The organism is Streptomyces avidinii (assembly GCF_045161815.1).
Classification (GTDB): Bacteria; Actinomycetota; Actinomycetes; order Streptomycetales; family Streptomycetaceae; genus Streptomyces; species Streptomyces avidinii.
In genome coordinates this window covers 4,237,358-4,460,084 of the sequence record NZ_CP108863.1, presented here as the reverse complement: position 1 = coordinate 4,460,084, position 222,727 = coordinate 4,237,358, and the positions used below count along the sequence as shown (strand labels likewise).

The window sequence follows — 222,727 nt, the reverse complement described above, 5'->3', positions numbered from 1 at the left end:
CGACCTGGCTTCGGTGGTACCCACCGGCGACGGCGGGGTCGTGACCCGGGAGGACGTCCACGCGGCGGCCGCCGCGGTGATCACCCCGCAGACGGCCGTACCGGCCGCCGCCCCGGCTCCGGTGACCGCGCCCGTCGCGGCGGCCACGGCCCCCGCGGCCGACGCCTCGGCGCGGGAGACCCGTATCCCGGTCAAGGGCGTCCGCAAGGTCACCGCGCAGGCGATGGTCCAGTCGGCCTTCACCGCGCCGCACGTCACCGAGTTCGTCACGCTCGACGTGACGCGCACGATGAAGCTGGTCCAGGAGCTCAAGGACGACCCGGACCTCGCGGGGCTGCGGATCAACCCGCTGCTGCTCGTCGCGAAGGCCGTCCTGGTGGCCATCCGCCGCAACCCGGACGTCAACGCGTCCTGGGACGAGGCGGCCCAGGAGATCGTGCTCAAGCACTACGTCAACCTGGGCATCGCGGCGGCCACCCCGCGCGGGCTGATCGTCCCGAACATCAAGGACGCGCACGCCAAGACCCTCGGCGAGCTGTCGCAGGCGCTGTCCTCGCTGGTCGCCACCGCCCGCGACGGCAAGACCTCCCCGGCGGACATGCAGAACGGCACGATCACCATCACCAACGTCGGCGTCTTCGGCGTCGACACCGGTACGCCCATCCTGAACCCGGGCGAGTCCGCGATCCTCGCGGTCGGTGCGATCAAGCTCCAGCCGTGGGTCCACAAGGGCAAGGTCAAGCCGCGGCAGGTCACCACCCTGGCGCTGTCCTTCGACCACCGCCTCATCGACGGCGAGCTCGGCTCCCGCTTCCTGGCCGACATCGCCGCGGTCCTGGAGCACCCCCGCCGCCTGGTCACCTGGGCGTAGCGGCCGGTACGGCACGACGTCCCACCCCGATGGCCGGTCTCCCCGAGGAGGCCGGCCATCGGCCGTACCCGGGGCGGTAAAGCCCTGGTCGGTGCCGCGCGCCCTGTGTGATCATCGCCGGATGTTCTTTCGCGCTGTGACCGCTGATCCCGCAGACCTGGACCGGGCCGTCGCCCATCCGGCCGACGGCCCGGTCCCCGCCCTGACCACCGAGCGGATCCGCGAGGAGCTCGCGGGCAACCGGATCCGGCCCGAATGGATCTGGCTCGCCGAGGACGGGGACGGGCGGATCCTCGCCCGCGCGCTGTGGTGGGGGCGCGCCGACAGCGAGCGGCCCGTCGCGCTCGACTGCCTCCAGGTCGGGGCCGGCGTGGCCGATCCGGCCGCGGTCGCCGCCGGGCTGCTGGAGGCCGGCCACGCGGCCTTCGGCAAGCGGCCGGGCTACAACCTCTCGCTGCCCCGCGGCTGGCGGGACGAGCCGGAGCTGGCCGCGGCCGTCGCCTGGCGCCGGGAGGCCGCGGCCGGGGCCGGGCTGACGCGCGAGATCGAGCGCCTGCGCTACGAGTGGATCCCGGACGCCGGCACGGCGGAGCCCACCGGCCGGCTCGTCTTCCGCGAGGGCACCGACGAGGAGATGCTGGAGGCCTTCGTCCGGCTCTCCCGGGACAGCCTCGACCTGGCCACGCAGCACGAACTGCTGCTGATGGAAGCCGAGCAGCTGGCCCGTGAGGACTTCGACTTCTACCTCGACTGCCCCGGCGAGCGCTCCTGGTGGCGCCTGGCCCACCTCCCGGACGGCCGCCTCGCGGGCCTGGCCATCCCGTCGGCGACCCCGTACCACCGCAACGTCGGCTACCTGGGCGTCGTACCGGAGCAGCGCGGCCAGGGGCTGATCGACGAGATCCTCGGCGAGATCACCCGGTTCCACGCGGCCGAGGGCGCCGAGCGCATCACCGCGACCACCGACACCGTCAACGTGCCGATGGCCGCCGCCTTCGAGCGCGCCGGCTACGAGGTCACCGAGATCCGCCTGGTCCTGGAGTCCCCGGACCGGTGAACCGGGCGGCCCCCGCCCCCCGGGAGGTAACCTCCGCCCGGGGAAGGGGGCTGGGGTGTCCATCGCCGAATTGCAGGTGTACTCCGTCGAGGAGGCCGACGTCACGGGCGGCGTGTGCGTGGTCCGGTGCGTCGGCGGGGTGGCGCGGGCCGGACAGGTCTACGCGGTCGGGGAGTACCGGATGGGCCTGCGCCACATCGAGCGCCACGGGCGGGTCGTCGGCTCCTTCGACGCCGGGCACATCGCGAAGGTCCACCTCGCGGGAGCCGTGGTCGCGCTGCTCACCCGGGGTCAGGTGCTGACCTCGGTGCCGCCCGACGGGCACTCGCTGGAGGACCTGGAGGCCTGGCTGGCCACCGACCCGCCGCTGCAGGAGGAACCGCACCCGCGGACCCTGCGCGTGCTGGCCGGGGTGCGGATGCGGGACGAGCGGCTGCCGGACGGGATCCGGCTGCGCTGGGGCCGGATCGCGCTCGCCGCGACCCACCGCAGCGCGCGGGCCGAGGGCGTGCCCGATCTGCTCAGGGCGCCCGAACTTGCCTGCGTACAGGCGTACTTGATCCAGCGGTTCGGCCCGGACCGGGGCGGCGACCCGGCCGCCCTGTGCCGGGAGCTGCTGGCGCTGATGGACCTGACCCCGGATCAGGCCGCGGCGCAGGGCCGGGCCTGGCGCGACCTTCCGTACCACCGCATCCGGCACCTGCGCCGCATCAAGGCCCTGATCCCGTGGCTGGTCCTCGCCCGCCCCCACCTCGCGGACGCCGATCCGCTGTCGGCCGCGGTCGACGCCTGGGCGGCGGTGCGGCCGCGATTGCCGTAGCCGGTAAAAGAGCGCGTGACTTCGGCTTTCGTAGAGCGATACTGAGCGCAGTACGCGGGGGGTTGCGTGCGCCCGACTGTCGCTGGGGGAACAGGACGTCTACCGGTCGTGCGGCGCCGCAGCATCCTTCGTGACTCCACTCAGTCTCTCCACGAAGGAACCCCACTGGTGCGTCCCACCCGCACGACGGTCCTGCTGACCGCAGGTCTCGTCACCCTTCTCGGTGTTCCGGCCGCCGCGGCCGCCGAGACCCCGACCAACCTCTACGTCAACAACCAGGACGGCTCGGGCTGCTCCGACACCGGAGCCGGTACGCAGGCCGTTCCGTACTGCACGATCTCGGCGGCGGCCAAGGCCGTGCTCCCGGGCCAGACGGTCCGGATCAAGCCGGGCTGGACCTACGCCGAGGCCGTCACCATCGACCGCTCGGGAGCGCCGGGCAAGCCGATCAGCTTCGTCGCCGACGGACCAGCGGTGGGCCAGCAGGCCGACCTCGGCAAGACGGTGACCGTCCGGGGTGCTTCCCACGTGGTGCTGGGCAGCCTGTTCGCCCGCGGCGGCGTTCAGATCAGCGGTTCCACCGACGTCGGGCTGGACCGGATCCGAGCCGTACGGGGCAGGCTCGACTCCGTCGCGGTCGACGGCGCGAGCAAGGACGTACGCATCGGCCGGAGCAATCTGCTCGGCGTCCGGATCGAGGGCGGCTCGCAGGGCACCGTGCTCAGCCGCAACCTCATCTCCGGCCCGGTCGGACCAGCGGTCTCCGCCGTCGACGCACCCGGCACCGTCGTCACGAACAACACGGTCCACGGCTACTGCGGCGCCGCCCTCTCGATCGCCGACGGTTCGACGGGCGCCGGCCTGTTCAACAACGTGATCGTCGCCAAGGCCGGCGATTCCTGCAGGACCGACGGTGCGCGCAACGCCATCCTGATCGCGCAGAGCGCGACGGCGGGCACCGTCGCCGACTACAACCTGGTCGCCTCCCAGGTGCCCTACAGCTGGGCCGGCACCACGTACCCGGACCCGGCGGCGTTCCACGCCGCGACCGGTCAGGGCGGACACGACATCCTGAACCCGGGCCAGGACGGCCTCGGCCCGGTCGAAGGCTCCCCGACCGTCGACTCCGCCGACCCGACGGCGCCGGGCGTGCTGCCCACAGACATCGACGGAAGACCGACCGCGGACGACCCGCTGGTCCCCAACACGGGCAAGAACGGCGGTTACCTGGACCGCGGCGCCTACGAGACCCACGACGGCCTGAGCCAGACCTGGATGCACGTCGACCAGACCTGGGCGCCCGTCGGCACGAAGGTGGAGGTGCAGGCCGTCTCCGACAGCAACTGGCCCACCGCGATGAGCTACCACGTCGACTTCGGCGACGGGACGCCCCCGGTCGTCACCCAGCAGGGCACCGGCGCCCACGGTCTGGCCACGCACGCCTACAGCAAGGCGGGCGACTACGTGATCAAGGTGACGGCCGTCAACGCCGTCGGCCAGAAGGCCACCACGGAGAAGCCGGTCAAGGTGACCGCCGCCGGCCCGCTGACAGCGGCCTTCTCGGCCGGTCCGGTCCTGCCCGCCCCGGACGACACGACGACGCGCGTCCCCCCGCTGACCATGTCCCTCGACCCCTCGGCCTCGGCGACCCCGTGGCCGGTGGACCGCACCGAGGTGGACTTCGGGGACGGCTCCCAGAAGAGCCTCGCAGGTCTGGCCACCGCCACGCACACCTACTCCAGGCCGGGCGACTACAAGGCGGCCGTCACCGTCGTCGACGTCAAGGGCACCAAGTCCACGACGACCCGGTCCGTGCACGTGGACTACGCCAGGGCCGGCTACGTGGCCGTCACTCCCTTCCGGCTCAAGGACACCCGCGTCCACGGCGGCACCCTCCAGGGCGGCAGCCCCGCGTCCATCGGCATGCCGGCCCCGCTCCACGCGTCGGGCATGGCCTCGGGCGGCATGTCCGCGGCGGTCATCAACGTGACCCTCACCGGTGTCACACAGGACGCCTACCTCAACGTCGCGTCGACGTACGACGACCGGCCGACGACATCGAGCCTCAACGCCCGTGCGGGTGCCACCGTGTCCAACACCGTGACCGTCCCCGTCGGTAAGGAAGGCCAGGTCTGGTTCTACCTCAACGCCGGCCGCGCAGACGTCATCGTGGACTTCGTCGGCTACTACCAGCCGAACGCGGGGCAGAAGTTCAGCCCCGTCGCCCCGACCCGGCTCGCGGACACCCGTACCGCCGGCGGCCCGGTGGCCGGTGGGACGACCCGTACGGTCAAGGTCGCCGGCGTCGGCGGGATCCCGGCCGACGCCCAGGCCGTCGCGGTGAACCTGACGAGCACCGAGGCGACGCAGAACTCGTTCGTGGTCGCCTACCCCGACCCGGCGAAGCGGCCCGAGCCGGCGTCGAACCTGAACCCGGAGCCCGGTAGGGCCAAGTCGAACCAGGCCATCGTGCCGGTCGGCCCGGACGGGACGATCACCCTGTACAACCACGCCGGTTCCGTGCAGCTGATCGTGGACGCGGTGGGCTACTACGGCAAGGACGGCAAGGCGCTCTTCACGCCGGTCGTGCCGGGGCGCCTCGCGGACACCCGTACGACGGGCATCGTCGCCGCGGGCGGCACCACGACGGTGGCCGGGGTGCCGGCCGGCGCGGTGGGTGCGGTGCTGAACCTGACGGCGACCGAGAGCACCGGTGCGGGCTTCCTCACCGCGTACGGCTTCGGCTCGGCCCGTCCGGAGGCGAGCAGCCTGCAGACCCTGCCGGGTCTGACCGTCCCGAACCACGTGACGACCCCGGTCGCGGACGGCAAGGTCAGCGTCTACAACGGCCAGTGGGGCGGTCCCAACCACGTGATCGCCGACCTGCTCGGGTACTTCACCCAGGGCTGAGCACAGACACCACGGAGCCCCGGTCCCCGCACGCCGCGGGGGCCGGGGCTCCGTGCTGCCGGCTCAGCGGGCCGCGTTGCCGAGGACCTTGGTCGGGGTGATGCGGACGACCACGCGGACGTCCTCGGCCGGGGCCTGCTGGTACTCCTTGCCGGCGCCCGGGCCCATGTACTCCTCGGCGATCCGGACGGCCACCTTCCGGCCGATGTCCTCGGTGACGGTGGCCGTGCCGCGGATCTCGGCGTAGAGGAAGGGATTGGCCAGGTCGAAGACGGTGACGCCGACCCGGCCGTCCCGCACGATGTTGCGCTCCTTGCGGCGGCCCTCCTCGGTGGAGATCAGCAGGTCGCCGCCGTCCCGGGTCACCCAGATCACCGAACTCTGCGGGCTTCCGTCGGGGTTGATGGTCGACAGGACGGCGGGGTGCGGCGCGTCGAGCAGCCCCCGTACGGTCTCGTTCAGCTCAGCAGTCATGGCGGCGAGGCTAGCCGGGGCGCCCGGCGGCCACCGGGGATTTCCGGCCCGGCCGGCCGACTACCCGAGGTTCCAGGGGATGTTGCGCCAGGGGCTCGCCGGGTCGGTCGTCAGCGCGAGGTGCGCGGCGAGGGCGGTCGTGTACCAGGTACCGAACTCCTCCTCGTCGAAGTGCAGGCACCGGCCGAGGACGTACCCGGCGGAGAACTCCTCCCACGAGCGGTACGTGTCGCGGGCGGCCTCCCCGGCGCGCAGTACGGCCTGCTCGGCCTCGGCGACGGTCCCGTAGCGGCAGCCGACGCCCCAGCGGGCCATCTGCGAGGCCCGGCCGATGTCCCAGCCCTCCACGGAGCGGACCCAGCCGTCAGGGGGGAGCAGTCCGTCGGCCCGGAAGCGCTGCTCGTAGCGGGCGATCCGGCCGATGAGGCGCCTGACGCCGGCTATTTCCCCCTCCACCTCGGCGCCGGGGCGCGGCTGGGCGACGGTGACCCCTTCGGGGGTGAGCTGCGGTTCGGCGGCGCGTTCGGCGTTGCGGCGCAGGCTCGCCTCGGCGACGTGCCGCCAGTGCTCCACGTCCACGGGCCCGGCGAAGTCGGAGGCGAGGGCGCGGCGGACGCGGAGCGCGTACTCCCAGACTGGGCTGACCATTTCGGAGGCCAGCAGCGTGTGCAGGGTGGAGAGCCAGTCGGAGCGTTCGGTGATGCTCCAGCTCTTCGCGACGCGGCGGCGCTCGTACTGGTAGCCGCTGCCGTGGTAGGCGAGGGAGTTCCAGAACTCGCCGTTGGTCACGGCGAGATGGCTGCCGACGGCGAGCCCGTGGGCGACGGGCCCGTGCAGCGGGCCGCCGGTGAAGAGGGCGTGGACCTTGCCCTCGGGCAGGCCGTAGTGCGGGGAGGCCTCCGCGTGGGCGCGCCAGCGGGCCAGGTCGGCGGGGGCGGTGGTGAGGTAGGCCTCGGCGGGGGAGCCCGGGTTCACGGCGAGGAAGGCGGGGTCGTCGGCGGCCCAGACCTCGGCGAACCAGCGCAGGCTGCGGGACTCGAAGACCGTCTCGGGGGTGGGGGCGGGCAGCATGCCGGCGGTGTGGACGACGAGCATCCGGTCCGGGGTGGCGTGGAAGAACACCGAGCCGGGGTGCGCGTCGGACTGCGCGCGGGGCTGTGCCACGTACAGCGGCGTGCGGGCCAGTACGTCGAAGTACGCGGCCCAGTCGCCGGCGGTCTTGGCCCCGTACAGCTCTCTCTCGATGACGCTCGGCGCGATCCAGGTCCCCATACGGCCGAGCCTAGCCTTCGACGACGGGGGTGAGGCCGTCGAGGAGGGCTCGGAGGCCCAACTCGAAGAGCGCGTCGAGCCGCAGGTCGTAGCCGTCCTCGAAGGATCCGACCACCTTGGCGAAGGTGGGGAAGCGGCCGGAGTCCACCAGTTCCTGGAGGACGGGGGCGCGGCTGTCCATCCACTGGTCCTCCGACTGGCCCGTGGCGGCTTCGGCGTCGGCCTCCATCTCCAGGTGCGCGGCCAGGCCCTGCACATGGCTGTAGAGCAGGACGTGGATGTCGAAAAGGGTGCTCGGGTCGAGTCCGTGGCCGTCGAGTGCGGCCAGCATCCATTCGCCGTGGACGAGCAGGTTGGGCAGGAGCAACGGGCGGGTGAGGGAGCTGATCCGGGCCAGCCACGGGTGCTTGCGGTACACGCGCCACAGGGTGCGGGCGCCGACCTCGATGCGCGCCCGCCAGTGGGCGGGGGCGTCGGCGGGGTTGGACTCCTCGCCGTAGGCGGCGTCGGCCATGAGGAGGATCAGGTCCTCCTTGCTCGGGACGTACCGGTAGGTCGACATGGCCGCGACGCCGAGCCGGGCCGCGACGCCGCGCATGGAGAGCGCCGCGAGTCCTTCGGCGTCGGCGATGTCGATGGCGCTGCGGACGATCCGGTCGAGGGTCAGCTCCTGCTCGGAGGCCGGAGCCGCCGGGTGCGCCGGCTGCGCCGGGGTGTTCGCGGCGGGTGACGGACGGGTGCGGGGCGCCGCGGCGGGCGCGAGCGGGGTGCTCGTGGCGACGACCGTGCCGATCCGGGGACGGGCCTCGACCAGGCCCTCCAGGCGCAGGGTGGTCAGGGCCTTGGTGGCGGTGGCGAGCGCGACGCCCCATTCGGAGGCGATCTGCCGGGTGGAGGGGACCCGATCACCGGGGGCGAGTTCCCCGTTTGCGATGCGCCGCCGGATCGCGGCGACGATGCGCAGGTAGGGGGGATCACCGGCTGCGCCTGTGGTCTGCGTCACGTTCTGCCGCCTTCCTCTCCTGTACTAGTGCAGAGGGTAGCAGCGGCGATGGCCGCCCGCGCTGCTCTGACCTAGTACAGGTGCGTAGTTGTGCCTGTTGAGAGACCTGTGCGTACGTCGTACATTCAGACTGCGTACAGCGTACAGACCAGCGAAGGAGCTCCTCATGCGGACCGTACTCATCTCCGGCGGCGGCATCGCCGGCCCCGTCCTCGCCCACCGCCTGCGCCACCACGGCTTCGAGCCCACCGTCGTCGAGCGCGCCCCCGGCCCGCGCGCCGGCGGGCAGGCCGTGGACATCCGCGGCGTCGCGCTCGACGTCGTCGACCGCATGGGCCTGCTGGAGCGGGCGAGCCGCGTACGCACCCGGATGCGCGGCATGTCGATCCTCGGCCCCGACGGCAGCGAGGTGGACCGCTCCACCGAGGCGACCTTCAGCAGCGGCCGGCTCGACGGCGAGGACATCGAGGTGCTGCGCGAGGACCTGGTGCGGATGGTCCACGAACACACCCGCGCGGACGTCGAGTACCTCTTCGGGGACAGCATCACCGCACTCGACGAGGACGAAAGCGGCGTGCGCGCCCGGTTCACGCACGCGGCGCCGCGCACCTTCGACCTCGTCGTCGGGGCGGACGGCCTGCACTCCACCGTGCGCAGGCTGGCCTTCGGCCCCGAGGAGCGCTTCGTCCACCACCTGGGCAGCTACCTCTCGGTGTTCGGCGCGGACAACTTCCTCGCCCTGGAGGACTGGCAGATGTGGCTGCGCGACGGGGACATGGGCTTCGGCATCATGCCGGTGCGCGAGAACACCGAACTGCGGATCGCCTTCGGCTTCGAGTCCGGCCCGCTGGCCCCGGAGCTGCGCACCGGCGACGCCCTGCGGCGGCTCGTCGTCGACCGGCTGGAAACCCTTCAGTGGGAAGGGGCCCGCCTGGCCGAGGCCGCCCGCAGGGCCCCCGACTTCTACTGCGACGCGATGGCCCAGATCCGCATGGACACGTGGTCGCGGGGCCGCGTGGCCCTGCTCGGCGACGCCGGCTACTGCCCCTCCCCCCTCTCGGGGCAGGGCACCGGCCTGGCCCTGGTGGGCGCCCACGTGCTGGCCGACAGCCTCGCGCAGGCGCCGGGCGACCACCTCGCCGCGTACGCCCGCTACGAGGAGCGGATGCGGCCCTTCGTCAGCCTCAACCAGGCGCTGGCGACGGAGAACCCCGGCGCTCCCGCGTCGGAGGAATCCGTGACCCGCGCCAAGCACGGGATCTCGCTGGACGGTTGAGCCCGCGGGAACGGGCGGCCGCCGCCCCGCGCCGTGGCACGCCCCCTCGTGCCACCGCGCGACCGTACGAACCCCCTTGACGCCCCACTGCGCCCACGGGACGCTCCCGGGTCTTGAGTCCGAACGGTTGCAGCTGGGGGGCCGCTATGCCGGAGGAGTCCGTGCAGTCGGTGGGGGAGCTGCGCGCGCAGCTCGTCGCACGGGGGGCGCGCTGGACGGTCCTGGAGCATCTCGCCGACGAGGAGCCCGTGCCGCGGCCTTCGCTCGGTCTGGAGCCCGGGGCGAACCTGACACCCGCCGAGGACGTGGGGGTGATCGATCTGCCGGGGATCATCGGCCACGCGAGCGGCAATCCGCATCTGACCCGGCGCCGGGCCGCCCACGGGCTGCTGCCCGGGGTGCGGGGGCCGGTGGCTCAGGCCCGGCCCGCGGCCGTGGACTGGCGCAGCCGCTGGGGCTGGCCGTGGATCACCAAGGTGAAGGACCAGAACCCGTGCGGTTCCTGCTGGGCCTTCGGCGCCGCCGGCCTGGTGGAGTCCATGGCCCGGATCGAGCACGACGTGTGGACGGAGCGCTCCGAGGGGGACGTGCACGACGGTCTGCGCTTCACCTGCGGGCAGGGCAGCAATCCGGAGACCGCCCTCGACTGGATCACGTCGAACGGCGGGCTCGCCGACCCGGACTGCTGGCCGTACAGCACCCCGCCCGCGGGGCTGCCGGCCGCCCGCCGCGACGCCTGGCGCGCCGAGTACACGCCCAGCTGGGACCGGTCCGGGCGGACCGTCCGGATCACCGACTACGTCCGGCTCGGCGACGTGGAGCAGCAGAAGGTCTGGCTGGACACGGTCGGCCCGCTGACCGCCTGCTTCGACGTCTACGACGACTTCTTCGGGCTCGGCTCCGGCGTCTACCACCGCACCAGCGACCATCTCGCGGGCGGACACTGCGTGTTGATCGTCGGCTACGACGACGCGGCCGGCTGCTGGCTGTTCAAGAACTCCTGGGGGACCGGTTACCACGTCGGCGGCTACGGCCGTATCGCCTACGGCGAGGTCAACATCGACCACTGGGCCAAGTGCGGCCTGCGCGGCACGAACATCGACCCGTGGACCAAGCGCCGCCTGCACACCGGCAACGTCTACGAGAGCGGCAACGGCCGCGCCCACCGCAACTTCGAGCTCCTCGCCACCACCACCGGCGGCCGGCTCCAGCACTGGTGGCGGGAGGGGGACTCCCCGTTCGCCTGGGCCCGTGCGGGCACCTTCGCCACCGACGCCTCCGGCCAGCCCGCCTTCACCGGGACCACCTACAACCGCAACATGGAGTCCCTGCACGTGACCACCGGCGGCCGGCTGCGCCACTGGTACTACGAGCAGTCCGCCGCCGTCTGGCGCGACGGCGGCGTCTTCGGGCCGGGCGACGCGGCGGTCGGCTCGACCCCGGCGTTCATCCAGAGCGACTACGGCAGGCCGGGCAACTTCGAGGTGGTGGTCCGGACCGCCGACGGCCGTCTGGGCCACTGGTGGCGGATCAACGGCGCCCCCTGGACCTGGAACGACGGCGGCCGCTTCGCCTCCGGCATCGCCCACTACGGGCCCGCCCTCGTCCAGACCCGCGCCCGCCACCTCGACCTCGTCGCCGCCCTCACCGACGGCCGCATGCAGCTGTGGTGGCGCGACGACCCGAACGGCTTCGCCTGGCGAGCCGGGGAGATCTTCGGCAGCGGTACGGCGGCCGTCTCCGCGCCCTGCCTGATCGAGGGGCAGTACGGGGCCGCCGACGAGGACACCGCCGGGAACTACGAGCTGTGCGTGGCCGTCGCCGGCGGTCGGGTGGAGCACTGGTGGCGCGGCAACGCGGGCGGCTCGCCCTGGCGCCGCAGCGCGGTCTTCGGGCACGACGTCGCCGCCGTCACCGGGATGCTCCAGGGCAGCTTCGGGTTCAACCTGGAAGTCATCGTCCTGCGCACCGACCGCCGCCTCCAGCACTACTGGCGGGACGGCGCGGGCTGGCACGAGGGGTCGGTGATCGGCCCCGTCTGAGAGGACCGGGCGGCTGTGGAGGTACGGAGCATCGTGCTGGGCCCGGGCGAGCCGTACGAGCTGCGGCTCACCGGGCGCGGCGCGCGCGGGTACGTGTGGACCTGGCACGTCACCGGGGATGCGGACGTGGTGACGGTGGCGGAGGGGCCGACGGCCTCCGGCGCAACGCCCGACGGCACAACGCCGTCCGGCGCGGGCCTCCCCGGGGCGCCGGTCGAGCGGACCTATGTCGTCCGGGGCCGCCCGCCGGGCGGGGGCCGGGCCCGGATCCGCTTCGCGCAGGTCCGGCCGCCCTACCCGGACGAGGCCCCGTACGACGAGTTCGTACTGGACGTGGAGGTCGTCGCGGTCACCGGCGCGGCCTGAGGGCGGTGCGCTGGACGGCCTCCAGGGGGCCGTGGTTGAAGCGGCGCAGCCACAGCCACGATCCGGCGGCCAGGGTCAGGCCCACGCCCGCCCACAGGCCCATCACCCACCACGGACCGCTGCCGCCGAGGCGCTCGGCGAGGCCGAGCCCGATGCCGTAGCAGAGCAGCATGCAGAGCAGGTTCTGGGCGACGTAGCAGGACAGGGCGGTGCGGCCGACGGAGCCGAGGGCGGTGCGCACGGCGGCCGGGATCCACCGCCGGTCCAGGGCGATGCCGATCAGGCCGATGTAGCCGAGGGCGAGCAGCGGGGCGGCGCCGTAGCGGCCCAGGAGGTAGAAGTCGCCGCCGCCCAGGGTGGTCGCGGCGTTCAGCGGCAGGCCGAGGCCCAGGCCCCAGGCGGCCATCCGGGTCCGGATGCGGCGGCCCTCGGCGGTGGCGGTGAAGGCGCCGGCGCGGTGCAGCCGTACTCCGAGCAGGAAGAGGAGGACGAGCAGCCCGAAGGAGATGACCGGCTCGATGCGCAGGGCGAGGAAGTGCTCCAGGCGGAAGGCGATCTGGGCGGGCCAGCCGCCGTGGGCGTACAGCTCGACGGCGGCCGGGTCCGTGTCCCTCGAGGGGCGGTCGGGGCGGCTCAGCGCGTCGAGGGTCAGCAGGGAGACCAGCGCCAGGTGCACCGCGCCGGCCGTCCACATGGCCCGCCGCCGCACCTTCTCGGAGCGGGCCAGCAGCCACGCGACGAGCAGGGCGGTGACGGCGTACCCCATCAGCACGTCCCAGGCGAAGACGAGCACGAAGTGCACGGTGCCCTCGACGAAGAGGAAGGCGGCGCGGCGCGGGTAGCGGCCGGGCCAGGGCTCGCCGCGGCGGGCGGCGGAGTCGTACTGGATGGCCAGGCCCACGCCGAACAGGACCGTCAGGAGGGCCAGGAACTTGCCGTCGGCGAGGAAGCGGAAGACGCTCTCGGCGATGTGGGCGGCGGAGGGGTCGGAGAGCGGGTCGGGGGGCTTCGGCCCGCCCTGGAGCACCGACCACTCCGAACCGGGCGCGGTGAAGATCCAGACGTTGGTCATGAGCGTGCCGAGGATGGCGGCGCCGCGCAGGACGTCGAGGAGGGGGAGCCTGGCGGTCTTCTGTGCCGCCGGGGCGAGCAGGGTGTCGGCCATGACTCCAGCGTCCCGGCGCACGGGTGCCCGTACGTCGTGCGGGTGGACGAAGGCGGGGTACATCCTTCGATGCAGTGGGCGGGGCGGAGGCTCACACCCCGGGGCGGGAGACCCGTTCCGGCTGCCCCCTTCCGGCGGCCGCGGTCCACATCCTGGACCCGTCACCGTCGGTACCTCTGTTGTATCTATCCTGTGCGCATGCCAGCCCCCGCCAGTACCGTGACCGCCGCCGAGCGGGTCTACCAGCACGTCAAGCAGGGCGTGCTCGACCGTGACTACGAAGGCGGCACCCTCCTCACCGAGGGCGAACTCGCCGCGGCCGTCGGGGTGTCCCGCACGCCCGTCCGCGAGGCGCTGCTGCGGCTGGAGACCGAGGGGCTGCTGAAGCTGTACCCGAAGAAGGGCGCCCTGGTCCTCCAGGTCTCCGCGCAGGAGATCACCGACGTCCTCGAAACCCGGCTGCTGGTGGAGGAGTTCACCGTACGCAGAGCCGTGCCGGCCCCGCCGGGCCTGCTGGACCGGCTCGCCGCCCTCCTCGACGAACAGCGCCGGCACGCCGCCGGCGGCGACCTCGCCGCGATGATGGCCGCCGACCGCGGCTTCCACGCCGAGATCGTGCGCAGCGCCGGCAACCAGATCCTGTGCCGTCTCTACGACCAGCTCCGTGACCGGCAGCTGCGGATGGGCGTGGCCCTGCTGCACGCCCACCCGGAACGGCTGGACCGGACGCTCGCCGAGCACGCGGAGATCCTGGACGCGCTGCGCGCCGGGGACGCGGAGACGGCGGCCGCGGCGGTCCGCGGGCACATCGGCCGGGTCGAGGCCCTGGTGCGCGGACCGGGCCGGTGAACGGGCCGGTGGACGGGCCCTTGAACAGGCCGGTGAACGGGCCGGTGGACGACTCCCCCGCCAGGGCCGGCATACCCGCCGACCCGCCGGGCGGCGGGAGGGCCGTCGCCGTCTGGAGCATCGGTGTCGCCGTCTACTTCGTGGCGGTGATCTTCCGTACCAGCCTGGGCGTGGCCGGCCTCGACGCAGCCGACCGCTTCCACGTGGGCGCCTCGGCTCTGGCCACCTTCTCCCTCCTCCAGCTCCTCGTCTACGCGGGCATGCAGATCCCGGTGGGCCTGATGGTCGACCGGCTCGGCACCAAGAAGGTGCTGACCCTGGGCGCGGTGCTCTTCACCGTCGGCCAGCTCGGCTTCGCTCTGTCGCCCTCCTACGGGATGGCGCTCGCCGCGCGGGCGCTGCTGGGCTGCGGCGACGCGATGACCTTCATCTCGGTCCTGCGGCTCGGCACCCGGTGGTTCCCGGCCCGGCGCGGTCCGCTGATGGCGCAGCTGGCCGGGCTGGTCGGCATGGCGGGCAACCTCGTCTCCACCCTCGTCCTCGCCCCGGTCCTGCACGGGGTCGGCTGGACCGCCGCCTTCGCGGGCAGCGCGGTGGCGGGGCTGGTGGTCCTGGTGCCGCTGGTGCTGTTCCTGCGGGACCACCCGGAGGGGTACGGGCCGGCGCCGGTGCAGCGCGGGTCGGCCGGGTCCAGTGGATCCGGCGGGTCCGGTGGGTCCGGCGGCTTCGTACGCCGTCAGATCCGCGAGTCCTGGGCCGAACCCGGCACCCGGCTCGGCCTGTGGGTGCACTTCACCACGCAGTTCCCCGCGATGGTGTTCCTGCTGCTGTGGGGCATGCCCTTCCTGGTCGAGGCGCAGGGCCTGTCCCGGACCACCGCGGGCGGACTGCTGACCCTGGTCGTCGCCTCGAACATGGCGCTCGGGCTGGCCTACGGCCAGATCGTCGGCCGCCGCCAGTCGGCGCGGATCCCGCTCGCCCTGGGCACGGTCGGCCTCACCGCCCTGCTGTGGGCGGCGGTCCTCGGGTACCCGGGCGACCGGGCACCGATGTGGCTGCTGGTCGCCCTGTGCCTGGTGCTCGGCGGCTGCGGGCCCGCGTCGATGATCGGCTTCGACTTCGCCCGCCCGGCCAACCCGGCGGAGCGCCAGGGCACCGCCTCCGGCATCACGAACATGGGCGGCTTCATCGCGTCCATGACCACGCTGCTGACGGTGGGCATCCTGCTCGACGCCACCGGAGACAACTACCGGATCGCCTTCTCCACGGTCTTCGTACTCGAAGCGGTGGGCGTGATCAGCATCCTGCGGCTGCGCCCGCTCGCCCTGGCCCGCGAAGCGGACCGGGTCCGCGTCACGATTCCCGCGCAGGAGCCGGAGCCGGTCTCCCGCGCGTGTCCGCTCCCGGAAACGGCAGGGCGCGAGGTGCCGTAGAGCGGCCGTCCGTGCCGCTGCACGTACCCGCGCCCGTGCCTCTGCCCGCGGCCGCAGCCGTGTCCGCAGCCGTGTCCGCGCCCGCGCCCTGAGTCATCGGGCGCGGGACCTGCGGGCCGATCCCGCTACGGGGTCACGGAGAACTGCGTGAGGATGGCGTCCGCCAGCTCGACGTCGCCCTCCACCTTCACCCGGTCCGCGACGGTGTGCGCCCGCACCCGGCCCGCCGCCAGGCGCACGTACGTCTCCCAGTCCAGCGTCAGGGTCACCGCCGGGCCCAGTGACGGCGACTTGTCCACCGTCCCGCGGCCGTCCGCGTCCACCCGTACCGTCCGCATGAACTCCAGCTGACCGTGCACGTCGATCACCACCGCCGAGTTCGCCGGCGCCCCCGCCCGCTTGGCCACCACCTTCGGCAGACCGGCCAGCAACAGGTCCCGCGCCACGTACGCGCCCGGCGAGTCCCAGTTCCCCGGTGCCCCCAGCGCCGCCCGCAGGTCCTGCTCGTGGATCCACACGTCGAAGGCCCGCAGCCGCAGCGCCTGCTCCAGCGTCACCTGGTCACCGAGCGGCCCGCGCACCATCGAGGCCGGATCCCGCTTCTCGTTGCGCAGCTGCCGCGAGCGCCGGATCACCGTGTACTCCAGCTCCGAGGTCATCTCCGGCGCGGTGTGGTGACGCCGTACGTCGACCTGCACCTCCATGTACCGGCTGAACTCGTCCACCACGTGCCGCAGGTCGCGGGCCACCGTGTGGATCGGCCGCGGATCCCCGAGCTGCTCGCACTCGATACCGATGATGTGGGACACGACGTCGCGGACCGACCAGCCGGGACAGGGCGTCGCCCGGTTCCACTCTCCCTCCGCCAGGGGGAGGACCAACTCGGATATCGCCTCGATGGAGTGCGTCCACGCGTCGGCATAGGGCTGGAGGGCGGGATGCGGATGGACGGTCAACGGGACCCCTCGCGGTGCTGTTCAATGGCGCGTTTTAAGAAGCTGTGGACTCAGTTTCCAAAACTACGCTGCCGGTGAGCACCCCGGCAGTGCTTTCGTGTGACGATCGTAGGCCCGAGTTGACGGCTTGAACGCCAGGACGGTGGTAGTGTGCGCGCCTCGCTGATCCAAATCGCAGTGAACGAGGGCGAGTCGGTGTCTTCCCGACGTACCCGCGTGGCCGAACTCGTACGGGAACAGGCGGACTCCGATCTCGTCGTCCTGCCGGAGCTCTGGCCGGTCGGCGCCTTCGCCTACGAGCAGTTCGAGACCGAGGCCGAGCCGCTGGACGGCCCGACCTACGAGGCCATGGCCGGGGCGGCGCGCGACGCCGGCGTCTGGCTCCACGCGGGCTCGATCGTGGAGCGCGCGGGCGACGGCTCCCTCTACAACACCGCCCTCGTCCTCTCCCCGGCCGGCGAGCTGGCCGCCACCTACCGGAAGATCCACCGCTTCGGCTTCGACCAGGGCGAGGCCGTCCTGATGTCGGCCGGGGACTCCCTGACGACGGTGACCCTGCCGGAGCAGACCCTCGGCATCGCCACCTGCTACGACCTGCGCTTCCCGGAGCTGTTCCGCGGCCTGGTCGACGCCGGGGCCACCGCGATGGTCGTCGCGGCGGGCTGGCCCGCGCGCCGCCGCTCCCACTGGACCCTGCTCAACCGGGCACGCGCCGTGGAGGACCAGTCCTACGTCCTGGCGTGCGGGCTGGCCGGCACCCACGCGGGCGTGGAACAGGCCGGGCACAGCCTGGTGGTCGACCCGTGGGGCGAGGTCCTGGCCGAGGCGGGCCCCGGCGAGGAGGTCCTCACCGTGGACCTGGACCCGGCCAAGGTCCCCGAGACCCGCGCCCAGTTCCCGGCCCTGAAGGACCGCCGGCTGCGCTGACGGGACCCCGGGGGACCCCGGGACCCGTTCGACCCCGGTTGACGCCGGGGTTTCGGGGCAGACGGGACGGGTGGGCGGCGCCGGCCGCCGGTTCCGCGACGATGACGAGGACGACGAGGAGGCGGGTGCGCCGTGACGGATGACGCAGAAGCCGTGCTGGATGCCGCCCTGGAGCCGCACGAGCCCGCCGCTGCGGAGATCGCCGCCCGCCGGCGCGTCCGGGACCGGGCCACCGGCCTGACCCACCACGAGGCGCACGCCGCACTGGAGGCGGTGCTGGCGGAAGCCGGCGACCTGGACTCCGCCGACGCGTCCGTCCGCGCCGAGGCCGCGGAGTGGCAGCGCATCACCGACCTCCTGTTCGACCACGGAGGCCCGTACGCGCCGGACACCGACGCCTACGTCCAGGGTCAGCTCACAGCCCGGGAACACCATCGGGGCTGACCCCGCCCTCCCGCTCCTTCTCCACCATCCGGATCACGCACACCGCGACCGCGATCAGCAGCGCCGCGTCCGCGTCCTCCCGGACCACGTCCACCGCGTACGTCTCGCGGACCCGGTACCACTGCCGCGAGACCAGCGCGAGCAGCTCCCCGTCGTACTCGACCTTGAACTCGCGGTCCAGGATCCGACCGCTGACGTCGAGCTCCGTGCCCTCGGCCAGGGTCACGCGGAAGTGACCCCGCAGCAGCGAGAGCCGCTTCCTGCGGATCACCGCGAGCCGCCGCTCGTCCCGCTCCAGCGTCATCGCGTCCCGCAGGGCGAACAGCTTCTCCCGCAGGGTGATCAGGATCAGCCCGTCCGGATCCTTCAGCTCCAGCGTGTCCCGGAAGCGCAGCGCCTTCCCGTCGACGAGGAAGGCGTGCCGGCCGTCCTCGTCCTCGATCCAGTAGTCGTCCCCGATGGCCAGCATTTTGTCCCGAACGAGGTATTTCATGCGCTGATCAGTGCCCGCGATAGGTTGCCCCCATGCCCCTGCTCTATGTGACCGATCTGGCGTACCCCGCACGCGGCCGCCGCTACTGCGACGAGGACATATTCCTCACGTCCCGGCTGCGGGCCGATTTCGACCTGGCCCTGTGCCATCCCGCGGACGCGGAGGCGATGCTGCCGCTCGGCTTCGACGCGGTGATCGTCCGCAACAGCGGACCGGTCCTGCACTACCAGGAGGCCTACGACTCCTTCCGCGCGGCCGCCCTCGCCGCCGGGGCCCGCGTGTACAACCCGCTCACCGGCCGCGCCGACATGGCGGGCAAGCAGTACCTCCTCGACCTGACCGCCGCCGGCTACCCCGTCATCCCGACGATCGACGACCCGGCCCGGCTGGCGGAACTGCCGCAGGTGCCGCAGTACGCGGTCAAGCCGAAGCAGGGCGCCGACTCCATCGGCCTCACCTTCACCGCGACACCGGACGGGCCGGCCGGGGACGTGCTGATCCAGCCGCGCATCGACTTCGCGTACGAGGTGTCCTTCTACTACGTCGACGACGCCTTCCAGTACGCGCTCCACGCCCCCGATCCGGCCCGCCGCTGGGAGCTGGCGCCCTACACCCCCACCGACGCGGACCTGGCCTTCGCCCGCTCCTTCGTCGACTGGAACACCCTCGACCACGGCATCCAGCGCGTGGACGCCTGCCGGGCCCCTTCCGGCGAGCTGCTCCTCGTCGAGCTGGAGGACCTGAACCCGTACCTGTCCCTGGACCTCGTCCCGGCGCCGGTACAGGACGCCTTCGTCGGCGCGCTCACAAGATCCCTCCACACCTTCCTCGGCACCACCGCCTGATGTCAGACCCGGCTGCCAGGCTTTCCCCATGGACAAGCAGACGTTCTGGAAGCTGATCGAGACGGCCCGTGCGGAGGCCGACCCGCAGGGAGTGGCCTCGCGCGCGGCGCAGCTCCTCGCGGACAACCCGGAGGCGGAGATAGCCGCGTCCCAGCAGGTGCTGTGGGACCTGCTGGCGGAGTCCTACCGGGCGCCGCTCTGGGCCGCTGCCTACGTGATCAACGGGGGCTGCTCGGACGACGGCTTCGACTACTTCCGCGGCTGGCTCCTCACCCAGGGCCGGGAGACCTTCGAGACGGCCCTGACCGACCCCGACTCGCTGGCCGCGCACCCGGCGGTCCGCGAGGCCGCGGCGCAGGGCCTGGAGCTGTGGGACGAGTCCGCCCTCTCCATCGCCTGGACCGCCTACGAGGCCGGCACCGGCCGCGAACTGCCCGCGGACTCCTTCACGATCAGCTACCCGGCCCTGGACCCGTCCTGGGACTTCGACTTCGACGACAGCGAGGCGATAGCGGCCCGACTGCCCCGCCTGAGCGCCCTCTTCGACTATTCGTAGCGGTACAGCAGGGACTCGCGCTCCTGCTGCCGGATCTCCTCGATCGTCAGACCGGGGAGATCCAGGTGGGAGAGGGTGATCTCGGCGGAGGTGGGGACGGCGTCCTCGGCGAGCCACTGCCCGGGCTGCCACGCATGGCTGCGCAGGAACGCCTTCGGGCAGTGCTGGTAGGCCTCCTGGACCTCCACCACGATCGCGCTCCGCGGGGGCTTGCCGACGGCGGTCAACTGCTCCAGCAACCGCGGATCGGCGCTCACGCAGGCCCGCCCGTTGACCCGCAGGGTGGTGGCCCGGCCGGGGATGACGAAGACCAGCCCGGCCCGCCCGGTCTCCACGATGTTGTGGGCGGTGTCCAGCCGCTTGTTGCCGGTGGCGTCGGGCAGCGCGAGAGTGAACTCGTCCAGCACGGCCACGAACCCGGGCGGCCCGCCCCGCGGCGTGACATCGCAGGTCCCGTCGGCCCCCGCACTGGCCACGAACACCAGCGACGACCGCCCGATGACCGCCCGCGCGGCCTCGTGGATCCGGTCGACGGCCTTCCGGCGCGCCATCTCGCCGGGACTCTCGTAGAGCTCGCGCAACCCCTCCGTGCTCTGCACTGCGGTGGCACTCACGGCATCGAATATCCGCCCGCTCGGCGGCACGCTGGCTGTCACGCCTCCGCACGCTACCGGGTGATCACCGCCTAGAGCCCGCTGGTGTCGAGATCGATCCCGAACGGCTCGGGCAGCCGCACCGGCGTCCCGAAGGGATGCGGCCCGTCCACCTTCGTGTACCCGAGTCGCCCGGGCCCGGCGAACACGGTGACGGTCTTTTCCACCCGGTCGACCAGCAGGTACAAGGGCGCGCCGTACTCGGCGTACCGCTTGCGTTTGACGACGCGGTCGGTCTCGGCGTTGGACTCGGAGGTGATTTCGACGACGAGCAGCACCTGATCCGGCAGCAGAGCGCTCCCGCCCTTCGCCAGCGCCTTGGGAACGACGGCGAGGTCAGGCACGTACCAGTTCGGCGAACCCGGAAGGTCCAGATTGCCCGAGCCGGTGACGCAATCCAGTTCCTTGACCCGAGGGCGGATCTGGTCGCGGATCTCTTCGGCCGCGTTCTCATGGTCCCAACTCGGCGTCACGTTGCTGATGACCCCTTCGACGATTTCGGTGCGGTCCCCGCTGTGGTGCTGGATGGCGTACTTCAGCGCGCGCTCGGGGTCGACGCCTTCGCTGTAGTCGTGCGCGGTGGTCATTCCGGACGCCTCCCTTGCTTCCTGGCTCCAGGCTCCCACGGGGTCCCGTCGGTCGTCGTCACCCCTGCGAGTGCACATGTCCGGGGGTGGCAAGCTTGAAGGATGAACGATGCTGCCCCGGCGCCCACCCCCGCGCCCGCACCCCGCAAGCGTGCCCGTGTCCGTGCCCCCGAGCTGATCGGCAAGGGTGGCTGGCTGAACACCGGTGGGAAGGAACTGAGCCTCGCCGACCTGCGGGGACGCATTGCGATCCTCGATTTCTGGACCTTCTGCTGCATCAACTGCCTGCACGTCCTGGACGAGCTGCGGGAGCTGGAGGAGAAGCACCGCGACACCGTCGTGATCATCGGCGTGCACTCGCCGAAGTTCGTGCACGAGGCCGAGCACGCCGCCGTGGTCGACGCCGTCGAGCGGTACCAGGTGCACCACCCCGTGCTGGACGATCCCGAGCTCGCGACCTGGAAGCAGTACGCCGTACGGGCCTGGCCCACGCTCGTGGTGATCGACCCCGAGGGGTACATCGTCGCCCAGCACGCCGGTGAGGGGCACGCGCACGCCATCGCGCGGCTGGTCGAGCAGCTGGAGGCCGAGCACGAGGCCAAGGGCACGCTGCGGCGCGGCGACGGGCCGTACGTGGCGCCCGAGCCGGTCGCGGGCGACCTGCGGTTCCCCGGGAAGGCGCTGCTGCTGCCGTCCGGGAACCTGCTGGTGTCGGACACCACGCGCCACCGGCTCGTGGAGCTGGCCGCCGACGGCGAGAGCGTCGTGCGCCGCGTCGGCAGCGGCGAGCGCGGCTTCGCCGGGGACAGCTTCAGCGAGCCGCAGGGCCTCGCGCTGCTGCCCGACGGCAAGGTCGTCGTCGCCGACACCGTCAACCACGCACTGCGCACCTACGACCCGGCCACCGGGCAGGTCGAGACCGTCGCCGGGACCGGCCGCCAGTGGTGGCAGGGGGCGCCGACCTCCGGGCCGGCGCTGGAGGTGGACCTGTCCTCGCCGTGGGACGTGGCCTGGTGGCAGGGCCGGGTCTGGATCGCCATGGCCGGGGTGCACCAGCTGTGGACCTGGGACCCGGAGGCCGGGACGGTCGAGGTCGCGGCCGGTACGACCAACGAGGGGCTGCTCGACGGGCCGGCCTCCGAGGCCTGGTTCGCCCAGCCCTCCGGCCTCGCGGCCGCCGGGGACCGGCTGTGGATCGCCGACTCCGAGACCAGCGCCCTGCGGTACGTGGAGCCGGCGGGTGACGGCCACGAGGGGTACGTCATCAAGTCCGCCGTCGGCACCGGACTGTTCGACTTCGGCCACCGGGACGGCGACGCGGCCCAGGCGCTGCTCCAGCACCCGCTCGGCGTGACCGCCCTGCCCGACGGTTCGGTCGCGGTGTGCGACACGTACAACCACGCGCTGCGCCGTTACGACCCCGCCACCGGTCAGGTCTCGACCCTGGCGACCGATCTGCGCGAGCCCAGCGACGCCGTGCTGGTGGGCGAGGACATCGTGGTCGTCGAGTCGGCCCGGCACCGGCTGACCCGCCTGCGCCTCCCGGAGGAGGCGGTACGCGTGGACGCGGTCGCCCACCGTACGCAGCGGGCCGCCACCGAGGTGGCCCCCGGCACGCTCCGCCTCGACGTGGTCTTCCAGGCCCCGAGCGGGCAGAAGCTCGACACCCGCTACGGGCCCTCCACCCGGCTGCTCGTCTCCTCGACCCCGCCGGAGCTGCTGGCGGCGGGCGAGGGCGCCGGGAGCGACCTGTTCCGGGAGCTGGCGCTGAACCCGGACGTCAGCGAGGGCGTGCTGCACGTGTCGGCGATGGCGGCGTCCTGCGACGACGACCCCGCCAACGAGTACCCGGCCTGCCACGTCCACCAGCAGGACTGGGGCGTGCCGGTGCGCGTCACCGCCGACGGTGTCTCCCGCCTGCCGCTCGTGCTCGCGGGGATGGACGGCTGACCGCGCTTCCCGTACCGGCGGCGCCGCGCCGCCGGTACGGGAGGGCTCAGCCCTCCAGGAAGGCCACCAGGGCGTTCGCCAGCAGGAACGGGTCGTCCGCGCCGCACAGTTCGCGGGCGCTGTGCATCGAGAGGATCGCGACGCCGATGTCCACGGTCTGAATGCCGTGGCGGGCGGCGGTGATCGGGCCGATCGTCGTGCCGCACGGCATCGAGTTGTTGGAGACGAAGGTCTGCCACGGCACACCGGCCCGCTCGCAGGCGGCGGCGAACACCGCGCGCCCGCTGCCGTCCGTGGCGTACCGCTGGTTGACGTTGACCTTCAGGATCGGTCCGCCGTTGGCGCGCGGGTGGTGCGTCGGGTCGTGCCGCTCACCGTAGTTGGGGTGCACGGCGTGTCCGGTGTCCGAGGACAGGCAGATGGTGCCGGCGAAGGCCCGCGCGCGGTCCTCGTACGAGCCCCCGCGGGCGAAGACTGAACGTTCCAGCACGTTGCCCAGGAGCGGGCCGTCCGCGCCCGTGTCGGACTGCGAGCCGTTCTCCTCGTGGTCGAAGGCGGCCAGCACCGGGATGTGGTCGAGCTTGTCGGCGGTGGAGACCGCCGCCAGCGCCGCCACGCCCGCGTGCACCGACAGCAGGTTGTCCATGCGCGGGCCGGCCACCAGCTCGCGGTCACGGCCCAGGTACGAGGGCGGCTCGATGGAGTGGACCATCAGGTCCCAGCCGGCCACCGAGCCCTGGTCCAGGCCCTCTTCCTCTTCCAGGAAGGAGATCAGGTCGCCCTCCTGGACATCGCCCAGACCCCAGATCGGCTGCATGTGGCGCTGCTTGTCGAGCTTGAGGCCGTCGCTGTTCACCGACCGGTCCAGGTGGACGGCGAGTTGGGGGACGCGCAGCAGGGCGCGGTCGACGTTCACCAGTCGCTCGCTGCCGTCGCGCAGGGTCAGCCGCCCGGCCAGGCCCAGGTCGCGGTCCAGCCAGGTGTTGAGCAGGGTGCCGCCGTAGATCTCGACGGCGATCTGCCGCCAGCCCTGTGAGCCCGTGTCCGGCAGCGGCTTGACCCGCAGGTTCGGGGAGTCGGTGTGCGCGCCGACGATCCGGAAGGGAGTGTGCGGGGCCGCGCCCTCGGGAACGAACCAGGCGATGAGCGCACCGCCGCGGAGCACGAACTTGCCCCCGGTGCCCGCATCCCAGGCGTCCGTTTCCGACAACTGCCTGAAGCCCGCCTTCTCCAGCCGCTCCGCCGCGTTGGCCACGGCGTGGTACGGCGACGGACTGGCCGTCAGGAAGGTCATCAGATCGTCGGTGTGGCCGCGGTCGAAGCGGGCGGGAGAGCTCATGTGGTTCACCTTAACGACGGTCGTGTTCGCCTGGCCGGACTGCGAGGGATGGCCGGTGGTCAGGGGCCGCAGGGCGGGTGATCTGCGGCCCCGTCGGTTTTCAGCCCGGCGGACGCTCGAATCGGCGCTGCAGCTGCCTGCGCTCGCCCCGGCGGATGCGCGGGAGCATCTCCGGGGTCTGCGGGGAGCGCTGCGCGCGTCTTCTGCGTCCGGCGCAGAAGATACAGGCCTCGCCGGGAGGAGCGTCGGGGTCGATCGGCGCGCCGGGATGTTCGGTGCATCCCGAGGCGTTGCGGGGCCGGGAGAGTTCGCGGGCGACGATGAAGGCGCGGTGGAGGTCGTCGGCGATGCGGACGAAGTCCTCCGCGGGCGAGGACAGGCTCAGGTGGAACCGCTGGTCCTCGACGGTGCGCAGGTAGGAGCGCAGCCGTTCGAGCGTGTACGGGGGGTCCGGTACGGGGTATCCGAGGCGGCGCTGCTCTCCGGCGGGGGCGGTGGCCGGGCCGCCGTGCCGGCGCTGTCCGAGGCGTCGGCGGTCGTTGCAGATGAGGCAGCGGCCCCAGCCTTCGGGTGCCTCGGGGTCGAGGGCGCCGTTGGGGTGCTCGGGGCAGCCGGTGTAGCTCTTGGCGGGGGCCAGTCCGGTGGCCGTCTGGAAGGCCACGTACAGCGCGTCGGCGATGGTGTCGTACTCGGCGGGGTGCGCGCCGTCGTACAGCTCGCGCTGGTGGTCGCCGAGGCTGCCCAGGCTCGCCTGCAGCTCCTTGAGGGCGTACGGACGCCCGGTGGGGACGGAGTACCCCCTGCTGCCGTGCTGATCCTGTGGACTCATGCGTACGAGCGTCCCATGAACGACTGACATAGGGGGAAAGCCGCAGGACAGGGCACCTGCGGCCGGTGTCGGGCGCCTGGTGTCCGCCCTGTGCCGCACGCGCCAGCGGCCGGGCCTCCGAGTGGAGGACCCGGCCGCTGCGCGTACACGGCGTACTGGTGTGACGGGTGGGGCGGTGCAGCCTAGAAGGCGGCCTCGTCGAGCTCCATGAGGGAGTTGTCGACGACCTCGGCCAGCTGGCGCTGGACCGAGACGTTCGGCAGGACCTGGGACGCGAAGAACTTCGCGGCGGCGATCTTGCCGGTGTAGAAGGGGACGTCCTTCGGGGCGGCGGTCGCGAGCTTCTCGGCGGCCACGGCGGCGCCCTTGAGCAGCAGGTATCCGACGACCACGTCACCCGAGGCCATGAGCAGGCGGGTGGTGTTCTGGCCGACCTTGTAGATGTTCTTGACGTCCTCGCCGGTGGCGGTGAGGTCGACGATCATCTGGCCGACGATGGCCTCCAGGTCGACCGCGGCCTTGGCGAGCGCGTCGCGGGCGCCGGCCAGCTCCTCGCCGCCGACGGCCTCGGCCAGGAACTTCTTGATCGTCTCGGAGAGGATGTTGAGCGAGGCACCCTGGTCGCGGACGATCTTCCGGAAGAAGAAGTCCTGGCCCTGGATGGCGGTGGTGCCCTCGTAGAGGGTGTCGATCTTGGCGTCGCGGATGTACTGCTCGATCGGGTACTCCTGGAGGTACCCGGAGCCGCCGAAGGTCTGCAGGGACTGCGCGAGCTGCTCGTAGGACTTCTCGGAGCCGTAGCCCTTCACGATCGGCAGGAGCAGGTCGTTCAGGCCGATCTCGGCGGAGGCGTCCTCGCCCGCGGCCTGCTTGAGCTGGATCTCGTCCTGCACGGAGGCCGTGTAGAGGACCAGGGCGCGCATGCCCTCGGCGTAGGCCTTCTGCGTCATGAGCGAGCGGCGCACGTCGGGGTGGTGCGTGATGGTGACCTTGGGCGCGGTCTTGTCCATGAAGTTCGCGAGGTCCGGGCCCTGCACGCGCTCCTTGGCGTACTCCAGCGCGTTCAGGTAGCCGGTGGAGAGGGTGGCGATGGCCTTCGTGCCGACCATCATCCGGGCGAACTCGATGATCATGAACATCTGGCGGATGCCGTCGTGCTTGTCGCCGATCAGCCAGCCCTTGGCGGGGTGCTGGTCGCCGAAGGTCATCTCGCACGTGTTGGAGGCCTTGAGGCCCATCTTGTGCTCGACGTTGGTGGCGTAGACGCCGTTGCGCTCGCCCAGCTCGCCGGTCTCCCAGTCGAAGTGGAACTTCGGGACGAGGAAGAGCGACAGGCCCTTGGTGCCCGGGCCGTGGCCCTCGGGGCGCGCGAGGACGTAGTGGAGGATGTTCTCCTCCATGTCGTGCTCACCGGACGTGATGAAGCGCTTCACGCCCTCGATGTGCCAGGAGCCGTCCGCCTGCTGGATGGCCTTGGTGCGGCCGGCGCCGACGTCCGAGCCGGCGTCCGGCTCGGTGAGGACCATGGTGGAGCCCCAGCGCTTCTCGACGGCTATCTCGGCGACCTTCTTCTGCGCCTCGTTGCCCTCTTCGAAGAGGATGCCGGCGAACGCCGGGCCGGAGGAGTACATCCAGATGGCCGGGTTCGAGCCGAGCAGCAGCTCCGCGTAGGCCCAGATGAGGGAGCGGGGCGAGGTGGTGCCGCCGATCTCCTCGGGCAGGCCCAGGCGCCAGTACTCCGAGTCCATGAAGGCTTCGTAGCTCTTCTTGAAGGAGGCCGGGACGGGCGCGGTGTTGGTGGTCGGGTCGAAGACCGGCGGGTTGCGGTCGGCGTCCTCGAAGGAGGCGGCCAGCTCGTTCTCGGCGAGGCGGGCGAGCTCGGACAGGACGCTCTTGGCGGTCTCGGTGTCCATCTCCTCGAACGGACCGGTGCCGTACTGCTTGTCGCGGCCGAGCACCTCGAAGAGGTTGAACTCGATGTCGCGGAGATTCGACTTGTAGTGCCCCATGGCGACGGCTCCGTTAAGGCTCGGGGAGACAGGTTCCTCGTACATACCAATCGGTAACGTAATGATGCTACCCGCCGGTAATAAGGCGCAACCCCTGACGACTGTGACCAGCGTCAAGCCTGGCGGGAAATCCGTGTCCGGCGGCGAGTGGCCGGTCGGTAGGCTTCGCCCCATGTACGGCTACGACCAGAACCCGGGCGCCCAGCAGCAGTACGCGCAGCAGCCCCCGCAGGGCTACGCGCAGCAGGCGCCGCCGCTGTACCCGGAGCCGTCCCCGCCGTCCCTGGGGGACGCGGTCAGGGCCTTCACCACGGGATCCCTCTCGGCGGAGGACTTCCAGCAGATCTTCGCCGGCTCGAAGGTCTACTGCCCGCGCGGTGACACCCCCGGTTTCCTGGCGCTGCACAACACGCAGCAGCCGGTCATCCCCATGTTCACCACGCTCAAGGAGCTGCGGCGGTACGCGGGTAAGGAGTCCAAGTACTTCGTGATCAGCGGCGCCGAGGTGATCGACCTGCTGCCGACCGGCTACGGCTTCGTCCTCGACATGGAGGGCGACCACCGGATGGTCTTCGACGCGAAGGCGGTCGAGCAGATGGTCGACTTCGCGATGCGCCGGATGTACGGCTAGCGGTACCGGCCGAACCGGCTGAAGCCTGACGGGGGGCGGGGCGATGCTGCGGGTGCATTTCACGGCGGAGGACCTGCTCGGCATCCGGTTCGCCGCCGAGCCGCTGCCCCTGGTGGAGCTGGCCATGGCCGTGGTGGCCTGGCAGCGCACCGACGAACCGGCGGTTTTCGGCCGCTGGCGGGCGCGTGCCGGCCAGGAGCTGCCCGGTCGGGTGCGCCCGCTGCTCGACCTGCTGCGCCCGGACGGCGACAACCCGCAGTTCGTCGAGCCGTACGCGCGCACCCTCGACGAGGGTCTGGCGGCGGTGCGGGACGCCGCCCCGCGGCTGACCGGCGAGCAGCTGGCCCTCGCGGCCGCGCGGGCCCCCGGGCCGGATTCCTGGCTGCGCGCCCTGTGGCGCCACGACCGCGGCGCCTGGGACCAGCTCGACGGCGCGATCCGGTCCGGGCACGAGGCGCTGGTTGCCCCGCACTGGGCCCGGATCCGGCAGTCCTTCCGGGCGGACGTCGCCTGGCGCACCCGACTGCTGGCCACCCATGGCATCAAGGCGTGCCTGGCCAGCACCCACCCGGCGGCCGGCTGGTCGGGGACCGTCTTCGAGGTGGCCCGGCCGCCGCACTACGAGGTCCGGCTCGGCGGGCGCGGGCTGATGCTGATGCCCTCGCCGTTCTGGACGGGCCGCCCGCTGGTCGCCGAGCACCCCGGCGGGCCGCACGTCCTGCTCTACCCGGCGCTGACCCCGCTGCCGCTGACCGCCCCGGGCCCGGCGGAAGGCCCGCTGGACGCGCTGCTGGGCCGCACCCGGGCGGCGGTGCTCCAGCTGCTCGTGAGCCGGCGCACGACCAGCGAGCTGGCCCGGGACCTCGACATCAGCCTCCCGTCGGTCTCCGAGCACACCCGCACCCTGCGCGCGGCGGGCCTGATCACCACGGAGCGCGACGGCAGGGCGGTCCGCCACTCGGTGACGGGCCTGGGCGTGGACCTCCTGCACAGCGGCTCCTGACGGCACCCTTCGGCCGAGCCCGAAAGGATCGCGGGCCGTGCGCCCGCTGTCGCAGCATCGGTGCGGCGGGGAATCCCGCTCCTACCGGAAAGGGGAGAGTGCGATGACACGTACGTCCTTACGCACGAAGCTCGCGGCAGTGGCGGCCACGGGGGTGATGGCGCTGGGTACGGGGGTCCTGGCGGCATCTCCGGCCGAGGCGGCGGTCGCCTGCCCGTACGAGTACTTCTGCGCGTACCCGCAACCCGGCTTCGGCGGCACTCCCATCATGCTCCGGCAGTGCAACGACGTGCGGTACATCCCGTGGACCACGAACAACGGTTCGTGGATCAACAACCAGACCCCGGGCACGCGTGCGCGGTTCATCCTGGCCGGTGAGCGCGGCGACGCGTACACCTACGGGGCCTACTCCGCGGTGTCGAGCGGCATCGACTGGAACACGGTGCTCTATATCGACCCCTGCTAGGCCGCCCCTCTTCCGTCACGTCCGTCACGCCCGTCCCGCCGCAGACCGCGGCCGGGGCGGGCGTGCGCGGGCGTACGCGTGTGTCCGGACGGGCGGGAATGACGCGGGCCGGGGCGATGTTCTGTGCGGGTGTGGCAGAAAGTTCGAGTTTCAACTAAACTCGACGCAGAAGGAGGTCCTGACCATGCCCGCAGTGACTGTTGAGAACCCGTTGACCCTCCCGCGCGTGGCGGAGCCGCAGGCCGCCGCTCCGCGCAAGGTGCTGGCCGTCGTCTCCGCTCCCGGTGGGTTCGAGGGCGAGGGATTCCCGGTGCGCCGCGCGTTCGCCGGGATCAACTACCAGTACCTCGACCCGTTCATCATGATGGACCAGATGGGCGAGGTGGAGTACGCGCCCGGTGAGCCCAAGGGCACGCCCTGGCACCCGCACCGCGGCTTCGAGACCGTCACGTACCTGATCGACGGAACCTTCGTCCACCAGGACAGCAACGGCGGCGGCGGAATCATCAACGGCGGCGACACGCAGTGGATGACCGCCGGTTCGGGCCTCCTGCACATCGAGGCCCCGCCGGAGTCCCTCGTCGTGTCCGGCGGGCTGTTCCACGGCCTCCAGCTGTGGGTGAACCTCCCGGCCTCCGACAAGATGATGCCCCCGCGCTACCAGGACATCGGCGGCGGCCAGGTCCAGCTGCTGACCACCCCCGACGGCGGCTCGCTGCTCCGGGTGATCGCCGGTGAGCTGGACGGGCACCAGGGCCCGGGCATCACCCACACCCCGATCACGATGATCCACGCGACCGTGTCGCCGGGCGCGCAGATCACCCTGCCGTGGCGCGAGGACTTCAATGCCCTGGCGTACGTCATGGCCGGGCGCGGCTCGGTCGGCGAGGACCGCCGGCCCGTCCGCACCGGGCAGACGGCCGTCTTCGGCGAGGGCGGCTCGCTCACGGTGCGGGCGGACGAGTCCCAGGACTCCAACGCCCCGGACCTGGAGATCGTGATCCTCGGCGGACGTCCGATCCGGGAGCCGATGGCGCACTACGGGCCGTTCGTGATGAACAGCCAGCACGAGCTGCAGCAGGCGTTCGACGACTTCCAGGCCGGCCGGCTGGGCCGCATCCCCACCACCGCGCGCACCGGCCTCGGCCACCGCGGCGCCGGTGGGGCGGACAGCTGACCCGGGCTACGCGGAGCCTTCGGGCCCGGGCGCCGTCTCGGCGTACCGGGCCCGAAGCTCCGAGATCACCCCGAACACGGCGGCGGTCAGCGGCACCGCCAGCAGCATCCCCAGGATCCCGGCGACGCTCGCCCCGGCGGTGATGGCGAGCATGACCACGGCCGGGTGCATCTGCACGGTGCGGCTCTGCACCACGGGCTGGAGCACGTAGCCCTCGATCATCTGGACCAGCAGCACCAGGCCCAGTGCCCACAGGCCGATGACCCAGCCCCGGTCGGCGAAGGCCACCAGGACGGCCACGGCGCCCGACAGGATGGCCCCGAGGTAGGGGATGTAGGCCGTCACGAAGACCAGGGCGGCCAGCCCCAGCGCACCCGGTACGTCCAGGATCAGCAGACCGGCGCCGATGAGCAGGGCGTCCACCAGGGCCACGAAGGTGGTGCCGCGCATGAACCCCTCGACCGCCTCGAAGGCACGCCGCCCCATGGCCTCCATCAGGTCGCCCGAGCGGTTCGGGACGAGGGAGCGCAGGGTGTCCACGGCCCGGTGGGAGTCGCGCAGGAAGAAGAAGATCAGCACCATCGCGAGCAGCGCCATCGCGATCACCGAGCCCACCACGCTGAGCCCGCTGACCACGCCCGACGCGGCCGTGCCGCCGAACTTCGTGAGCAGGTCCTTCGAGTTCGCGGCGATGTCCTCCAGCGAGGTGCCCACCGCCCCGAAGTGTTCGGCGACGGTCTCGCCGGCCCGCCGCAGCGCGTCGACGATCTGGCCGCCGGTCTCGATGAGCGCGAGGACGACCACATAGGTGGCCCCGCCGACGACGGCGACCACGGCGAGGCAGGTCAGGGCCGCGGCCAGCGAGCGGTTCATCTTCATGCGGATCAGCCGCCGGTGCATCGGCCCGAGCAGGGCCGTGCCGAGCACGGCCAGCAGTACGGGCGTCACGGCGGCCTCGAAGACGGTGCACAGCCATACGCCGACGGCGAGGACCGCGGTGGCGAGCAGGACGACACCGCACCAGGCGGCGAGCCGCCGGACGGGCTCCGGCAGGAGGTGATCGGAGGGATTGGACACGGCTGCATCCAATCACGCCCCACCGCGCCCGCCGGAGGGCCGCACCTCCTGTCCGGCAACTCCGGCCGGCGGTCGTCACTGCGGCAGACGGTCGTCACTGCGGCCGGCGGTCAGAACTCCGGGTCGGCGTCCGCCTTCGACTGCTCGTGCAGCTCGAACCAGATCGACTTGCCCTCGCCCCGCGGATCCACGCCCCACGTGTCGGCCAGCATCTCCATCAGCAGCACTCCGCGGCCGCTGGAGGACATCTCGCCCGGCTGCCGCTTGTGCGGGAGCTCGTCGCTGCCGTCGGCGACCTCGACGCGCAGCCGGCGCGCGCCCAGCTCGCCGACCGCCTCCGCGACCAGCAGCGCGTCGCCGTCGGTGTGCGTCAGTACGTTCGTCACCATCTCGGAGACCATCAGCACCGCCGAGTCCACCTGGTCGGGGTCCGCCCAGTCGTGCAGCAGCTCCCGGATCTGCTGCCGTGCGCCCGCGATCCGTTCCGGCTCCACCTGGGCCACGGTCAGTACGGTGCGGCGCGCGGGGCGGGCCGGGTACGCCGGCGCCGGGCCGCGGCCGAGATCCGCGCTGTCGCGGCACAGCAGCACCACCGCTATGTCGTCCTCGCGGCGGTCGGCGAGCGGACCGGTGGTGTGGTGCGAGGACGGCCCGTGCACGGCCTGGACCAGCAGGTCCGCCAGTCTTTCGAGGTGCGGGGGTTCGAAGTGCGGGCTGCCGGGCTGAGGGCCTGCGAGGTGCGGCGCGGTGCCGAGGCGGCCGGTCGCGTCCGCCGTGACCGCTCCCGCCGCCGGACCCTCCGACTCGTGCGCATCGGACTCCAGCACGGCGCGCAGCCGCGCCCAGCCGGTGTCCAGGTCGTGCCCGCCGGTCTCGATGAGCCCGTCGGTGCAGAGCATCATCGTCTCGCCGGGTTCCAGGGTGAACCGGGTGGTGGGGTAGTCGGTGTCGGGGACGATCCCGAGGGGGAGCCCGCCCGCGGTGGGTCGCATCAGGACGGTGCCGTCGGCCATCCGGATCGCGGGATCGGGGTGACCGGCGCGGGCCACCTCCAGCAGTCCGGTCGCCGGGTCGCACTCCACGTACAGGCAGGTCGCGAACCGCGGGCTCTGGAAGTCGGGGTCCTGACCGCCGGCCTCCCCGGACGGGTCGGACTCGTACGAGGAGCACAGCCCGGCCAGGAAGCGGGAGGCGCGCGAGAGCACCGCGTCCGGCCGGTGGCCCTCGGACGCGTACGCCCGTACGGCGATCCGCAGCTGGCCCATCAGCCCGGCCGCGCGGACGTCGTGGCCCTGCACGTCACCGATGACCAGCGCGAACCGGCCCGACGGCAGCGGGATCATGTCGTACCAGTCGCCGCCGACCTGGAGCCCGCCGCCCGTCGGGACGTACCGCGCCGCGATCCGCATGCCGGGGATCTCCGGGCCGAGCTGCGGCATCATCGACCGCTGCAGGCCGGTGGTGAGCTCCCGCTCGGACTCGGCCACCCCGGCGCGCTGGAGCGCCTGGGCCAGCATCCGGGCCACGGTCGTCAGGACGGACCGCTCGTCGGGCGAGAAGGACGCCGGGTGCTTGAAGGCGGCCATCCAGGCGCCCATGGTCCGCCCGGCCACGATCAGCGGCAGGAAGGCCCAGGAGACCCGGTCGAAGCGCTGGGCGAGCGGCCAGGAGGCCGGGAAGCGCCGCTTGTAGTCCTCGGGCGTGGCCAGGTAGATCGCCCGGCCGGTCCGGACGACCTCCGCGGCCGGGTAGTCGGTCTCCAGCGGCATGTCCGAGAAGGGGCCTTCGTCCCCCGGATCGTGCCCGTGGTGCCCGATGATCGACAGCCGGTCCCCGGCCACGCCGAAGACGGCCAGCCCGTCCGGGCTGAAGCCGGGCATGGACAGCGAGGCGGCGACCCGCAGCACCTCCGCCGTGGACCGGGCCTCCGCCAGGGCGCGGCCCGCGTCCAGCAGGAAGGCCTCGCGGGAGCGCCGCCAGTCGCCGGTGATGGGGGTGTGGGCGGCCGTGGTGCCGGGCTGCGGTTCGGCGATCTCCTGGATGGTGCCGATCAGCTCGTAGTCCGTGGCCCCGTCGGGCGCCCGGTTCTCCAGCGGCTTGGAGCGGCTGCGCACGGTCCGCAGGACCCGGCCGTCGACGTCCATGATCCGGAGCCGGGCCTCGGCGAGGGTGCCCTCGGCGACGGCCAGGTTGATGATCCCGTTGATCTCGTTCCAGTCCACCGGGTGGAAGCGGGACCGTACGGCGACCTCCGGCAGCACCACCGGTTCGGCGGGCAGCCCGAGGAGCCGGGCGGCCTCACCGTCGAGGGTGACCGTCCCGGAGGCGTTGTCCCATCTCCACAGGCCGGTCGCGATGGCGGCCAGGACGTCCTCGGTGCGCACTCGGCCATCTTTACAGGTCATATCCGTTACGTGCCTGTTCGCCGGGGCCGCCGGACGCATTTGCGCAGGCTGGAGGGAGTGCCCGACCCGTCACCTTCCCGGACGGTAACCTTGGGACGGTTGAATCCACCCTGGTATCGCGTAGAACTGGATGACTGATGCATCGGTACAGGTCCCACACCTGCGGCGAGCTCCGCGCTTCTGACGTCGCCGCCGACGTCCGGCTGAGCGGCTGGCTGCACAACCGTCGAGACCTGGGCGGCATCCTCTTCATCGATCTGCGGGACCACTACGGCATCACGCAGCTGGTCGCCCGGCCCGGCACCGCGGCCAACGAGGCGCTGAGCAGCGTCACCAAGGAGACGGTCGTCCGCATCGACGGCAAGGTCGTCTCCCGCGGCGCCGACAACGTCAACCCGGAGCTGCCGACCGGCGAGATCGAGATCGAGGTCTCCGCGGTCGAGGTGCTCGGCGCGGCCGCGCCGCTGCCCTTCACGATCAACACCGACGACGGGGTGAACGAGGAGCGGCGCCTGGAGTACCGCTTCCTCGACCTGCGCCGCGAGCGCATGCACCGCAACATCATGCTGCGCTCGGCCGTCATCGCCTCGATCCGTTCGAAGATGGTGGCCCTCGGCTTCAACGAGATGGCGACGCCGATCCTCACCGCGACCTCCCCCGAGGGCGCCCGTGACTTCGTCGTGCCGTCCCGCCTGAACCCGGGCAAGTTCTACGCCCTGCCGCAGGCGCCGCAGCAGTTCAAGCAGCTGCTGATGATCTCCGGATTCGACCGCTACTTCCAGATCGCGCCCTGCTTCCGCGACGAGGACGCCCGTGCCGACCGCTCGCCGGGCGAGTTCTACCAGCTCGACGTGGAGATGTCCTTCGTCGAGCAGGAGGACGTCTTCCAGCCGATCGAGCGCCTGATGACCGAGCTCTTCACGGAGTTCGGCAACGGCCGCGAGGTCACCTCGCCGTTCCCGCGGATCCCGTTCCGCGAGTCGATGCTCAAGTACGGCAACGACAAGCCCGACCTGCGCGCCAAGCTGGAGCTCGTCGACATCACCGACGTCTTCGAGGGCTCGGAGTTCAAGGCGTTCGCCGGCAAGCACGTGCGTGCGCTGGCCGTCCCGGACACCGCCGCGCAGCCGCGCAAGTTCTTCGACGGCCTCGGCGAGTACGCGATCTCGCTGGGCGCCAAGGGTCTGGCCTGGGTGCGGGTGGGCGAGGACGGCTCCCTGACCGGTCCGATCGCCAAGTTCCTCACCGAGGAGAACCTGAAGGTCCTCACCGAGCGCCTGGGCCTGGTCCCCGGTCACGCCGTGTTCTTCGGCGCGGGCGAGTTCGACGAGGTCTCCAAGATCATGTCCGGCGTTCGCGTCGAGGCGGCCAAGCGTGCCGGCCACTTCGAGGAGAACGTCTTCCGGTTCTGCTGGATCGTCGACTTCCCGATGTACGAGAAGGACGAGGAGACCGGCAAGATCGACTTCTCCCACAACCCGTTCTCCATGCCGCAGGGCGGCATGAAGGACCTGGAGGAGAAGGACCCGCTGGACATCCTGGCCTGGCAGTACGACATCGTCTGCAACGGCATCGAGCTGTCCTCCGGCGCCATCCGCAACCACGAGCCCGAGGTCATGCTGAAGGCCTTCGAGATCGCGGGCTACGAGGCGGAGACCGTCGAGCGCGAGTTCGCGGGCATGCTGCGCGCGTTCCGCCTGGGCGCCCCGCCGCACGGCGGTATCGCCCCGGGCGTGGACCGCATCGTGATGCTGCTGGCCGACGAGCCGAACATCCGCGAGACCATCGCCTTCCCGCTGAACGGCAACGCGCAGGACCTGATGATGGGCGCGCCGACGGTGCTGGAGGAGGCCCGTCTGCGTGAGCTGAACATCGCGCTGCGCAAGCCGGTCGAGACCAAGGCGGCCGAGCGGCCCGTCTCCGACGCGGTCAAGCCGGACGCCGGGTCCCCGCGGGGCTGAGGCCCGCCCCGCTGATACGCCGAGGGCGGCGCCCCTCTCCTCTTGCGAGGAGAGGGGCGCCGCCCTCGTTCTGCAGGTACTAGAACTGCTCCAGGACGCCCTTGGCCAGGGCGGCGGAGGTCAGCTCGGTGGGGGCGGGGCCGGCGTGGAAGAAGCCGGCGTTCTCGGCGTCCAGCTTGCGCAGGAAGTCGAAGGCCTTGGCGTCGTGGTCGCCGAAGGCGACGAACTGCCAGTGCACGCCGGGGGCCGCGGTGGCGGCGTCGGCCAGGGCCTGCCGGGCGGGCTGGCGGTTGTCGGGGGCGCCGTCCGTCTGGAAGACGACCAGGGCCGGGCCCTCGCCGCCGTCCTTCCGGTAGCGCTCCAGGACGGCCTCCACGGCCACGTGGTAGCTGGTGCGGCCCATCCGGCCGAGCTCGGCGTGGCGGGTCTCGACCCAGGCGGCGTCGTAGCCGTCGAGGGTGAGGTCGGCGGTGCCGTCCACCTCGGTGGAGAAGAACACCGTGTGCACGGTCGCCGCGTCGTCGAGGTGCGAGGCGAGGGCGAGCGCGTGGTCGGCGAGGTACTGGGCGCTGCCGTCCTTGTAGAACCCGCGCATCGACCCGGACCGGTCCAGCACGAGGTACACCTTGGCCCGCGCCCCGGTCTTCCCCTTGCCGCGCAGCACCTGCCCGACGGCCTTGTACGCGCCGACGACCTCGGGAGCCCGCCGCTTGACGACGGCCAGCGCCTGCGCCGGCACCTCGGCCTCGGGCTCCTCCACCGCAGGCTGCTCCGCGGCAGGGGCGACCGGCTCGGCCTCGGCGGGCTCGGCGGCTGCCGGCTCCGCCTCGGGGATGTCCTGGCCTTCGGCCTGGTCCTGCGCCTGCGGCGCCTCCGCCTCGGGCTGCTCCGCAGCGGGGGCGACCGGCTCGGCTGCGACGGGCTCGGCCTCGACGGCCACGGGCTCGTCCTGCGCCTCGGCCTCGACGGCGACCGGCTCCGCCTGGACCACGGGCTCGTCCTGCGCCTCGGCCTCGACGGCGACCGGCTCCGCCTGGACCACGGGCTCGTCCTGCGCCTCGGCCTCGGCTGCGACCGGCTCCGCCTGGACCTCGGGCTCGGTGGCCTCGGCGGCAGCCGGCTCCGTCTGGACCTCGACCTCGGCGGCCTCGGCGGCTGCCGGCTCCGCCTCGGGGATGTCCTGGCCTTTGGCCTGGTCCTGCGCCTGCGGCGCCTCCGCCTCGGGCTGCTCCGCAGCGGGGGCGACCGGCTCGGCTGCGACGGGCTCGGCCTCGACGGCCACGGGCTCGTCCTGCGCCTCGGCCTCGACGGCGACCGGCTCCGTCTGGACCTCGGCCTCGGCGGCCTCGGCGGTGACCGGGGCGGGCTCGTCCTGCGCCTGCGGCGCTTCGGGCCGGGCCGGTTCCGCCACGGCGGTGTCCGCCTCGGCCTCGGCAGCCGCCGGCTCCGCGTCCGGCGCGGTGGCCGGCTCCTCAGCGGGGGCCTCGGCCTTGGCCGGTTCGGCCTCGGCCGGGGTGGGCTCCGCCGGGGGCGTGGGGGTTTCTCCACCGGGCTTCGCCGCAGGCGCCCGGCGGGCTTCCGGCACCGTCGGGTCCGCCGCCGGGGCGGGGGCCGTCAGGACGGTGCCGGGCTCCCGGTCGCGCGGGGTGGACTGCGGCGGAACCGTGGGGTTGTCGAAGGACGCCGCCACCAGTTCGGCGGCGACGTCCAGAGGGGTCCGTTCCGCCTGGTTCGGGACAGCGGCCGAAGGGGTGTCCGTAGTGTCCGGAACGGAGTCCGCGGACCGTCCGAATACCTTGCGCAACAAGCTCCGAATACCCATGGGCCAGGCCTTTCGCATGTGTGCGTGCGTCATTTGTCCGTGCTGCGCGGATGATCCCTGCCCAGAGTGGACACGTAAGGTTATCGGCCGCCCGGCTGGATCTTCGGCAGGGGCGCCTTTCGTGGCGTCCGGCTCCCACCCACCCGCACACCGCTCCCGAACTGCCGCTCCGACGTGCCGGGTTCACCGACCGTTCATCCCCGCGCCGCCGCTTCGGCGCAACCCGGGCCTAGCGTCACGGCTGGATCGTACCGACGCGTTGTCGGCGCCCACGCAGCTACTCGGAGGACACTCGTGCGCAAGCTTCTGCCGTTCATCGGCAACCCGCATGGGAGCGGCCGGTCCGCTCTCACCTGTCGTTACCGCTGTGGCGACGCCTGCTTCCACGAGGTGCCGAACACAAGCGACAACGAGTATGTCGGCGATGTCATAGCTCGTGCCTACTCCCGCCGCTCGATGCTGCGTTCCGCCGCGGTCGTGACGGTCGCCACCGCCGCCGGTTCCGCCGTGGCGTTCGGCGGCTCGGGGCAGACCGCCCATGCCACCCCCTCCGCCGATGCCGCCGCCGCGGGCGCGGGCAAGAACGGTGAGGCCGCCCGTGGCCTGCGCTTCAAGGCCGTCGCGCCGAACACCGACGACAAGGTCACCATCCCCGAGGGCCACGACCAGAACGTGGTGATCCGCTGGGGCGACCCGATCATCAAGGGTGCCCCGGGTTTCAATCCGGACAAGCAGACCGCCGCCGCGCAGGCCGGTCAGTTCGGTTACAACAACGACTTCCTGAGCCTCCTCCCGCTCGGCGGTGACTACGAGCGCCAGCAGCTGCTCGTGGCCAACCACGAGTACACGGACGAGATCCTCATGTTCAAGGCGTACGACCCGGCCAACCCCACCCGCGAGCAGGTGGAGATCGCCTGGGCCGCGCACGGCCTGACCGTGGTCGCCGTCCAGGAGGACCACCGCAGCGGCAAGCTGACCGCGGTCAGCCGCCACCAGCTCAACCGCCGCCTCACGGCCACCAGCGAATTCAGGCTGACGGGTCCGGCGGCGGGCAGCAGCCTGCTCAAGACCTCGGTCGACCCCACCGGCACCAAGGTGCTCGGCACGCTCAACAACTGTGCCGGTGGCACCACCCCGTGGGGCACCACCCTCCACGGCGAGGAGAACTTCAACCAGTACTTCGCCAACGCCGGCCAGGTCACCGAGCCCACCCAGGCCGCCCGCCTGAAGCGCTACGGCATGACCACCGGCGCCTCCGAGCGCAAGTGGGAGCGGTTCGACAAGCGCTTCGACGTGGCGCAGGAGCCCAACGAGTCGCACCGCTTCGGCTGGGTCGTCGAGCTGGACCCGTACGACCCGCACTCGGTGCCGCGCAAGCGCACCGCGCTCGGCCGCTTCAAGCACGAGGCCGCCCAGCCGCGCCTGACCGAGGACGGCCGCCCGGTCATCTACATGGGCGACGACGAGCGGTTCGACTACTTCTACAAGTTCGTCTCGTCGAAGCAGATGAAGAAGGGCAATTCGCGTGCCGCGAAGGAGCACAACCTCACGCTGCTCGACGAGGGCACCCTCTACGTCGCCAAGCTCACCGGTGACTCCCCGGCCGCCGAGCTCGACGGCACCGGCAAGCTCCCCACCGACGGCGAGTTCGACGGCTCCGGCGTGTGGATCAAGCTGGCCACGGGCAATGTCTCGCACGTCGAGGGCATGACCGCCGAGGAGGTGTACGTCTTCACGCGCCAGGCCGCCGACAAGGTGGGCGCCACGAAGATGGACCGCCCGGAGGACGTCGAGCCCTCGCCGCGCACCGGCCGCGTCTACATCGCGCTGACGAACAACACGGACCGCGGCAAGCCCGGCAAGGAAGGCGCCACCGAGGCCAACCCCCGCAACCTGAACAAGCACGGCCAGATCCTGGAGCTTGCCGAGAACTTCGACGACCCGGCCGGCGACGGGTTCGCCTGGCGGCTCTTCCTGGTCGCCGGTGACCCCAACGACCCGGCGACCTACTTCGCGGGCTTCCCGAAGGACAAGGTCAGCCCGATCTCCTGCCCGGACAACGTGGCCTTCGACCCGCACGGCAACCTGTGGATCTCCACGGACGGCAACCAGCTCGGCTCCCACGACGGCCTGTTCGGTGTCGCGACCGCCGGTGAGCGCCGCGGTGAGCTGAAGCAGTTCCTGACCGTTCCGCGCGGCGCCGAGACCTGCGGTCCGCTCATCCAGGACAAGCGCGTCCTGGTCGCCGTCCAGCACCCGGGCGAGATCGACGGCGCCTCCGTCGAGAAGCCGCAGTCGGTGTGGCCCGACGGACCCGGCAAGATCGTCCGCCCGGCGGTCGTGTCCGTCTGGCGCAAGGACGGCCGCAACATCGGTGTCTGACCGGACCAGTTGACCCGAAGAACCCGAGGGGCATGTTTCACGTGAAACATGCCCCTCGGGCGCCGGATCAGGACAACCCGCCCTATCCGCCCCATCCGCCCCATCCGTTCAGTCGCTCGTCGGCACCCTGCCGACGGGGAGCCGGAGCGTCGTCACCGCGCCCCCGTCGGGCGCGTTGGCGAAGCTCACCTCGATCTCCAGCACCGCCGCCTGCCCCATCACGATCGTGAGCCCCAGGCCGTGACCGCGCCCGCGTCCCGGGTCGCCGGTACGGAAGCGCTGCGGGCCCTGCTCGATCAGCTCGGGCGGATAGCCGGGCCCGTGGTCGCGGACCACCACCACCGGGCCCTCCACGGTCACCTCCACCGGCGGCCGGCCGTGCTTGCCGGCGTTGACCAGAAGGTTGGCCAGGATCCGGTCCAGCCGGCGCCGGTCGGTGACCACCACCGTGTCCTGGACCACCCGTACCGAGGCGGCCGGGCCGGCCTGCGACGAGGGCGCGCTGCCTCCGGCGGCCGCGGCGACGGCGCGTTCCACCGCCCGGCCGAGCTCCACCCGGGCGAGGTCGGCCCGTTCGACGCCCGAGTCCAGCCGGGAGATCTCCAGCAGGTCCTCGGTCAGCAGGTGCAGGGCCCTCAGCCGGTTGTCGATCATTTCCTTGGGACGGCCCTCGGGCAGCAGCGCCGCCGCGGCCAGCGAGCCGGTGAGCGGGGTGCGCAGCTCGTGCGCCACATCCGCCGTGAAGCGCTTTTCCGCCTCCAGCCGCGCCTGGAGGGAGGCCGCCATCGAGTCCAGGGCGTGCGCCACGTCCCGTACCTCGTCGCGCGAGCCCCGCGGCCCGGGGTCGTCCCCCTCGGCCGGGAAGTTCACCCGGGCGTCCAGGTCCCCGGCGCTGATCCGGCGGGCCACGGCGGCCGTGGTCGCGAGCCGCCGGCTGATCCGGTCGGCGAGGAACAGGCCGGCCAGCGCCACCACCCCGGCCGCCAGGACCGCGGAGGCCAGGATCGCCGTGTCGGTGTCCCGCAGCCGTTCACGGGTGGTGCCGAAGGGGAGCCAGACCGCGAGGGCCTTGTCGTCGGCGGGTCCGGCCGCCCACATGACGGGCTTTCCCTGCTGCAGCCCGACCATGCTGCCGGTCTGCCCGCGTGCGACGAGCTCGCGCAGCGGTCCGGGGAGGTCGGCCGGGTCGAAGGCGGTGTTCACGTCGCCGTGCGCGGTGCCGTACTCGTAGTGGCCCAGGGCGTGGTCCAGCTCGGTGGCCGCGGCCTTGCGGACCTCCCCGACCAGCTGCCGGGCGACCACGTTGTGTACCAGGATCCCCAGCGCGGCGGCGACCATGCAGCACACCATCGTGGTGGTCAGGGCGATCTTCCAGCGCAGGCTGCTCAGCGCGCGCATCGCGACCCGTCCGCGTGCGGCGGGGTCTGCGCGAACCCGGAGCAGTCGTCGAGGGTGAGCTGGGAGAGGTTCATGATCCCGGCCTTCGGGTCCCACACGTAGTCGGAGACGGCGACGTAGTCGGGATTCGTCGTGGGTTCGCGGACCGCCAGGTGTTCGGCGGCCACCTCCACGCCCTCCAGCACCGCGCGCCGGGACAGGATCCGGGCGATGCTCCCGTCGTCCTGGACGGTGTAGACGCGCAGCTCGCTGAGCCGGCCGTCGATGTCCAGGGCGGTGATGAGCTCCTCCCGGCCGTTGCCCGTCAGGTCGTGCAGGACGGCGGGGCGCACCGGGCAGTCGGGGCCGCCGTCCACAGCCTGTGTGCAGAGCGCGAGCCGCTGGACGGCGCGCGGGTCGACGAGCCGGCCGGTCCCGCCGTCCTGCTCGGTGGCGGAGGTGATGTCGGCGCGTACGACCGACAGCGCGTTCACCCCGCGCATGCTCAGGTCGGCCACCTTGGGCAGTCCGGGGACCACGGCGGCCGTGCCCGGCCGCTGGTCGGGGGCGGGCGGATCGGGACGGACGTCCTTCCACAGGCTCTTCGGGGCGTGCACGGTGCCGAGATCGCCCTCGCTCTGCAGTCCCTCCACGTCGGCGCACCCCGCCAGGAGGACGGCGAGGACCATCACGGCCGGGACGCGGTGCATGCTCCGATGCTGCCCCGTGCGACCCCGCCCGGCCCGGGAGGCGGCCCATTCGGGGGACGCCCGCTCCCGCGCGGCTCCGCGCCGGGCGGCGGCGCTCAGGACTCCGGCCGGGTGATGGCCAGGGCCGCCGCGATCTCCTGGTGGACGGGGGCCAGCACGCTCGTCCCCTCGCCCGCGGGCCCCGCCTCGACCCGTACCGGGGTGGTGCTGCTGCGCACCCGCACCGCCAGCTCGCGAAGCTGCCGCGCGATCGACTCCACCTCCTCGGCGGGGGGTGGGGCGGCGCCGTGGTTGACCCGGACCCGCGCGGCGGTGGTCGCGTCCACGATCCGCTCGACGGCGACCACCAGCGGCCACCAGGCGGCCGCCCGGGCCCCGGTGGGCGGCGGCTCGGTCAGCGCCCGCTGGAACTCGCTGCGCACGCCCGACAGGTCCCGGTAGATGCGCCGCCTGGCCTGGAGGCGGGCGGTCCGGGCCGCCGTGAGCGCGGCCTCGTCCGCGACCGGGGCGAAGGCCCGTTCCACGTAGCGGGCGGCGTCGTCCACGGTGTCGGCGAGCCGGTCCCCGATCCGGGTGTGCCAGCTCTCCGGCCACAGCAGGTATCCCGCGACGAGGGTGATGGCGCAGCCGATCAGGCTGTCCACCAGGCGGGGGCGGATCAGGTCGAAGCCCTGGTGGTTGAGGAGGTCGGACAGGAGCAGGATCACCGGGGTGATCGCGGCGGTCTGGAAGGCGTAGCCCTTGACGGAGAAGGCGGGGATCAGCCCGGCGAGCACGACCATCACGGGGACGTCCCACCAGCCGCGCGGCACCTCGGCGAGCACGGCGGCCGCGACGACCAGTCCGCCGGCGGTGCCGAGGGCGCGCAGTACGGCCCGGGAGAACACCGAACCGAAGTCGGGCTTGAGGACGAAGGTGACGGTCAGCGCGACCCAGTAGGACCGCTCGAACTCGATCACCGATACGAGGGACTGCGCGATTCCGATGCACAGCGCGAGCCGCAGCCCGTACCGCCAGGAGGCCCGGGACAGCACCATGTCGCGTACCGCCCGCCGGGCGCGCACGCGCAGGGCGGCGGGTCGGCCGAGCCGGTCGTCCACGTTGTGCAGGTCGGGCCGGGCGATGTGCACGATCTTCGCGGCATGGCGCAGGGCCGCGTCGACGGCGCGTTCGGCCGGGGTGTGCGCGGCGGGCAGGTCCAGTACGGGCGTTCCGGTGCGGCCCTCCTCGACGGCGTCGGCCAGTTCCCGTACGGCCGCCGGGATCTCGGGCGGCAGCGGCCGGCCGCGCAGGTGTGCGGCGGGCGCGGCCTCCACCAGCGGGATCACCACGTTGAGCTGGGCCAGCAGCCGCACCAGGGAGGGGCTGCGCCCGTGCACCCGGGCCCGGCGGCCGAGCACCAGGTCGTAGGCGTGGTTGATGGCCTGGGTGACCTGCTGGCGGCGTTCTTCGTACAGGGCGCCGGGTCCGCCGGCGGCCTCCAGGGTGTCGGCCAGGGCCCGGTAGGTGTCGGCCACGGCGGTGCGCTCCGGCTGTCGGCGGCGCAGCGGCCAGCCCAGCAGGGTCAGCGCGAGGACGAACAGTCCGCCCGCGGTCAGCAGCAGCGGGGCCGTCCACCAGGGCTCGGGCAGCGGCAGCCCGGCGCCGATCACGGCGTTGAGCAGGAGCAGCAGTCCGGACACGGAGGCGACCGTGCCGATGGAGGAGATCATCCCGGAGACGAGGGCGATGAGGGTGAGCGCTCCGACGGCCAGCCAGCCGTGCCCGTACACCAGGGTTCCCAGGGCCACGCCGACGGCGCCGAAGAGCTGCGGGACCGCGATGTTGAGGACCCGCATCCGGTAGGCGTCGGCGGTGTCGCCGATCACCCCGGCGAGGGCACCCATGGAGGCGAGCGCGCCGTACTCGGGCTCGTCGAGGGCGAATCCGACGGCGAGCGGGACGGCCATCGCGATCGAGGCCCGGACCACGGCGGCCCACGGGATCGGTGCGGCGCTGGGCTTCAGCCCGTTGAGGAGCCAGGAGGGCGGAGCCAGGGGACGGTGCCGGGCTCGCCGCGACGATATGTGTTCGGTGCGTTCGGTGCTCATTCCCGCTTCCGTGCCCGCCGCTCGCGAATCGGTTCTTCTGGGATCTTCTGCGCTGTTCCGTGTGTGTCGGTACCTTCCGAGCTTATGGGGTGCGGCGCAGTCGACCCGTCACCCATGCGGCCAGCGCGGCGGCGAGCCCGATCAGGAGCACCACCCAGGCGGTGGTGCGCAGGTAGGCGGTGAGGGCGTCGTACACCGCCCCGGCGGCCGGCCGGTCGATGTCGGCGGGCAGATCGTCCAGGGTGAGCCGGCGGCACACGTCCACCGCGAGCCACAGGAGTACGGCGCCGACCGCCAGTCCCACCCCGGTGGCGATGACGGCGCGCCGTCGGTGGACGGCGACGGCGATGGCCGCGGCGGCGAGGACCAGGGTCAGTACGGGGAGCCAGACGCCGGCCACTTCGAGCATGTGGAAGCCCTTCCGGAGAGCGCCGAGATTGTCGTACTCCATGACCTTCACGGTCAGGTGCGTCACCGGGATGCGGTCGGCGAAGGGCACGTCGTCAGCGACGAGATCGCCCCTGACCTGGGCGATCACGGGTGCGAGGTCGATGGTGAGGGCGTCGCCGTGACCGGTGGTGAGCGCGTCGCGGAAGGCGGCGTGCGCGGCGCGGTTGGCCGCGTCCCAGGCGGTCCGGTAGGCGTCGGTGCCGGCGAAGGAGCGCAGGGCCTCGCCGAGCAGGGTGTCCACCCCGATCTGGAAGGGTCCCGCGTCGATCTGGCCGGCCAGGGCGCGCGTGACCTGGGTGACGACGACCTCCTGGACCTTCGGGTTCTCGGCGAGGGGGGACATGGCGGCGGTGTACCGGTCGGCGTTGCCCAGTTCGCGGTCGGCCCAGTACGCGACGGCGCTCGCGGGCACCAGGAGGGCCACGAGCACGATGAGTACCGCCGACAGGATGGTGCGCACGTCACCAGGGAAAGCGGACGCGGGGCCGGGCGCGAGCGGTGTTGCTGCGGGTGGGTGGTGGGCCGTCGGGCGGCGGGGTGTCCTTGCCTTCATGATCCTGGACATCTAATATCCAGAATATGAGGATGAGCGAGGGTGTCGAGTGGGCGCTGCACAGCTGCGTCAACCTGGCGTGGAGCGGTCCGGACCGGGCCGTGTCGGCGGCGCGTCTCGCCGCGTGGCACGACCTGCCCGCGGCGTACCTCAACAAGCAGCTCCAGGCGCTGGCCCGGGCGGGCATCGTCACCTCCGCCCCCGGCCCCCGGGGCGGCTTCCGGCTGGCCCGCCCGCTCGACGCCATCACGCTCATGGACGTGGTCGCCGCCGTCGAGGGGCCCGAGGAGGCCTTCCGGTGCGCGGAGATCCGACAGCAGGGTCCCGGTGCGGGTGCCCCGGCGGCCTATACCGCCGACTGCGCCATCGCGCACGCCATGACCCGGGCCGAACTGGCCTGGCGCAGGGAACTCGCCGCCCAGAACCTCGACGAGATCCGGCAGCAGGCCGAACGGCAGGCACCCGAGGCCCCCGAGCGGCTCCGCGCCTGGCTCGCCGGGCGGTAGCCGCACCACGGCCGACCGCACCCCACGCACGGACACGGGCACGGCAACAGACACGGAACCAGGGAGCTCGGCATGACGCGCAGCATCATCAACCCGGCAGGACTCCACACCCCGACCGACTACGGCTACAGCCACATCGTCTCCGCACCCGGCGAGCAGGTCTTCATAGCCGGCCAGTACGGCTCCGACGAGCACGGCCACGTCGTCTCCGACGACTTCGCCGACCAGGTCGAGCGGGCCTTCGCCAACCTCCGTACCGCCCTCGCGGCCGTCGGCCTCGGCCCCGGCGACGTCGTCCGCATCGGCACGTACATCGTCGGCCACGACCAGCGGAAGCTGGAGATCCTGCTGAAGCAGCTGCACGCCACCTGGGGCACCGAACTGCCCGCGCAGACGCTGATCGGCGTCGCCGCACTCGCCCTGCCCGGCATGCTCTTCGAGATCGACGCCGTGGCCGTGCGCACCCCCTGACCACTGATCCACTTGCCGCTCGGGAGTGGCGGGTGTGCCCTGGATGATGGGAGAGAGGAGCCCGTCATGGCACATGCGGCACCCACCGCCCTCGGGCGGCACCGGCAGTCGGCGGACATGACGCACCTGAGCAGGGGCGCGTACGTGAGGCCACTGCTCCTCGGACTCGTCTACGGCGTCTGGGCCGCCTTCATGAAGCGCCAGATGGGCCCGGTGGACGCGGGCAACGTCTTCTACGGGATCCTGTGCGGCGTGCTCTTCGCCGGGATCATGTTCACCCTGGCCCGGATCGGACCCCGCCTGAAGCGGGAGGTCCACGCCGCCGCCTACGGGGCCTTCGGCGGTATCGCCGTGGGCTACCTGCACAGCCTCACCAACCAGTCGATCCTCAAGGCCGTCGTGGTCGGCCTGGCCGTCGCCGTCGGCGTCGGAGCGATCGCGTTCTACCGCTACTACACCCACGAGGACTGAGGCGGCCGACCGGCGCGCGCCGGTTCCCGTGCCCGTGGTCGAGGGCCGGGGAACCGGCGCGCGCCGCATGTCCGCGCGGTTCCTACGCGGCCGAATCCGCGGGGGCCGTCTGCTGCGGTTCGCTCTCGGCCTCCACGGACGTGGCCGTGGCCTTCGGTGACGCGGCCGGCTCGGTCTGCCGGACCGGCGGGGAGAACCGGGTGACCTCGGCGCGGAGCATGGCGTTCAGTGCGGCGTACGGGTCGATGGGCATGGCGGAACCTCACGGTGCTCAGGGGGGTGTGGGGGGCTGCATCGGGACCTCGGTCCGCTCAGCAGCGCAGGACCACACTCCGCACCGTCCGCCGGGACAGGGGCGGTTCGGCCGCCTCCGCGGCCGGCCCGCTCGACGGGGCATCGGGGTGTTTCACGTGAAACACCCGGATCGGCGCCCGCCGTACGACGGCCAGCCCGCGCGTGACCGTCCGTACGGCCGCCCGTGCCTCGGGGTCGGGGGCCGGATCGGACTGGCCCTCGCCGGGCTCGGGGGACTCGGCGGGCGCGGCCGGCAGGGCGGGCGCGCCGGAGGCGGGGCGGAACTCGGCGGCCGCGGCGCCGGCCGGACCGGCGCCGAAGACGCACAGCAGCACGACACAGGCCACGGTCAGAGCCCTGGTCAGTGCCGAACGCGCGTGGTGCCTCCCGCTCATGCGAGGGGTGTGCCCCGCCACGCCGAGCGACTCCCGGGTGGACCTCAAGAAGCCCCCGACCGGGCGACGAAGACACCCCCCTCGGCTGACAGACCGCCACCGGACCGCATCGGCTCAGCGGGAACGGCGCTGCCCGGTCAGCCGGGCCAGCACGGCGGTCTCGCCCCCGACCAGCCGCAGTTGGGCCCGGCCGGCCGGGTCCTCGTGGCCGGAGGACCTGCCGGGAGAGACCCGTACGACGGTGAACACCGCCGTACGGCTGTCGGCGCGGGCGATCTCGATGGTCCGTCCCCGCCGCAACTCGCCGAGGCGAAGGCCCTCTCCGATCACCACGGCCGTCCCGGCCGCACCCGGCGCCGGTCCCCCGGTGTCCCAGGCGGCCTCCTCGCGGTCGCCCGTCAGCGGTACGTCCAGGCCCAGGCTCGGAATGCGCAACCGCAGCGGCCGAGCGGCCCGCAGGGGTCCGGTGACCGTTCGCAGGGGTCCGGGGTCGGTCCGCGGTGACCCGGCCCCCGCACCGGTGACGTGCTCGCCGGACTGCTCCAGTTCCCGCACCAGACGGCGGTGGCCGGACAGCCCCAACGCCCGGGTGGGCAGTGCGTCGTCGGTGGTCACGGCTGCGGTCCGGGCGCCCTCGGTCCGTTGCAGCACCACGATGCCGGTGGACAGCAGAACCACCGTCAGCGAGGCGACGACCCACTTGGCGCGGGGCATGGGATTCCCTCCTGTCCGGCTCGTACGGCCGGGTCATGTGAGCAGTGGACATCTCCTCTGCCCATCGGCACCCCGTGCAACACGGTGGACTGACGTCACGTCACGGGCGTGTCCGCGCCCGATCGGGGAGTCTTCGCAGTTCGCGACGGGTCCGCCCACCGGCTGCCGGGGGTGACGTCCATGCGCCCGAACGGATGAGAGCCGTGAGCGGCCGGTGAGCCCCGGGGGTCACATGACGACGGCTGCCGTGCCCGCTCCCATCAGCGCGGCGGCCAGGTGCATGGCCGGGTGCCCGTAGTCGCCGTACCAGAGGTGACGGGCCAGCCCGCCCAGGGCGGCCAGTGCGGCGATGATGCCGATCTGGCCGAACAGGGTGATGGCGCAGCAGGGGGCCAGGAGCAGCAGGAAGGAGTTCAGCCAGAACGGGGCCGCGCCCGTCCAGCCCCGCCATTCCCTGATCGCCGTCGCCATGTACTACCGGCCCCCTCGTGCTCAACTCGTCGGCTGCACAGCCTCCTTGGGTGCGGAGGTGGGCACAAGGGCTCGTTCGGCTAGAAAACCGAAAGCCAGGCCGAAAGTCGTCCACAGTGCCGTCTGGATGGCCAGGGACGCGAGGCGGAAGTCCCAGATCAGTGCGGCCGGGAAGCCCGCCGGGACCTCGTCGATGCCGGGCAGCACGGCGTACGAGATGCCGATGACCGAGGCGAAGGCCGCGCCGGCGACGACCGATGCGTTCCAGTTGCCCGCCCTCGGCGCGATCCGTCGCCCGAGGATCAGCGCGCCGGCTGCCAGCAGCACGCTCAGGGCGATCATCAGCAGATACAGGGCGGTCCGCCGGGCGGCGGTCTCGGGATCGCCGACGGCGGGCGGGTTGGCGGGGTACTTGAAGAACGGCACCAGCGTCACGGTGACGTAGAGACCCCCGGTGAACAGCGCGGCCGTGGCCCGCGGGCCGAACCGGCCGATGCGGCCCAGGGCGAAGCAGAAGACGAGCGCGGCGATGCCGCCGAGCGCGACCGCGTAGAGCACGACGCCGGTGCCGAGCCCGGCCGTGGCCTGGAGGGCCCGGCCGACCGGGGCCTCCTCGCCATGGTCGTGACCGGCCGCGGCGGCCTCTTCGATGGCGATGGCCGCGTCCACCTTGGACTCACCGAGGAGGTACGCGACGAGGAAGGCGGCGAGCCCGGCCAGCAGGCCGGCGAGCATGCCGCGGACGAGCAGGGTCCGGGGGGAGACCCCACCCGGAGGAGTGGAAGTCATGCTTCTGATCCCCTTGCTGAGACGTCGGTCGGTGGCAGGGGACTCAGTGGCAGGGGAAACCGAGCAGGTGGCGGCCGTCGTGCAGCCACTCGTGGATGGTCTCCCCTTCGAAGACCGCGGTGGCGCCCTGCTCGGCGCCGACGAAGTACAGCAGGACGAGCATGAGGATGCCGACGAAGACGGCCCAGGGGGCCAGTGCGGAGAGCGAGATGGGGGCGATGGCGGGTGAGTTCGTCGTGGGCACGGCGGAGTGGGCCATGGCAGAACCTCCAGGGGGAACACGCGTCCCGGTCAGTGGTGCTCGCTACGACGGTGGCGGGTCTGACTTTCCTCCCCCTCCGGGAGGTTTCACAGTGGCGCGACCGTGCCGGATTCTCACCGTGCTTCCGTCGGACCGTCGTCATTTCAATTGTGTCATTTGTGACCGTACCGCGCTTACGCTCCCCTTATGAAGACCCCGTTGGTGCGAGTCCGTCTGGTCAGCTTCCCTCTGGACGCAGCCGCCCGTCAGGGCCGCTTCGGTCACGCGCGGCCGTGCCCCGGACACGAGGGGTTGCGCGGCGCGGACACGGGCGAGTGGGCGGGACGCACCCTGGACGAGGTGGCGGGCCGGGACCCGGCGGCCGTGCGGGCCTGGCTGTCGGATCCCGCGTACGCGCCGCCGGGCGGGGAGTCGGTCGACGCGCTGATCGCCCGCGTCGGGGCGGAGCTGGCCGCCCTGCCCGAGGGCACGCACCGGCTGGAGGTCGAGCAGGCCGTCGTACGGGCGGCCGTGGTGCACGCGCTGGAGCTGCCGGCGGCGGCGTTCTGGCGGCTCGACGTACGGCCGGAGTCGGTGACCACCCTGACCGGGCGGTCGGGGCGCTGGAACCTCCTGGTGGGGCAGCCGCAGGACGAGCAGCCGCACGTCGGACCGTAGGCCCGCTCCCGCTACGCGACGATCCAGTCGGACGTCGCGATCACCGGCTGCACCCCGTCGCGGTGGACGGTGCCCTCGATCAGGCCGTACATCCGGTCCGCGGCGAAGTAGACCTCGTTGTCGTTCTTGAGGCCGAAGGGTTCCAGGTCCACGAGGAAGTGGTGCTTGTTGGGGAGGTTGAGCCGCACTTCGTTGACCTTGGGGCAGTTGTCGAGCACGCGCTCGGCCATCTGGTTCAGGGTCTGCTGCAGCGAGTACGAGTACGTCTCCGCGAAGGCTTCCAGCAGGTTCTTGCGGACCTTCTTGTACGCCTGGTCCCAGTCGTACCCCGAGTCGTCGGCGGCCAGGGCCGAGTGCGCCCAGCGCGCGGTGACCTTGGTCGCCAGGATGCGGTCGTACGCCTCCTGCAGGGTCGTGTACTTGTCCTTGATGTAGCCGTGGAACTCGGAGTTGGTCGAGTTCATCACCGTCAGGTCCTTCAGACCCGAGATGACCTGGAGGCCCGTCGTCTCGCTGTAGGTGATCTGCGCGGTGCGCACCTCCTGGCCCTTGAGGACGAAGGAGTGCTGCTCCTTGCGCGTCGGGACCGGGATCCGGTCCCACACGTACTCCTCGATGCGGATCTGGGCCTCGCGGATGGGCTCCTGCGAGGAGACGAAGTGCTTGGCGAGCAGGATGCCGAAGGCCTCGGGGGAGTCGATGCCGTGCTCCTTGCCGAAGGCGTACACCGTGTTCTTGGTGGTGTCGGTCGGCAGGCAGTTGGCGTTGTTGCCGGTGAGGTGGACATCGCGGAACTCACCGCGGAGCGCGACCGAGACGTTGAGGTCGCGGATCTCGTGCCAGGAACCGTCGCCGCCCTTGCGGGTGACCTTCACGATGCGGTTCTCGGCCTTGCCGTACTGGTTCTGGGCCAGGACGTGCTTGCTCATGCTGTCTTCCTTCGGGTACTCGGGAACACGGAGTCCGGTCATCTGGATCCCGTACGCCCGGCGTCCAGCGCCCGCCCGGATCAAGGACGTCCCGCTCCCCGCCGTTCGGCCCCTCGCCGAGGGACCGCCCCGGGCCTGACGTGCATCCCGGTTCGTAGGTGCTTGGCCTGTTGTGTGTCGTGTGGCCTGCACGGATTGCAGCATGCGTATGGCTGGTTGATCCCCGTACAAATCCTCCGAACACCAGCACCCACGCCTTGGGCGACCCCACAGAACCCCAGGTCAGACGGTGTGCGCATCCGCCACCGAGAGAGCCTCGTCGAGGATCGCCAGCCCCTTGGCGACGTCCTGCGCCGAGATGTTGCACGGCGGCGCAATGTGGATGCGGTTCCCCGCGACGAGCGGCCAGAGCCCGCCCTTCTTGCACGCTGCGCCGAATTCGGCCATCGGCGCGTTGTCCGCGCCCGCCGCGTTGTACGGGACGAGCGGCTCGCGCGTCTCCTTGCTCCGTACGAGCTCCAGGGCCCAGAAGGTGCCGAGCCCGCGGACCTCCCCGACCGAGGGGTGCCGTTCGGCGAGCGCGCGCAGGCCGGGGCCGAGGAGCTCGGCGCCGGTGCGTGCGGACTGCTCGACGATGCCCTCCTCCTCCATGACGTTGATCGTCGCGACGGCGGCCGCGCAGGCCAGCACGTGCCCGGAGTACGTGAGGCCGCCCGGGTAGGGCCGGCGGGCGAAGGTCTGCGCGATGGCGGCCGAGATGGCGACCCCGCCCAGCGGCAGGTACCCGCTGGTCACGCCCTTGGCGAAGCAGATCAGGTCGGGGGTCACGTCCCAGTGCTCGGAGGCGAACCACGTGCCGGTGCGCCCGAAGCCGACCATGATCTCGTCCAGGACGAAGACGATGCCGAACCGGTCGCAGAGCGCGCGCACCCCGGCCAGGTAGCCGTCCGGGTGGACGAGCACGCCGGGGGCGCCGCCGACGGTCTCCAGGATGATCGCGGCGATGGACCGAGGGCCCTCGAAGACGATGGTGTCCTCCAGGTGGCGCAGGGCCCGCTCGCACTCCTCGGCCTCGGTGCTCGCGTAGAACGGTGAGCGGTAGGCGAACGGGCCCCAGAAGTGCACGACACCGGCGGTCGCCGAGTCGTTGCCGAAGCGGCGGGCGTCGCCGGTCAGGTTGATCGCGGTGGAGGTGGCGCCGTGGTACGAGCGGTACGCGGACAGCACCTTGGGCCGGCCGGTGTGCAGCCGGGCCATGCGGACGGCGTTCTCCACGGCCTCGGCCCCGGCGTTGGTGAAGAAGATCTTGTCCAGGTCGCCCGGGGTGCGCTCGGCGATCAGCCGGGCCGCCTCGGAGCGCACGTCGACGGCGAAACCGGGCGCGACGGTGCACAGCTTGGCCGCCTGCTCCTGGATGGCCGCGGTGACCTTCGGGTGCTGGTAGCCGATGTTCGTGTAGACCAGGGCGCTGGAGAAGTCGAGGTAGCGGTTGCCCTGGTAGTCCCAGAAGTACGAGCCCTCGGCGCCGGCCACGGCGAGCGGGTCGATGAGCTCCTGCGCCGACCACGAGTGGAAGACGTGCTTCCGGTCAGCGTCTTTCACGGCGGCGAGGGCGTCGGCTTCTGCGTTCATGAAACGAGCGTAGTTGTCCACGATGTGGACCCGGCGGGGGCCGGTCCGCCGGCCCCCGCCCCGGGTCAGGCCAGGGCCTCGCCGTACAGCCGGAACAGCCGGGGCCCGGGGGCCGGGGCGCCCGCCTCCAGCCGGGCCCAGGCGTCGGACGCCGCCGCCCGGGCCGTCGTGCCCGGCCACGGCTGCGGCAGCAGCTCCGGCGGGAGCAGCGGGTCGGGGAGCATCGCGGCGGAGAAGGCCGCCGCCAGCGCCACGGCGTGCGCCAGCCCGGCGGCCGCGCCATCGGCTTCCGTCCCGGCGGCTTCCGTTCCGTGGCCTTCCGTTCCGGCGGGCTGTTCCGCGAGCGTGCGCAGCTCCGCGTACCGCGCCGCGATCTCCGGCAGCGGCCACAGCCGCTCCGCGAGGGCCCGCGGGTCCGAGGTGCCGCCCACGGCCAGGTCCCGGGTGCTCAGACAGCTCAGCGCCTCCGACAGGCCCAGCTCGGCCGCGTGTGCCCGTACGTACGGGCCGATCGCATTGGGGGTCACGTACAGCCCGCCCTGGACCGGCGCGGCGCCCAGCCCGGTCAGCGCGTCCCGCAGGGAGTCCCGCGCGGCCCGCGCGGATTCCGGTACGGCGAAGGCGAAGGCGTGCCAGCGGCCGTCCCACGGCTCCAGCCCCCGGTCCTGCCGGTACGCGTGCCGGACGAACTCCACCTCCGGTACGAGCGGCAGTCCCGGCCCGGCCTCCGGCTCCACCGTCCCCGCCAGGCGCAGGACGGCCCGCCGACCGCGCCCCTGCGCCGTGAACCGGCCCTCCGCCACCAGCCGCTTCACGCACAGCCGCACCTGCTGGTCGGTCATCCCGAGCAGCCCGGCGACCTCATACAGCTCGCCGCCCGCGACCGTCCCGTCCTCGCGGACCAGCGCGTGCACCACCATCCGCGTGGGGATACCGCTCATCGCGCCGCCACCTCCTTGTGCATCGTCGTCACGGCCCCGAATCCCAGCACGTCCCGCAGCCAGGGCGTGCGCCGGACCCGTACCGCCCGGAACCCGTGCCGTTCGTACAGCTCACGCGCCCGCGGGTTCTCCGCGACCACGTCCAGCCGGATCCGCCGGCACCCCTGCTCCACGGCGATCGCCTCGACCTCGCGCAGGAGCAGCCCGCCGATGCCCCGGCTCCGCTCGGCGGGATCCACGGCGATGCCGTCCATGACCAGCTCGCCGCGGGCCGGGGTGCGCTCCAGCAGGGCCAGCAGGAACACCCGGTACAGGCCCCGGACGCGCCCGTAGCGGGCCCTGACCGCGGCCGCGTCCCCGCCGACCAGGCCCCGCCCGGCCAGCTGGTAGCCCGCCACACCCACCACCCGGACGCCCTCGGGGCCACCGCCGCCGGACAGGGCGGTCACCGCCCGGTCCGCGTGCAGGTGCTCGGCGATGAACCGCCGTCCGTCCGTCGCGGGGCCGAGCGCGAGGCCCAGCTTGCCGGCGAAGGCCTCCCAGTACAGCTCGGCCACGCGCGCGGCGGCCCCCTCGGGCACCCCGCGCCGTACCTCCACGCTCTCCGTCGTCATACGTGCAAGCATAATGCGTTCGTCGCCGCTACGATCGTTCTTGATGTGAGCGAATGAGTGTACGAATCGACGAGCGAGGAATCCGGAGCCGCAGATGACCGAGCCCCGTCCACCCCTGTCGGCCCGCGGACTCCGCCGGGCCCTGCTGTCCGCCCTCCTCCTGGCCCTCGCCACCGTCCTCCTCCTCACCGGTGTCGTCCTGTGGCAGCACGACTACGACCTCCACGAGGAGCACGTCACCGTCCCCGCCGCCGGCCACGACCTCCCCGGCGTGCTCGCCACCCCCACCGGCCGCGGCCCCGGGCCCTTCCCGCTGGTCGTCCTCGTACACGGCGACGGCGAGGTCGACGCCACCCACGACGGCTTCTACCGCCCCTACTGGGAAGCCTTCGCCCGGGCCGGTTACGCCTCGCTCTCCCTCGACAAGCCGGCCGACTGGCTCGGCCAGACCATGGACGACCGGGCCCGCGAGACCACCGACGCGGTCATCTGGGCGGCCCGCACCCGGCCCGAGATCGACCCCGCCCGCATCGGCCTGTGGGGTGCCAGCCAGGCCGGATGGGTCATGCCCAAGGTGGTGGCGCGAGCCCCCGCCCCCGGGGTGCGCTTCGTCATCGCCGTCGGCACCGCCGTGAACTGGGAGCGCCAGGGGGAGTACAACCTGCGGGCCGAGCTCCGCGCGGCCGGAGCCGGCGCCGACCGCACGGCGGCCGCCCTGCGCACCCGGGAGGCCACGCTGGCGCTGCTGCGGCGCGGGGCGACGTACGAGGAGTACCGCGCGAGTCCGGGCGCCGACCGGGAACTCACGGCGGAGCGCTGGACGTTCATCAGCCGCAACCACACCGCGGACGTGACCGGTGACCTGCGGGCGATGCCGCCGGTCCCGGTGCTGCTGATCTCCGGCGCCGACGACCTGAACGTGGACGGCGCCGAGACCGAGGCGCTCCACCGGAGCGTGCTGGCGCCCGGCACCCTCACCGTCCGCCGCTATCCGGGGGCGACCCACGCCCTGCTGCGCACCGAGGTCGAGCGCTCCTCCTGGCGGCTGACCCTGACGGCGGTGTTCGCCCCGCGCGCCCTCTTCCCGCCCGGCCTCCTCGCCGACCAGGAGCGCTTCCTCCGGGGGCTCGGCCGCCCGGGGTGACCCGCGCGAGGTTCCGTACGTCGAGGGGCCCCGTCATCGAGATCCGCGTGGCGACATTGTGCGGAGCGGACCGGCGGTATTGCCGCGGCGTTGTCCGAGGGTGTCGGATCGGGCCCGAAATGGTGGGAGTCGGAGATGGTCCACAGGATGTCGCTCCGGCCGGGACCGGGACCGGGACCGGGACCGTGGGGCGAAGTGCGGGCATTTTGACGGCACTTTGGCCGGAGCTGCTCCGGCGGTGTGCTCAGGGGATCGCGATTGTTTTGCCGGTGCATCACCGGGGAAGGACTTTGTCTTTCGTTTCCGGGAAATCCGCGACGCGCCCGGCCGTGGCCACGACCGACCTGCGCGGCGCCGGCCACGGGCCGGCCCCGGCCGAGCAGCCGCCGTCATCGGCCGCGTGCGCCCCGTGCCGCCCTGTACCTGACCGGTTCGTCGAGAGCGGCCCCCGCGGGTGCACCCGCGGGGGCCGCTCTCCGTCGTGCCGGAAGGGGGAGGGCTATTTGTCGGAGTAGCTGAAGTCTCCTACGGTCCAGGCGCTGACGTCCTTGACCGCGATCCGGTACATTCCGCCGGTCTCGGGGATGCCCAGGGTGCCCTGGAGGATGCGTGCCACATGGAAATGCAGGTGGGAGGGTGCTCCGGCCTGTTGTCTGTCGCCTCGTTCGGGAGAGCTGAAGATCTCGGCGAACGGGCCCAGCTGGTCGGAGTCCCGTAGGACCTCGGCCACCCGCTGGCGCCAGACGCTCTCGGGGGCGAGCCGGCCTGTGATGACGGCGCCGTGGACCACGACGGTCAGGGACATCTGATTGGTCTGCTCCGACTCGACCATGGTGGCGAGATCGAGGAGCAGGTCGTCAGGGATCGACATGGGCACGGACTCTAGCAAGGGTGCCCGCACACCGGCCGTGCGCAGGACGGGAAACTCCGGGAGAACGCGGACGGCCGAGGCCCGCACCCCAGGGTGCTGGCCTCGGCCGCGTCTGCGCGAACGTCAGGCGGGAACGATGTTCTCGGCCTGCGGGCCCTTCTGGCCCTGCGTGACGTCGAAGGTAACCTTCTGGCCTTCCTGAAGCTCACGGAAGCCGGAAGAGGCGATGTTCGAGTAGTGGGCGAAGACGTCGGCGCCGCCGCCCTCCTGCTCGATGAAGCCGAAGCCCTTTTCCGCGTTGAACCACTTCACGGTGCCAGATGCCATATGAATTCTCCTTTGGGGCAGTGCCCGGATCCGCACTGTGCGGGACCGGTGTCGCCGTGATGATTGCCCCGACCGGAACGCGTAATTCTCACTGCATGCACCGGAAATAAAAAGTGCACCCACCGGAAAATCCGGTGAGAGCACTTGTAAGTTTTTGGGAACCACAACTGCAACGGACGTCACCGTAGCACAGCGGGAGCCGATGGCAGCGGAAATCTCCCCGTGCCCGAACCGAAATTCCGCAACCGGAGCAGCGCATTTTTGAACCAGGAAATCATATGAACGCCATGGTTTTCCGCGGAATCGTTCCCGCCGGGACCCGCCGGCGGCGGCGCGGCGCCGGTGCGGTGCAGGTGTGGCGCCGGTGTGACGCAGGTCATGTGGAACATTCGGCCGGTCCGCGCCCTCCTCCTTCCCGGGAGCCCGTCACGAAGGAGGACGTCCATGAGGACCGCGGCCGAGAGGGTCGACCCGGCCCCGCTGGTGCGCGCCGCCCAGCGCGGCGACCGGCTGGCCACCCAGGAGCTGCTGGACCTGCTGACCCCGTACGTGGGGCGGCTGTGCGGTCCGATCGCCCTGCAGGACGGTCCGGACGCCACCCAGGAGGCGCTGATCGTGATCTTCCGAAGCATCGGCCGACTCCGCGAACCGGCCGCCCTGTTCGGCTGGGTGCGAGTGATCGCCGTACGGGAGGCCGTGCGGGTCGCCCGCGCCGCGGCCCGGTCCGTACCGGAGCCGCTCGACGACGTGCCCGCCCGCGACGATCCGCAGCTCGCCGCCGATGTGCGCGACGTACTGGAGCGGCTGTCCCCGGCGCACCGCGCCGTCCTGGTCCTGCGGGACCTCGAAGGCCTGGACGAGCACGCCGTCAGCGCGCTCCTCGGCGTGCCCGAACCCACCGTGCGGACCCGGCTCTTCCGGGCCCGCCGCAATTTCCGGAAGGCGTGGGAACGTTGAACGACTCCTGGCCGGTCGTCGCCGAACTCGACGCCGTCCGCAGGCTCAGGGTGATCGCCCGCAGTACTCCGGGCACCGGCTTCGCGGAGTGCGTGGTCGACGCTCCGTTCGACCGGGTCTGGGGGCTCGTGTCCGACCTGGAGAACCAGCTGCCCCTCATGATCACCGACATCGGTTCCTTCACCGTGACCTCCGCCGCCGGGGAGCGGCTGGAAGCGCTGGCCCGCAGCCCGCTCGGCCTGCGGGCCCGCTTCGACATCGTGCTGCGGCCGGGCTGGTGCCTCATGCAGAGCCGGTTCGTGCTGGGCGGCATGGCCGCCGCGGCCGAGCCGGACGGCACCCGGGTGGCCTTCTTCGGGGGCCTGCGCCTCCCGGGCATCCGGCTGGCCGACCCGGTGCTGCGCCCGCTGATGGCTCCGTCGGCGGCCAGGGCGCTGCGGCGGCTCACGGCCCGGCTGGACGCACCCGGCGGGTGATGCGGAAGAGCCGGCCCGGCGGGGACCACTCGGTTACCGTCGCTCAGGGTCCCGCCGACCGGCGCGGGGCCGGGGCCCGTTGCCCCGCATCCGCAGAGCAGGGAGTGCCCCGTGCCCCACGCAGTCGTCGACTACTCGGACTCGCTGACCGGTGCCTTCGACCGGCGGGCGTTCGCGCTCGAACTGCACGCGCTGGCGGTCGAGATCCTCGACACCGCGATCGGCAACTGCAAGACGCGTTTCCACCGTCTGGAGGAGTCCGTCGTCGGGGAGGGCACCGACGGCCGGTCGGTAGTCGTCCACGTCGAGCTGGCCATCGCCCGGGGCCGCACCGCGCAGACCAAGTCCCGACTGACCCGAGCGGTGCTGGAACTGGTCGAGCGCCACACGGCGAAGGCCGCGGGCCTCGTGGTCCACGCCTCGGTGGACGTCCGCGACCTCGGCGACGCCTACACCAAGAGCGTGACCACGCCCTGACGGTCGGTACGCCCGGACGCCCGGACGCCCCGCGTCCGGCCTCCGGCTTCCGTCGGCGCTACGCGCCGATGCGCAGCAGGGCCAGCGTGATGTTGTCCGGGCCGCCCGCGTCGATGGCCGCCTTCCACAGCTCGAAGGCGGCCCTGCCGTCGTCGTGCACCCGGAGCAGCGCCTCGATCTCCTCGTTCGGCACCGGGTCCGTGAGCCCGTCGCTGCACACCAGGTAGCGATCGCCCTCGGTCACCGCGAGCTCCGCGATGTGGGGGGTGATCTCGTCGTACGCGCGGCTGCCGCCGAGGACCTGGGTGACCGCCGAGGTGGTGCGGTGCCCGGGTGCCGGTGGCGGGCTGTCGTCCACGCTGACCTGGCGCAGTCCGTCCGGCGTCGCGTGGAACACCTTGCTGTCGCCGACGTTGAACGCCAGCAGCGAGTCCGTCAGCACGAGGGCGCCCGCGACCGTCGTCCCCATGGTGGCCAGCTCAGGCCGCCCCTCGGTGGCCGAGTGCACGGCGCGATTGCAGAGGCTCAGCGCGTCACCGACGGCCTCCGGGCCGTCCAGCGTGGGTCCGAGCGAGGACAGCTGGCGCACCACGAGCTCGCTGGCCACCTCCCCGGCCGGCTGGCCGCCCAGGCCGTCCGCGACCGCGACGACGAGCGGTCTGCCGAAGGGGAAGACCAGGGTCTGGGGATTCTGGGTCACGGTCCCGCACAGGGTCCACGGTCCGATGACGAGGCTGTCCTCGTTGTGCTCGCGCACCAGACCGGCATGACTCAGGGCGGTCACAGCTATGTACGGCACCTCGACGTCCCGCCTCTCGGCAGTGGAAACGGCCATGGCAAGACCATTGTCGCCCGCTCCGGCATGCGGGGGGCGGCGCGGCGGAGGACGCTGGTCGTGGAGCCGCCTGTGACCCGACCGGCGGCCCTGCGAGGAAGGACTGCCATAGATGTTCGCGAGGCTGAGCACGTACCAGGGATCACCGGTCCCCGCGGAGGGAGACGTGAGCGCGAATTCGGAGGCGATCGTCAGGCAGGTCCAGGACGTTCCCGGCTTCCGGGGTGTCTACTACCTCATCGACCGGTCCACGGGCGTGGCCAGGACGCTGACCTTGTGGGACGACGAGCGGACCATGAGCGAGAGCGAGGAGGAGGCCGCCCGGATCCGCGAGGAGACCGCGCAGCGGGAGGGTCAGCAGATCCTCTCGGTCGAACGATTCGAGGTGGGCTTCAGCCACCTGCAGCCCTGAGCCGTGGAGCGACGCAGCCCGAAACCGACGTGATGCACGAGGAGCGATGGCCATGGGCAAGCTCTCGATCGACCAGTTGCGAGAACGGGTGCGCGGGGCGGTCGTCACCCCCGACGACGAGTCCTACGACGAGGCGCGCAAGGTCAACAACGCCATGATCGACCGGAAGCCCGCCGCGGTCGTGCGCTGCGCCAACGCGGGTGACGTCATGGCCGCGGTCGACTTCGCCCGTGAGAACGGGCTCGACCTGGCGGTGCGCGGCGGCGGGCACAGCGTGCCCGGCTTCGGCACCTGCGACGACGGCGTGGTGGCCGACCTGTCCGGGATGCGCGGCGTCCGTGTCGACGCCGCGGCGCGGACCGCCCGCGCGGAGGGCGGAGCGACCTGGGGCGACTTCAACGCGGCCACGTACGCCTTCGGGCTGGCCACGACCGGCGGGATCATCTCCACGACGGGCATCGGCGGACTCACGCTCGGCGGCGGCATCGGCTACCTGGCCCGCGGGCTGGGCCTGAGCTGCGACAACCTGATCTCGGCCGATGTGGTGACCGCGGACGGGCGGCTCGTGGTGGCGAGCGAGGAGGAGAACGCCGATCTCTTCTGGGCCCTGCGCGGCGGAGGCGGCAACTTCGGCGCGGTGACCTCGTTCGAGTACCGGCTGAGCCCCGTCAAGGACATCTACGGCGGACCGATGCTCTTCGAGCTGAAGGACGCCGCCACCGTGCTGCGCTCCTTCGCCGACCACATCGCCGGGGCCCCGGAGGAGCTGGGCGGCTTCCCGGCCTTCCAGATCGCCCCGCCGCTCCCGTTCATCCCGGCGGACCGGCACGGTGAGCCCTTCGCGCTGATCGTGGCGTGCTGGTCGGGGCCGCTCGACGAGGGGGAGCGCGCCCTGCGGGCCTTCCACGACTTCGCGCCGGTCGTCGCCGAGCACGTGGGGCCGATGCCGTACCCGGCGCTCAACGCGGCCTTCGACGCACTCGTACCGCCCGGCCTCCAGCACTACTGGAAGGCCAACTTCGTGTCCGAGCTCACCGACGACGCGATCGACGCGCACCTGCGGCACGCGCCGGGGCTGCCCGCCGTGAACTCGACGGTCCACATCTACCCGATCAACGGCGCCTGCCACCGCGTCGCCCCGGATGCGACGGCCTTCGCCTACCGGGACGCCTCGTTCGCCACTGTCATCGCCGGGATGTGGCCCGACCCCGCCACCAACGAGGCCGGTACGGCCTGGGTGCGGGACTACTACGACGCGACCTCCGCGCACTCGGAGGAGGGCGGCTACATCAACTTCATGGCCGGCGACGACCAGGACCGGATCAGGGCCAACTACAAGGGCAACTACGACCGCCTGGTCGCGGTCAAGCGCGCCTACGACCCAGGGAACCTGTTCCACCTGAACCAGAACATCCGGCCGTAGAGGTGCGGCTGATCGCCTCCGCGCCCCGTGTACGAAGGACCCCGCCCGGCTCCCCCGGGCGGGGTCCTTCGTACACGGGGCGCCGGCCGGCTACTTCGCGGCGGGCGCTGCGGGCGCTGCGGGCGCCGCGGGTACGGCGGGCAGGTCGGGGATCGCCGGTCCGACGGGCAGCAACTCGGTGACCACGAAGGCGACCACGGCCGCGATGATCACGACCGGGATCATCGCGGTGCCGCCGAGCATCAGGACCACCAGCACCACGCTGCTCACCGGCAGCCGCAGCGCGCTGGCGGCGGTCGCCGCCATGGCGGCCCCCATCGCGGGCACGATGCCGAGGCCGGGCAGCGGACCGAGCAGGACGCCCGCCACGGCGCCGAGGCACAGCGCGGGGAAGATGGGGCCACCCCGCAGGCTGCCTAGGCAGATGGCGTAGCCGGCGCCCTTGAAGATCAGTACGCCGATCAGCGCACCCACGCCCCAGGCATGCGGGTCGGCGGCCAGCGTGCCGATGGTCGACTGACCCGATCCGGCGATCTCGGCGGGCGAGCGGCCGGTGATGAGCGCGTAGAGGCCGGCGCAGGCCGCGGCGGCCAGGGCGCACTGGACGGTCCGCAGGACGGTCCGCCTCGCGAGCACGTACGCGGCGATGTACCGGGCCCCGGTGAGCACCGGGTGCAGGGCGGCGGCGAGGGCCGCGGCGATGAGCACCGCCCAGAGCACGTCGGGAGCGTCCAGGTGCGGTACGGGTACGCCCAGGTCGAGCTTCAGGCTCCCGACCGGCAGCCCGGTCCAGCGTCCGAGGCCCGTGAAGACCAGGTCCCCGACCCCGGCGGACAGCAGGGACGGCAGCATCACCGCGAACAGCTGCGGCCCGCCCACGCCCGCCACCTCGATCAGCAGTACCGCGGCGATCAGCGGATTGCCGAAGATCGTCGAGATGGCCGCCGCGGCTCCCGCCGCGCCCACGAGTGCGGTGCCCTGCGGGGTCACGGGTGCCTGCGCGAGGTTGCGGAACAGCAGGGCCAGCCCGCTGCCGAGGGCGATCAGCGGGGCTTCCGGACCCAGCACCGCTCCGAGCGGCAGGCTGGCCACCGCCGCGATCACGACTCCCGGCAGGTAGGAGGCGGAGGCCCCGCCGGTGTGCAGGCCGGCCGCGGGGAGGTGACCGCCGTTGCCGCGCATGTGCGTGACGACCAGACCGACCACGATGCCGGCGACGAACAGCAGGGGGAACGGCCACCACCAGGGCGGCGCGTCCCAGCCCAGGGCCTCGGGGAGGTCCGCCCACATCACGTGTTCCAGCTTGTGGAGCCCGGCGAGGAACCAGAACGACGCGAGGGAGACCGGGATGCTGATGAGCGCGCAGAAGAGCAGCAGCTTGAGGTATCCGGGGCTGCGGAGGGTCTGCCTGAGGACGTCGGCCTCCTGCGGCTGCGTTCCGCCGGGGGGCGGTTCGGATCGAGGACGCGACTGCGGCATGGCTCACTTCCTTTCCGCTTCCTCGATGGTCCACCCCGGGGGCGTGCTTCGCCGCTCAGGGCTCGTCGTCCAGGCCGGGTGCCTGCGAACTGCGCCTGTGCATGCCGATTTTGATCGCGCCGACGAGTGCTTTGGCGATGACCCCGATGAGGATGAGGTCGGCGACCATCTGGAAGGTGACCAGCACCCGGCTGCCCTGGATGGTGGGGACGATGTCCCCGAATCCCACGGTGGCGAACACGGTGATCGTGAAGTAGAGGGCGTCCGTGCGGGTCAGCGGCTCCGAGAAGGAGGTGGGGTCCTGCTCCGCGAGCAGGTAGTACGTCGCGGAGAACAGCACCAGGAACAGCGGTACACCGGTGGCCAGTGCCTCCAGGGCGCGCATCCGCGGGAACTGTGCATGGGAGATGGCGGTGATCTGCCAGGTCGTCAGCAGGCCGAAGACCACCAGGCCGAGCACGAGCGTCAGGACGGTGACGATGCCGAACCCGCCCTCCAGCGGCGCCACGAAGTAGAGCCCGGTCAGCAGGGCGGCCGAGAACACCGAGCGCAGGAGGTGGCCCAGCAGGGCGCGTCGGCGCTGTGCGGCTGCGGTGCGTTCCATGGCTTCAGGAGAGCGGCCGGGAGCCCATCGCGCGACCGGAGCCGGCCGTCGGCATGCGGACCGCCGGGGGCGCCTGTATGAATGAATTACCACGGGCCTGATCGGAGCCGAGCATGGACGACTACCCGCTTCTCGACATCTTCTGGACGATGTTGCTCTTCTTCGTCTGGGTCATGTGGTTCTTCCTCCTCTTCAAGGTCATCACGGATCTCTTCCGTGACCACACCCTTGGCGGCTGGGGGAAGGCGGGCTGGCTGATCCTCGTGCTGGTGGTGCCCCTCCTGGGCGTTCTCGTGTACCTGATCGTCCGCGGGGACAGCATGCAGGAACGGGAACAGGAGCAGGCGGAGCAGCAGCAGGCGGCCTTCCGCTCCTACGTGCAGCAGACGGCCGGGACCGGCGGCGGCTCGGCGGACGAGCTGCACAAGCTCTCCGCGCTCAAGGACAAGGGCGACATCACCCAGAAGGAATTCGACCGGGCCAAGGCCAAGATCCTGGCCTAGGTCGTCTCTTTCGGGTCTTGTCGGTCAGGTCCGCGTCGTCCGGTGCCGTGCCGGGCGTCGCGGGCCCGGCAAGATCCGGAAGAGACGGCCTAGCCCCGGCGGGTGGCTGCTGCACGGGAGATTCGGTTCGCTTGCCGATAATCCGCGACGGATCGATCCTCGTTACCCTGGCAGGCATGACGGCCATGGCACCCACGCGCACCGAACCGGATCTGTCCTTCCTCCTGGACCACACCAGTCACGTGCTGCGGACGCAGATGAGTGCGCGGCTGGGCGAGATCGGGCTCACCCCGCGCATGCACTGCGTCCTCGTCCACGCCCTGGAGGAGGAGCGCACGCAGGCGCAGCTGGCCGAGATCGGCGACATGGACAAGACCACCATGGTGGTGACCGTCGATGCGCTGGAGAAGGCCGGTCTCGCCGAGCGCCGGCCCTCCAGTACCGACCGGCGGGCCCGGGTCATCGTGGTGACCGAGGAGGGGGCGAAGGTCGCCGGCGAGAGTCAGAAGATCGTCGATCAGGTCCACGAGGGCGCGCTGGGGGCCCTTCCCGTGGAGGAGCGCGAGGCGCTGCTCCGGGCGCTGAACCGGCTGGTCACGGGCCATCTGGAGGCCCCTGTGGAGAGCCCGCGCCCGGCCCGGCGGGCGCGGCAGAAGGGGTAGCGGGATTCTCGGCGAACGCGCTCACCAATCTAGATCCGTAAAAGATAGTCTGCAACAAAACTATCTGTTACGGTCTCTCCTGTTGGCTCCAACGACAGGAGAGACCGCCGTGCCCACCGCCGCACCAGCCCCTTCCTCCTCGCGCTCCCGCCGGCTCGCCCTGGGCGTCCTGGCCACCGGAATGCTCATGACGGTCCTCGACGGCAGCATCGTCACGGTCGCGATGCCGGCCATGCAGGACGACCTCGGCTTCACCCCCGTCGGGCTGAGCTGGGTCGTCAACGCCTATCTCATCGCCTTCGGTTCGCTGCTCCTGCTCGCCGGCCGCCTCGGCGACCTGATCGGCCGCAAGCGGATGTTCCTCGCGGGCACCGCCGTCTTCACCGCCGCCTCCCTGCTGGCCGGTCTCGCCACCTCGCCCGAGGTGCTGATCGCGGCCCGCTTCCTGCAGGGCGCCGGCAGTGCGGCCGCCTCCGCCGTCAGCCTCGGCATCCTCGTCACGCTCTTCACCGAACCGCGGGAACGGGCGGGCGCCATCGGGGTGTTCAGCTTCACCGGTGCGGCCGGCGCCTCCCTCGGGCAGGTCCTCGGCGGCGTCCTCACCGACGCGCTCACCTGGAACTGGATCTTCTTCATCAACCTGCCCATCGGCATCGCGGTGCTGCTCGTCGCCCTCCCGGCCCTGCCGGGCGACCGGGGCCTCGGCCTGAGGGCGGGCGCGGACGTCCCCGGCGCGCTGCTCGTCACCTCCGGCCTGATGCTCGGGATCCACACGGTCGTCAAGGTCGAGGAGTACGGCGCGACTTCGGCCCGCACCCTCGGCCCCGGAGCGCTCGCGCTCGCCCTGCTCGCCGGCTTCCTCGTCCGCCAGGCCACGGCCCGCAACCCGCTCATGCCGCTGCGGATCTTCCGCTCGCGCAGCGTCCTCGGCGCCAACCTCGTCCAGATGCTGATGGTCGCCGCGCTCTTCTCCTTCCAGATCCTCGTCGCGCTCTACATGCAGAAGGTGCTCGGCTACTCCGCCGCCGGGACCGGTCTCGCGATGCTGCCGGCCGCCGTCGCCATCGGCCTCGTCTCGCTGACCGTCTCGGCCCGCCTGGCCGGCCGGTTCGGCGAGCGCAGGGTCCTGCTGGCCGGTCTGGTCCTCCTGGTCGGCGTACTCGGCCTGCTGACGCGCGTACCCGCTCAGGCCGACCGGGCGAACTACCTCACGGACCTGCTCCCGGTGATGCTCCTCGCCGCCGGCTTCGGCCTCGCCCTCCCGGCCCTGACCTCCCTGGGCATGTCCGGCGCGAGGGAGGCCGACGCAGGCCTGGCCTCCGGGCTCTTCAACACCACCCAGCAGATCGGGATGGCCCTCGGCGTCGCGGTCCTCTCCACCCTGGCCGCCTCCCGCACCGAGTCCCTCACCGCGGCGGGCACTCCCGTCCCCGAGGCCCTGACCGGCGGCTACCACCTGGCCTTCGCGGTCGGCGCCGCCCTGCTCCTGGCCGCCCTGGCCGTCGCCCTCACGATCCCGCGGGGCCCGGAGCGCTCCCCGCGGCCGGCTCCCGCCGGACGGGAGAGCCGTCTCGCGGCCCGGTGAGGTTGCGGGTCATGCGCTCCAGGACGGTGACGGCGGTGTGGGCTTCATGTCCTGCTCCTCCTCCGGAGGGTCGGCGGTTCGGCGGTTCGGTGCGTCAGTTGTCCGTGAAGGCGGCCGCGTTCTCGCGGGCCCACTGCCGGTAGGTGCGGGCGGGGACGCCGAGCAGGGTTTCGGTGGTCTCGCCGATGGCGGCGGGGCCGTGGTTCGCGCCCTCCCACAGGTCGAGCAGCGAGCCGACCATCGGGGCAGGCATGTGCCGGCCCATCTGCTGCTCCGCCTCGGCGCGGCCGATGTGCTCGACCGGGATCGCGCGGCCCAGGGTGTCCGCGAGGACGGCGAGCTGCTCGCGGAAGGTGAGCGACTCGGATCCGGTCAGGGTGAGGGAGCGGCCGGTGAGGGAGTCGCCGGTCAGGGCCCGGGCGGCGACGTCGGCGATGTCCTCGGGGTGGATCGGCGCGATGTGCGCGTCCGGGTAAGGGAGTTGGACCGGCAACGAGTGGCTGATGGACCGGGCCCAGCCCAGCGAGTTGCTGGCGAAGGCGTCGGGGCGCAGGAACGTGGTGGTGAGGGCGGAGTCGGCGAGGGCGCGCTCGACCGTGAGGCTGTGGCTCGCGAGCGGGTCGCTCTCGGCGCCGGGGGCGAGCACCGAGGACGAGGACAGCAGGACGACGTGCTCGACCCCGGCGGCCTCGGCGGCCTCGACCAGGTCGTGGATGCCGGCGGGCCGGGGGTACAGGAAGACCTGGCGGACACCGCGGAGCGCGGCGGCGAAGGTCTCGGGCCGGTCGAGTACGAGCTCGACGGTCTCGACCCCTGCCGGGACGGTCAGTTCGGCGGGGCGGGCACTGGCGGCGCGGACGGGGAGGCCGGCCGCATGCAGGCGCTCGACGACGGCCCGGCCGACTTGGCCGCGGGCGCCGGTGATCAGGAGGGTCACGGAAACTCCATTCGTTCGTGATGACATATGCATGCTCACATGCACACGTTTTCATGTCAACACATGCCTGTGGAGGTTCACGTATGTACGATGAGGGGCATGACGAAGCGCGAGCCGGCCACCGACGAGGAACTGCTGAACGCCGTGGGTCCGGCTTTCGGGAAACTGCGGCGCTCCATGCTCCTGGAGGTCGATAACCCGATCTCCCAGAAGGACCTCAGCCGCACCCTGGTCCTCAACATCGTCCTGGAGGCCGAGCAGGGCGACGGCCGCGAGATCACCGTCGGCGGCGTGGCCGAGTACCTGAGCGTCGACCCGTCGGTGGCCAGCCGCATGGTCTCCGACAACATCTCCGCCGGCTACCTCGTCCGAGCCGCCTCCCAGCGGGACGGCCGCCGTACGATCCTGCACCTCAGCCCCGAGGGCCGGGACATGATGGACCGCTTCCGGCGGCACCAGCGCGCGGCGTTCGAGCAGGTGACGGCCGACTGGGCCGAGGGCGAACGCCTCGAGTTCGCCCGCCTCATGCTGAAGTACGTGGACTGCCAGAACGCGCTGCGCCCGCGCTGACACAGCCCCGGGCCGATGACCCGGGGCTGTGGCGTACGAAGTGCGGTGAGCGGCGTGCGGTGAGCAGCCGGCGGGTTACCTCAAGGAGACCCACTTGGCCGCGCTCGGCACCCCGTACTCGTCCAGCAGGAAGAGCATGTAGTAGCCGGGCGGGGCGTCATTGGCGGAGGGCGGAGCCTGCAGGCGCAGGTTGTTGCCGTGGCGCTTGACGATGCCCAGCTCCAGGTGGCGCTGGCTGGTGTTGAGCGAATGCGTCGCCGTGGTCGGGGCGAGCAGGACGGCCTTCTTGACCCGGTCGGGCGTGGAGGTCCCCACGTTGAAGGCGGTGTCGTAGCGCAGCGGCCCCTCAGGGGCGCGGTCGAGCACCGGTCGGCTGCCCCGGTGGAGGTAGGCCGGCTCGAAGATCTCGATGCTGCCGTTCATGTCGTCGTCGATCTTCGGGTCGTTGGCGAGCTGCTGCAGCTCGTCACCGGTGACCATGATCCGGCCGTCGGGGAGCACGAGCGCGTTGGAGTGGTAGCCGCGCGGCAGCCGCTGCGCCGGTCCCAGCTTCCACTCCCCGAGGGCGTTGCGGGTCTCGGTCTGCCGGTACTTCAGGTCGGACTTGGGGTTGTAGTCGCCGTTGCCGTAGTCCCGGATGCCGTGGGCGCCGTTGACGGTCAGCAGGCTCGCGTCCGGCAGCAGCAGCGTGTCGTCCTGCGTACGGCCGAAGGCGCGGGGCTGCTGCTTCTCCCAGGCACCGCCGCTGGTCAGCCGGTAGGTGTTGGGGTCGTCCCGGTCGCCGCCGAGGACCAGTACGGAGTCGGGGCCGCGCAGTCCGGCGGGCAGCGGTACGGCCGAACCGTAGCCGCGGTGGATGCCGTCGGGGCGCGCGGGCAGGTCCGTACGGGTCTCCGCGACCGGGTCGAAGGCCCACTGCCTGGTGGCGTGGCGGCCCAGGCCGTACACCTTGCCGTCGCGCAGGGTGAACAGGTGCGGGTAGTCGCTGTCGGCACCGAACGGCGCGTCCACGCGCAGGGTGTCGGTCGGGACGTCCTTCGGGATCAGGGTCTTCTCGAAGGGAACGGGGTGGTTCTTGGCGGGGAAGCGCTCGATGACCGAGGTGGACGTGCCCCAGCCCTGGTCCGTGTGGCCGGACATGATCAGCAGGCGGCCGTCGGGGGCGGTGGCCACGGAGGGGTACCAGCGGCCGACCTCCATGTCCTTGTTCACGGACCAGTCCTCGGTCCACGGGTCGAAGACCAGGGACAGCTTGGCGCCGGCGCCGCCGCCGTAGCCGAGGTTGCCGCCGAAGACGCCGAGCATGCCGTTGGGCAGGAAGGCATGTCCGGCGCAGAAGAAGGGCGCCGGGCGCTTCTCGCCCGTGCCGTCCGGCACGACCAGCTCGGGCGGGGTGACCTTCTTGAAGGCGTCCGGTCCCGTTCCCCGCCGCGGATCCCACAGGAAGGCGCGGCCGGCGTTGGCCCGGCCCAGGGTGTTGGTCGGCGCGGGCTCCTCGGTCGGGTCGCTCTCCATCCGCTCGAAGGAGAAGAGCAGCACCTTGCCGGTCGGGAGCATGGCGATGTGGGCGGCGAAGTCCGGGGACGGGAAGTACTCGGCGAACTGCCCGTACGTCTTGGGGTGGAAGCGCGAGTTCACCTCGCCCTGGGAGCGGGTCAGTGAGTTCAGGCTGTCGATCCGGGCGAGCTGGGAGTACCCGCCCAGCTTGAGGAGCTGCTCGCGGACCTTCGTATGCTCCTGCGCGTGTTCGGCGCCGAGAGCGGCTCTCTCCTCGGGGCGGCTCGAACCGTCGTGCGCCGCCGCGGGGACGGCGGTGACCAGGGCGGCGGCCGCCAGGACGGAGATCGTGGCTCGGCGGGCGGCTCGGTGCGCGGTCCGCCGGGCGGACCGGCGCTTGATGCGTGACATGTGACTCCTCACCAGGGCTGCTGAAGCAGCGGTGGCCCCGCACGGGGGCATGGGACGCCTGTGACGCCCACGAGCACAGACCTATGCCGCCGCGTCGGGGGCCGCACCCCGGGAAGATCGTCCGCGCCTCGGGCCGCCCGGGTGACGGCACCGTTCTGAGCTGCGCCGAAGCCGGCCCGAGCGGCGCTCGACGGTCCCCCGCCCGGCCGCAGCCCGTAGTGATCAAGAGCCGTGTCGACCGTCCTGGCAAACCGTGACACGGCGCCCGGCGCGTGTGACACCGGGGCCGGGCGGGGAGCCGAATCGGTCAGGATTCGAGAAGCGCCGTTCGTCCAGGCGCAGTTAGCGTTTCGGCCATGGACATCAGCATTCACCTGAGCACCCTCCCGCACGACGACCCGGACGCCTCCGTGGCCTTCTACCGCGACGTCCTCGGCTTCGAGGTCCGCAGCGACGTCGGCCAGGGCAAAATGCGCTGGATCACCGTCGGACCCGCCGACCGGCCCGGCACCGGCATCCTCCTCGCCCCGCCGGCCGCCGACCCCGGTATCACCGAGGCCGAGCGCCGCACCATCGCCGAAATGATGGCCAAGGGCACCTACGGCTGGATCCTGCTGGCCACCAAGAACCTCGACAGCACCTTCGAGAAGATCCAGGCCGCCGACGCCGAAGTCGTCCAGGAGCCGACCGAGCAGCCGTACGGCGTCCGCGACTGCGCCTTCCGCGACCCCGCGGGCAACCTGATCCGCATCCAGGAACTCCGCTGAGCGGCACACCGACGAAGGGGGCTCAGCCATGTGTCATCCCGCGTGGAGACAGGCACTGATCGAGGCGGCGCACCTGTCGGACCTCGCGCGGCTGCGCCGCGTCCGGGACCGGCTCGACCGCGAGTACACCCGTCCGCTGGACGTCGAGGAGCTCGCGCGCGCCGCGAGCATGGCGGCCGGGCACCTCGGCCGCCAGTTCCGGCTCGCCTACGGCGCGTCTCCGTACGCCTACCTGACGGCGCGTCGCATCGAGCGGGCGAAGGCCCTGCTGCGGGCCGGCGAGCTCGGGCCCACCGAGGTCGGCCGGGCCGTCGGCTGCGCGACGCCGGGCATCTTCGGCGCCCGCTTCACCGAGCTGGTCGCCATGGCGCCGGGCGCCTACGCGCGTACCGCGCAGCGGCCGGCGGAACCGGTCAGGATTCGAGAAGCATCCGCCCCGCAGCCGGCCCTAGCGTGATGTTCATGACCTCCACCGAAACCCTCACCCTCGAGGTGGCCGACACCACGGCCGCCCACGACTTCTACGCCGCCTTCGTGCCGGGCACGCAGGTCCGCCTGCGGGCCTCACAAGCACCGACGACCGGCTTCCGCGGATGCGCGCTCTCCCTCACCGTCCCCCGCCCGGCCGACGTCGACGCCCTCGTCGGCGCGGCCCTCGCCGCCGGGGCCACCTCCCTCAAGCCCGCCTCGAAGTCGTTCTGGGGCTACGGCGGGGTCGTCCAGGCCCCGGACGGGACGATCTGGAAGGTCGCGACCTCCGCCAAGCGGGACTCCGGTCCCGCGACCGGCCGGATCGACGACCTCGTACTCCTGCTGGGCGTCGCCGACGTGGCCGGGAGCAAGCGGTTCTACGTCGACCACGGCCTCGCCGTGGCCCGGAGCTTCGGCAGCAAGTACGTCGAGTTCGCCACCCCGTCGAGTCCCTTCAAGGTGGCGCTGTACGGGCGCCGCGCCCTGGCCAAGGACCTCGGCGTCCCGATCGACGGCACCGGCTCCCACCGGCTCGTGATCGGCGGCGACGGCGGCCCCTTCACCGACCCGGACGGGTTCGCGTGGGAGGCCGCGGCAGCGGCCCCCGCCCCCGCCGCCACTGCCTGACTCCCCGCCCGGCACCACCACCCGAGCAAGCGTTGCGAGAGAGGACATGCCATGAAGGGCACGCAGACGACGACGAGGAACACCGGCGCGGCCGAGGAGCAGACCGAAGGCTTCACGGACGCGGAACGGGACGCGATCAAGGAGCGTGCCCGGGAGCTGAGGGCGGCCGGGCGCGGCCGCGGTGCGCGCACGGCCAAGCCGGACCCGGAGGCCGAGGTCCTGGCGAAGATCGCCGAGATGGAGGACGCGGACCGGGTCCTCGCCGAACGGCTCCACGCCATCGTCAAGGCCGGTGCACCGGAGCTCTCCCCGAAGCTCTGGTACGGGATGCCCGCCTACGCCAAGGCCGGCAAGGTCGTCTGCTTCTTCCAGAGCGCGCAGAAGTTCAAGACCCGGTACGCCACCCTCGGCTTCAGCGACCCGGCCAACCTCGACGAGGGCACGATGTGGCCGACGTCCTACGCCCTGACGAAGCCGACCCCGGCCGACGAGGCGCTGATCGCCGAGCTCATCGCACGAGCGGCGAGCTGAGCCCTCTCCGCCCCGGGGCCTCGCCGCGCCCGATCGCCGCCCACGCCCGGCTGAACCGCTCGGCGCCCCCTCGCCGGAAGGGTCGTGAAGGCCGGGCCTCACTTGCCGTCGGAGAAGTTGTGCACGCCCCACCAGCCCGAGGAGTCGTGGTAGAGGCCCACCCCGACCTCCGTGAAGTCCGGGTTGACCTGGGCCTTGTAGTGGCCGGGGCTGTGGCGCCACATCGACTGGAACTTCTCGGCGGCCTCCTGGGCGGTCATCGAGGCATCGCTGTACCAGACGATGTTCTCGCCGGTCCATGTGCGCGAGCCCGTTTTCAGGTATGCCCGGTCGTCCGACGACGAGTGCGAGAAACCGCTGTTCTTCATGTGCTCGGCCCACTTGCGGGCGAAGTCGCTGAGGTCCTGCTTGAGCGCGAGCGGACGCCGCCCGACGGCGGCGCGTTCGGCGTTCAGCAGGTGCAGGGACAGCGCCTGGGCCTCGCCGACGTCCTGCGTCGTGGTGCGGGCACCGGGCACCTTGGGGTCCGGTCCCGTCGGGCCGCTGCCAGCCGGGCGGCTGCTCGGCGCGGTGGGCCCGGCGGAGCGTTCCGCCGGCGCTCCTGCCGTGCTCCGGTCGCCGCCCTTCGCCGGAGACGGGGATGCGGTGGCTCCCGGGACGGGCGTCGCACCGGCCGCGGAGGCGCTCGTACCCGCCGTGGGAGACACCGTGGCGGTGGCCGGTATGAGGTCCGGGCCCGCCGGACTCGGCCGGCCGCCGAGCGCCGAGCGGGTGCCTGCCGCCGCCGTGCGCTCGGGGGCCCCGTCGGAGCCGAGGGTGTAGGCCGCGGCACCGACACCGGCCAGCAGGACGACGGCGGCCGCCGCCAGCACCGGAGCCCTGCGACGGCTCCCGCGGTGCCCCACGGCCCGGCGCGCGCCCCGGCCCCTGCCCCGGCCCCGACGCGGCCGGTCGGTCGCGAACTCGTCGTCGTGATGGCGTAGATCCCGCATCGCATCTCCTCGGAGGTGACGGCCCACCTGGCCTGACACAGAAGGAGACCCGCGAGGCGCGCGGCGATAACACCTTTCCCGCAGGATTCAGACCGCCGCCTCCGTCCGTGCGCGGCTCGCGGTCTCCTGTCGTACGACACGCCGGCGGCGGGACGGCAGGCCCACGGTCGGGTTGGCGACGCCCCAGGCCGCGCCCTTGCAGATCAGTTCCTTGTAGCGGGCGGCCAGGCGGCCCGTCAGAGCGCGCTCGACCGCTTGGTCGTCGGCGGTGACGAACTGGATCAGACCCTCCTTGCGGCCGAGGGAGATGCACTGCTGGGAGTAACGGATGCCGATGTGAGGGACCTTGGTGTCGGCGAGCCGGGCGGCGATGGCGTCGGCGGCCTGCCAGGCCATGGGGACGCCCGAGGCGCAGGACATGCGCAGCGGCTTGCCGCCCGGGCCCATCGCCATCGCCGCGTCGCCGACGGCGTACACGTCCGGGTGGGAGACCGAGCGCATCGTGTCGTCGACCACGATCCGGCCGCCGTCGGTGAGCTCCAGGGCGGTGGCCCGGGCGATCGGGTGGACGGCGAAGCCGGTGGTCCAGACCGTGACCTCGGCGGGGACGGTCCGGCCGTCTGCGGTCGTCACGCGGTCCGCCTCCACGGCGGCGACCGCGGTGTGTTCGTGGACCGTGATGCCGAGCCCGTCCACCACCTTCCGCAGGTGGGCGCGTCCCTTCTCCGAGAGCCACTCACCGAGGGCGCCGTGGGCGGCCAGAGCGACGTCGAGGTCCGGGCGGGCCTCGGCGATCTCGGTCGCGGCCTCCAGGCCGGTCAGGCCGCCGCCGACCACGACCACGGGCCGGCCGGCGTTCAGGGCGGCCAGGCGATCGCGGAGGCGGACGGCGCCGGGGCGGCTGGAGATCTCGTCGGCGTGTTCGGCGGTGCCCGGGACGCCTCCGTCGTTCCAGCCGCTGCCGAGGGCGTAGACCAGGGTGTCGTACTCCAGTTCCTCGCGCTCGGGGCCGTTCGCGGCGACGACCGCCACCGTCTTGCGGTCCACGTCCACGGCGGCGACCTCTCCGAGCTTCAGTTCCACGCCCGTGCCCGCGAACATCTCGCCGAACGGCCGGGGCCTGAGGTCCTGGCCGACCGCGATCTGGTGCAGCCGGACGCGCTCGACGAAGTCGGGCTCGGGGTTGACGAGGGTGATGGTGACGTCCTCGTGGTGCAGCCGCTTGGCGAGGCGGCCGGCGGCGATGGCACCGGTGTAGCCGGCTCCGAGGACGACGATGCGGTGCTGCATGTCCGTGCTCCTGTCTGGGCGGGGGCCGCCGTTGTCCGGCGTGGTTTCGCCTCTTGAACCGGACAGCCCCGCGTTTCCTGACAGGATCGGAATGTGACCTGCGCCACACCACCTCAGAGGGTGTGGAGCGGGGCCTCCCCGTGGTCCGCGGCGGCCCACTGCTCGGTCGCGCGGACGAGCTTGTCGGGGTTGACCTGGCTGCGGATGGCGGCGATGCCCTCCGCGGTGGCCTCCAGGCAGATGATCCCGGCAACCCGGCCGTCCACGACCGCCACGATGGCGGGCCCGCCGTTGGCGGTCGTGGCGTAGATCTCGGGCGTGCCGCCCACATGGGCCCGCTTGGCCGCGCTGGGCTTGAACATCCCGCGCATGAACGTCGCGACCGCGAGCGCGCCCTCGAACGCCTTCGCGCGGGCCGGGACCTTTCCGCCGCCGTCGCCGACCGCGACGGCGTCCTGCGTGAGCAGGCGTACGAGGGGTTCGGTACGGCCGCTGGTCGCCGCGGCCAGGAACTCCTCGATGATTTTCCGGGCGGCGACCTCGTCGATCTCGGTGCGTGCCCTGCCGTCCGCGATGTGCTTCTTGGCCCGGTGGTAGGTCTGCTGGCTGGCGGCCTCGGTGATCTCCAGGATCTCGGCGATCTCCCGGTGCGGGTAGTCGAAGGCCTCGCGCAGCACGTACACCGCCCGCTCGCTCGGAGACAGGCGCTCCAGCAGCACGAGGACGGCGTACGACACCGACTCGCGCTGCTCGGCGGTGTCGGCCGGGCCGAGCATCGGGTCCCCGGCGAGCAGCGGCTCCGGCAGCCACCTCCCCACGTACGTCTCGCGCCGGGCGCGTGCCGAAGTGAGCATGTTGAGACACCAGTTGGTGAGGACCTTCGTCAGCCAGGCCTCAGGCACCTCGATCCGCCCGACGTCGGCCGCCTGCCAGCGCAGGAACGTTTCCTGCACGGCGTCCTCGGCCTCGCTCGCCGAGCCGAGAAGCCGGTAGGCAATGGCCTCCAGCCGCGGCCTGGCGGTCTCGAACCGGTCCACGTCACTCATGATCAGGGCCATGCTCGCGATCCTAGGCGCCCCCGGGGCGGAACGGCAGGGGCCCACAGGGGGCGGCAGAGGCCCGGAGACCGACGAAGGCCCAGGTCGTCGGCCTGTCACGGCCCGGGCGCGCGGTCCTTGTCGCGCGCGTCCCGTGAACATCGGCCGATGATGGGAGTACGGCCGAACACGCGGAGCTGCTCATGACGGGTTGGCGCGTCAGGGACTACACCCAGGACGATCTCGAAGCGGTGATCCGCGTCGATGCGGAGAGCGGCACGGCCGAGGAGTCACCCCTCTTTCCGCTCTCGGACGCCGTGGCGGCCCTCCAGGCCCTCCACCCGGCGGTGGTGGCCACGGCGGACGAGGTGGTGGTCGGCGCCGTGGTGAGCAGGGTGGAGGGCGACCGGGCGTGGATCCTGCGCATCAGCATGGCGCCCGCCTGGCGCCACCAGGGGCTGGGCAGCGACCTGATCACCGCCCTGGAGCACCGGCTGTTCGCCGGTGGGGTCCGCACGGTGCACGCCGTCCTGCCCGACGGCGCGACCGGTGCCACCGCCCTGCACAACTGCGGCTTCGGCGCCCGTCCGGGCATGGTCTTCTTCGAGAAGCGCGGGAGGGTGACCGCCCAGGCGGTCAGCATGCTCGCGTCACTGGGAGCGGAGCTGCCGCCCGGAGGACTGTGGCAGAAGGTCGCGGGCATGCAGAGGGAGAAGGAGCTCATCGAGCGGCGCCTGGTCCTGCCCCTGGCCCATCCCGAAATGGCCGCCCAGCACGGAGTGGAGCTGCCTAGGGCGGTGATGCTGTTCGGGCCGCCCGGGACGGGGAAGAGCACCTTCGCGCACGCGATCGCCAGCCGTCTGGGGTGGCCCTTCCTCGAACTGTTCCCCGCCCGGCTGGCCGCCGAGTACGGCCTGGCCAGCGGGCTGAACCGGCGCTTCGACGAGATCGCCCGGCTCGACCACGTCCTGGTCTTCATCGACGAGGTCGAGGAGATCGCGGGCACCCGCAGCGGCGCGGACGCGACCGCCGTCGGCGTCGTCAACGAGCTGCTCAAGGCGATCGTCCGCTTCCGGGGCCAGGACGGACGGCTGCTCGTCTGCGCCACGAACGACGTGACCACGCTCGACCCCGCGTTCCTGCGGCACGGCCGTTTCGACTACGTGCTGCCGATCGGCCCGCCCGACGACCGCGCGAGGGTCGCGCTGTGGGAGAGCTACCTGGCCCGAGCGGGCGCGGAGGCCGACAGCGCGGTGCTGACGTCCGCCAGCGAGGGGTTCACCCCCGCCGACATCGCCCATGTGGCGCGCACGGTCTCCCAGGTCCAGTTCGAGCGCACCTTCGACACCGGGACCCGGGCCCGCCCCACCACCGACGACTACCTGCGCACGATCGGTGACACCAGGCCCACGGTCAGCGCCGCCATGGCCCAGGAGTTCGCCCAGCAGACCGAGACGTTCGCCCGCATCTAGTGCTGTGACCGGAATGGTCCACCGGGTCGCGACGCCCGGCACGGCACCTCGCCGCGTTGTCGGACCACGGAAGTACGTCCAGTACGGCCCGTGGCCCTCCGCCTTGCGATGCTTCCCCCAGGCCCTGCGGGCCTGGGGAGACCCCATGCACCGGACGCCGCGACCCGGCAAACCTTTCCGGTCACAGCACTAGGCCGTCGAAGGGGTCGAAGGGGGTGACGCGCCGGTCAGAGCCCCTCGTCGTGCAGATCCTCCTCGCGCAGCAGGTCGTCCTCGCGGTGGCGCGAGGTCTCCTGCTGACCGCCCTTGTGTCCCTTCTCGCGGGACGACCTGCCGGGCCGGGGCTGCGCGGGGTCTCCGGGGCGATGGTGTTCCTGCGCCTCGCGCCCCTTGCCCGGCTCCTGGCGCTTGTCCTGCCTACCGTCCATGACGGCGACTCCTTTTGATGCGTGGGGTACGGATCCTTCTCCGATCACGCTGACACGCACGGCGACGGTCTGCATCATGTCGACCGCGAAGCGGGGCACACGGATGACGTCGCTCGGCGGACGTCACTCGGCGGACGTCACACGGATGACGCCGGGGCGGACGGTCGCCTCAGGGCGAGGATGATCAGCAGGACGAATGCGGTGAGGGCGGTGAGCGTGCGCAGGTTGTTGAAGAGTTCCCAGCGCCGCAGGATCTCCGCGTGATCGGCCGGGGGCGAGGTGAGCGCCCATTCCTTGATCCGGCCGTTGATCGGCACGTTGCCGAGCCGGGTGATCAGGAAGGACACGAGGGTCAGCAGACCCGCCGATCCCGCGATCAGCCGGGCGCGTCCGCGTGTCAGGGCCGCCAGGGTGAGGGAGCTCAGCGCCGACACGGCCATCGCGGCCTGCATCGTGATGCCGTTCATCTTCATCAGCTCGGCGTGGAACGACAGGCGCATGTCGAGCGGCACCGCGTTGAAGGTGGGCACGAGATTGGCCGCGCCGTACCCGAACGCCCCGGCGAGGAGGCCGGTGGCGAGCAGGGCGAGTGCCTGAAGGAGTCGTATGCGCATGTGTATTCGTGTGCTCCAGTACATGGGTGCTTGTGGGGCCGGGTCCGGCTGACGGCGCCGAGGGGCGCAGGCCCGGTCCTGGCGCCGCCCGGTCAGCTCTGTCCGTTCTCGGTCCACGGGCGGAGCTTCTCCGGGTTGCGGACCGCCCAGATGCGGGTGATGCGGCCGCCGCCGAGGCTGAACGCCGCCACGGTCACCGTGACGCCGCAGTGCTGCGCGACCAGGCCGGGCCGGCCGTTGACCGTTCGTTCCAGGAGTGTCAGTCCAGGGGCCTTGTCGGAGATGTGGATCAGGTACTGGGCGATGTGCTCGCTGCCTTCGACCGGGCGCAGCACGGTACCGACCAGTCCGCCGCCGTCGGCGGTCATCGTGGCGTCGGGGTCGAGGAGATCGACGAGCGCCTTGATGTCCTTGGCCTCCCATGCCTCCTTGCCCGGCCTCGGATGGGGTGCTCATGGTCGCGACCGCTCCCTGTCTCGTCTCGTCCGCTTCGACTCTCGGCACTTCGACGAAACACCCCGCCGGATTGTGAGAAGGCCCAGGTCATTGACCTGGGCCTTCTTGTCGGGGGAGGAGCCAGGGGCAGGAGGGGGCGGGGGCTACAGCCCGTTGGTGAAGAGGAGCTCGTTGGGGGAGCTCTTGCTGACCTTGGAGAGAACGTCCTTGGTGGACGAGTCGCCCAGGTACTCGGCGATCTCGCCCGGGTCCGCCTTGGGGTGTTCCTGCTTGTAGAGGACTGCGACCCCGGCGACGTGCGGCGAGGCCATCGAGGTGCCGTTCAGGGCGACGGCCCCGCCGCCGAGCTTGGCCGAGGTGATGTCCTCACCGGGTGCGTAGAGCTCGGCGCACGTACCCCAGTTGGAGAAGTCGGTCTCCTCGTCGTAGCGGTTGCTCGCCGCCACCGTGACCACCCGCTCCGCGGAGGCCGGGGACACCAAGCAGGCGTCCTTCGCGTCGTTGCCCGCCGCGAGGACCGGCAGGACGCCCGCGTCGGAGAGGGCGGTCGCCGCGTTGTTCAGGGCCTGCGAAAGGTCCCCGCCCAGCGAGCCGTTGAGGACCGCCGGCTGCGCGGCGTTCTTCGCGACCCAGTCGAAGCCCGCGATCATCCCCGAGTAGGTGCCCTTGCCGTCGCAGCCCAGGACGCGGACGCTGACCAGGTTCGCCTTGCTCGCGACCCCGTACGACTTGCCCGCGACCGTGCCCGCGACGTGCGTGCCGTGGCCGTTGCAGTCCTGGCCCTGGCGTCCGTCGCCGATCGCGTCGAAGCCGAAGGTGGCGCGGCCGCCGAACTCGACGTGCCCGTAGTCGATGCCGGTGTCGAGGATGTAGGCGGTCACCCCGGCGCCGTTGCCCTGCGGGGTGAAGGTGTTGTCGAGCGGCAGCTGCTGCTGGTCGATCCGGTCCAGGCCCCAGGAGCTGGACGGTGCGCGGGTACCGGTCGCCGGGGACTGTCTCGGTACGGACATGACCTTCGCGTCCTCCTCCACGGCCTTCACGCCGAGGCTGTTGCGGACGAGGGTCAGCTGGAGCGGGGTGAGGGGGACGGCGAAGCCGTTGAGGGCCTTGCTGTAGAGGAACGTCGGCTTCAGACCGAGCTTCTGGGCGGTTCTGGCCGGGTCGACGAGCTTGTCGAGGGTCACGATGTACTGCCCGGGTACCGGGTCGGCCGCGCGGACCAGGGGCGCGGGCGTGGGCTCCGGTGCTGCGGGAGCGGACTGCGAGGCGGCCGCCAGGGGGGCGCCCAGGGCCAGGGCGGCGGTGATGGCGGCTGCGAGAGCGAGCCGGGTGGGTGCGGTCATACCGGTGAGGGCATCATGCAGAAACGATCATGCCCAACGAAGCCGCCCGGCGGTTCGGCTGCTTTCCGCGGCATACCCGAATGCGCTCCGCCGACCAGGCGCCCGGCGTCCCTGCCCGGCCCGCTCCCGTCGGCTCACCGCCAGTGGCCGGTTTCCACGATCTCGCCGGTCTCCAGGTCGATACGGCCCTGGAAGTCACCCGCGTTGCGCGTGACCATGATCAGAAGCGGCCGCCCGTCCCGCAGGAGGGCGGCATGGAAGCCGTGCATGTCGTGCCGCTCGTACACCAGGTCGCGCGGCGGGTTCAGCCGAAACCGCTCCGAGCCGTCGGCCCGGTGGACCACCGCGTTGTCCGACGGCGTGAAGGGCGCACCATCGAGCGCTTCCACCACCAGCACCAGCGTCTCGCCGTTCTCACGCCACGCCACGACGGCCTCCGGCGCAAGCTCGTACTGCTTTTTCACCTCCCCGACGGCGCCGCTCCACCGGACCGTGGTGTCGCCCCGCGTCCAGGCGACCACGATGTCGCAGTCTTCTTCTGTCACTTGGGAATCTCCGTGGGTGGGCCGACTGGGACGGGCCGGGCTCGGTCTCCGAGACCCGGCCTTCGTTACACCCTTCAGAGGGTCGGGCTGATGACCCAGTAGTCGTACTCCTCCGCGGTGATGCCGCAGATGTGGTCGCCGGAGCCGGACCGGGTGATGAACTCGATCCGTCCTTGGTCGTCCACGAGGCGGGCGACGTCGGCACTGTCCGTGAGACGCACGCGGACCCATCCGACCTCGGAACTCCCGGTGACGACCGCCGTGAGGAGGAAGGTCCCGTCGTCGTCGATGACCTTGGCTCGGCGAGCATGTTCGAGCCACAGCAGGTGGACCCCTCCGAGGTCTCCCTCCAAGGGAAAAGAGGCACGGGGCTCCACTCCGAATCCCGCCATGGCCCGCCAGGCCGTCTCGACCGAGGGTCCGGGTTCGTTGCCCTGAACCGTGTCCACTTCGAGGCCGCTTCTTCGGATGAGTTCGACGAGGTTGTCCTCGCTGGTGCGCATGTCATTTCTCCTCGTAGAAGAAGTGGTGGGTAGCGTTCCATGGTCTTGTAGCCGTCAGCGGTTTTGCCCCAGCCGAAGTTCACTCCGGACCGCGACTGGTCTTCGAGCGTCCGGTCCCTGCCAGCGGCCGGCATCAGCCTCCGACTACGTGATGGGCCGGGGAGATGTACCCACTGAGGCACACGGCGGCCATGGGGGCTTCTCTCACACGAAGCACAGCTTTTTGTTTCAGCGCCTGCGTCCGTGCCATGGCATGTTGTGCGGCATGAACGACGCGATAGACCCACGAAACCCGGCGGGCATCCGGGTAGGGGACATCTACGAGGACTGCTTCTTCCACCCGGTTCTCTGCACGGAGATCGACGATGACGGCTGGGTGGTGCTCAGCGGCATCTCGCTCATCGACGGAAGCTTCCCGCGCTCGTGCGACGCCCAGCACTGCTGGCCGATCCGCATCCCCGTCGAAGAGGTCATGACCATCAAGGCCGACCTGAACGGCTACGCCCGCCGGCGGAAGGCCGAGCTGGACGCAGCCGACAGCATCCGGCAGTCGTGACCATGGACAGGGATCTGCTGATGCGGCTGCTGGCCGGTGACGACGAGGCGTCCGCGCTTGCTCTGGCCGCTCTCCGCACCGGCGCCACCTTCAGTGTGGGAGACACGGCGCATCCCGCAGGGCGGCATGCCGGGGTCTTCGGGCACCGGCTTCGGCGCATGCGGATGCACGGAGTCGAACCTCTTGGGCCGGAACGAGCAGTGCAGCTCCTCAGCGAACATGGCCGGCCGGTGCGCGTAGGACTGATCGATTCTGCCGATCGGACTTGGTACTACGTGAGACACCGGATCGCGAAGGCGTGGCACAGTGGCGTTAAGGAGGGCGTGCGGCCGACCCCGGGGGCGTTGCTGCCCGCTCCACCCCGGGGTGGCCTGGCATCAGATCCTTCTGTCCGGCCCGGTCATCCGTGAGGGTGGCCGGGCCAGTTGCTGGTCACGGTGACGATGAGCGAACCGATCTGCACCGTAAGGGTGATCAGGGGCTCGATGCGGCCGACGGCCTTGAGAGCGTCGGCCAGGCGCCGACGCGAGCGGGGCTGCTCAGGCTCTCCCTCGTGTGGGTCGTGCGCGTCGTGCACAGTTCTCCTTCCTCCAAAGGGGCCGTCTGCCTGAAGTCCCCGCTGTCCCAGAGCGAATCTGCATGGGGGTCGCCCGGCTTCAGGCCCGGCTGAAGAACCAGTACACGGGCCGCACGTTGATCCTTCCAAGGCATGAACGAACTGCGAGAAGAATGCCGAACAAGGCGCTGACCTGCACCCCCAACATCAACTTCTCAGAACTCGCCTCGTTACTAAAGTAGTTCCGGAACAATGGGCCGGGTGTGAACAATAGGGAGGCGCGTTCGTGGCAGGTCGCAGACTCAAGGACTTACCGGACGACGGATCGGCCCGCACCCAGCTTGCACAGCGGATGCGTGTGCTGAAGGAGCAGGCCGGGGATCTCACCTACGAGGAGATCAGCAAGCGCACCGGCTATTCGCGTACCGCCTTGTCAGGGCTGTTCAACGGCCGCGTGCCCAGCCGTGATCTCCTTCGAGACGTCGTGGAGGGGCTCGGTGGAAACCCGCGGGAGTGGCTGAGGTTGCTCGATCAGGCCCAGCGTGAGGAGGAGCCCGAGCAGGAATCCGTACCCGGACTCGCGGAAGAGCTCAAGCATGCCCATGAGGAGATCGCGGCCCTGAAACTCCTCATCGCCAATCCGGACGATGCCGGGTATTGGGCGAACCGCAAACTGGACGCCGCGACCGACCAGGCTCGTGGCGCGGCGGACATGGAGCGGCAGGCCTCGGAACTTCTTACGCAGGTGCAAACTGAAATGGGCCGCTTGAAGGACATGCGTATCGACACCGAACGGCACTGCAACGAGATGATCCGTGATGCGATGAGTCTGGCCACTCTCAACAAGGAGAGTGCACAAGTGACGGCTACCGAGACGATACGGGAAGCCGAGAACATGGCTGCTCGAATTGTCGATAGTGCTCGGGTGCAGGCTGAACGCATAAGTGCCGATGCCCAGTCCTACGCCTCCAGCCTGCACGGGCGGGCCGGCGCGCAGGTCGACACCCTGTTGCAGGAGGCTGATGCAGTGGCCGCCGACGCACGACGCGATGCCAACCGGCTCAAGGCGCGCGCACGTATCGAGATTCAGCGGATGGTTCGGGACGCTCAGGACGCCCTCCACCGTGGTGGTAAGCCGCAGATCGCTCAGGCACTGGAGGGGCTGTTGACGGACTTCGCGATCGGCGACATCCACCCCGAGGACGGTCCCTCCGGACGCCACCGCCGCACTGCACTGCCCGCATCCGTTTCGCGCCCCGAACTCACTACCTGAAGCTGCAACTGTTCCACGATGGCTCACCCGACGGCAATCGAGCCGATTGCCGCGAGGGCCGGGAGCGCGGGCTCGCCGCCACCACGGACCAGCTGTACCGGCGTCTCCTGCAGCTGCACCTGCTGCCGACCTTCGTCACACCGGGCGCATCCTGTCGACCCAGTCCGGGGCGGCGCTCAAGGGCGCGATGGTGCGGGCCGGCCAGTCCTCGGAGAAGGCGGCCATGATCTACCAGCACTCCAACCTGGCGCGGATCTCGCACGTGAGGGGTCGAGAGGTCTAGGCAACACAAAAGGCCCAGGTCGTTGACCTGGGCCTTCGTTCAAGAGCGGATGACGGGAATCGAACCCGCGCTATAAGCTTGGGAATCTATGGCGCTCAGAGTGCCGATATGGCTTCTGACCTGCAAATATTGGTTGCTGGGTGGCCCGCCGCGAGGATGCCGCTGTACCCCTGTCGACCGCTGTTCACCCCTCCGAAGGGCACGGATGGGGCACCGGTGGAAGGCCCCTGCGAGTACTACCGCAGGTGGCTGCGATGCGAGCGTCGTGACCGTCGTGTGGCGATGAAGGCCACGTCGGCCACGACGAGCAGGATGGCGATGATCAGGAGATAGAGCATGCCCTCCACCACCGCGCCGATGAGTCCCAGGATGACGGCCACGAGAAGCAGGAACAGGAAGATCGCCATTGCGAGCACCTCCTCTGGCACGGGGCTCGGGGCGGTCAGCGGCGCGCGAGCTTCCGTTCGCCGTTGACAGGCGCCGCTCCAGGAGCACGAGTGCCCGTTGACACCACTCTCCGGCGTCGGCCGGATCAGTAGACGCTCCGTAGGTCGTGTTGCTCGCCAATCGGCTTTTGATCACTGCACACTGAATTTCTTCAACGCAGCCCGTCGATGAAGGGGAGCCCGGATGGCAAGCCAGCCCATTCTCTTGTTTGATGGAGACTGCGGTTTTTGTAGCAGAACAATCGAGATTGCTCGGCGCGCCATTCAGCCGCGTGTGCAATTCGTCCCCTGGCAGTTCGCCGACCTCGCCGCCCTGGGTGTCACCGAAGACAGAGCCGACCGCGAGGTCGTTTGGATCAGCCGGGCCAGCGGCAAGGTCTACGGGGGACCGCGCGCCCTGTCCGCCGTGCTGATGTGCGGACGAAGGCGCTGGTGGTGGCTCGGGCTTGTTCTTCGGCTGCCGCCTGTCAACTGGATGGCACGTGGCATCTACCAGGTTGTCGCGAAGAACCGCCATCGCCTGCCAGGCGGCACAGCCACCTGCTCTCTCCCTGCCCATATGCGAGGGAACCCGGACCGTTGACCCCTACTTCGGTGAGGGCTGCGGCGGTACCGCAGCGGGTACTGCCCCGACCGGGGCTCCCGCTCCCATGCCGCGTGTGCGCTGGATCGTGCGCCGCCACAGCCGTCCCAGGGCCTGGTAAAAGCGGTCCGGCAGGAATGCGGCGTCGGCGACGATCATCGCGCCGGAGAAGAGTGGCAGTCCCATGAGCACCGCGATATTCACATGCATGCCCAGCAGCAGAACCAGGACCGGGTATTTGAACTTGCCGAACAGGACGAACGGAAAGGCGACCTGCACCAGCACCGTCAGGTATCCGACGACGGCAATCAGCACGTGATGGCTGGCGATCATCTGGGACAGCTCGGGCCAGGGCCGGAACAGGTCGATGTTCAGGACGTAGTGGAGGGCGGTGCCGTCGCCCCACTTGGGGCCCTGCACCTTGTACAGGCCCGCGCATCCGTAGAGGAAGCAGACCTGGGCGGCGATGACGAACATGCCGCAGTTATGAAGCACGGTGGTCAAGGTGATGCGGGCGTCGCTGAGATGGTGCCGGAGGTCGCCGCCCCGCGGGCCTGCCGTCTTGCCCGCCGACGCCTGGAGCCGGGTCCGGCGGGCGTCGAGGGACCAGCGCCGGCCGCACGCGGTGAAGACGAGATAGACAGCCATGAGGACCATGAGATTGTCCCCGCCGTCCGCCATGAAGATCGCCCTGGCGTGGAACGACAGCACCACGACGGCGAACAGCACGGACATCGCCCGCGTCCGCCAGCCCAGCAAGAACAGCGCACACGTGACCAGTGCCACGGCGTAGCAGACCTCGAAGTACACCTGGCTGTCGGACAAGGTGAGGACGCTGGCCCACCCGCTCTGGTCGAACATTTGCCTGGCGAGCGTGGGCGTCCACGGTGAACCTGGGCCCCACATCTCGTTGCGGTGTGGAAACTCGCGGAGCAGGAAGACGAGATAGAGCAGCCCGTACCCGATGCGCAGCACCGCCGCCGCGTACAGGGAGAACGGCCGTTCAGTCAGGAGGACGAGGAACGCATGGACGCGGTCGAGTACGCGCTGCGGCATGCGTACGGCTGCCCGCTCGATGGTGCGTTCGGACGCTGGGGGCGCCGCGATCGGTTCCAGTTCAGTGCGTTCCATGCGAGGCCACCTTCCACCAGGGCAGCTGCCGGATTTCGGCCCGCGTCGATGCCGCGGCGGCCGGGCGGAACCCACCCGCCTCACCGGGCGCAGCGATAGGCCGTGAGATCACCCGCAGCTGAATGGAATCGAAGGTGCCGCCGCGTTGGGCGGCGACGCGATCCGCTGCGATGTTGCGCAGATACTTCTCGATCATCAGAGCCCGCTCCGAGCGCGGCTGGTTGTCGCCGCCGTGCGATTTGAGGTACGAATTCCAAGCCTGTCGAAGCATGTTCTGTGCCGTATGGCTCGGAAAGACGCTGTGCTTGACGGCGGAATCGTCCTCAGCGGACAGATCGATCCAGCCACTCACCTGTACGGTGCCGTCCGGCGCTGTCTGCCTGACCCTCGCCGAGATCTGCCGGTTGACGGACTGCGGATTCGGGGCGAAGAGCCGCCAGTTCTGCTCGAACACGGGCCGGACCCAGGAATTGACCTGCTGGCTGTACGCATTCGAGATGGCGTTCCGAGGCGCCACGTACAGAAACACCAGGAGTACATGGACCAGGGTCACTGCCAGACACAGGGCCACTGCGGCACCCGTTCCAGCGCTCAGCGGGCGGGGTGGCCCTGAAATCCCACGCGGGCTACCCGTTCCCCTGCCGCTGTCCTGCGTTGCCGGCTCAGCGCCGGTCCGCTGCGGATACTTAATATTTGTCGACTCGGCACCGCTCAGCACGGCCCCACCCGGCCTTTCCATCCTGACTGCTCGCACCTACTGCTCCTGCTTCCGCGAGTTGGCGCGCGGCGGAATCGATGACGATCCGCCGCGCGCCACCCGTCTTACATTCAGTGCGGACAGTGCGCTACGTGCACCTCGCTCACGGCGTGCTTGTCCGGCCAGTGGTGGCCGGGCTTCTGCGGCTTGTCGTGGTGGCCGGGCTTGCCCGGCTTGTGGTGGCCGGGCTTGCCCGGCTTACCCGGCTTACCGGGGTAGTCGCAGTCGTCGTGTCCGCCCGTGACATCACCGGTCGCGGCGTCACCGGTCGCGGCATCGCCAGTCGCAGCATCGCCGGTCGCGGCGTCACCCGTCGCAGCATCGCCGGTCGCGGCGTCACCCGTCGCAGCATCGCCGGTCGCGGCGTCACCCGTCGCGGCATCGCCCGTGGTGGTGGTCGCGGCGTCACCCGTCGCAGCGTCACCGGTCGCGGCATCGCCAGTCGCGGCATCGCCCGTGGTCGTGGTGGTCGCAGCGTCACCCGTCGCAGCGTCACCCGTCGCGGCATCGCCGGTGGTCGCGGCATCACCGGTGGTCGTGGTGGTGGTGCTTTCACACTCCGGCCTGGTGATCAGGTTGTTATTCAGCGTCACGGCCGCGGTGCGGGCCAGCACCCGGCCCTCGACGGTCGCTCCACTATTGACAGTGATCGCGGTGAGCGCCATGAGGGTGCCCACGAAGGTGGAGTCGGATCCGAGCGTCGCCGATTCGTCGGTCACCCAGAACACGTTGCACGCCTGGGCGCTGTTTTGGAGGACAATGCTGCTCCCGGATGCCGTTGTCAGGCCCGCAGGAACCTTGAACACCCAGACAGCATCGGGGTTGCCCTGGGCATCCAGGGTCCAGACACCGTTGACCAGGAGACCGGACTCGACGGCGTAGGTGCCCGGGAACAGCGTGGGAGTCACGGGCGCCGCGGAAAGATTGAATTCCGTGGGTTGACCGAAGGCGTCGTCGTACGCCGTGCCAAGGGCGGCCTTCGCTCCTGCTGCCGCCGCGCCTGTGTAGATCGTCCCACCCACCACCGTCCCTGGCGGGAATCCGGTAACGGCCGTACCTGGAGATACACCGACGTCCCCGGTTACGACGGAATTACCTTCGTTGGTGACCGTCGAACCGGCCAGTACCGCGAAGGTTTCGGCAGTACCCAGCTCGACAGCTGTTGCTGCATTTGCTCGTGTAGGCGTCACCGCCAACACGGCAACGGCGAGCAGCAGGGTGAGTACCCCCGCGATCCAGGCCGTCATTGTGCGCCGTTGCGGCGCATCGGACATGTTGAGTGTCATCGAGGAGCCAACTCCTGTGGGGGGTGGTGGCGTCCGGCGTTCCTCGTCTAACGGAACCGCCTCTTGTCGACGGCGTATTACGCAGGCATTTAACCCTCGGTGACGATCCGCTCGGGCGATGTCGCCGGAATCAATCAATATGCTCAAGGAATGTACGACAAATATTGATCCAACCGGCTGCCCCCCATCCGTGCGGCGATCCACCGTCGATGCAGTCAATCCCTCCTGTCACGCCGATCGCCGGCCACTGCCCATCAGCGGAGTCGGCAAGTCGCCCGCCTCAGTGATTCTCCTCAACTGGAAGGCGTTTGCTCCAGAATTTGACACGCGCAGTGAATGTCCCCTGGATGGTGCAGGCCGAGAGACATCCCCCCGGCCGGATGCGGATTCCGGAACCAGTGTCGGAGATGGCCAGGGGCCTCGCTGCCTGCTGTGTCTGTACTACCGGGAAGGAGAAGACCTTCCGAGCCAGTACCCATGGGCAGTACTGGAACAACGCAACTCCGAAAGCCGAGCGAAGGCCCGAACCCGAGGACGGCGCCGCCGTCCGGCAGCCCGATCCTGAGGCTTCCTCCGGCGCGTAGTGCCCCGTGCTCTGGAGCGCCTCGAGTCGGGCGTTTCGGGTACCACCGCATCCAGGCGGCCTCATGGCGGGATGCAACAGAGCCCGGCCGGGGTGACTGCGGACCGGCCGGGTTCTGGGCGTTTGGGCGAGTGGTGTTCTCGTCAGAGGTTCTCGTCGTGCAGGTCCTCTTCGCGCAGCAGGTCGTCCTCGCGGCGGCGCGAGGTCTCCTTCTGGCCCTGCTTCTGTCCCTGCTCGCGGGACGCCTTGCCGGGCTGGGGGTGAGCGGGGTCCCGAGGCTGCCGAGAGCAATGGTGGCTGCTGCGCCACATCCACGCCGACCGCACTGCGGATCGGCGTCGGCGCTCCCGCTTCCGCAGGTGGCTGCTGACCCTTCGTGCTCATGCCCAGGCCAGTGGGGCTCAGCTATCGCCCCCTGACGCCTCGGCCCGGATGGCCATGTCCCGCAGAACCTGCGCTGAGGGCACAGCCGGATCGTCCTCATCGTGAACCAGGGCGAGTTGTATGTAGGCAGAGGCGAACGCGGCACTCGGGAAGCATCGGCGGTCCTTGAACGTAGGAGAGCGGAGAGGCCCGTTCGGAGGACCCTGATCGTTCCCATGGCCCGCCGACTTACACGGCTTCCACGGCCCCAGTTGGTGGCAGGCCCCCAGCACCGGAACCACGGGGCGGTTGAACAGGCCACCTCCGGCGGTGTCGGCCCAGTGGTCCGAGGCAGGCCTCGGACCATGCTGCTGCGGGGGCTCCTAGCATGAGCACATGGTTGCCAGTGACGCCCAGCAGTCCGAGGCAGGAAGGGAAGCAGTGTCCCGCGACGACATCGAAACCGGCGGTGTGTCTTCCGCACCGACGGTCGGAGGGAACGAGGCAAGTGGCCCTCCCCCCGGATCGCACCGTGAGAAGGCCCCCGAGGACTCCCACCCGGTTGCCGACCTGGTCGAGCGGGCGGCCGAGCTGGTCGAACCGATCAAGCCGAAGCTACGGGGCTGGCTTCACGCCGGCATGGTCCCCGCCTCGCTGGGCGCGGGCATCGTCCTCATCTGCCTGGCAGGGACACCGCAGGCGGCCTTGGCCTGCACCGTGTACTCCGTCACCGCCTGGCTGCTGTTCGGGACGAGCGCCGTCTACCACCTCGGCACCTGGGGACCACTCGGTGAGGCCGTTCTGCGCCGCCTCGACCACGCCAACATCTTCCTGATCATCGCCGGCACCTGCACCCCGCTTGCCGTGCTCCTTCTCCCCCCTGGCCAGCGGTCCGTCCTGCTGTGGATCGTGTGGGCGGGTGCTCTGGCCGGCATCGCCTTCCGTGTCCTGTGGGTCGGAGCTCCTCGCTGGCTGTACACCCCCTGCTACCTGGCCCTGGGCTGGGCACCGGTGCGTTACCTGCCCGACTTCCTGGACAGCGGCGGGGCGGTCGTACTCGCCTTGATCGTGACCGGCGGGCTCCTCTACAGCGCGGGCGCGGTTGTCTACGCCCTCCAGCGCCCCGACCCCTCGTCCCGCTGGTTCGGCTTCCACGAGGTCTTCCACGCCCTGACAGTGGCAGCCTTCACCGCGCACTACATCGCCATCTCCATTGCCGTCTACTGACCACGGCAATGTTCTGGCTCTGGGCTGCTGTCGGCGTGGGGCGGGCGAGTTGCCGGTCGGCTTCGGGTCAGGGTGCGAGGGGGCGGCGGAGGGAGAGGTAGTAGTTGCCGACGGCGGACAGGTAGCGGTGGTCAGCCGTTTCGCAGTCGGTGGTGAACTGGGGAGCGGCTTTGATCTCTTCCCGGGTCCCTGACACCTTTACCGTCCGTGTTTCTGTGTCGATCCCGGCGACGGCGCCGGCCGGGATCAGAATGCTCCTGCCGAACACCCACACGCCGGTGTCGACGACCAGGTGCTGCATGCCGGGCTGGTCCTGCTGGCGGTCCACGTGCCCGATGACTCCGTCAGCCGCCTCCACCGTGAACCCCACCAGCGACTGCCGGGACGTGTAACCGTTGTCCTGCGCGTACATCCACACACCGCTCACAACCCCGTCTCCTCATCCTCGGCTCGAAGGCGGCGGCCACAGCCACACCGCCGACTTGACTCGTCCATCCCCATGCCCGGGTGTTGACCGCGCAACCGAGTCCTCAGAGGATTCCGGCCGTGCGCACGACGCCGGCAGCCGTGCGGCGGATTGCGAAGTCGAGAGGTGAGGCACCCTGCCCGGTTGCCTCTCACCAGCGTATACACACCGATTCCGGCAACGCCCCCGTATGGGGGCCGGTGCGCTGTTCGGGTGAACCAGTCAGGCAGTACGGCTTGCACGTGCAGCAGCGGACCCCCGGCGTGCGGGTGCTCGGGCAGGGTTGAGAACCGGTCGGCCCAGAGGGTCCCTCGGATGCACGGAGCAGCCTTCGGCGAGGCAGTAGTGGACGACCGCAAGGCCTCGGGCGCTCCGGGAACAGCGCCAGGGAGCAGTTCTCGCGGCGAGGCCGGATTCCACGATGTCGGAGGAGGAGAGGAGCGGCCATGCCACCAACTGAGGAGCGGGACACAGACGCCCGTCGGGGGCACGCCGACTGCGAGCGGCAGACGGAGATGGACCTGGCCGGCGCGCTCGCGGCGGCGGAAGCCGCCTCCCCGGTCGAATCACTGGACGTCGTGGCGCGGATGCTCAGGGACCGTCTGAACGCTGCAGCGGTCTCGTTCCTGATCGTCGACTTCACCGGGTCGTCGGTGGTGCGGCTCGGCGCGGCTGACAGCGTCGAGTCCGACGCGCCCCCTGAGCGGATCGCTCTGCCCGGCACCCTTTACGGGGACGTGCTGCGCACACAGCGGCCGGCCTCGCAGCGACAGAGCGGCGGCGGCCCCGTCAGGGTCGTGGCGCCTGTCACCAACCGCGGCGACGCCATCGGCATGCTCGAGCTATTCCTGCCGGATCACCCCGACGAGAACGCGATGCGGCAGATCGGCGCGACCGCGCACGCCTTGGCCTACATCGTCATCGCGAACCGGTCCTTCACCGATGTCTACCAGTGGGGCCGCCGTACGCGGCCCCTGAACCTGGCCGCAGAAATCCAGCACCGGCTCCTCCCCGCCTCACTTGCATGCGAGGCGGCCCAGTTCGCGGTCGCCGGAGCACTGGAACCGGCGACGCACGTCGGCGGTGACACCTTCGACTACGTCGTCAACCGCGACACCATGCAACTCTCCATCACCGACGCCATGGGCCACGACGTGGAAGCCGCCCTCCTCGCCACCCTGGCCGTGGGCGCCCTCCGCAGAGCCAGACGGGCCGGTGCCGAGCTCGAAGAACAGGCTCTCGAGGCCAACCAGGCAGTCATCGACAACGGCAGGCAGGGCTTCGTCACCGGGCAGCTGCTCCGCGTCAGCCTGCTCGACGGGACCACCCAGTTCATCAACGCGGGGCATCCCCGGCCGCTGCGCCTGCGCCACGGAACGGTTGACGAGATGGTTCCCGAGGCGGACCTACCCTTCGGTGTCCAGCCCCGTACCGCCTACCGGGTGCAGCGGCTGGACCTGCAACCGGGGGACCGGCTCGTGATGCTCACCGACGGCATGCTCGAGCGCCGCGCTGTGCATGCCGACCTGCCCTTCCTGATCGTGCGCACAGCCGATCTCCACCCCCGCGAGGCCTCCCGGGCCCTGGTCGCAGCGGTGCTGCACGCCCACGGTGGCCGTCTCCAGGACGACGCCACGGTCATGTGCTTGGACTGGCACGGCACCCATCAGGCCACGCGCAGCGCTGACGCCGGGGCGGATCTCACAGAAGCGTCAGCGCCTGAATAGCACTCCGTCCACAACCCAGCTTGCAGCCACGGTCCGACGATGACGGACCGAAGCGGGGTGGTTGCGCGAACGTCGCCCGCTGAGCGCGGCGGCATGCCGATGCCTGCGGGCACCCTCGCCTCAGGCCGAGGGCGGCTGTGCGGATGATTCGGCGGCGCGGCGGTATTCGGCGTTGATGCGCTGGGCTTCCTCGAGCTGGTCTTCGAGGATGATGATGCGGCAGGCGGCATCGATCGGGGTGCCCTGGTCGACGAGTTCGCGGGCGCGGGCGGCGATGCGCAGCTGGTAGCGGGAGTAACGGCGGTGGCCGCCCTCGGAGCGGAGTGGGGTGATGAGGCGGGCTTCGCCGATGGCGCGGAGGAAGCCCTGGGTGGTGCCGAGCATGGCGGCGGCCCGGCCCATGGTGTAGGCGGGGTAATCGTCGTCGTCGAGACGGCCGAACGAGTCGTCTGCTGTCATTGAACCTCTCTCATGGAACGCGTGGAGGGGCCCTGGTGCCGTACGGCACCAGGGCCCCGAAGGAACTACTACACCATCTGTCGGCCCTGATACTGCGCCGACCCTGTGTTTCCGCCGACCCGGCCGACACGCTGCCGGGAATGCGGGGATCGCGGTTGCTTGACCGGAGACCACCTCACTATCGATGTCCTGCGGTACCCGGGCTCAGACTTCCGCCCGGGCGATCCTGATGGTGCTCGGCTCCTCCGTTCTTCCCTCGGTGATCAACTGATTACTGCTTGCACTGCTGATACTGCGAACTGCTGGTGGCCTGACCCAGCGCCACTCTCCGGCAGCCAGCCCCGTCGCCCATCCTGCGTCTGCTCTGGCTTAGAACCCCACTGCCGAACTTCCCGGTGCGCGCGCCCGCAGCCGACGCCTTCACCGAGGTGCTGCTCACTTACTTCACTGCAGGTACTGCTCTCGGCGGCCCCTGATGACTGCGGGCCACCCGGTCCGGTCGTCAGCCCCGTCGCCGTCCTGCAACAACCCTGGCTTCGGAACTCCACCACCGCACCGTCCTGCGCACTGCAACTGCGGCTACTGCTGCCCGGCAGTTCGTCTCTGCCAGGCCCTGCTGTCTCTCTGGGCTACGAGAGAAACCATAGCCAGGCCATCGCCCAATGTCTACTCCAGCCGCCATAGATTTTTGCATGGCGGGCGAGGAGGTAATCGAACTCGAACGCACGGCCGATGCCGGGTCTGCAGATGCGCAGCACAAGGAGCGGCTGGGGGAGGCAGTGCTGCCCCGGGCGGAGGGCAAGGTCGTGATGGGCCCTTTACGCCGGCTTCCGGCACGGCCCCCGGGCCTGGGGGCGCTCGGGGCAATCCCCGAGACGGCTGTCCACCCCGCACCGGTGTCCTGGAGGTTGGAAGAATCGTTTTGACGAACGTGACGGATGATCATGGGACGAACTCCAGCCGCGGCGCACGGACCGACGGTGGCCGCCGCAGAGCGGTTGGCTGTCTTCCGGAACACGCGCGCCGAAGGCCTTCCCGTAGCCCGGCACGCGCCCGTGACCAGATCCCCGGAGAAGCCGCGAACCAGGGCGCACTCCTCTACACGCAGCTCGTTGAGGAACGGGCTGTCCGCGGCGCCACCGTCCCCCGCCGCTCCGACCCGCTGTGGCAGCATCTGGCCTCTCCCCAACACCTCAGGTGCGAGACGGAAAGCACCTGGCGCCAGCTCCACCCGGCGGGGGAGCGCCGCCCTGTGGAAGGCACGGCCGAGTCGGTTCATCCGGAGGCTCTCACGTGATCCACGCTTCTCTGGTGTGCCGGGGCTGCTCCGGCACCCTCTACGCCGTCTCTACCATCTGCGCCCCGGCCGCACGGTTGCCCACCTGGGAAGTCGACCATGACCACACCCCGACCTCATGTCCCCTGAGCCCTCTCCTGCCGCTGCAAGGGGTGGCCGCTCACGTCTACGAGCTCCCCGAGGCCCCCCGTGTCCTGTCCGAGCGGGCCTGACACGATCCCGGCTCGTCACCACCGCGCTCCGGCACGCCGGCACGGTCACCTCCATGAGCTCCGCGCGACCGCCTCGACATCCAGGTCATCGTCGAAGACCCACGTCGCCCCGGCCTGGACGCAGATCAGGGCCGCGCAGCAACAACTGCGCGGCCCTGACCCGGTACGCCTCGGATCCCGCCGACATCGCAGGCGTCCGCTGTTCGGGTCGAGCGGTGCGGGCTGCAGGGGCAGTCTGACGTGCCGGTCTCGGTGCCCGCGCGTGGTGAAGGTCAGGCCGGGGTGATGTTCTCGGCCTGGGGGCCCTTCTGGCCCTGGGTGACGTCGAACGTCACGGCCTGGCCCTCCTGGAGCTCGCGGAAGCCCGAGGAGTTGATCGCGGAGTAGTGGGCGAAGACGTCCGGGCCGCCGCCGTCCTGGGCGATGAAGCCGAAGCCCTTCTCCGCGTTGAACCACTTCACAGTTCCCGTAGCCATGTCTCGTGCCTTCCAGTCGATGAATGCCTCCCACGACGTGCGGAAGGCGGAGGTGATCGCCCTGGTTCCTGCGGCACAGCACAGCAAAACGCCCACGCCGAAAGCGTGGGCAAAGGGAACTTCCGAACCACGACAGCTGACGCAGACGGTACACGCCGACAACGGGCTGTTACCAGAGGGAAATGAGCGCGCGTCGTGCCCCGACATGCACGGGTGGGCATGCCCGCCGAGACCGGCGGGCACGCCCACCTCAGGCCGCTGTCCGTGGATGCACCTCGGCCGCTGCGCGACGGTACTCGGCGTTGACGCGCTGCGCTTCTTCGAGCCGGACTTCGAGCATCACGATCCGGCAGGCCGCCTCGATGGGGGTGCCGTGGTCGACGAGTTCGCGGGCGCGGGCGGCGATCCGCAGCTGAGATCGGGAGTAGCGGCGGTGGCCGCCGGCGGAGCGGAGTGGGGTGATGAGGCGGGCTTCGCCGATGGCGCGGAGGAAGCCCTGGGTGGTGCCGAGCATCTCGGCGGCCCGGCCCATCGTGTAGGCGGGGTAGCCGTCGTCGTCGAGACGGCCGAACGAATCGTCTGCTGTCATCGCACCTCACTGCGAAACAGGTAGAAGGAAAGGGGTCGGAACGCGGGGAGGGGCCCTGGCGCGTACGGCACCAGGGCCCCGAAGGAACTGCTACACCATCTGCCGGCCCTAGTCCTGCGCCGGCCTACTGTTTCCGCCGACCCGTCCGAACGGGGACAGCTGTGCGGGGATCGCGGTTGCTCGACCGGAGACCACCTCACTATCGATGTCCTGCGGTACCCGGACTCACGACTTCCGCCCGGGCGATCCTGATGGCGCCTCAACTCCTCCGTTCTTCCCTCGGTGATCAACTGCTACCAAACGGGAGATACTGCGAACTGCGGGTTACTGCGCTTACTGCTGTACTGCGGGAACTGCACTCACTGCGGTACTGCTTGCACTGCTGATACTGCGAACTGCTGGTGGCCTGACCCAGCGCCACTCTCCGGCAGCCAGCCCCGTCGCCCATCCTGCGTCTGCTCTGGCTTAGAACCCCACTGCCGAACTTCCCGGTGCGCGCGCCCGCAGCCGACGCCTTCACCGAGGTGCTGCTCACTTACTTCACTGCAGGTACTGCTCTCGGCGGCCCCTGATGACTGCGGGCCACCCGGTCCGGTCGTCAGCCCCGTCGCCGTCCTGCAACAACCCTGGCTTCGGAACTCCACCACCGCACCGTCCTGCGCACTGCAACTGCGGTTACTGCTGCCCGGCAGTTCGTCTCTGCCAGGCCCTGCTGTCTCTCTGGGCTACGAGAGAAACCATAACCACGCCACCGCGCAATGTCTACTCCGGCCGTCATAGATTTTCGTGCCCGCAGAGGAGAGCTAGACCTTTGCGGTCGGTCCAGGATGCGCAGAGAGGTTTGCACAGCAGGTCAGGGCTCGGGAGGTTCGCAGCCGAGCGCGTGGGGGTCCCCCACGTCTCGTTGATTGCCGTCATGCTTCGACTGCTCTTCGATCCCTTCTTTGAGACCTGAGTCGGGTTGGCGTGCAGTGGGTGGGGCTCAGGGGGCAGGTAGGCAAGGGCCGGACGTGGACGAAGCAGAGACCAGGGTGACCTGATGAACACGATGGCCGAGAGCGTCACAACCGTGCTTCCCACGGCGGCTGTTGCAGATGCACGCGATGCCGCGCGAGTCTTCCTCGACCGTCTTCGTCAGCCGGCGATGGCCACAGAAGCCGCAGACACCGTGGTTTTGGTCGTATCCGAGCTCGCCACGAACGCCGTGCGCCACGGCGGGGGCACCTGCACCCTGGAACTGACGGCTCACGCGGAAAGCATCGAGGTGGCCGTTCACGACTCCAGCCCGCACGCGCCGCGTATGCGCACCCCTGACCTGTACGGCGGCACCGGTGGATTCGGCTGGCCCATGGTCAACCGACTCGCCCGAGCGACCGCGGTCACCCGTCGGGCCCCCGGCGGGAAGACGGTGAGTGCTCTTCTCGACCGGTAGTCCTCCCGGTCGAGAGAACGGGACGCCCGGTGCATAAAATCGGCTCCCATGTCGAAGCCTGACGAGCTGCTCGTTGACGTTGCCACCCTGGTGGAGTCCGGGCAGAGCAATCAGATGTCCCTGACCGTGGTCACCGGTGGCGCTGTCATCACCGGTCGGCTGGCACCCGAAGCCGTGTGGAGGCAGCGGGTGTCGGAGGTCCTGACGGACTCCGCCCGCCTGGGCGAGTTCGCCGCCATCTTCACCACCACGACACCCCAAGAGGGGCCGCCCACCCATCTGCACTTCCATGTGGCCCGCATCCTTCAGGGCACGGTGGGGATCCCGGAGACGGGCGGGATGTACCGCGTCTCGATCGCGGACGTCAGCGCCTGGACCATGGGCGACTTCAGCTACTCCGACCACTGACCCGACATTCGCGTAACCCCCGGTACGCGGGAGGGCCTGACCGGCGCGCTTGCCGGTCGGGCCCTCTTCGCTGTTCGGGTGTCGGCTCGCGCCGGTCCTGTCCGTCAGACGGTCACCGGGATGCCGAGCATCGCGGAAGCCTGCTGGAGCGGGCTGAGGACACGCGTGGGCACGGCGGCCCGAGGGAGGCCGCGGCAGGTGAACCCGAGCTGGGTCATGGCCCGGAGGACTTCACCGGCGCTGAAGTCACGCCGGTCCTGGCGGGTGATGACCTGACCGACCTGCTTGACGGGGTAAGTACGGCGCCCGATGATCACGGACTCGCCGACGACCTGCTCGGGCTTGACGCCCTTCATCGACTCCAGGACACCGCTCTTGGTCAGGTCGAACGGGAAACGGGCGATGACACAGCGCATGTTGCCTCACAGGAAGTAGAAGGGGACGGTCGTTCCGCGGTGAGGCGGTTCAGCGGGCAAGGGCGAGGACGCCCAGAGCGCTGCCCTGGTCATCGACGACCGGCAGGGCATCGAGCCTGCGGTAGCGCATCGCGTGCTCGGCTTCGGCCATCGTGGTCACGGGCGAGGTGACCGGCCCGAGGTCTCCCAGAAGGTCGCGGAGACGGACCTGGTCCGTGTATGCCGCGCTGTCGCGGACGGTGGCGAGCCTGGCCTGGGTGACCAGCCCGGTGCACAGGCCGTCCTCGTCGCAGACGAGCAGATGACCCGCGCGGGAGCTGACCATGACAGCCAGGGCCACCTCGACCGTCATGTCGTCACAGACCTGAGGACCGGCCGCCTCCATCGCGTCGCCCACCGTCCGGTGTACAGGGTTGGCGTTCGCCGAGCGGGGCTGCATCTGGACCAGCGTCAAAACGTGCCTCCTGCAGAGATGGGTCAGTTTCCTGATCACGTGGTTCTCAGGCCGCCGCATCGAAGGCGGACTGCCGCACGCTCACGCGCCGGGCCGTCGAAGCGGGCCGACGCCTGCCACGGGAGGCCGAGCTGCCCTTGGCGCGTTCGACGACCGGTGCGGTGATGACGACGGGGACGCCGGAGGGGGCCTGGGCACCGGTGATCCGGTTCAGGGCCTCTTCGCCCGAGCGGACCTGGGTGGTCTGCGGGGTGATGCCCGCGGCCTGCATGAGGCGGGTCATGTCGCGGCGCTGGTTGGGGGTGACCAGGGTGACGACGCTGCCGGACTCGCCGGCGCGCGCGGTACGGCCGCCACGGTGGAGGTAGTCCTTGGGGTCGGTCGGCGGGTCGACGTTCACGACGAGGTCGAGATTGTCGACGTGGATGCCGCGCGCCGCCACGTTCGTCGCGACCAGCACGGTCACGTGGCCGGTCTTGAACTGGGCGAGGGTGCGGGTGCGCTGCGGCTGCGACTTCCCGCCGTGCAGGGCGGCGGCCCGGACACCACTGTTCAGCAGGTCCTGGGTCAGCCGGTCGACGGCGTGCTTGGTGTCGAGGAACATCATCACCCGGCCCTCGCGCGCCGCGATCTCTGTCGTGGTGCGGTGCTTGTCGGCGCCGTGGACGTGCAGTACGTGGTGTTCCATCGTGGTCACCGCACCGGCCGAGGGGTCCACCGAGTGCACGACGGGGTCGGTCAGGTAGCGACGGACCAGCAGGTCGACGTTGCGGTCGAGGGTGGCGGAGAAGAGCATCCGCTGGCCCTCGGGGCGCACCTGGTCGAGCAGCGCGGTGACCTGCGGCATGAAGCCCATGTCGGCCATCTGGTCGGCTTCGTCCAGGACGGTGATCGCGACCTGGTTCAGCCGGCAGTCGCCGCGGTCGATGAGGTCCTTCAACCGGCCGGGCGTGGCTACGACGACCTCCGTGCCTCCGCGCAGCGCTCCGGCCTGCTTGCCGATCGACATGCCTCCGACGACCGTGGTCAGGCGCAGCTTCACGGCGCGGGCGTACGGCGTGAGGGCGTCGGTCACCTGCTGGGCCAGCTCGCGGGTGGGGACGAGGACCAGGGCGAGCGGCTGGCGGGGCTCGGCGCGCTGTCCGGCGGTGCGGGCCAGCAGGGCGAGACCGAACGCGAGGGTCTTGCCGGAGCCGGTGCGCCCGCGGCCGAGCACGTCACGGCCCGCAAGGGTGTTGGGCAGGGTGGCGCCCTGGATCGGGAAGGGCACGGTCACACCCTGCGCGCCGAGAGCGGCCAACAGCTCGGCCGGCATGGCGAGATCGGCGAAGGCCTCGACGGCGGGCAGCGCGGGAGTGATGGTCTTCGGCAGGGCGAACTCGCCCTGGACCGCGGCGGGCCGGCGCCCGTAGCCGCCGGAGCGGCTCGGACCTCCCGAACGGCTCGGGGAGGACGATCCGAAGCGGCTGCCCCGCTCCGAACCGGCGGCAGCGCCGAAAGCGGGGCCGCCGGTGCGGCTGCGGGTGCGGGAGGAACGGTCGTTCGTACGTGTGCGGTTCATTCAGAACCTTCCTTGATACGGCACGTATCAAGGAATTCCCGCAGCAGAAACGCAGCGCAGGGAATCACAAGAACGGGCCGAATGGAATGCGAAAGCGACTCTGGACTACAGGGATTCTGTACGGTCGCAGGCGCTGAGATGGGGTGGCGTCATGTGGACGCGAAATCCAGAAAAGTCGAGTGGGGTTGAAGCTCCGAAGAGGCTGTAACCCTGAATGTTTCGTCCCGCAGGTGACACCACTGCGGGAAATGTGTGCAGCTGGGGCCCGCACCCCGAGGGATGCGGGCCCCAGCTACGAAATGCGCGTCAGCGTCAGGCGGGAACGATGTTCTCGGCCGTCGGGCCCTTCTGGCCCTGCGCGATGTCGAAGGTGACCTTCTGGCCTTCCAGTAGCTCGCGGAAGCCCTGGGCTGCGATGTTCGAGAAGTGGGCGAAGACGTCGTCGCCGCCACCGTCCTGCTCGATGAAGCCGAAGCCCTTTGCCGCGTTGAACCACTTCACGGTGCCAGATGCCATGTCATATCTCCTTTGGGGCAGTACACCAGCGTCCGCACTGTACGGACACCGTGTCGCCGCGATGATGCCCCGCCGGAAAACTGCCCGGAAATATGAAGTGCTCGAATGTGGCGCGAAGGCCGACTGGAGCACTTGAAGTTTTTGGGTACCAAAACTGCAACCGAGATCGACAGTAGCACGCCGCAGCGGTTTGTGTGCGTGAAATATTTCCATCGTGCGCGGCGCGGAAAAACTCTCCGTGCGGGGTCCATTAAACTCTCTGGCCGCGGGGACAGATATTGATTCCCCCCGAGTGCAGCGTTTCGGGAGCAAGGGTGTCCGCAAGTTGCGACGTGCGGTCCATCGGTACGTGAGCCGTCGGGGTGGGTCCGCGGCGCCCTTCCGAAGGCATCAGCAGCTCGGAGGTGCTCCATGGCGGTCTCGGGGGCGCCCACGGGGAGGCGGCGTGACCAGCCCCCTCCCGGCACTCCGACCATTACTGCGGTCGTTCGCTGAGCCGCTCTCGAAGGTGGAGGAGAACTTCGGTGTCGGCGACGTTGACCAAGGCTGCCAACAGGATCCGGATGCGAACATCATCGCCCTTGTGCACAGCCTGCACGAGGGCCTCGACGGTGGCGGCCGCCTCAGCGGGAAGGCGTGGTGGGTCGGCCGTGGCCCGCACGTGAGCGGCAGGATCATCCGTGCCCGTCCGCTCTGCCGGAGTGTCCTGCTCGGAGTCACTGCCTTCATCCACCGGCACCCGCGGGAACCTCCTGGCGAAATGGTCAGCTGAACGGTGATCCCAGTGGCCATCTCACTGGCACGGCCGGACCATGAGCCGCCTCCCTAGCCACGGTGTGCAGCTTTCTCCGAGGCTGTCCCGCTGTGAGGCGTGGCACTCTCGTGGCGAGCACCATTGGCGGGGAAGGTGGCTCAGGTGATGGCTGAGTTGAAGTTCGAAACCGTCCTGTGCACGCACTGCGCGGCCTGCCCGGCCACGGGGCAGGCCCGTACCATCGCCGCCGACCGGCGCCGGGTGACGGTGACGTGGCATCTCCCTTCCTGCCCGCACTATGCCGCCGATCGCGTGTTGGTGGGGAAAGAGGATTAGATAGTCCCGTCGCGGGTCTGCCCCCGGGCCCTTCCGGCCAATCGCCTCTTCGGGAAAGCGAATTCGAGCGGCAGCGGCAGTCGTGTGACGCAGGTCATCGAGAACGCGTCTCGCGATCCGAGATCGGCGGGGCCCGTGTGGTGCAAGTGGTACGTGAAGGGCCCTTCGAGCAGGGCATTCCCGCCAGTTGGGGCACGCAGAGGGCGTGGCAGGGGCTGAGAGGTCTAGACAATGAAGAAGGCCCAGGTCGCTGACCTGGGCCTTCTTGCGAGAGCGGATGACGGGAATCGAACCCGCGCTATAAGCTTGGGAATCACCGATCTTGCAGACGTCATCTCGCACGTGACCAGCGAAAACGGCTGCCATGGTGAACCCTGGGGCTCGCCCTGGTACCCGCCGTTGACCGCTGTTCTCCGCCCTACCTGGCACGCGTCTGGCACGCTCGCAGCTTCGCCGCGTACCTCTGGCCGGGTCGGTCAGCTGTGGTCGCTGCGACCGTTGCGGTGCATCAACGTCTGCCAAGCGAGGCGGATTAGAACGGGTGGAACGTTTGGTCCTCGAAGCCGGGGAGACGCATGCGAGTGAACATCACGTAGACCGTGCCGTGGGGCGTCTCGGTCTGGATGCTCTCCCACTGGTCCAGCTCGTGAGCGCAGAACCTGCGAAGTAGGGCGTTCATCTGCTGGAATTCCTCGGGGCTCAACCGCCCGCCGTCTGCATCGCTCATACCGGCACCGTACTTGGCCTTGTTCGGACGGCAGTGGCGCCGAGAATCTCCACCCTGCCCCGTCAACTACGGGGCTCGCCCTCGCTACCGGCTGACGGGGATCTCGTAGACGACCTCGCACAGCGCGGTGGGGATGACGATGTCGGCGGTCTCGACGGGCCGGCCCTGGTCGCTGTAGTAGGTCCGTCGGATGTGTGTGACGAGTGCAGCCTTCTGAATCCCGAGGAACGATGCCTCCTCGGCGGTGGCGTGCCGCGGCTCCGGCTGTTCGACCGCATGGCTGACGGTGACGCCGATCTCGGCCATGCGGTTCACGACGCCTGCCCCGGCGTGCGGCCCGCCCTCCGGTAGCACGACGAGCGTGCTGGCAGTGAGGTCGTACGGCTCCCAGCTCGTGGACAGCTGGACCGGCCTTCCGTCGGCTAGGAACTCGTAGACGGTCCGGACGCACAGGTCGTCTTCGGCGATACCGAGGCGCGTGGCGATTTCGGCTGGTGCGGGCACCTTCGCCTCGGTCCGGCTCTCCCAGTGCCCTTGCTTGCCCAGGGCCTGCATGTCCGCGCGGAACGGGGAGCCGCCCGGCTGCTCGCGGGCCGAAGACCGGACCACGCGCACACGCCGACGGGGCTCGGCTACGTAGGTGCCCGAACCCGCGCGGCCTTCCAGCACACCTTGGGAGATCAGAAGCTCCTGCGCCCTGCGCACGACGTTCTCGCCGACGCCGCACTCTTCGGCGATCTGCGAGCGGGAGGGGAGCCGGTCGCCGGGCGTCCACTCGTGCTCGGCGATCCGCTGCCGCAGGACATCGGCGACGCGGAGATAGGGCGGCTGCTCAGGCATATGGAAAATCTAGTCCACTAGCTCTAATCTAGTTAACTAGCTTCACTCAACGTGTTGGATCGGCGACGGAGGCCTTCCTGTGCCCGCTTCGGAAGCAAGGGCAGAGGACCTCGCCGCCCGACTATCAGCCCTCGGCTTGATCGCGCGAGTGGAGCTGCACGCCACATACGCGTCGATCGAAGCGGAGGTACCGGACGCCCTCCCCGCCGAATCGTGGCGAGAGCTTCTGGAAGTGGTGGCGGAGGCCGACCGGTTCGGCCTTCTCGCCAGCAGTCTGACCGGCCGCACCCTCTGGGCCGCCGTACGCAAAGCGGTCCCCGCGACGGGCGATGTCCGGGGACCTGGCCATCAGCGTTAGGAGCTGATCAGCGTGTTCCACCGTAGGAGCCCCGCCGCCGCCCGCACCAGTGGGCAGAACCACCGTATGCCTGCACCTACCCCTCGCCGGAGGAGGTCGGCCGATGCTTCCTAGCCAGCAGTCCGCGGCAAAGCACGCCCCAGCCTCGACCTACCGGTCGACCTCGTGCGCGATTGGCACGCACCCCGAGTGCGCCCATTCGACGCCGACCACAGCACCCGTCGGTGTCCCCGTGATCTACGAGCCCTGCGACTGCCCGTGCCACGGCACGGGCGGGCCGACCGAGTCGCGGCAGGTGAACCGGTGAGCGGCTGGGCTCCCAGCGGCGCACTTGCCGCCAACATCGAGATCACATCGGCCAGCGTGCAGCGTGGGGACGTCATCCAGATCGGCGGCCAGCCGTGCCGCGTCACCGACCTCGTGCAGTTGCCTGCCGGTGCGAAGAGGCTGTTCTTCGAGTCGGGCGAAGTGCTGACGATGCACGCCCGGAGCCGACTCGTCGCGCTTCGGCTGACGAGGAAGTGGTGACCCAGCCCGTGCCCTCCCGCCGCCACACCATTGCCGAGGACCTGCGACGGCAGATCGCAGCAGGTCACTTCAAGGCTGGCGAACGTCTCCCGTCCGAGGCCCGGCTCGCGGCCCTCTACGCGGTCAGCACGCCGACGCTACGAAGTGCCCTTGCACTCCTCCAAGGCGAAGGCCTCGTAGAGAAGATCCACGGCAGCGGCAACTTCGTCCGCCGCCCCCGCCACAGGGTCATGTACATCGGGGGCAAGGGCACGGCTGCTCCTTGGGCAACCGCCTCCGCCCCCCTCCGAGTGAGCGTCCGCGCTACCAATCTCCCCGCGCACGGGCACCTAGCCGACCTGCTGAACGTGCAGCCCCACAGCCCCTTAACCGAGTTCCTCGTCGTCACCCACGAGGGAAAGTTGCCGCACAGCCTGGCTCATCTCTACGTCCCTCGGGACCTCGTGCCCGCGGACTTGGCGAGCGGGTCACCGTTGCCTGAGGAAGTGGAGATGCGCTTGGCCCAGCTCCGCCCACCCCTGGCCCAAGTCGAGGAGAAGGTGAGCGCCCGACTCCCGACCGCGGAAGAAACAACGGCCCTTCGGATCGGTGCCTCATTGGCAGTCCTTTCGATCACCCGCGTGGCGACCGACACCGCCGGCCGCGTGGTCGAGGCATCGCTGCTGGTGCTCCCCAGCGACAGAGCGGACGCACTCTTCACCACCCGCAGCATGGCCGAGGAGAGGACGTCGACGACATGACGCTGAACAACGAACTGCGCCTCCTACCCTGGTCGGGCCCCGACGGGAAGCCCTGCTTCCTGAGCTCCGACGACAGCACCAGCTTCCTGTCCCGCCTGGCCGACAACGCCGAAGAGAAGCAACTCGGTTCGGGGGCCAAGATCCTGGACCAAGCACTCGAACTGCTCGCCGACCTGGACGCGGATCCGGACGAACTCCGCCTCTTGGCTGGCGACCTGACCCGCGCCCTCCACGACGCGATCCGCGTAGCCACCAGCCGCGGCCGCCGCCTTCCCTGCCCCGCCCATCGGGCACCTGAAGAACACGGTCCCCGCGTGCCAGCTCCACCTGGCTGAAGAGCATTCCCCCAGCACGCCAGAGCGGCTACCGAAATCGTCGGGGGCCGCTCTGCCGTTTACCGCACACGGCTCCGGAGGCCCCGCGCGCCTCACGCGTTCCAGCAGGTCAGACCCTCAGCCGCGATCTGGGCTGTGCTGCCAGTCCACATATAGGCCGCAAGAGGCTGGCTCTGGGCTACACCCCGCATCGGGGTCGCTGCCCCCGATTTAGGCGGCGCGGGCGACTCGAAGTTGTTCCCTGTGGAGCCAGGTGAAAGTTCGGTCCGGTTCGAGGTGTGCCTCTCCCCAGTAGATGACATGGATGCCACTCTCCGCGTCGGCCGTGAAGAAGAGACAGACGAGCTTCGTCGCAGCCCCCAACTCCTCGAACGCTTCGTGCAGCCCCAGATACTCCTCCGTGGTTAAGTCGTCGCCGAGCTCAAACAGCGCCTCCCGAGGCTGCGGCCCGTGCGCCTTGAACAGCCGGCGGCGCGTGGGAGACGTATTGGCGGGCAAGCGGGCACGATCCACGGCCTTGGGCTTGTCTGCGTACCTGAACGGGAAGAGTGCGTGATCATTGATCACCGCATACTCGTACCCTCGCACGTCCCGAACCGACTCCCGCAGCTCGCGTGCCATGTCTGCCAGGTTCTCGCGCACAGCCTCGGCGAGGGTAACGCCGTAAGGGCTTCGCCTTTTCAACTCCGCTGCCAGGTGTGTGGCGTGAGCCTTCGAGTGTGCCTTGGCCAGTTGCACTGGCAGTGCTGCAACGAGCCTGCTGGCCTGCTCCCCGAACCGCTTGATTGCCCAGGCTGACGAAGCTGCCGAATCGCTAATGAACTCGGACATTCAGCGTTCCCCTCCCCAGATCGTCCCGCTTCACCTCTGTGTGACACAGACCTGCCGCGCGCACAAGGGAGCAATCAGGGCGCAGTGCAGCCCTCAGGGCCAGGCCACGACAGCCGCAACTGACGCCCCCGTAACCCTGACCTGCGGCTGAGCAACCGATCAACCCGCTGACCAGCGGCTGAGCTGTCGCCGGTTGTCAGCATTGGTCACCACTGAGCGCCTCCCACGACCCCAAGACGACCCGGGAGGGCGCACTCTTGCCAAGTCTGCTCAGGTGGGTCCCACTCCGTCCGAGTAGCTAACGGTGGAGCACTCGGTAACGTAGATATGGGCAGACGAACCATGGCCGGCCGACGCACCCCACCACCATGCGGGAATCGATAGGAACGGCAGATCCTCCCATGGCAGGCAACATCCTCGCGATATTTCTTATAGTCGGGGGAATAGTATTGATAGTTACTTGTGTCATGACCATGGTCATGCGTAGAGGGTCTATCACTCTTGAGAAAATCGGCCTGACCTTGGGAATGGGTATTTCGGTTTTTGGCCTCTGGCTTCAGATACGGCCGCCCTCCGTGCATGAGGCGCACGAGGTCGGTGGAGTGGAGCTCACCGGCTACTGCCAGTCCAAGGGATTTCAGCGGGCGAGTTATCCACAGGATGTCGAGAGGGTCAAGGACTGGGCATGCGTGGGGCCGGGAAATAGAGCAACGACTATAGCGAGCGGGGGATTCCTGTCGTGGAATGATGCATGTGAGTTCGAATATGGAGGAGGTGCGTATGCAGTCAACGCAGATCCACTGGATCTACCTTTCGGAGTGACATGCCTGAAATGATGCACCGACCCGCAGGTATGTCCTGCGCGAGTATCAGAGGTTGCGGTCTTGAAAACCGTCGTGGCAGCGATGTCACCGTGGGTTCAAATCCCACACCCACCGCATGTGAACGACCCCTGACTAGGCAAGACGGCCAGGGGTCGTTCACGTGGGTGTTGTCCGCTGGCGACCGCCGTTCCCCGCGGGTTCCCTGCGGAACGGGCACGGGAAGGGCACGGCCGGCCATCTGATCCGTAGCTCTAGCGAGACCAGTCAGTAATGGCCATACCGGCCGCTTTCGAGGCCCCTACGGAGCGCTACAGGACTGTGCTCGGCTGCGGTGCAGCGCTGCTGTACGCCGCCTACTGGCTCTCACCGACCAGGACACTGCGAGCGCTCTCCTGGAATAGACGGCCAGCATCGACGAACTCATCCCAGGACGCATCTATTCGATCCTGATGGTCTTGAGTGAAGTACGCGGCCTGGTCGCCTGCATCGAGTGCCGCCCGGAGGATGAAGAGTCCTCGGAACACTTGCCCCGACATCGCGATCATGTTTTCTGGCCCCAGCACAGAGACCTGACTGGAAACGTGGCTTAAAGTTTCGATCGCTTCGCCGAGAGCTTGGATTTCGTCTCTGCCTGGCAGACCTGGAGCGTCTCTCATAGCGGCCTCAGCTGCTCGCTGGGCGACTTGACTCGCAGCTATGAAGGCGCTGTACGCGGCCTGTCGTTGCTGCCGAAGCCAATGACTGTGTTCCACTGCCGCCTGATCTCTTACCTGCTGGCGTGTGGCTTCAGCCGTCGTCTCCGCCCCGGCCCTGGCACCCCGAACGGCGCCGATCGCCCCTGCGACGGCTCCGCCAAGCGCGCCCGCCGTGCCTGCAATCCCGGCTATGAGAGCCGCTATCCCTTGATCCATGCGATAAGAATCCATGGCTGGGGCACGCCTGGGCTACTCCAGAACCTCGCCGTCCGTCGTGAACGTCGTCCCGCATTCGCAGCACTGCCAGCTATGAGGATCCTCGTCACGTGCCTGAGGGTGGGCAGCTTCGTCGCCGCAGACAGCACACCTCGTGTGGTTCCGCCGCAAGCCGGATGCTTCCGTCCTGATGGGCATGGGGCCTCCGTGAGTAGTTCGGCTGGGCATCGTCTCGGATCTCGCCGAATCAGGTGGTGACTTCGCGGAAACTGCACCCGAGTGGGCGGCCAGCTGCCCAAAGACGACTGAACGACACGCGCATCAGCCACAGCGAGACCGGTACCGACGCGGAGCGACCACACCGGCCGGCGCCACATCGCGGCAGCAGCTGCTCCCCGCCCGCCCATTTCCGGTGGTGCGATCGCCTCACGCACCCGCATCCGTGACGGCAGGGGTACGGCGCCCAGCCCAACTCATCCCCGGCAGACGGCCGGACTAGCGGAAGAGGCCACCCCTCCCTCGCCGCTGGCCGTCTTTTGGTACCCCGTCATGGCCGCAGTCGGCAGCGCTCCCGGCCACGCATGCTATGTGACGGTTGCCGTGCCTGAACGCTCGCAGGTGATCGACAGACCGGGCGGTGCAACCCATCGAGCCCTAAGCCATTGGCGCGCGGCTGGCGCCCCGGGCTGGAGCGGGGCGCAGACAGGAGCGCAGGCCCGGGGCGACGGGCGCGCGACGCCGCCTTGGCGGCGGAAGCGCCCTTGATGAAGTAGGGAAACTCTTACCGCGCCGCCAGGCTCAGAGCGCGAAGGGCTCGTCTGTCATGGCCCGGTCCGCTACGCCCAAGGTCGCGTCGGTGATGCTGCAGTCCATGCGTTGTTGAACGAGCTCCACCGCATCTTCGCGCGTCATGCCGTGAGGAGATGGCGGCCGTCGTGGCTGCGGACGTGGGGGCCTGCTTCGTCCAGGGCGTCCAAGAGGCGGATCGCGTATACCTCGGACATCTGGGCCGAGATCTCCTCCGGGGTGAGCCACGCGACCGCGGTCGATTCCTCCGAGGTGCGCTCGGTCCCGCCGGTCGGCTTGCAGCGGAAGACCAGGGCGACGATGCCTCGGGTGGTGTTCTTGTAGACCCCGGTGAGCTCCTCCACCTCCACCTCGATGCCGGTCTCCTCCAGGACCTCGCGGCGGACGCCGGCCTCCGGGGGCTCGGTGAGTTCGAGGACTCCGCCCGGGAGCTCCCAAGTTCCGTTGTCCGCTCGGCGGATCGCCAAGAGTCGGCCGTCCTCGCGGATCACTGCCCCGGCTACGGACACGGAGTGCAGTGGCGTTGACTTGGCCTGCGGGGAACCCGTACTCATGTACAGGAGCATAGGAGGAAGAGAAGGACTATGGGAACCGCAGTGGGAGGTGGCCGAGGCGCTGTGCCGCGCTACGTGCAGATCGCCGAGGACATCGTTCAGCAGATCCGGGCTGGTGTGCTGAATGCCGGCGACATGGTGCCGAGTGAGTCCGAGCTGGTGGAGCGCTACGGCGTCGCTGGCGGGACGATCCGGAAGGCCATGGTCGAGGTGCGGGCCAGCGGGCTTGTCGAGACGCGGCACGGCAAGGGCTCGATGGTGAAGGCCCGGCCGCCCGTCCGGCACCGGTCCTCCGACCGCTTCCGGCGTACGCATCGCCAGGAAGGCAGGGCGGCGTACCTCGCCGAGTCCGCGCAGTCCGGGGCCGAGGCCAAGGTGAGCGTGCTGTTCATCGGGCCCATGGAGGCGCCGGAGGAGATCGCGGGTCGGCTCGGGGTCGCCGCGGGGGCTCAGGTTCTCGCGCGGCGGCGGCTGTACTTCCGGAACGGGACGCCCGTGGAAACGGCTACCTCGTACCTGCCGTGGAACGTCGTGAAGGACATCCCGGAGCTGTTCGCCGAGAACCCCGGGCCCGGCGGCATTTACGCACGGCTGGAGGACCACGGCCATGTCTTCGCCGAGTACGTGGAGACGCTGCAAGCCCGGCCGGCCGCCAAGGCGGAGGCGACCGAGCTGTCCCTGACCCCTGGTGCCCCTGTCGTGCACCTGCTCCGCGACGCGGTTACGACGGAAGGCGTCGTGGTGGAGGTCTGCGACACCCTCATGGCCGCTGACCAGTTCGTCTTCGAGTACCGGATCCCTGCACGCGACTGACGCTCGCTCAACTGTCCACAGCCCGCCGTGAGTTTCTCCTCGCGGCGGGTTGACTCATGTATAGGAGTCGGGCACTCTTCTTCATGTCACTCATATACATGAGTGACGGAGTTCGACCTCTATAGAGGAGTGATCCGCTGTGCGTCAGATCCCCGTCGACACCTCCGGCGCGACCGTGATGGTTGCCCAGCCCCCGCAGCTCAAGCTGCGCGACAAGAAGACCGGTCAGGTCGCCGTCGACAACGAGACCGGCAACAACCTCATGACCGTGGACGTGCTCTTCGTGATGAACGGCAACGCCGAGGTCGTGTCCGTCACTGTTGCGGAGCCCGACGTCTCCGGCGAGCTGACCACGGGCACCCCGGTCGCGCTGACCGGCCTCGTCGCCCGGCCCTGGGAGAACGAGTTCAACGGCCAGAAGCGCCACGGCCTCAGCTTCCGGGCCGTCGCCGTCACCTCGCTCGTAGCCAAGGCCGTCTGAGCATGGACGCCTTATGGATCACGCTGCTGGTGGTCCTGGTCGTCGCGCTCGTCCTGCGCCGGCTGCGGCCCACCTGGTACTGGATGACCTTCGGGGTCACCCTCGCGACGGTCCGCGTCCTGATCCGCTACCGCTCGGTCATGGACGCCTGCGGGCTCACCGTCCCGCCCTCCCGCTGGCGGCTGACCCTCGCCCGAGTCACCAACCGGCCGCCCCCGGAGGATCGCTCTCCTCGCATCCTGCGCCTGCGGCCCACCGGGACCGGCCTGGTCCTCAGGCTGAAACTCCGGCCCGGTCAGGACGCGTTCGACTTCTCCGCCTCCTCCGACCGACTCCGGCACTCCTTCGCCTTCCACAACGTCGTTTCCCGCGAGATCCGCTCCGGCGTCGTAGAGCTGCGGATGACCGGCTACGACATCCTCAAGCGGGTACGCATGCCGGCAGTCGGCCCCGACGACGCACTACGGGTGCCCGTGGCCCTCCGAGAGGACGGTGAAGTCCACTACCGGGACTACCGCGAAGTGCCCCACGCCCTGAACGTCGGCGCGACCAAGTCCGGGAAGTCCGTCTACCAACGCACGCTCGTCGCCGGACTCGCACCGCGGAACGTTGCCCTCGTCGGCATCGACTGCAAGAACGGCGTCGAACTCTCGCCGCTGGCTGCGCGGTTCACCGCGATGGCGGACAACCCGACCGACGCGGCCGAACTGCTCACCGCTCTCGTCCAGTACATGAGCCGGGTCTACGACCTGATCCGGGCCGAACAACGCATCAGCGTCGGTCTGCCGGATGCGGAGATCACCGCCGACATCTGGGACCTGCCCCCGCACCTCCGTCCCGTACCCGTCGTGATCCTCGTGGACGAAGTCGCGGAGCTGGCTCTCGCCGCGAACAAGGCCGAGGAAGCCCGGCGCGACCGCATCGTCACCGACCTCGTCCGCCTTTCCCAGCTCGGCCGCGCCGCCGGCATCCACCTGGAGATCTGCGGCCAGCGCTTCGGCTCCGAACTCGGCAAGGGCATCACCATGCTCCGTGCCCAGCTCACCGGCCGCACCGCCCACCGCGTCAACGACGAGACCTCGGCGAACATGGCCTTCGGCGACATCTCCCCGGACGCCGTCCTCGCCGCCGTCCAGATCGATAGAGACCGCCCCGGCACCGCCGTGGCCGGTGACTCCTCCGGCGGCTGGACCCGTATCCGGGCCCCGCACACCACGCTCCGCCAAGCCGTGGACACCTGCAACGCCCACGCCCACCGCACCCCGAGCATCCCGGAGCTGGAGCCCTTCCGGCCGGCGGTCCCGGTCCGCGTCATCGTCGGCAAGGTCCAGCCGAAGTCCGCTTCGGCTCCTGCCTTCTGACCTCTCGCCCCACTCGGTCGGCGCGGCCTCATCGCGCCAGGTCCCTACCCCACCCATGCCTGAAAGGAGGTGAACACCATGACTCGCCTGGTCCGCCCGGATGCCGTCCTCGTCCAGGCCGTCATCGCCGGAGCCCTCTCCTTCGCCCACCTGCACGACCTCGCCGAAGCCGCGGGGCAGACCGGCTGGAAGGCCTGGGCCTACCCGGTCAGCGTGGACCTGCTCCTCGTCGCCGCCTGGCACCGCCTCCGCACCCTGCGGGATGCGGGCGAGCCCTCGCGCTCGGCCTGGTCCTGGTTCGCCGTTGCCCTCGCGGCCTCGCTCGGCGCGAACGTCGCTACGGCCGGCCTCCTCGATCTCGGCGACGTGCCGGACTGGCTTCGGATCCTCGTCGCCGGCTGGCCCGCGCTCGCCTTCCTCGGCGGCACCCTCCTGGTTCACCGGCCTACGTCGCCCAGTCCACCGGATTCCGAGCCTGAGCCCGCTTCGGTGCACCCGCACGTGGTCGAGCGGGAGACAGAGGCCGGTGTGCAGGCCAGTGCCGTCGCCGCCCTGCCACCGTCGACGGTCGCCGCTCCGCCCGCCCTCATCGCGCACGCCCAGAAGATCGCCGTCGACCACCGCACCCGTACCGGCTCGGACATCGACACAGAGACCCTGCGCACCCGACTCGGCGTCCCGCGACCGCTCGCCGAGGCCATCGCAGCCCAGCTCACCTGACGTGAGGAGACCGCCATGCCCGCCCGGATCAACTTCCGCTCGCTCATGAAGATCGGCCCCGTCCAGATCGGCACCCACCGCGACCGCCACGGCCGCACCAAGGACGCCGCCGTGTGCACCACCGACGGCTGCGGCTGGTCCTCCGACTACAGCTCCTCGACCGCCGCCCAGCTCGCCGCCCGCTCTCACCGCTGCCGCGTCAGCTGACCCGAAAGGCCATCGCCATGGACGTCCCGCTCTGGTTCGCCCTCCTCGCCGTCGGTGTCCTCGGCGTGAAGCTCATTCGCCCGCCCTGGTGGCTCGTCGCCGTGATCCTCCTCGGCGGTTTCCTCCTCGCGGACAGCTTCCTCGCCCCCGCCATCGACACAGCGATCAACAAGTAGCCCGCCTCGGAAGGAGAACGGTCGTGTTCAAGCCCCAGTACCCCCGACCCGACACGCACGCCTACAGTCCGGCGACGATTCGCCCGACCCCTGCGCCCGCCGAGCCGTCCGCCTCTGTCCCGGTCCGGCCCCCTACCGGCCTCGGCAGCCTGATTCAGAACTCGCCCGGTACCGCGCTCGCCCTCGCCGCCGGCGGAATCGCCGGAGTTCTCGCGCTGGCCTCCGTCGCTGTCTCGCTGCTCCTGGCCGTTGCCGTCACCGCGGTCGCCCTGTCCATCAGCGGCGTGGTCCTGCTCTTCCTCGTCCGCGCCCTGCGCCAGGAGTTCAAGGGCCGTTGACCGGCTCCGGGACGGCCTCAACCGCCAAGTCTCCGCCGTCCCGGCGCCGCACTCCCGCCCGATCCAACGAACCGGAAGGAAGCACCATCATGACCCAGCCCACCGTCCTGCCAGCTCCGGCCTGCCCCGACTGCGACGGCTTCTCCGCCGCGAAGGTGACCCTCGGAGGCCGCGACCACACCGGCGCCCTGCGGATCATCACCGCCCACTGCCCGGCCTGCCACGGCACCGGCAAGCGCGTCGCCCGGCGGATCGTCATCACCTCGGCCGGGCGGTGAACGCCATGCTGACCGACCTCGACATGACCAACCCGCTGACCGCGCAGGCCGCCGTGTTCGCGGCCCTCGCCCAGCTGGCCGAACTCCACCCGAACCTGCCCGGCGCCTACATCACCACCAGCCAGATCAGTCCGACCGAGGCAAGCATCCTCCTCGACGGCCCGGCCGATTTCGAAGCCTGGCGGATGGCGACGCATACCGAAGCCGACGACGTGCGGTTCGCCGACCGCAAGGGCGACAGGAAACTTCACTTCACGGCACCACTCGGTCGGATCACCCTGACGGTCTTCACGGTGTTCACCCCGGGCTCCGAGGCGGTGGCTGCGTGACCGACTCCGCGGCCCTCGCGAACCTGGACCCCGGCCTCCTCGGCGACATGCTGAAGGTGGCCGGGGCTCCCGGTTACGCCCGTTGGGAAGACCAGATCCGCCGCACCGGCGGCTGCTCCGACCCGATCCACATCACCGGCTGGACCGTCACCAAGGACAAGACCTCGGGCGAGCTCCTGAACCGGTACTCCACCCAGGACGAACCCGGCTCCCGTCTCCGCATCGCCTGCGGCAACCGCCGCGCCTCCCGCTGCCCCGCCTGCGCCTGGACGTACTCCGGCGACACCTACCACCTGATCCGGGCCGGGCTGGCTGGCGACGACCGCCGCGACATCCCCGCCACCGTCCGCGAGCACCCCCGCGTCTTCGCCACCCTCACCGCGCCGTCCTTCGGCCCGGTCCACAACCGCCCTGCCGGCCGCCGGTGCCGCTGCAGCCATCATCACCAGGAGAACGCTCCCGAGCTCGGCACCGCCCTCGACCCGACCACCTACGACTACGCCGCAGCCGTCCTCTTCAACAACCACGTCGGACAGCTCTGGCAGCGCTTCACCACCCGCCTCCGCCGGGAGATCGCCGCAGCAGCTGGACTCACTCAACGCGAGCTGAAAGAGGTCGCGCGGATCTCCTATGGCAAGGTCGCGGAGTTCCAGAAGCGCGGGGCAGTCCACTTCCATGCCGTGATCCGCGTCGACGGCCCGGACGGTCCCGACAGCCCTCCGCCGGCCTGGGCCACGACCGAGTTACTCGATCGCTCGATCCGCGCCGCGGTCGCACACTCCTACACCTCGGTCAGTGTCGCGGCCGCCGGAGACCAGCCCGCCCGTACCTTCCGCTGGGGCACGCAGCTCGACGTGCGCCCGATCAAGGCCTTCGGGGACGGCTCCGACATCACGGAACAGGCAGTCGCCTCCTACGTCGCCAAGTACGCGACCAAGGCCGCTGAGAACACCGGCACGCTCGACCGCCGCATCGGCAACCGCGAGGCCCTGGTCCTCCTCGACGTCCCCGCCCACACCGCCCAGCTGATCGCGGCCTGCCTCGACCTCGATGCCCTCTACCCGGACCGCCGCCTCTCCGCCTGGTCCCACATGCTCGGCTTTCGTGGGCACTTCTCCACGAAGTCCCGCCAGTACTCGACCACTCTCGGTGCTCTCCGTCAGACCCGCGCCGACTACCGCGCCGCCCAGGAACGAGAAGCCCGGGGCCTGGACGACGTCGAGCCGGACACCGTGCTCGTCCTCGCCTCCTGGCAGTACGCCGGCCACGGCCACAGCCCGGGGGAGTCGGTCCTCGCCGCCACCATCGCGCGCGGCATCCAGCTCAACCGCCAGACCGCCCGCGAAGCCCTGCAAGGAGAGCAGCATGAATGAGCGCTACCTCAGCGTCGTCCAGGTCGCCGAACTGCTCGGCACCACCGTCCGGTTCCCGCGTCGCCTGGTTGCCGAGCGGCGCATCCGGTACGTGAAGGTCGGCTCGCACGTGCGGATCCCGGAGAGCGCGGTGCAGGACTACATCAGCGCGAACACCATCGAGCCTCGTCGGCCGCAGCGCTCGCGATTCCGGAGGGCGGCCTGATGGGCAACCGCAAGGGCAAGAAGCGCACGTTCGGAGCCATTCGAAAGCTGCCGTCGGGGCGGTTCCAGGCCCGGTATCCCGGACCCGATGGTGTGATGCGGCCGGCACCCGAGACGTTCGCTACCTCGCGGGACGCGGACGACTGGCTTGCGGAGCAGCAGACCGAGATCAAGAAGGGGGATTGGAGGGACCCTGACGCCGGTGCCGTCAACTTCCGGGACTACGCGCTCCAGTGGGTGGAGGAACGAGGGCTGGCCGCTACGACCGATGAGCTGTACCGGCGGCTCCTGCGGCTGCACCTGTTGCCGGCCTTCGAGGAGTACGACCTCGACGAGATCACCCCGCCCAGGGTGAGGACCTGGCGGGCCGAGCGGCTCAAAGAGACCGGGGCCACCACCGTGGCGAAGGCGTACAGACTCCTCAAGGCGATCATGGAGACCGCTGCCGACGACGAGTTGATCCGCCGGAACCCTTGCCGGATCAGGGGCGCGGGCAAGGAGTCGCCCGCCGAGCGGCAGACCGCCACCGTGGAGCAGGTCGATGCGCTCGCCCGGGAGCTGGGCCGGCGCTGGCGACTGCTCGTCTACATCGCCGCCTACGGTCCCGCCCGGCCTGAGGAGCAAGCGGCCCTGCGGCGGCATGACGTCGACCTCGTCAACAACGGCGTCTGGGTGCGCTCCGCCGAGCCTGAGCTGAACACCGGCAAGCGGGCTCCCGGCGAGACCAAGTCCGAGGCAGGTAAGCGGTTCATCGTCCTGCCGGAGTTCATGAAGGGTGATCTCAAGCTCCAAATGTATCTCTACGCGGAGCAAAAGCCGGACGGGCTGCTCTTCGTGGGGGAGCGGGGCGGGCCCTTTCGGCGGACGACCTTTGGACGGAAGTGGAAGAAGGCCCGGAAGAAAGTGGGACTGCCCGATGGGTTCACGCTCTACGACCTTCGTCACACCGGGCACACGCTCTCGACGCAGTCCGGGGCGACGTTGAAGGACACGATGGTGCGGGCCGGCCAGTCCTCGGAGAAGGCGGCGATGATCTACCAGCACTCCAACCTTGAGCGCCAGCGCGAAGTCGCTGCCGGGATCGATGCCCGGGTGCAAGCCATGCGAGCCAAGGCATCTGGCACGGATCTGGCACGTGAGGGGTAGAGAGGTCTAGGCAACACAAAAGCCCCAGGTCGATGACCTGGGGCTTTGTCATGGAGCGGATGACGGGAATCGAACCCGCGCTATAAGCTTGGGAAGCTCATGTTCTACCATTAAACTACATCCGCACAGTGGGCCAGTTGCCTGGATCCCTGGTTTTGCTCACTCTACCTCATGATCGACCCCCGGTGAATTTGCCGCGGGGTCGTTGTCGTGTGTGGCATGCACCGAGGCGTGTGCGTGCGGGAGTTGGGGCGTACCGTGTGGGTTCGGAGCGGCGGCTGGAGCGGGTACCGATCATCCCCTAATGTGGCGATTCGTCGCAGTACGGCTCGTTGGGGAAAGGGACTCGATGGAGCACACCGTCGTCCGTTGTGCCGAAGGGCACGTTTTCAGTACCGCCTCCTTCCCGCTGCAGCACCTCGGTGCCGGCCGGATCGGGCCCGGGCGGCTGCTGCGGTGTCCGCGGTGTGCGCGGTTGCGGCATGCCGTGCCCGTGGGTGGCGCGAAGCGATAGGCAGCGGTAGACGCTGGGCCGGGCGCGCGGATCGCTCCTCTCGATTGGGGGTGGCCCGCGCGCTCTGCGTATCCTCGGGACGTGCTTCTCTCTGACAAAGACATCCGGGCCGAGATCGACAGCGGACGGGTTCGCATCGACCCGTTCGAGGAATCGATGGTGCAGCCCTCCAGCATCGATGTACGTCTCGACCGGTTTTTCCGGGTGTTCGAGAATCACCGCTACGCCCACATCGATCCGGCGATCGAGCAGGCGGACCTGACCAGGATGGTCGAGCCGGAGGGGGACGAGGCGTTCATCCTCCACCCGGGTGAGTTCGTCCTCGCCTCGACGTACGAGGTCATCTCGCTGCCCGACGACATCGCCTCCCGGCTGGAGGGGAAGTCCAGTCTGGGCCGCCTCGGCCTGGTGACGCATTCGACCGCCGGGTTCATCGACCCCGGGTTCTCGGGCCACGTGACCCTGGAGCTGTCGAACCTCGCCACTCTGCCCATCAAGCTCTGGCCGGGCATGAAGATCGGGCAGCTGTGCATGTTCCGGCTCAGCACGCCCGCCGAGTTCCCGTACGGCAGCGAGCGCTACGGATCCAGGTACCAGGGGCAGCGCGGGCCGACCGCCTCGCGCTCCTTCCAGAACTTCCACCGCACCCAGGTGAGGCACGAGGCATGAGCGACGTACGCGAGAACCTGACCTACGACGGCTTCGGGCGCGCCGTGCGTGAGCTGGCGCAGACGATCGCCGACGACGGCTACGAGCCCGACATCATCCTGAGCATCGCCCGTGGTGGCGTGTTCGTCGCCGGCGGGCTGGCGTACGCGCTGGACTGCAAGAACATTCACCTGGTGAACGTCGAGTTCTACACCGGTGTCGGGACCACGCTGGAGATGCCGGTCATGCTGGCTCCCGTGCCCGAGGCGATCGACTTCACCGACAAGAAGGTCCTCATCGCCGATGACGTGGCCGACACCGGCAAGACGCTGAAGCTCGTGCACGACTTCTGCCTCGGCCACGTGGCCGAGGTGCGGTCCGCCGTCGTCTACGAGAAGTCCCACTCGCTCGTGAAGTGCGAGTACGTGTGGAAGAAGACCGACGAGTGGATCAACTTCCCCTGGTCCGTCGAGCCGCCCGTCGTGAAGCGTGAGGGTCAGGTCCTCGACGCCTAGTCCTGGCCCCGCCCCCCCGCCCCCGCCGAACGAAGGCCCGCCGCGCAAGATCCTGCGCGGCGGGCCCTTTTTCGTCTCGGCGTCTCGGCGGGGACGGGGTCAGATCGTGCCCAGCTTGATGATCGACAGCAGTGCGACCAGCTGGATCGCGGACGCGCCCAGGGCCTTCGGCCACGGCAGGTCGTGCGTCTTGCTGATCAGCGAGGTGAAGAGCGCGCCGGCCGCGACCCAGGTGGCCCAGCCCAGGACCTGGACGACCATGTTGTCGCCGCCGAGGAACACGGCGAACAGCAGGCGCGGCGCGTCCGTGATGGACATGACCAGCATCGACAGGCCCACGGTCGGCTGCCAGGTGCCGTCGCCGCCCAGCTGGCGGGCCAGGGTGTGGGTGACGGCGCCGAGGATCAGCCCGCAGATGACGAAGGCCACACCGGCCGAGAGGACGATCGGGACGGCCTTCGCCAGGGTCGCGTTGATGGCGTCCTCGCGGGCGTCGTCGAGGCCGAAGACCGCGAGGAGCCCGTAGAGGAAGGTCACGATCAGGGCGGGGCCCCAGACGGCGTAGTCGCGCATCTGGAGGAAGGTCTGCCCCGGCCGTGTCACGATGCCGCGGAGCAGTTCCTTCCACGGCAGCCGCGGACCGGACGGCGCCGCCGCGGCCGAGCCCGCCTGGTAGGTCGCGCCCTGGCCGTACGGGTCCTCGCCGACGGCGAAGACCTGGGTGTGCCCCGGGTTGTCGTTCGTGTAGCCCCCGCCGCCGTGGCCCCCGTGGCCGTACGGGGGCTGCTGCGCGTGCGGCTGCTGCTGCCCGTACGGGTCGAAGTACTCCGGCTCGCCCTGTCCCCCGGCGCCCGGCTGCGGCCACTGCTGCTGCGGTGGAGGCCCGCCGACGGGAGGGTAGGGCGGCTGGCCGTACGGCGGCGGCGTTTGCTGCTGACCGTACGACTGCTGCTGCTGCGGGGGTTGTTGCGGAGAGCGGTTGTTGTCCCGGCCGCGTCCGATCCTGAATCCAGCCACGTGATCGAACGTACCTGGTCCGGCGGGCGTCGGTGGCCGGTCGCCCGGAACAGCCACCCTTTGCGGCTGACCTGTGACATCCCTTAGGGGATCCCCGAGGGGTTGTCCCCACCCTGGGTCGGGCCTGACTGTGTGTCCGGTTTACGTGGCTGCGTGGCGTTCTGCGGCTTTCCGTTACGTTGTCGACGGAATACGCACACATCGGGTCCGTAGCTTCGTACTCGTCGCCGAACGAGGCCGAACGAGTACGAGAAGAGCCCACACCATGCGCAACACTCGCCGCACCACTCTCCGCAGCGCCGCCGTCGTCGCCGGAGCCGCCGCCCTTCTGGCCCTCCCGGTCGGGTCCGCCTTCGCGGACTCCCCGGCCGTACCGGAGCGAGGCGTGCTGCCGGCGGCCGGGCCGAACCCGGGCGTCCGGGCGTACGTCACCACCGTGAAGCTGGCGGACGGGTCCGTCGCCAAGGTCTACCGGGTCAGCAGCAACCACTTCGAGGCGGACATCCTCGCCGGCTCCACGAGGCTGGACACGCTGGTCAGCAAGGGCGGGGCCGCGTCGTACGGGCAGAACAACGGCCTGCACGTCGTGCTCCAGCCGAACGGCACCGTCACCTCCTGGATGGACGCATCGGCGAAGCCGCAGCCGAAGCCACGGCCGAAGCCCCACGTCGGGCCCGAGGCCGGGAAGGACGTCAGGAAGGAGAGCTCGGTGCGGCTCGCCATGCCCGACGGGCGGATCGCCAAGCTCGTGGACGCGCCGCACGGCAAGCGCGCCGAGATCTCCCTGCCGAACGGCCGTGTGCTGGGTGTGGTCGACCCGGGGTGTTCGAACACCTACCACGACGGCTGGACGTACCGGCTCGTCCGCGACGGCAAGCGCGTGAAGTTCGTCGTCATCGACGGCAAGGGCGGCGGGAACAGCTGGGTGTACGACTTCAGCGGCAGGCTGATCGAGAAGTACACCGTCGACCCGGCGGGAACCGGCGCCCCGGTACTGGTCGCATCCGGCGGCGGCTCGGCCGCGGCGGGTGCGGCCGGGGTGGGCTTCTCCGTGCTGCGCTGCCACGGCTGAGTCCTCGCCGTACCAGTGCCGGTAAGGGTGCCGGTACCCGTACGCCGGAACGGCCGGCCCCCGAGTGGGGGACCGGCCGTTCCGGTGCTGCGCGTGCGCTACTTGGTTTCGGGCTCGGCCTCGGACTTGTCCTCGGACTCGGGCTTCGCCGCTGCCTGCGGCTTCGCCTCGGCCTCCGGCTCGGCTTCCGCCGCCGACGCGGACTCCGGCGCGGACTCGGCCGGCGCCTCCGCCTCAGCCGCCTCCTCCGCCTCGGCTTCGGCCGCTGCTTCCGCCTTGGCCTTCGCCTCGGCCTCCGCCGCCGCCTTCGCTTCCGCCTCGGCCTCCGCCTCCGCCTTCGCCTTGGCCTCAGCCTCGGCAGCGGCCTTCGCCGCCTCGGCCTCCGCCGCCAGCGCGGCCAGCTCCGCCTCCGTCGGGCCCGGCGTCTTCACCGAGTCCAGCAGCAGCTGCGCCACGTCGACCACCTGGACGTGTTCCTTCGCCTGACCGTCGTTCTTCTTGCCGTTCACCGAGTCGGTGAGCATCACGAGGCAGAAGGGGCAGGCGGTGGAGACGATGTCCGGGTTCAGGGACAGGGCCTCGTCGACGCGCTCGTTGTTGATGCGCTTGCCGATCCGCTCCTCCATCCACATCCGCGCGCCACCGGCGCCACAGCAGAAGCCCCGCTCCTTGTGGCGGTGCATCTCCTGCTGACGCAGGCCCGGCACGGCGGACATGATCTCGCGCGGCGGCGTGTAGACCTTGTTGTGCCGGCCCAGGTAGCACGGGTCGTGGTACGTGATCAGGCCGTCGACCGGCGTGACCGGCGTGAGGCGGCCCTCGTCGATCAGGTGCTGGAGCAGCTGCGTGTGGTGGATGACCTCGTACTCGCCGCCGAGCTGCGGGTACTCGTTCGCGATGGTGTTGAAGCAGTGCGGGCAGGTCGAGACGATCCGCTTCGCCGACTTCGGCTTCTTCGTCGACGGGTCGTCGTCGTCCTCGCCGAACGCCATGTTCAGCATGGCCACGTTCTCCTGGCCCAGCTGCTGGAACAGCGGCTCGTTGCCCAGGCGGCGCGGCGAGTCACCGGTGCACTTCTCGTCGCCGCCCATGATCGCGAACTTGACGCCCGCGATGTTCAGCAGCTCCGCGAAGGCCTTCGTGGTCTTCTTGGCCCGGTCCTCCAGGGCGCCGGCGCAGCCGACCCAGTAGAGGTAGTCGAACTCGGAGAGGTCCTCCGCGTCCTTGCCGATGATCGGGACCTCGAAGTCCACCTCCTTGGTCCACTCGACGCGCTGCTTCTTCGCCAGGCCCCAGGGGTTGCCCTTCTTCTCCAGGTTCTTGAGCATCGTGCCCGCCTCCGACGGGAACGCGCTCTCGATCATCACCTGGTAGCGGCGCATGTCGACGATGTGGTCGATGTGCTCGATGTCGACCGGGCACTGCTCCACGCACGCACCGCAGGTGGTGCAGGACCACAGCACGTCCGGGTCGATGACGCCGTTCTCCTCGGCGGTGCCGATCAGCGGGCGTTCGGCCTCCGCGAGTGCGGCGGCCGGGACACCGGCGAGCTGCTCCGCCGTGGCCTTCTCGTTGCCCTCCATGTCCTTGCCGCCACCGGCGAGCAGGTACGGGGCCTTGGCGTGCGCGTGGTCGCGCAGCGACATGATGAGCAGCTTCGGGGACAGCGGCTTGCCCGTGTTCCAGGCCGGGCACTGCGACTGGCAGCGACCGCACTCGGTGCACGTGGAGAAGTCGAGGATGCCCTTCCAGGAGAACTGCTCGACCTGGGAGACGCCGAAGTTGTCGTCCTCGCCCGGGTCCTCGAAGTCGATCTCCTTGCCGCCCGAGGTCATCGGCTGGAGGGCGCCGAGCGCCGTGGCGCCGTCCGCGTTCCGCTTGAACCAGATGTTCGGGAAGCCGAGGAAGCGGTGCCAGGCGACACCCATGTTGGTGTTGAGCGAGACCACGATCATCCAGATCAGCGAGGTGCCGATCTTGATCATCGCGGTGAAGTAGATGGCGTTCTGCAGCGCGCTCGCCGAGAGGCCGTCGAAGGCCAGGACCAGCGGGTACGAGACGAAGTAGGCCGGCTCGTAGCTGTCCACGTGGTGGATCGCGCCCTCAAGGCCGCGCAGGCACAGGATCGCGAGGCCGATGGTCAGGATGATGTACTCGACGAAGTACGCCTGCCAGGCCTTCGAGCCGGTGAAGCGCGACTTGCGGCCCGCCCGGGAGGGCAGGCTGAGCAGCCGGATCGCCATCAGGACCAGGATGCCGAGCACCGTCATCAGGCCGATGAACTCGATGTAGAGCTCGAACGGCAGGAAGCCGCCGACGATCGGCAGCACCCAGTCGGCCTGGAAGAGCTGGCCGTAGGCCTGAGCCAGGGTCGGCGGCAGCGTCAGGAAGCCGATCGCGACGAACCAGTGGGCGAAGCCGACGATGCCCCAGCGGTTCATGCGGCTGTGGCCGAGGAACTCGCGGACGAGGGTGAACGTTCGAGCCTTCGGGTCATCCGTGCGGCTGCCTGCCGGCACGGGCTGGCCGAGCTTCACGAAGCGGTAGATCTGCGCCACGGCTCGTGCGAGCAGCGCGACGCCGACCACGGTCAGGACCAGCGACACGATGATCGCGGCGAGTTGCATGGAAGGGCTCCTCGGGCGGCACTTACTAAGCGGTAACTTATGAAGTCAAGGCTTGAGGTTACCCATTCCCGACGCCGCAATGTAGCTGAGCGTGCGGTGATCTGTGTCGCTCAGGCGACCCTTTGCCGGTACGCCGCGCGCGGGGTCTGCGCCAGGATCGCGAGGTCCATCCCGAGCCAGTGGTTCTCCACATAATGCCGGTCGAGCAGAGCCATCTCCTCCCAGGGGAGGTCCGAGCGCGCGCTCACCTGCCACAAGCCGGTCATTCCGGGACGTACGAGGAGCCGCTCGGGGCGGTTTGTCCGGGCCTCCGGGCGCGGCCCGACCAGCGACATCTCGCCGCGGAGCACGTTGAGCAGCTGGGGGAGGGCGTCGAGGGCGCAGCGGTCGAGGGCGGTGCCGAGCCGGCCCGTGTCGGCGGTGCGCAGCCGCCATGTCCGGAACGGCCTGCCGGCCAGGCCGATCGCGGCCTCCCTCACGAAGGGGCGGCCGCCCCGGGTCACGTAGAGCAGCGCGACGGCCGGGATCAGGGCCGGCGCGAGCAGGACCAGCAGGGTCGCCGCTCCGACGAGGTCGAACACCCTTTTCGCCGGCGGGGCCGTGGGTACGCGGACCCGTAGCCGGGGGGCGGTGAGTGTGAGCGGCATACCAGCACGTTGCCGTACGCCTCCGGCGGTGTTGCGGTGGCGCGCGGCTGCCGTGACCCGTTCGGCCGTGGCCTCGCCGTTGGGGCCCGGCCCCCGGACCCCCGCGCCTGACGCCGGCGAGGCGCAGTCCGCCGCAAGGTTGCGCGTAAGTGAGAGCTAAAGGTTGAGTCGACCCCGCTCAGCTCTGTTGACGCAAGCGCGGCGATGCGGCATGGTTGAGCCTGTTCCACTCAAGTCAGCTGGAGGAATCGAAATGGCACGTGCGGTCGGCATCGACCTGGGCACCACTAACTCCGTCGTCAGCGTTCTGGAAGGCGGCGAGCCCACCGTCATCACCAACGCCGAGGGCGCCAGGACCACGCCGTCCGTCGTCGCCTTCGCCAAGAACGGCGAGGTCCTCGTCGGCGAGGTGGCCAAGCGCCAGGCGGTCACGAACGTGGACCGGACCATCCGCTCCGTCAAGCGCCACATGGGCACTGACTGGAAGATCAACCTGGATGGCAAGGACTTCAACCCGCAGCAGATGAGCGCCTTCATCCTGCAGAAGCTGAAGCGCGACGCCGAGGCGTACCTGGGTGAGAAGGTCACGGACGCGGTCATCACCGTCCCGGCCTACTTCAACGACTCCGAGCGTCAGGCGACGAAGGAAGCCGGTGAGATCGCGGGTCTGAACGTCCTGCGCATCGTCAACGAGCCGACCGCCGCCGCCCTGGCCTACGGCCTGGACAAGGACGACCAGACCATTCTGGTCTTCGACCTCGGTGGCGGCACCTTCGACGTGTCGCTCCTGGAGATCGGCGACGGCGTCGTCGAGGTGAAGGCCACCAACGGTGACAACCACCTCGGTGGTGACGACTGGGACCAGCGCGTCGTCGACTACCTGGTGAAGCAGTTCGCCAACGGTCACGGCGTGGACCTCTCCAAGGACAAGATGGCGCTCCAGCGCCTGCGCGAGGCCGCCGAGAAGGCGAAGATCGAGCTGTCCTCCTCCACGGAGACCACGATCAACCTGCCCTACATCACGGCTTCCGCCGAGGGCCCGCTGCACCTGGACGAGAAGCTCACGCGCGCCCAGTTCCAGCAGCTGACCGCGGACCTGCTCGACCGCTGCAAGACCCCGTTCCACAACGTCATCAAGGACGCCGGCATCCAGCTGTCCGAGATCGACCACGTGGTCCTGGTCGGCGGCTCGACCCGTATGCCGGCCGTCGCCGAGCTCGTCAAGGAGCTCACCGGTGGCCAGGACGCCAACAAGGGCGTCAACCCGGACGAGGTCGTCGCCATCGGCGCCACCCTCCAGGCCGGTGTGCTCAAGGGTGAGGTCAAGGACGTCCTGCTCCTCGACGTGACCCCGCTGTCCCTCGGTATCGAGACCAAGGGCGGCATCATGACCAAGCTGATCGAGCGCAACACCACGATCCCGACGAAGCGCTCCGAGATCTTCACGACGGCCGAGGACAACCAGCCGTCCGTCCAGATCCAGGTCTACCAGGGCGAGCGCGAGATCGCGGCGTACAACAAGAAGCTCGGCATGTTCGAGCTGACGGGCCTGCCCCCGGCCCCGCGTGGCGTCCCGCAGATCGAGGTCTCCTTCGACATCGACGCGAACGGCATCATGCACGTCACGGCCAAGGACCTCGGCACGGGCAAGGAGCAGAAGATGACCGTCACCGGCGGCTCCTCGCTCGGCAAGGACGAGGTCGACCGCATGCGCCAGGAGGCGGAGCAGTACGCGGACGAGGACCTGCGCCGCAAGGAGGCGGCCGAGTCCCGCAACCAGGGCGAGCAGCTCGTCTACCAGACGGAGAAGTTCGTCAAGGACAACGAGGACAAGGTCCCGGCCGACGTCAAGACCGAGGTCGAGGCCGCGGTGTCCGAGCTGAAGGAGACCCTCAAGGGCGAGGACACGGCCGAGATCCGCACCGCGACGGAGAAGCTCGCCGCGGTCAGCCAGAAGCTCGGCCAGGCGATCTACGCCGACGCCCAGGCCGCCCAGGGTGCCGCCGGCGCCGCCGGCGACGCGGGCCAGGCCAAGGCCGACGACGATGTCGTCGACGCCGAGATCGTCGACGACGAGAAGCCGAAGGGCGGCGCTGCCTGATGTCGGAGGAGACCCCGGGTTTCGACGAGAAGCCCGAAGTCCCCGACGCCGGTCAGAACGACGCCGAGCCGAAGGCCGCCGACTCCGCCAAGGAGGAGGCGGCGGCCCCGGCCGGGGACGCAAGCCAGGACGTAGCGCTGCTGGCGCAGCTGGACCAGGCCCGTACCGCGCTCTCCGAGCGCACCGCGGACCTCCAGCGGCTCCAGGCGGAGTACCAGAACTACCGCCGCCGGGTGGAGCGGGACCGGATCACCGTCAAGGAGATCGCGGTCGCCTCCCTCCTGACGGAACTGCTCCCGACCCTGGACGACGTCGGCCGGGCGCGGGAGCATGGCGAGCTGGTCGGCGGCTTCAAGTCGGTGGCCGAATCGCTGGAGACGGTCGCCGCCAAGATGGGCCTGCAGCAGTTCGGCAAGGAGGGCGAGCCCTTCGACCCGACGATCCACGAGGCCCTGATGCACTCGTACGCGCCGGACATCACGGAGGACACCTGCGTGGCGATCCTTCAGCCGGGGTACCGGATCGGCGAGCGTACGATCCGTCCCGCACGGGTCGCGGTGGCCGAGCCCCAGCCGGGCGCGGCCCCCAAGTCCGAGTCCGCGGAGGGCGAAGCACCGTCCGACAAGGACACGGATGCCCCCGACAAGGGCTGATGCACCACATGTAGGAGCACGAGAGGAGGGACACCGGGGATGAGCACGAAGGACTTCGTCGAGAAGGACTACTACAAGGTCCTCGGTGTCCCGAAGGACGCCACCGAGGCCGAGATCAAGAAGGCGTACCGGAAGCTCGCTCGCGAGTTCCACCCGGACGCCAACAAGGGCGACGCCTCGGCCGAGGAGCGCTTCAAGGAGATCTCCGAGGCGAACGACATCCTCGGCGACGCCAAGAAGCGCAAGGAGTACGACGAGGCGCGCGCCCTGTTCGGCAACGGTGGCTTCCGCCCCGGGCCGGGCGGCGGCGGCTCGTTCAACTTCGACCTGGGCGACCTCTTCGGGGGTCAGCAGCAGGGCGCCGGCCAGGCCGGCGGCTTCGGCGGCGGCCTGGGCGACGTCTTCGGCGGCCTCTTCAACCGCGGCGCCGGCCCCGGTACGGGCACCCGTACCCAGCCGCGCCGCGGCCAGGACATCGAGTCGGAGGTCACCCTCTCCTTCACGGAGGCGGTGGACGGGGCCACGGTCCCGCTCCGGATGTCCTCGCAGGCCCCCTGCAAGGCCTGTTCGGGCACCGGCGACAAGAACGGCACGCCCAGGGTGTGCCCGACCTGTGTCGGTACCGGGCAGGTCTCGCGCGGCAGCGGCGGCGGCTTCTCGCTGACCGACCCCTGCGCGGACTGCAAGGGCCGGGGCCTGATCGCGGAGACCCCCTGCGACGTCTGCAAGGGCAGCGGGCGCGCCCGTAGCTCCCGCACCATGCAGGTCAGGATCCCGGCGGGCGTCTCCGACGGCCAGCGGATCCGACTGCGCGGCAAGGGTGCGCCGGGCGAGCGCGGCGGTCCCGGCGGTGACCTCTACGTGGTCGTCCACGTCGATTCGCACCCGGTGTTCGGCCGCAAGGACGACAACCTGACGGTGACCGTGCCCGTGACGTTCGCGGAGGCGGCGCTGGGGGCCGACATCAAGGTCCCGACCCTGAACGGCCCCTCGGTGACGCTGAAGCTGCCGGCGGGCACCCCCAACGGGCGCACCATGCGGGCCCGCGGCAAGGGTGCGGTCCGCAAGGACGGCACCCGCGGCGACCTGCTGGTGACGGTGGAGGTCGCGGTCCCGACCGAGCTGTCCGACAAGGCACGCGAGGCCCTGGAGATGTACCGCGAGGCGACGGAGTCCGAGGACCCGCGCTCCGCGCTGTTCGAGTCCGCGAAGGGAGCATGAGCATGGACGGCCGCCGACGACAGTCCTCCCGCTTGGGCGGGGGCTACCAACTCACCGACGAGACCCCGGTCTACGTGATCTCGGTGGCCGCCCAGCTCTCCGGTCTGCATCCGCAGACCCTCCGTCAGTACGACCGCCTCGGCCTGGTCTCCCCGGACCGTACGGCCGGTCGCGGCCGGCGCTACTCGGCCCGTGACATCGAACTGCTCCGTACGGTGCAGGCGCTGTCGCAGGACGAGGGCATCAACCTGGCGGGCATCAAGCGGATCATCGAACTGGAGAACCAGGTCGCCGCGCTCCAGCAGCGCGTGGCCGAACTCTCCGCGGCCGTGGACGGTGCGGCGGCCACGCTGCAGGCCCGCGAGGCCCAGGTGCACGCCTCGTACCGGCGAGACCTGGTCCCGTACCAGCCTCCGCAGCCGGGCAGTGCCCTGGTGGTCTGGCGGCCCAGCCCCAAGCGGCCGATGGACTGATCCGGTCCCGGGCGGCACCCGGCCCCGGTGGTTTCTGTGCCACATCCTCAGGCCCCGCCCCTTCCCCGGGGCGGGGCCCGAGGGCTGTCGGAGCCGTGTCAGAGCGGCGTCAGAGCCCTTCCCGGTCCGTCTCGTGGTTTTCGTGGTCCGGATGTCCCTCGCAGTCCTGTTCGGGGCCCGAGGGGCGGCCCAGGATGCCGGACCGGGCGATGAGATAGCCGAGCTGGGCGCGGCTGCCGCTGCCGAGGGTGGTGGCGAGCTTGGCGATGTGCGCCCGGCAGGTGCGGACGTTCATGCCGAGCCGGCGCGCGATGGCCTCGTCGACGTGGCCCTCGATCAGGAGCTGCGCGATGGTCCGCTGCACGCCGGAGATCCCGCCGGGGGTGCTGCGGTACGTCACTTCCTCCTGGAGGGGCACGGCGCGGTGCCAGAGCTGCTCGAACACCTTGATGAGGTAGTCGACCAGGCCGGGGTGGCGCAGTTCCAGGGCGACCCGGCGGTCGTCGCTCACCGGGATGAAGGCGACCGTGCGGTCGAAGATGATCAGGCGCTCGATCAGTTCCTCCAGCGTGCGGATCTCCACCTTGCCCGTCGAGATCCGCTCCACGTAGGCGAGCGTGCCCTGGCTGTGCCGTGCGGTGTGCTGGTACAGGGTCCGTATGCTGACCCCGCGGTCGATCAGCGGCTGGTCGCGCTCCAGGGCCTGGGTGAGGGCCAGGGAGGGCCGTGCTCCGCCCGGCTGGACCGTCAGCACCTCGGTGTGGCATTCGGCCGTCGCGAGGTTCAGGGCGGCGTTGATCTGTTCGAAACCCTCCAGCACCGTGATGGCGTGGGTGTTGGCCGGGCTCTGTGCGCTGATGGCCAGGAAAGGCTCGAAAGTGTCGGTGAGATCTACAGCGCTGCGTCGGCGGTCCTGGATCTCACGTTCAATCGGATGAAGCCGTTGAGCCAATGCGACGGACGGGGGAACCGGACGCAGTTGGTTCGCGTCATCCGGGTCGGGTTGCAGGAGAGCGAATTCAAGCAGGCAGGGGGCGTTCTTGATCTCGCCCCGGGCGATCCGGCCGGTACTCAGCGCGGTCGCGTAGAGCCGCGTCCCCTCGGCACACATGGACGTGACGGGGTGCGGATGTGTCGCTTTTGTCTCGATTCGCGTCAAATCTCCACCCCCCAGGGTCCTGAACATGCAAGAACATGATGCATCGTCCCTGTGGCATTGACGTGCCTGAATGAGCCATCGTCTGTCACGCGGGGGAGAGGATTCCATCAAGTGAGGACGAAGCCGACCATGTACAAGAGAATGCTTCGCTCGGTGCTTGCCATAGTTTTCTCCGCCGTTGCGGTTTTTGGGGCAGTCAGCGCCGTCGAAAGTGACGCGGGGAGCGCTAGGGACGGTCAGGGCACGAGCCTGACGAGCACGGAGTTCGACACCGGCTGGACCACGGCGCCCGTGGGTAAGTACGCGGACACCGGCTGGACCAGCGGCCAGCTGAGTGGCGGGGGTAAGGACGATACGGGCTGGACCGAGACCCCTGTGACGGTGTCCGCGTGACCCCCGACGACCGCGGCTTCCGCCGCGAGATGGCCTCCGCCTACCGATCGGGCTGGCAGTTCATCGATCTCGCCACGGCCATCCCCCACCCTGGCGACTCGCTGATGGTCACCCTGTTCGGTCAACCGATCGTCGTCGTGCGCGAGGAGGACGAGGACGTACGTGCCTACCGGTGCCTGCGCCGCCCGCGGGGCGCGCCGCAGCCCGTCCGCTGCGAGGTGCGCTACGGAATGGTCTTCGTCAATCTCGATCAGCGTGACCACCAGCTCTTCGAACCCGATATCACCACCGCCACCCCCCGCAGTGCCTGAAGCGATTCCCCCGTCGTTCCAGATCGCTCAGGCGCTACCCCCACACAACGGCGCCATCGTGGACCTGACCACGATGGCGCCGTTGTGATGTCCGCGTCCAGTGCCTTAACCGGACAAGATGAAGAATCAACGGCCTACGCGCGCCCCATGGCCCGGTCCAGGGTGATCTCCATGACCACGCGGTCGGGATTGGGTGACGGCGTGCGCCCGTAGCGCTCCGCGTAGCGCGCCACCGCGTCGGCGACCGACGCCTCGTCCGTGCGGATCACCGCGCGGCCCTCCAGGGTGGCCCAGCGGCGCCCTTCCATCTGGCAGACCGCGACCCGCGCGCCCTCCGGCTGTGCCTCCTGCGCCACCAGGATGTTGCGCACCTTCCTGCTGTGCCGGTTGCTGATCACCCGGGCCAGGCCGGCCTCCGGGTCGTACGTCACGCCCACCGGCACCACGTGGGGCGTGCCGTCGGGGCGCGGGGTGGTCAGGGTGCAGACGTGCCGCTCCCGCCAGAAGGCGAGGTACTCGGGCGTCGGGTTGAGTACGTCATGGGACATGGGCCGAAGGGTACGGCGCAACGGTGTTCCCACCTGCCTTGAGTGGAATAGACTCAACTTTGCATACGCTGACTCTGTCAGTGTTGTTGTCGACGCACCCCTCGGGGAGAGGAGAAGCCGCAGTGGACGCCGAGCTGACCAACAAGAGCCGCGACGCGCTGAACGCCGCCACCAGCAGGGCCGTCAAGGACGGCCATGCGGATCTGACCCCCGCGCACCTGCTGCTGGCCCTGCTCGCCGGTGAGGACAACGAGAACGTCACCGATCTGCTGGTCGCCACCGACGCCGACCTGGTCGGCGTGCGCAGCGGCGCCGAGCGGCTGCTCGCGGCCCTGCCCAGCGTCACCGGTTCCACGGTCGCGCCCCCGCAGCCCACCCGGGACCTGCTCGCCGTACTCGCCGAGGCCGACGCTCAGGCCGGCAGGCTCGGCGACGAGTACCTCTCCACCGAACACCTCCTCATCGCCCTCGCCGCCAAGGGCGGCGCGGCCGGCGAGGTCCTTTCCACCCAGGGCGCGACGGCGAAGAAGCTGCTCGACGCCTTCGAGAACGCACGAGGAGGACGGCGGGTGACCACCCCCGATCCCGAGGGCCAGTACAAGGCCCTGGAGAAGTTCGGCACCGACTTCACCGCTGCGGCGCGTGAGGGCAAGCTCGACCCGGTCATCGGCCGTGACCAGGAGATCCGGCGCGTCGTGCAGGTGCTCTCGCGTCGCACGAAGAACAACCCGGTGCTCATCGGCGAGCCCGGCGTCGGCAAGACCGCCGTCGTCGAGGGCCTGGCCCAGCGCATCGTCAAGGGCGACGTCCCCGAGTCCCTGAAGAACAAGCGCCTCGTCTCCCTGGACCTCGGCGCCATGGTCGCCGGAGCCAAGTACCGCGGCGAGTTCGAGGAGCGGCTGAAGACCGTACTGGCCGAGATCAAGTCGAGCGACGGCCAGATCATCACCTTCATCGACGAGCTGCACACGGTCGTCGGCGCGGGCGCCGGCGGCGACTCCGCCATGGACGCCGGCAACATGCTCAAGCCCATGCTGGCCCGCGGCGAGCTGCGGATGGTCGGCGCGACCACCCTCGACGAGTACCGCGAGCGGATCGAGAAGGACCCGGCGCTGGAGCGGCGCTTCCAGCAGGTGCTGGTCGCCGAGCCGTCCGTCGAGGACACGATCGCGATCCTGCGCGGGCTCAAGGGCCGCTACGAGGCCCACCACAAGGTCGTGATCAACGACAGTGCGCTGGTGGCCGCCGCGACCCTCTCCGACCGGTACATCACCTCCCGCTTCCTCCCCGACAAGGCCATCGACCTCGTCGACGAGGCCGCGTCCCGGCTGCGCATGGAGATCGACTCCTCCCCGCTGGAGATCGACGAGCTCCAGCGCTCCGTGGACCGCCTGCGGATGGAGGAGCTGGCCCTGAAGAACGAGTCCGACCCGGCCTCGATCGAGCGCCTGGAGAAGATCCGCAAGGACCTCGCGGACCGGGAGGAGGAGCTGCGCGGCCTGACCGCCCGCTGGGAGAAGGAGAAGCAGTCCCTCAACCGGGTCGGTGAGCTCAAGGAGCGCCTCGACGACCTGCGCGGCCAGGCCGAGCGAGCCCAGCGCGACGGCGACTTCGACACCGCCTCCAAGCTGCTCTACGGGGAGATCCCGACCCTGGAGCGCGAGCTGGCCGAGGCCACCGAGGAGGAGGAAGAGGCCTCCAAGACCGGCAGCTCGAAGTCCGCGATGGTCAAGGACGAGGTCGGCCCCGACGACATCGCCGACGTGGTGGGCGCCTGGACCGGCATCCCGGCCGGCCGCCTGCTGGAGGGCGAGACCCAGAAGCTGCTGCGCATGGAGGACGAGCTGGGCCGCCGGCTGATCGGCCAGGGCGAGGCCGTGCGGGCCGTCTCGGACGCCGTGCGCCGCACCCGCGCCGGCATCGCCGACCCGGACCGCCCGACCGGCTCCTTCCTCTTCCTCGGCCCGACGGGCGTGGGCAAGACGGAGCTGGCCAAGGCGCTCGCCGACTTCCTCTTCGACGACGAGCGGGCCATGGTCCGCATCGACATGTCGGAGTACGGCGAGAAGCACAGCGTGGCCCGACTCGTCGGCGCCCCGCCCGGCTACGTCGGCTACGAGGAGGGCGGCCAGCTGACCGAGGCCGTGCGCCGCCGCCCGTACAGCGTGGTGCTCCTGGACGAGGTGGAGAAGGCACACCCCGAGGTCTTCGACGTCCTGCTCCAGGTCCTGGACGACGGCCGGCTCACGGACGGGCAGGGCCGGACGGTGGACTTCCGCAACGCCATCCTCATCCTGACCTCCAACCTGGGCAGCCAGTTCCTGGTGGACCCGCTGACCCCGCCGGAGCAGAAGAAGCAGCAGGTCATGGACGTGGTGCGGGCCTCCTTCAAGCCGGAGTTCCTCAACCGCCTGGACGACCTGGTGGTCTTCTCCGCGCTGAACCGGGACGAGCTCGCGCACATCGCGCAGCTCCAGATCGGCCGCCTGGCCCGGCGCCTCGCCGACCGCCGGCTGACCCTGGACGTCACCCCCGAGGCCCTGGCCTGGCTGGCTGACAAGGGCAACGACCCGGCGTACGGCGCCCGGCCGCTGCGCCGCCTGATCCAGACGGCGATCGGCGACCGGCTGGCGAAGGAGATCCTCTCCGGCGAGGTCAGGGACGGCGACACGGTGCGTGTCGACGTGGCGGGCGAGGACCTGCTGGTCGGCAAGGCGCTCTGAGCTGCCCCGGCCCGCCCCCGGCCCGCCCCGAGCGGGCTCCGGGCGGGTCGGGACCGGGCTCCGGGAGGGCTCCGGGCGGGACACGTTTCCGCCCGGAGCGGATAGGGCCTTCGGCACTGGACACGGGGTGGGCGCCATGGGGGAGGATGCAGGTATCCGCACGAAGGGAAGTACACGGTGAGCATCGACCCGGCCTCGATTCCGAACTTCGGAGGGCAGCAGCCCGAACCGCAGGCCACAGGACCGGCGGGCCCCGTCGTCCCCGACCAGGATCTGGTCAAGCAGCTGCTGGAGCAGATGGAACTCAAGTACGTCGTCGACGACGAGGGAGACCTCGCGGCGCCGTGGGAGGAGTTCCGTACGTACTTCATGTTCCGCGGCGAGGACGAGCAGCAGGTTTTCTCTGTGCGTACCTTCTACGACCGTCCGCACAAGATCGACGAGAAGCCCCAGCTTCTCGAGTCGATCGACGACTGGAACCGCCGCACCCTGTGGCCGAAGGTCTACAGCCACACCCACGACGACGGCTCGGTCCGCCTGATCGGTGAGGCGCAGATGCTGATCGGCACCGGCGTCAACCTGGAGCACTTCGTGTCCTCCACGGTCAGCTGGGTCCGCGCCTCCATCGAGTTCGACAAGTGGCTCGTCGAGCAGCTCGGCCTGGAGCAGGACATCGACTCCGCCGACGGCGACGACGACAGCAACGGCGACGCCAACAACTAGCCGTTACAGCGGCACGCGGGCGACCAGCAGCAGATACAGCCCGTAGCCGTAGGAGAGCCCGGCCACCACCGCGGTCACCACGACCGCGGTGCGCGGCCGGGCTCTCGCCATGACGGCGGCCACCGGCAGGAGCAGCGGGAAGGCCGGCAGCAGGAAGCGCGGCTTGGACTCGAAGAACCCCGCCCCGCCGAAAGTGATCACCAGCAGGACCGCGGTGTACGCGAGCAGCGGCAGCGGGGTGCGGTCCAGTACCAGCGAGGCCGCCAGCAGCCCGGCGACGGCCAGCAGGACCACGGTCACGGCGGTGGCGAGCTGCACGTGCCCGCCGGTCAGCACCCGCTCCGCGGAGCGCAGCGCCCCGATGCCGAAGTCGAAGCGGGACCCCCAGCTGCGCTGCACGGCGAAATAGCCGCCGAGCGGGTCGTCCACCCTCACCCCGACGGCCAGGACGTACGCCGCCCAGCCCGCCGGCGCCACCAGCCCGGCCAGCCACACCTCGGGCGCCCGGGACCTTCGTACGACGATCTCGTGCAGGGCCATGGCCGAGACGGCTGCGGCGACGGCCAGCCCGGTGGGCCGGGTCAGCCCGGCCAGTACGGCGAGGCCCGCGGCCCACAGCCAGCGGCCGCGCAGCAGGGCGTGGAGCGCCCACGCGGCGAAGGCGGCCAGCAGCGCCTCGGTGTAGGCGAGGGTCAGCACCACCGCGTGCGGCAGCGCCGCCCACAGCCCGACGAGCAGCAGCCCGGCGCGCGGGCCGATCACCCGCTCCCCGACCCGGTAGATCCCGAGGGCGGCCGCACCGGCGGAGACCCAGGCGACGAGGAGCGCGGCGGACACCGTCCCGCCGGGCAGTATCTCGGAGACGACCCGTATCAGGGCGGGGTAGAGCGGGAAGAAGGCCCGGTCGCTCTGCACGGGCCCGGTGCCGGTCACGGCCTCGGGCCACATCAGGGTCCGCCCGTAGCCGTGGGCGGCGATCCTGAGGTACCAGTCCGAGTCCCAGGACCGGCCGAGCACCTTGAGCGGATCCCGCCCGGCCCACCAGGCTCCGAGGGAGAGCACCAGCACCCCGGCCCCGCGCACGGCGGTGAACACCCCGAGCGCGATCACGGTGGTGGGCGCGGCGGACCGTACGGCCCGGACCGCGCGCATCTCCAGCGGCGACGCGGACACGGCCGCTCTGCCCGTTGCCATGTATCCCGACTTTCCGGCTCGCCGTGATGGGTCCGCTCACCCGTTGGTGAGGGCTTCGGGCAGGTGCACGACGCACAGCTTCACACCGCCCCCACAACCCCGCAAGGACGCCTGGTGACCGGCGCGCGAACGCCGGTCCGGAACCGGATCCGCCGGGCCGGGCCAGGACGCCCCCTACAGCCGGCGCAGCCGCTCGGCGGCTTCCCGGAGCACGTCCTCGCGCTTGCAGAAGGCCCAGCGGACCTGGGTGGCGCCCGCGGCCTTGTCGTCGTAGAAGACCTGGTTCGGGATGGCGACCACGCCGCAGCGTTCGGGGAGGGCGCGGCAGAAGGCGAGGCCGTCCTTCTCGCCGAGGGGCGTGATGTCCGTGGTGATGAAGTAGGTGCCCTGCGGGCGGAAGACCTCGAAGCCGGCCGCCGCCAGGCCGTCGGCGAGGATGTCGCGCTTGGCCGCCAGGTCGGCGCGGAAGGTGTCGTAGTACGCGTCGGGCAGGGCGAGGGCCTCGGCGATCGCGTACTGGAAGGGGCCCGAGGAGACGTAGGTCAGGAACTGCTTCGCCGAGCGGACCGCCGTGACCAGTTCCGGGGGCGCGGTGAGCCAGCCGACCTTCCAGCCCGTGAACGAGAACGTCTTGCCGGCCGAGGAGATGGTGACCGTCCGCTCGCGCATGCCCGGCAGGCCCGCCAGGGGGGTGTGGGCGCCTTCGAAGACCAGGTGCTCGTACACCTCGTCCGTGACGACCAGCAGGTCGCGCTCGACGGCCAGCTCGGCGACCGCCGCGAGTTCGGCCGGGGTCAGGACGGTGCCCGTCGGGTTGTGCGGGGTGTTCAGGAGCAGCAGGCGCGTGCGCGGGGTGACGGCGGCGCGCAGTTCGTCCAGGTCGAGGACGAAGGATCCGGCGTGCGGGCGCAGGGTGACGGGGACGCGTACCGCGCCGGCCATGGCGATGCAGGCCGCGTACGAGTCGTAGTACGGCTCCAGGGCGATGACCTCGTCGCCCGGCTCCAGGAGGGCGAGGAGGGCGGCGGCGATGGCCTCCGTGGCGCCCGCGGTGACGAGGACCTCGGTGTCGGGGTCGTAGCCGAGGCCGTAGAAGCGCTGCTGGTGCGCGGCGATCGCGGTGCGCAGCTCGGGGACGCCGGGCCCCGGCGGGTACTGGTTGCCGAGCCCCGTGAGGACCGCGCGGGAGGCCGCCTCCGCGATCTGCGCGGGACCGTCGGTGTCGGGGAAGCCCTGGCCGAGGTTGATCGAACCGGTGCGGACGGCCAGCGCCGACATCTCGGCGAAGATCGTCGTGCCGAAGGCCGCGAGGCGGCGGTTCAGGAAGGGGCGGTCGCTGCTCACGGATGCGCTCATGGGCGTCATCCTGCGGGCAACCTCTGGACTTCCTCAAGTGTGCTTTGGGTCGTACGGGCCGCGGGCATTCCCCCTTCACGCAGGACGCGGGGATCCTGCTCCCCCGGGAAGACCGGGGTGTGAGAGAGGTGGCGGACATGGGGTTCGTCTTCGGTTTCGTTGTGATTGTTGCCGTCTTCGTCGTGGTCCTCCTGAACGTGCTGGGCCGGTCGTCCGGGGGGCGGGGCTCGTCCCGTCGGCGGGGACGCCGCAGCTGGTGGGCGGACGGCGGCTCCTCGTCGAACTCGGGCTGCGGGTCGTCCTCCTCCGGTTGCGGCTCCTCCTCGTCGTGCGGGGGATCGTCCTCCTCGTGCGGTGGCGGTGGCGGGTGCGGCGGTTCGAGCTGACACGGGGCCGCGGGCACCGCGTTTGACGAGGGCGTTCGACGGTCCGACTGCCGTCGGGCGCCCTCTTGTTCGTCAATGCATGACGACGCGCGGGGCGCAACCTGTTGAACACGTGAACTGCGGAGCCCCCGGGGGGATGTAAACCCCTTCAAGTTGGGTAAAAACGCTGTGAGTGCCGTGCCTTTCATGATTCCCTCGGTTGAGTAGACCAGTCCTCGGACCTCCCTGGACTTCCTGTGGACCCGTGCCGGTTTCCCCCCACCCGTGCTTGCTACCGCTGGCGGGCCCCGGCCCATCTCCCTCGCGCGTTTGCGGAGCCGACTCATGCTCACGACCCTCCAGACCTCATACACCGACACGCGTGCCGCCGATCTCGCCTGGGCCCTGGGTCGGGACCGGCTGCCCGCCCTGGCCGTACTGAACCTCGAACTCTCGGGTGCAAAGGTGGAGTTGCGCCTGCTCGGGGCCTCCCATCAGGTGCTTCTGGAGGAGGGGGAGGTGCGCTGCTCGGAGACGGTCGCCTGTATGCCCGGCAGCAGCACGCCGCTGCCGCTCGGCGTGGCCAAGCGGGTGGGCGACTGGGAGTACGAGTTCGCCGCGCGGGTGGAGACCCTGTCGCGCGGATCCTTCGCCGGGCGGGCCCAGGAGCTGCTCGCACTGGTGGCGGACCACCCGAACGGGCTAGCGGGGACCTTTCCGGGAAGCCCGCACGCCTTCACCGCCATGCTCGCGCAGCACTACGAGGGGCAGGTGCGCTGGCGGACCTGGCACGCGTACCCGCAGGAGGGCCAGCTGGTGGCCACCCGGACGCGGGTGGGCGTACGGACGGGGGCGCCCGCGACGGCGGCCCTGGAATCACCCGCGTTGCTCTAGGCCGGCGCCGGGGGCGCGATTATCCCTGCGTGGTTACGCCAACTGGCGGGATATCCACCTCACTTACACCCATGTGGGTGACCGGATGCGAGTGGGCGGTGACGTACGGTTCGCTTCATGATCGACCGTTCCGTCCCGCGCCGGGTGCTCCCGGCTCCGGAGCCTCGGGGCGCCGCGACCGTCCCGGCCGCCCTGCCCGTACGGCCCCGGACCGGCCGACTCCTCGTCCTGGCCACCGTGTTCATCTGTGCCGCCTGCGGGCTCGTGTACGAGCTCGAGCTGCTCGCGCTCGGCACCTACCTGATCGGCGACTCCGTCACCCAGGCGTCGGTCGTGCTGTCCGTCATGGTCTTCGCCATGGGAGTCGGCTCCCTGCTCGCCAAGCGCTTCCGCCACCGGCCCGCCTTCGGTTTCGGTGCCATCGAGGCCGGACTCGCCCTCCTCGGCGGGCTCTCGGCCATAGCGCTGTACGCGAGCTTCGCCTGGCTGGGGGAGTCCCGGCCCGCGCTCGTCGCCTTCTCCTTCGCCATCGGGGTGCTCATCGGCGCGGAGATCCCGCTGCTGATGGTCCTCATCCAGCGGATCCGCAGACAGGACGCGGGCGGGGCCGTCGCCGACCTGTTCGCCGCCGACTACGTGGGAGCCCTCGTCGGCGGCCTCGCCTTCCCCTTCCTGCTCCTCCCGATGCTCGGCCAGCTCACCGGCGCCATGGTCACCGGCACCGTCAACGTCATCGTCGGCGGCGGGCTGGTCCTGTGGCTGTTCCGCCGGGACCTGAGCAGGCGCTGCCGCTGGCTGCTGATCGCCGCGAACGTGACCGTACTGGCGGTGCTCGCCTCCGCCACCGTCCTCGCCGACGACTTCGAGCGGACCGCCCGGCGCGCCGTGTACGGCGGGGAGGTACGGGTCGCCGTCCGGACCGAGGTGCAGGAACTGGTGCTCACCGGGCCGTCGACCGGCTCCCCGCGCTCCCTCGACCTCTACCTCGACGGGCGGCTGCGGGTCAGCGGCTACGACGAGTACCGCTACCACGAGGCCCTGGTCCACCCCGCGATGACCGGCCCGCACGCCCGCGTCCTGGTCCTCGGCGGCGGTGACGGGCTCGCCGCCCGCGAGGTGCTCCGCTACCGGGACGTCTCCTCCGTCACCGTCGTCGAGCTCGACCCCGGAGTGGTCCGCCTGGCCCGCACCGATCCGATGCTCTCCGCGCTCAACTCCCGGGTGTACGAGGACCCGCGGCTGGCCGTCGTCACCCAGGACGCCTTCCGCTGGCTGCGGGGACCGGCCGCCGACGACCGCTTCGACGTCATCGTCTCCGACCTCCCCGACCCGGGCATCACCCCCAGCACGAAGCTGTACTCGCAGGAGTTCTACGGGCTGGCCGCGCGCGCCCTGCGCCCCGGGGGCCGGATCGCCGTCCACGCCGGACCGCTCGCCACGCGCCCGCGTGCGTACTGGACCGTCGACTCCACCCTCCGCGCCGCCGGGCTGCGCACCGCCCCCTACAGCGCGGGCGGCCGCCTCACGGGCTTCGCCGCCGGACCCGACCGCACCCCGCTCGGCGAGACCGGCGCGCCGCCGCAGGACTGGGGCTTCGTCCTGGCCTCCCGGGACCAGGACCCGCCCCTGCGCGTGGACCGCGACACGCCCGCGCTGCGCTCCCTGTCGACCCGCTCCCTGCAGGACGCCGCTCGCGACGCGGAACGCACCCGGGTGCCCGGACTTCCACCGTCGACCCTGCCGCACCCGCGGTATTCGTGACCCGGTGCGGTCTCGTCGGTAGGCTCGACCGCATGGAGCATCAGGTGTTCGTTCCGGTACCGGCAGACGATCTCCGCGCCGTGCTGCGCGACCCCGCCCGGGTGGCCCGGTGCGTGCCGGGACTCCAGCAGGACGCCGACACCGCTGCCGGGCCGGTCTCGGGCCGGCTCAAGGTGCGGGTCGGCGGGAGCACCGTGACGTATCGGGGGGCCCTGACCGTCACCGAGCGGGCCCCCGGCCACTTCACCTTCGAGGGGGAGGGGACGGAGGTCCGGGGCAGCGGGACCGTGAAGTTCGCCCTGGACCTGCGGCTGACGCCGGTCCCGGACGGGACCCGGCTGGACTTCACCGCCGAGGCCACCGCCGACGGGCGCGCCGCCGCCTTCCCGCCCGAGGCCACGGCCACCGCCGTGCAGCGGCTGCTGGACCGGGCGGCCGGACAGCTGACCCTCGGCTCCGCGCCCGACGACCCGGTGGCCGCGTCCGAGTCCGAATCCGGGGTCGGCGCGGGTGAGGACGACGTCCCCGAGGTCAGCGCCTCCCTGTACGAGACCGAAGTACCGCCGCCCTCCCTGGACCCCTTCCTCGCCGGTCAGTTCGACGGCACGGACGGAGCCCCGCAGCCCCCGGCCGAGGCCGCCCACGCACGGCGCACCATGATCGGCCGCAGCGCGGAGGAGGTGGACCACGCGCCGCCGCGCGGCCGGTACGCCCCGGTCCCCGCGCCCGCCTCCGCCACCGCCGGCGACAGCCTGCGCTGGATCGCCCCGGCCGCCGCCCTCGCGCTGGCCTCGGCGGTTGTCATCGGCCGGGCCCTGCGCCGTCGTCGCTGAACAGCGGGCCCGCCGCATTAGGGTCGACCGCATGAGTACGCAACTGAGCGCCGGCGGCGCCGAGGTGACGGTCGACCAGGAGAACGGCTGCCGGATCAGCAGCCTGCGCATCGACGGGACGGAACTGCTGCGCCAGGGGCCGAAGTACGGGGCCTTCCCGATGGTTCCGTGGTGCGGCCGGGTCGCGAACGGGCGGTTCCGCGACGGCGCGACCGTCCATCAGATGCCGCTCAACCACCCGCCGCACGCGCTCCACGGCTTCGCCCGCGACGCACCCTGGCGCCCGGCCGGAGTCGGCGCCACCGAGGCCGCCTTCGCCTACGACCTCGCCGAGCCGTGGCCGTACCCCGGCCGGGTGACCCAGGTCGTCTCGCTCGCCGAGGACTCGCTGACCCTCACCATGGGCGTCGAGACGTACGGGGACTCCTTCCCGGCCCAGGTCGGCTGGCATCCCTGGTTCCTGCGCAACCTCGAGGCCGGCGGCCCGGACGCGGAGGTTTCCTTCGACCCCGCGTGGCAGGAGGAGCGCGGTGACGACCACATCCCCAACGGCAAGCGCATCGACCCGAAGCCCCGCCCCTGGGACGACTGCTTCGGCATGCCGCACGGCGTCGACGTCACCCTCACCTGGCCCGGCACCCTCGAACTGCGCGTCACCAGCCGGGCCGAATGGGTGGTCATCTACGACGAGGAACCCGAGGCGGTCTGCGTGGAGCCCCAGTCGGGCCCGCCGAACGGGTTGAACACCCTCCCGCGCCTGGTCACCCCGGTGGACCCGCTGGAGGTCTCCACGACCTGGACCTGGCGCCGTCTCGGCTAGACACGCCCCGGGCCCCCTTTAAGCTCAGGGGCATGAGTGACGTCAACGAAGTAATGCCGTCCGGCACACGCGATGCGCTTCTGCAGCAGATCAAGGACAAGGCCGTCGTGCACGGCAGGGTGACCCTCTCCTCCGGTCGTGAGGCCGACTACTACATCGACCTCCGCCGGATCACCCTCGACGGTGAGGCGGCCCCGCTGGTCGGTCAGGTCATGCTCGACCTGACCGCCGAGCTCGAATTCGACTGCGTCGGCGGTCTGACCCTGGGCGCCGACCCGGTCGCGACCTCGATGCTGCACGCCTCCGCCGCGCGCGGTCAGCGCCTGGACGCCTTCGTCGTCCGCAAGGCGCAGAAGGCCCACGGCATGCAGCGCCGCATCGAGGGCACCGACGTGAAGGGCAAGCGCTGCCTGGTGGTCGAGGACACCTCGACCACCGGCGGCTCCCCGCTGACCGCCGTCGAGGCGGTCCGCGAGGCCGGCGGCGAGGTCGTCGCCGTCGCCACGATCGTCGACCGCGGTGCGGCCGACGCGATCGCCGAGGCCGGTCTCGCGTACCTCACCGGATACCGGCTCGAGGACCTCGGCCTGTCCTAGGCCGTCCCTTCCGGACCTGCCGGGCCTGCCGGGCCTGCCGGGCCTGCCGGGCCTGCGAGGGCCCAGGTTCGGTCTGCCGGCCCGGTCCGGCCATCGCGAGAACTGTCGATGAAGGTCCCCGGTCGCCCCGCTGAGCGGTCTGACCTGGTAGAAAACGGCGGCCCGGGATGTTTCACGTGAAACATCCCGGGCCGTTCGCCCACCACGTGAGACGGGCGGGCTGGACCCTCGCGCCGAGTCTGGAAAGATAGGCGCGACGATGACGTCGCCCCCAGGTCAGGGCCCGCAATAAGCACACTCCCGCACATCCAAGGAGCCGGCAGATGCCCATCGCAACCCCCGAGGTCTACAACGAGATGCTCGACCGGGCGAAGGCAGGCAAGTTCGCCTACCCGGCCATCAATGTGACCTCCTCCCAGACCCTGCACGCTGCCCTGCGCGGCTTCGCGGAGGCCGAGAGCGACGGCATCATCCAGATCTCCACCGGTGGTGCGGAGTTCCTGGGTGGCCAGCACAACAAGGACATGGTCACCGGCGCGGTCGCCCTGGCCGAGTTCGCGCACATCGTGGCCGCCAAGTACGACATCACGGTCGCCCTGCACACGGACCACTGCCCGAAGGACAAGCTGGACGGCTACGTACGTCCGCTGCTCGACATCTCCGCCGAGCGCGTGGCCCGCGGTCTGAACCCGCTCTTCCAGTCGCACATGTGGGACGGTTCCGCCGAGACCCTGGCCGACAACCTGGCCATCGGCCAGGAGCTGCTCGCCAAGGCCGTCGCCGCCAAGATCATCCTCGAGGTCGAGATCACCCCGACCGGTGGCGAGGAGGACGGCGTCACCCACGAGATCAACGACGAGCTGTACACGACCGTCGACGACGCGATCCGCACCGCCGAGGCCCTCGGCCTGGGCGAGAAGGGCCGCTACCTGCTGGCCGCCTCGTTCGGCAACGTCCACGGCGTCTACAAGCCGGGCAACGTCGTCCTGCGCCCCGAGCTCCTCAAGGACCTCCAGGCCGGTGTCGCCGAGAAGTACGGCAAGGCCTCGCCGTTCGACTTCGTCTTCCACGGCGGTTCGGGTTCCACGGCCGAGGAGATCGCCACCGCGCTGGAGAACGGCGTCGTGAAGATGAACCTCGACACCGACACCCAGTACGCCTTCACGCGTCCGGTCGTGGACCACATGTTCAGCAACTACGCGGGCGTCCTGAAGGTCGACGGCGAGGTCGGTACGAAGTCCAAGTACGACCCCCGCACCTGGGGCAAGGCCGCCGAGGCGGGCATGGCCGCGCGCGTCGCCGAGGCGTGCGCGAACCTGCGCTCCACGGGCACCAAGCTGAAGTAGTCGGCCGCAGCGAGCCGTACCGAAGGGCCCGGCCCCCGTCCCGCGACGGAGGCCGGGTCCTTCGGCGTTCGCCCCGGCGAGTGGCCGCGGAGGCGGGAGGAGGGCCGCTCGACCGGGGTGTGAACCGCCCCCGTACGCGGAGCCGTGGCGTTCCTCCGGCCCGGATCCGTCCCGCGGCGGACGGGGACGCGGCACACCACCGCTCAACGCGGTGGCGGCGGCCCGGCAGACTGGGGGCATGTCCATTCACCAGAACCTGCTCGGGGGCCCCGCCCCCACCCACCTGCCCGACGAGCCGGGCCGCGAGGCCATCGCCGCCGGCACCCCCGCCGTCGAGGTGGCCGCCGCGCACCCCACGTCCTCGCTCGCCTGGGCGGTCCTCGCCGACGAGGCCTTCGCCGCCGGCAGCACGGTCGAGTCGTACGCCTACGCCCGTACGGGCTACCACCGCGGCCTCGACGCCCTGCGCCGCGCCGGGTGGAAGGGCCACGGCCCGGTGCCGTGGGAGCACGAGCCGAACCGTGGCTTCCTGCGCGCCCTGCACGCCCTGGCCCGAGCGGCCGAGGCCATCGGCGAGAAGGAGGAGCACGAGCGCTGCTCGACCTTCCTGCGGGACTCCTCCCCGACGGCGGCGGACACGCTGAGCGCCTGAGTCCGTACGGCGGGGAGTGACGCGGCCGAAATAGTGTGGTCTGCGTCACTCTCCGCTGGAGCGCGGCCGCGACAGGGTCCTATGATGCGGGCAGGGGACCGGGGCTCCACTCACCTCACGGAAGGGGCGGACCGCTACCCGGAAGCACGTGTCGAGGAGACAGCGATGTCGAAAACCCTTGATGCCTCCGGAGTCGGCGGGTCGGAAACCCCGAACCTCGACTTCGCTGGCACGACCCCGTACGAGGACTACGTCCAGGCGGACGTTCTCACCCACCTCCAGCACCTCCGTTCGGACGACCCGGGCGAGATGGTCTTCCTGGTGACGACCCAGGTCATGGAGCTTTGGTTCACGGTCATCGTCCACGAGTGGGAAACCGCCACGAAGGCCCTGCGCGAGGACCGCATCCCCGTCGCGATGGATGCGCTGAAACGTTCACTCCGCGAACTGGAGGCCCTCAACGCCTCCTGGCGCCCGCTGGCCCAGCTCACCCCGGGGCAGTTCAACGCCTACCGCTCCGCCCTCGGCGAGGGTTCCGGCTTCCAGTCGGCGATGTACCGCCGGATGGAGTTCCTGCTCGGCGAGAAGTCCGCCTCCATGCTGGTTCCGCACCGGGGCGCCCCCCGCGTCCACGCGGAGCTGGAGAAGGCCCTGCACGAGCCCAGCCTCTACGACGAGGTGCTGCGCCTGCTCGCCCGCCGTGGGCTCCCGGTCCCGGACGCCGTCCTGAACCGCGACCTCTCGCTGCGCTACGAGCCCTCGGCCGAGGTCGAGGCCGTCTGGACCGGCCTGTACGCCGCCCCGGACACCAACGAGAACGCGGACCTGCACCGCCTCGGTGAGGTCCTCACCGATGTCGCCGAGCTCGTCTGGCGCTGGCGCAACGACCACCTGGTCGCCACCCGCCGCGCGATGGGTGCGAAGACGGGCACGGGCGGCTCGGCCGGCGTGACCTGGCTGGAGAAGCGCGCGACGAAGAACGTCTTCCCGGAGCTCTGGACGGCCCGCAGCTATGTCTGACGACTCCACGGAAGACATAGCGGCGGCGGCGGACACCGCGAAGAACGCCACGAACGACACCGCGAAGGACAGTGCGGCGGACCTCCGCGGCCGTGCGGCCGAACTGGACGCCGCCGACGGGCTGGCGAAGCTCCGCGAGCGCTTCACCCTTCCCGACGGGGTCGTCTACCTGGACGGCAACTCCCTCGGCGCCCTGCCGGCCGGGGTCGCGGACACCACCGCCGACGTCGTCGCCAGGCAGTGGGGCGAGCTCCTCATCCGGTCCTGGGACGAGAGCGGCTGGTGGACCGCGCCCGAGCGGATCGGCGACAAGCTCGCCCCGCTCGTCGGCGCGGCTCCCGGCCAGGTGGTCGTCGGTGACTCCACCAGCGTCAACCTCTTCAAGGCCCTGGTCGGCGCCGCCCGTCTCGCGGCCCCCGGCCGGACCAGGCTGCTGGTCGACGCCGCCACCTTCCCCACCGACGGCTACATCGCGGAGTCGGCGGCCCGGATGACGGGCCTGACCGTCGTACCGGTGGACCCCTCGCACGCGGCCGAGGCCATGGACGCTGACACCGCCGTGGTGCTCCTCAACCACGTCGACTACCGCAGCGGACGGCTCCACGACCTCCCCGCCCTCACCGCGGCCGCCCGCGCCGCCGGGGCGATCACGGTCTGGGACCTGTGCCACTCCGCCGGCGCCCTCCCGGTCGGCCTGGACGAGCACGCCGTCGACCTCGCGGTGGGCTGCACGTACAAGTACCTCAACGGCGGCCCCGGCGCGCCCGCGTACCTGTACATCGCCGCCCGCCACCAGGCCGACTTCGACTCCCCGCTCCCGGGCTGGAACGGTCACGCGGATCCCTTCGCGATGACCCCGGGCTTCGAGGCGGCGCAGGGCGCGACCCGCGGCCGCGTCGGTACGCCGGACATCCTGTCCATGCTGGCCCTGGAGTCGGCGCTCGACGTCTGGGACGGGGTGTCCGTCGAAGACGTACGGGCCAAGTCCCTCGCCCTGACCGACTTCTTCCTCGAGTGCGTGGCGGCGTACGTCCCGCAGGGCCGGGTCGAGTCGGTCACCCCGGACGAGCACGAGCGCCGCGGCAGCCAGATCTCGCTGCGGACCGAGAACGCCCGCGAGGTCATGGGCGAGCTCATCTCCCGGGGCGTCATCGGCGACTTCCGCGCACCCGACGTCCTGCGCTTCGGCTTCACCCCGCTCTACGTCGGTTTCGCCGATGCCGAGCGTGCCGCACGCACACTGGGTCACATTTTCGGGTGACTCGGTAGCGAAACGTCACATCACCGGGCGGGCGGGGCTACGGCTCCGTCCGCCCGGTCATATTCCGGGACCCGCACGGAACGGCCTGTTCCAGACTGATACGGTCCCGCTCTGCCGGAACACCGGAACATCAGTCCCCGCTGTCCCACGCGTTACCGAGAGGTTGAGCCGATGACGGACCCCGCCGCAGTGGAACGGGACGCCGCCGAGGCCGCCTCGGCCTTCTCCCATCCGGCCGTGGCACCGGACGCGACCGCCGCGTACGGCGAACACCCCGACCACGTCGTCGACTTCTACGCCCCGCGCCGCGAAACCGGGGGCCCGGCCCCGCTGGTGGTGCTGCTGCACGGCGGTGCGTGGCGAGCCCCGTACGACCGGCAGCACGTCACGCCCTTCGCGGACTTCCTGGCCCGGCGGGGTTTCGCGGTGGCCAACGTCGAGTACCGGCGCGGCAGTTCTGTGCCGCACCAGAACGCCGAGGGGCCGGTCGCCGGGCGCTGGCCGGAGACCTTCGACGACGTCGCCGCCGCGATGGACGCCCTCCCCGCGCTGGCGGCCGCCGCACTCCCGCAGGCCGATGTCCGCCGCACGGTCGTCACCGGCCACTCGGCGGGCGGCCACCTCGCGCTGTGGGCCGCGGCCCGGCACGTGCTCCCGTACGACTCCCCGTGGCGGCTGCCCTCCCCGCCGATGCTGCGCGGCGTGGTGGCGCTGGCCCCGATCGCGGACTTCGCGGTGGCGGAGGAGCTGGGCGTGTGCGGCGGCGCGAGTGCACAGCTGCTGGGCGGGCCGGACCACTGGGAGGAGCGCCTGCCGTGCGCCGACCCGGCGGCGCTGCTGCCGACGGGGATCGCCACGGCGGTGGTGCAGGGCCGGGACGACATCGTGGTCCCGCAGCAGGTGGCCGAGGCCTATGTGGCGGCGGCCGCGAAGGCGGGGGAGACGGTCGGGCTGACGCTGCTGGACGCGGTCGGTCACTTCCCGCTGATCGACCCGGCGGCGGACGCGTGTGCGGTGGTCGCCGAGGAGATCTCGCAGCTGGCCTGGTAGGCCCCGCCGACCCTTCCGGCCCGCCGCCCGGACCCGGCCCGAAATCCAGGTCGGAGCGGCTGGACCCGTGTGTACGCTGATCATGTTTTGGTCTGATCGCGTTCAAAAAAGAAAAAATGGGGGGCCGGTGCGCAATCGCCGACTCGTAATGACCGCTGCCCTCGTGGCGGCGGGTCTCGGTGTCATGCCGAGCACAGCTTCGGCCGCCGGAGGACCGACCGGGCCAGTGGCCCCGTCCGTCGTGTCGAAGGCCGGGGAATCCGCGCTCCGGACGTTCAGCAGCCCTGCCGACCGTACGGTCCGCACGGGGCCGCCCACCGGCGGGAACAAGGCGGCGGGGGACCACCCGGGGGTGGCGGTGGGTCTCGACGCACGGAGCCACACCGCGCACGGACTCGAGCTCACCAGCAAGATCACGGGGCCGGACTCCGCACTGGAGGTCGTCGTCGACTGGGGTGACGGCAAGACCGAGAAGAAGACCATCAAGGGCTCCGGGGAGCTCTTCCACAGCCACACCTACGCCGAGGTCGGCGAGTACCGCGTCAAGGTCACGGCGACCGACGTCGCCCATGCCATCTCGGGCTCCAACGACGTCATGATCATGACCATCGGCTCCGAGTTCACCCCGCACGCCCCGACCCGGCTGCTGGACACTCGCGACGGCACGGGCACCCGGGCGGGCAAGGTCGCCGCGCGCGGCACGACCCGCGTGAAGGTACGCGACAACGCCAGGATCCCCGGCGAAGTCAGGGCGGTCGCCCTCAACGTCACGGTCACCAACACCTCCGTCGCCGGGCACATCACGGCGTGGCCGGGCAAGGGCACCGAGCGGCCCGACACCTCGAACATCAACTACGTGGGCGGTCAGTCCGTCCCGAACCTGGTCATCGTGCCGGTGGGCACCGACGGCTACGTGGAGCTCTACAACGCCGGCTGGGGGGCCGTCGACCTGATCGCCGACGTCACGGGCTACTTCACCCGGACCCCGTCCAGCGGTTACACCTCGCTGGACCCGGTGCGCTTCGTCGACACCCGTGAGGGGCTCGGCGCGCCCAGGTGGCAGCTGGCCGGGCAGGGTGTGTTCACCACGCAGATCGGCGGTCTGCACGGTGTGCCGAAGGGGATCACGGCCGTGGCGCTGAACGTGACGGTGACCAACCCGCGGCAGCTCGGCCACCTGTCCGTCTTCCCGGCCGGGGGCCCCGTCCCGACGGCGTCCAACCTGAACTTCGCGGCCGGTCAGACGATCGCGAACGCGGTGATCGTGCCGGTCTCCGCGGACGGTGACATCAGCGTGTTCAACGGCGCCTGGGGCCCGACGGACGTCGTGGTCGACGTCGTCGGCTACTACAGCAAGGACAGCAGGGCGGCCTTCGTGCCGTTCACGCCGCGCCGGATGCTCGACACGCGCAACCCGTCCGGCTGGTTCCCGGGCGGTCGCCTGCCGGCCCGTGGCCACATCTCGCAGTGGGTCTCCGGGGAGGCGGAGGGCGACGAGGCGTACGTCCTGAACACCACCGTCACCGAGACGACGGACTCCGGCTTCCTCTCCGTGGCGCCGAGCCCGTTCCCCTGGCTGGTGAACGACGACCCGAACGCGCCCAAGCCGCCGCGTCCCGGTTCCTCCACCCTGAACTGGACGGTCGGCGGGACCGTCCCGAACCTGGTGCAGGCGAGTGCCGGCGAGCACGGAATCATCAACTTCTGGAACCAGGGCTGGAAGGACGCCGACCTCGTCGTCGACATCTTCGGCATCTACCAGAACAACTGATGCGCCGGTGAGCGAGAGGGGGAGCGGCGGGCGGCAGCGTGCCGCTCCCCCGCCCGTCCCCGCTCCGGCGTCGCCCGTACCGGGCAATGGGCGCACTGTGGGACAGAATCCCGCCAACTCCCTGTGCTCGTACGGATATTCGTCGAACGTTCGACGATGATCTGTGTACTCTGGAGTCTCATTCCTGAGCACGTTCAAAAATGGGGGGGCCGGTGCGCAGTCGCCGTCTCGTAATTTCCGTTGCCGTCATCGCGGCCACGATCGGTCTCGTACCGGGCATGGCCCAGGCGGCCGAGCCCGTAGCGCCGTCCGTGTCGGCGCCGAATCTCGACCTCGGCAAGGCCGCGGCGTCGAACTTCAAGACCTACACGAGTCCGGCCGAGAAGTCGGTCCGCACGACCCTGCCGGCTGCCAAGGGGAAGGCAGCCGCCGCCGCGGGCAACCCGGACCTGAACATGGTCCTGTCCGCCACCAGCAAGACCGCTCACGGGGTGGAGCTGGTCACCGACCTGATCAGCGAGACCGCGTCGCTGACGGTCACCGTCGAGTGGGGCGACGGGAAGAAGGACGTCGTAGGCGCCTCCGGTGCCGGCCCGCTGACGCACCGGCACGCCTACGCGGAGCTCGGCGAGTACAACATCAAGGTCACGGTGACGGACACCGCGAACGCGGTCGAGGTCGTCAACAACCTCCCGTACGGCACCGCGGGTTCGGAGTTCACGCCGTACGCCCCCACGCGCCTCCTGGACACCCGTACCGGCACCGGTGTGCCGTCGGCGGGCAAGGTTCCGGCCCGCGGCATGACCCGGGTGAAGGTCGGCGGCAACGGCGGCATCCCGGAGGGGGTCACCGCGGTCGTCCTCAACGTGACCGTCACCAACCCGACCGACTTCGGGTTCATCACCGCCTTCCCCGAGGGCGGTGAGCGCAAGGAGACGTCGAACGTCAACTTCCGGCCCGGTCAGACCGTTCCGAACCAGGTGATCGTGCCGGTCGGCAAGAACGGCTACGTCGACCTGTTCAACGGCAGCTGGGGCGGCTCGGTCGACGTGATCGCAGACGTCAGCGGCTACTTCACGCAGAAGGCGTCGAGCGGTTACACGCCGATGACCCCGGTCCGCTTCGTCGACACCCGCGAGGGTCTCGGCACCGTCAGGGCGCAGCTGGGCGGGCAGGCGGGCTTCAGCACCCGGATCAGTGGCCTGCGCGGCGTGCCCCAGGACATCACCGCGGTCGCGCTGAACGTCACCGTCACCAACCCGAAGGCGTACGGTCACCTGACCGTCTACCCGACCGGTCAGTCGGCGCCCGACACCTCCAGCCTGAACTTCGGCGCCGGTCAGACCGTCGCGAACTCGGTGATCGTCCCCGTCGGCGCCGACGGCAACATCAACATCCACAACGGCGCCTGGGCCGGGATCGATGTCGTCGTCGACGTGGTCGGCTACTACAGCGAGGGCAGCAAGGGCTCGTTCATGCCGGTCGGGCCGGTCCGCCGGCTGGACACCCGCACGAACAACAAGCCGATCCCCGGCGGCTACTACCTGCCCGTGTTCTTCACCCCCCTGCCCGAGGACGACGGTGTCTCGGGCTACGTGCTGAACACCACGGTCACCAACACCGCGAACGCCGGTTACCTCTCGGTCGCCCCGGACCTCAACTCGGCCGACGACTACAAGAACGACCGGGACGTGGCGATGGAGGCACCCAGCTCCTCCACCCTGAACTGGGCGAAGGGCGACACCGTCCCGAACCTGGTCCAGGCGAGCGCCGGTGAGAACGGCATCGTCGACTTCTTCAACCAGAGCTGGGAGGAGTGGGCGACCACCGACCTGGTCATCGACGTCTTCGGCTACTACGAGACCAACTAGTCCGCCAGGCCGCGCACGGGCGCCCCGGAATCCGTTTCCGGGGCGCTCGCGCGTTCCCGCGCACACACCCCACCTCTAGGCCGTCTCTTTCGGATCTTGCCGGGCCCGCGACGCCCGGCACCGCACCTCGCCGCGTTGTCGGGCCCGCCCCGGTACGTCCAGTACCAGGGCGACCCTCCGCCTTGCGATGCTTCCCCTCGGCCCTGCGGGCCTGGGGAGACCCCATGGCACCGGACGCCGCGGGCTCGGCCGACAAGATCCGAAAGAGACGGCCTAGTCGTCCGGTTCCGTCCAGCGGTCCGACGTTCCCGGGGCCAGGTGTTCCACCAGTTCGGCCAGGTCTTCGCAGACCTGCTCGATCTTCAGGCGCACGTTGTTCTGCTCGGTGACCAGAGCCGCCAGCAGCAGCCCGGTCAGGGCCGCCGCTCCGTTGAGCGCCTGGAGGTTGATCATGACCTCCAGGAGGCTGTGCCGGGCGAAGGGCCCGGCGTGGTCGGTCGCCGCCGCGATCGTCAGGACGGAGACCAGCAGGGTGACCGGAGCGCTCCCGGCGAGCTGGAAGCGCACGGCCGCCCAGATGATCACGGGGAAGACGAGGAAGAGCAGCGAGAGGGAGCTCCGGGTGGCCACCAGGGTGACGACGACGGCGGTGACCGCCAGGGCCGCCGCCTCGGCCGCGCGGTAGCCGTCCAGGGGCCGCCGGGCCGCCACGACCCGGCGCAGGACGAGCAGCAGCGGGGTCAGCACGAGCACTCCCATCGCGTCCCCGGCCCACCAGGCCGACCAGACGGGCCAGAACTGCGACAGCGGCAGGTCGCCGGTGAGCACCAGCGTCCAGGTCCCGATCGTGGCGCTGATGAGCATGGGCCACAGACCGCCCAGGAAGACCAGCGACAGGGCGTCCCGCAGCCGGTCCAGCTCGGTACGGAAACCCGCCTTGCGGAGCATCAGGTACGCGCACACCGGGGCGAGGACGTTCCCCGCGACGATCATCAGGCCGGACGCGTCGAAATCGGTGAGCCGCTCGATGGTGAGGTACGTACCGAGCGCGATCCCCGGCCAGGCCCGCAGGCCCAGCCACAGCAGGGCGGTCACCGCCACGCCGGTCGGCAGCCACAGGGGTGTGACCTCGGCACCGTCCACGACCACGCGCTGGTGGAGGCCGATCAGTCCGCCCGCGTAGTAGGCGAGAGCCACGGCGAGGATCGGCAGCAGAGCTGCGGGCAGTCGTCGCCATCCCTCGGTGCGCACCACAGCATCAGACAACAGCCCGGCGCCCGGGCGGGCCGTGACACGCGCTACCGCGCGCTACCGGGGGCCGAAGGCGTCGTGGCTGAGGACGAGTACGGCGGCGTCATCGGCGTGGCCGGTGGAGTCGGCCACCTTCATCACCGCGGCGGCCAGCTCGCCCGGATCCGTGCCCGCGGCCTCCCGGACCACCCTGGCCACCCGCTCCAGTCCCACCTCGATCGGGAACTTCGGACCCTCCACCACGCCGTCGGTGAGCAGGACGATCGACCCCGCCTTCGTCAGCCGGCGCCGGGTGACCGCGTAGCCCGCCCCAGGCATCAGGTTCAGCGGCAGGCCGCCGTCGTCCTCGGCGATGCCGTACTCGCCGTCCACGGTGGCCCAGACCGCCGGAACGTGGCCGGCCCGGGCGGTTTCCAGCTCCCGGGTCTCCGGGTCGAAGCGGAGCAGGGTGCAGGTCGCGAAGAGCTCGCGGTCCATGGAGAGCAGCACCTCGTTGGCCCGGCTCAGCACCTCGCCGGGATCGACGACGACGCCGGCCACGGCACGCAGACAGATCCGCACCTGCCCCATGAAGGCGGCCGCCTCCACGTCGTGCCCCTGGACGTCACCGATGCAGAAGGCGAGCGCGCCCTCCGGCAGCTTGAAGCCGTCGTACCAGTCGCCTCCGATGTCCAGGCCGTGGCGGGCCGGCGAGTACCGGGCCGCCGTCCGCAGGCCCGGCAGCGCGGGCAGGGAGGCGGGCAGCATCTCGCTCTGCAGGGCCTCGGCCAGGTCCACCCGGGCCTGCTGCAGCTCCACCCCGCGGCGGGCCTGGTCGGCGAGCCGCCCGAGGGTGCTGAGCAGGTCGGCGCTGGCCGCCCGCGGGGCACGGCGAGGACTCACGGAACGCTCCGAGGTGCATCCATCCGTCCCTGCTTCCGCTGCGCGAAAAGCCCGTGCACATCATATTTCCGCCCACCCGGAACCCGCCCCCCGAGAGCCGGCCCGCCCTGCGGGGGACGGGCTCACGCCCCGTGGGGGTTCAGTCCCGCTGCCGGTCGGCCGGCGAGGCGACCGGCTGCGGCTTGTCGCGGCGCGAGGAACGCCGAAGGGGCGGCGGGCGCGCGTGCGCCTGCCGCCCCTTCGGGGGTCAGGGACTAGAGGAACGAGTTGATCTCGATCGTCTCGGTACGGCCGGGGCCGACGCCGATGGCGGAGATCGGGGCGCCCGACATCTCCTCCAGGGCCTTGACGTACGCCTGGGCGTTCGCCGGCAGGTCCTCGAAGGTCTTGGCCTTGGTGATGTCCTCGGACCAGCCGGGGAGGTATTCGTAGATCGGCTTCGCGTGGTGGAAGTCCGTCTGCGAGTACGGCAGCTCCTCGACGCGCTTGCCGTCGATCTCGTACGCGACGCAGACCGGGATCTGCTCCCAGCCGGTCAGCACGTCCAGCTTCGTGAGGAAGAAGTCCGTGAGGCCGTTCACGCGAGTGGCGTAACGTGCGATCGGCGCATCGAACCAACCGCAGCGGCGGTCACGTCCGGTGGTCACGCCGCGCTCGCCGCCGATGCGGCGCAGGTCCTCGCCGTCCTGGTCGAACAGCTCGGTCGGGAACGGGCCCGCGCCGACCCGGGTCGTGTAGGCCTTGAGGATGCCGATGACACGGCTGATCTTCGTCGGGCCCACGCCGGTGCCGGTGCAGGCGCCGCCGGCGGTCGGGTTGGACGAGGTGACGAAGGGGTAGGTGCCGTGATCGACGTCGAGCAGCGTGCCCTGGCCGCCCTCGAACAGCACGACCTTGTCCTGGTCCAGCGCGTTGTTGAGGATCAGGGTGGTGTCGGCGACGTACGGCTTGATCTGCTCCGCGTACTGGAGCATCTCCTCGACGATCTGGGCGGCGTCGATCGCACGGCGGTTGTACAGCTTCGCGAGGAGCTGGTTCTTGCCCTCCAGCGCCGCCTCGACCTTCTGGATCAGGATCGACTCGTCGTAGAGGTCCTGGACGCGGATGCCGATGCGGTTGATCTTGTCCGCGTACGTCGGGCCGATGCCGCGACCGGTCGTACCGATCTTGCGCTTGCCCAGGAAACGCTCGCCGACCTTGTCGAGGGTGACGTTGTACGGCGTGATCAGGTGCGCATTGCCGCTGATGAGCAGCTTGGAGGTGTCGATGCCGCGCTCGTTGAGACCGCGCAGCTCGGAGAGCAGGACGGCCGGGTCGACGACGACACCGTTACCGATGACCGGGGTGCATCCGGGGGAGAGGATGCCGGAAGGGAGAAGGTGCAGTGCGTACTTCTGGTCGCCGACGACGACCGTGTGGCCGGCATTGTTGCCGCCCTGGTAGCGCACTACATAGTCAACGGATCCACCGAGCAGGTCGGTGGCCTTTCCCTTGCCCTCGTCACCCCACTGAGCTCCGAGCAGCACAAGAGCGGGCACAGGCGTACACCTCTTCCGGATGGGGCATGTCCAAGGTCAGGGGGCGTACGACGATGTACACCGCAGGCTGAGCCGTCGGACCGGTACCCCGGAATAGACGAAGGCCCTGGCGCAATAGCGCAAGGGCCTCTTGCACAAAGATGCTACCCGAGGAAGGACCGAGGTGTCGGCTCCAGAGCCCACCATGAGCCATGCGGGCGCGCCGGTAGGCGGTCTGCTCGTGCTCGTCGACCCGGTCGCCCGCCGTCTTGACGGCGAGTCCGTGCGGATCGCGAAGGATGTGTTGTCAGCGGGCGCGGCAGCGAAAATCTGCCTCCCGGATTCGCAGGAGGAATTTGCGCGGGCTCTTGCCCGCCGGGGTCATCGGCGGCTGGTGATCGTCGGTGACGACCGGGCCCTCGTGCGCACCGTGGGGCTGCTGCACCGGGAGCGGGGGCTGGGGGAGGGACCTCTGGCGCTGGTTCCCGTGGGCCCCGTGGGGTCGCTGGGGCTCGCGCGGTCCCTCGGCGTGCCGCTTTCGGCCGTCTCCGCGGCCCGGGCGGTGCTCGACGGGTCGGTGCGGACCTGCGACCTGCTGGTCGACGACAGTGACGGGGTGGTGCTGGGCGGGCTGCGGATCCCGCCGGTGCACGGGGCCCCGCGGCCCGCCGGGCCGTCGGTGTGGAGCGCGTACCGCTCGCTGGTGCGGACGCTGGTCCGCCCGGTGGCTGCGGCCGGCGGCGCGAGCACGGGCCGGCACCGGCTGCGCGTCGAGGCCGACGGGGTGGTGCTGGCCGACCTGGACCGGCCCGTGGAGGACGTATCGGTTCGCACGCGGGACGACGGAGGCCCGGCGGAGGTCGTGGTCCGCACCGGTGGCGGCGGCGCGGCCGACTCGACGGTCACGGCCAGGGCGCAGACGGTGACGGTGTCGGGCGCGGACTTCCGCTACCGCGCCGACGCGGCCATGACCGGCCCGGTCCGCCGCCGTACGTGGACCCTGCGGCCGGGGGCATGGACGCTGACCGTGCCCCGGTGACGCCGGAGGCCGCCGGGGCGCGGGACGGGACCGGGACGTGCGGCGAGCTGCGCGACGAGTGCGCCGCGCCGGGCGACGAGCCGCGCGACGAGATGTGCGCCGCGCTGGGCGACTGGCGGCGCGATGCACTGCTGCTCTGCCTGCTGCCGGTGTTCTGCTGGCCGGCGTTGGTCGCGGCCGCGCTCGGTCGGCCGCCGGTGCCGGCGGTGGCGCTGTGCGCGGCGCTGGGCCCGGTGCTGCTCGGAGCGCGGGAACTGTACGCCGCCCGGCGGGTCCGGCGCGTGCTGCGGGACCCCGCGGTGCGCTGGACCCCGTACGAGGCCGTGGTGGTCCGCGCGCGGTGGCGGCCGCCCGTGCTGGTGCTGGCCGACGGAGAGCACGTACTGACCCTGGGGATGCTGGGCCGCCGGGTGCTGCCGCCGCGCCCGTGGCCCCGTACGGCCGCCGCCCCGGCCACGGTGGTGGTGCGGTGCGCGGGTGACCCGGCCGCGGGCGGGGCCCTGTGGGCCCCGCACTCCGGCGGGCTCGGCCGCGCCCGGCCCGCGCGCCGCGCCCGGGCCCTCGCCCGTGGGCCGGGCCGCCCGGTCACGGCGCGGACGGGGCAGTCGCCGCCCCTGCGATGAGGCAGGCGACGGGTACGGGCCGGCCCACGGACGAGCACCGGGCGGCGGCGGTCAGGCGCCGACGTACGCCGCGAGGTGTTCGCCGGTGAGGGTGGAGCGGTTCGCCACGAGGTCGGCGGGGGTGCCCTCGAAGACGATCAGGCCGCCGTCGTGACCGGCGCCGGGACCGAGGTCGATGATCCAGTCGGCGTGCGCCATGACGGCCTGGTGGTGCTCGATGACGACGACGGACTTCCCGGAGTCGACCAGCCGGTCGAGCAGACCGAGCAGCTGCTCCACGTCGGCGAGGTGCAGGCCGGTGGTCGGCTCGTCGAGCACGTAGACACCGCCCTTCTCCGCCATGTGGGTGGCCAGCTTGAGCCGCTGCCGCTCGCCGCCGGACAGCGTGGTGAGCGGCTGGCCGAGGCTGAGGTAGCCGAGCCCGACGTCGGCGAGCCGGGTGAGGATGCGGTGCGCGGCGGGGGTGTGCGCCTCGCCGTCGCCGAAGAACTCCACGGCCTCGGTCACCGACATCGCCAGCACCTCGCTGATGTCGCGGCCGCCGAGGTGGTACTCCAGCACCGACGCCTCGAAGCGCTTGCCCTCGCACTCCTCGCAGGTGGTCGTGACCCCGGCCATCATCGCCAGGTCGGTGTAGATGACGCCGGCGCCGTTGCAGTTGGGGCAGGCGCCCTCGGAGTTGGCGCTGAACAGTGCCGGCTTCACCCCGTTGACCTTGGCGAAGGCCTTGCGGATCGGGTCGAGCAGCCCGGTGTACGTCGCCGGGTTGCTCCGGCGCGAACCGCGGATCGCGCCCTGGTCGATCGAGACCACGTCCGCGTCCGGGGACAGCGACTTGTGCAGCAGCGAGCTCTTGCCGGAGCCGGCGACGCCGGTGACGACCGCGAGCACGCCGAGCGGGATGTCGACGTCGACGTCACGCAGGTTGTTCGCCGTCGCACCGCGGATCTCCAGCGCGCCGGTGGCCTTGCGCACCGACGGCTTGAGCTTCGCCCGGTCGTCGAGGTGGCGGCCGGTGATGGTGCCGCCGGAGCGCAGTCCCTCGACGGTGCCCTCGTAGCAGACGGTGCCGCCCGCGGTGCCCGCGCCGGGGCCGATGTCGACGACGTGGTCGGCGATCGCGATGGTCTCCGGCTTGTGCTCCACGACGAGCACGGTGTTGCCCTTGTCGCGCAGCCGCAGCAGGAGGTCGTTCATGCGCTGGATGTCGTGCGGGTGCAGGCCGATGGTGGGCTCGTCGAAGACGTAGGTGACGTCGGTGAGCGAGGAGCCGAGGTGGCGGATCATCTTGACGCGCTGCGCCTCGCCGCCGGAGAGGGTGCCGGAGGCCCGGTCCAGCGAGAGGTAGCCGAGGCCGATCTCGACGAACGAGTCGAGGGTCAGCTGCAGGGCGGTGAGCAGCGGGGCGACCGAGGGCTCGGCGAGGCCGCGGACCCACTCGGCCAGGTCGCTGATCTGCATGGCGCAGGCGTCGGCGATGCTGATCTTCTTGATCTTCGAGGACCGGGCGCCCTCGCTGAGTCGGCTGCCCTCGCACTCGGGGCAGGTGGCGAAGGTGACCGCGCGTTCCACGAAGGCCCTGATGTGGGGCTGCATCGCCTCCTTGTCCTTGGACAGGAAGGACTTCTGGATCTTGGGGATGAGGCCCTCGTAGGTGAGGTTGACGCCCTCGACCTTGACCTTGGTGGGCTCCCGGTAGAGGAAGTCCTGCATCTCCTTCTTGGTGAACTTGCGGATCGGTTTGTTCGGGTCGAGGAATCCCGACTCGGCGTAGACCCGTACCGTCCAGAAGCTGTCGGACTTCCAGCCGGGGATGGTGAAGGCCCCCTCGGCGAGCGACTTGGAGTCGTCGTAGAGCTGGGCGAGGTCGATGTCGGAGACCGCGCCGCGGCCCTCGCAGCGCACGCACATGCCGCCGGTGCGGGAGAAGGTCGCCTTGACCGTCTTGGTCCGGTCGGCGCCGCGCTCGACCGTGATCCCGCCGCTGGCCCGGACGGAGGCGACGTTGAAGGAGTAGGCGCTGGGCGGGCCGATGTGCGGCTTCCCGAGCCGGCTGAAGAGGATGCGCAGCATCGCGTTGGCGTCGGTGGCCGTGCCGACCGTGGAGCGGGGGTCGCCGCCCATGCGCTGCTGGTCGACGGTGATCGCGGTGGTCAGGCCGTCGAGTACGTCGACCTCGGGGCGGGCCAGCGTCGGCATGAAGCCCTGCACGAAGGTGCTGTAGGTCTCGTTGATCATCCGCTGGGACTCGGCGGCGATCGTGTCGAACACCAGCGAGCTCTTGCCCGAGCCGGAGACTCCCGTGAACACCGTCAGCCGGCGCTTGGGGATCTCGATGCTGACGTCCTTGAGGTTGTTCACGCGCGCACCGTGCACGCGGATCAGACCGTGGCTGTCGGCGGCGTGCGGCGTCTGCGGCGTCTGCGTCGTCCGGGGGGACTGCGGCGTCTGCGGTGTCCGCCGCGTCTGCTGCGTCGGTCGCTTCCGCGGTGCGGGCGACTTGGGGTCCGGCTCGGTGGCCCTGCTCATCGTGTCTCCATTTCTCGGGCGGGCCGCCTGCGCGGACTCCTGCGGCAGTCGGTCCTCAGTGCTTGCGGGGCTGGTTGAAGCGGAGCATGTTGCCCGCCGGGTCGCGGAAGGCGCAGTCGCGGACGCCGTACGGCTGGTCGACCGGCTCCTGCAGCACCTCCCCGCCGGCGGCCCGGATGCGTTCGAAGGTGGCGTCGACGTCGTCGGTGGAGAAGATCACGCCGCGCAGCATCCCCTTGGCCAGGAGCTCCGCCATGGCCTGCCGGTCGGCGGGCGAGGCGTTCGGGTCGGCGAGCGGCGGTTCGAGGACGATCTCCACGTCGGGCTGGGTGGGGGAGGCGACGGTCACCCAGCGCATGCCCTCGAACCCGACGTCGTTGCGTACTTCCAGGCCGAGGACGTCGCGGTAGAACGCGAGCGCCTTGTCGTGGTCGTCGACTGCGATGAAGCACTGCGAGAGGTTGATGTTCATGCCGTCGACGCTACGAGGAGGGCGTGGATTTCGCTTCTCCGATCCTGACCGGTCGCGTGAAGATCTTGGCGACGCACGCCGGGATGTCGGCGCCGTCCTCGTGGCTGCGGGCCCGGTAGGCGCTCGGGGTCTCGCCGACGAGCTCGGTGAAGCGCGAGCTGAAGGACCCCAGTGAGGTACATCCGACGGCGAAGCAGACGTCCGTGACGCTCATGTCGCCGCGCCGCAGCAGCGCCTTCGCGCGCTCCACGCGGCGTGTCATGAGGTAGCTGTACGGGGTTTCCCCGAAGGCGGCGCGGAAGCTGCGGGAGAAGTGTCCGGACGACATGAGGGCGACGTTCGCGAGTGCCTGAACGTCCAGCGGTTCCGCGTAGGCGCGGTCCATCATGTCCCGGGCGCGGCGCAGCCGTACCAGGTCCTCCAGGTTCATGCGTTCCAGCATGGCACGCGGGCGCCGACCCGTCTGCGGGTATCGGTGCTTCCGGATTCGATCAGAGGGATCGGCCGACCGGTCCGAGGCCGAGCGTCGCCCGGTGGGTCCGCCAGCGGTCCATCAGGCCCAGCATCTCGCCCTGCATGAACTCGAAGAAGGCCGCCGTCTCCGCGACGCGCGCCCCGGCGGGCGAGTCCGTGCCGAGGGTGGCCGCGCCCTCGCGCAGGGTCTTCTCCCACAGGGTCAGGACCTGGTCGCGGCGGGTGAAGGTCTCGTACCAGAGCTCGTTGTGCAGGACGTACCGGTCGCGCCGGGAGCCCGGTTCGCGTTCGCGGCTGACCATGTTGACCTGCGTCAGGTAGGACACGGCGCCCGAGACCGCGGCCGGGCTGATCTGCAGCGCCTCGCCCAGCTCCGCCGAGGAATCGGGGCAGCGTGCGGAGCCGCTGCTCGCGAACGCGGTCGGCCGGCTGCGCTGGGCCGGCGGGCACCTGGCCGTGGCCTTCGGCGGCTCGGCGCTGATCCTGCTGCTGGCGGGGCTCGGTCTCGGCCTCGGGCACGGCCGGGGGCTCGGCGCGGCGATCGGTGCCACGCTCGCCCAGCTTCCGGCGGTGTGGCTGATCGGGGCGCTGGCCGCGCTGCTGTACGGGGCGGCGCCCCAGTACGCGGCGTCCGCCTGGGCCGTGGCCGGGGGCGTGCTGGCCCTGGGCTGGATCGGGCCGGCGCTGAACCTCCCGCAGGCCGTCCTGAACCCATCGCCCTTCGCCCACCTGCCCCGGCTTCCGGGTGCGCAGGCCCTGGACTGGGCCCCGCCGGCGGTGCTGACGGCCGTGGCGGTGGCCCTGACGCTGGCGGGCCTCGGTGCCCTGCGCCGCCGCGACATGATCGCGTAGGCCCGGCCCGGGCCGGCCGGGGTCCGGTCCTAGAACTCCACGAGCAGCTGCTTGAGCCCCCGGATCACGTATCCGTCCTGCCACTGCGGCTCCTCGACGAGCCGCAGTGGCGGGACTCCGTCCGCCAGCAACGCCCCGAACGAGGCCTCCAACTCCCGCCGCGCGAGAGGCGCTCCGAGGCAGTAGTGGATCCCGGCCCCGAAGGTCAGGTGCGGATTGTCGGCCCGTACGAGGTCGAGCGCATCGGGCTCGTCGAACCGGGAGGGATCCCGATTCGCGGACCCGAACAACAGTGCGACCTCGGCGCCGCGCGGGACGACGGTGTCGCCGATCCGGATGTCGTCGAGCACCCAGCGCTCGAACATCTGGAGGGGAGTGTCGTACCGCATGAGTTCATCCACAGCTGTGGACAACTTTTCGGGATCGCGACTCTCGCGGAGCGCGGCGAGCTCCGCGGGGTTGCGGAACAGTGCCCACCACCCGTTGACGGTCGTGTTGACGGTGGCCTCGTGCCCGGCGTTCAGCAGGAGCACACAGGTGGAGATCATCTCCTGCTCGCTGAGCCGCCCGTCCTCATCGTGAGCGGCGATCAGCCCGGAGATCAAATCCTCACCGGGGCGCGTGCGCCGCTCGGCGATCAGCCCGCGCAGGTACGCGCTGAACTCGACGCTCGCCCGCACCGCGCGCCGGGCCGTCTCCTCGTCCGGCCGGAGCTCGAACATCCCGCAGATGTCCGCCGACCAGGGCCGCAGCAACCCCCGGTCAGCCTCGGGCACGCCCAGGAGCTCCGCGATCACCGCCACCGGCAGCGGCTCCGCGACGACGGTGAGCAGGTCCCCGCCCCCGTCCGCGCGCAGCTGTCCCACCAGTTGCCCGGCCAGCCGCTGCACGGCGGGCACCAGCCGCTCCACCGTCCGCGGGGTGAAGGCCTTCGCGACCAGCCTGCGCACCCGCGCGTGCGCGGGATCCTCCAGGTCCAGCAGGCCGTTGCCGTTGAGCACGTGGAAGGGCTCGTGCTCCGGCGGCGGCGCCTCGCGCCCGAACTCCTCGTGCGAGAACCGGTGGAGGTAGGTCCGCCCCAGCCGCCGGTCCCGCAGCAGCGCACTCACATCGGCGTAGTGCGGCACCAGCCACTGCCCGGTGGCCTCGCACCACACGGCCCGCCCCTGCTCCCGCAACTCCCGGTACGCCGGGTACGGATCGGCGACGAACGCGGCATCCCACGGATCAAAGCCCATCCCCGCACCCTAAGGGCAGCCGTACCCGATCAGGCGGGTGTCACCAAGCGGGTCTCGTACGCGTACACGGCCGCCTGGGTCCGGTCCCGCAGTCCCAGCTTCACCAGGATCCGGCTCACATGGGTCTTGATGGTGGACTCCGCGACGACCAGCCGGTCGGCTATCTCCGCGTTGGACAGCCCCTGCGCGATCAGCACCAGCACCTCCGTCTCCCGCTCCGTCAGTTCCCCCACACCCGCCGGGTCCGCGAGCCTGCGCGCCTCGGAGATCTTCGAGAACTCCACGATCAGCCGCTTGGTCACCGAGGGCGCCAGCAGGGCCTCACCGGCCGCCACCACCCTCACTCCGTCGGCCAGCTGACGGGCCGACGCGTCCTTGAGCAGGAACCCGGAGGCCCCGGCCCGCAGCGCCTGGTACACGTACTCGTCGAGGTCGAAGGTCGTCAGGACCAGCACCTTCGCGTCCGTGTCGGCGGCCACGATCTCCCGCGTGGCCTCCAGCCCGTTCATCCGCGGCATCCGGATGTCCATCAGCACCACATCCGGCCGCAGCGCCGCCACTTGGTCGATGGCCTCCCGGCCGTCGACCGCCTCGCCGACCACCTCGATGCCGTCCATCGCGTTCAGCAGGACGGAGAATCCCTCGCGCACCATCACCTGGTCGTCGACGATCAGCACTCTGATCGTCATGCCGTCTCCCCCTGCGGCTCCGTGGCCGGCTCCGGACGGTGGGGCACCGGTATGAACACCGCCACCTCGTACCCGCCCGCGGCCGTCCGGCCGGCCGTCATCTCGCCCTCCAGCATGGCCACCCGCTCCCGCATGCCGGTGATCCCGTGCCCGGCCCCCGGCGAGGGCCGCGCATCCCCGGTCGCCGGGTCATTGACGATCCGTATGCCCAGGCCGCCCAGGACGTACGAGACCTCCACCCCGGCGGTGGCTCCCGGCGCGTGCCGCAGAGTGTTGCTCAGGGCCTCCTGGATGATCCGGTACGCCGACAGCTCCACGCCCTGAGGCAGCTCCCGCACCGCGCCCGTGATCGTCTTCTCCACGCTCAGCCCGGCCTCCCGCACATTGGCCAGCAGCCCGTCCAGCGAGGCCAGCGTCGGCTGCGGGGCGTCCGGTGCCTCGTAGTCCGCGGAACGCACCACACCCAGCACCCGCCGCAGTTCCGTCAGGGCCGCCACCGCGTTCTCCCGGATGGTGACGAATGCCGCCTCCAGCTCCGGCGGCGGGTTCTTCACCCGGTACGGCGCGGCCTCCGCCTGGATCGCCACCACCGACATGTGGTGGGCCACCACGTCGTGCAGCTCCCGCGCGATCGTGGTCCGCTCCTCCAGCAGCGTCCGCTTGTCCCGCTCGACGGCCGTCACCTCCTGCTGTGCGCTGACCTCGGCCCTGGCCGCGCGGCGTATCTGGATGCTGCCGGCGATCACCAGGGCGAAGGCCGAGGTCACCGCCATCTCGGGCAGGTTCGACCCCCAGCGGTTGCCGAGCACCACGGTGAGCGCGAAGCCCAGCGCGAGGGTGAGCGTCCACATCCAGGCCGCCACCCGGGGCCGGGTCCGCAGGGTGACGAGGACCATGACCGCGATGTAGGAGAGGAAGCTGCCCGGGGGCCACGGCCAGTTGACCGCGCCGCCGAGGGCGGCCAGCACCACCGTCATCGCGACGGCCGCCCACCACGCGGCGATCGGCCGCACCAGCGTCATGAGCACCGGTGTCGCGGCTATCAGCCCCATGGCGAGCTGGGCCGCATCTCCCAGATAGCCCGAGTGCGTGTTGACCGTGAACAGCAGGACGAGGAAGGCCAGACCCGCCACCGCCGCGTACTGCCGCCACGGCGCGTACTGACGCATCACCCGGGGAAGCAGCCGCACGAAGCGTCCGGGTCCCTCCGCCAGCGGCAGCGGCCGGTACGCGAAGGCATCGGTGAGGAGGTCCTGGCGAAGGGTCCCGATCACCTCCGATGCCAGTCGGAATTCAGGCGTCCGGGCTGTCCCCCCGGTGGTCGTCTCGGTCATACACGCAACCGTAGGTCCGTACCGCCCTCGTCCGCGTCGCCGCTGATGGGGATTTCCGGGGGTCCCCCTCAAGTACTACGCGGGTTCCTCAGTAGCCCGTCGGGCGGATCAGACCCGTCTCGTACGCGAACACCGCCGCCTGCGTACGGTCCCGCAGGCCGAGCTTCACCAGGATCCGGCTCACATGCGTCTTCACGGTCTGCTCGGCCAGCACCAGGTGCTCGGAGATCTCGGCGTTCGACAGGCCCTGGGCGATCAGCGACAGCACCTCGGTCTCCCGCTCGGTCAGCGCCTGGATCCGGGCCCGCGACGGCGCGCGCGGCGCCCCCAACCGGGAGAACTCCGTGATCAGCCGCTTCGTGATGTTCGGCGAGAGCAGCGCCTCGCCGGCCGCCACCACCCGCACCGCCTCGGCGAGCTGGTCGGCCGACGCGTCCTTGAGCAGGAAGCCGGACGCCCCGGCCCGCAGCGCCTCGTACACGTACTCGTCGAGATCGAAGGTGGTCAGCACGAGCACCTTCACGGCGGCGTCCGGGACGGAGGTGATGACGGACGTGGCCTCGATCCCGCCCATCCCCGGCATGCGGATGTCCATCAGCACCACGTCCGGGGCCAGCTCCGCGACCTTCGCCACCGCGTCGGCCCCGTCCACCGCCTGCCCCACGACCTCTATGTCGGGCTGTGCGTTGAGAAGCACGGTGAAGCCCTGCCGGACCATCATCTGGTCGTCGGCGATCATCACCTTGATCGGGGTGCTCATGTGGCCCTCTTCGTCTCGGGGTCGGGGACCGCGGACAGCTCCTGCGGATCCAGCGGGAGTACGGCGCTCACCTCGTACCCCCCGTCGGGGCGCGGGCCGGCGGCCAGCTCACCCCCCAGCATGCCTGCCCGCTCCCGCATTCCCAGCAGCCCGTGCCCCGCTCCGGGCGACGGCGGGGCCGACCGGGTCGGCGCGGTGTTCGCCACGCACAGGTGCAGATCACGCGGCCCGTACGCGATGCCCACCTCCACCCGCGAACCGGGCGCGTGACGGAGCGCGTTGCTCAGCGCCTCCTGCACGATCCGGTACGCGGTGAGCTCCACGCCCGGGGTCAGCGGCCGCCGTATCCCCGCGATCTCGGTCGTGACATTCAGCCCGGCCCCCCGCACGTTGTCCACGAGACCGTCCAGCTCGGCGAGGGTGGGCTGCGGATGCTGCCGGGTCGCGGGATCGTCGGGCCGCTCGGACCGCAGCACGCCCAGCACCCGTCGCAGCTCCGTCAGCGCCTCCAGCGCGTTCTCCCGGATGCCGGCCAGGTTCTCCTTGAGCTCCTCGGACGGGTTCTCCACGAGGTGCGGAGCGACCTGCGCCTGGATGGAGATCACCGACATGTGGTGGGCGACGACGTCGTGCAGTTCGCGGGCGATCCGGCTGCGTTCCTCCAGCAGGGTGCGCCGAGCCCGCTCCTCCTCGGTGAGGGTCTCCTGCTCGACGAGTTTGGTGCGGGCGAGGCGGGTGGCCCGCAGGGCGTAGCCGAGGATTCCCACGAACCCGAAGAGGAGGGCCACTCCGCCGATGATCGTCTGGCTCTGCGGCGGCCTCAGGGTGATGTCGGCCAGTCCGTTGAGGGCGAGCGTGATGCCGATGACCGAGACGGTCACCCGGGGCGGTACCCGCAGTGCGACCATCAGGATCACGGGCGCCAGCGTGAACGGCCCGGCGGGTGTCCACGGCCACGACTGACCGTGGCCGACGTGGTCGTGAAGGACCCAGGCTATGAGGGCCGTGGTGACAAGCCCGAGCCACCAGGCGGCGATCGGCCGGAACATGCTGAGCACGACGGACGCGGAGGTCAGCAGAGACAGCCCCAGCACGGCCCCACCGTAGACCTTGTAATGGTCGTTCAGCTGCATCCCCGTGAGGACACCGCAGGGAATGGCCACGTAGCAGAGGACCACATGCGGCAACCAGGCCAGCCAGCGCGGCCGCGACATCTTCGGGAGCGGATCCCATTTCACGGTGAACAACTCTCGCGCCAGGCCGCGCGACAGGCGGGTGCGGTCTTCGGCGGGTGGCGCGCTCTGCTGGGTCACGCCGTCCAGGCTAAGGCGGCTCCTAGACACGGGTGATCTCCTGAGCGGGGCCCGTCCTGGGGCGGGGGACGGCGGCACCGGCAGCGGCGCCGACGGCGACGGTACGCGAGGCGCGTGACGGCTTCGGACGGCGCCCGGCCTGCTCGTGCGTACGGAACGCCGCCCAGCAGACCATCAGCGCGGCGGCGAACACCGGCAGCCACAGCAGCCGGGCCGCTATCCAGCCCACCGAGTCGGGAACGGTGTGCAGCCCGGGCAGGTCGGCCGAGACCAGCAGCCCGAGGGCGGTGACGGCCATCATGGCGGTCTGGTGCCACAGGAAGACGGTCATGGCGGAGAGGTTCACCAGGGCCACCTTCGCCCAGGCCGTCGGCCGTCGCACGGCCCGGGCCAGCGGCTCGCGCACCAGCAACGCCAGCCCGCACTGGGCCAGTCCGAAAGCGGCCGCGGCCAGCGTCGGCGGGTTCAGGTTCGAGATCGCGGACCCCGGGACCCCCACCATGGACGCGGGATAGCCGCCCCAGAGGATCAGCGCGGCCGTGGCCGCGGTGCCCCCGCCGAGCAGGAGCAGCGCAGGTGCCCGCCGGGCGAAGGCCCCCCGGGACCATGCGGCGCCCAGGGTGAAGGGGACGAGCCAACCGGCGGCCACATTGACCCAGCCGATCCACTCGGGCCCCTCCAGCCCGAAGCGCCAGATGTCCACGGCCGCCACCACGACCAGCGGCCACAGCGGGCTGAGCCGGGCCACGAGCGGGGTCGCCGCGGTGAGCGCGGCGAACACCAGCAGGAACCAGAGAGGCGACAGCACCAGCTTGACCAGCGACCGGACGGTGTCGAACTCCGCCCCGCCGATCAGCATCCCGCCCGCGACCACCCCCCAGAGGACGAGCACCGCCGCGACGGGACGGAACAGCCGCCCCAGCCGCTGTCCGACCCAGGCGCCGTACGAGCCCCCGCGCTCGCGCGCCGACGCGTACCCCCGGGCGGCGACATGGCCGCCGACGAGGAAGAAGACGGACAGGGTCTGGAACATCCAGGACACCGGGGCCAGCCACGGCATGTGCTCCAGCGGACTGGTGGTGCTCAGCCCGCCGTCGCGGGCGGTCAGCGCGGTGACCAGCCAGTGGCCGAGGACCACGCCGAGGATCGCGAGGGCCCGCAGCGCGTCCACGGTCCGGTCGCGCTCGGCGGGGGTGGCCGCTTCGATGCCCGCCGCCAGGGCGGACCAGCGGGCGCGGAACTCAACCATGGTCGGCCTCCGAGTCAGGAGCGGTGGTGCTGAGGACGATGGCGGCCAGGCTGTCGAGGGACGCGGTGCCCGGCTTGAGGTAGTCGCTGTGCCCGACGGCGCCGGCGGTGAAGGCCCGTGCCCCGAAGGCGGGGTCGACCGGGTCGGTGCCGAAACCGATTCCGCCGAGCCGGACATGCGGCACGTTGCCGATCCAGTCGCCGCTGCCGCGGCCGGCCCAGACCCGGGCGCCGCTCGCCAGCTCACGGACGGATCCGGCCCCCGTACCAGGGCTGCCGAACAGCGCCATGTCGCTGACCGCGGGCCCGGTGACGGTCCGGGCGCAGACCACGGAACCGTAGGAGTGGCACAGGAGCGAGAGCCGGGCACCCGGCCCGGCCATGCCGTGCAACCGGTCCAGGAAGGGACCCAGTTCGGCGGCGGCCTCATCGGCCCGGCCGGCGGTCAGGACGGTGGTGCTCACCGTGCCGGGGGTGTCGTACCCGAGCCAGGCGACGACGGCCGTGCGCGGATGCTCGGCCCGCAGGCGCTGCTGCAGGGAGACGGCCCCGGCGCGGAACCTCTCGTAGGTGTCGAGCGTGGTGTCGGAGCCGGGCACCAGGACGGCGACCCGGTCGGCGCTCTCCAGATCGCCGAAGACCTCGACGGCCCGGCCCCTGCCGCGGCCGTCGAAGACCAGGAACTGCGCTGTTCCGGACGCCTCCATGGTGCGCAGCCTGTCCGCCCGGCCCGGACGGTCGGCTTCCTCGGCGCGCCGGACCGCCTCGGCGATGTTGGCGCGGTTGGCGGCGTACCGGCTCTGCGGCGCGGCGTCCTCGGCGAACGTGGCGGGAGCGGGGGCGGGGACATTGGGAGAGGCGGCGGCGGATATCGGGACGGCGACGGCCGCCGCGACCAGGGCGGCCAGCAGGGTCCGGCGCAGTCGGCCACCGCCGGACCCCGCCGCCCAGGCCCCACCCGTCGTCCGCGTCGTCGCAGTCCCAGCCCCGGCCCCAGTCCCGAACGCCGTCCCGGACCCCGTCCCCGTCCCCGTTGCCATGTCGTCTTCCTTCGGTCGCCCGGAAGAGCTGTCAACGCTCTTCTCTGCTACCGAAGTTAGAAATCCGGTCCCGTGGTCCGCGTCACGCCATGGAGCCGTGTTCGCAGGTAGCTCTCAGGTATGACGGGGGATACGTGAGAGGCACGATTACGGTTGACCAGCGCCTGGACCGGGATCCCTTCCACCACCGCCTGGTCGGCCACGACCCGACCCGGGTGACGGCCCTGCGGCTCAGTCGGCCACCAGGGGCTCCACATACCCCGCCCGCCAGCGGGGTGCCGGGTCCTGGCCGGGGCTGGTCCAGTACTCCCGCGCCCCCACCACCTCCCCGTCCCGCACGGTCCACAGGGAGACAGCCCGGTAGACGACGTGGTCCTGAGGTATCTCCACCTCGGTGACGACGAGGTTCCCGTCGGCCAGGATCCGCAGCAGTTCCACGGATCTCTCGTCCGCGTAGCCGTCGTCGCTGTTCACGGCTATGAAGTTGGCACGCCCCACGATGCGCTCACCGCTCACGGGCCATTCGATGACGGCGTCCTCGGCGATGAGCTCGGCCACGCCGTCCCAGTCGCGTGCCTCGATCCGCTCCCACAGTCGTGCCACTACCTTCAACGGCTCCATGTGCCGCAGTGTCCGGCAGCCCCGTTATACGTAACAAGCTTTGCTTGCAGGCTTATTGACCTCGACACAATCGGGCGTCGCTCACTGCTTGCGGTAGGTCAGGGGCGGGTTGTCACTGCCTGCCAGCTCTCTGGAAAGGGTGCCGTCGGGCAGCAGCCGCAGCCGGCTCCATGTCCCCGGCGTACAGGTCGGCGGGGCGCCGGAGGTGACCGTGGAGGCGTCGAGCTCCACGGGATCGGAGGCACGGCGCAGGGGCGCCGTCCAGGCGCAGGCGAGGCCGCTGCCCTCGACGGCGAGGGACATCACCGGGTCGCCGACCGCCCCGCGGGTGAGCGTGAGCGTCCAGGTCCGGCCGCCCTGGACGGCCTCCCAGGTGCCGAGGTAGGCCTCGGGCAGATCGCCGTACGGGGACACGGACGGGGAAGCGGACGCCGAAGCCGAGGCCGACGAGGACGCGGAACCGGAGGCGCCGGCGGACGCGCCCGGCGTACGGCCGGTGCCCACGGGCGGCCGGGGATCCTCGGCCCCGCTCATCACTGCGTACACCGTGCCCGCGGACAGGACGGCGACGACCGTCGCCACCACGAGCAGCAGGGCGGTGGACGCGGTCCTCGGCCGCGGCGGCTCCGACACCCCCGGCGGATACCCGGGGTACGGCGCGTACGGCGCGTACGGCGCGTACGAGGACGCGGAAGCGGCGGAGCGGGCGGTAACGGGTGGCGGCGGCGGTGGTGGGGTCGCGGCCCGGTCCGGTCCGGCGTCCTCCCGGTCCAGCAGCCGTACGGCGTGCCGCCCGAGCCCCGCCACCAGCGGCGCCGGGAGCCAGGGCTCCAGGGCCCTCCCGTCGGCCACGGTGTCGCCCGCGCCGACCCGGGCCAGCACCTCGGCGGGCCCCGGCCGAGCGGCGGGATCCCGGTGCAGGCAGTCCCGTACGAGGTCGTGCAGTTCGGCCGGTACGCCGGTCAGGTCCGGCTCCTCCCCGGTGCTGCGCAGCAGGAGCCCCGCCAGGCCGCCGGGCTGTTCCGCGTCGCCGAAGGGCAGCTGGCCGGTGGCTGCGTAGACCAGGACCGCTCCGAGGCAGAAGATGTCGCAGGCGGCGGTGACCGGCTCGCCGCGGATCTGCTCCGGGGCCATGAAACCGGGGGAGCCGATGACCTCGCCCACCCGCGTCAGCCCGGGGTCGGGCCCGTCGGGCCCCGCCCCGGACCCGGCCGGGGCGCGGGCGATGCCGAAGTCGATGACGCGCGGCCCGTCGAGGGTGATCAGGACGTTCGAGGGCTTCAGATCGCGGTGGACGATGCCGGCCCGGTGGATGTCCTGGAGGGCGTACGCGAGGCCCGCGGCCAGGATCCGTACGGAACGGCCGGGCAGCGGCCCGAAGTCGTGGGCCACGACCTGGCGCAGGCTCGGCCCGGCGACGTAGCCCGTGGCGAACCAGGGGGTTGCGGCCTCGGTGTCGGCGTCGAGGACCGGGGCGGTCCACTCGCCGCCGACGCGACGGGCCGCGGCGACCTCCTGGCGGAAGCGGATCCGGAACTCCTCGCGCGCGGCGAGGTCCTGGTGGACCAGCTTCACGGCGACGGTCCGGCCGCGGTCCGAGCGGGCGAGGTAGACCTGGCCCATGCCGCCGGCGCCGAGGCGGGACAGCAGACGGTACGGGCCTATGTGGTGCGGGTCGTACGGATGCAGTTGCTCCATGGCCGGGTGGTCCCTCCCCGTGCTCGCCGTGCCGAACGGCTCTGCAGGGAAGGACGGTGGCCGGCGCCGACCGGTTGCCCACCGCAAGGGTGACGCCCGCGCTCCCGGAAGAGACGACCTAGGGGGCGTCCGACGGGGCCGGTCCCGGGATCACGGCCGCGGCCTCCAGAGCGTCCAGTGCCGTGGCCAGGCGTTCCAGGGCGTGGACGGTCTCCGCGAACGCCGCATCGCCCAGCTCGGCCGCCAGGCGGGCCGCCAGTGCCGCATGACCCGGGCCGATCCGGTCCACCGCGCCCCGCCCCTCCTGCGTGGGCCGCAGCAGCTTCGCCCGGCGGTGGGCGGGGTTGGGGGCGTACTCGGCCAGGCCCTTGGCCACCAGCAGGTCCGCGATCCGCTGGACGCTCTGGCGGGTGATGCCCATGCTCCGGGCGATGCCCGCGACGGGCAGCGGCTCCCGCAGCACCGCGCCCAGTACCTGCCACCAGGCGGCCGTCAGCCCGGCCGGCTTGGCCAGTTCCTCCGAGATGGCGAGGAACTGGCCGTTCAGCCGGAACACCCCGAGGGCGGTGCTGCTCAGCAGGTCCTGCTGGGTCCGGGAGTCCGTCGGTGAGTCTGTCCGTGAGTCCATGTGCGGGTCCCTCCGCGGGTCCCTCTGCGAGTCCCCGACGGGCAGCGGCCCGCGCGTCGTCTCACGCATCGCCCGCCGCCGATGCGGCCATCAGGACCGGGTACGCGTCCGGGTCCGAGTCGTGGAAGAGCCCGTACCAGGCGTCCAGGACGTCCGGCTTGTAGACGTCCAGCCGGGCGAAGACCTCGCGGGCGAAGGCCACCGGCTCCGTCGGCCCGGCCGTGATCAGGTCGCCGTCGGTCACCGCGTCGGCCTCGACGTAGTGGTCGCTGCCGCCGTAGCCCGGCTGCCCGGCCAGGTAGAAGGAGGCGCCGCTGGTGTGGGTCCGGCCGTCCAGCAGGCCCTCGCGCGCGAGTCCGGCGGTGGCTCCGCAGATCGCCGCGACCGGCACACCGGCGGCGAGGAACTCCTTCGCCTTCGCCGCGAAGGGCGCCAGCTCCTCGCTCGTGTCCCACAGGGACGCGCCGGTGAGGATCAGCAGCGAGGAGTCCTCCGGACGCAGGTCGGCCAGGGCCAGATCGGGCTGGACGCGCAGACCGCCCATGGTGGTCACCGGCTGCGCCGCGCCGATGCCGACCGTGCGCACGACGTGACCGCGCTGGGTGAGGTGCGCGGTGGTGTGGCCGGTCTCCCAGTCCGCGTAGGTGTCGTAGACCGCGAGGTGGACGGGCTTGCGCGGGGTCTCGCTCATGGTGCTTTCGCCTCCAGCGTGGTTCCTGCTCTATGACAATAGACTGTCATAACGACAGGATGCTGTCAATCCCGCGAGGGGCTCCGAGGCCCCTCGCAGACAGACTGCCGAGAGCGGCGCCCCACCCGCATACAGTCCGCCGATATCCCGCCCCACCTGCGCACTTCTAGCGTGACGTCATGACCCCTCATGTCACCCCGCACACCCTTGCCGCCGTGAAGGACGCAGATCGGAAGCATGTCTTCCACTCCTGGTCCGCCCAGGCCCTGATCGACCCCCTCGCCGTCGCCGGGGCCGAGGGGTCGTACTTCTGGGACTACGAGGGCAAGCGTTTCCTCGACTTCTCCTCCCAGCTGGTCAACACCAACATCGGCCACCAGCACCCCAAGGTCGTCGCCGCGATCCAGGAGCAGGCCGCCCGGCTCTGCACCCTCGCGCCCGGCTTCGCCGTCGACGTCCGCTCCGAGGCCGCACGCCTCATCGCCGAGCGGACCCCGGGCGACCTGGACAAGATCTTCTTCACCAACGGCGGCGCCGAGGCCGTCGAGAACGCCGTCCGTATGGCCCGTCTGCACACGGGCCGCGCCAAGGTGCTCTCCACCTACCGCTCGTACCACGGGGCCACCGCCGCCGCGATCAACCTGACCGGCGACCCGCGTCGCTGGCCCTCCGACACGGCCGCCGCCGGCGTCGTGCACTTCTGGGGCCCGTACCTCTACCGCTCCGCCTTCCACGCCACCACCGAGGCCGAGGAGTGCGCCCGCGCCCTCGCCCACCTCGCCGACACCATCGCCTTCGAGGGGCCGCAGACCATCGCGGCGATCATTCTGGAGAGCGTGCCCGGCACCGCCGGCATCATGACCCCGCCGGCCGGCTACCTCGCGGGCGTCCGTGAGCTCTGCGACCGCCACGGCATCGTCTTCGTCCTGGACGAGGTCATGTCGGGCTTCGGCCGCACCGGCAAGTGGTTCGCCGCCGACCACTGGGACGTGACCCCCGACCTGATCACCTTCGCCAAGGGCGTGAACAGCGGATACGTGCCGCTCGGCGGCGTGGCCATCTCGGCCGCCATCGCCGAGACCTTCGCCACCCGTCCCTACCCGGGCGGACTGACGTACTCCGGCCACCCCCTGGCCTGCGCCGCCGCCGTCGCGACGATCAACACGATGGAGGAGGAGGGCATCGTCGAGCACGCCGCCCGCCTCGGCGAGAACGTGATCGGCCCGGCGCTCGCCGAGATCGCCGAGCGGCACCCCTCGGTCGGGGAGGTCCGCGGGCTCGGTGCCTTCTGGGCCCTGGAACTCGTACGGGACAAGCAGACGCGCGAGCCGCTGGTCCCCTACAACGCGGCAGGGGCGGACAACGCGCCGATGGCCGAGTTCGCGGCGGCCTGCAAGGCCTCCGGCCTGTGGCCGTTCGTGAACATGAACCGGACCCACGTCGTCCCCCCGTGCAACGTCACGGAGGCCGAGGCGAAGGAAGGCCTGGCCCTGCTGGACGAGGCGCTCACCGTCGCGGACCGTCACACCACGGCCGGCTAGGCGCTCTCCGGCCGGCCAGGCCCTCTCCGCCCTCCGGTTGCCTCCCGCCGACCTGCGCGGGAACCAACCGGACCGGCCCGGAATCCGCATCCGCACAGCGGGTGCGGATTCCGTATATCGGTTGGCTACCGATCGGTTTTCAGCCGCCTTGTCTGGCCTATGGTGTCCGAAGCCCTACGACAGGAGACGGACCCCTATGCCAGGCAGCGGCGCTGTCACCCGCAACACACTTCGCCAGCAGATCGCGGACGCGCTGCGGGACGAAGTGCTCGCGGGACGCCTGCCTCCGGGGACCGAGTTCACCGTCAAGCAGATCGCCGAGCAGTACGAGGTCTCCGCGACCCCGGTGCGCGAGGCACTCGTGGACCTCTCGGCCCAGGGGCTGCTCGAACTGGTCCAGCACCGCGGTTTCCGCGTGCGGATCTTCACGGTCGACGACTTCCGGGGCATGATCGAGGCCCGCTCGCTCGTCGTGGACGGGATCTTCCGCCGCCTCGCCGAGCGCGGCACCGCCCCCGGCGCCGGCGAGCTGCTCGTGTCGGTGCGCCGCCGGGGCGAGGAGGCGAGACGAGCCGCGCAGAGCGGTTCGCTCGAAGTCCTGATCGGCTACGACCTGCGCTTCTGGCGGGAGCTGAGCGGACTGGTCGCCAACACCTACATATCCGAGTTCCTGCACCGCATCCGCGTGCAGTGCTGGGTCTTCGCCGTCCCCCACCTCCAGCGCGAGCCGCAGCTGCGGACGGCGCTGTGGGACGGGCACAGCGAGCTGGTGGAAGCGGTGACGCTCGCCGACGCCGACGCGGTGCGCGGCATAGTACGGGGCTACAACGAGCACGCGCTGGCCTGGGCCGCCCGGCTCTGAGGCCCGAGGCCGGGCCCGAGGTTCTGCGCACCCCTTCGCGGAGGGTGTCCGGGCCACTACTCTGGCCCGATCGGCGACAACGACTGATCGGAGGCCGAGTGGCCTGTGACCTGTGGCTGGTCCCCCTTGTCGACGTGCTGTGCCACAGCCCCGACAACCCCTTCGCGGAAGAGATCGCCTCGTACGACAAGGCGCTGGGTGCCGCCGGACTGCCGTCCGTGCCCGTGTTCGCCTACATGCCGGGCCTGAGCGGGGACGTCGCCCCCGTGGCCGGTTTCGACTACGACGCCCTGCATTTCCTGAGGAGGGCGTACCTGCTCCAGCTCTGCGGGCTGCCCGTGACCCCGGTGGACGAGCTGGGCGGGGACTACGAGCAGCTGCTGGAGATGTTCGAGCCGACGGCCCAGCAGTCGCACCTGGTGTGGCACTACGACCACGCGGGGGCGTACGTCCCGGTGGACTTCGCCGTTCCACTGGCCAACGAGGAGCTGCTGGCCGGGGGCGGGCCGCTGGGGTCCGTGCAGGGGCTGCTGCGGGAGCTGCTGTTCGTGGCCCCCGCCATCGGGATAGACCCGGGTAACCCGCCCGCCGCGCCGGCGCCGCCGGGGCGGCCGACGCTGCTGGAGGAGCCGGCGGGGCCGATTCCGTACGACGACAGCCCCTTCGCCCGTGAGCGGCACGTATGGCTGGGACTGCACGCGGCCGCGACGCGGAGTCTCGGCCAGGGCTCGATGATCATCTTCAGCTGAGGCGGCGGCCGGGGCCGCAGCCGGTGGGCGGGGTACGGGTCCAGCCGGTGGGCGGGGTACGGGTCCAGCCGGTGGGCGGGGTACGGGTCCGCTGCGCGGAACCCGGGCCCCGCCCGTCCCTCAGCGCGGCTGCTCCGGCGGCCGCTGCCGGGGCATGTTCGGTCTGGTGCCCGGCGGCAGCGGGAAGCGGGCGGGCGGGATGTTCGCGTCCGCGCGCCCGACGGAGGACCCCAGCGACTGCATCACCAGCGGTGCGGGCCCGGCCCGGAACTCCACCATCCAGTCCGCCGTCTCCGAGCGCACCAGTTCCGTGATGTCCTCCGAGAAACGGCGCAGCACGGTCAGGCACCGCTCGGCGGCCTCGCTGGCCGTGCCCTCGGTGGGGCCGAGCACCTCGCGCACGTTCTCCGAGGCCCAGTCGAACTGGAGGGTCTGGAGCCGGCGCTGCACCGCCTGGGCCGTGGCCACGTCCCGCATCCACCCGGACGTCAGCCCGAAGAACCGGTCGCAGGCCAGCGCGGCCGCACCCAGCAGCAGCGCGAGGTAGCCGTACGTGGAGGCGCCCGGGATCGAGCCGGTCAGCTCCAGCAGCGGCATCGAGGCGCCCGTTACCGCGCCGACGGCGGCCCCGGCGCGCAGCACGCGCGCACCGCGCCGCTTCCACGCCCGGTCGGACAGGTACCACTCGGCCGTGCGCAGCGCGTCGGCCTCGACCCGCCGGTAGAGCTCGTCGAGCCGCTCGGCGGGCTCGCCCCAGTCCCCGAGGGGGAACGGCCGGCCGGTCAGATCGCCCGCCGCCATCGGTCCGCCGCCTTCCTCCCGGGGATCCCGGGGTGGCCCCTCGGGCTGCATCTCCGGCTGGCTCACCCGGCACTCCCTCTGCCTGCGCTGACGTGTGGTGGTGCGCGTGTGCGCAATGATGCGCATGCTCTTCCTACCTTCGAATGACGGGCGATGGGCGACGATTCCCGGGATTTCCGCCCGCAAGGAGGTCTCCAGCAGGTACGCGTACGCCCCGACTCTCACTCGAAAGAGTTGGTCCTCACGGCGTAGGGCGCGGCGCCCGGGGAGCACGTAGGCTCGGATTGACCAAGCGTTCCGAAGGTCTCGACGTACGACGTATGGAGTGAGTGCCCTGTGATTCCCGGTGGTGGCCAGCCCAACATGCAGCAGCTGCTCCAGCAGGCCCAGAAGATGCAGCAGGATCTCGCGGTCGCGCAGGAGGAGCTCGCACAGGCCGAGGTCGAGGGCCAGGCCGGCGGCGGTCTGGTCCGGGCGACCGTCACCGGCTCCGGTGAGCTGCGCTCCCTGGTGATCGACCCGAAGGCCGTGGACCCCGAGGACACGGAGACGCTCGCCGACCTGGTGGTCGCCGCGGTGCAGGCGGCCAACGAGAATGCGCAGGCGCTCCAGCAGCAGAAGCTGGGCCCCCTGGCCCAGGGCCTGGGCGGCGGCAGCGGTATCCCCGGCCTCCCGTTCTAGCCCCCCTCCCCCTACCCGACGAAAGAAGGCAGTCCGTTGTACGAAGGCGTGGTTCAGGACCTGATCGACGAACTGGGCAGGCTGCCCGGCGTCGGGCCCAAGAGCGCGCAGCGGATCGCCTTCCACATCCTGCAGACCGAGCCCACCGACGTCCGCCGCCTCGCGCACGCGCTGCTGGAGGTCAAGGACAAGGTCCGGTTCTGCGCGGTCTGCGGGAATGTGGCGCAGGAGGAGCGGTGCGGCATCTGCCGTGATCCGCGCCGGGACACCACGGTCATCTGCGTCGTGGAGGAGCCGAAGGACGTCGTCGCGATCGAGCGCACGCGCGAGTTCCGGGGCAAGTACCACGTCCTCGGCGGCGCGATCAGCCCGATCGAGGGCGTCGGCCCGGACGACCTGCGCATCCGCGAACTGCTGGCACGGCTGGCGGACGGCGAGGTGACCGAGCTGATCCTGGCCACCGACCCCAACCTGGAGGGCGAGGCGACCGCCACCTACCTCGCCCGCATGATCAAGCCCATGGGCCTGAAGGTCACCCGCCTGGCCAGCGGGCTCCCCGTCGGGGGAGATCTGGAGTATGCGGACGAGGTCACGCTGGGGCGGGCCTTTGAAGGAAGGCGACTTCTCGATGTCTGACGCAACGCTGCACGCCCTCGGCCAGGATCCGGACGACTTCGCCGCCTCGATCGCGGACCAGATCGAGTCGTTCATCGTTGCGGTCACCGAAGTGGCCAAGGGTGAGGACCCGGACAGTGCGGTGCCCTTCCTCCTCCTGGAGGTGTCCCAGCTGCTGCTGGCGGGCGGCCGGCTGGGCGCGTACCAGGACGTGCTGCCGGACGAGCGCTACGAGCCCGATCTCGGCCCGGAGCCGGACGTGGACGACCTGCGCGAGCGGTTCGCGATCATGCTGGAGCCGGTCGACGTCTACTCCGAGGTCTTCGACCCGTACGAGCCGCGCAAGGCCCCGGTGGCCCACCGGATCTCCGACGACCTGGCCGACGTGGTCGCCGACCTGCGGCACGGGCTCATTCACCACCAGTCGGGCCGCATCACCGAGGCGCTGTGGTGGTGGCAGTTCTCGTACTTCACCAACTGGGGTCCGACGGCCTCGGCCACCCTGCGCGCCCTCCAGTCGCTGATCGCCCACGTCCGCCTGGACCAGCCGCTGGCGGCCCTGGACGGCCTGGACACGGACGAGGACCTGGCCGAGGACGACCTCGCGGAGCAGGCCGGACAGGTGATGGCCGAGGAGCTCGGCGGCCTCGGCCGCAAGTGAGCGCCCTGACCGGGAACTCATTCTCTGATCTTCTCGTCTCATGATGTGGTACGAAGCGGGCGGATCCCGGTCGCTCGTTACACTGCACCAGCAATGAGACGGACTGAGCGAGGAGCGCACGTGGGCCTTGTCGTGCAGAAGTACGGAGGCTCCTCCGTAGCCGATGCCGAGGGCATCAAGCGCGTCGCCAAGCGGATCGTGGATGCCAAGAAGAACGGCCACCAGGTGGTCGTCGTGGTTTCCGCGATGGGCGACACGACGGACGAGCTGATCGATCTCGCCGAGCAGGTATCCCCGATGCCTGCCGGGCGTGAATTCGACATGCTGCTGACCGCCGGAGAGCGGATCTCCATGGCCCTGCTGGCCATGGCGATCAAAAACCTGGGTCACGAGGCCCAGTCGTTCACCGGTAGCCAGGCAGGCGTGATCACCGACTCGGTCCACAACAAAGCGCGCATCATCGATGTCACGCCGGGCCGAATCCGCACCGCGCTGGACGAGGGCAACATCGCCATCGTCGCCGGTTTCCAGGGCGTGTCCGCGGACTCCAAGGACATCACCACCCTCGGCCGGGGCGGCTCGGACACCACCGCCGTCGCCCTCGCCGCGGCGCTGGACGCCGAGGTCTGCGAGATCTACACCGACGTGGACGGCGTCTTCACCGCGGACCCCCGCGTCGTGAAGAAGGCCCGGAAGATCGACTGGATCTCCTCCGAGGACATGCTGGAGCTCGCGGCCTCCGGCTCCAAGGTGCTGCTGCACCGCTGCGTCGAGTACGCGCGCCGCTACAACATCCCGATCCACGTCCGCTCGTCCTTCTCCGGACTGCCGGGCACCTGGGTCAGCAACGAGAATCCGCAAGGGGACGCGCAGGTGGAGCACGCCATCATCTCCGGAGTCGCGCACGACGTCTCCGAAGCCAAGATCACGGTCGTCGGTGTCCCGGACAAGCCGGGCGAGGCCGCGGCGATCTTCCGCGCCATCGCGGACGCCGAGATCAACATCGACATGATCGTGCAGAACGTCTCCGCGGCCTCCACGGGCCTCACGGACATCTCCTTCACCCTCCCCAAGGCCGAGGGCCACAAGGCCATCGAGGCCCTGGAGAAGGCGAAGGGCGCGATCGGCTTCGACTCCCTGCGCTACGACGACCAGATCGGCAAGATCTCCCTGGTCGGCGCGGGCATGAAGACGAACCCGGGCGTCACCGCCTCGTTCTTCCAGGCGCTGTCCGACGCGGGCGTGAACATCGAGCTGATCTCGACCTCCGAGATCCGCATCTCCGTCGTCACCCGCCAGGACGACGTCAACGAGGCCGTCCGCGCCGTGCACACGGCCTTCGGCCTCGACTCCGACAGTGACGAAGCCGTCGTCTACGGAGGCACCGGACGATGACCCGCACCCGGTCCTCCGGCCCGGCACTCGCCGTGGTCGGGGCGACCGGAGCAGTCGGTTCGGTCCTGCTCCAGATGCTGTCCCTGCGCGCGGACGTCTGGGGCGACATCCGCCTGATCGCCTCCGCGCGCTCGGCCGGCCGCATGCTGACCGTCCGTGCGCAGGAGAGCGAGGTGATCGCCCTCACCGAGGACGCCTTCGACGGCCTCGGACCGGGCGACATCGCCCTCTTCCTCACCCCGGCCGACATCTCGGCCCGGTGGGCGCCGGTCGTCACCGCGCGCGGCTCGGTCGTCATCGACCTGTCCGCCGCCTTCCGCGAGGACCCCGAGGTCCCGCTGGTGGTGCCCGAGGTCAACGGGCACGCCGCGCGGATCCGGCCGCGCGGGATCGTCGCCGGCCCGGACTGCGTGACCGCCACCATGATCGCGGCGCTGGGCGCGCTGCACTCCGAGTACTCCCTGCGCGACCTGGTCGTCTCCTCGTACCAGGCCGCCAGCGCCGTCGGCCGGGCCGGCTCCGAGGCGCTGCGCCGCCAGCAGTCGCTGGTCGCGGGCACCTCCCTGGGCGAGCAGCCCGGGGACGTCCGCCGCGCCGTGGGCGAGGACATGGGCCCCTTCGCCGCCCCGCTCGCGCTCAACGTCGTGCCCTGGTCCGGCGAGCTGCGCGCGGACGGCTGGTCCTCGCACGAACTGGCGGTACGCGGCGAGACGCGCCGGATCCTGGAACTGGAGCAGCTCCCGGTGTCCGTGACCTGCGTTCAGGTACCGGTGCTGATCGGGCACTCGCTGACCGTGCGGGCCCGGTTCGAGCGCGAGGTGGAGGCCCCGCACGCCCGGGAGATCCTGGAGGCCGCGCCCGGCGTGGTGCTCGTTGACGACCCCGCGGCGGGGGAGTTCCCCACCCCCGTGGACGCCGCCGGGACGGATCCTGCCTGGGTGGGACGGGTGCGGGCCTCGCTCGACGACCCCTGCGCCCTGGAGTTCTTCGTGTGCGCCGACAATCTCCGCAAGGGCGCAGCGCTGAATGCCACACAGATCGCGGAACTGATCGCAGGTGAATTTGCGTAATTCGCTTTGTAGGATCGGTGCTGATCCCTTGATCAAGGTGATGGCCCGACTGCCGTCTCGATAAGACGGGGCAATCGGGAAGAGCGGGTACGCATGAGGGCAATAGGGATTGCGGCGGTGAGACTGCCTCGCGCGTACAACCCTGATGGGGGGACGCGTGTCCAACTGGCGTGGCAGAGGCACTGCTCGAACCAGTCGTCCGGCCGGCGCAGATCGGGATCATCCCGTCGCGCCGGGGTCTTCGCACGCCCGGCGGCGGTCTCCCCGTGATCGTGCCCGTCCCGCCGGCGGGGCCGTCAGAGGCGCCCGTACGGACCGCCGTACCGATCCGGGGCGGCCTCGTGCCCGCACCGCGCGACAGCGCTGAGGCGGACGGGGCAGCCAAGAGCGAGACGGCCGAGGTGGTGGCCGGCACCACCGTCGACCACCTCACCGCCACCTACCAGGCGCACTACCGCTCGCTCCTGGGCCTGGCCGCGCTGCTCCTCGACGACACTGCCTCCTGCGAGGACGTGGTCCAGGAGGCCTTCATCCGGGTGCACTCCGCCCGCAACCGGGTCCGTGACCGGGAGAAGACCCTGGCGTACCTGCGCCAGACCGTCGTGAACCTCTCGCGGTCCGCGCTGCGCCGCCGCATCCTCGGCCTCAAGCTGCTCTCGAAGCCGATGCCCGACATGGCGAGCGCCGAAGAGGGCGCGTACGACCAGCTGGAGCGGGACGATCTGATCAAGGCGATGCGCGGGCTGCAGCGCCGCCAGCGCGAGGTGCTGGTCCTGCGCTACTTCGCGGACATGACGGAGTCCCAGGTCGCCGAGACGCTCGGAATATCGCTCGGCTCGGTGAAGGCATACGGATCGCGGGGCATTGCCGCGCTGCGGGTGGCGATGGAGGCTGCGCAGTCATGATGGACGACCACACTTCGCCGAGCGGATCGAGCGGATCGAGCGGGGAAGAGGAGCTGCGCATCCTCCTGCGCGGGGCCGTCGACGGCCTGCAGCCCTCCGCGGACGCGCTGGAGCGACTGCGGTACGCCGTCCCCGCGCGCCGGACCCGCAACCGCCGGGCCGCCCTCGTAGGCGCCGCGGCCGCCGTGCTGCTCGCCGGGACCGCGATCCCGGCCGCCCTGCACATGTCGGGAGCCGGCGCCGCGGCCGATGACCACCCGGCCATGGCCGGGCACGGCCAGGCCGCGGGGGGCAGGCGGGACGCGCACGCCTCCGACCCGCACCAGAACGGATTCGGGGACCCCCCGAGGTCGAGCCGCTCCTTCGGCGACGTACCGGCCATCGGCGGTGTCACCGGGCAGCCGGACGCCACGGCGGGCTCCCAGGCGGGCGGTCAGGCGGCCGGCCCGTCCGGCGCCGGTACCACCGCCGGACCCGGCGGTTCCGGCGGGTCCGTGGTCGGCTCGGGGCCGATGCCGCCGGTGGCGGCGCCGGGCGTGCCCGGGTGCGGCGCGGACCAGCTCGGGGTGGTGGGCTCGGCCCGGCCCCCGGAGACCGACGGCAGGGTGTACGGCAGCTTCCGGGTCGCCAACGTCTCGGCGCAGGCCTGCGCGGTCAACGGCCAGGACGCCGTGACGGCCGCCCCTGCTGCCGGTACCGGGACCGGTTCGGGCTCCGCGGTCGCGGTGGTCGGCCACACGGCGGGGGATGCCGCGACCGGGCTGCTGCCCGATCCGTCGGCGGCGTCCGCGGCCCTCGTGCTCCCGCCGAACACCGCGTACGAGGTCCGCTTCGCGTGGGTGCCGTCGGGGGAGACCTGTACGTCGGGCAGCCCGGACGCGGGCGGGAAGCCGCCGCAGACCGATTCCGCGGGCACCTCGGCCGGCGCGGGCAGCGGGGTCGCCTCCGACCCCGCGGCGGGCTCGGGCCAGACTCCGCCGGGCGTGGCCGTCTCGCACACCCCGCAGTCGGGGGCCGCGACCACCCAGACGACGATCCCCGAGGCCTGCGGCGGAACGGTGTACCGGACGGGCGCGATCCCGGTGTCCTGAGGGACGTCCTGCCGACCGGTCGGGCAGCCCGAAGGCCGGGCCCGGCAAGATCCGAAAGGGACGGCCTAGGCGGCGGGTTCCAGCAGGCCGGCCTCGGCGTCGCGGATGGTCTCCACCTCGCGGCGGTAGAGCCGGAACCACATGAAGAGCACGAAGGCGACGAAGACGAACCACTCGCCGGTGTAGCCGAGGTTCTGGAAGGCCTTCAGGTCGAGCCCGGTGTTGGTCGGCGCCTGCGCGGGCACCGGAACCATTCCGTCCGACGGGGTCTGCACGGTCAGCCAGGCGTCGTACAGGTCGTATGCGACGAGGTTGACCAGAGAGGCCGCCGAGATCACCCCGAGCTGCCCGGCCGGCAGCCCGCCCTCGGCGTGGACCCCCTTCGTACCGGCGTTCTCCGACGCCTGCAGGGCCCCGGTGACCTCGACCCGCCCGGTGGGCGGAGCCGGCACCTTCGCGGGATCCGCCGCCCCCGGCAGCCAGCCCCGGACCACCGGGACGGCCTTGCCGGAGTCGGTCTTCAGCAGGGTCAGCACGTAGAACCCGGACCGGCCGTCCAGCCGGCGCTCGGGCACCAGCAGCTGGTCGCCGTACTCCCCGGCCGTGGAGGCCAACCGTCCCGAGGTCGTCTTGTCGACCGGGAGCAGCGAGTCCAGGGGCGAGGCCACCTGATCGGCGGGCCGCTCGGCGGACGCCTCCCGGTGGCTGTCGACGCGGTCCTCGAACCGGCCGAGCTGCCAGGACCCCATGAACAGGCAGAAGGGAACGGCGAGCGCGACGAAGACGTTGATCCCCCACCAGCGCGGGGTCAGGAGAAACCGGTGCACCCCACCACGGTACGGGGGGTGCACCGGTCGCCCTCCCGCAGGGTCAGTGCGGCAGGTGCTTCAGCGCGAACTCCAGCTCCATCCGTACCTGCTTGATCCGCTCCTCCACCACCAGCGAACCGTGCCCGGCGTCGTAGCGGTACACCTCGTGCACCGCCCCGCGCGCGGCCAGCCGGTCCACGAAGTTGTCGATCTGGCGGATCGGGCAGCGCGGGTCGTTCACCCCCGCCGCGATGTGGACGGGTGCCTTCACGGCGTCCACGTACGTCAGCGGCGAGGAGGCCTCGAAGCGCTCCGGGACCTCCTCCGGCGTGCCGCCGAAGAGGGTGCGGTCCAGGGCCTTCAGCGCCTCCATCTCGTCGTGGTAGGCCGTCACGTAGTCCGCGACCGGCACGGCGGCCAGCCCCACGGCCCAGGCGTCGGGCTGCGTGCCCAGGCCCAGCAGCGTCAGGTACCCGCCCCAGGAACCGCCCGACAGCACCATGCGCGCCGGGTCCGCGAGGCCGGAGGAGACCGCCCACTCGCGGACCGCCGCGATGTCCTCCAGCTCGATCAGCCCGACCCGGTGCTTGAGGGCGTCGGTCCACTCGCGGCCGTAACCCGTCGAGCCGCGGTAGTTGACCCGCACCACGGCGAAGCCGTGGTCCAGCCAGGCCGCCGGGGCCGACGCGAAGGCGTCGCTGTCGTGCCAGGTCGGCCCGCCGTGGATCTCGAAGATCGTCGGGAAGGGGCCCTCGCCGTGGCCCGCCGGCCGCTGCGCGAGCGCGTGGATCCGCCCGCCCGGGCCCTCGACCCACACGTCCTCCACCGGCAGCGAACCGGGCGCCCGGAAACCGGGCGGGTCCAGCACGATCCCGCCCGCGGTGGACCGTACCGTCGAGGGCTCGGCGGCCGAGGACCACAGGTACTCCACCGTCCCGTCGGGCCGCGCGGTGGCCCCCGACACCGACCCCGGCGGCGTGTCCACGCGTACGAGCTCCCGTGCGGCCAGGTCGTAGCGCCACAGCTCGCTGCGCGCCTCGAAGCTGTGCGCGACCAGCAGCGCGCTGCCGTCCGGGTACCACTCGGCGCTGACGTCGCCCGGCAGGTCGATCGCGAGCTCCTGCTCGGCGCCGGTGGCCACGTCCCAGACCATCGGCTCCCAGCGGCCGCGCCGCTGGTGGCCGACGAGCAGCCGGGTGTCGCCGGCGACCGGCGCGAAGCCGAGGACCTCCAGACCCAGCTCCTCGGTCCCGCCCCGGGAGTCGTCCAGCTCGGCGACGGTGCTCCCGTCGAGCGTCAGGACGCGCAGGGCGGAGTGCATCGCGTCGCCGTGCTCGGTGTGCTCCACGGCCACGAGCGTTCCGTCGCGGGACAGGTCGCCCACGCCGGCCGACTCCCGGTGCCGGTAGATCACGGTGGGCGCGGAGCCGTCCGCCCGGACCACGTGGACGGTGGAGCCGTCCTCGTCGGTGGAGCGCCCCACGACGGCCGTACCGTCACGCCCGATGGCCAGCCCGGCGGGGTACGAGGGCGCAAGGCCCGGGGTGGCCGGTTCGTCGGGGCCGCCCGCGAAGGGCTGGCGCACCCAGGTGCCGAACTCGTCGCCGTCGGTGTCGGAGAACCACCAGATCCACTCGCCGTCGGGGGAGAGGGTGCCGTCGGTGGTGCCGTTGGGGCGGTCGGTGGCCTGCCGCTGCGCGCCGGTGGCGCGGTCCCAGGCATAGATCTCGAAGGTTCCGGTCGCGTTGGAGACGAAGAGCGAACGGTCCGGGGCGTCCTCGGCCCAGTCGGGGAGCCCGACGCGCGGTGCCCGGAACCGCTTCTCCCAGTCGGGCATGTCGGGGGTCATCTCACTGTCGCTGGTCATGCGCCCCATTGTGGCCGCAGCGGTCCCCGGGATGCCGACCGCCCGGAACGGGCGCAGAGTGGAACGCATCGGCCGTCCCGTCCGAGGAGGAACGATCATGGCCAAGAAGGCTCACACCGGCCACCACCGCCATCAGGACTCCGAGCGCGCACAGGCGAAGAACACGGCCGCCGAGGCCCGAGCCAAAGCCGCGGTCCGGGACATCCACAGCACTGCCGCGAAGACGCGCGGCATGCAGCAGAAGGCCCAGGCCAAGCGCGGCTAGTCCGACCCGACCGGCAGGACACCCCCCGGGCGGTGTCCCGCCGATCAGGCCGGGTTCGCGGTGTCCGGCACGCACGCTCGCCGCGTTCTCGTCGGTCGCCGACGCTCCGCGTCGACTCCCTCCTCGGCCTTGCGATCGCACGCACCGGACACCGCTCCCTGATCCGGCCCGACCGGCAGGACACCCCCTAGGCTGGCGCCATGCGGATGATCGTCAGGGGCGCCCGGCTGCTGCACACCCACGGCCTTTCCGACGTCGAGGTCGCGGAGGACGGCCGCATCGCGCGGGTGATCCCGTACGACGACCAGAAGGAACCACCCGCCACCGGCATCCTCATCGAGGCCCACGGCGGCCTGCTCAGCGCGCCCTTCGTCGAGCCCCACATCCACCTGGACACGGCCCTGACCGCAGGCGAGCCGCGGCCCAACGCCTCCGGCACCCTCTGGGAGGGCATCGCCTGCTGGAGCGAGCGCAAGCGGACCCTGACCCGCGAGGACGTGATCGCGCGGGCCACCGAGGTACTGCGCTGGCAGGCCGCCCACGGGGTGCTGCACGTGCGGACCCACTGCGACATCACCGACCCGGACCTCACGGCACTCGACGCGCTGCTGGAGGTCCGCGACCGGGTGCGGGACTTCATGACCCTGCAGATCGTGGCCTTTCCGCAGGAGGGCGTCGTCTCCTTCCCGGGCGGCGAGGGACTGCTGCGCGAGGCCGTCGCCCGCGGGGCGGACGTCGTGGGTGCGATCCCGCACTTCGAGGACACCCGCGAGGACGGCGTGGCCTCGCTGCACACGGCCTTCGCGCTGGCCGAGGAACACGGCCTGCGGGTCGACGCGCACTGCGACGAGATCGACGACGAGCAGTCGCGCTTCGTGGAGGTGCTGGCCACCCTGGCCATGCGATCGGGGCTGCGCGGCCGCGCCACCGCCTCGCACACCACGGCCATGGGCTCCTACAACGGCGCCTACAGCTACAAACTCCAGCGGCTGCTCTCCCGCTCCGGCATCAACCTCGTCTCCAACCCCTTCGCCAACCTGGGCCTCCAGGGCCGCTTCGACGCCTATCCCAAGCGCCGCGGCCTCACCCAGGTCAAGGAGATGCTGGCGGCCGGGGTCAATGTCGCCTTCGGCCACGACGACGTGATGGACCCCTGGAACGCGCTCGGTACCGCCAACCCGCTGCAGACCGCCCTCGTCGGGCTGTACGCCGCCCAGCTCACCGGCGGCGACGAGGTCCCGCTGGCCTTCTCGATGGTGACGGAGAACGCGGCGCGCGTGCTCGGCCTCGCGGAGGCGGAGTACGGCATCACCGCGGGCGCCCCCGCCTCCTTCGTCCTGCTCCCGGCCCCCTCGCCCGAGGAGGCGATCCGCCGCCAGGTCCGCCCGCGGTACGTCGTCTCGCGCGGGACCGTCCTCGCCGAGACCCCGCCCGCCCCGACCCGGCTCAACTGGCCCGGGGAGCCCCCGTCCGAGGTCGATTTCGGCCGCCGCCTACGCTGACGCCCCATGCAGACATGGACTCTTGACACCGCATCGGCCCGCGCCGCCCACGAGATCGCGGCGGGGTACGCGGACACGACCCTCCTGAACCACTCGGTCCGCTCCTATGCCTTCGCGGCCCGCTACGCGCAGCAGCACGAGCTGGCGTACGACGCGGAACTCCTCTACGTCAGCGCCCTGCTCCACGACCTGGGCCTGACCGCGCCCTTCGACAGCCACACCCTTCCCTTCGAGGAGGCGGGCGGCCATGTCGCCCGCGTCCTGACGGCGGGCCTGGGCTGGCCGGCGGCCCGCCGGGCGCGCGCCGAGGAGGTCATCGTCCTGCACATGCGGGACGACGTGAGCGCGGCCGAGGACGTGGAGAGCCACCTCCTGCAGGTCGGCACCAGCGCGGACGTCTCGGGCCTGGGCCTCGCCTCCTTCGACCCCGCCTTCACCGCCGACCTCCTCGCCGCGCACCCGCGGGGCGACTTCGGCGCCGCGTTCCTGGCCCTGGTCGAGGACCAGGCCGTACGCAAGCCGGACTGCGCAGCCGCCGCGTACGTGGCCGGCGGCGCGGCCGTCCGTATCGCGGCCAACCCGCTGGACCGGCCGCAGGCGTAGCCCCGTACGCGGGGGTCACGCATATCGCCCACCGGGTCGGATAGCGTGCCCGCATGTCGTGGGACGAGGACGGAACACCGCACCCGCTCGCACTGCGCCGCACCGGCCGCAGCGAACTGGAACCGGACCGGCTGCCCGAGATGCGGGAGCTGGAGGTGCTCGGCTGGGAGCTGGCCCCCGAGGACCTGCGCTGGGTGTTCCTCCCGTACGTCTGGCCTCCGGCGGCCCGCACCTGGGTCCCCGACCGTTCCACCCACTGGGCGGTGGACACCTCCCTCGACGGCCACGGCCACATCACCGGCGTGGAGTGCGCCCCGCTGCCCGAGCCCGACCTCCGGGACCTCGACCGGGAGGCCGACGAGGCCCTTGCCGCGCTGGGGCTCCCGCCCCGCCCGCGCGGCCGCCTCTGGCTGCTCCGCCCGGTCGGCCCCTTCACCACCGTCGGCGCGCTGCTGGAACACCTCGACGCCCTGGCCTCCGCGGCACCCGCCGAAACCCTCCTCGCCCTGACCCGGACCACCCTCGCCGAACTCGCCGGGCCCTGAGGGGTGGGACGTGGCTACCCTGGGGTGAGGGGGTACCGCGGGAGGCGATCTCATGCGTCGGCGCCATCACTTCCACATCGACCACGACGGGCACTCGGTGAGCGCCACCGTCCAGACCGGTCACACCGCCGTCGTGGAGGTACTGGTCGACGGCAAGGAGACCGGCTACGCCACGACGCACCACGATCACCCGGTGACCGTCCACGTCGAGCTGCCGACGAACCCCCCGACCCAGGTCACGGTCCGCGCGACCCCCGGCCCGGGCGTCCCCCGCTGCATCTTCGAGACCCCGTCCACGGAACCCCACATCATGTCCCCCCGCCCCTACTGACGCAGGAAGGGCCCGACCCGCGATGCGGATCAAGCCCTTGACCTGGTCTTACCAAGTCGGGTGGCCGGTCGGCTCTGCGGGCGAGGCGTCACCCTGCAGGCGTCAGGACACGTCAGCGCGAACCCCCTTGCCGATCAGACCATCCGTGTACGTCACCGTCTTCGCTGTGAACGCACCCTTGCCGGTGATAGCGCCGATCACGTTCTCGCCCGGGGCCAGCTCCACCGTGGCGATCTGGTCCTCGTCGGCCCCGAGTTCAGCCATGTGTTTGGTGCCGTTCGTGTCGGTGATCGCAAAGTAGAGCGGGTTCACGTTGATCGGCTTACTGCTGTTGTTCGTGATCGTGACGGACACGCTCGTGTATGCGTCGCCCTGCGCGATGATGCTCTTCTTGAACTCAGCCTTCTTCGCAACAACGTCGACCGCGGCCTTCTTCTCCGGTGCGGCAGAGGACGGCTTGGACTCGGGCGCCTTCGCCGGCGCGGACGGTGCAGCGGCCGCAGGCGTGGATTCCTTCGCCGTCTCGTCGCCGCTCCCACCGCCGAGTAACGCGCCGAGGACGCCGATGAGCACGACGAATCCCACGATGCCCAGACACGAGAAGCCGACGATCTTCCCCGCGCTGGACTTCTTCGGCTGTGGCGGGGGCGGGTAGCCGTACCCGGGCTGCGGCTGACCGGGCGGCGAGAACTGCTGAGACAAGGGAACCCCCACAGGACGAGTGCGAATCCGGTCACCGTATGGGTGCGTGTGCGCGCGGGTGCAGCAATGTTCAAACCGTGACAATCGAACATTCAACCGCCCGGCGCTTGCCACGCTGGAACCTCCCGAAGGAGGGGACGTAGCCACTCAGGTAGTCAGCCGGACACAGAAAGAGCCGGTGCAGGGTTCCCTGCACCGGCTCTTTCTCGGTACTTCAGCGTCGGGGGGCGCCACCCGAATTCTGCACGGGTCTCGGGCGCATAAGCGCAGGTCGAGCCTGTGGTGTACGTCCGGCCCGACCAAGATCTTCGGAGACGCCGGAGGAAGATTTCCTCCAAGCCGTCTCCCGGGAAAGAGGACCGCAACAGGTGACACAAGTGGGGGTAGGACGCGGGTCGAGCCCACTTTCGCCCGCATAAGACCTGCAAAATCCTGCGCGACTACGGGCCCAAGGGTGATGGTGTCCACCATGCATTGCTCGGCAACGCCGCTCGGGCGGTCTCGCTCTTGCTGGACTTCCCGCCTCAAACCCCACGGAGAACCGCCATGGCCTCGACCCTCAGATGCTTGTATGCCGGATGCGGGCAAAGCTACCCGTGCACCCGCGGGTACGAGATCAGGGCCGCCGCCTATCACGCGCAAATGGCCGGACACCCGCAGGCCGGATTCACCGGAGCCACTCCCGCACCCTCGCGCCGCCCCGGAGTGACCCGGCCCGCGTCCGCCCGCCGGTCCATTGCTGTGGCCGCGCCGTCCCCCAGTTCGCCTCCGAAGCCGTCTGGCTGTGCCATAGGCTGCGGAGTCGGCGCCATTCTCGTGGTCATATCCCTGTTAGCCGCTTCGTGTTCTGAATCCGCTGACCACGACGGCGAGAACGACCGTCAGCGCTGCGAACGCACCAGCTCCCAGAGCGACACCGTCCGCTTCGGCGACTGCAAGGGCCTGTTCCCCGGCCAGCCCGGTATCAGCGGCTGGGACTGACCACCCCTCCACCTGGGGGACGGATGGATCCGTCGGACATTCAACCTGGGTTCGCAGCTTCGACCGTCAGATCGCAGCGGTTGCTTCGCATCGCGGAACTGCCCCAGACTCGTGGCCCCGGCCGGCATTGGCCATCGTCAGACCTCCGTCGGATACCAGGCAATGGGCAGGGTCACCCCTGCGGGGAGAGACCCTCCGTGCTCCGGAAGCAGGCCCGTTGGCGGGACGCCGCTTGCCGTCGACAGGTCGACCGTGCCGCCGGAGAACCTCGCTCCGGAGAAGTTGACCGTGCCCCTGGCGAACGCCGCGCCGAAGTTGACCGTGCCACCGGTGAACCCCGCGCCGCGAAAATTGACCCTACCGGCGGAGATCTTCGCTCCGAAGAAGGTCACCTGGCTCTCGGAGACCTGCACATCGGAGAATTCGGCCCGAGCGCCGGAGAATCTCACGCCGGAAAAGTTGACCGTGCCGCCGGCGAACTTCATGCAGCGGAAGTCGATCGTGCCACCGGTGAACCCCGCGCCGGCGAAATTGACCCTGCCGGCGGAGATCTCCGCCCCGCGGAAACTGATGGTGCCTCCAGAGACCTCTGCGTCCCGGAAGTCGACGATGCCGTTGGAGACGTTCGAGTTGCGGAAGGTGATCTTGCCGCCGGTAACCTTCACGTTGCAGAAGTCGACCCGTGTGCCGGAAAACATGGCGCCGTAGAAGTTGACCAAGCCGTCAGAGATCTTCGCATCGCGGAAGACGACCTTGCCGCCTGAGAACCTCGCTCCGGAGAAGCTGACCTTTCCGCCGGAAAACTCCGCCCCGAAGAAGTTGACCGTGCCGCCGGAGAACACCGCGTAGGAGAAGTCTCCCCCGTCGAAGGTGACGGTGGTGAAGTCAAACTGGTGGCCCTGCCACGAGTGCGGATGTTCGGGAGCGAGCCGGAGGTGGTTTCGGATGAGGCGAATCACGGTGTGCCGGACTTCCCTCAGGGCCAGGTAGCTGTGCTGGGCCTGTGCGTCACCCTCCGGCAGGTCGGCCTTGGCCGTGTAGGGCAGACGGAGGTAGGCGCACAGCACGTCGATGCAGGTCTGGCGCAAGTCGCGACTGGGGGCGTCGTCAGCCAGGCTGGCCAGGGCGTGCACGGCGCCGAGCTGCACGGCTTCGGATTCGTTGCCGAGCTGATCTACTGCGTTGGTGAAGCGTTCGTTGTGCAGGCGAGCCTTCTCGCGTTCGACAGCATCCTCGCCGACTTTCTGACGCCGGTAGGCAACGACCAGGGCGACCAGGGCGCCGGCGCCCGCGACCACGCCGAAGGACAACTTTGCGAGGTCGAACAGTGTATTGGTGCTGATGCGCTGCTGGGATGCCAGTCCCTGAACGCCGAGTAGCTTCCACCCGATGAAGAACACGCCCGCGGCCGCGACAGCGGTGGCAGCGAAGGCGAGCACAAGGACCCGGCGGATCGGCCACAGACGCAGACCGCGCTGGTGTTCCGGCCGCTGCCGGGGCAGAAGTCCTCTCATCCCTCCACCACAACATCACGGTCCGCTGCTGACGGCGGCAACGCGCCGCCCCACACCGCAGGACGCCTGGATGCCGCATGAAATCACGACGGCCTGCCTGCGACGCATCGCCGGGGACCACGTCCTCCTGGAGGGGGATCCCGCTGCGGTGCCGCCCGTGCTGCCGCACATCGCAATATTCCGTGGACGGAGAGGGGGCTCGTCTTCTCCTCCGCCACGGGGACCGAGCTGGACTCGACCAACGTCCGGCGCGCCTTCCGGCAGGCGATCACCGGCGCCGAGGGGGTCGACGCGAAGGAGTGGACGCCGCGGGAGCTGCGGCACAGCTTCGTGTCCCTGCTGTCCGACAACGGGGTCCCGCTCGAAGAGATCTCCCGGCTGGTGGGCCACTCCGGGACGGCCGTCACCGAGGCGGTCTACCGGAAGCAGATCAGGCCCGTGATCCAGATCGGGGCGACGGCCATGGACGAGATCTTCAAGGGCGCCCAGAAGCCGTAGTCACTCAGTTAGTCACCCGGACGCAGAAAGAGCCGGTGCAGGTTTCCCTGCACCGGCTCTCACCTGGTGTTTCAGCTGTCGGGGTGGCGGGATTTGAACCCACGACCTCTTCGTCCCGAACGAAGCGCGCTGCCAAGCTGCGCTACACCCCGATCGCCGCCTTGCAGCGCTTGCTGCCCTGGCGACATCGATTACTTTAGCGGACCTCTCGCCGGAGACGAAATCCGGTTTTCGCGGGGCGGGCGCGGAGCCGGGCGGGACGGTGGGCGGTAGTGGTCCGCCGCGACCAGGAGGAGGCCCAGGGCGTAGAAGGCGGCGCCCAGGACCAGGGCGTTCACGACCACGCGGGCGTAGCCGTACTGGGCCACGTCGATGAAGGGGTACGGGTACCGGCGCCCGGTGCCGGGGGTGAGCAGGGCGCCGCGGGCCAGCGCGAAGGTCACGTACGCCAGTGGGTACGCCAACCACTGGGCGGCGTGGCGCGGGCGCAGGGTGCGCGGGGTGGTGAGGAAAAGGAAGTCCAGGAGGGCGCCGACCGGGGTGACCGTGTGGAGGAGCTGGTTGGCCACGGCCCGGGCGCCGGTGAGCCGGTCGAGTTCGGCGACGACGTTGAACGGGCTCGACGGGTTGGCGAGGACCAGGTGGAAGACCAGCCCGGTGACCAGGATGAAGAGCAGCATCCCGCCCCGGTAGAGGGGAGCGATGTCGGGCCGGCGCTGCCGGGCGCGCGCCGCGGACACCCCGAGGACGACCGCGACCAGGATGTTCGTCCAGATGGTGAAGTAGCTCAGGACGACGGGCACGCTCCCGTACGCACAGTCGATGACCAGCCCCACCGCGGCCGCCGCGCAGATCAGGCCGCGGAACACCACCGGGACGAGGCGCGACGCTGCGGTCATCCCGGCAGCGTATTACGCCTGCGGGGTCAGGGTCAGGAGCGTCGCCTCCGGCGGGCAGGCGAAGCGGACCGGGGTGAACCGGTTCGTGCCGCAGCCCGCCGAGACGTGCAGGTACGCGCGGTTGCCCTCGGCCTCGTGCGTGGAGAGCCCCTTCACCCGCTCGGTGTCCAGGTCGCAGTTGGTGACGAGGGCCCCGTAGAAGGGGATGCACAGCTGCCCGCCGTGGGTGTGGCCCGCGAGGATCAGCGGGTACCGGTCGGCGGTGAAGGACTCCAGGACGCGCAGGTACGGGGCGTGCACCACGGCCATCGAGAAGTCCGCGTCCGCCTCCGGGCCGCCGGCGACCTCCGTGTAGCGGTCCCGCTTGATGTGCGGGTCGTCGAGCCCGGTGAAGGCCAGCTCCAGGCCGTCCAGCTTCAGCCGCGCCCGGGTGTTGGTGAGGTTCAGCCAGCCGGCCGCGTCGAAGGCGTCCCGCATCTCCTCCCACGGGTTGTGGACGGCGCCGACGACCGGCTTGTTGCCGTTCAGCCCGTGCCGGCCCTGCGCCTTTTCGAGCAGGTAGCGCCCGGGGTTGCGCAGCCGCGGCCCGTAGTAGTCGTTCGACCCGAAGACGTACACGCCCGGGAACTTCATCAGGGGGCCCAGGGCGTCGAGCAGCTCGGGGATGCCCTCGGTGTCCGAGAGGTTGTCGCCGGTATTGACGACGAAGTCGGGGCGCAGCCCGGCCAGGGACTGCAGCCAGGCACGTTTCTTGCGCTGCCCGCCGACCATGTGGATGTCGGACACCTGGAGTACGCGCAGCGGGCGCATCCCCCGGGGAAGGACAGGCACCGTGACCCGGCGCAGGCGGAAGGACCGCGCCTCGAAACCGGCGGCATAGGCCACACCTGCGGCCCCCACCGCAGCGATTCCCGCAGCAGCCTTCAGGGGTACTCCGTAACGCGCACGCATGGACCCATCGTCGCAGACCCGGAAAACAGGTGAGCGCCACCGGCCCCGTACCTGGCAGACTCACCTGTATGACCACGCTCAAGGCCAAGCTCCAGGAAGACCTCACGACCGCCATCAAGGCGCGTGACGAGCTGCACTCGTCCACGCTGCGCCTGACCCTCTCCGCCATCACCAAGGAGGAGGTCGCGGGCAAGGAAGCACGTGTGCTCTCCGACGAGGAAGTCCTCAAGGTGATCGCCAAGGAGGCGAAGAAGCGCCGCGAGGCTGCCGAGGCCTTCGCCCAGGGCGGCCGTCCCGAGCAGGCCGCACGGGAGACCGCGGAGGGCGAGTTCCTCGACACGTACCTGCCCAAGCAGCTGAGCGACGACGAGCTCGTCGCGATCGTGGCGCAGGCCGTGGAGGAGGCCAGGGCGGCCGGTGCCGAGGGGCCGCGGGCCATGGGTGCCGTCATGAAGATCGTGAACCCGAAGGTCGCCGGGCTGGCGGAGGGCGGGCGTGTCGCCGCCGTCGTCAAGCAGCAGCTCTCGTAGGACCGCAGCACAAGAGCACGAGCGCGAACACGAGCGCGAGCACGTAAAGAGGGAGGGCCCCGGCCGGTTTCGGCGGGGGCCCTCCCTCTTTGTTCTGTTCACGTACCTACTGGTCGTCGCGGCCGCCGACCACGCCGCCGATGTTCGGGTCGATCGAGATCGGCGGGAACGAGGGCTGCGGGTCGGTCCCGCCGCCCGTGGCGCCCCCGTTGGCTCCGGCCGTCTGGCCGCCGGGCCGCCCGCCGGGCTTGCCGTCACCGCCGGGCTTGCCGGGCTTGGACGGGTTCGTGGACGGCTTGTTGCCGCGCGGGCCGCCGGACGGAACGTTCGGCTCCGGGATGCTGACCGTGGTGAAGTTCGAGGACTCGCGGCCGGACAGTGCGCCGGAGACCGCGTCCTTCCAGATCGGGCCGGGCAGACCGCCACCGAAGACCTTGTCGTAGGGCTTGCCGCCGATCACGATGTTCTCCATCGTGATCTTCTTCGCGCCGCCGGAGCCGACCCACACCGCGCCGGACATGTTCGTCGTGTAGCCGACGAACCAGGCGTTGTAGCGGGAGTCCGTCGTACCGGTCTTGCCGGCGCTGTCGCGGTCGTTCAGACCGGCGCGCTCACCGGTGCCGGAGTCGACCACTCCGCGCAGCAGGGTGTTGATGGTGTCGGCGGTCGTCTGCGACATCGCCCGCGCGCACTTGCTCTTCGGTACCGTGAGCGCCTTTCCGTGCGCGTCGGTGATCGACTCGATGGCGGTGGGGGTGCAGTAGACGCCGCGGTTGGCGAAGGTCGCGTACGCGTTGGCCATCGTCAGCGGGGACATCTCCTCCGCGCCGAGGGCGATGGCGGGACCGTCGGCCAGCTTCGCCCCGCTCGCCGGGACCACGCCGAGCTTCTGCGCCATCTCCGACACCGGGCACAGGCCGATCTCGGAGATCATGTCGACGAAGTAGGTGTTGATCGACTTCTCCATCGCGGTGCGCAGCGCGTAGGGGCCGATCTCGTCCTCGGTCTCGTTCTCCGCCGCTTCGCCCGTGGTGTTGATGTACTGCGAGCCGTCACAGCGGGAGATCGGGCTCGGGTAGTCCATCTTGTTCGGCGCCTGGTACACCTTCGTCGGCGGCATCCCCTTCTCCAGGGCGGCGGCCGCGATGAACGGCTTGAAGGTCGAGCCGACCTGGAAGCCGAAGTTCGATCCGCCCATCCGCTTGTCCACGGAGTAGTTGATCTGGGTCTCGTTCTTCCCGAAGCCGTAGGGCTTGGACTGACCCATCGCCAGCACCCGTCCGGTGCCCGGCTGGACCAGGGTCACGGCCGTCGCGATCGCGTCGTCCTGGTAGACGTGATCCTTGATCGACTCGTTGGCCGCCTCCTGCGACTGCGGGTCCAGGGTGGTGCGGACCGTCAGGCCGCCCTGGTTCCAGACCTTCGCCCGCTCCTCGCGCGTCTTGCCGAAGGCCGTGTCGGTCAGGAAGGAGTTGCGCACGTAGTCGCAGAAGAAGCCCGCACCCTTGGCGGCGGTGATGCAGCCGTTCTTCGGCTTGGTCACCTTGAGGGTGACCGGCTTGGCCTTCGCCGCGTCGGCCTCCGCCTGCGAGACGTCCTTGGTGTCGGCCATCCGCTGGAGGACGATGTTGCGGCGCTTCGTCGCCTCCTGCGCGTCGTTCACCGGGTCGTACCGGCTCGGCGACTGCACGACGCCCGCCAGCAGCGCGGACTCCTCCAGGGCCAGGTCCTTGGCCGGCTTGCTGAAGTAGCGCTGTGCGGCGGATTCGATTCCGTAGGCCTGCTGACCGAAGTACGTGATGTTGAGGTAGTTCTCGAGGATCTTCTTCTTCCCGAGCTCCTCCTCGACCTGGATCGAGTACTTCAGTTCGCGGATCTTGCGGCCGAGGCTCTTCTCCTGGGCCTCGCGCACCTTGGTCTCGTCGTCACCGGCCTCTTCGACGAACACGTTCTTCACGTACTGCTGGGTGAGCGTGGAGGCGCCCTGCGCGGCGCCGCCCTCCTGTGCGTTGCGGTTGACCGCGCGCAGGATGCCCTTGAGGTCGACCGCGCCGTGCTCGTAGAAACGCGAGTCCTCGATGGCGACGATCGCCTTCTGCATGTACGGGGAGATCGCCGTGAGCGGGACCACCTGACGGTCGCGCGAATAGACGGTGGCGATCAAGCCACCCTCGGCGTCCAGAATCGTGGTCCGCTGGCTCAGCGGCGGAGTCTTGAGATTGGCCGGGATCTCATCGAATCCCTCGACCGTCCCCTTGGCCGCCAGGCCCAGGGCGCCTGCGGCCGGAATCGCCATGCCGGCCAGTACAACCCCGGAGAGAACGGACACCCCGAGGAACTTGGCGGCCTGCTGGCTCCCCGTGAGCCCGCCGCCCGAGCGCTTCTTTCCCATAGGGGCAGCCTACGTTCTGATTCGCCGGACACACGCGAATGCCTTGGCCTAAGCTGTCCCCAACTGTCACAGCAGTGTGGTGCGACATCAACCCCTCGGCTTGATTTTCACCCTTCCCGAATGGGGTGGACACATGTCCGAATCTCGCCCCTCTGCTGAAGCCGAACCGACGATTGCACCCGAATTGCCGGAATGGTCGGGCATGTCGCCGGATCACTCCGTCGGGTGATCTGCCGCTTACCCATAGTCCGTTCGGACCATTCAAGATTGGGCCCGTCGGGGGTGTTGCACTGTGCTCGCCTTCCGTAACGTCCTCAACTGGCAGCGGTGAATATGCCGCTACCGCCGTGGGGGAGCCTCGATTCGGGAGAGGACGGCGCCGGGATGGGCTGGGTTACCGACTGGAGTGCGCAGGCAGCCTGCCGCACTACCGATCCGGATGAACTATTCGTTCAAGGAGCGGCACAGAACAGGGCCAAGGCGGTGTGCACCGGATGTCCGGTGCGGACCGAGTGCCTGGCCGACGCGCTCGACAACCGTGTCGAGTTCGGCGTGTGGGGCGGAATGACCGAGCGGGAACGACGTGCGCTGCTGCGCCGGCGTCCCACCGTCACCTCGTGGCGACGGCTGCTCGAAACCGCACGTACGGAGTACGAGCGCAGCACAGGCATCCTCACCATGGATGCAGACGCGGAGATCGACGTGTCGTACGAGACATACGCGGCAGCCGGGTAGACCACACGGCCGCCACGACGTACGGACGCCTACGCTCCGGCCGGTACACCGGCCGCGAGTCGTTCTCCGATCGCCCGCAGCCCGGCGAGGTCGTGCACATCGCCGGGCAGGGCAGCCACTTCCGCCACCGCCACTTCGGGGTGCAGCGAGGTGAAGCGATCGCGTGTGCGCCGTTCGCGCGCGATCACCTGCATGCGCTCGGCGTGCAGACGTAGCAGTCCTGCCGTGATCCGGTCGACGACCGCGGTGTCGGTCGCGATACCGCTGTCCGTACTTCCGGCTTCGGTGTCGCCGTCCGGGCCGGGGGAGCCTGTCTCGGGAGAGTTCGCGGGCCGTGTGGTCTGAGCGGTCCGTGCTGTTCGTTCGGTCTGGGTGGACCCGGCGGGCTCGGCGGTTCCCGTGGGTTCCGCGCCCGAGTCACGAAGTCCAGCTTTCCCGGACTCCTGATCGACAATGCCGCCTTCTTCAAGATTCTCTGCGGCGGCCAACGCCCGCTCGGCGGACAGCTGGTCGGCGCCACTGCCGTGCACCCGGTTCAGTACCAGACCGGCCAGCGGCATGCTCTCCGCGGCCAGCCGCTCCACGAAGTACGCCGCCTCGCGCAGGGCATCCGGTTCGGGCGCGGCGACCACGAGGAAGGCCGTGCCGGGAGCCTGGAGGAGCCGGAAGGTCGCGTCCGCGCGCGTCCGGAAGCCGCCGAACATCGTGTCCATCGCGGCCACGAAGGTCTGGACGTCCTTCAGCAGCGAGGCCCCCATCAGCTTGCTGAGGGTGCCCGTCATCATCGACATACCGACATTCAGGAACTTCATCCCGGCCCGGCCGCCCACCTTCGCCGGCGCCATCAGTACCCGGATGAACTTGCCGTCCAGGAAGGACCCGAGACGCTTCGGCGCGTCCAGGAAGTCCAGCGCCGAGCGGCTCGGCGGAGTGTCGACGATGATCAGGTCCCAGTCGTCCCGGGCCCGCAGCTGCCCCAGCTTCTCCATCGCCATGTACTCCTGCGTGCCCGCGAAGCCGGCCGACAGCGACTGGTAGAAGGGGTTGGCGAGGATGGCCCGGGCCCGCTCGCCGTCCGCGTGCGCCTCGACGATCTCGTCGAAGGTCCGCTTCATGTCCAGCATCATGGCGTGCAGTTCGCCGTCGCCGGCCCCTACGGTCGCCACCTTGCGCGGGGTGTTGTCCAGCGAGTCGATCCCCATCGACTGCGCGAGCCGCCGCGCCGGGTCGATGGTGAGCACGACGGCCTTGCGCCCGCGCCCGGCGGCCCGTACACCGAGCGCCGCGGCCGTGGTGGTCTTGCCGACCCCGCCCGCCCCGCAGCACACGATGATCCGGGTCTCCGGATCGTCCAGCAGCCGGTCGACCGCCAGCCGCGGCGGAGTGTCCATGCCCACGGTGTCCACCCCCTCGTTCATTCGGCCACCGACTGTTTCCGCAAATCCTTGGCCAGCGCGTACAGCCCGGCCAGATCCATCCCCGCGCCGAGCAGGGGCAGTTCGTACGTCGGCAGGTCCAGCCCCGCCAGTACGCCGCGCTGCGCGCGCTCCAGCTCCACCCGGCTCGCGTGCTCGGCGGCCTGCTCGAGCAGCGGGTCCACCAGGCGCTCGGCCAGCCCGCCGCGGCGCGCGCCGCCGAGGCCCGCCCGGGACAGCGCCTTGGCCACCTCGGCGCGGTGGTCGCCGGCCGCGGCGCGCAGGGTGTCCTCGTCCAGATGGTGCGGCCGGACCATGTTGACGATGACGCGGCCGACCGGCAGCCCGGCCCCGCGCAGTTCCTCGATGCCGTCCGCGGTCTCCTGGACGGGCATCTCCTCCAGGAGGGTGACCAGGTGCACGGCCGTCTCGGGGGACTTGAGCACCTTCATGACGGCCTGGGCCTGGTTGTGGATCGGCCCGAACCGGGCGAGGCCCGCCACCTCGTCGTTGACGTTCAGGAACCGGGTGATCCGCCCGGTCGGCGGCGCGTCCATGATCACGTGGTCGTAGACGAACCGGCCGGCCCTGTCCTTGCGCCGCACCGCCTCGCAGGCCTTGCCGGTGAGCAGTACGTCCCGCAGCCCGGGGGCGATGGTCGTCGCGAAGTCGATGGCGCCGAGCTTCTTGAGCGCGCGGCCGGCCGAGCCGAGCTTGTAGAACATCTGGAGGTAGTCCAGCAGCGCCCGTTCGGCGTCGATGGCGAGCGCGAAGACCTCACCGCCCCCGCCGGGCGCCACGGCGATCTTCCGTTCCTCGTAGGGGAGTGCCTCGGCGCCGAAGAGCTGTGCGAGTCCCTGCCTGCCCTCGACCTCCACGAGAAGAGTCCGGCCGCCCTCGCGTGCGAGGGCAAGCGCGAGTGCTGCGGCGACCGTGGTCTTGCCGGTGCCGCCCTTGCCGCTGACCACCTGGAGCCTGCTCACAGCGTCCGAGCCTAATTCCTCGGGTTCCGGTCCGGTGGTGCCGGGTGGTTCTGCCGGAGTGTTCGGGGGTTCGGCCGCGTCGGCTGCGTCGGTTCCGCGTGCGGCGTGCACCCCGCACGCGAGGCACTACCCTCGCTCCCATGACCAAGAAGTTCGAATATGCGACGGTCCCGCTGCTGGTTCACGCCACCAAGCAGATCCTGGACACCTGGGGCGAGGACGGCTGGGAGCTCGTCCAGGTCGTGCCCGGCCCGAACAACCCCGAGCAGCTCGTGGCCTACCTCAAGCGGGAGAAGGCATGAGTGGCGTTGTCGAGGCGAAGCTGGCCGAGCTCGGCCTGATCCTGCCCGAGGTCGTCCCGCCGCTGGCCACGTACCAGCCGGCCGTGCGGTCGGGCTCGTACGTCTTCACCGCGGGCCAGCTCCCGATGATCAAGGGCAACCTGCCGGTCACCGGCAAGGTCGGCGCCGAGGTCTCGGCGGAGCAGGCCAAGGAGCTGGCCGCCACGTGCGCGCTGAACGCCCTGGCCGCCGTGAAGTCCGTCGTCGGTGACCTGGACAAGATCGCGCGTGTCGTGAAGGTCGTCGGCTTCATCGCCTCGGCCCCCGACTTCACGGCCCAGCCGGGCGTGCTGAACGGTGCGAGCGAGCTGCTGGGCGCCGTCCTCGGCGAGAAGGGCGTCCACGCCCGCAGCGCCGTCGGCGTGGCGGTCCTGCCGCTGGACGCCCCCGTCGAGATCGAGATCCAGGTCGAGCTGGTCGCCGGAGCCTGACCCTCCGGGGAGCGTTCCACGAGCCCGGCCCTCACCGCCCCGCGCGGCGAGCGGCCGGGCTCTGCCGAATCCGGCCCCTCCCGCGTTCGAGGAGCGGGGTAGGGGGCGCAGCGCCGGTCTCCGGGGCCGGGCGGAGCCCGCCCGCGCCACGGGCCGGGACGGGTGACCCTCGAACATCGGGCCGGATGGCCGTAGCATCCGGCCATGCCGAATGGTCAGCATGGTCAGCAGCAGCCCCCCGCCGGAGGCCAGTGGTACCCGCCGGAGTGGCCCGACCGCATCCGCGCGCTCGCGGACGGCTCGCTCGTCCCGGTGGAGCCGCGGCGCGCCGCCACCGTGATGCTCCTGCGCGACACCCCCGACGGTCCCGCCGTGCACATGCTGCGCAGGCGGGCCTCCATGGCTTTTGCCGGGGGCGCGTACGCCTATCCGGGTGGCGGGGTCGACCCGCGCGACGAGGAGCACCAGGTCGGATGGGCGGGGCCCACCCGGGAGGACTGGGCGGCCCGGCTCGGGACCGATCCCCTGATCGCCCAGGCGATCGTCTGCGGCGCGGTACGGGAGACCTTCGAGGAGGCGGGCGTCCTGCTCGCCGGGCGGACCCCGGACACGATCGTCGGTGACACCACCGGCGACGACTGGGAGGCCGACCGGCAGGCGCTGGTGGCGCGGGAGCTGTCCTTCGCGGAGTTCCTCGACCGCCGCGGCCTGCGGCTGCGCTCCGACCTGCTCGGGGCCTGGGCGCGCTGGATCACCCCCGAGTTCGAGCCGCGCCGTTACGACACCTGGTTCTTCGTCGCCGCCCTGCCCGAGGGCCAGCGCACCCGTAACGCCTCCACCGAGGCCGACCGGACCGTGTGGATCCGCCCGGCCGACGCGGCCGCCGGGTACGACAAGGGCGAGCTGCTGATGATGCCGCCCACCATCTCCACCCTGCGCTCCCTGGAGCCGTACGGGAGCGCCGCAGGTGCGCTCACCGCCGCTGCCGAACAGGACCTCGCACCGGTTCTGGCCCGGGCCACGCTGGAGAACGGCGAGCTGGTCCTCAGTTGGCCGGGGCACGACGAGTTCACCAAGCGCGTCCGTCCCGGAGGTCCCGCATGACCGACGCCGCCGCTCTGCCCGGACAGCCCCGCGGAGTCGTCACCTCCGGGCCGGCGACCGCCCGCGCGGTGAACGTCCTGGCTCCCAACGCCTCCGCGATGACTCTCGACGGCACCAACACCTGGCTGGTGTCCGAGCCCGGTTCGGACCTGGCCGTCGTGATCGATCCCGGCCCGCTGGACGACGGACACCTGCGGGCCGTCATCGCCGCCGCCGAGCGGGCGGGCAAGCGGATCGCCCTCACCCTGCTCACCCACGGCCATCCGGACCACGCCGAGGGCGCGGGCCGCTTCGCCGAGCTCACCCGTACGAAGGTGCGCGCGCTGGATCCGGCCCTGCGCCTCGGCGACGAGGGCCTGGCCGCCGGGGACGTGATCCGGACCGGCGGGCTGGAGCTGCGGGTGGTGCCGACCCCCGGGCACACCAGCGACTCGCTCTGCTTCCACCTGCCCGCCGACCGGGCCGTGCTGACCGGCGACACCATCCTGGGCCGCGGCACCACGGTCGTCGCGCACCCCGACGGGCGCCTCGGCGACTACCTGGACTCCCTGCGCCGTCTGCGCTCGCTCACCGTGGACGACGGCGTGCACACGGTCCTGCCGGGCCACGGACCGGTCCTGGAGGACGCACAGGGCGCCGTGGAGTTCTACCTGGCCCACCGCGCGCACCGGCTCGCCCAGGTCGAGACAGCCGTGGAGAACGGCTTCGTGACGCCGGAGGCGGTCGTCGCCCAGGTCTACGCGGATGTGGACCGGTCCCTGTGGCCGGCCGCCGAATGGTCCGTCCGGGCGCAGCTCGAGTACCTTCAAGATCACGGACTCATCCCCGGAGGGCTCGAATGAACACCGTGTTCCTGATCGTCATGCTGGTCGCGACGGCCGGATGGATCACCTCCACGGTGACCCTCCGGGTGCAGAACCTGCAGCGCAAGGCCGACCGGACGGAGCGCCGCCTGGCCCTGGTGCTGGATCACTTCGGCATCGAGGAGCCGGAGCCCGCCGGCATGGACGAGGTGCGCGCCCTGCTCGGGGCGGACCGGCAGACAGCGGCGATCAAGGAGTACCGCCGGATCACCGGGGCGGGTCTGCTGGAGGCCAAGCAGGCCGTCGAGGCCCTCGCGGTGACCGAGCACTCCGACAAGTCCTGACGCAGGCCCGTCACACCGTTTGCCAGGCCGCCTGCCGCCGGCGCGCAGTCTTCGTGCCGTGCCGGGCCGTGTACTCGTCCGCGAGCCACGGACCGAGGTCCTCGACGTACGAGCGCAGCACCTGCGGATCCGCGACGGGATCGACCGCCGCGACGGCCGCCGCCCGCAGCCGGTCAGCGCGCTCCGGGTAGTACATGCCGAAGATCTCCGCGGACTCGCCGAGGTCACTGGTCCAGCCGCCCCACTGCGGCATGACGAGCGTGAAGGCCGTGCGCACCAGGTGCCGGGAGAAGAGCCGGCACAGCGTCCGGTACTCCTCCGGGGTCGACGCCTGCCGTACTCGCGTGCGCCATTCGGGCAGTCGTTCTCCCAGGTCCCCGTTGGTCTCGCGGGCGAGCAGGCTGTCCGGGCGGTAGCGGGGCAGGTGCTCGGCCAGGTCCGCCCCGAGCAGCGGGGTGCACAGGCACGCGAGGAACCAGCCCAGGTCGAATCGTTCCGCCTCGCTCAGCACGGTGACCTTGTCCCGGAGCAGGATGCCCACGCCGTCGATCTCCGGGAAGTCCTCGTCGAGGCCGCGCGCGAGCACCTCGGCGGTGTCCCGGTCCTCGTCGGAGGGTTCGTGGTGCAGGACGAGCAGCAGGTTCAGGTCCGAGTGCCCGGGGCGGGCCGTGCCGCGCGGTACGGACCCGTAGAGGTACGCGCTGTGCAGCCGCCGCCCGTAGGCCTCGGAGGTGCGCCCCCTCAGGGCCGCCACGAGAGCGCGGAACTCGTTCTGCACCCGTCCGAGCGAACCCTCCCGCTCGAAGTACCCGTACGCGTCCAGCCCTCTGTGCTCCATGGTTCCACTGTGCTCCTCCGGCAGGCCGGGGCGCGGGAAGCGCGAAGGGGTCCTGCCCGACCGGGCAGGACCCCTCCAACGGCTGTGTCCGGCGTCAGCGGGAGCGCTTCGCGAGGCGCTCGACGTCCAGCAGGATGACCGCGCGGGCCTCCAGGCGCAGCCAGCCGCGGCCCGCGAAGTCGGCCAGGGCCTTGTTCACGGTCTCGCGCGAGGCGCCGACGAGCTGCGCGAGCTCCTCCTGCGTCAGGTCGTGCACCACGTGGATGCCCTCCTCCGACTGCACGCCGAAGCGGCGCGACAGGTCGAGGAGCGCCCGCGCCACACGGCCGGGAACGTCGGAGAAGACCAGGTCGGACATCTGGTCGTTGGTCTTGCGCAGGCGGCGGGCGACGGCGCGCAGCAGCGCAGTCGCGACCTCGGGCCGGGCGTTGAGCCAGGGCTGGAGGTCACCGTGGCCTAGGCCGAGGAGCTTGACCTCGGTCAGGGCGGTGGCGGTGGCGGTGCGCGGGCCCGGGTCGAAGAGCGACAGCTCGCCGATCAGCTCGCCGGGGCCGAGGACGGCCAGCATGTTCTCGCGGCCGTCGGGGGAGGTGCGGTGGAGCTTCACCTTGCCCTCGGTCACGACATACAGCCGGTCGCCGGGGTCGCCCTCGTGGAACAGGGCGTCACCGCGTGCGAGGGTCACCTCGCCCATGGAGGCGCGGAGCTCCGCGGCCTGCTCGTCATCGAGCGCCGCGAAGAGCGGGGCGCGCCGCAGAACGTCGTCCACGAGTCTCTCTCCTATGTCGACCGGCTCAGGGGACCGTGCTCCCCATTTTGCCGGACGGCTCAAACAGTGCGATCAATCACAAGGATGCCGGACGGACGGGCGTGCTGTGCGGCGAGAGGCCAATCGGAGTGGTGTTACCTGAGGTCCGGGCGGGTGTCAGCGGCCGGCCTTAGGCTGGCCGGGTGTCCAATAAGCCGGTGAGAGCACAGGCCAAGGGGTCCGCCGGAGTGACGGAGCCCCAAAATTCTGCCGTGGGCGAACATGTCCCAGTGAAGACGTCCGCGCGGGCCGCGGCCACCCCTCAGGGCAAAGTTTCGGCCAAGAATCCGAAGTCGGTCAAGCCGGAATCGCGCCTGGCCATGGTGCGCAGAGCGCGGCGCATCAACCGCGAGCTGGCCGAGATCTATCCGTACGCCCATCCGGAGCTCGACTTCCGCAATCCCTTCGAGCTGCTCGTCGCGACGGTGCTGTCGGCCCAGACCACCGACCTGCGGGTGAACCAGACGACCCCGGCCCTCTTCGCCGCCTACCCGACCCCCGAGGACATGGCCGCGGCCGCCCCCGAGGATCTGGAGGAGCTGATCCGGCCGACCGGGTTCTTCCGGGCCAAATCGAAGTCCCTGCTCGGCCTCTCGCAAGCCCTGCGGGACAACTTCGGCGGGGAGGTGCCGGGCCGGATCGAGGACCTGGTGACCCTGCCCGGAGTGGGCCGCAAGACCGCGAACGTGGTCCTCGGCAATGCGTTCGGAGTCCCGGGGATCACCGTGGACACCCATTTCGGCCGGCTGGTGCGCCGCTGGAAGCTGACCGAGCAGGAGGACCCGGAGAAGGTCGAGGCGGAGATCTGCGCGATCTTCCCGAAGAGCGAGTGGACGATGCTCTCGCACCGGGTCGTCTTCCACGGCCGCCGGATCTGCCACGCCCGCAGGCCCGCGTGCGGGGCCTGTCCGATCGCCCCGCTCTGCCCGGCGTACGGGGAGGGCGAGACGGACCCGGAGAAGGCGAAGAAGCTGCTCAAGTACGAGAAGGGCGGCCGGCCGGGGCAGCGGCTCAGTCCGCCCCCGGACTACCCGGGACTGCCGGCTCCGCCGCTGGGCGGCGCCGTCCAGGACGCGGGCCCGCAGGACGCGGGCACGTAGGGGCGGGCGCACAGGGCGCGGGTGGCGCAGGCACCAAGCACGCAGGGACTCAGGAACGAATCGCTACCAGGGCCGCGTTTGCGGTGTGTGGAGACGGTGTTGGACAGGACGACGCGGACAGGGGTGCCCATGACGCGCGGTACGCGGGACGAGACCGGGGCCAGGGTGGGAGCCCGCGAGGGCGGTGCCCCGGCCGTCACCACCGACGGCCTGCCCGGTTGGCTCGATCCCGTCGTCGAGGCGGCCCGGTCCGTCCAGCCGGGGCAGCTGAGCCGCTTCCTGCCGCCCGAGGACGGCCGCGGGCGGCAGTCCGCCGTGCTCGTCCTCTTCGGGGAGGGCCCCCGAGGCCCCGAGCTGCTCCTCATGGAGCGCGCCGGGACCCTGCGCTCGCACGCGGGCCAGCCGTCCTTCCCGGGCGGCGCGCTGGATCCCGAGGACGGTGATCCGCACACCACCGGTCCGCTGCGTGCCGCGCTCCGCGAGGCCGAGGAGGAGACCGGACTCGATCCTTCCGGTGTCCAGCTCTTCGGTGTGCTGCCCCGGCTCTACATTCCGGTCAGCGAGTTCGTCGTGACCCCGGTCCTCGGCTGGTGGCGCACCCCGAGCCCCGTCGGAGCCGTGGACCCGGCCGAGACGGCCCGGGTCTTCACGGTTCCCGTGGCCGATCTCACGGATCCCGAGCACCGGGTCATGGCCGTTCACCCGCGGGGTCACCTGGGGCCGGCGTTCACCGTCGAATCGGCCCTGGTCTGGGGTTTCACCGCCGGGGTGATCGACCGGATCCTGCACTTCGCGGGCTGGGAGCGGCCGTGGGACCGGTCACGACAGGTCCCGCTCGACTGGCGCGCATGAGACGGTGACCCACGTGAACGTGCTGGACATCCTGTTGCTGCTCGCCGCCGTGTGGTTCGCGATCGTCGGCTACCGCCAGGGGTTCGTCGTCGGCATTCTGTCGGTGATCGGCTTCCTCGGCGGTGGTCTCGTCGCCGTGTCCCTGCTCCCGCTGATCTGGGACCGGGTGACGGACAACGGCACCCAGGTGTCCACCACGGTCGTCGTGATCGCCGTGGTCGTGATCATCATCTGTGCCTCGATCGGCCAGGCCCTGACGACCCATCTCGGGAGCAAACTCCGCCGCCAGATCACCTGGTCACCGGCGCGCGCGCTCGACGCGACCGGCGGGGCGCTGGTCAACGTGGTCGCGATGCTGCTGGTGGCGTGGCTGATCGGTTCTGCGCTCGCCGGGACCTCGCTGCCCACCCTGGGCAAGGAGGTCCGCAACTCCAAGGTCCTCCTCGGCGTGTCGCGGGTGATGCCCGACCAGGCGAACACCTGGTTCTCGGACTTCAGCTCCACCCTCGCGCGCAACGGCTTCCCCCAGGTCTTCAGCCCGTTCTCGAACGAGCCCATCACCGAGGTACGGGCGCCCGACCCGGCGCTCGCCAGCAGCCCCGTCGCCGAGCAGGCCAAACGCTCGATCGTGAAGGTCGTCGGCACCGCGCCCAGCTGCAGCAAGGTGCTGGAGGGCACGGGCTTCGTCTTCGCGCCCGGCAAGGTGATGACCAACGCGCACGTCGTCGGCGGCGTCGGCGAGCCGACGGTCCAGATCGGCGGCGAGGGCAAGCTGTACGACGCCAAGGTCGTGCTCTACGACTGGGCGCGCGACATCGCCGTTCTGGACGTGCCGAAGCTGAAGGCCCCGGTGCTGGAGTTCTCCGAGAAGGACGCGGCGAGCGGCAGCGACGCGATCGTCGCCGGCTTCCCGGAGAACGGCGCGTACGACGTCCGCCCCGCCCGTGTCCGCGGCAGGATCAACGCCAACGGCCCGGACATCTACCACCGCGGTACTGTCCGACGGGACGTCTACTCGCTGTACGCGACCGTTCGCCAGGGCAACTCCGGCGGGCCGCTGCTGACCCCCGACGGCAAGGTGTACGGAGTCGTCTTCGCGAAGTCGCTGGACGACCCCAACACCGGTTACGTGCTGACGTTGGACGAGATCCGCGACGACATCCGGATCGGAAAGGACGCCGTACGCCGGGTCGACAGCCAGGGCTGCGCCCTCTGATACGGGGCCGCTCCCGCTCCCGCCGGTCCCTACGTCCGTGGATGGCGCAGGCGCGCGGAGACCCAGCGGGCCCGTCGGCGCAGGATGAGCGGAATCCCGAGGCGGGGGTCGTGGCCGTGCCGGCCGGCCCTCTCGTGGGTGCCCGGCGTAGCTGCCGAGCGGCGTTCGTGCGCGGTGTCACCGTAGTCGTGCGTCCAGCTCATACTTCGAGCTGTGCCCGTGCCCCAAGGTCCGTAACCCCGTCAGGCGCGGCCAATTGGCCTATGCGCCGGGCAATTGAATGCTCGTCGGACAAGCACACGGGCGAACTGCCGCCCGTTCGGGGGGCGGTCGCCCCCCGGCCGACGGTACGTCAGCGATCCGGCTCGGGGTCCTTGAGCCAGTTCACCAGCTCGGACGAGAAGGCGACCGGGTCCTCCTCGTGCGGGAAGTGCCCGAGCCCGTCGAACAGCCGCCACCGGTACGGGGCTTCGACGTACTCCCCGGAGCCGGCCGCACTGCGCGTGCGCATCACCGGGTCGAGCGAACCGTGCAGGTGCAGTGTCGGCACCCGCACCGGGCGCTTCATCCGCCGGTTGAACTGGATCCCGTCGGGCCGCGCCATCGACCGCATCATCCAGCGGTACGGCTCGACCGAGCAGTGCGCGGTGGAGGGGATGCACATGGCCCGCCGGTACACGGCCAGATCCTCGTCCTCGGGAGGCCGCGGCCCCGACCAGTCCCGGATCAGCTCCCCTACGAGCGCCCCGCCGTCGGCGACCAGCTGCCGCTCGGGAACGAAGGGCCGCTGAAAGCCCCAGATGTGTGAACTGGCCCGCGTCTGAGCGAAGTCCGACAGCATCGCCGAGCGCCAGCGGCGCGGATGCGGCATGGACGAGACGACCAGCCGGCGCACCAGCTTGGGCCGCATCACGGCCGCCGTCCAGGCGAGGTAGCCACCCAGGTCGTGCCCGACGAGCGCGGCGTCCGGCTCGCCGAGGGACCGTACGACCCCGGTGATGTCGAGCGCCAGGTTGGCGGGGTCGTAGCCGCGCGGGGTGCGGTCGCTGCCGCCCACACCGCGCAGGTCCATCGCGACCGCCCGGTACCCGGCGTCGGCGAGCGCGGTCATCTGGTGCCGCCAGGTCCACCAGAACTGCGGGAAGCCGTGCAGCAGCAGGACCAGCGGGCCGTCACCCAGCTCGGCGACGTGGAAGCGGGCGCCGTTGGCGGCGACATCCCGGTGCGTCACCGACCGGCCGCCGGGGAGGTCGAGCCGTACCGCCGTGGCAGCTGTGGGAGGAACGCTGGGGTCCGGCGTGGGCGCTGTCATGAGGACGAGCGTGCCACACCCACAGCGTTGTCACTCACCGGCCGCGGGTGCGGCTTGACGGTCCCGAGGAGCGCGGAGGTCTGCTTGACGGACTCGATGGTCTTCACCGGCGGCGTGACCTGCTTGAACTTGACCCAGGCGATCAGCCCGACCACGCCCGCGAGCAGCCAGAACACCCCGGCGACGATGAGGAAGCACCACGGCAGGCCGAGCCCGGAGGTGTGAATCCAGTAAGCCAGGGCGAAGCTCAGCATCGGCACGGAGGCGAGCACGAACACTCCGGCGACGATCGCGGCACCGCTGCCGATCCCCGCGCGCTTGACGTCCTGCTTGATCTCCACCTTGGCGAGGGCGATCTCGTCGTGAACCAGGGCGGACATCTCGGCGGTGGCCGAGGCGACCAGCTGGCCGAGTGTGCGCTCGGCTCCCTGCGCCTCTTGGTCCACTGCGCTCATCGCTCTCTCCCTCTGTCGTCTGCTGCCGGGCGGCGCGGCTGTCCTGCGTCGTCAGTCAGATCATGCCGGACGGTCGCCCTCGGTGGTGGACCCGGCTGCTGTTTGGAGCGCGGCGGCGGCCGCGTCCTCGGCCTTGCGGCGGTGTTCCGCGGCCCTGTCCTCGTAGATCCTGGCCATCCGCAGGTGGTACTCGGGGTTGTGCTGTTCGTAGATGTCCGGGATGCCGTCGTGGTCCTCGTCGCGCTCCTCGGCGTCGGTCAGCGCCTTGTACCTGCGGTTGCGGAGCTTGAGCATGACGCACGCGATCACGGCGGCGATCAGCGAGCCGATCAGTACGGCGGCCTTGATCTCGTTGGTGAGGACGGGGTCGCCGGCGAAGGCGAGTTCACCGATCAGGAGGGAGACGGTGAAGCCGATGCCGGCGAGCGAGGCCACGGCGAGTACGTCGGGCCAGGCGAGGTCCTCGTTCAGTTCGGCCTTGGTGAAGCGGGCGGCCAGCCAGGTGCCGCCGAAGATGCCGACGGTCTTGCCGACGACGAGGCCGAGGACCACGCCGAGGGTCTCGGGCCGGGTGAAGACCTGGGCGATGGCCTCGTCGGAGAGGGAGACGCCGGCGGAGAGGAGGGCGAAGAGGGGCACGGCGAGACCGGCCGACAGGGGCCGCACCAGGTGCTCGATGTGCTCGCCGGGGGACTGTCGTTCGCCGTCGCGGCGGGTGCAGCGGAGCATCAGGCCCATGGCGACGCCGGCGATGGTGGCGTGGACGCCGCTGTTGTACATCAAGCCCCAGATGACCAGGGCGAGCGGCACGTAGATGTACCAGCCGCGCACGCCCGTGCGGAGCAGGAACCAGAAGAGGGCCAGGCCCACGACGGCGCCGCCGAGTGCCAGGAAGTCGATGTCGCTGGTGAAGAACACCGCGATGATCATGATGGCGAAGAGGTCGTCGACGACCGCGAGGGTGAGCAGGAAGGCGCGCAGGGCCGACGGCAGCGAGGTGCCGATGACGGCGAGGACGGCGAGCGCGAAGGCGATGTCGGTGGCGGTCGGGACGGCCCAGCCGTCCGTGGAGCCGTTGCCCATGATGTTGACGAGTACGTAGACCACCGCGGGTACGGCCATGCCGCAGATGGCGGCGATCACCGGAAGGGCGGCCGCCCGGGGGTCGCGCAGATCGCCCGCGACGAGCTCGCGCTTGAGCTCGATGCCGGCGACGAAGAAGAAGATGGCGAGGAGGCCGTCGGCCGCCCAGTGCTGGAGCGAGAGGTCCAGGCCGAGGGCCGCGGGGCCGATGTGGAAGGACCGGACCTCGGCGTAGCTGTCGGCGATGGCGGGGACGTTCGCCCACACCAGAGCCGTGATCGCGGCCACGAGCAGCAGCACACCGCCGACGGTCTCGGTGCGCAGCGCGTCTGCGACGAAACGGCGCTCGGGCAGGGAGAGCAGGCCGAGCAGCTTGCGGCTCTGGTGGTCGGTGGGGCTGGGCGCGGCCACGAGGGGACACCTCCGGGGGACGGTTGGACGGCATGGCGAAGCTCATTGCCGACCAGACTTCCCGGCGCACCCTGTGGTCTTTCTTTACGCTTTCAATATTTTACAGGGCGTACGCGAGGGCGTATCCGGCGATCATCACTTTAAGTGCGAAAGGGGCACCCGGCGCGGCGCGCCGGGTGCCCCTTTCGGTGTGTCTCAGTCCTCGCTGCCGGCGGCCGGAAGCTTGCTCTGGATCAGGTCCATCACCGAGGAGTCGGCGAGCGTGGTGACGTCACCCACCGCGCGGTTCTCCGCGACGTCGCGCAGCAGGCGGCGCATGATCTTGCCCGAGCGGGTCTTGGGCAGCTCCTGGACGGGCAGGATCCGCTTCGGCTTGGCGATCGGGCCGAGCGTGCTGCCCACGTGGTTGCGCAGGTCCGCGACCAGGCCATCGGTCTCGGAGGCGCTGCCGCGCAGGATGACGAAGGCCACGATGGCCTGACCGGTGGTCTCGTCGTTGGCGCCGACCACGGCCGCCTCGGCGACCGACGGGTGCGAGACGAGTGCCGACTCGACCTCGGTGGTCGAGATGTTGTGGCCGGACACCAGCATCACGTCGTCCACCCGGCCGAGCAGCCAGATGTCGCCGTCGTCGTCCTTCTTGGCGCCGTCGCCCGCGAAGTACTTGCCCTCGAAGCGCGACCAGTAGGTGTCGATGAACCGCTGGTCGTCGCCCCAGATGGTGCGCAGCATCGACGGCCACGGCTCGGTGAGGACCAGGTAGCCGCCTCCGCCGTTCGGGACCTCGTGCGCCTCGTCGTCCACGACGGTGGCGGAGATTCCGGGCAGGGCGCGCTGGGCGGAGCCCGGCTTGGTGGCGGTGACGCCCGGCAGCGGGGAGATCATCATCGCGCCGGTCTCGGTCTGCCACCAGGTGTCCACGATCGGGCAGCGGTCGCCGCCGATGTGCTTGCGGTACCAGATCCAGGCCTCGGGGTTGATCGGCTCGCCGACCGAGCCCAGCACGCGCAGGCTCGACAGGTCGAACTTCGCGGGGATGTCGTCGCCCCACTTCATGAACGTACGGATGGCCGTGGGCGCCGTGTAGAGGATGGTGACGCCGTACTTCTGGACGACCTCCCAGAACCGGCCCTGATGCGGGGTGTCGGGGGTGCCTTCGTACATCACCTGGGTGGCGCCGTTCGCGAGCGGCCCGTAGACGATGTAGGAGTGCCCGGTCACCCAGCCGATGTCGGCGGTGCACCAGTAGACGTCGGTCTCCGGCTTCAGGTCGAAGACCGCGTGGTGGGTGTACGCGGCCTGCGTGAGGTAGCCGCCGGAGGTGTGCAGGATGCCCTTCGGCTTACCCGTGGTCCCCGAGGTGTAGAGGATGAAGAGCGGGTGCTCGGCATCGAAGGGCTGCGGGGTGTGCTCGGCGGACTGCCGGCCGACCACGTCGTGCCACCAGACGTCGCGGCCCTCGGTGAAGGCGGTGTCCTGGCCGGTGCGGCGCACGACGAGCACGTTCTCGACCTGCGGGCACTTGGTGACGGCCTCGTCGATGGCGGGCTTCAGGGCCGTGGGCTTGCCGCGGCGGTAGCCGCCGTCCGCGGTGATGACCAGCTTCGCGTCGGCGTCCTGGATGCGGGAGGCGACGGCGTCGGCGGAGAAGCCGCCGAAGACGACGGAGTGCGCGGCGCCGACGCGGGCGCACGCGAGCATCGCGATGACCGCTTCGGGGATCATCGGCAGGTAGACGGCGACCCGGTCGCCGGCCTCGACACCCAGCTCGGTGAGGGCGTTGGCGGCCTTGGAGACCTCGTCCTTGAGCTCGGCGTAGGTGATCGCGCGGCTGTCGCCGGGCTCGCCCTCGAAGTGGATGGCGACGCGGTCGCCGTTGCCGGCCTCGACGTGGCGGTCCACGCAGTTGTACGCGACGTTGAGCTTGCCGTCCGCGAACCACTTCGCGAAGGGCGGGTTCGTCCAGTCGAGCGTCTCGGTCGGCTCGGTGGCCCAGGTCAGCCGCCGGGCCTGCTCGGCCCAGAAGCCCAGCCGGTCCGCGTCGGCCTGTGTGTACGCAGCCTCGGTCACGTTGGCGGCGGCGGCCAGATCGGCGGGCGGTGCGAACCGCCGCTCCTCCTTGAGCAGATTGGCCAGGCTCTCATTGCTCACGACATCTCCCTTTCCCAGGGTGTCCGTTGTGTCCCCGGGCATAGCTCATCAGTCAGCGGCCCAGGTGACAAGGGGTAGCCGGGAATTGGTTTAGACCTATATCACGATCTGGCCCGCGCGAGAACGGAGTGCGAATGGCCCCTCCCCGCTGCAGGGGGCGGGAAGGGGCCAAACGATTGCACGAATACGGGAGGGTATCGGTTCAGGCGTGCTGGCCGACGCTGTCGAAGACCCGGCAGTCGAAGAAGTCCTCGCCCTCGGACAGCAGGTACGCCTGCGCCTCGCCCACGTGGAAGTACATCCCGTGCAGCTCCAGGGTGCCCTCGGCGAGCCGTCTGGCCACCGATTCGTGGGCCCGCAGGTGCTCCAGCTGCTGGACCACATTGGTCAGGCACAGCTGTTCCACGGCGTCCGCCGGGAGCCGGCCCGAGATCCGGGCCCAGGCGTGGTGGCGGCTGGCCATCCGCTCCAGGCTGGGCAGCCCGTGCTTCAGCCAGCGGCGCAGCGGGGTCACCGGGGCGCCGGGCGTGGAACTCAGCAGGGCCTGCATGGCCCCGCAGCCCGAGTGCCCGCACACCGTGATGCTGTCCACCTGCAGCACGTCCACGGCGTACTCGATGGCCGCGGCGACGGAGTCGTCCGTGGACTCCGCGCCGGGCAGCGGCACGAGATTGCCGACGTTGCGGACCGTGAACAGGTCGCCCGGGCCGCTGGCCGTGATCATGCTCGTCACCAGGCGGGAGTCCGCGCAGGTGAGGAAGAGCTGGGAGGGCCGCTGCCCCTCGCGGGCCAGCCGGGCCAGCTCGTCCCGTACGTGCGGTGCGGTGTCGCGCTGGAAGGCGCTGATCCCGTTGGCCAGTTGGCCCGCGCCGCGCCGCCGGGGCGCGGGCGAGGCGGCCTGCTCCGCGGCGGCCTCCGCCTCGGCCTCGGTGGCCGCCGCGGCTGCCTCGGCCGCGGCCGCGGCAGTGACCGTACGGGTGCCCGCGGGGCGGTGGTCGCAGTGGTTCTGCCACGGTGTCCAGGGTCGGCAGCACTGGTGCGTCCCGCGCCGGGACCGGTCCGCGTGGTGGCCCGGGCCGTTCGGACCGCCCGCTCCGGTCGCGCCGGCCCCGGTGGATCCGTCGGCCCCCTCGGACTCGTCGTACGCTTCGAACTCGTCGGCGGAGGTGGTTCCGGGCAGCCGCGCCGAGGATCCGGCCCGCCCGGTCACCTCCAGGGTGCCCCCGTGCGCCAGATGGGACTCCTGCCAGTCGTGCAGCGTCTCGTAGGCCGCGTGGTCCATGAAGGAGCCGTCCAGCTCGATCACCGCGTGCGCCTCGTGCGGAATCTGGTTCAGCACCCGGCTCAGCCGGGGGACGGCGAGGAAGGTCAACTGCCCGCGCGCCCGGACCCGATGGACCCCGTTGTCCTGCTGCTCCACGGTGATCCGGGTCCGGGCGAGCCGGTGCAGGGCCAACGCGACCGCCACCGCGATGCCGATGGCCACGCCCTCCAGGACCCCGCCGAGCACCACGGCCACGATGGTCGTGCCGTAGACCAGGATCTCCCGGTGCCGGGTGACGCTGCGCATGTGCGTGATGTTGACCATCTGCACGCCGACCGCCATCACCAGGGCGGCCAGGGCGGCCAGCGGGATCAGGTCGAGGACCGGGACCAGCAGTCCGGCCGCGAGCAGCACCCAGAAGCCGTGCAGCATGGCCGACTTCCGGCTGACCGCACCCGACTTGACGTTCGCCACGCTGCGGACGGCCACGCCGGTGATGGGCAGTCCGCCCAGTGCTCCGGAGACGATGTTCGCCGCACCCTGCCCCCGCAGTTCGCGGTTGAGGTCGGCGCGCGGCGGGCGGTTGCCCGTGCGCCGCTCGGAGGCGATCAGCTTGTCGGTCGCGACGGCGGAGAGCAGCGACTCCACACTGCCGACCAGGGTGATGGTCAGTACGGCGGCGATGAGGCCGAGGACCGGACCCTCGGGCAGCTCCGGCAGGGCGTGGCTGCGCCACGACGGCAGGTCCACCCGGGGCAGGCTGAGCCCGGCCAGTGCGGCGACGGCCGTGGCCGTGGCCACGGCGGCGAGCGCCGCGGGCACCTTGCGCAGGGCGCGGCCCACCCGTCCGGGGAGCCGGGGCCAGCCGAGCAGGACGATCAGGGTCAGCACGCTGATGCCGAGTGCGACCGGGTGCAGGTCGGCCAACTGGCCTGGCAGCCCGAGGACGTTGGCCACGGCGTTGCTCTGGGGTGTGCCGCCGAGCACGATGTGCAGCTGGGCCAGCGCGATGGTCACGCCGATGCCCGCGAGCATGCCGTGCACGATGGCCGGGCTGACCATGAGCGCCGATCGGGCGGTGCGCAGTGCGGCGAGGCCGAGCTGGCACACGCCGGCGAGCACGGTGATGGCACAGGTGGTGCGCCAGCCGTAGTGCTGGATCAACTCGGCGGTGACCACGGTGAGTCCGGCGGCAGGTCCGCTCACCTGGAGCGGAGCGCCACCGAGCCGCCCGGCGACGATCCCGCCGACCGCCGCGGCCACCAGCCCGGCCTGGAGCGGGGCGCCGGTGGCCAGGGCGATGCCGAGCGAGAGCGGCAGGGCGATCAGGAAGACGGCGATGGAGGCGGAGAGGTCTGCCGGGAGGTCCTTGCGGATCTCCTGGGGCGTGCGGGTCGGGGAAGTGACTGTCATGGGTTCCCGTCTCCTCGGGGGAGGGATGAAGCGGCGGGAGTCTCAACACTCGGTAAATGGATGGTAATGGAGAGTAAAGGTGGGCGGTGAATAATACGGGCAAATGGCCGACAAATTAGCGCTCAAGGGTGATTAAGCATTTTGTCCGGCTTGTCACACCTTCCTCAGAGCAGACCGCATGGGACGTTGCGGCGCGGAAGTCCTGCGATGGAACTGCGAGGGAGAGGTGGGGCGGATGATCGCCGCCACGAAGAAGATCGCCGGCGGCCTGGTCGCCGCGGCGCTGGTCCTGGGAGCCGGCGGGTGCAGCACCTCGGAACCCGCCAAGTCCCCGGCTCCAGGGGCTCCGAACGCGCTGAAGGGTCCCGCCGCCCCGGAGGCGCCCGGCAGCGTCAACCGGCCCATCGGGGACGGCTCGACCGCGTACACGGGCATGCAGCCGAACGTGCAGAAGCCGCAGAAGCTGAAGCCCGGTGAAAAGCCGCCGCAGTTCGTGGTGTTCTCGTGGGACGGGGCCGGCGAGGACAGCCAGAAGCTCTTCTCGCACTTCCGCGAGGTCGGCAAGAAGTACAACGCCCGCATGACGTACTTCCTCAGCGGGGTCTACATGCTCCCCGAGGAGAAGAGCTCCCTCTACACGGCGCCCCAGCACTCGCCCGGCCGCTCCGACATCGGCTTCGGCGACCTCCGGGGGATCAAGGACACCGCCACCCAGGTCCGCGCGGCCTGGCTGGAGGGCAACGAGATCGGCACCCACTTCAACGGCCACTTCTGCGGCCCCGACGGCGGTGTCGGCACCTGGTCCGTGGACGAGTGGAAGAGCGAGATCAACCAGGCGAAGTCCTTCGTCAAGAACTGGCGGACCAACTCCGGCCTGAAGGACCAGGCGGCGCTCCCCTTCGACTACGACAAGGAGCTCATCGGCGCCCGCACCCCCTGCCTCGAAGGCCAGAAGAACTTCATGCTGGCGGCGAAGGACATGGGCTTCCGCTACGACTCCAGCGGCATCAGCAAACAGATCTGGCCCAAGAAGACGGACGGTCTCTGGGACATCCCGCTCCAGCTGGTGCCCATGCCGGGGCGTGCCTTCGACACCCTGAGCATGGACTACAACTACATGGTCAACCAGTCCGGGACGACCTCCCAGGGCGACCCCTCGCAGCACGCGTACTGGGGCGAACAGATGCGTGAAGGCCTGAGTCAGGCCTTCGACCGCGTCTACCAGGGCAACCGCGCGCCGCTGATCATCGGCAATCACTTCGAGTCCTGGAACGGCGGCACCTACATGCGCGCCGTCGAGGAGTCCATCAAGACCATGTGCACCCAGAAGGAGGTCCGCTGCGTCCCGTTCCGCGAGCTGGTGGACTGGCTGGACGCGCAGGACCCGAAGGCGCTGGAGTGGATGCGCACCCTCGACGTCGGCGAGACGCCGAAGGAGGGCTGGTCGAAGTTCCTGACCGCGGGGCCGCCGGCCAAGCCGGCCGCCCCCGCGGGCGTCAAGCCGGCTGCGGAGCCGGCCGAGGAGAGTGGGGACGAGGGCTGACGAGCGCCTCGGTCCCCTCGCGCAGGACGAAATCGGGGTCGACCTGGTCCGCCAGGTCGACCCCGGTCTTGGCGTTGCCCCAGCTCTCCGCGTTCTTGAGGTGGAAGCCCACCATCTGCTCGGTGTACCGGGCCCAGTCGCGGTGGGCGTACGAGTCGTCGGCGGCGTCCTGGAGCTCCTGGAGGGCGAACCGGTTGGACGCCTCCAGGAGCTCGAAGGGGGCCGGCCGGCCCTTCTCCATCGCCCGTACCCAGTCGGAGTGCCCCACGGTGCCCAGCAGGTCCTCGCCCACCTCGTCCTGGAGGAACTCGATGTCCTCGGGCCCCTGCACCTTGTTGCCGATGACCTTGAGCGCGACCCCGAAGTCCCGCGCGTACTCCTTGTACTGGCGGTAGACGGAGATGCCCTTGCGGGTCGGTTCGGCGACCAGGAAGGTCACGTCGAAGCGGGTGAACATGCCCGAGGCGAAGGAGTCCGAGCCGGCCGTCATGTCGACGACCACGTACTCGTCGGGACCGTCGACCAGGTGGTTCAGGCAGAGCTCGACCGCCCCGACCTTGGAGTGGTAGCACGCCACGCCCAGGTCGGCCTCGGTGAACGGCCCCGTGGCCATGAGCCGGACGGGCTCCCCGTCGAGTACGAGCGTGCGCGCGCAGGCCTCGTAGACCGGGTTGTCCTCGGTGACCCGCAGCAGGCGCGAGCCGCGCCCGGGCGGGGTGGTCTTGATCATCGTGTCGGTGGACGCGATGCGCGGATTGGAGCCCCGCAGGTACTCCTTGATCAGGGGCAGGTGCGCGCCCAGGGCGGGCAGCTCGGCGGCCTCCTCCTCGGTGAGTCCGAGCGCGGCGCCCAGGTGCTGGTTGATGTCGGCGTCCACCGCGACGACAGGGGCTTCATTGGCTGCGAGGTGGCGGATGAAGAGGGAGGACAGGGTCGTCTTGCCGCTGCCGCCCTTTCCCACGAAAGCGATCTTCATGTTCACCAAGCGTAGTGGGTTGATAGCAGGGTGTTGTCAAGGTGAGTGAAGAAGACCACTCCAAGGAGGGGTCGGTGCTACGGGTGCGCAGTGCGTAGGCTCCCTACTTATGAGTAGCGCTTCTGACCCGCTGGCCCCTCTGGCCGGGCTCCCGGGTGTCGCCGAGTCCGTGGATTCCGTACGCAAGGCCGTGGACCGGGTCTACGGGCACCGCGTGATGCGCCGCCGCAGCGGCGAGATCACCTCGGAGGCCGCCCTGCGCGGCGCCCGCGGGAGCGCGGCGCTGTCCGGTGCGGACTGGGCGCTGGAGGAGGTGCGCCGCCGGACCGACTTCGGATCGGAGCCGGAGGCGCTGACGGTGGGCGCGGCGCTGCGGCTGACGGCCGAGGCCGGGCAACTGCTCAGCATCTGGCGCCAGTCGCCGCTACGGGTCCTGGCGCGGCTCCACCTGGTGGCGTGCGGGTCAACGGCGGACGGCGATGTGGTGGGCCGCCCCCGGCTGGCGGGGGAGCCGGTGGCCGAGCCCCTGGTGGAGCTGCCGCTGCCGAGTGCCGAGGAGGTCGCGGGCCGGCTGGACGGACTCTCCCGCCTGATCATCGCGGGCGGCTCCGCCCCGGCCCTGATCACGGCGGCGGTGGTGCACGGCGAGCTGCTGGCCCTGCGCCCGTTCGCCTCGTACAACGGGCTCGTGGCGCGGGCGGCCGAGCGGATCGTGCTGATCAACAGCGGTCTGGATCCGAAGGCGATCTGCCCGGCGGAGGTCGGCCACGCCGAACAGGGGACCGAGGCCTATCTGGCCGCTTTCGAGGGCTACGTCTCCGGAACCCCGGAGGGGATGGCCGCATGGATCGCGCACTGCGGCCGGGCGGTCGAACTGGGCGTCCGCGAGTCGACTGCGGTGTGTGAGGCCCTGCAGCGCGGCGCGGCCTGAGCGCCTCCGTCCGGCCCCCCGGACATGGGTTGCGGCGACACCGTCTTGCTTTGGTGTCGCCGCTGGCATTTACGCCCAGTTACCAAGCGTCCTCGATATATGCCCATCAGGTCGGGGTCTTTGCCCGTTACCTGGTGCGGCTGGCCCGTAATCGACGGGTCGACGTCGCGTGGGTGCTCGGCGCTCATGCTTCGGTCCGTGGGCCTTACTGCGTTTTAAAGATGATCCTCTCGGATGTTCTTTGGTCTCGCGGGCCGTTGCTTTATTTGTACTCCGCTTCGGAGCCATGCGAAACCCCTGGCTCCATTTTTTACTTTCCGGGACGACCGAGGGTGAACCGGACAGTGCTTATCGGTGCAGGTCGGGACATTCAGGCAGAGCGGGTGGCGGCCAGGGCATGGGCCCGGCGCCGGCTCGCGTACCAGACCAGCCCCGCCGTGGCAGCTGCCGCACCCACGGCCGCCGCGGCGACCAGGGCCGGCCGGGCCGGCATGGACAGCCCGGGAAGGCGCTGCTTGAGCCGCACGGGCCGGTTGAAGACGAGGACCGGCCACTCGCGTGCCACGGCCTCCCGTCGCAGTGCCCGGTCGGGGTTGACGGCGTGCGGGTGTCCGACGGCTTCGAGCATGGGGACGTCGGTCGCCGAGTCGCTGTAGGCGTAGCACCGGGTGAGGTCGTAGCCCTCGGACTCGGCGAGTTCGCGTACGGCTTCGGCCTTGGTGGGCCCGTAGGCGTAGTACTCGATCTCGCCGGTGAAGCAACCGTCCTCACCCACGACCATGCGGGTGGCGACGACCCGGTCCGCGCCGAGCATCTCCCCGATGGGCTCGACGACCTCCGCTCCGGAGGTGGACACGATCACCACGTCGCGGCCCGCGGTGTGGTGGGCTTCGATCAGGGACGCGGCCTCGTCGTAGATGATCGGGTCGATGAGGTCGTGCAGGGTCTCCGCGACGATCTCCCGCACCTGCTGCACGTTCCACCCCTTGCAGAGGGCGGACAGGTACTCCCGCATCCGTTCCATCTGATCGTGGTCGGCGCCGCCGGCCAGGAAGATGAACTGCGTGTACGCGGTGCGCAACACGGCTCGCCGGTTGATCAGGCCGCCTTGGTAGAAGGACTTGCTGAACGTCAAGGTGCTCGACTTCGCAATGACCGTCTTGTCCAGGTCGAAGAAGGCTGCCGTGCGAGGCGAGGAGTGCGGCAAGGGCTGATTTTCCACGCCCCGAGCATATGCGCCCACCATTCGGCGTAAGGTGTGGCGCGTGGGTTTGCCTGAGAAGGCTCTCGGGTACACCATGGAAGTCACGGATCGTTCGCGACCGTGCTAACCCGGTCTGGCTCCTCCCCCCCCGAGTCGGACCGTGGGGACGACCCCCGCTCTCCCCCCCGGCGGGGGTCGTCGCATGTCCGGACGCGGTTTGCGTCCCTGCCTTCGGCCCCAAGTGACCATCCTCCGGCCCTTCCTCTTGTGCGGGGCCGACATGGCGAAGGCCCTCACCACATCAGACTCGTGACGCTGCGTGATGGTTCCGCCGCGCTCCGGAACTCACCTGTGAGGGTGACCGGGTTATTCACAATCGATGGGTTGTCCACAGTTATCGAGCAAGATCCACTTGTTTTTCCTGATCGCTGCACGGTGATTCCAGCCGCGAAGTCCGTGGCGGAAGCATTTGCAGTGAGAAGGGGGCGGAGATCGTGGCGCGATCGAAGTCGTGTGAAACGCCGGAGTCCGTGGTCGGCGGAAGCGGGACGAGGGCCGGGGCGGGCCTCGACCCCGGTTCCGTGGCCGGATCCGCACCCGGCGGCGGGCGGCCGCTGATCATCACCGAGGACCCGCTGCTGCTCGACGATCTACTGAGGCTGTGCGCCGCGGCCGGTGCCGAACCGCATGTGCACCACGGGCTTCCCGAGCGGGCCTGGGCAGCAGGCGTGGCCTGGGCAGCAGGCGTGGACGGGGTGGAGACGCCGGAGGGGACGGTCGGGCCGCCGGAGGGCAGTGCGGCGGGGGGCGTCGGATGGGAGACCGCCCCGCTCGTGCTGGTGGGCGACGACGCCGCCCGGCGGGTGCGAGGGGCGCCGCGCAGGGCCGGGGTGTTCCTCGTCGGCCGCGAGCTGGACGACCCCCAGGTGTGGCAGCGGGCGGTGGAGATCGGCGCCGAGGAGGTGCTGCGGCTCCCGGACGCCGAGAGCCTGCTCGTCGACCGCATCGCCGATGTCGTGGAAGGGGCCGGGCGGCCCGCCCTCGCCGTGGGGGTGATCGGCGGCAGCGGCGGCGCCGGAGCCTCCACCCTCGCGTGCGCGCTCGCCCTGCGGGCCGCCCATGCCGGGGAGCGGACCATCCTCATCGACGGCGACCCGCTGGGCGGGGGCATGGACGTCCTGCTCGGCGGCGAGGGCGCCGAAGGGCTGCGCTGGCCCGACTTCGCGGCCTCGCGGGGCCGGGTCGGCGCCGGAGCGCTGGAGGAGTCCCTGCCCGAGCTGCACGCTCTGCGCGTGCTCAGCTGGGACCGCGGGGACCGGGTGGTGGTGCCGCCTGCCGCGATCCGGTCAGTGGTGGCCGCCGCGCGCCGCCGGGGCGGGGTGGTGGTGGTCGACCTCCCGCGGCGGGTCGACGAAGCCGTGGCCGAGGTGCTGGCCCAGCTCGACCTGGTGCTGATGGTGGTGCCGGGCGAGTTGCGGTCGGTGGCCGCCGCGGGCCGGGTGGCGGCCGGGGTGCGGATGCTGGCCCGGGACGTGCGCGTCGTCGTACGGGGACGCTGCCCGGGCGGTCTCGATCCGGAGGCCGTGGCAGGGCTGTTGGGGGCGCCGCTGGCCGGGGAGGTGCCGGTCGAGGTGGGACTCCCGGGGCGGGTGGCCGAGGGGGAACCGCCGGGGGCGCACGGGCGGAGTGCGCTGGCCCGCTTCTGTGACGGCTTCTGGCAGTGGGCCCTCGGCTCCGCCCAGGGGGTGCCGGCATGAGCGCGGTACTCCTGGACGCGGTGCGCCGACGCCTCGCCGAGACCGGGGCGGAACCGACCCCGGCGCGGGTGGCGGCCGCCCTGCGGGCCCAGGGCAGGCTGCTCGGGGACGCCGAAGTGCTGGGGGTGGCCGCCGAGTTACGGTCCGAACTGGTCGGGGCGGGCCCGCTGGAGCCGCTGCTCGCCGACCCGGAGGTCACCGACGTGCTGGTGGCGGCCCCCGACCGGGTGTGGGTGGACCGGGGCGGAGGCCTGGAGCTCACCGGGGTGACCTTCGCCGATGCCGAGGCCGTGCGCAGGCTCGCCCAGCGGCTGGCCGCCGTGGCGGGCCGGCGCCTGGACGACGCCCGGCCCTGGGTGGACGCCCGGATGCCCGACGGGACCCGGCTGCACGCCGTGCTGCCCCCGGTCTCGGTCGGTTCGGCCTGCCTCTCGCTGCGCGTGGTGCGGCCGCGGGCCTTCACGCTGGAGGAGCTCGTCGCCGCGGGGACCCTGCCGCCCGGCGGGCACCGACTGCTCCGGGACATGGTCGAGGCCCGCCTTTCGTTCCTCGTCTCCGGCGGGACGGGAACGGGCAAGACCACTCTCCTCAGCGCCCTGCTGGGGCTGGTCGGGCCCGGCGAGCGGATCGTCCTGGCCGAGGATTCGGCCGAGCTGCGCCCCGACCATCCGCACGTGGTGCGGCTGGAGACCCGGCCGGCCAACCAGGAGGGGGCGGGCCTGGTCACCCTGGCGGACCTGGTCCGCCAGGCGCTGCGGATGCGGCCCGACCGGCTGGTGGTGGGCGAGGTGCGGGGCGCCGAGGTGGCGGACCTGCTCGCCGCGCTGAACACCGGGCACGAGGGGGGCTGCGGGACGGTCCACGCCAATGCCGCGGCCCATGTGCCCGCGCGGCTGGAAGCGCTGGGGACGGCCGCGGGGCTCGATCGGGCGGCTCTGCACAGCCAGTTGGCCGCGGCCCTGACCCTGGTGCTCCACCTGGTTCGGGACCGGGAGGGCCGGCGCCGGCTGGCCGAGGTGCACGTGCTGGAGCGGGACGCCGCGGGGTTGGTGGTCACTGTACCGGCGCTGCGGTGGGCCGCGCGGGGCTTCGTACGCGAGCGCGGCTGGGAACGGCTTCGCCCGCTGCTGCGCGGTGCCCGGTGAACGCGGGGGCCGCGCTGCCGGTGCCGCTGTTCGCGGGGGTGCTGTGCGCCGGGGCGGCCGTCTGGGGCCTGGCCGGCGGCGACCGGGTGTCCCGGCGGGCCAGGGTGGTGCTTGCCGCGGGTGCTCCGGTGGTTCCGGACGGGTCACTGCGCCGGGAGCGGCTGCTGATCGCCGTACGGGTGCGGGCGGCGCGGTGGAGGGAGTGGTCCTGCCTCGGGGCCGGGCTGGTGGTCGCGGCGCTGGGCGGGTCGGTGATCCCGTTGCTGGCGGGGGCGGCCGCGGTCCCGCTGGTGCGGCGGTGGCTGCGGGTACGGGCGCGGGAGCGGGCCCGGGCCGCGCGGGCCGCCGAGGTGGTGGCGCTGTGCGGGGCGGTGGTGGCTGAGCTGCGGGCGGGAGCCCAGCCGGGGCAGGCGCTGACGGCGGCGATGCGGCGCACGGCCGTCGGGCCCGGCGGCCCGGGCGCGGTGGAGACGGGGGTCCTGGCCGCGGCGGCCTTCGGCGGGGACGTGTCCGGTGCGCTGCGCCAGGCGGCGCGGGAGCCCGGTGCGGAGGGGCTGGCCGGGATGGCGGCCTGCTGGCGGGTGTCGGTGGACGGCGGTGCGGGACTCGCCGCCGGACTGGAGCGGTTGGAAGGGGCCCTGAGGGCCGAGCGGGACCGCCAGGAGTCG

At 70.9% G+C, this 222,727-nt stretch carries 228 protein-coding genes, 2 tRNA genes and 3 pseudogenes (2 of these 233 cut by a window edge); 123 read left to right on the top strand and 110 right to left on the bottom strand.

What is annotated here, in order from left to right:
- The 4 genes from OG373_RS19890 to OG373_RS19875 all read left to right on the top strand — a co-directional run.
- Positions 1-871: the 3' portion of a dihydrolipoamide acetyltransferase family protein gene (locus tag OG373_RS19890; RefSeq protein ID WP_405439465.1), read on the top strand. Its footprint begins 563 nt before the window's first position; the window shows 871 of its 1,434 coding nt (coding positions 564-1,434); its start codon lies beyond the left edge, outside the window; the stop codon is at positions 869-871.
- A 121-nt stretch (positions 872-992) separates the two neighbouring features.
- The gene (locus tag OG373_RS19885; protein ID WP_405439464.1) at positions 993-1,928 is read left to right on the top strand and encodes a GNAT family N-acetyltransferase; all 936 of its coding nucleotides are present in this window, start codon (positions 993-995) and stop codon (positions 1,926-1,928) included.
- A gap of 55 nt (positions 1,929-1,983) precedes the next feature.
- On the top strand, positions 1,984-2,748 hold the full coding sequence (locus tag OG373_RS19880; protein ID WP_405439463.1) for a hypothetical protein: 765 nt from the start codon (positions 1,984-1,986) through the stop codon (positions 2,746-2,748).
- Positions 2,749-2,916: 168 nt separating this feature from the next.
- Complete coding sequence (locus tag OG373_RS19875; RefSeq protein WP_405439462.1) at positions 2,917-5,658, top strand: PKD domain-containing protein; 2,742 nt, start codon at positions 2,917-2,919, stop codon at positions 5,656-5,658.
- Positions 5,659-5,721: 63 nt separating this feature from the next.
- Here OG373_RS19875 and OG373_RS19870 read toward each other — a convergent pair whose 3' ends face one another.
- Genes OG373_RS19870 through OG373_RS19860 form a run of 3 tightly spaced genes read right to left on the bottom strand, consistent with a single transcriptional unit; the run spans position 5,722 to position 8,407 of the window.
- Positions 5,722-6,132, bottom strand: a complete 411-nt coding sequence (locus OG373_RS19870) for a PPOX class F420-dependent oxidoreductase (RefSeq protein ID WP_405439461.1) — start codon at positions 6,130-6,132, stop codon at positions 5,722-5,724.
- A gap of 60 nt (positions 6,133-6,192) precedes the next feature.
- Positions 6,193-7,404 carry a DUF1266 domain-containing protein gene (locus OG373_RS19865; RefSeq protein ID WP_405439460.1) on the bottom strand — a complete coding sequence of 404 codons (1,212 nt, stop codon included), beginning with the start codon at positions 7,402-7,404 and terminating at the stop codon, positions 6,193-6,195.
- A 10-nt stretch (positions 7,405-7,414) separates the two neighbouring features.
- On the bottom strand, positions 7,415-8,407 hold the full coding sequence (locus OG373_RS19860) for a TetR/AcrR family transcriptional regulator C-terminal domain-containing protein (RefSeq protein ID WP_405439459.1): 993 nt from the start codon (positions 8,405-8,407) through the stop codon (positions 7,415-7,417).
- 166 nt (positions 8,408-8,573) lie between these two features.
- Between OG373_RS19860 and OG373_RS19855 the strand changes: the two genes are divergently transcribed.
- The 3 genes from OG373_RS19855 to OG373_RS19845 all read left to right on the top strand — a co-directional run bounded on the left by OG373_RS19855 (position 8,574) and on the right by OG373_RS19845 (position 12,091).
- Positions 8,574-9,683 (top strand): FAD-dependent monooxygenase, encoded by a 1,110-nt coding sequence (locus tag OG373_RS19855; RefSeq protein ID WP_405439458.1) that lies wholly within the window; start codon positions 8,574-8,576, stop codon positions 9,681-9,683.
- Between the two features lie 146 nt (positions 9,684-9,829).
- Positions 9,830-11,725 carry a C1 family peptidase gene (locus OG373_RS19850; protein WP_405439457.1) on the top strand — a complete coding sequence of 632 codons (1,896 nt, stop codon included), beginning with the start codon at positions 9,830-9,832 and terminating at the stop codon, positions 11,723-11,725.
- Positions 11,726-11,740: 15 nt separating this feature from the next.
- Positions 11,741-12,091, top strand: a complete 351-nt coding sequence (locus OG373_RS19845; RefSeq protein ID WP_405439456.1) for a protease inhibitor I42 family protein — start codon at positions 11,741-11,743, stop codon at positions 12,089-12,091.
- Here OG373_RS19845 and OG373_RS19840 read toward each other — a convergent pair.
- Entirely contained in the window at positions 12,075-13,256 is a 1,182-nt protein-coding gene (locus tag OG373_RS19840) for a DUF418 domain-containing protein (RefSeq protein WP_405439455.1), read from the bottom strand. The genes OG373_RS19845 and OG373_RS19840 overlap by 17 nt on opposite strands.
- A 198-nt stretch (positions 13,257-13,454) precedes the next feature.
- Between OG373_RS19840 and OG373_RS19835 the strand changes: the two genes are divergently transcribed.
- Together OG373_RS19835 and OG373_RS19830 are read left to right on the top strand one after the other, a co-directional pair.
- Positions 13,455-14,105: a GntR family transcriptional regulator gene (locus OG373_RS19835; protein ID WP_405439454.1), complete on the top strand. Its 651-nt coding sequence runs from the start codon at positions 13,455-13,457 to the stop codon at positions 14,103-14,105.
- A gap of 20 nt (positions 14,106-14,125) precedes the next feature.
- On the top strand, positions 14,126-15,538 hold the full coding sequence (locus OG373_RS19830) for a nitrate/nitrite transporter (protein ID WP_405439453.1): 1,413 nt from the start codon (positions 14,126-14,128) through the stop codon (positions 15,536-15,538).
- Between the two features lie 125 nt (positions 15,539-15,663).
- Here OG373_RS19830 and OG373_RS19825 read toward each other — a convergent pair whose 3' ends face one another.
- A complete protein-coding gene (locus tag OG373_RS19825; protein WP_397732671.1) occupies positions 15,664-16,494 on the bottom strand; it encodes a maleylpyruvate isomerase family mycothiol-dependent enzyme in 831 nt (276 codons plus the stop codon).
- A 150-nt stretch (positions 16,495-16,644) separates the two neighbouring features.
- Here OG373_RS19825 and OG373_RS19820 point away from each other — a divergent pair, with 150 nt between their 5' ends.
- Both OG373_RS19820 and OG373_RS19815 read left to right on the top strand, forming a co-directional pair.
- Positions 16,645-17,421 (top strand): carbon-nitrogen family hydrolase, encoded by a 777-nt coding sequence (locus OG373_RS19820; RefSeq protein ID WP_405439452.1) that lies wholly within the window; start codon positions 16,645-16,647, stop codon positions 17,419-17,421.
- Between the two features lie 132 nt (positions 17,422-17,553).
- Positions 17,554-17,865, top strand: a complete 312-nt coding sequence (locus tag OG373_RS19815; protein WP_405439451.1) for a hypothetical protein — start codon at positions 17,554-17,556, stop codon at positions 17,863-17,865.
- Here OG373_RS19815 and OG373_RS19810 read toward each other — a convergent pair.
- Entirely contained in the window at positions 17,837-18,358 is a 522-nt protein-coding gene (locus OG373_RS19810; protein WP_405439450.1) for an LURP-one-related/scramblase family protein, read from the bottom strand. The two genes, OG373_RS19815 and OG373_RS19810, sit on opposite strands and share 29 nt — an antisense overlap.
- Before the next feature lie 32 nt (positions 18,359-18,390).
- Between OG373_RS19810 and OG373_RS19805 the strand changes: the two genes are divergently transcribed.
- Both OG373_RS19805 and OG373_RS19800 read left to right on the top strand, forming a co-directional pair.
- Positions 18,391-19,203: a hypothetical protein gene (locus OG373_RS19805; protein ID WP_405439449.1), complete on the top strand. Its 813-nt coding sequence runs from the start codon at positions 18,391-18,393 to the stop codon at positions 19,201-19,203.
- A 28-nt stretch (positions 19,204-19,231) separates the two neighbouring features.
- On the top strand, positions 19,232-19,759 hold the full coding sequence (locus tag OG373_RS19800; RefSeq protein WP_405439448.1) for a DUF4240 domain-containing protein: 528 nt from the start codon (positions 19,232-19,234) through the stop codon (positions 19,757-19,759).
- Here the strand turns inward: OG373_RS19800 and OG373_RS19795 are convergent.
- Both OG373_RS19795 and OG373_RS19790 read right to left on the bottom strand, forming a co-directional pair.
- A complete protein-coding gene (locus OG373_RS19795) occupies positions 19,750-20,415 on the bottom strand; it encodes an MSMEG_1061 family FMN-dependent PPOX-type flavoprotein (RefSeq protein ID WP_405439447.1) in 666 nt (221 codons plus the stop codon). The two genes, OG373_RS19800 and OG373_RS19795, sit on opposite strands and share 10 nt — an antisense overlap.
- Before the next feature lie 29 nt (positions 20,416-20,444).
- A complete protein-coding gene (locus OG373_RS19790) occupies positions 20,445-20,999 on the bottom strand; it encodes a Uma2 family endonuclease (RefSeq protein ID WP_405439446.1) in 555 nt (184 codons plus the stop codon).
- Positions 21,000-21,101: 102 nt separating this feature from the next.
- On the opposite strand from OG373_RS19790, the gene OG373_RS19785 reads away from it, so the two are divergent.
- Positions 21,102-22,949 carry an NHL domain-containing thioredoxin family protein gene (locus tag OG373_RS19785; protein ID WP_405439445.1) on the top strand — a complete coding sequence of 616 codons (1,848 nt, stop codon included), beginning with the start codon at positions 21,102-21,104 and terminating at the stop codon, positions 22,947-22,949.
- 46 nt (positions 22,950-22,995) lie between these two features.
- On the opposite strand, the gene OG373_RS19780 is transcribed toward OG373_RS19785, so the two are convergent.
- From OG373_RS19780 to OG373_RS19770, 3 genes are all read right to left on the bottom strand, one after another.
- Complete coding sequence (locus OG373_RS19780; protein ID WP_405439444.1) at positions 22,996-24,288, bottom strand: M18 family aminopeptidase; 1,293 nt, start codon at positions 24,286-24,288, stop codon at positions 22,996-22,998.
- A gap of 100 nt (positions 24,289-24,388) precedes the next feature.
- On the bottom strand, positions 24,389-25,117 hold the full coding sequence (locus OG373_RS19775; RefSeq protein WP_405439443.1) for a hypothetical protein: 729 nt from the start codon (positions 25,115-25,117) through the stop codon (positions 24,389-24,391).
- A 182-nt stretch (positions 25,118-25,299) separates the two neighbouring features.
- The gene (locus OG373_RS19770; protein ID WP_405444126.1) at positions 25,300-27,126 is read right to left on the bottom strand and encodes an acyl-CoA dehydrogenase; all 1,827 of its coding nucleotides are present in this window, start codon (positions 27,124-27,126) and stop codon (positions 25,300-25,302) included.
- 172 nt (positions 27,127-27,298) lie between these two features.
- Between OG373_RS19770 and OG373_RS19765 the strand changes: the two genes are divergently transcribed.
- The 4 genes from OG373_RS19765 (at position 27,299) to OG373_RS19750 (ending at position 30,403) form a co-directional block, all read left to right on the top strand.
- Complete coding sequence (locus tag OG373_RS19765) at positions 27,299-27,757, top strand: SseB family protein (RefSeq protein ID WP_397732661.1); 459 nt, start codon at positions 27,299-27,301, stop codon at positions 27,755-27,757.
- Between the two features lie 43 nt (positions 27,758-27,800).
- A complete protein-coding gene (locus OG373_RS19760) occupies positions 27,801-28,760 on the top strand; it encodes a DUF5937 family protein (RefSeq protein WP_405439442.1) in 960 nt (319 codons plus the stop codon).
- A gap of 103 nt (positions 28,761-28,863) precedes the next feature.
- Positions 28,864-29,226 (top strand): peptidase inhibitor family I36 protein, encoded by a 363-nt coding sequence (locus tag OG373_RS19755; RefSeq protein ID WP_405439441.1) that lies wholly within the window; start codon positions 28,864-28,866, stop codon positions 29,224-29,226.
- 184 nt (positions 29,227-29,410) lie between these two features.
- Complete coding sequence (locus tag OG373_RS19750) at positions 29,411-30,403, top strand: pirin family protein (RefSeq protein ID WP_405439440.1); 993 nt, start codon at positions 29,411-29,413, stop codon at positions 30,401-30,403.
- A gap of 6 nt (positions 30,404-30,409) precedes the next feature.
- Here OG373_RS19750 and OG373_RS19745 read toward each other — a convergent pair whose 3' ends face one another.
- Together OG373_RS19745 and OG373_RS19740 are read right to left on the bottom strand one after the other, a co-directional pair.
- Positions 30,410-31,480 (bottom strand): AI-2E family transporter, encoded by a 1,071-nt coding sequence (locus tag OG373_RS19745; protein WP_397732657.1) that lies wholly within the window; start codon positions 31,478-31,480, stop codon positions 30,410-30,412.
- A gap of 110 nt (positions 31,481-31,590) precedes the next feature.
- Entirely contained in the window at positions 31,591-33,864 is a 2,274-nt protein-coding gene (locus OG373_RS19740; RefSeq protein ID WP_405439439.1) for a SpoIIE family protein phosphatase, read from the bottom strand.
- A gap of 158 nt (positions 33,865-34,022) precedes the next feature.
- Between OG373_RS19740 and aspS the strand changes: the two genes are divergently transcribed.
- Positions 34,023-35,846: an aspartate--tRNA ligase gene (gene aspS / locus OG373_RS19735; protein WP_397732655.1), complete on the top strand. Its 1,824-nt coding sequence runs from the start codon at positions 34,023-34,025 to the stop codon at positions 35,844-35,846.
- Between the two features lie 79 nt (positions 35,847-35,925).
- Here the strand turns inward: aspS and OG373_RS19730 are convergent, their stop codons facing one another.
- Positions 35,926-37,668: a VWA domain-containing protein gene (locus tag OG373_RS19730; protein WP_405439438.1), complete on the bottom strand. Its 1,743-nt coding sequence runs from the start codon at positions 37,666-37,668 to the stop codon at positions 35,926-35,928.
- A gap of 294 nt (positions 37,669-37,962) precedes the next feature.
- Between OG373_RS19730 and OG373_RS19725 the strand changes: the two genes are divergently transcribed.
- The gene (locus OG373_RS19725) at positions 37,963-40,050 is read left to right on the top strand and encodes a PhoX family protein (RefSeq protein WP_405439437.1); all 2,088 of its coding nucleotides are present in this window, start codon (positions 37,963-37,965) and stop codon (positions 40,048-40,050) included.
- Positions 40,051-40,158: 108 nt separating this feature from the next.
- Here OG373_RS19725 and OG373_RS19720 read toward each other — a convergent pair whose 3' ends face one another.
- From OG373_RS19720 to OG373_RS19705, 4 genes are all read right to left on the bottom strand, one after another.
- A complete protein-coding gene (locus OG373_RS19720; protein WP_405439436.1) occupies positions 40,159-41,448 on the bottom strand; it encodes a sensor histidine kinase in 1,290 nt (429 codons plus the stop codon).
- Positions 41,436-42,137: a hypothetical protein gene (locus tag OG373_RS19715; RefSeq protein ID WP_405439435.1), complete on the bottom strand. Its 702-nt coding sequence runs from the start codon at positions 42,135-42,137 to the stop codon at positions 41,436-41,438. Before OG373_RS19715 ends, OG373_RS19720 begins: the two co-directional genes overlap by 13 nt.
- 95 nt (positions 42,138-42,232) lie before the next feature.
- Positions 42,233-44,227, bottom strand: coding sequence for an FUSC family protein (locus OG373_RS19710; protein WP_405439434.1), 1,995 nt, complete (start codon positions 44,225-44,227; stop codon positions 42,233-42,235).
- A gap of 82 nt (positions 44,228-44,309) precedes the next feature.
- Positions 44,310-45,137, bottom strand: a complete 828-nt coding sequence (locus OG373_RS19705; protein WP_397732649.1) for a hypothetical protein — start codon at positions 45,135-45,137, stop codon at positions 44,310-44,312.
- A gap of 125 nt (positions 45,138-45,262) precedes the next feature.
- Here OG373_RS19705 and OG373_RS19700 point away from each other — a divergent pair, with 125 nt between their 5' ends.
- From OG373_RS19700 to OG373_RS19690, 3 genes are all read left to right on the top strand, one after another.
- A complete protein-coding gene (locus OG373_RS19700; RefSeq protein WP_405439433.1) occupies positions 45,263-45,736 on the top strand; it encodes an RrF2 family transcriptional regulator in 474 nt (157 codons plus the stop codon).
- A 72-nt stretch (positions 45,737-45,808) separates the two neighbouring features.
- Positions 45,809-46,207 (top strand): RidA family protein, encoded by a 399-nt coding sequence (locus tag OG373_RS19695; protein ID WP_397732647.1) that lies wholly within the window; start codon positions 45,809-45,811, stop codon positions 46,205-46,207.
- A 66-nt stretch (positions 46,208-46,273) separates the two neighbouring features.
- Positions 46,274-46,678: a hypothetical protein gene (locus tag OG373_RS19690; RefSeq protein ID WP_397732646.1), complete on the top strand. Its 405-nt coding sequence runs from the start codon at positions 46,274-46,276 to the stop codon at positions 46,676-46,678.
- An 82-nt stretch (positions 46,679-46,760) separates the two neighbouring features.
- Here the strand turns inward: OG373_RS19690 and OG373_RS19685 are convergent, their stop codons facing one another.
- From OG373_RS19685 to OG373_RS19660, 6 genes are all read right to left on the bottom strand, one after another.
- Positions 46,761-46,931, bottom strand: a complete 171-nt coding sequence (locus OG373_RS19685) for a hypothetical protein (RefSeq protein ID WP_397732645.1) — start codon at positions 46,929-46,931, stop codon at positions 46,761-46,763.
- Positions 46,932-46,989: 58 nt separating this feature from the next.
- Entirely contained in the window at positions 46,990-47,367 is a 378-nt protein-coding gene (locus tag OG373_RS19680) for a hypothetical protein (RefSeq protein WP_405439432.1), read from the bottom strand.
- Positions 47,368-47,481: 114 nt separating this feature from the next.
- The gene (locus tag OG373_RS19675; RefSeq protein ID WP_405439431.1) at positions 47,482-48,081 is read right to left on the bottom strand and encodes a hypothetical protein; all 600 of its coding nucleotides are present in this window, start codon (positions 48,079-48,081) and stop codon (positions 47,482-47,484) included.
- A gap of 228 nt (positions 48,082-48,309) precedes the next feature.
- Positions 48,310-48,552 (bottom strand): hypothetical protein, encoded by a 243-nt coding sequence (locus OG373_RS19670; protein WP_030956595.1) that lies wholly within the window; start codon positions 48,550-48,552, stop codon positions 48,310-48,312.
- Positions 48,553-48,573: 21 nt separating this feature from the next.
- Complete coding sequence (locus OG373_RS19665; protein ID WP_405439430.1) at positions 48,574-49,341, bottom strand: CbtA family protein; 768 nt, start codon at positions 49,339-49,341, stop codon at positions 48,574-48,576.
- A gap of 43 nt (positions 49,342-49,384) precedes the next feature.
- On the bottom strand, positions 49,385-49,600 hold the full coding sequence (locus OG373_RS19660; protein WP_052870447.1) for a CbtB-domain containing protein: 216 nt from the start codon (positions 49,598-49,600) through the stop codon (positions 49,385-49,387).
- A gap of 189 nt (positions 49,601-49,789) precedes the next feature.
- On the opposite strand from OG373_RS19660, the gene OG373_RS19655 reads away from it, so the two are divergent.
- Positions 49,790-50,260: a histidine phosphatase family protein gene (locus OG373_RS19655; protein ID WP_397732640.1), complete on the top strand. Its 471-nt coding sequence runs from the start codon at positions 49,790-49,792 to the stop codon at positions 50,258-50,260.
- A gap of 11 nt (positions 50,261-50,271) precedes the next feature.
- Here OG373_RS19655 and pucL read toward each other — a convergent pair whose 3' ends face one another.
- From pucL to OG373_RS19635, 4 genes are all read right to left on the bottom strand, one after another.
- Entirely contained in the window at positions 50,272-51,189 is a 918-nt protein-coding gene (gene pucL / locus OG373_RS19650; protein ID WP_405439429.1) for a factor-independent urate hydroxylase, read from the bottom strand.
- A gap of 282 nt (positions 51,190-51,471) precedes the next feature.
- Entirely contained in the window at positions 51,472-52,821 is a 1,350-nt protein-coding gene (locus OG373_RS19645; protein ID WP_405439428.1) for an aspartate aminotransferase family protein, read from the bottom strand.
- Positions 52,822-52,886: 65 nt separating this feature from the next.
- On the bottom strand, positions 52,887-53,762 hold the full coding sequence (locus tag OG373_RS19640; protein ID WP_405439427.1) for a PaaX family transcriptional regulator C-terminal domain-containing protein: 876 nt from the start codon (positions 53,760-53,762) through the stop codon (positions 52,887-52,889).
- Positions 53,759-54,376 carry a GNAT family N-acetyltransferase gene (locus OG373_RS19635; protein ID WP_405439426.1) on the bottom strand — a complete coding sequence of 206 codons (618 nt, stop codon included), beginning with the start codon at positions 54,374-54,376 and terminating at the stop codon, positions 53,759-53,761. Before OG373_RS19635 ends, OG373_RS19640 begins: the two co-directional genes overlap by 4 nt.
- A gap of 94 nt (positions 54,377-54,470) precedes the next feature.
- On the opposite strand from OG373_RS19635, the gene OG373_RS19630 reads away from it, so the two are divergent.
- Complete coding sequence (locus tag OG373_RS19630; RefSeq protein ID WP_405439425.1) at positions 54,471-55,520, top strand: alpha/beta hydrolase family protein; 1,050 nt, start codon at positions 54,471-54,473, stop codon at positions 55,518-55,520.
- Between the two features lie 499 nt (positions 55,521-56,019).
- Here the strand turns inward: OG373_RS19630 and OG373_RS19625 are convergent, their stop codons facing one another.
- Both OG373_RS19625 and OG373_RS19620 read right to left on the bottom strand, forming a co-directional pair.
- A complete protein-coding gene (locus OG373_RS19625; protein WP_189971774.1) occupies positions 56,020-56,391 on the bottom strand; it encodes a hypothetical protein in 372 nt (123 codons plus the stop codon).
- A gap of 123 nt (positions 56,392-56,514) precedes the next feature.
- On the bottom strand, positions 56,515-56,718 hold the full coding sequence (locus tag OG373_RS19620; protein WP_030011983.1) for a cold-shock protein: 204 nt from the start codon (positions 56,716-56,718) through the stop codon (positions 56,515-56,517).
- 444 nt (positions 56,719-57,162) lie between these two features.
- On the opposite strand from OG373_RS19620, the gene OG373_RS19615 reads away from it, so the two are divergent.
- The 3 genes from OG373_RS19615 (at position 57,163) to OG373_RS19605 (ending at position 58,628) form a co-directional block, all read left to right on the top strand.
- Positions 57,163-57,675, top strand: coding sequence for an RNA polymerase sigma factor (locus OG373_RS19615; protein WP_397732981.1), 513 nt, complete (start codon positions 57,163-57,165; stop codon positions 57,673-57,675).
- Complete coding sequence (locus OG373_RS19610; protein WP_405439424.1) at positions 57,672-58,151, top strand: hypothetical protein; 480 nt, start codon at positions 57,672-57,674, stop codon at positions 58,149-58,151. Before OG373_RS19615 ends, OG373_RS19610 begins: the two co-directional genes overlap by 4 nt.
- Positions 58,152-58,262: 111 nt before the next feature.
- The gene (locus OG373_RS19605; protein WP_030383780.1) at positions 58,263-58,628 is read left to right on the top strand and encodes a 5-carboxymethyl-2-hydroxymuconate Delta-isomerase; all 366 of its coding nucleotides are present in this window, start codon (positions 58,263-58,265) and stop codon (positions 58,626-58,628) included.
- A 58-nt stretch (positions 58,629-58,686) separates the two neighbouring features.
- Here OG373_RS19605 and OG373_RS19600 read toward each other — a convergent pair whose 3' ends face one another.
- Positions 58,687-59,427: a PP2C family protein-serine/threonine phosphatase gene (locus OG373_RS19600; RefSeq protein ID WP_405444124.1), complete on the bottom strand. Its 741-nt coding sequence runs from the start codon at positions 59,425-59,427 to the stop codon at positions 58,687-58,689.
- A 202-nt stretch (positions 59,428-59,629) separates the two neighbouring features.
- Between OG373_RS19600 and OG373_RS19595 the strand changes: the two genes are divergently transcribed.
- Positions 59,630-59,875, top strand: a complete 246-nt coding sequence (locus OG373_RS19595; protein WP_405439423.1) for a hypothetical protein — start codon at positions 59,630-59,632, stop codon at positions 59,873-59,875.
- 52 nt (positions 59,876-59,927) lie between these two features.
- Positions 59,928-61,298, top strand: coding sequence for an FAD-binding oxidoreductase (locus OG373_RS19590; RefSeq protein ID WP_397732977.1), 1,371 nt, complete (start codon positions 59,928-59,930; stop codon positions 61,296-61,298).
- A gap of 90 nt (positions 61,299-61,388) precedes the next feature.
- Here OG373_RS19590 and OG373_RS19585 read toward each other — a convergent pair whose 3' ends face one another.
- Together OG373_RS19585 and OG373_RS19580 are read right to left on the bottom strand one after the other, a co-directional pair.
- On the bottom strand, positions 61,389-62,777 hold the full coding sequence (locus OG373_RS19585) for a chloride channel protein (RefSeq protein WP_405439422.1): 1,389 nt from the start codon (positions 62,775-62,777) through the stop codon (positions 61,389-61,391).
- 55 nt (positions 62,778-62,832) lie between these two features.
- Complete coding sequence (locus OG373_RS19580) at positions 62,833-63,381, bottom strand: potassium channel family protein (RefSeq protein WP_405439421.1); 549 nt, start codon at positions 63,379-63,381, stop codon at positions 62,833-62,835.
- Positions 63,382-63,494: 113 nt separating this feature from the next.
- Between OG373_RS19580 and OG373_RS19575 the strand changes: the two genes are divergently transcribed.
- From OG373_RS19575 to OG373_RS19565, 3 genes are all read left to right on the top strand, one after another.
- Positions 63,495-63,884 (top strand): SHOCT domain-containing protein, encoded by a 390-nt coding sequence (locus tag OG373_RS19575; RefSeq protein ID WP_405439420.1) that lies wholly within the window; start codon positions 63,495-63,497, stop codon positions 63,882-63,884.
- A gap of 176 nt (positions 63,885-64,060) precedes the next feature.
- On the top strand, positions 64,061-64,546 hold the full coding sequence (locus OG373_RS19570) for a MarR family winged helix-turn-helix transcriptional regulator (protein WP_405439419.1): 486 nt from the start codon (positions 64,061-64,063) through the stop codon (positions 64,544-64,546).
- A 181-nt stretch (positions 64,547-64,727) separates the two neighbouring features.
- Entirely contained in the window at positions 64,728-66,131 is a 1,404-nt protein-coding gene (locus OG373_RS19565) for an MFS transporter (protein WP_405444123.1), read from the top strand.
- Positions 66,132-66,225: 94 nt separating this feature from the next.
- Here the strand turns inward: OG373_RS19565 and OG373_RS19560 are convergent, their stop codons facing one another.
- Positions 66,226-67,068, bottom strand: a complete 843-nt coding sequence (locus tag OG373_RS19560; RefSeq protein ID WP_405439418.1) for an SDR family oxidoreductase — start codon at positions 67,066-67,068, stop codon at positions 66,226-66,228.
- Between the two features lie 99 nt (positions 67,069-67,167).
- Between OG373_RS19560 and OG373_RS19555 the strand changes: the two genes are divergently transcribed.
- Positions 67,168-67,638 (top strand): MarR family winged helix-turn-helix transcriptional regulator, encoded by a 471-nt coding sequence (locus tag OG373_RS19555; protein WP_405439417.1) that lies wholly within the window; start codon positions 67,168-67,170, stop codon positions 67,636-67,638.
- Between the two features lie 75 nt (positions 67,639-67,713).
- Here the strand turns inward: OG373_RS19555 and OG373_RS19550 are convergent, their stop codons facing one another.
- The gene (locus OG373_RS19550) at positions 67,714-69,546 is read right to left on the bottom strand and encodes a galactose oxidase-like domain-containing protein (protein WP_405439416.1); all 1,833 of its coding nucleotides are present in this window, start codon (positions 69,544-69,546) and stop codon (positions 67,714-67,716) included.
- 356 nt (positions 69,547-69,902) lie between these two features.
- Here OG373_RS19550 and OG373_RS19545 point away from each other — a divergent pair, with 356 nt between their 5' ends.
- The 4 genes from OG373_RS19545 to OG373_RS19530 are packed head-to-tail and all read left to right on the top strand — an operon-like array spanning position 69,903 to position 71,942.
- On the top strand, positions 69,903-70,313 hold the full coding sequence (locus tag OG373_RS19545) for a VOC family protein (RefSeq protein ID WP_189971796.1): 411 nt from the start codon (positions 69,903-69,905) through the stop codon (positions 70,311-70,313).
- 28 nt (positions 70,314-70,341) lie between these two features.
- Positions 70,342-70,770: a helix-turn-helix transcriptional regulator gene (locus OG373_RS19540; RefSeq protein WP_405439415.1), complete on the top strand. Its 429-nt coding sequence runs from the start codon at positions 70,342-70,344 to the stop codon at positions 70,768-70,770.
- A gap of 5 nt (positions 70,771-70,775) precedes the next feature.
- Positions 70,776-71,411: a glyoxalase gene (locus OG373_RS19535; RefSeq protein ID WP_405439414.1), complete on the top strand. Its 636-nt coding sequence runs from the start codon at positions 70,776-70,778 to the stop codon at positions 71,409-71,411.
- Between the two features lie 51 nt (positions 71,412-71,462).
- On the top strand, positions 71,463-71,942 hold the full coding sequence (locus OG373_RS19530) for an iron chaperone (protein WP_405439413.1): 480 nt from the start codon (positions 71,463-71,465) through the stop codon (positions 71,940-71,942).
- A 98-nt stretch (positions 71,943-72,040) separates the two neighbouring features.
- Here the strand turns inward: OG373_RS19530 and OG373_RS19525 are convergent, their stop codons facing one another.
- From OG373_RS19525 to sigJ, 3 genes are all read right to left on the bottom strand, one after another.
- A complete protein-coding gene (locus OG373_RS19525; protein WP_405439412.1) occupies positions 72,041-72,934 on the bottom strand; it encodes a CAP domain-containing protein in 894 nt (297 codons plus the stop codon).
- An 87-nt stretch (positions 72,935-73,021) separates the two neighbouring features.
- Positions 73,022-74,224 (bottom strand): NAD(P)/FAD-dependent oxidoreductase, encoded by a 1,203-nt coding sequence (locus OG373_RS19520; RefSeq protein ID WP_405439411.1) that lies wholly within the window; start codon positions 74,222-74,224, stop codon positions 73,022-73,024.
- A gap of 113 nt (positions 74,225-74,337) precedes the next feature.
- Complete coding sequence (sigJ, locus tag OG373_RS19515; protein WP_405439410.1) at positions 74,338-75,282, bottom strand: RNA polymerase sigma factor SigJ; 945 nt, start codon at positions 75,280-75,282, stop codon at positions 74,338-74,340.
- Positions 75,283-75,464: 182 nt separating this feature from the next.
- Between sigJ and OG373_RS19510 the strand changes: the two genes are divergently transcribed.
- Positions 75,465-76,733 (top strand): ATP-binding protein, encoded by a 1,269-nt coding sequence (locus OG373_RS19510; protein WP_397732962.1) that lies wholly within the window; start codon positions 75,465-75,467, stop codon positions 76,731-76,733.
- A 227-nt stretch (positions 76,734-76,960) separates the two neighbouring features.
- Here OG373_RS19510 and OG373_RS19505 read toward each other — a convergent pair whose 3' ends face one another.
- The 6 genes and pseudogenes from OG373_RS19505 to OG373_RS19480 all read right to left on the bottom strand — a co-directional run bounded on the left by OG373_RS19505 (position 76,961) and on the right by OG373_RS19480 (position 80,622).
- Positions 76,961-77,161: a hypothetical protein gene (locus OG373_RS19505; protein WP_405439409.1), complete on the bottom strand. Its 201-nt coding sequence runs from the start codon at positions 77,159-77,161 to the stop codon at positions 76,961-76,963.
- A 137-nt stretch (positions 77,162-77,298) separates the two neighbouring features.
- On the bottom strand, positions 77,299-77,775 hold the full coding sequence (locus OG373_RS19500) for an anthrone oxygenase family protein (RefSeq protein WP_405439408.1): 477 nt from the start codon (positions 77,773-77,775) through the stop codon (positions 77,299-77,301).
- A 92-nt stretch (positions 77,776-77,867) separates the two neighbouring features.
- Positions 77,868-78,215 (bottom strand): annotated as a pseudogene (locus tag OG373_RS19495) (RNA polymerase subunit sigma-24); the annotation flags it as partial.
- Positions 78,216-78,374: 159 nt separating this feature from the next.
- A complete protein-coding gene (locus OG373_RS19490; RefSeq protein ID WP_405439407.1) occupies positions 78,375-79,574 on the bottom strand; it encodes a S8 family serine peptidase in 1,200 nt (399 codons plus the stop codon).
- A 134-nt stretch (positions 79,575-79,708) separates the two neighbouring features.
- Positions 79,709-80,119, bottom strand: coding sequence for a hypothetical protein (locus tag OG373_RS19485; protein ID WP_405439406.1), 411 nt, complete (start codon positions 80,117-80,119; stop codon positions 79,709-79,711).
- A 74-nt stretch (positions 80,120-80,193) separates the two neighbouring features.
- Positions 80,194-80,622: a hypothetical protein gene (locus OG373_RS19480; RefSeq protein ID WP_405439405.1), complete on the bottom strand. Its 429-nt coding sequence runs from the start codon at positions 80,620-80,622 to the stop codon at positions 80,194-80,196.
- A gap of 265 nt (positions 80,623-80,887) precedes the next feature.
- Here OG373_RS19480 and OG373_RS19475 point away from each other — a divergent pair, with 265 nt between their 5' ends.
- Positions 80,888-81,178: a hypothetical protein gene (locus OG373_RS19475; RefSeq protein ID WP_405439404.1), complete on the top strand. Its 291-nt coding sequence runs from the start codon at positions 80,888-80,890 to the stop codon at positions 81,176-81,178.
- A 400-nt stretch (positions 81,179-81,578) separates the two neighbouring features.
- Here the strand turns inward: OG373_RS19475 and OG373_RS19470 are convergent, their stop codons facing one another.
- Positions 81,579-81,755, bottom strand: coding sequence for a hypothetical protein (locus OG373_RS19470; RefSeq protein ID WP_405439403.1), 177 nt, complete (start codon positions 81,753-81,755; stop codon positions 81,579-81,581).
- A 265-nt stretch (positions 81,756-82,020) separates the two neighbouring features.
- On the opposite strand from OG373_RS19470, the gene OG373_RS19465 reads away from it, so the two are divergent.
- Both OG373_RS19465 and OG373_RS19460 read left to right on the top strand, forming a co-directional pair.
- Positions 82,021-83,007 carry a helix-turn-helix domain-containing protein gene (locus OG373_RS19465; protein ID WP_405439402.1) on the top strand — a complete coding sequence of 329 codons (987 nt, stop codon included), beginning with the start codon at positions 82,021-82,023 and terminating at the stop codon, positions 83,005-83,007.
- Between the two features lie 127 nt (positions 83,008-83,134).
- Positions 83,135-83,260 (top strand): annotated as a pseudogene (locus OG373_RS19460) (site-specific integrase); the annotation flags it as partial.
- A 266-nt stretch (positions 83,261-83,526) separates the two neighbouring features.
- Here the strand turns inward: OG373_RS19460 and OG373_RS19455 are convergent.
- Positions 83,527-83,697, bottom strand: a complete 171-nt coding sequence (locus OG373_RS19455; protein WP_266627230.1) for a hypothetical protein — start codon at positions 83,695-83,697, stop codon at positions 83,527-83,529.
- Positions 83,698-83,920: 223 nt separating this feature from the next.
- Here OG373_RS19455 and OG373_RS19450 point away from each other — a divergent pair, with 223 nt between their 5' ends.
- Positions 83,921-84,319, top strand: coding sequence for a thiol-disulfide oxidoreductase DCC family protein (locus OG373_RS19450; protein ID WP_405439401.1), 399 nt, complete (start codon positions 83,921-83,923; stop codon positions 84,317-84,319).
- A gap of 3 nt (positions 84,320-84,322) precedes the next feature.
- On the opposite strand, the gene OG373_RS19445 is transcribed toward OG373_RS19450, so the two are convergent.
- From OG373_RS19445 to OG373_RS19430, 4 genes are all read right to left on the bottom strand, one after another.
- Complete coding sequence (locus OG373_RS19445) at positions 84,323-85,375, bottom strand: HTTM domain-containing protein (protein WP_405444122.1); 1,053 nt, start codon at positions 85,373-85,375, stop codon at positions 84,323-84,325.
- 61 nt (positions 85,376-85,436) lie between these two features.
- The gene (locus OG373_RS19440) at positions 85,437-85,979 is read right to left on the bottom strand and encodes a DUF5819 family protein (protein ID WP_405439400.1); all 543 of its coding nucleotides are present in this window, start codon (positions 85,977-85,979) and stop codon (positions 85,437-85,439) included.
- Between the two features lie 299 nt (positions 85,980-86,278).
- The gene (locus OG373_RS19435) at positions 86,279-87,493 is read right to left on the bottom strand and encodes an ice-binding family protein (RefSeq protein ID WP_405439399.1); all 1,215 of its coding nucleotides are present in this window, start codon (positions 87,491-87,493) and stop codon (positions 86,279-86,281) included.
- A 726-nt stretch (positions 87,494-88,219) separates the two neighbouring features.
- Entirely contained in the window at positions 88,220-88,387 is a 168-nt protein-coding gene (locus OG373_RS19430; protein WP_405439398.1) for a hypothetical protein, read from the bottom strand.
- A 448-nt stretch (positions 88,388-88,835) separates the two neighbouring features.
- Between OG373_RS19430 and OG373_RS19425 the strand changes: the two genes are divergently transcribed.
- A complete protein-coding gene (locus OG373_RS19425) occupies positions 88,836-89,666 on the top strand; it encodes a hemolysin III family protein (RefSeq protein WP_405439397.1) in 831 nt (276 codons plus the stop codon).
- Between the two features lie 67 nt (positions 89,667-89,733).
- Here OG373_RS19425 and OG373_RS19420 read toward each other — a convergent pair whose 3' ends face one another.
- Positions 89,734-90,093 (bottom strand): PRC-barrel domain containing protein, encoded by a 360-nt coding sequence (locus OG373_RS19420; protein ID WP_405439396.1) that lies wholly within the window; start codon positions 90,091-90,093, stop codon positions 89,734-89,736.
- A gap of 554 nt (positions 90,094-90,647) precedes the next feature.
- Here OG373_RS19420 and OG373_RS19415 point away from each other — a divergent pair.
- Positions 90,648-91,859 carry a PP2C family protein-serine/threonine phosphatase gene (locus tag OG373_RS19415; RefSeq protein WP_405444121.1) on the top strand — a complete coding sequence of 404 codons (1,212 nt, stop codon included), beginning with the start codon at positions 90,648-90,650 and terminating at the stop codon, positions 91,857-91,859.
- 120 nt (positions 91,860-91,979) lie between these two features.
- Here OG373_RS19415 and OG373_RS19410 read toward each other — a convergent pair whose 3' ends face one another.
- The 3 genes from OG373_RS19410 to OG373_RS19400 form a co-directional block, all read right to left on the bottom strand.
- Complete coding sequence (locus tag OG373_RS19410; protein WP_031154847.1) at positions 91,980-92,318, bottom strand: MerR family transcriptional regulator; 339 nt, start codon at positions 92,316-92,318, stop codon at positions 91,980-91,982.
- 1,781 nt (positions 92,319-94,099) lie between these two features.
- The gene (locus OG373_RS19405; RefSeq protein ID WP_030242128.1) at positions 94,100-94,303 is read right to left on the bottom strand and encodes a cold-shock protein; all 204 of its coding nucleotides are present in this window, start codon (positions 94,301-94,303) and stop codon (positions 94,100-94,102) included.
- A 250-nt stretch (positions 94,304-94,553) separates the two neighbouring features.
- Complete coding sequence (locus tag OG373_RS19400; RefSeq protein ID WP_327263591.1) at positions 94,554-94,892, bottom strand: MerR family transcriptional regulator; 339 nt, start codon at positions 94,890-94,892, stop codon at positions 94,554-94,556.
- Positions 94,893-95,931: 1,039 nt separating this feature from the next.
- Between OG373_RS19400 and OG373_RS19395 the strand changes: the two genes are divergently transcribed.
- Both OG373_RS19395 and OG373_RS19390 read left to right on the top strand, forming a co-directional pair.
- On the top strand, positions 95,932-96,324 hold the full coding sequence (locus OG373_RS19395; protein WP_405439395.1) for an ATP-binding protein: 393 nt from the start codon (positions 95,932-95,934) through the stop codon (positions 96,322-96,324).
- 48 nt (positions 96,325-96,372) lie between these two features.
- Positions 96,373-96,732, top strand: coding sequence for a hypothetical protein (locus tag OG373_RS19390; RefSeq protein WP_031143209.1), 360 nt, complete (start codon positions 96,373-96,375; stop codon positions 96,730-96,732).
- A 104-nt stretch (positions 96,733-96,836) separates the two neighbouring features.
- Here the strand turns inward: OG373_RS19390 and OG373_RS19385 are convergent, their stop codons facing one another.
- From OG373_RS19385 to OG373_RS19365, 5 genes are all read right to left on the bottom strand, one after another.
- Complete coding sequence (locus OG373_RS19385; RefSeq protein ID WP_362811219.1) at positions 96,837-97,148, bottom strand: SCO5918 family protein; 312 nt, start codon at positions 97,146-97,148, stop codon at positions 96,837-96,839.
- Between the two features lie 49 nt (positions 97,149-97,197).
- Positions 97,198-97,602, bottom strand: a complete 405-nt coding sequence (locus tag OG373_RS19380) for a CBS domain-containing protein (protein WP_405439394.1) — start codon at positions 97,600-97,602, stop codon at positions 97,198-97,200.
- A gap of 46 nt (positions 97,603-97,648) precedes the next feature.
- A complete protein-coding gene (locus tag OG373_RS19375; RefSeq protein ID WP_405439393.1) occupies positions 97,649-99,163 on the bottom strand; it encodes a DEAD/DEAH box helicase in 1,515 nt (504 codons plus the stop codon).
- Between the two features lie 312 nt (positions 99,164-99,475).
- On the bottom strand, positions 99,476-99,679 hold the full coding sequence (locus OG373_RS19370; protein WP_030647895.1) for a cold-shock protein: 204 nt from the start codon (positions 99,677-99,679) through the stop codon (positions 99,476-99,478).
- Positions 99,680-100,154: 475 nt separating this feature from the next.
- Positions 100,155-100,418 carry a hypothetical protein gene (locus tag OG373_RS19365; protein WP_405439392.1) on the bottom strand — a complete coding sequence of 88 codons (264 nt, stop codon included), beginning with the start codon at positions 100,416-100,418 and terminating at the stop codon, positions 100,155-100,157.
- 180 nt (positions 100,419-100,598) lie between these two features.
- On the opposite strand from OG373_RS19365, the gene OG373_RS19360 reads away from it, so the two are divergent.
- Positions 100,599-100,769 carry a hypothetical protein gene (locus tag OG373_RS19360; protein WP_405439391.1) on the top strand — a complete coding sequence of 57 codons (171 nt, stop codon included), beginning with the start codon at positions 100,599-100,601 and terminating at the stop codon, positions 100,767-100,769.
- Positions 100,770-101,301: 532 nt separating this feature from the next.
- On the opposite strand, the gene OG373_RS19355 is transcribed toward OG373_RS19360, so the two are convergent.
- Both OG373_RS19355 and OG373_RS19350 read right to left on the bottom strand, forming a co-directional pair.
- Positions 101,302-101,496, bottom strand: coding sequence for a hypothetical protein (locus OG373_RS19355; protein WP_405439390.1), 195 nt, complete (start codon positions 101,494-101,496; stop codon positions 101,302-101,304).
- Positions 101,497-101,580: 84 nt separating this feature from the next.
- A complete protein-coding gene (locus OG373_RS19350) occupies positions 101,581-102,336 on the bottom strand; it encodes a GntR family transcriptional regulator (protein WP_405439389.1) in 756 nt (251 codons plus the stop codon).
- A gap of 79 nt (positions 102,337-102,415) precedes the next feature.
- Between OG373_RS19350 and OG373_RS19345 the strand changes: the two genes are divergently transcribed.
- The 4 genes from OG373_RS19345 (at position 102,416) to OG373_RS19330 (ending at position 104,297) form a co-directional block, all read left to right on the top strand.
- Positions 102,416-102,694: a hypothetical protein gene (locus OG373_RS19345; protein WP_405439388.1), complete on the top strand. Its 279-nt coding sequence runs from the start codon at positions 102,416-102,418 to the stop codon at positions 102,692-102,694.
- A gap of 303 nt (positions 102,695-102,997) precedes the next feature.
- Positions 102,998-103,222, top strand: a complete 225-nt coding sequence (locus OG373_RS19340) for a hypothetical protein (protein WP_266352687.1) — start codon at positions 102,998-103,000, stop codon at positions 103,220-103,222.
- On the top strand, positions 103,219-103,962 hold the full coding sequence (locus tag OG373_RS19335; protein ID WP_405439387.1) for a GntR family transcriptional regulator: 744 nt from the start codon (positions 103,219-103,221) through the stop codon (positions 103,960-103,962). Before OG373_RS19340 ends, OG373_RS19335 begins: the two co-directional genes overlap by 4 nt.
- Positions 103,959-104,297 (top strand): hypothetical protein, encoded by a 339-nt coding sequence (locus OG373_RS19330; protein WP_405439386.1) that lies wholly within the window; start codon positions 103,959-103,961, stop codon positions 104,295-104,297. Before OG373_RS19335 ends, OG373_RS19330 begins: the two co-directional genes overlap by 4 nt.
- 210 nt (positions 104,298-104,507) lie before the next feature.
- Here OG373_RS19330 and OG373_RS19325 read toward each other — a convergent pair whose 3' ends face one another.
- The gene (locus OG373_RS19325; RefSeq protein WP_405439385.1) at positions 104,508-105,128 is read right to left on the bottom strand and encodes a hypothetical protein; all 621 of its coding nucleotides are present in this window, start codon (positions 105,126-105,128) and stop codon (positions 104,508-104,510) included.
- A 401-nt stretch (positions 105,129-105,529) separates the two neighbouring features.
- Between OG373_RS19325 and OG373_RS19320 the strand changes: the two genes are divergently transcribed.
- Positions 105,530-105,964: a hypothetical protein gene (locus OG373_RS19320; RefSeq protein ID WP_405439384.1), complete on the top strand. Its 435-nt coding sequence runs from the start codon at positions 105,530-105,532 to the stop codon at positions 105,962-105,964.
- Between the two features lie 1,807 nt (positions 105,965-107,771).
- Here the strand turns inward: OG373_RS19320 and OG373_RS19315 are convergent.
- A complete protein-coding gene (locus OG373_RS19315) occupies positions 107,772-108,236 on the bottom strand; it encodes an NUDIX hydrolase (RefSeq protein ID WP_405439383.1) in 465 nt (154 codons plus the stop codon).
- A gap of 18 nt (positions 108,237-108,254) precedes the next feature.
- Here OG373_RS19315 and OG373_RS19310 point away from each other — a divergent pair, with 18 nt between their 5' ends.
- From OG373_RS19310 to OG373_RS19255, 12 genes are all read left to right on the top strand, one after another.
- The gene (locus tag OG373_RS19310) at positions 108,255-109,037 is read left to right on the top strand and encodes a GntR family transcriptional regulator (protein ID WP_405439382.1); all 783 of its coding nucleotides are present in this window, start codon (positions 108,255-108,257) and stop codon (positions 109,035-109,037) included.
- Positions 109,038-109,176: 139 nt separating this feature from the next.
- On the top strand, positions 109,177-109,518 hold the full coding sequence (locus OG373_RS19305) for a hypothetical protein (RefSeq protein WP_405439381.1): 342 nt from the start codon (positions 109,177-109,179) through the stop codon (positions 109,516-109,518).
- Positions 109,519-109,520: 2 nt separating this feature from the next.
- Positions 109,521-110,879, top strand: a complete 1,359-nt coding sequence (locus OG373_RS19300; RefSeq protein ID WP_405439380.1) for an FtsK/SpoIIIE domain-containing protein — start codon at positions 109,521-109,523, stop codon at positions 110,877-110,879.
- A gap of 78 nt (positions 110,880-110,957) precedes the next feature.
- The gene (locus tag OG373_RS19295; protein WP_405439379.1) at positions 110,958-111,599 is read left to right on the top strand and encodes a DUF2637 domain-containing protein; all 642 of its coding nucleotides are present in this window, start codon (positions 110,958-110,960) and stop codon (positions 111,597-111,599) included.
- A gap of 15 nt (positions 111,600-111,614) precedes the next feature.
- Positions 111,615-111,806 (top strand): mobile element transfer protein, encoded by a 192-nt coding sequence (locus OG373_RS19290; protein WP_053167215.1) that lies wholly within the window; start codon positions 111,615-111,617, stop codon positions 111,804-111,806.
- 17 nt (positions 111,807-111,823) lie between these two features.
- A complete protein-coding gene (locus OG373_RS19285; protein WP_107084747.1) occupies positions 111,824-111,982 on the top strand; it encodes a hypothetical protein in 159 nt (52 codons plus the stop codon).
- Between the two features lie 23 nt (positions 111,983-112,005).
- Complete coding sequence (locus tag OG373_RS19280) at positions 112,006-112,320, top strand: SpdD protein (protein ID WP_405439378.1); 315 nt, start codon at positions 112,006-112,008, stop codon at positions 112,318-112,320.
- An 89-nt stretch (positions 112,321-112,409) separates the two neighbouring features.
- The gene (locus OG373_RS19275; RefSeq protein WP_405439377.1) at positions 112,410-112,598 is read left to right on the top strand and encodes a hypothetical protein; all 189 of its coding nucleotides are present in this window, start codon (positions 112,410-112,412) and stop codon (positions 112,596-112,598) included.
- Between the two features lie 5 nt (positions 112,599-112,603).
- On the top strand, positions 112,604-112,927 hold the full coding sequence (locus OG373_RS19270; RefSeq protein ID WP_405439376.1) for a hypothetical protein: 324 nt from the start codon (positions 112,604-112,606) through the stop codon (positions 112,925-112,927).
- A complete protein-coding gene (gene repSA / locus OG373_RS19265; RefSeq protein WP_405439375.1) occupies positions 112,924-114,300 on the top strand; it encodes a replication initiator protein RepSA in 1,377 nt (458 codons plus the stop codon). The genes OG373_RS19270 and repSA overlap by 4 nt, the downstream gene beginning before the upstream one ends.
- Complete coding sequence (locus OG373_RS19260; protein ID WP_266352707.1) at positions 114,293-114,505, top strand: helix-turn-helix domain-containing protein; 213 nt, start codon at positions 114,293-114,295, stop codon at positions 114,503-114,505. Before repSA ends, OG373_RS19260 begins: the two co-directional genes overlap by 8 nt.
- On the top strand, positions 114,505-115,650 hold the full coding sequence (locus tag OG373_RS19255; protein WP_405439374.1) for a tyrosine-type recombinase/integrase: 1,146 nt from the start codon (positions 114,505-114,507) through the stop codon (positions 115,648-115,650). The genes OG373_RS19260 and OG373_RS19255 overlap by 1 nt, the downstream gene beginning before the upstream one ends.
- Before the next feature lie 51 nt (positions 115,651-115,701).
- On the opposite strand, the gene OG373_RS19250 is transcribed toward OG373_RS19255, so the two are convergent.
- A tRNA-Gly gene (locus tag OG373_RS19250) sits at positions 115,702-115,775 on the bottom strand.
- Between the two features lie 470 nt (positions 115,776-116,245).
- Here OG373_RS19250 and dcd point away from each other — a divergent pair.
- Together dcd and OG373_RS19240 are read left to right on the top strand one after the other, a co-directional pair.
- The gene (dcd, locus tag OG373_RS19245) at positions 116,246-116,833 is read left to right on the top strand and encodes a dCTP deaminase (protein ID WP_405439373.1); all 588 of its coding nucleotides are present in this window, start codon (positions 116,246-116,248) and stop codon (positions 116,831-116,833) included.
- Entirely contained in the window at positions 116,830-117,327 is a 498-nt protein-coding gene (locus OG373_RS19240) for a phosphoribosyltransferase (protein ID WP_030009869.1), read from the top strand. The genes dcd and OG373_RS19240 overlap by 4 nt, the downstream gene beginning before the upstream one ends.
- A gap of 99 nt (positions 117,328-117,426) precedes the next feature.
- Here the strand turns inward: OG373_RS19240 and OG373_RS19235 are convergent, their stop codons facing one another.
- Complete coding sequence (locus tag OG373_RS19235; protein WP_397732926.1) at positions 117,427-118,344, bottom strand: Yip1 family protein; 918 nt, start codon at positions 118,342-118,344, stop codon at positions 117,427-117,429.
- A gap of 265 nt (positions 118,345-118,609) precedes the next feature.
- Between OG373_RS19235 and OG373_RS19230 the strand changes: the two genes are divergently transcribed.
- The gene (locus OG373_RS19230; protein WP_405439372.1) at positions 118,610-119,416 is read left to right on the top strand and encodes a hypothetical protein; all 807 of its coding nucleotides are present in this window, start codon (positions 118,610-118,612) and stop codon (positions 119,414-119,416) included.
- A 98-nt stretch (positions 119,417-119,514) separates the two neighbouring features.
- Here the strand turns inward: OG373_RS19230 and OG373_RS19225 are convergent, their stop codons facing one another.
- Entirely contained in the window at positions 119,515-122,043 is a 2,529-nt protein-coding gene (locus OG373_RS19225; protein WP_405439371.1) for a heterodisulfide reductase-related iron-sulfur binding cluster, read from the bottom strand.
- A gap of 110 nt (positions 122,044-122,153) precedes the next feature.
- Positions 122,154-122,690, bottom strand: a complete 537-nt coding sequence (locus OG373_RS19220) for a sugar transferase (RefSeq protein WP_405439370.1) — start codon at positions 122,688-122,690, stop codon at positions 122,154-122,156.
- A 253-nt stretch (positions 122,691-122,943) separates the two neighbouring features.
- Between OG373_RS19220 and dnaK the strand changes: the two genes are divergently transcribed.
- Genes dnaK through OG373_RS19200 form a run of 4 tightly spaced genes read left to right on the top strand, consistent with a single transcriptional unit; the run spans position 122,944 to position 127,138 of the window.
- On the top strand, positions 122,944-124,791 hold the full coding sequence (gene dnaK / locus OG373_RS19215) for a molecular chaperone DnaK (RefSeq protein WP_189971852.1): 1,848 nt from the start codon (positions 122,944-122,946) through the stop codon (positions 124,789-124,791).
- On the top strand, positions 124,791-125,444 hold the full coding sequence (gene grpE / locus OG373_RS19210; RefSeq protein WP_397732922.1) for a nucleotide exchange factor GrpE: 654 nt from the start codon (positions 124,791-124,793) through the stop codon (positions 125,442-125,444). Before dnaK ends, grpE begins: the two co-directional genes overlap by 1 nt.
- A 39-nt stretch (positions 125,445-125,483) precedes the next feature.
- The gene (gene dnaJ / locus OG373_RS19205; protein WP_405439369.1) at positions 125,484-126,665 is read left to right on the top strand and encodes a molecular chaperone DnaJ; all 1,182 of its coding nucleotides are present in this window, start codon (positions 125,484-125,486) and stop codon (positions 126,663-126,665) included.
- A 2-nt stretch (positions 126,666-126,667) separates the two neighbouring features.
- Complete coding sequence (locus tag OG373_RS19200; RefSeq protein WP_189972116.1) at positions 126,668-127,138, top strand: heat shock protein transcriptional repressor HspR; 471 nt, start codon at positions 126,668-126,670, stop codon at positions 127,136-127,138.
- Between the two features lie 109 nt (positions 127,139-127,247).
- On the opposite strand, the gene OG373_RS19195 is transcribed toward OG373_RS19200, so the two are convergent.
- Positions 127,248-128,324, bottom strand: coding sequence for a helix-turn-helix transcriptional regulator (locus tag OG373_RS19195; protein WP_405439368.1), 1,077 nt, complete (start codon positions 128,322-128,324; stop codon positions 127,248-127,250).
- A gap of 84 nt (positions 128,325-128,408) precedes the next feature.
- Between OG373_RS19195 and OG373_RS19190 the strand changes: the two genes are divergently transcribed.
- Positions 128,409-128,690, top strand: a complete 282-nt coding sequence (locus OG373_RS19190; RefSeq protein ID WP_397732919.1) for a hypothetical protein — start codon at positions 128,409-128,411, stop codon at positions 128,688-128,690.
- Positions 128,691-128,719: 29 nt separating this feature from the next.
- The gene (locus tag OG373_RS19185; protein WP_051762453.1) at positions 128,720-129,001 is read left to right on the top strand and encodes a (2Fe-2S)-binding protein; all 282 of its coding nucleotides are present in this window, start codon (positions 128,720-128,722) and stop codon (positions 128,999-129,001) included.
- A 134-nt stretch (positions 129,002-129,135) separates the two neighbouring features.
- Here OG373_RS19185 and OG373_RS19180 read toward each other — a convergent pair whose 3' ends face one another.
- Positions 129,136-129,549: a pyridoxamine 5'-phosphate oxidase family protein gene (locus OG373_RS19180; protein ID WP_397732918.1), complete on the bottom strand. Its 414-nt coding sequence runs from the start codon at positions 129,547-129,549 to the stop codon at positions 129,136-129,138.
- Positions 129,550-129,671: 122 nt separating this feature from the next.
- Between OG373_RS19180 and clpB the strand changes: the two genes are divergently transcribed.
- Positions 129,672-132,272, top strand: coding sequence for an ATP-dependent chaperone ClpB (gene clpB, locus OG373_RS19175; RefSeq protein ID WP_405439367.1), 2,601 nt, complete (start codon positions 129,672-129,674; stop codon positions 132,270-132,272).
- Positions 132,273-132,449: 177 nt separating this feature from the next.
- Positions 132,450-132,995, top strand: a complete 546-nt coding sequence (locus OG373_RS19170) for a YbjN domain-containing protein (RefSeq protein ID WP_397732916.1) — start codon at positions 132,450-132,452, stop codon at positions 132,993-132,995.
- Between the two features lie 3 nt (positions 132,996-132,998).
- Here the strand turns inward: OG373_RS19170 and OG373_RS19165 are convergent, their stop codons facing one another.
- Together OG373_RS19165 and OG373_RS19160 are read right to left on the bottom strand one after the other, a co-directional pair.
- On the bottom strand, positions 132,999-134,189 hold the full coding sequence (locus OG373_RS19165) for a glycosyltransferase family 39 protein (protein WP_397732915.1): 1,191 nt from the start codon (positions 134,187-134,189) through the stop codon (positions 132,999-133,001).
- 174 nt (positions 134,190-134,363) lie between these two features.
- Positions 134,364-135,554 carry a pyridoxal phosphate-dependent aminotransferase gene (locus OG373_RS19160; RefSeq protein WP_405439366.1) on the bottom strand — a complete coding sequence of 397 codons (1,191 nt, stop codon included), beginning with the start codon at positions 135,552-135,554 and terminating at the stop codon, positions 134,364-134,366.
- Between the two features lie 701 nt (positions 135,555-136,255).
- On the opposite strand from OG373_RS19160, the gene OG373_RS19155 reads away from it, so the two are divergent.
- The 12 genes from OG373_RS19155 to OG373_RS19100 all read left to right on the top strand — a co-directional run bounded on the left by OG373_RS19155 (position 136,256) and on the right by OG373_RS19100 (position 149,785).
- Entirely contained in the window at positions 136,256-136,804 is a 549-nt protein-coding gene (locus OG373_RS19155) for a DUF2617 family protein (protein ID WP_397732913.1), read from the top strand.
- A 117-nt stretch (positions 136,805-136,921) separates the two neighbouring features.
- The gene (locus tag OG373_RS19150) at positions 136,922-138,565 is read left to right on the top strand and encodes a polyamine aminopropyltransferase (RefSeq protein ID WP_405439365.1); all 1,644 of its coding nucleotides are present in this window, start codon (positions 136,922-136,924) and stop codon (positions 138,563-138,565) included.
- A 32-nt stretch (positions 138,566-138,597) separates the two neighbouring features.
- Entirely contained in the window at positions 138,598-139,398 is an 801-nt protein-coding gene (locus OG373_RS19145) for an SRPBCC family protein (protein ID WP_405439364.1), read from the top strand.
- Between the two features lie 31 nt (positions 139,399-139,429).
- Positions 139,430-140,218 carry an aldose 1-epimerase gene (locus tag OG373_RS19140; protein ID WP_405439363.1) on the top strand — a complete coding sequence of 263 codons (789 nt, stop codon included), beginning with the start codon at positions 139,430-139,432 and terminating at the stop codon, positions 140,216-140,218.
- A gap of 32 nt (positions 140,219-140,250) precedes the next feature.
- Positions 140,251-140,814 carry an orotate phosphoribosyltransferase gene (pyrE, locus tag OG373_RS19135; RefSeq protein WP_397732909.1) on the top strand — a complete coding sequence of 188 codons (564 nt, stop codon included), beginning with the start codon at positions 140,251-140,253 and terminating at the stop codon, positions 140,812-140,814.
- Between the two features lie 323 nt (positions 140,815-141,137).
- Entirely contained in the window at positions 141,138-142,160 is a 1,023-nt protein-coding gene (fbaA, locus tag OG373_RS19130) for a class II fructose-bisphosphate aldolase (protein WP_030755743.1), read from the top strand.
- A gap of 238 nt (positions 142,161-142,398) precedes the next feature.
- Complete coding sequence (locus OG373_RS19125; RefSeq protein WP_356792192.1) at positions 142,399-142,812, top strand: DUF3151 domain-containing protein; 414 nt, start codon at positions 142,399-142,401, stop codon at positions 142,810-142,812.
- A gap of 165 nt (positions 142,813-142,977) precedes the next feature.
- Positions 142,978-143,832: a tryptophan 2,3-dioxygenase family protein gene (locus OG373_RS19120; RefSeq protein ID WP_397732908.1), complete on the top strand. Its 855-nt coding sequence runs from the start codon at positions 142,978-142,980 to the stop codon at positions 143,830-143,832.
- On the top strand, positions 143,825-145,093 hold the full coding sequence (gene kynU / locus OG373_RS19115) for a kynureninase (RefSeq protein ID WP_405439362.1): 1,269 nt from the start codon (positions 143,825-143,827) through the stop codon (positions 145,091-145,093). Before OG373_RS19120 ends, kynU begins: the two co-directional genes overlap by 8 nt.
- Positions 145,094-145,264: 171 nt before the next feature.
- Positions 145,265-146,143 carry an alpha/beta hydrolase gene (locus OG373_RS19110; protein ID WP_405439361.1) on the top strand — a complete coding sequence of 293 codons (879 nt, stop codon included), beginning with the start codon at positions 145,265-145,267 and terminating at the stop codon, positions 146,141-146,143.
- Positions 146,144-146,369: 226 nt separating this feature from the next.
- Positions 146,370-147,914 (top strand): hypothetical protein, encoded by a 1,545-nt coding sequence (locus tag OG373_RS19105; RefSeq protein WP_405439360.1) that lies wholly within the window; start codon positions 146,370-146,372, stop codon positions 147,912-147,914.
- 212 nt (positions 147,915-148,126) lie between these two features.
- Positions 148,127-149,785, top strand: a complete 1,659-nt coding sequence (locus OG373_RS19100; protein WP_405439359.1) for a hypothetical protein — start codon at positions 148,127-148,129, stop codon at positions 149,783-149,785.
- A gap of 273 nt (positions 149,786-150,058) precedes the next feature.
- On the opposite strand, the gene OG373_RS19095 is transcribed toward OG373_RS19100, so the two are convergent.
- The 3 genes from OG373_RS19095 to OG373_RS19085 form a co-directional block, all read right to left on the bottom strand.
- Positions 150,059-151,039 (bottom strand): MASE1 domain-containing protein, encoded by a 981-nt coding sequence (locus OG373_RS19095; RefSeq protein ID WP_405439358.1) that lies wholly within the window; start codon positions 151,037-151,039, stop codon positions 150,059-150,061.
- A 54-nt stretch (positions 151,040-151,093) separates the two neighbouring features.
- Complete coding sequence (locus OG373_RS19090) at positions 151,094-151,918, bottom strand: PP2C family protein-serine/threonine phosphatase (protein WP_405439357.1); 825 nt, start codon at positions 151,916-151,918, stop codon at positions 151,094-151,096.
- 254 nt (positions 151,919-152,172) lie between these two features.
- On the bottom strand, positions 152,173-153,456 hold the full coding sequence (locus OG373_RS19085) for an adenylosuccinate synthase (RefSeq protein ID WP_393784748.1): 1,284 nt from the start codon (positions 153,454-153,456) through the stop codon (positions 152,173-152,175).
- 184 nt (positions 153,457-153,640) lie between these two features.
- On the opposite strand from OG373_RS19085, the gene OG373_RS19080 reads away from it, so the two are divergent.
- On the top strand, positions 153,641-154,474 hold the full coding sequence (locus OG373_RS19080) for a diacylglycerol kinase (protein WP_397732985.1): 834 nt from the start codon (positions 153,641-153,643) through the stop codon (positions 154,472-154,474).
- Positions 154,450-155,097 (top strand): hypothetical protein, encoded by a 648-nt coding sequence (locus tag OG373_RS19075; RefSeq protein ID WP_405439356.1) that lies wholly within the window; start codon positions 154,450-154,452, stop codon positions 155,095-155,097. The genes OG373_RS19080 and OG373_RS19075 overlap by 25 nt, the downstream gene beginning before the upstream one ends.
- A gap of 51 nt (positions 155,098-155,148) precedes the next feature.
- On the opposite strand, the gene OG373_RS19070 is transcribed toward OG373_RS19075, so the two are convergent.
- The 4 genes from OG373_RS19070 to OG373_RS19055 all read right to left on the bottom strand — a co-directional run bounded on the left by OG373_RS19070 (position 155,149) and on the right by OG373_RS19055 (position 159,114).
- Positions 155,149-157,626 carry an ATP-binding cassette domain-containing protein gene (locus tag OG373_RS19070; RefSeq protein WP_405439355.1) on the bottom strand — a complete coding sequence of 826 codons (2,478 nt, stop codon included), beginning with the start codon at positions 157,624-157,626 and terminating at the stop codon, positions 155,149-155,151.
- Positions 157,627-157,681: 55 nt separating this feature from the next.
- Positions 157,682-158,098 (bottom strand): VOC family protein, encoded by a 417-nt coding sequence (locus OG373_RS19065; protein ID WP_397732899.1) that lies wholly within the window; start codon positions 158,096-158,098, stop codon positions 157,682-157,684.
- 10 nt (positions 158,099-158,108) lie between these two features.
- Positions 158,109-158,528, bottom strand: a complete 420-nt coding sequence (locus tag OG373_RS19060; protein WP_397732898.1) for a helix-turn-helix domain-containing protein — start codon at positions 158,526-158,528, stop codon at positions 158,109-158,111.
- A 61-nt stretch (positions 158,529-158,589) separates the two neighbouring features.
- Positions 158,590-159,114, bottom strand: coding sequence for a GbsR/MarR family transcriptional regulator (locus OG373_RS19055; protein WP_405444119.1), 525 nt, complete (start codon positions 159,112-159,114; stop codon positions 158,590-158,592).
- Here OG373_RS19055 and OG373_RS19050 point away from each other — a divergent pair.
- On the top strand, positions 159,029-159,424 hold the full coding sequence (locus OG373_RS19050) for a hypothetical protein (RefSeq protein WP_405444385.1): 396 nt from the start codon (positions 159,029-159,031) through the stop codon (positions 159,422-159,424). The genes OG373_RS19055 and OG373_RS19050 overlap by 86 nt on opposite strands.
- 29 nt (positions 159,425-159,453) lie before the next feature.
- Here the strand turns inward: OG373_RS19050 and OG373_RS19045 are convergent, their stop codons facing one another.
- From OG373_RS19045 to OG373_RS18995, 11 genes are all read right to left on the bottom strand, one after another.
- Entirely contained in the window at positions 159,454-160,662 is a 1,209-nt protein-coding gene (locus tag OG373_RS19045) for a cytochrome P450 (protein WP_405439354.1), read from the bottom strand.
- 29 nt (positions 160,663-160,691) lie between these two features.
- Positions 160,692-161,351: a response regulator transcription factor gene (locus OG373_RS19040; RefSeq protein WP_052870381.1), complete on the bottom strand. Its 660-nt coding sequence runs from the start codon at positions 161,349-161,351 to the stop codon at positions 160,692-160,694.
- Positions 161,348-162,685, bottom strand: a complete 1,338-nt coding sequence (locus OG373_RS19035; protein ID WP_405439353.1) for a sensor histidine kinase — start codon at positions 162,683-162,685, stop codon at positions 161,348-161,350. Before OG373_RS19035 ends, OG373_RS19040 begins: the two co-directional genes overlap by 4 nt.
- Positions 162,686-162,773: 88 nt before the next feature.
- Positions 162,774-163,445 (bottom strand): response regulator, encoded by a 672-nt coding sequence (locus OG373_RS19030; RefSeq protein ID WP_397732892.1) that lies wholly within the window; start codon positions 163,443-163,445, stop codon positions 162,774-162,776.
- The gene (locus OG373_RS19025; RefSeq protein WP_405439352.1) at positions 163,442-164,758 is read right to left on the bottom strand and encodes a sensor histidine kinase; all 1,317 of its coding nucleotides are present in this window, start codon (positions 164,756-164,758) and stop codon (positions 163,442-163,444) included. Before OG373_RS19025 ends, OG373_RS19030 begins: the two co-directional genes overlap by 4 nt.
- Before the next feature lie 22 nt (positions 164,759-164,780).
- Entirely contained in the window at positions 164,781-166,007 is a 1,227-nt protein-coding gene (locus tag OG373_RS19020; RefSeq protein ID WP_405439351.1) for an acyltransferase, read from the bottom strand.
- The gene (locus OG373_RS19015; RefSeq protein ID WP_405439350.1) at positions 166,000-167,046 is read right to left on the bottom strand and encodes an alpha/beta hydrolase; all 1,047 of its coding nucleotides are present in this window, start codon (positions 167,044-167,046) and stop codon (positions 166,000-166,002) included. Before OG373_RS19015 ends, OG373_RS19020 begins: the two co-directional genes overlap by 8 nt.
- A 231-nt stretch (positions 167,047-167,277) precedes the next feature.
- Positions 167,278-167,667: a nuclear transport factor 2 family protein gene (locus OG373_RS19010; RefSeq protein WP_397732888.1), complete on the bottom strand. Its 390-nt coding sequence runs from the start codon at positions 167,665-167,667 to the stop codon at positions 167,278-167,280.
- Between the two features lie 81 nt (positions 167,668-167,748).
- Entirely contained in the window at positions 167,749-169,365 is a 1,617-nt protein-coding gene (locus OG373_RS19005) for a serine/threonine-protein kinase (RefSeq protein WP_405439349.1), read from the bottom strand.
- Between the two features lie 118 nt (positions 169,366-169,483).
- On the bottom strand, positions 169,484-169,993 hold the full coding sequence (locus OG373_RS19000) for a MarR family winged helix-turn-helix transcriptional regulator (protein WP_405439348.1): 510 nt from the start codon (positions 169,991-169,993) through the stop codon (positions 169,484-169,486).
- 61 nt (positions 169,994-170,054) lie between these two features.
- The gene (locus OG373_RS18995; RefSeq protein WP_405439347.1) at positions 170,055-170,684 is read right to left on the bottom strand and encodes a DJ-1/PfpI family protein; all 630 of its coding nucleotides are present in this window, start codon (positions 170,682-170,684) and stop codon (positions 170,055-170,057) included.
- A gap of 179 nt (positions 170,685-170,863) precedes the next feature.
- Here OG373_RS18995 and OG373_RS18990 point away from each other — a divergent pair, with 179 nt between their 5' ends.
- From OG373_RS18990 to OG373_RS18980, 3 genes are all read left to right on the top strand, one after another.
- Positions 170,864-172,225 carry an aspartate aminotransferase family protein gene (locus OG373_RS18990; RefSeq protein ID WP_405439346.1) on the top strand — a complete coding sequence of 454 codons (1,362 nt, stop codon included), beginning with the start codon at positions 170,864-170,866 and terminating at the stop codon, positions 172,223-172,225.
- Between the two features lie 196 nt (positions 172,226-172,421).
- Positions 172,422-173,087 carry a GntR family transcriptional regulator gene (locus OG373_RS18985; RefSeq protein WP_405439345.1) on the top strand — a complete coding sequence of 222 codons (666 nt, stop codon included), beginning with the start codon at positions 172,422-172,424 and terminating at the stop codon, positions 173,085-173,087.
- Between the two features lie 98 nt (positions 173,088-173,185).
- Positions 173,186-173,836 (top strand): hypothetical protein, encoded by a 651-nt coding sequence (locus OG373_RS18980; RefSeq protein WP_397732882.1) that lies wholly within the window; start codon positions 173,186-173,188, stop codon positions 173,834-173,836.
- 120 nt (positions 173,837-173,956) lie between these two features.
- Here OG373_RS18980 and OG373_RS18975 read toward each other — a convergent pair whose 3' ends face one another.
- The gene (locus OG373_RS18975; RefSeq protein WP_397732881.1) at positions 173,957-174,703 is read right to left on the bottom strand and encodes an SLATT domain-containing protein; all 747 of its coding nucleotides are present in this window, start codon (positions 174,701-174,703) and stop codon (positions 173,957-173,959) included.
- 270 nt (positions 174,704-174,973) lie between these two features.
- Between OG373_RS18975 and OG373_RS18970 the strand changes: the two genes are divergently transcribed.
- The 7 genes from OG373_RS18970 to OG373_RS18940 all read left to right on the top strand — a co-directional run bounded on the left by OG373_RS18970 (position 174,974) and on the right by OG373_RS18940 (position 181,055).
- The gene (locus OG373_RS18970; protein ID WP_397732880.1) at positions 174,974-175,318 is read left to right on the top strand and encodes a YbaB/EbfC family nucleoid-associated protein; all 345 of its coding nucleotides are present in this window, start codon (positions 174,974-174,976) and stop codon (positions 175,316-175,318) included.
- A 36-nt stretch (positions 175,319-175,354) separates the two neighbouring features.
- The gene (gene recR / locus OG373_RS18965; protein ID WP_397732879.1) at positions 175,355-175,954 is read left to right on the top strand and encodes a recombination mediator RecR; all 600 of its coding nucleotides are present in this window, start codon (positions 175,355-175,357) and stop codon (positions 175,952-175,954) included.
- Positions 175,947-176,594, top strand: coding sequence for a DUF5063 domain-containing protein (locus OG373_RS18960; protein WP_405439344.1), 648 nt, complete (start codon positions 175,947-175,949; stop codon positions 176,592-176,594). The genes recR and OG373_RS18960 overlap by 8 nt, the downstream gene beginning before the upstream one ends.
- A 120-nt stretch (positions 176,595-176,714) precedes the next feature.
- Entirely contained in the window at positions 176,715-177,989 is a 1,275-nt protein-coding gene (locus OG373_RS18955) for an aspartate kinase (RefSeq protein ID WP_030383676.1), read from the top strand.
- A complete protein-coding gene (locus OG373_RS18950; protein WP_405439343.1) occupies positions 177,986-179,059 on the top strand; it encodes an aspartate-semialdehyde dehydrogenase in 1,074 nt (357 codons plus the stop codon). The genes OG373_RS18955 and OG373_RS18950 overlap by 4 nt, the downstream gene beginning before the upstream one ends.
- 212 nt (positions 179,060-179,271) lie before the next feature.
- Positions 179,272-179,964 (top strand): SigE family RNA polymerase sigma factor, encoded by a 693-nt coding sequence (locus OG373_RS18945; RefSeq protein ID WP_405444117.1) that lies wholly within the window; start codon positions 179,272-179,274, stop codon positions 179,962-179,964.
- A complete protein-coding gene (locus tag OG373_RS18940) occupies positions 179,961-181,055 on the top strand; it encodes a hypothetical protein (RefSeq protein ID WP_405439342.1) in 1,095 nt (364 codons plus the stop codon). The genes OG373_RS18945 and OG373_RS18940 overlap by 4 nt, the downstream gene beginning before the upstream one ends.
- 65 nt (positions 181,056-181,120) lie before the next feature.
- On the opposite strand, the gene OG373_RS18935 is transcribed toward OG373_RS18940, so the two are convergent.
- Together OG373_RS18935 and OG373_RS18930 are read right to left on the bottom strand one after the other, a co-directional pair.
- Positions 181,121-181,882, bottom strand: a complete 762-nt coding sequence (locus OG373_RS18935; protein ID WP_405439341.1) for an SURF1 family protein — start codon at positions 181,880-181,882, stop codon at positions 181,121-181,123.
- 43 nt (positions 181,883-181,925) lie between these two features.
- Complete coding sequence (locus tag OG373_RS18930; RefSeq protein ID WP_405439340.1) at positions 181,926-183,731, bottom strand: prolyl oligopeptidase family serine peptidase; 1,806 nt, start codon at positions 183,729-183,731, stop codon at positions 181,926-181,928.
- 97 nt (positions 183,732-183,828) lie between these two features.
- Here OG373_RS18930 and OG373_RS18925 point away from each other — a divergent pair, with 97 nt between their 5' ends.
- From OG373_RS18925 to OG373_RS18905, 5 genes are all read left to right on the top strand, one after another.
- Complete coding sequence (locus tag OG373_RS18925; protein WP_158720973.1) at positions 183,829-183,996, top strand: hypothetical protein; 168 nt, start codon at positions 183,829-183,831, stop codon at positions 183,994-183,996.
- 200 nt (positions 183,997-184,196) lie between these two features.
- Positions 184,197-185,498 carry a cytosine deaminase gene (codA, locus tag OG373_RS18920; protein ID WP_405439339.1) on the top strand — a complete coding sequence of 434 codons (1,302 nt, stop codon included), beginning with the start codon at positions 184,197-184,199 and terminating at the stop codon, positions 185,496-185,498.
- A gap of 6 nt (positions 185,499-185,504) precedes the next feature.
- Entirely contained in the window at positions 185,505-186,101 is a 597-nt protein-coding gene (locus tag OG373_RS18915) for an HD domain-containing protein (RefSeq protein WP_405439338.1), read from the top strand.
- Between the two features lie 53 nt (positions 186,102-186,154).
- Positions 186,155-186,646: a DUF5956 family protein gene (locus OG373_RS18910; RefSeq protein WP_405439337.1), complete on the top strand. Its 492-nt coding sequence runs from the start codon at positions 186,155-186,157 to the stop codon at positions 186,644-186,646.
- Positions 186,647-186,698: 52 nt separating this feature from the next.
- Positions 186,699-186,977: a hypothetical protein gene (locus OG373_RS18905; RefSeq protein WP_405439336.1), complete on the top strand. Its 279-nt coding sequence runs from the start codon at positions 186,699-186,701 to the stop codon at positions 186,975-186,977.
- Positions 186,978-187,079: 102 nt separating this feature from the next.
- Here OG373_RS18905 and OG373_RS18900 read toward each other — a convergent pair whose 3' ends face one another.
- Positions 187,080-187,679: a DUF4352 domain-containing protein gene (locus OG373_RS18900; protein WP_405439335.1), complete on the bottom strand. Its 600-nt coding sequence runs from the start codon at positions 187,677-187,679 to the stop codon at positions 187,080-187,082.
- Between the two features lie 816 nt (positions 187,680-188,495).
- Between OG373_RS18900 and OG373_RS18895 the strand changes: the two genes are divergently transcribed.
- The gene (locus OG373_RS18895; protein ID WP_405439334.1) at positions 188,496-188,660 is read left to right on the top strand and encodes a hypothetical protein; all 165 of its coding nucleotides are present in this window, start codon (positions 188,496-188,498) and stop codon (positions 188,658-188,660) included.
- Between the two features lie 137 nt (positions 188,661-188,797).
- Here OG373_RS18895 and OG373_RS18890 read toward each other — a convergent pair whose 3' ends face one another.
- Entirely contained in the window at positions 188,798-190,174 is a 1,377-nt protein-coding gene (locus tag OG373_RS18890; RefSeq protein ID WP_405439333.1) for a pentapeptide repeat-containing protein, read from the bottom strand.
- Between the two features lie 183 nt (positions 190,175-190,357).
- Between OG373_RS18890 and OG373_RS18885 the strand changes: the two are divergent.
- Positions 190,358-190,672 (top strand): annotated as a pseudogene (locus OG373_RS18885) (tyrosine-type recombinase/integrase); the annotation flags it as partial.
- Between the two features lie 78 nt (positions 190,673-190,750).
- Here the strand turns inward: OG373_RS18885 and OG373_RS18880 are convergent.
- The 3 genes from OG373_RS18880 to OG373_RS18870 all read right to left on the bottom strand — a co-directional run bounded on the left by OG373_RS18880 (position 190,751) and on the right by OG373_RS18870 (position 192,522).
- A tRNA-Pro gene (locus OG373_RS18880) sits at positions 190,751-190,824 on the bottom strand.
- 39 nt (positions 190,825-190,863) lie between these two features.
- A complete protein-coding gene (locus tag OG373_RS18875; RefSeq protein WP_405439332.1) occupies positions 190,864-191,571 on the bottom strand; it encodes a Pr6Pr family membrane protein in 708 nt (235 codons plus the stop codon).
- Positions 191,572-191,583: 12 nt separating this feature from the next.
- Positions 191,584-192,522 carry a metallophosphoesterase gene (locus OG373_RS18870; RefSeq protein ID WP_405439331.1) on the bottom strand — a complete coding sequence of 313 codons (939 nt, stop codon included), beginning with the start codon at positions 192,520-192,522 and terminating at the stop codon, positions 191,584-191,586.
- A 68-nt stretch (positions 192,523-192,590) separates the two neighbouring features.
- Between OG373_RS18870 and OG373_RS18865 the strand changes: the two genes are divergently transcribed.
- The gene (locus OG373_RS18865; RefSeq protein WP_189971963.1) at positions 192,591-193,052 is read left to right on the top strand and encodes a GatB/YqeY domain-containing protein; all 462 of its coding nucleotides are present in this window, start codon (positions 192,591-192,593) and stop codon (positions 193,050-193,052) included.
- Between the two features lie 106 nt (positions 193,053-193,158).
- On the opposite strand, the gene OG373_RS18860 is transcribed toward OG373_RS18865, so the two are convergent.
- Entirely contained in the window at positions 193,159-195,444 is a 2,286-nt protein-coding gene (locus tag OG373_RS18860; protein ID WP_405439330.1) for a transglycosylase domain-containing protein, read from the bottom strand.
- A 384-nt stretch (positions 195,445-195,828) separates the two neighbouring features.
- Here OG373_RS18860 and OG373_RS18855 point away from each other — a divergent pair, with 384 nt between their 5' ends.
- The gene (locus tag OG373_RS18855; RefSeq protein ID WP_030009547.1) at positions 195,829-196,179 is read left to right on the top strand and encodes a WhiB family transcriptional regulator; all 351 of its coding nucleotides are present in this window, start codon (positions 195,829-195,831) and stop codon (positions 196,177-196,179) included.
- 29 nt (positions 196,180-196,208) lie between these two features.
- Here OG373_RS18855 and OG373_RS18850 read toward each other — a convergent pair whose 3' ends face one another.
- Positions 196,209-197,597: an ArsA family ATPase gene (locus tag OG373_RS18850; protein WP_397732864.1), complete on the bottom strand. Its 1,389-nt coding sequence runs from the start codon at positions 197,595-197,597 to the stop codon at positions 196,209-196,211.
- On the bottom strand, positions 197,594-198,577 hold the full coding sequence (locus tag OG373_RS18845) for an ArsA family ATPase (protein ID WP_405439329.1): 984 nt from the start codon (positions 198,575-198,577) through the stop codon (positions 197,594-197,596). The genes OG373_RS18850 and OG373_RS18845 overlap by 4 nt, the downstream gene beginning before the upstream one ends.
- 140 nt (positions 198,578-198,717) lie before the next feature.
- On the opposite strand from OG373_RS18845, the gene OG373_RS18840 reads away from it, so the two are divergent.
- The 5 genes from OG373_RS18840 (at position 198,718) to OG373_RS18820 (ending at position 201,600) form a co-directional block, all read left to right on the top strand.
- On the top strand, positions 198,718-198,879 hold the full coding sequence (locus tag OG373_RS18840) for a DUF4177 domain-containing protein (protein ID WP_007264966.1): 162 nt from the start codon (positions 198,718-198,720) through the stop codon (positions 198,877-198,879).
- Positions 198,876-199,349, top strand: coding sequence for a RidA family protein (locus tag OG373_RS18835; RefSeq protein ID WP_189971971.1), 474 nt, complete (start codon positions 198,876-198,878; stop codon positions 199,347-199,349). The genes OG373_RS18840 and OG373_RS18835 overlap by 4 nt, the downstream gene beginning before the upstream one ends.
- Positions 199,350-199,553: 204 nt before the next feature.
- Positions 199,554-200,453: an NUDIX hydrolase gene (locus tag OG373_RS18830; RefSeq protein WP_397732862.1), complete on the top strand. Its 900-nt coding sequence runs from the start codon at positions 199,554-199,556 to the stop codon at positions 200,451-200,453.
- Positions 200,450-201,295: an MBL fold metallo-hydrolase gene (locus tag OG373_RS18825; protein ID WP_405439328.1), complete on the top strand. Its 846-nt coding sequence runs from the start codon at positions 200,450-200,452 to the stop codon at positions 201,293-201,295. The genes OG373_RS18830 and OG373_RS18825 overlap by 4 nt, the downstream gene beginning before the upstream one ends.
- Positions 201,292-201,600: a hypothetical protein gene (locus tag OG373_RS18820; protein WP_405439327.1), complete on the top strand. Its 309-nt coding sequence runs from the start codon at positions 201,292-201,294 to the stop codon at positions 201,598-201,600. The genes OG373_RS18825 and OG373_RS18820 overlap by 4 nt, the downstream gene beginning before the upstream one ends.
- A 10-nt stretch (positions 201,601-201,610) precedes the next feature.
- Here the strand turns inward: OG373_RS18820 and OG373_RS18815 are convergent, their stop codons facing one another.
- Positions 201,611-202,438 (bottom strand): nucleotidyltransferase, encoded by an 828-nt coding sequence (locus OG373_RS18815; protein WP_405439326.1) that lies wholly within the window; start codon positions 202,436-202,438, stop codon positions 201,611-201,613.
- 94 nt (positions 202,439-202,532) lie between these two features.
- Complete coding sequence (locus OG373_RS18810) at positions 202,533-203,207, bottom strand: Crp/Fnr family transcriptional regulator (protein WP_003981529.1); 675 nt, start codon at positions 203,205-203,207, stop codon at positions 202,533-202,535.
- Between the two features lie 269 nt (positions 203,208-203,476).
- On the opposite strand from OG373_RS18810, the gene nth reads away from it, so the two are divergent.
- From nth to OG373_RS18795, 3 genes are all read left to right on the top strand, one after another.
- Entirely contained in the window at positions 203,477-204,346 is an 870-nt protein-coding gene (gene nth, locus OG373_RS18805) for an endonuclease III (protein ID WP_405439325.1), read from the top strand.
- Between the two features lie 129 nt (positions 204,347-204,475).
- On the top strand, positions 204,476-205,198 hold the full coding sequence (locus tag OG373_RS18800) for an NUDIX hydrolase (protein ID WP_405439324.1): 723 nt from the start codon (positions 204,476-204,478) through the stop codon (positions 205,196-205,198).
- Positions 205,199-205,211: 13 nt separating this feature from the next.
- Positions 205,212-206,414, top strand: a complete 1,203-nt coding sequence (locus OG373_RS18795; RefSeq protein WP_397732983.1) for a MarP family serine protease — start codon at positions 205,212-205,214, stop codon at positions 206,412-206,414.
- Positions 206,415-206,443: 29 nt separating this feature from the next.
- On the opposite strand, the gene OG373_RS18790 is transcribed toward OG373_RS18795, so the two are convergent.
- From OG373_RS18790 to OG373_RS18765, 6 genes are all read right to left on the bottom strand, one after another.
- Positions 206,444-206,617, bottom strand: coding sequence for a hypothetical protein (locus tag OG373_RS18790; protein WP_189743888.1), 174 nt, complete (start codon positions 206,615-206,617; stop codon positions 206,444-206,446).
- A 149-nt stretch (positions 206,618-206,766) separates the two neighbouring features.
- Positions 206,767-207,726, bottom strand: a complete 960-nt coding sequence (locus OG373_RS18785; protein WP_405439323.1) for an alpha/beta fold hydrolase — start codon at positions 207,724-207,726, stop codon at positions 206,767-206,769.
- Positions 207,723-208,181 carry a phage holin family protein gene (locus tag OG373_RS18780; RefSeq protein WP_405439322.1) on the bottom strand — a complete coding sequence of 153 codons (459 nt, stop codon included), beginning with the start codon at positions 208,179-208,181 and terminating at the stop codon, positions 207,723-207,725. The genes OG373_RS18785 and OG373_RS18780 overlap by 4 nt, the downstream gene beginning before the upstream one ends.
- A gap of 60 nt (positions 208,182-208,241) precedes the next feature.
- Positions 208,242-209,675 carry a Na+/H+ antiporter NhaA gene (gene nhaA / locus OG373_RS18775; RefSeq protein WP_405439321.1) on the bottom strand — a complete coding sequence of 478 codons (1,434 nt, stop codon included), beginning with the start codon at positions 209,673-209,675 and terminating at the stop codon, positions 208,242-208,244.
- 195 nt (positions 209,676-209,870) lie between these two features.
- Entirely contained in the window at positions 209,871-211,868 is a 1,998-nt protein-coding gene (acs, locus tag OG373_RS18770; protein WP_405439320.1) for an acetate--CoA ligase, read from the bottom strand.
- Between the two features lie 160 nt (positions 211,869-212,028).
- The gene (locus OG373_RS18765; protein WP_405439319.1) at positions 212,029-214,503 is read right to left on the bottom strand and encodes a SulP family inorganic anion transporter; all 2,475 of its coding nucleotides are present in this window, start codon (positions 214,501-214,503) and stop codon (positions 212,029-212,031) included.
- Positions 214,504-214,738: 235 nt separating this feature from the next.
- On the opposite strand from OG373_RS18765, the gene OG373_RS18760 reads away from it, so the two are divergent.
- On the top strand, positions 214,739-216,046 hold the full coding sequence (locus OG373_RS18760; protein ID WP_405439318.1) for a hypothetical protein: 1,308 nt from the start codon (positions 214,739-214,741) through the stop codon (positions 216,044-216,046).
- Here OG373_RS18760 and OG373_RS18755 read toward each other — a convergent pair.
- Positions 216,000-217,022, bottom strand: coding sequence for an ATP-binding protein (locus tag OG373_RS18755; RefSeq protein ID WP_405439317.1), 1,023 nt, complete (start codon positions 217,020-217,022; stop codon positions 216,000-216,002). The genes OG373_RS18760 and OG373_RS18755 overlap by 47 nt on opposite strands.
- A 109-nt stretch (positions 217,023-217,131) precedes the next feature.
- On the opposite strand from OG373_RS18755, the gene OG373_RS18750 reads away from it, so the two are divergent.
- A complete protein-coding gene (locus OG373_RS18750; RefSeq protein WP_405439316.1) occupies positions 217,132-217,953 on the top strand; it encodes an oxidoreductase in 822 nt (273 codons plus the stop codon).
- A gap of 370 nt (positions 217,954-218,323) precedes the next feature.
- On the opposite strand, the gene OG373_RS18745 is transcribed toward OG373_RS18750, so the two are convergent.
- The gene (locus OG373_RS18745) at positions 218,324-219,199 is read right to left on the bottom strand and encodes an HAD family hydrolase (protein ID WP_405439315.1); all 876 of its coding nucleotides are present in this window, start codon (positions 219,197-219,199) and stop codon (positions 218,324-218,326) included.
- Positions 219,200-219,738: 539 nt separating this feature from the next.
- Here OG373_RS18745 and ssd point away from each other — a divergent pair.
- The 3 genes in view from ssd to OG373_RS18730 are tightly spaced (each overlapping or abutting the next) and all read left to right on the top strand, a layout consistent with a single transcriptional unit that may run on beyond the window.
- Positions 219,739-220,914, top strand: coding sequence for a septum site-determining protein Ssd (gene ssd / locus OG373_RS18740; protein WP_405439314.1), 1,176 nt, complete (start codon positions 219,739-219,741; stop codon positions 220,912-220,914).
- Positions 220,911-222,059, top strand: a complete 1,149-nt coding sequence (locus OG373_RS18735) for a TadA family conjugal transfer-associated ATPase (protein ID WP_397732846.1) — start codon at positions 220,911-220,913, stop codon at positions 222,057-222,059. Before ssd ends, OG373_RS18735 begins: the two co-directional genes overlap by 4 nt.
- Positions 222,056-222,727, top strand: the 5' portion of a protein-coding gene (locus OG373_RS18730; RefSeq protein ID WP_405439313.1) for a type II secretion system F family protein. Its footprint extends 213 nt past the window's final position; the window shows 672 of its 885 coding nt (coding positions 1-672); the start codon lies at positions 222,056-222,058; its stop codon lies beyond the right edge, outside the window. The genes OG373_RS18735 and OG373_RS18730 overlap by 4 nt, the downstream gene beginning before the upstream one ends.

Coding starts and splice junctions, on each gene's coding strand:
- OG373_RS19435 (WP_405439399.1), bottom strand. CDS start 87,493: ATGACACTCAACATGTCCGATGCGCCGCAACGGCGCACAATGACGGCC.
- OG373_RS18800 (WP_405439324.1), top strand. CDS start 204,476: ATGACGCGCGGTACGCGGGACGAGACCGGGGCCAGGGTGGGAGCCCGC.
- OG373_RS19180 (WP_397732918.1), bottom strand. CDS start 129,549: ATGTCCCATGACGTACTCAACCCGACGCCCGAGTACCTCGCCTTCTGG.
- fbaA (WP_030755743.1), top strand. CDS start 141,138: ATGCCCATCGCAACCCCCGAGGTCTACAACGAGATGCTCGACCGGGCG.
- OG373_RS18865 (WP_189971963.1), top strand. CDS start 192,591: ATGACCACGCTCAAGGCCAAGCTCCAGGAAGACCTCACGACCGCCATC.
- OG373_RS19185 (WP_051762453.1), top strand. CDS start 128,720: ATGGCCTCCGCCTACCGATCGGGCTGGCAGTTCATCGATCTCGCCACG.
- OG373_RS18925 (WP_158720973.1), top strand. CDS start 183,829: ATGGCCAAGAAGGCTCACACCGGCCACCACCGCCATCAGGACTCCGAG.
- OG373_RS19475 (WP_405439404.1), top strand. CDS start 80,888: ATGAACGACGCGATAGACCCACGAAACCCGGCGGGCATCCGGGTAGGG.
- OG373_RS18985 (WP_405439345.1), top strand. CDS start 172,422: ATGCCAGGCAGCGGCGCTGTCACCCGCAACACACTTCGCCAGCAGATC.
- OG373_RS19275 (WP_405439377.1), top strand. CDS start 112,410: ATGACCCAGCCCACCGTCCTGCCAGCTCCGGCCTGCCCCGACTGCGAC.
- OG373_RS19775 (WP_405439443.1), bottom strand. CDS start 25,117: ATGAGTCCACAGGATCAGCACGGCAGCAGGGGGTACTCCGTCCCCACC.
- OG373_RS19285 (WP_107084747.1), top strand. CDS start 111,824: ATGGACGTCCCGCTCTGGTTCGCCCTCCTCGCCGTCGGTGTCCTCGGC.
- OG373_RS18815 (WP_405439326.1), bottom strand. CDS start 202,438: ATGGAGCACAGAGGGCTGGACGCGTACGGGTACTTCGAGCGGGAGGGT.
- codA (WP_405439339.1), top strand. CDS start 184,197: ATGCGGATGATCGTCAGGGGCGCCCGGCTGCTGCACACCCACGGCCTT.
- OG373_RS19230 (WP_405439372.1), top strand. CDS start 118,610: ATGCGCAACACTCGCCGCACCACTCTCCGCAGCGCCGCCGTCGTCGCC.
- OG373_RS19290 (WP_053167215.1), top strand. CDS start 111,615: ATGCCCGCCCGGATCAACTTCCGCTCGCTCATGAAGATCGGCCCCGTC.
- OG373_RS19750 (WP_405439440.1), top strand. CDS start 29,411: ATGCCCGCAGTGACTGTTGAGAACCCGTTGACCCTCCCGCGCGTGGCG.
- OG373_RS19805 (WP_405439449.1), top strand. CDS start 18,391: ATGCCCCTGCTCTATGTGACCGATCTGGCGTACCCCGCACGCGGCCGC.
- OG373_RS19310 (WP_405439382.1), top strand. CDS start 108,255: ATGGGAACCGCAGTGGGAGGTGGCCGAGGCGCTGTGCCGCGCTACGTG.
- OG373_RS19010 (WP_397732888.1), bottom strand. CDS start 167,667: ATGGAGCCGTTGAAGGTAGTGGCACGACTGTGGGAGCGGATCGAGGCA.
- OG373_RS18995 (WP_405439347.1), bottom strand. CDS start 170,684: ATGAGCGAGACCCCGCGCAAGCCCGTCCACCTCGCGGTCTACGACACC.
- OG373_RS18930 (WP_405439340.1), bottom strand. CDS start 183,731: ATGACCAGCGACAGTGAGATGACCCCCGACATGCCCGACTGGGAGAAG.
- OG373_RS18990 (WP_405439346.1), top strand. CDS start 170,864: ATGACCCCTCATGTCACCCCGCACACCCTTGCCGCCGTGAAGGACGCA.
- OG373_RS19540 (WP_405439415.1), top strand. CDS start 70,342: ATGTGTCATCCCGCGTGGAGACAGGCACTGATCGAGGCGGCGCACCTG.
- OG373_RS19640 (WP_405439427.1), bottom strand. CDS start 53,762: ATGAGCGGTATCCCCACGCGGATGGTGGTGCACGCGCTGGTCCGCGAG.
- OG373_RS18735 (WP_397732846.1), top strand. CDS start 220,911: ATGAGCGCGGTACTCCTGGACGCGGTGCGCCGACGCCTCGCCGAGACC.
- OG373_RS19400 (WP_327263591.1), bottom strand. CDS start 94,892: ATGACAGCAGACGATTCGTTCGGCCGTCTCGACGACGACGGCTACCCC.
- OG373_RS19020 (WP_405439351.1), bottom strand. CDS start 166,007: ATGGTTGAGTTCCGCGCCCGCTGGTCCGCCCTGGCGGCGGGCATCGAA.
- OG373_RS18850 (WP_397732864.1), bottom strand. CDS start 197,597: ATGAACGAGGGGGTGGACACCGTGGGCATGGACACTCCGCCGCGGCTG.
- OG373_RS19195 (WP_405439368.1), bottom strand. CDS start 128,324: ATGTTCAGGACCCTGGGGGGTGGAGATTTGACGCGAATCGAGACAAAA.
- OG373_RS18790 (WP_189743888.1), bottom strand. CDS start 206,617: ATGAGCTGGACGCACGACTACGGTGACACCGCGCACGAACGCCGCTCG.
- OG373_RS19785 (WP_405439445.1), top strand. CDS start 21,102: ATGAACGATGCTGCCCCGGCGCCCACCCCCGCGCCCGCACCCCGCAAG.
- OG373_RS19695 (WP_397732647.1), top strand. CDS start 45,809: ATGACGCGCAGCATCATCAACCCGGCAGGACTCCACACCCCGACCGAC.
- OG373_RS19850 (WP_405439457.1), top strand. CDS start 9,830: ATGCCGGAGGAGTCCGTGCAGTCGGTGGGGGAGCTGCGCGCGCAGCTC.
- OG373_RS18960 (WP_405439344.1), top strand. CDS start 175,947: ATGTCTGACGCAACGCTGCACGCCCTCGGCCAGGATCCGGACGACTTC.
- OG373_RS19350 (WP_405439389.1), bottom strand. CDS start 102,336: ATGCCTGAGCAGCCGCCCTATCTCCGCGTCGCCGATGTCCTGCGGCAG.
- OG373_RS18915 (WP_405439338.1), top strand. CDS start 185,505: ATGCAGACATGGACTCTTGACACCGCATCGGCCCGCGCCGCCCACGAG.
- OG373_RS19665 (WP_405439430.1), bottom strand. CDS start 49,341: ATGACTTCCACTCCTCCGGGTGGGGTCTCCCCCCGGACCCTGCTCGTC.
- OG373_RS19000 (WP_405439348.1), bottom strand. CDS start 169,993: ATGGACTCACGGACAGACTCACCGACGGACTCCCGGACCCAGCAGGAC.
- OG373_RS19730 (WP_405439438.1), bottom strand. CDS start 37,668: ATGGGTATTCGGAGCTTGTTGCGCAAGGTATTCGGACGGTCCGCGGAC.
- OG373_RS19065 (WP_397732899.1), bottom strand. CDS start 158,098: ATGAACATCAACCTCTCGCAGTGCTTCATCGCAGTCGACGACCACGAC.
- acs (WP_405439320.1), bottom strand. CDS start 211,868: ATGCCCGGGGACACAACGGACACCCTGGGAAAGGGAGATGTCGTGAGC.
- OG373_RS19295 (WP_405439379.1), top strand. CDS start 110,958: ATGACTCGCCTGGTCCGCCCGGATGCCGTCCTCGTCCAGGCCGTCATC.
- OG373_RS19865 (WP_405439460.1), bottom strand. CDS start 7,404: ATGGGGACCTGGATCGCGCCGAGCGTCATCGAGAGAGAGCTGTACGGG.
- OG373_RS19535 (WP_405439414.1), top strand. CDS start 70,776: ATGACCTCCACCGAAACCCTCACCCTCGAGGTGGCCGACACCACGGCC.
- OG373_RS19160 (WP_405439366.1), bottom strand. CDS start 135,554: ATGACGCCCATGAGCGCATCCGTGAGCAGCGACCGCCCCTTCCTGAAC.
- OG373_RS18780 (WP_405439322.1), bottom strand. CDS start 208,181: ATGAGCGCAGTGGACCAAGAGGCGCAGGGAGCCGAGCGCACACTCGGC.
- OG373_RS19430 (WP_405439398.1), bottom strand. CDS start 88,387: ATGTGGCGCAGCAGCCACCATTGCTCTCGGCAGCCTCGGGACCCCGCT.
- OG373_RS18835 (WP_189971971.1), top strand. CDS start 198,876: ATGAGTGGCGTTGTCGAGGCGAAGCTGGCCGAGCTCGGCCTGATCCTG.
- OG373_RS18855 (WP_030009547.1), top strand. CDS start 195,829: ATGGGCTGGGTTACCGACTGGAGTGCGCAGGCAGCCTGCCGCACTACC.
- OG373_RS19415 (WP_405444121.1), top strand. CDS start 90,648: ATGGACCTGGCCGGCGCGCTCGCGGCGGCGGAAGCCGCCTCCCCGGTC.
- OG373_RS19480 (WP_405439405.1), bottom strand. CDS start 80,622: ATGCGCACCAGCGAGGACAACCTCGTCGAACTCATCCGAAGAAGCGGC.
- OG373_RS19625 (WP_189971774.1), bottom strand. CDS start 56,391: ATGTCGATCCCTGACGACCTGCTCCTCGATCTCGCCACCATGGTCGAG.
- OG373_RS19370 (WP_030647895.1), bottom strand. CDS start 99,679: ATGGCATCTGGCACCGTGAAGTGGTTCAACGCGGCAAAGGGCTTCGGC.
- OG373_RS19630 (WP_405439425.1), top strand. CDS start 54,471: ATGACCGAGCCCCGTCCACCCCTGTCGGCCCGCGGACTCCGCCGGGCC.
- OG373_RS18755 (WP_405439317.1), bottom strand. CDS start 217,022: ATGAAGATCGCTTTCGTGGGAAAGGGCGGCAGCGGCAAGACGACCCTG.
- OG373_RS19675 (WP_405439431.1), bottom strand. CDS start 48,081: ATGCCCCGCGCCAAGTGGGTCGTCGCCTCGCTGACGGTGGTTCTGCTG.
- OG373_RS19155 (WP_397732913.1), top strand. CDS start 136,256: ATGCTCACGACCCTCCAGACCTCATACACCGACACGCGTGCCGCCGAT.
- dnaK (WP_189971852.1), top strand. CDS start 122,944: ATGGCACGTGCGGTCGGCATCGACCTGGGCACCACTAACTCCGTCGTC.
- OG373_RS19200 (WP_189972116.1), top strand. CDS start 126,668: ATGGACGGCCGCCGACGACAGTCCTCCCGCTTGGGCGGGGGCTACCAA.
- OG373_RS18890 (WP_405439333.1), bottom strand. CDS start 190,174: ATGAGAGGACTTCTGCCCCGGCAGCGGCCGGAACACCAGCGCGGTCTG.
- OG373_RS19405 (WP_030242128.1), bottom strand. CDS start 94,303: ATGGCTACGGGAACTGTGAAGTGGTTCAACGCGGAGAAGGGCTTCGGC.
- OG373_RS19755 (WP_405439441.1), top strand. CDS start 28,864: ATGACACGTACGTCCTTACGCACGAAGCTCGCGGCAGTGGCGGCCACG.
- OG373_RS19575 (WP_405439420.1), top strand. CDS start 63,495: ATGGACGACTACCCGCTTCTCGACATCTTCTGGACGATGTTGCTCTTC.
- OG373_RS19165 (WP_397732915.1), bottom strand. CDS start 134,189: ATGGCAACGGGCAGAGCGGCCGTGTCCGCGTCGCCGCTGGAGATGCGC.
- OG373_RS19645 (WP_405439428.1), bottom strand. CDS start 52,821: ATGAACGCAGAAGCCGACGCCCTCGCCGCCGTGAAAGACGCTGACCGG.
- OG373_RS18750 (WP_405439316.1), top strand. CDS start 217,132: ATGAGTAGCGCTTCTGACCCGCTGGCCCCTCTGGCCGGGCTCCCGGGT.
- OG373_RS19035 (WP_405439353.1), bottom strand. CDS start 162,685: ATGACCGAGACGACCACCGGGGGGACAGCCCGGACGCCTGAATTCCGA.
- OG373_RS19125 (WP_356792192.1), top strand. CDS start 142,399: ATGTCCATTCACCAGAACCTGCTCGGGGGCCCCGCCCCCACCCACCTG.
- OG373_RS19700 (WP_405439433.1), top strand. CDS start 45,263: ATGAGCGAGGGTGTCGAGTGGGCGCTGCACAGCTGCGTCAACCTGGCG.
- OG373_RS19800 (WP_405439448.1), top strand. CDS start 19,232: ATGGACAAGCAGACGTTCTGGAAGCTGATCGAGACGGCCCGTGCGGAG.
- OG373_RS19260 (WP_266352707.1), top strand. CDS start 114,293: ATGAATGAGCGCTACCTCAGCGTCGTCCAGGTCGCCGAACTGCTCGGC.
- OG373_RS19690 (WP_397732646.1), top strand. CDS start 46,274: ATGGCACATGCGGCACCCACCGCCCTCGGGCGGCACCGGCAGTCGGCG.
- OG373_RS19120 (WP_397732908.1), top strand. CDS start 142,978: ATGTCGAAAACCCTTGATGCCTCCGGAGTCGGCGGGTCGGAAACCCCG.
- OG373_RS19390 (WP_031143209.1), top strand. CDS start 96,373: ATGTCGAAGCCTGACGAGCTGCTCGTTGACGTTGCCACCCTGGTGGAG.
- OG373_RS19355 (WP_405439390.1), bottom strand. CDS start 101,496: ATGAGCGATGCAGACGGCGGGCGGTTGAGCCCCGAGGAATTCCAGCAG.
- OG373_RS18830 (WP_397732862.1), top strand. CDS start 199,554: ATGCCGAATGGTCAGCATGGTCAGCAGCAGCCCCCCGCCGGAGGCCAG.
- OG373_RS19655 (WP_397732640.1), top strand. CDS start 49,790: ATGAAGACCCCGTTGGTGCGAGTCCGTCTGGTCAGCTTCCCTCTGGAC.
- OG373_RS19635 (WP_405439426.1), bottom strand. CDS start 54,376: ATGACGACGGAGAGCGTGGAGGTACGGCGCGGGGTGCCCGAGGGGGCC.
- OG373_RS19490 (WP_405439407.1), bottom strand. CDS start 79,574: ATGACCGCACCCACCCGGCTCGCTCTCGCAGCCGCCATCACCGCCGCC.
- OG373_RS18950 (WP_405439343.1), top strand. CDS start 177,986: ATGACCCGCACCCGGTCCTCCGGCCCGGCACTCGCCGTGGTCGGGGCG.
- OG373_RS19110 (WP_405439361.1), top strand. CDS start 145,265: ATGACGGACCCCGCCGCAGTGGAACGGGACGCCGCCGAGGCCGCCTCG.
- OG373_RS18870 (WP_405439331.1), bottom strand. CDS start 192,522: ATGCGTGCGCGTTACGGAGTACCCCTGAAGGCTGCTGCGGGAATCGCT.
- OG373_RS18905 (WP_405439336.1), top strand. CDS start 186,699: ATGCGTCGGCGCCATCACTTCCACATCGACCACGACGGGCACTCGGTG.
- OG373_RS19565 (WP_405444123.1), top strand. CDS start 64,728: ATGCTCATGACGGTCCTCGACGGCAGCATCGTCACGGTCGCGATGCCG.
- OG373_RS19550 (WP_405439416.1), bottom strand. CDS start 69,546: ATGTCACGCATCAAGCGCCGGTCCGCCCGGCGGACCGCGCACCGAGCC.
- OG373_RS19255 (WP_405439374.1), top strand. CDS start 114,505: ATGGGCAACCGCAAGGGCAAGAAGCGCACGTTCGGAGCCATTCGAAAG.
- OG373_RS19005 (WP_405439349.1), bottom strand. CDS start 169,365: ATGGAGCAACTGCATCCGTACGACCCGCACCACATAGGCCCGTACCGT.
- OG373_RS19685 (WP_397732645.1), bottom strand. CDS start 46,931: ATGCCCATCGACCCGTACGCCGCACTGAACGCCATGCTCCGCGCCGAG.
- OG373_RS18940 (WP_405439342.1), top strand. CDS start 179,961: ATGATGGACGACCACACTTCGCCGAGCGGATCGAGCGGATCGAGCGGG.
- OG373_RS19030 (WP_397732892.1), bottom strand. CDS start 163,445: ATGAGCACCCCGATCAAGGTGATGATCGCCGACGACCAGATGATGGTC.
- OG373_RS19385 (WP_362811219.1), bottom strand. CDS start 97,148: ATGCGCTGTGTCATCGCCCGTTTCCCGTTCGACCTGACCAAGAGCGGT.
- OG373_RS19240 (WP_030009869.1), top strand. CDS start 116,830: ATGAGCGACGTACGCGAGAACCTGACCTACGACGGCTTCGGGCGCGCC.
- OG373_RS18765 (WP_405439319.1), bottom strand. CDS start 214,503: ATGACAGTCACTTCCCCGACCCGCACGCCCCAGGAGATCCGCAAGGAC.
- OG373_RS19580 (WP_405439421.1), bottom strand. CDS start 63,381: ATGGAACGCACCGCAGCCGCACAGCGCCGACGCGCCCTGCTGGGCCAC.
- OG373_RS19885 (WP_405439464.1), top strand. CDS start 993: ATGTTCTTTCGCGCTGTGACCGCTGATCCCGCAGACCTGGACCGGGCC.
- OG373_RS19780 (WP_405439444.1), bottom strand. CDS start 24,288: ATGAGCTCTCCCGCCCGCTTCGACCGCGGCCACACCGACGATCTGATG.
- OG373_RS19140 (WP_405439363.1), top strand. CDS start 139,430: ATGAGTACGCAACTGAGCGCCGGCGGCGCCGAGGTGACGGTCGACCAG.
- kynU (WP_405439362.1), top strand. CDS start 143,825: ATGTCTGACGACTCCACGGAAGACATAGCGGCGGCGGCGGACACCGCG.
- OG373_RS18760 (WP_405439318.1), top strand. CDS start 214,739: ATGATCGCCGCCACGAAGAAGATCGCCGGCGGCCTGGTCGCCGCGGCG.
- OG373_RS19500 (WP_405439408.1), bottom strand. CDS start 77,775: ATGCGCATACGACTCCTTCAGGCACTCGCCCTGCTCGCCACCGGCCTC.
- OG373_RS19455 (WP_266627230.1), bottom strand. CDS start 83,697: ATGGCGATCTTCCTGTTCCTGCTTCTCGTGGCCGTCATCCTGGGACTC.
- OG373_RS19620 (WP_030011983.1), bottom strand. CDS start 56,718: ATGGCATCTGGCACCGTGAAGTGGTTCAACGCGGAAAAGGGCTTCGGC.
- OG373_RS19835 (WP_405439454.1), top strand. CDS start 13,455: ATGCCAGCCCCCGCCAGTACCGTGACCGCCGCCGAGCGGGTCTACCAG.
- OG373_RS19150 (WP_405439365.1), top strand. CDS start 136,922: ATGATCGACCGTTCCGTCCCGCGCCGGGTGCTCCCGGCTCCGGAGCCT.
- OG373_RS19530 (WP_405439413.1), top strand. CDS start 71,463: ATGAAGGGCACGCAGACGACGACGAGGAACACCGGCGCGGCCGAGGAG.
- OG373_RS19570 (WP_405439419.1), top strand. CDS start 64,061: ATGACGGCCATGGCACCCACGCGCACCGAACCGGATCTGTCCTTCCTC.
- OG373_RS19790 (WP_405439446.1), bottom strand. CDS start 20,999: ATGACCACCGCGCACGACTACAGCGAAGGCGTCGACCCCGAGCGCGCG.
- OG373_RS19615 (WP_397732981.1), top strand. CDS start 57,163: ATGAGGACCGCGGCCGAGAGGGTCGACCCGGCCCCGCTGGTGCGCGCC.
- OG373_RS19445 (WP_405444122.1), bottom strand. CDS start 85,375: ATGCCGCAGCGCGTACTCGACCGCGTCCATGCGTTCCTCGTCCTCCTG.
- OG373_RS19330 (WP_405439386.1), top strand. CDS start 103,959: ATGACGCTGAACAACGAACTGCGCCTCCTACCCTGGTCGGGCCCCGAC.
- OG373_RS19715 (WP_405439435.1), bottom strand. CDS start 42,137: ATGCACCGCGTCCCGGCCGTGATGGTCCTCGCCGTCCTCCTGGCGGGG.
- OG373_RS19660 (WP_052870447.1), bottom strand. CDS start 49,600: ATGGCCCACTCCGCCGTGCCCACGACGAACTCACCCGCCATCGCCCCC.
- OG373_RS19770 (WP_405444126.1), bottom strand. CDS start 27,126: ATGGGGCACTACAAGTCGAATCTCCGCGACATCGAGTTCAACCTCTTC.
- OG373_RS19590 (WP_397732977.1), top strand. CDS start 59,928: ATGGGCAAGCTCTCGATCGACCAGTTGCGAGAACGGGTGCGCGGGGCG.
- OG373_RS19360 (WP_405439391.1), top strand. CDS start 100,599: ATGGCTGAGTTGAAGTTCGAAACCGTCCTGTGCACGCACTGCGCGGCC.
- OG373_RS19810 (WP_405439450.1), bottom strand. CDS start 18,358: ATGAAATACCTCGTTCGGGACAAAATGCTGGCCATCGGGGACGACTAC.
- OG373_RS18860 (WP_405439330.1), bottom strand. CDS start 195,444: ATGGGAAAGAAGCGCTCGGGCGGCGGGCTCACGGGGAGCCAGCAGGCC.
- OG373_RS19375 (WP_405439393.1), bottom strand. CDS start 99,163: ATGAACCGCACACGTACGAACGACCGTTCCTCCCGCACCCGCAGCCGC.
- OG373_RS19450 (WP_405439401.1), top strand. CDS start 83,921: ATGGCAAGCCAGCCCATTCTCTTGTTTGATGGAGACTGCGGTTTTTGT.
- OG373_RS19505 (WP_405439409.1), bottom strand. CDS start 77,161: ATGGACGGTAGGCAGGACAAGCGCCAGGAGCCGGGCAAGGGGCGCGAG.
- OG373_RS19710 (WP_405439434.1), bottom strand. CDS start 44,227: ATGAGCACCGAACGCACCGAACACATATCGTCGCGGCGAGCCCGGCAC.
- OG373_RS19555 (WP_405439417.1), top strand. CDS start 67,168: ATGACGAAGCGCGAGCCGGCCACCGACGAGGAACTGCTGAACGCCGTG.
- OG373_RS19765 (WP_397732661.1), top strand. CDS start 27,299: ATGTACGGCTACGACCAGAACCCGGGCGCCCAGCAGCAGTACGCGCAG.
- grpE (WP_397732922.1), top strand. CDS start 124,791: ATGTCGGAGGAGACCCCGGGTTTCGACGAGAAGCCCGAAGTCCCCGAC.
- OG373_RS19425 (WP_405439397.1), top strand. CDS start 88,836: ATGGTTGCCAGTGACGCCCAGCAGTCCGAGGCAGGAAGGGAAGCAGTG.
- OG373_RS19015 (WP_405439350.1), bottom strand. CDS start 167,046: ATGGCAACGGGGACGGGGACGGGGTCCGGGACGGCGTTCGGGACTGGG.
- aspS (WP_397732655.1), top strand. CDS start 34,023: ATGCATCGGTACAGGTCCCACACCTGCGGCGAGCTCCGCGCTTCTGAC.
- OG373_RS18820 (WP_405439327.1), top strand. CDS start 201,292: ATGAACACCGTGTTCCTGATCGTCATGCTGGTCGCGACGGCCGGATGG.
- OG373_RS19040 (WP_052870381.1), bottom strand. CDS start 161,351: ATGACGATCAGAGTGCTGATCGTCGACGACCAGGTGATGGTGCGCGAG.
- OG373_RS19225 (WP_405439371.1), bottom strand. CDS start 122,043: ATGCAACTCGCCGCGATCATCGTGTCGCTGGTCCTGACCGTGGTCGGC.
- OG373_RS19325 (WP_405439385.1), bottom strand. CDS start 105,128: ATGTCCGAGTTCATTAGCGATTCGGCAGCTTCGTCAGCCTGGGCAATC.
- OG373_RS19510 (WP_397732962.1), top strand. CDS start 75,465: ATGACGGGTTGGCGCGTCAGGGACTACACCCAGGACGATCTCGAAGCG.
- OG373_RS19855 (WP_405439458.1), top strand. CDS start 8,574: ATGCGGACCGTACTCATCTCCGGCGGCGGCATCGCCGGCCCCGTCCTC.
- dnaJ (WP_405439369.1), top strand. CDS start 125,484: ATGAGCACGAAGGACTTCGTCGAGAAGGACTACTACAAGGTCCTCGGT.
- OG373_RS19545 (WP_189971796.1), top strand. CDS start 69,903: ATGGACATCAGCATTCACCTGAGCACCCTCCCGCACGACGACCCGGAC.
- OG373_RS19060 (WP_397732898.1), bottom strand. CDS start 158,528: ATGAACCTGGAGGACCTGGTACGGCTGCGCCGCGCCCGGGACATGATG.
- OG373_RS19300 (WP_405439380.1), top strand. CDS start 109,521: ATGGACGCCTTATGGATCACGCTGCTGGTGGTCCTGGTCGTCGCGCTC.
- OG373_RS19220 (WP_405439370.1), bottom strand. CDS start 122,690: ATGCCGCTCACACTCACCGCCCCCCGGCTACGGGTCCGCGTACCCACG.
- OG373_RS19585 (WP_405439422.1), bottom strand. CDS start 62,777: ATGCCGCAGTCGCGTCCTCGATCCGAACCGCCCCCCGGCGGAACGCAG.
- OG373_RS18825 (WP_405439328.1), top strand. CDS start 200,450: ATGACCGACGCCGCCGCTCTGCCCGGACAGCCCCGCGGAGTCGTCACC.
- OG373_RS19520 (WP_405439411.1), bottom strand. CDS start 74,224: ATGCAGCACCGCATCGTCGTCCTCGGAGCCGGCTACACCGGTGCCATC.
- OG373_RS18785 (WP_405439323.1), bottom strand. CDS start 207,726: ATGACAGCGCCCACGCCGGACCCCAGCGTTCCTCCCACAGCTGCCACG.
- pucL (WP_405439429.1), bottom strand. CDS start 51,189: ATGAGCAAGCACGTCCTGGCCCAGAACCAGTACGGCAAGGCCGAGAAC.
- OG373_RS19045 (WP_405439354.1), bottom strand. CDS start 160,662: ATGGGCTTTGATCCGTGGGATGCCGCGTTCGTCGCCGATCCGTACCCG.
- pyrE (WP_397732909.1), top strand. CDS start 140,251: ATGAGTGACGTCAACGAAGTAATGCCGTCCGGCACACGCGATGCGCTT.
- OG373_RS18745 (WP_405439315.1), bottom strand. CDS start 219,199: ATGGTGGGCGCATATGCTCGGGGCGTGGAAAATCAGCCCTTGCCGCAC.
- OG373_RS18910 (WP_405439337.1), top strand. CDS start 186,155: ATGTCGTGGGACGAGGACGGAACACCGCACCCGCTCGCACTGCGCCGC.
- OG373_RS19870 (WP_405439461.1), bottom strand. CDS start 6,132: ATGACTGCTGAGCTGAACGAGACCGTACGGGGGCTGCTCGACGCGCCG.
- OG373_RS19410 (WP_031154847.1), bottom strand. CDS start 92,318: ATGACAGCAGACGACTCGTTCGGCCGTCTCGACGACGACGATTACCCC.
- OG373_RS19525 (WP_405439412.1), bottom strand. CDS start 72,934: ATGCGGGATCTACGCCATCACGACGACGAGTTCGCGACCGACCGGCCG.
- OG373_RS19145 (WP_405439364.1), top strand. CDS start 138,598: ATGGAGCATCAGGTGTTCGTTCCGGTACCGGCAGACGATCTCCGCGCC.
- OG373_RS19840 (WP_405439455.1), bottom strand. CDS start 13,256: ATGGCCGACACCCTGCTCGCCCCGGCGGCACAGAAGACCGCCAGGCTC.
- OG373_RS19320 (WP_405439384.1), top strand. CDS start 105,530: ATGGCAGGCAACATCCTCGCGATATTTCTTATAGTCGGGGGAATAGTA.
- OG373_RS18875 (WP_405439332.1), bottom strand. CDS start 191,571: ATGACCGCAGCGTCGCGCCTCGTCCCGGTGGTGTTCCGCGGCCTGATC.
- sigJ (WP_405439410.1), bottom strand. CDS start 75,282: ATGGCCCTGATCATGAGTGACGTGGACCGGTTCGAGACCGCCAGGCCG.
- OG373_RS19315 (WP_405439383.1), bottom strand. CDS start 108,236: ATGCTCCTGTACATGAGTACGGGTTCCCCGCAGGCCAAGTCAACGCCA.
- OG373_RS19760 (WP_405439442.1), top strand. CDS start 27,801: ATGCTGCGGGTGCATTTCACGGCGGAGGACCTGCTCGGCATCCGGTTC.
- OG373_RS19070 (WP_405439355.1), bottom strand. CDS start 157,626: ATGAGCAGGGCCACCGAGCCGGACCCCAAGTCGCCCGCACCGCGGAAG.
- OG373_RS19080 (WP_397732985.1), top strand. CDS start 153,641: ATGAGCCATGCGGGCGCGCCGGTAGGCGGTCTGCTCGTGCTCGTCGAC.
- OG373_RS18840 (WP_007264966.1), top strand. CDS start 198,718: ATGACCAAGAAGTTCGAATATGCGACGGTCCCGCTGCTGGTTCACGCC.
- OG373_RS19075 (WP_405439356.1), top strand. CDS start 154,450: ATGGACGCTGACCGTGCCCCGGTGACGCCGGAGGCCGCCGGGGCGCGG.
- OG373_RS19720 (WP_405439436.1), bottom strand. CDS start 41,448: ATGCGCGCGCTGAGCAGCCTGCGCTGGAAGATCGCCCTGACCACCACG.
- OG373_RS19270 (WP_405439376.1), top strand. CDS start 112,604: ATGCTGACCGACCTCGACATGACCAACCCGCTGACCGCGCAGGCCGCC.
- OG373_RS19680 (WP_405439432.1), bottom strand. CDS start 47,367: ATGAGCGGGAGGCACCACGCGCGTTCGGCACTGACCAGGGCTCTGACC.
- OG373_RS19395 (WP_405439395.1), top strand. CDS start 95,932: ATGAACACGATGGCCGAGAGCGTCACAACCGTGCTTCCCACGGCGGCT.
- OG373_RS19670 (WP_030956595.1), bottom strand. CDS start 48,552: ATGGCGACGGCGATCAGGGAATGGCGGGGCTGGACGGGCGCGGCCCCG.